The sequence below is a fragment of the Pantoea sp. JZ2 genome, assembly GCF_035191405.1.
Lineage (GTDB): Bacteria > Pseudomonadota > Gammaproteobacteria > Enterobacterales > Enterobacteriaceae > Pantoea > Pantoea stewartii.
In genome coordinates this window covers 1317888-1544636 of sequence record NZ_CP045247.1, presented here as the reverse complement: position 1 = coordinate 1544636, position 226749 = coordinate 1317888, and the positions used below count along the sequence as shown (strand labels likewise).

At 53.8% G+C, this 226749-nt stretch carries 242 protein-coding genes (2 of these 242 running past the window's edge); 81 read left to right on the top strand and 161 right to left on the bottom strand.

Translation table 11 applies throughout. From position 1 onward, the window contains the following. On the top strand, window positions 1-1018 hold the 3' portion of the coding sequence (ptsI, locus tag GC087_RS07680) for a phosphoenolpyruvate-protein phosphotransferase PtsI (protein WP_006117799.1). 710 nt of this gene lie to the left of the window's left edge; 1018 of the gene's 1728 nt are visible here — the last part of the coding sequence; its start codon lies off the left edge, out of view; its stop codon occupies window positions 1016-1018. A 42-nt stretch (window positions 1019-1060) separates the two neighbouring features. Then, entirely contained in the window at window positions 1061-1561 is a 501-nt protein-coding gene (crr, locus tag GC087_RS07675; protein WP_006117800.1) for a PTS glucose transporter subunit IIA, read from the top strand. Between the two features lie 52 nt (window positions 1562-1613). On the opposite strand, the gene GC087_RS07670 is transcribed toward crr, so the two are convergent. The 10 genes from GC087_RS07670 to GC087_RS07625 form a co-directional block, all read right to left on the bottom strand. Beyond that, complete coding sequence (locus GC087_RS07670; protein WP_324030222.1) at window positions 1614-2963, bottom strand: ATP-binding protein; 1350 nt, start codon at window positions 2961-2963, stop codon at window positions 1614-1616. After that, window positions 2960-3640, bottom strand: coding sequence for a response regulator transcription factor (locus GC087_RS07665; RefSeq protein WP_006117802.1), 681 nt, complete (start codon window positions 3638-3640; stop codon window positions 2960-2962). Before GC087_RS07665 ends, GC087_RS07670 begins: the two co-directional genes overlap by 4 nt. Before the next feature lie 165 nt (window positions 3641-3805). After that, the gene (gene cysM / locus GC087_RS07660) at window positions 3806-4687 is read right to left on the bottom strand and encodes a cysteine synthase CysM (RefSeq protein WP_054633373.1); all 882 of its coding nucleotides are present in this window, start codon (window positions 4685-4687) and stop codon (window positions 3806-3808) included. Window positions 4688-4802: 115 nt separating this feature from the next. Next, window positions 4803-5891 carry a sulfate/thiosulfate ABC transporter ATP-binding protein CysA gene (gene cysA / locus GC087_RS07655; protein ID WP_205950625.1) on the bottom strand — a complete coding sequence of 363 codons (1089 nt, stop codon included), beginning with the start codon at window positions 5889-5891 and terminating at the stop codon, window positions 4803-4805. Continuing rightward, on the bottom strand, window positions 5881-6756 hold the full coding sequence (gene cysW, locus GC087_RS07650; protein ID WP_006117805.1) for a sulfate/thiosulfate ABC transporter permease CysW: 876 nt from the start codon (window positions 6754-6756) through the stop codon (window positions 5881-5883). The genes cysA and cysW overlap by 11 nt, the downstream gene beginning before the upstream one ends. Then, window positions 6756-7589 carry a sulfate/thiosulfate ABC transporter permease CysT gene (gene cysT / locus GC087_RS07645; protein WP_006117806.1) on the bottom strand — a complete coding sequence of 278 codons (834 nt, stop codon included), beginning with the start codon at window positions 7587-7589 and terminating at the stop codon, window positions 6756-6758. Before cysT ends, cysW begins: the two co-directional genes overlap by 1 nt. Further along, window positions 7589-8605: a sulfate ABC transporter substrate-binding protein gene (locus GC087_RS07640; protein ID WP_058701235.1), complete on the bottom strand. Its 1017-nt coding sequence runs from the start codon at window positions 8603-8605 to the stop codon at window positions 7589-7591. Before GC087_RS07640 ends, cysT begins: the two co-directional genes overlap by 1 nt. 207 nt (window positions 8606-8812) lie before the next feature. Next, the gene (locus tag GC087_RS07635) at window positions 8813-9433 is read right to left on the bottom strand and encodes an RpoE-regulated lipoprotein (RefSeq protein WP_006117808.1); all 621 of its coding nucleotides are present in this window, start codon (window positions 9431-9433) and stop codon (window positions 8813-8815) included. Window positions 9434-9496: 63 nt separating this feature from the next. Beyond that, complete coding sequence (locus GC087_RS07630; protein ID WP_324030219.1) at window positions 9497-9958, bottom strand: DUF2919 domain-containing protein; 462 nt, start codon at window positions 9956-9958, stop codon at window positions 9497-9499. Beyond that, the gene (locus tag GC087_RS07625) at window positions 9948-10373 is read right to left on the bottom strand and encodes a GNAT family acetyltransferase (RefSeq protein WP_006117810.1); all 426 of its coding nucleotides are present in this window, start codon (window positions 10371-10373) and stop codon (window positions 9948-9950) included. Before GC087_RS07625 ends, GC087_RS07630 begins: the two co-directional genes overlap by 11 nt. 209 nt (window positions 10374-10582) lie before the next feature. Between GC087_RS07625 and amiA the strand changes: the two genes are divergently transcribed. Together amiA and hemF are read left to right on the top strand one after the other, a co-directional pair. Beyond that, window positions 10583-11428, top strand: coding sequence for an N-acetylmuramoyl-L-alanine amidase AmiA (gene amiA / locus GC087_RS07620; RefSeq protein ID WP_324030217.1), 846 nt, complete (start codon window positions 10583-10585; stop codon window positions 11426-11428). A 48-nt stretch (window positions 11429-11476) separates the two neighbouring features. Next, window positions 11477-12391, top strand: a complete 915-nt coding sequence (gene hemF / locus GC087_RS07615) for an oxygen-dependent coproporphyrinogen oxidase (protein ID WP_033740812.1) — start codon at window positions 11477-11479, stop codon at window positions 12389-12391. Window positions 12392-12450: 59 nt separating this feature from the next. Here the strand turns inward: hemF and maeB are convergent, their stop codons facing one another. Further along, complete coding sequence (maeB, locus tag GC087_RS07610; protein WP_033740813.1) at window positions 12451-14730, bottom strand: NADP-dependent oxaloacetate-decarboxylating malate dehydrogenase; 2280 nt, start codon at window positions 14728-14730, stop codon at window positions 12451-12453. 360 nt (window positions 14731-15090) lie between these two features. Between maeB and tal the strand changes: the two genes are divergently transcribed. Then, window positions 15091-16041 (top strand): transaldolase, encoded by a 951-nt coding sequence (gene tal, locus GC087_RS07605; protein ID WP_324030215.1) that lies wholly within the window; start codon window positions 15091-15093, stop codon window positions 16039-16041. A gap of 63 nt (window positions 16042-16104) precedes the next feature. Beyond that, window positions 16105-18105: a transketolase gene (gene tkt, locus GC087_RS07600; RefSeq protein WP_033740817.1), complete on the top strand. Its 2001-nt coding sequence runs from the start codon at window positions 16105-16107 to the stop codon at window positions 18103-18105. 174 nt (window positions 18106-18279) lie between these two features. Here the strand turns inward: tkt and GC087_RS07595 are convergent, their stop codons facing one another. Then, window positions 18280-19641: a 2-hydroxycarboxylate transporter family protein gene (locus GC087_RS07595; RefSeq protein WP_033740821.1), complete on the bottom strand. Its 1362-nt coding sequence runs from the start codon at window positions 19639-19641 to the stop codon at window positions 18280-18282. A gap of 305 nt (window positions 19642-19946) precedes the next feature. Between GC087_RS07595 and GC087_RS07590 the strand changes: the two genes are divergently transcribed. From GC087_RS07590 to ampH, 3 genes are all read left to right on the top strand, one after another. Then, window positions 19947-21584, top strand: a complete 1638-nt coding sequence (locus GC087_RS07590; RefSeq protein WP_324030213.1) for an ATP-binding protein — start codon at window positions 19947-19949, stop codon at window positions 21582-21584. Beyond that, window positions 21574-22260 (top strand): response regulator, encoded by a 687-nt coding sequence (locus GC087_RS07585; protein WP_054633367.1) that lies wholly within the window; start codon window positions 21574-21576, stop codon window positions 22258-22260. Before GC087_RS07590 ends, GC087_RS07585 begins: the two co-directional genes overlap by 11 nt. A 211-nt stretch (window positions 22261-22471) precedes the next feature. Next, on the top strand, window positions 22472-23635 hold the full coding sequence (gene ampH, locus GC087_RS07580) for a D-alanyl-D-alanine-carboxypeptidase/endopeptidase AmpH (protein WP_170317965.1): 1164 nt from the start codon (window positions 22472-22474) through the stop codon (window positions 23633-23635). On the opposite strand, the gene GC087_RS07575 is transcribed toward ampH, so the two are convergent. Then, window positions 23632-24699, bottom strand: coding sequence for a DUF1176 domain-containing protein (locus GC087_RS07575; RefSeq protein WP_205958709.1), 1068 nt, complete (start codon window positions 24697-24699; stop codon window positions 23632-23634). The genes ampH and GC087_RS07575 overlap by 4 nt on opposite strands. 488 nt (window positions 24700-25187) lie before the next feature. On the opposite strand from GC087_RS07575, the gene GC087_RS07570 reads away from it, so the two are divergent. Genes GC087_RS07570 through GC087_RS07535 form a run of 8 tightly spaced genes read left to right on the top strand, consistent with a single transcriptional unit; the run spans window position 25188 to window position 33108 of the window. Next, the gene (locus GC087_RS07570) at window positions 25188-26018 is read left to right on the top strand and encodes a DeoR/GlpR family DNA-binding transcription regulator (RefSeq protein WP_006118387.1); all 831 of its coding nucleotides are present in this window, start codon (window positions 25188-25190) and stop codon (window positions 26016-26018) included. 11 nt (window positions 26019-26029) lie between these two features. Further along, a complete protein-coding gene (locus GC087_RS07565) occupies window positions 26030-27010 on the top strand; it encodes a substrate-binding domain-containing protein (RefSeq protein WP_324030211.1) in 981 nt (326 codons plus the stop codon). Between the two features lie 2 nt (window positions 27011-27012). After that, complete coding sequence (locus GC087_RS07560; protein WP_110268322.1) at window positions 27013-28518, top strand: sugar ABC transporter ATP-binding protein; 1506 nt, start codon at window positions 27013-27015, stop codon at window positions 28516-28518. Beyond that, window positions 28511-29500 carry an ABC transporter permease gene (locus tag GC087_RS07555; protein WP_324030210.1) on the top strand — a complete coding sequence of 330 codons (990 nt, stop codon included), beginning with the start codon at window positions 28511-28513 and terminating at the stop codon, window positions 29498-29500. Before GC087_RS07560 ends, GC087_RS07555 begins: the two co-directional genes overlap by 8 nt. A gap of 14 nt (window positions 29501-29514) precedes the next feature. After that, window positions 29515-30567, top strand: coding sequence for an ABC transporter permease (locus GC087_RS07550; protein WP_033740830.1), 1053 nt, complete (start codon window positions 29515-29517; stop codon window positions 30565-30567). Further along, the gene (gene alsE, locus GC087_RS07545) at window positions 30567-31259 is read left to right on the top strand and encodes a D-allulose 6-phosphate 3-epimerase (RefSeq protein WP_324030208.1); all 693 of its coding nucleotides are present in this window, start codon (window positions 30567-30569) and stop codon (window positions 31257-31259) included. The genes GC087_RS07550 and alsE overlap by 1 nt, the downstream gene beginning before the upstream one ends. After that, window positions 31256-32152 (top strand): allose kinase, encoded by an 897-nt coding sequence (alsK, locus tag GC087_RS07540; RefSeq protein ID WP_324030206.1) that lies wholly within the window; start codon window positions 31256-31258, stop codon window positions 32150-32152. Before alsE ends, alsK begins: the two co-directional genes overlap by 4 nt. Then, the gene (locus GC087_RS07535) at window positions 32149-33108 is read left to right on the top strand and encodes a ribokinase (protein ID WP_324030204.1); all 960 of its coding nucleotides are present in this window, start codon (window positions 32149-32151) and stop codon (window positions 33106-33108) included. Before alsK ends, GC087_RS07535 begins: the two co-directional genes overlap by 4 nt. A gap of 45 nt (window positions 33109-33153) precedes the next feature. Here GC087_RS07535 and nudK read toward each other — a convergent pair whose 3' ends face one another. The 3 genes from nudK to GC087_RS07520 all read right to left on the bottom strand — a co-directional run bounded on the left by nudK (window position 33154) and on the right by GC087_RS07520 (window position 35912). Further along, on the bottom strand, window positions 33154-33732 hold the full coding sequence (gene nudK, locus GC087_RS07530) for a GDP-mannose pyrophosphatase NudK (RefSeq protein WP_033740833.1): 579 nt from the start codon (window positions 33730-33732) through the stop codon (window positions 33154-33156). A gap of 162 nt (window positions 33733-33894) precedes the next feature. Further along, entirely contained in the window at window positions 33895-35367 is a 1473-nt protein-coding gene (gene ansP / locus GC087_RS07525; protein ID WP_033740834.1) for an L-asparagine permease, read from the bottom strand. Between the two features lie 272 nt (window positions 35368-35639). Continuing rightward, entirely contained in the window at window positions 35640-35912 is a 273-nt protein-coding gene (locus tag GC087_RS07520) for a YdgH/BhsA/McbA family protein (RefSeq protein ID WP_006118378.1), read from the bottom strand. A 250-nt stretch (window positions 35913-36162) separates the two neighbouring features. Here GC087_RS07520 and narQ point away from each other — a divergent pair, with 250 nt between their 5' ends. The 3 genes from narQ to acrD all read left to right on the top strand — a co-directional run bounded on the left by narQ (window position 36163) and on the right by acrD (window position 41946). Further along, on the top strand, window positions 36163-37851 hold the full coding sequence (gene narQ / locus GC087_RS07515) for a nitrate/nitrite two-component system sensor histidine kinase NarQ (RefSeq protein WP_324030202.1): 1689 nt from the start codon (window positions 36163-36165) through the stop codon (window positions 37849-37851). 180 nt (window positions 37852-38031) lie between these two features. Next, window positions 38032-38664: a response regulator gene (locus tag GC087_RS07510; RefSeq protein ID WP_033740837.1), complete on the top strand. Its 633-nt coding sequence runs from the start codon at window positions 38032-38034 to the stop codon at window positions 38662-38664. Between the two features lie 165 nt (window positions 38665-38829). Further along, window positions 38830-41946, top strand: a complete 3117-nt coding sequence (acrD, locus tag GC087_RS07505; protein WP_324030200.1) for a multidrug efflux RND transporter permease AcrD — start codon at window positions 38830-38832, stop codon at window positions 41944-41946. Window positions 41947-42072: 126 nt separating this feature from the next. On the opposite strand, the gene GC087_RS25820 is transcribed toward acrD, so the two are convergent. Continuing rightward, a complete protein-coding gene (locus GC087_RS25820) occupies window positions 42073-42120 on the bottom strand; it encodes a hypothetical protein (protein ID WP_227008733.1) in 48 nt (15 codons plus the stop codon). A 401-nt stretch (window positions 42121-42521) separates the two neighbouring features. Here GC087_RS25820 and GC087_RS07500 point away from each other — a divergent pair, with 401 nt between their 5' ends. The 3 genes from GC087_RS07500 to GC087_RS07490 all read left to right on the top strand — a co-directional run bounded on the left by GC087_RS07500 (window position 42522) and on the right by GC087_RS07490 (window position 44230). Further along, window positions 42522-42890: an ArsC family reductase gene (locus tag GC087_RS07500; protein ID WP_324030198.1), complete on the top strand. Its 369-nt coding sequence runs from the start codon at window positions 42522-42524 to the stop codon at window positions 42888-42890. Between the two features lies 1 nt (window position 42891). Beyond that, window positions 42892-44019 (top strand): succinyl-diaminopimelate desuccinylase, encoded by a 1128-nt coding sequence (dapE, locus tag GC087_RS07495; RefSeq protein ID WP_006120418.1) that lies wholly within the window; start codon window positions 42892-42894, stop codon window positions 44017-44019. A 67-nt stretch (window positions 44020-44086) separates the two neighbouring features. Beyond that, window positions 44087-44230 carry a YpfN family protein gene (locus GC087_RS07490; RefSeq protein ID WP_416383435.1) on the top strand — a complete coding sequence of 48 codons (144 nt, stop codon included), beginning with the start codon at window positions 44087-44089 and terminating at the stop codon, window positions 44228-44230. A gap of 37 nt (window positions 44231-44267) precedes the next feature. On the opposite strand, the gene ypfH is transcribed toward GC087_RS07490, so the two are convergent. From ypfH to dapA, 6 genes are all read right to left on the bottom strand, one after another. Continuing rightward, window positions 44268-44948: an esterase gene (ypfH, locus tag GC087_RS07485; RefSeq protein ID WP_006120422.1), complete on the bottom strand. Its 681-nt coding sequence runs from the start codon at window positions 44946-44948 to the stop codon at window positions 44268-44270. Between the two features lie 73 nt (window positions 44949-45021). After that, a complete protein-coding gene (locus GC087_RS07480; RefSeq protein WP_324030194.1) occupies window positions 45022-46989 on the bottom strand; it encodes a tRNA(Met) cytidine acetyltransferase TmcA in 1968 nt (655 codons plus the stop codon). Next, entirely contained in the window at window positions 46986-47855 is an 870-nt protein-coding gene (locus GC087_RS07475; RefSeq protein WP_039339910.1) for a KPN_02809 family neutral zinc metallopeptidase, read from the bottom strand. Before GC087_RS07475 ends, GC087_RS07480 begins: the two co-directional genes overlap by 4 nt. Before the next feature lie 129 nt (window positions 47856-47984). After that, window positions 47985-48698 (bottom strand): phosphoribosylaminoimidazolesuccinocarboxamide synthase, encoded by a 714-nt coding sequence (purC, locus tag GC087_RS07470; protein WP_033740988.1) that lies wholly within the window; start codon window positions 48696-48698, stop codon window positions 47985-47987. Window positions 48699-48841: 143 nt separating this feature from the next. Then, window positions 48842-49873 carry an outer membrane protein assembly factor BamC gene (gene bamC, locus GC087_RS07465; RefSeq protein ID WP_324030192.1) on the bottom strand — a complete coding sequence of 344 codons (1032 nt, stop codon included), beginning with the start codon at window positions 49871-49873 and terminating at the stop codon, window positions 48842-48844. A gap of 14 nt (window positions 49874-49887) precedes the next feature. Beyond that, the gene (dapA, locus tag GC087_RS07460) at window positions 49888-50766 is read right to left on the bottom strand and encodes a 4-hydroxy-tetrahydrodipicolinate synthase (protein WP_110268135.1); all 879 of its coding nucleotides are present in this window, start codon (window positions 50764-50766) and stop codon (window positions 49888-49890) included. 110 nt (window positions 50767-50876) lie between these two features. Here dapA and GC087_RS07455 point away from each other — a divergent pair, with 110 nt between their 5' ends. Together GC087_RS07455 and bcp are read left to right on the top strand one after the other, a co-directional pair. Beyond that, on the top strand, window positions 50877-51491 hold the full coding sequence (locus tag GC087_RS07455; protein WP_375093515.1) for a glycine cleavage system transcriptional repressor: 615 nt from the start codon (window positions 50877-50879) through the stop codon (window positions 51489-51491). Window positions 51492-51635: 144 nt separating this feature from the next. Then, the gene (bcp, locus tag GC087_RS07450) at window positions 51636-52103 is read left to right on the top strand and encodes a thioredoxin-dependent thiol peroxidase (protein ID WP_006120436.1); all 468 of its coding nucleotides are present in this window, start codon (window positions 51636-51638) and stop codon (window positions 52101-52103) included. Window positions 52104-52140: 37 nt separating this feature from the next. Here bcp and GC087_RS07445 read toward each other — a convergent pair whose 3' ends face one another. The 3 genes from GC087_RS07445 to GC087_RS07435 form a co-directional block, all read right to left on the bottom strand. Next, a complete protein-coding gene (locus GC087_RS07445; RefSeq protein ID WP_006120437.1) occupies window positions 52141-53211 on the bottom strand; it encodes an AI-2E family transporter in 1071 nt (356 codons plus the stop codon). A 197-nt stretch (window positions 53212-53408) separates the two neighbouring features. Next, window positions 53409-55364, bottom strand: coding sequence for a glycoside hydrolase family 127 protein (locus tag GC087_RS07440; RefSeq protein WP_324030602.1), 1956 nt, complete (start codon window positions 55362-55364; stop codon window positions 53409-53411). 10 nt (window positions 55365-55374) lie between these two features. Next, the gene (locus GC087_RS07435; RefSeq protein ID WP_324030188.1) at window positions 55375-56775 is read right to left on the bottom strand and encodes an MFS transporter; all 1401 of its coding nucleotides are present in this window, start codon (window positions 56773-56775) and stop codon (window positions 55375-55377) included. Window positions 56776-57023: 248 nt separating this feature from the next. Between GC087_RS07435 and GC087_RS07430 the strand changes: the two genes are divergently transcribed. After that, complete coding sequence (locus GC087_RS07430) at window positions 57024-57845, top strand: helix-turn-helix domain-containing protein (RefSeq protein WP_039339919.1); 822 nt, start codon at window positions 57024-57026, stop codon at window positions 57843-57845. Between the two features lie 67 nt (window positions 57846-57912). Here GC087_RS07430 and GC087_RS07425 read toward each other — a convergent pair whose 3' ends face one another. The 8 genes from GC087_RS07425 to GC087_RS07390 form a co-directional block, all read right to left on the bottom strand. Beyond that, a complete protein-coding gene (locus GC087_RS07425) occupies window positions 57913-59478 on the bottom strand; it encodes a sensor domain-containing diguanylate cyclase (protein WP_033740847.1) in 1566 nt (521 codons plus the stop codon). Between the two features lie 154 nt (window positions 59479-59632). Then, window positions 59633-60463, bottom strand: a complete 831-nt coding sequence (locus GC087_RS07420; RefSeq protein ID WP_039339921.1) for a phosphodiesterase — start codon at window positions 60461-60463, stop codon at window positions 59633-59635. A gap of 11 nt (window positions 60464-60474) precedes the next feature. Beyond that, window positions 60475-61461: an ABC transporter ATP-binding protein gene (locus tag GC087_RS07415; RefSeq protein WP_033740849.1), complete on the bottom strand. Its 987-nt coding sequence runs from the start codon at window positions 61459-61461 to the stop codon at window positions 60475-60477. Next, window positions 61458-62273, bottom strand: a complete 816-nt coding sequence (locus GC087_RS07410) for an ABC transporter permease (RefSeq protein WP_054633348.1) — start codon at window positions 62271-62273, stop codon at window positions 61458-61460. Before GC087_RS07410 ends, GC087_RS07415 begins: the two co-directional genes overlap by 4 nt. Continuing rightward, window positions 62270-63151, bottom strand: a complete 882-nt coding sequence (locus GC087_RS07405) for an ABC transporter permease (protein WP_039339926.1) — start codon at window positions 63149-63151, stop codon at window positions 62270-62272. The genes GC087_RS07410 and GC087_RS07405 overlap by 4 nt, the downstream gene beginning before the upstream one ends. After that, entirely contained in the window at window positions 63151-64173 is a 1023-nt protein-coding gene (locus tag GC087_RS07400; RefSeq protein WP_039339928.1) for an ABC transporter substrate-binding protein, read from the bottom strand. Before GC087_RS07400 ends, GC087_RS07405 begins: the two co-directional genes overlap by 1 nt. Beyond that, window positions 64157-65182 carry a substrate-binding domain-containing protein gene (locus tag GC087_RS07395; protein WP_110268128.1) on the bottom strand — a complete coding sequence of 342 codons (1026 nt, stop codon included), beginning with the start codon at window positions 65180-65182 and terminating at the stop codon, window positions 64157-64159. The genes GC087_RS07400 and GC087_RS07395 overlap by 17 nt, the downstream gene beginning before the upstream one ends. A 124-nt stretch (window positions 65183-65306) precedes the next feature. Then, the gene (locus GC087_RS07390; protein WP_324030600.1) at window positions 65307-65912 is read right to left on the bottom strand and encodes a DsrE family protein; all 606 of its coding nucleotides are present in this window, start codon (window positions 65910-65912) and stop codon (window positions 65307-65309) included. Window positions 65913-66657: 745 nt separating this feature from the next. Here GC087_RS07390 and GC087_RS07385 point away from each other — a divergent pair. Both GC087_RS07385 and arsC read left to right on the top strand, forming a co-directional pair. Beyond that, window positions 66658-68121 (top strand): beta-barrel assembly-enhancing protease, encoded by a 1464-nt coding sequence (locus tag GC087_RS07385; RefSeq protein WP_033740854.1) that lies wholly within the window; start codon window positions 66658-66660, stop codon window positions 68119-68121. A 5-nt stretch (window positions 68122-68126) separates the two neighbouring features. Next, window positions 68127-68474, top strand: a complete 348-nt coding sequence (gene arsC / locus GC087_RS07380; RefSeq protein WP_324030186.1) for an arsenate reductase (glutaredoxin) — start codon at window positions 68127-68129, stop codon at window positions 68472-68474. Here arsC and hda read toward each other — a convergent pair. From hda to upp, 3 genes are all read right to left on the bottom strand, one after another. After that, window positions 68471-69178, bottom strand: coding sequence for a DnaA inactivator Hda (hda, locus tag GC087_RS07375; RefSeq protein ID WP_033740991.1), 708 nt, complete (start codon window positions 69176-69178; stop codon window positions 68471-68473). The genes arsC and hda overlap by 4 nt on opposite strands. Window positions 69179-69272: 94 nt before the next feature. Beyond that, window positions 69273-70562 carry a uracil permease gene (gene uraA, locus GC087_RS07370; RefSeq protein WP_324030184.1) on the bottom strand — a complete coding sequence of 430 codons (1290 nt, stop codon included), beginning with the start codon at window positions 70560-70562 and terminating at the stop codon, window positions 69273-69275. A gap of 156 nt (window positions 70563-70718) precedes the next feature. Continuing rightward, a complete protein-coding gene (gene upp / locus GC087_RS07365) occupies window positions 70719-71345 on the bottom strand; it encodes a uracil phosphoribosyltransferase (protein ID WP_013026702.1) in 627 nt (208 codons plus the stop codon). Between the two features lie 219 nt (window positions 71346-71564). Between upp and purM the strand changes: the two genes are divergently transcribed. Next, on the top strand, window positions 71565-72605 hold the full coding sequence (purM, locus tag GC087_RS07360) for a phosphoribosylformylglycinamidine cyclo-ligase (RefSeq protein ID WP_033740857.1): 1041 nt from the start codon (window positions 71565-71567) through the stop codon (window positions 72603-72605). Further along, entirely contained in the window at window positions 72602-73240 is a 639-nt protein-coding gene (purN, locus tag GC087_RS07355) for a phosphoribosylglycinamide formyltransferase (protein ID WP_006120462.1), read from the top strand. The genes purM and purN overlap by 4 nt, the downstream gene beginning before the upstream one ends. A 28-nt stretch (window positions 73241-73268) precedes the next feature. Here the strand turns inward: purN and pstB are convergent, their stop codons facing one another. The 3 genes from pstB to GC087_RS07340 are packed head-to-tail and all read right to left on the bottom strand — an operon-like array spanning window position 73269 to window position 77776. Then, complete coding sequence (pstB, locus tag GC087_RS07350) at window positions 73269-74036, bottom strand: phosphate ABC transporter ATP-binding protein PstB (RefSeq protein ID WP_039339941.1); 768 nt, start codon at window positions 74034-74036, stop codon at window positions 73269-73271. A 12-nt stretch (window positions 74037-74048) separates the two neighbouring features. Next, window positions 74049-75683 (bottom strand): phosphate ABC transporter permease PstA, encoded by a 1635-nt coding sequence (gene pstA / locus GC087_RS07345; protein ID WP_324030182.1) that lies wholly within the window; start codon window positions 75681-75683, stop codon window positions 74049-74051. Continuing rightward, window positions 75680-77776 (bottom strand): ABC transporter permease subunit, encoded by a 2097-nt coding sequence (locus GC087_RS07340; RefSeq protein ID WP_324030180.1) that lies wholly within the window; start codon window positions 77774-77776, stop codon window positions 75680-75682. The genes pstA and GC087_RS07340 overlap by 4 nt, the downstream gene beginning before the upstream one ends. Before the next feature lie 154 nt (window positions 77777-77930). On the opposite strand from GC087_RS07340, the gene ppk1 reads away from it, so the two are divergent. The 5 genes from ppk1 to mgtE all read left to right on the top strand — a co-directional run bounded on the left by ppk1 (window position 77931) and on the right by mgtE (window position 84002). Then, complete coding sequence (gene ppk1, locus GC087_RS07335; RefSeq protein ID WP_006120467.1) at window positions 77931-79991, top strand: polyphosphate kinase 1; 2061 nt, start codon at window positions 77931-77933, stop codon at window positions 79989-79991. Between the two features lie 5 nt (window positions 79992-79996). Continuing rightward, window positions 79997-81520: an exopolyphosphatase gene (gene ppx / locus GC087_RS07330; RefSeq protein ID WP_033740864.1), complete on the top strand. Its 1524-nt coding sequence runs from the start codon at window positions 79997-79999 to the stop codon at window positions 81518-81520. A gap of 41 nt (window positions 81521-81561) precedes the next feature. Then, window positions 81562-82161 carry a tellurite resistance methyltransferase TehB gene (tehB, locus tag GC087_RS07325; protein WP_006120470.1) on the top strand — a complete coding sequence of 200 codons (600 nt, stop codon included), beginning with the start codon at window positions 81562-81564 and terminating at the stop codon, window positions 82159-82161. Window positions 82162-82258: 97 nt separating this feature from the next. Beyond that, window positions 82259-82444, top strand: a complete 186-nt coding sequence (locus tag GC087_RS07320) for a YfgG family protein (protein WP_006120471.1) — start codon at window positions 82259-82261, stop codon at window positions 82442-82444. 124 nt (window positions 82445-82568) lie between these two features. After that, window positions 82569-84002 (top strand): magnesium transporter, encoded by a 1434-nt coding sequence (gene mgtE / locus GC087_RS07315; RefSeq protein ID WP_033740865.1) that lies wholly within the window; start codon window positions 82569-82571, stop codon window positions 84000-84002. On the opposite strand, the gene GC087_RS07310 is transcribed toward mgtE, so the two are convergent. After that, complete coding sequence (locus tag GC087_RS07310; protein WP_324030178.1) at window positions 83999-84508, bottom strand: helix-turn-helix transcriptional regulator; 510 nt, start codon at window positions 84506-84508, stop codon at window positions 83999-84001. The two genes, mgtE and GC087_RS07310, sit on opposite strands and share 4 nt — an antisense overlap. Before the next feature lies 1 nt (window position 84509). Further along, window positions 84510-84773 carry a hypothetical protein gene (locus GC087_RS07305; protein WP_369974379.1) on the bottom strand — a complete coding sequence of 88 codons (264 nt, stop codon included), beginning with the start codon at window positions 84771-84773 and terminating at the stop codon, window positions 84510-84512. Window positions 84774-84960: 187 nt separating this feature from the next. Between GC087_RS07305 and GC087_RS07300 the strand changes: the two genes are divergently transcribed. Beyond that, window positions 84961-85140 carry a GDFGVC terminal motif YodC-like protein gene (locus tag GC087_RS07300; RefSeq protein ID WP_033740871.1) on the top strand — a complete coding sequence of 60 codons (180 nt, stop codon included), beginning with the start codon at window positions 84961-84963 and terminating at the stop codon, window positions 85138-85140. A gap of 98 nt (window positions 85141-85238) precedes the next feature. Here the strand turns inward: GC087_RS07300 and GC087_RS07295 are convergent, their stop codons facing one another. The 3 genes from GC087_RS07295 to GC087_RS07285 form a co-directional block, all read right to left on the bottom strand. Beyond that, window positions 85239-86012 carry a DUF3750 domain-containing protein gene (locus GC087_RS07295; RefSeq protein WP_324030177.1) on the bottom strand — a complete coding sequence of 258 codons (774 nt, stop codon included), beginning with the start codon at window positions 86010-86012 and terminating at the stop codon, window positions 85239-85241. Between the two features lie 86 nt (window positions 86013-86098). Further along, complete coding sequence (locus tag GC087_RS07290; RefSeq protein WP_324030176.1) at window positions 86099-86413, bottom strand: hypothetical protein; 315 nt, start codon at window positions 86411-86413, stop codon at window positions 86099-86101. 39 nt (window positions 86414-86452) lie between these two features. Next, on the bottom strand, window positions 86453-86719 hold the full coding sequence (locus GC087_RS07285) for a hypothetical protein (RefSeq protein ID WP_324030174.1): 267 nt from the start codon (window positions 86717-86719) through the stop codon (window positions 86453-86455). A gap of 197 nt (window positions 86720-86916) precedes the next feature. On the opposite strand from GC087_RS07285, the gene GC087_RS07280 reads away from it, so the two are divergent. Beyond that, on the top strand, window positions 86917-87936 hold the full coding sequence (locus GC087_RS07280; protein ID WP_324030172.1) for an alpha/beta hydrolase: 1020 nt from the start codon (window positions 86917-86919) through the stop codon (window positions 87934-87936). 373 nt (window positions 87937-88309) lie between these two features. Here the strand turns inward: GC087_RS07280 and GC087_RS07275 are convergent, their stop codons facing one another. From GC087_RS07275 to GC087_RS07260, 4 genes are read right to left on the bottom strand one after another with little or no spacing between them, the layout of a single operon-like run. Beyond that, window positions 88310-88873 (bottom strand): DUF2514 family protein, encoded by a 564-nt coding sequence (locus tag GC087_RS07275; protein ID WP_324030170.1) that lies wholly within the window; start codon window positions 88871-88873, stop codon window positions 88310-88312. Continuing rightward, window positions 88870-89385 carry a lysozyme gene (locus tag GC087_RS07270; RefSeq protein WP_324030168.1) on the bottom strand — a complete coding sequence of 172 codons (516 nt, stop codon included), beginning with the start codon at window positions 89383-89385 and terminating at the stop codon, window positions 88870-88872. The genes GC087_RS07275 and GC087_RS07270 overlap by 4 nt, the downstream gene beginning before the upstream one ends. Next, the gene (locus GC087_RS07265) at window positions 89369-89677 is read right to left on the bottom strand and encodes a phage holin family protein (RefSeq protein ID WP_246871098.1); all 309 of its coding nucleotides are present in this window, start codon (window positions 89675-89677) and stop codon (window positions 89369-89371) included. Before GC087_RS07265 ends, GC087_RS07270 begins: the two co-directional genes overlap by 17 nt. Further along, window positions 89661-90074 (bottom strand): putative holin, encoded by a 414-nt coding sequence (locus GC087_RS07260; protein ID WP_164482412.1) that lies wholly within the window; start codon window positions 90072-90074, stop codon window positions 89661-89663. The genes GC087_RS07265 and GC087_RS07260 overlap by 17 nt, the downstream gene beginning before the upstream one ends. A gap of 163 nt (window positions 90075-90237) precedes the next feature. Here GC087_RS07260 and GC087_RS07255 point away from each other — a divergent pair, with 163 nt between their 5' ends. From GC087_RS07255 to GC087_RS07245, 3 genes are read left to right on the top strand one after another with little or no spacing between them, the layout of a single operon-like run. Further along, window positions 90238-90597 (top strand): GtrA family protein, encoded by a 360-nt coding sequence (locus tag GC087_RS07255; protein WP_324030165.1) that lies wholly within the window; start codon window positions 90238-90240, stop codon window positions 90595-90597. Continuing rightward, window positions 90594-91520 (top strand): glycosyltransferase family 2 protein, encoded by a 927-nt coding sequence (locus GC087_RS07250; RefSeq protein WP_324030164.1) that lies wholly within the window; start codon window positions 90594-90596, stop codon window positions 91518-91520. The genes GC087_RS07255 and GC087_RS07250 overlap by 4 nt, the downstream gene beginning before the upstream one ends. Continuing rightward, complete coding sequence (locus GC087_RS07245; RefSeq protein WP_324030162.1) at window positions 91521-92786, top strand: glucosyl transferase; 1266 nt, start codon at window positions 91521-91523, stop codon at window positions 92784-92786. Here the strand turns inward: GC087_RS07245 and GC087_RS07240 are convergent, their stop codons facing one another. Next, window positions 92787-95105 carry a hypothetical protein gene (locus tag GC087_RS07240; RefSeq protein ID WP_324030161.1) on the bottom strand — a complete coding sequence of 773 codons (2319 nt, stop codon included), beginning with the start codon at window positions 95103-95105 and terminating at the stop codon, window positions 92787-92789. Between the two features lie 173 nt (window positions 95106-95278). On the opposite strand from GC087_RS07240, the gene GC087_RS07235 reads away from it, so the two are divergent. After that, a complete protein-coding gene (locus GC087_RS07235; RefSeq protein ID WP_324030160.1) occupies window positions 95279-95539 on the top strand; it encodes a hypothetical protein in 261 nt (86 codons plus the stop codon). A 320-nt stretch (window positions 95540-95859) separates the two neighbouring features. Continuing rightward, window positions 95860-96609 (top strand): BRO-N domain-containing protein, encoded by a 750-nt coding sequence (locus GC087_RS07230; protein WP_324030158.1) that lies wholly within the window; start codon window positions 95860-95862, stop codon window positions 96607-96609. 21 nt (window positions 96610-96630) lie between these two features. On the opposite strand, the gene GC087_RS07225 is transcribed toward GC087_RS07230, so the two are convergent. The 32 genes from GC087_RS07225 to GC087_RS07070 all read right to left on the bottom strand — a co-directional run bounded on the left by GC087_RS07225 (window position 96631) and on the right by GC087_RS07070 (window position 122322). Then, complete coding sequence (locus GC087_RS07225) at window positions 96631-96969, bottom strand: hypothetical protein (RefSeq protein WP_324030157.1); 339 nt, start codon at window positions 96967-96969, stop codon at window positions 96631-96633. Continuing rightward, window positions 96966-99695, bottom strand: coding sequence for a hypothetical protein (locus GC087_RS07220; RefSeq protein ID WP_324030155.1), 2730 nt, complete (start codon window positions 99693-99695; stop codon window positions 96966-96968). The genes GC087_RS07225 and GC087_RS07220 overlap by 4 nt, the downstream gene beginning before the upstream one ends. Beyond that, a complete protein-coding gene (locus tag GC087_RS07215) occupies window positions 99695-101548 on the bottom strand; it encodes a hypothetical protein (RefSeq protein ID WP_324030154.1) in 1854 nt (617 codons plus the stop codon). The genes GC087_RS07220 and GC087_RS07215 overlap by 1 nt, the downstream gene beginning before the upstream one ends. Next, window positions 101548-104058 carry a hypothetical protein gene (locus GC087_RS07210; RefSeq protein ID WP_324030153.1) on the bottom strand — a complete coding sequence of 837 codons (2511 nt, stop codon included), beginning with the start codon at window positions 104056-104058 and terminating at the stop codon, window positions 101548-101550. The genes GC087_RS07215 and GC087_RS07210 overlap by 1 nt, the downstream gene beginning before the upstream one ends. Before the next feature lie 11 nt (window positions 104059-104069). Next, entirely contained in the window at window positions 104070-104642 is a 573-nt protein-coding gene (locus GC087_RS07205; protein ID WP_324030152.1) for a virion core protein, T7 gp14 family, read from the bottom strand. Continuing rightward, window positions 104642-105106 (bottom strand): hypothetical protein, encoded by a 465-nt coding sequence (locus GC087_RS07200; RefSeq protein WP_324030150.1) that lies wholly within the window; start codon window positions 105104-105106, stop codon window positions 104642-104644. Before GC087_RS07200 ends, GC087_RS07205 begins: the two co-directional genes overlap by 1 nt. Further along, the gene (locus GC087_RS07195) at window positions 105106-107574 is read right to left on the bottom strand and encodes a phage tail protein (protein WP_324030149.1); all 2469 of its coding nucleotides are present in this window, start codon (window positions 107572-107574) and stop codon (window positions 105106-105108) included. The genes GC087_RS07200 and GC087_RS07195 overlap by 1 nt, the downstream gene beginning before the upstream one ends. Then, the gene (locus GC087_RS07190) at window positions 107574-108179 is read right to left on the bottom strand and encodes a phage connector family protein (RefSeq protein WP_282473024.1); all 606 of its coding nucleotides are present in this window, start codon (window positions 108177-108179) and stop codon (window positions 107574-107576) included. Before GC087_RS07190 ends, GC087_RS07195 begins: the two co-directional genes overlap by 1 nt. A 50-nt stretch (window positions 108180-108229) precedes the next feature. Then, window positions 108230-108637, bottom strand: coding sequence for a hypothetical protein (locus GC087_RS07185; RefSeq protein WP_324030147.1), 408 nt, complete (start codon window positions 108635-108637; stop codon window positions 108230-108232). Between the two features lie 11 nt (window positions 108638-108648). Continuing rightward, complete coding sequence (locus tag GC087_RS07180) at window positions 108649-109086, bottom strand: Bbp16 family capsid cement protein (RefSeq protein ID WP_324030145.1); 438 nt, start codon at window positions 109084-109086, stop codon at window positions 108649-108651. Between the two features lie 53 nt (window positions 109087-109139). Beyond that, on the bottom strand, window positions 109140-110126 hold the full coding sequence (locus GC087_RS07175) for a major capsid protein (protein ID WP_164482427.1): 987 nt from the start codon (window positions 110124-110126) through the stop codon (window positions 109140-109142). 11 nt (window positions 110127-110137) lie between these two features. Then, complete coding sequence (locus GC087_RS07170) at window positions 110138-110845, bottom strand: peptidase (protein WP_324030143.1); 708 nt, start codon at window positions 110843-110845, stop codon at window positions 110138-110140. Between the two features lie 8 nt (window positions 110846-110853). After that, window positions 110854-111303, bottom strand: coding sequence for a hypothetical protein (locus GC087_RS07165; protein WP_324030141.1), 450 nt, complete (start codon window positions 111301-111303; stop codon window positions 110854-110856). Then, window positions 111303-111608, bottom strand: coding sequence for a Bbp19 family protein (locus GC087_RS07160; protein ID WP_324030140.1), 306 nt, complete (start codon window positions 111606-111608; stop codon window positions 111303-111305). Before GC087_RS07160 ends, GC087_RS07165 begins: the two co-directional genes overlap by 1 nt. Continuing rightward, window positions 111605-113269, bottom strand: coding sequence for a portal protein (locus GC087_RS07155; RefSeq protein WP_324030139.1), 1665 nt, complete (start codon window positions 113267-113269; stop codon window positions 111605-111607). The genes GC087_RS07160 and GC087_RS07155 overlap by 4 nt, the downstream gene beginning before the upstream one ends. Before the next feature lie 15 nt (window positions 113270-113284). Continuing rightward, the gene (locus tag GC087_RS07150; protein WP_210515146.1) at window positions 113285-113491 is read right to left on the bottom strand and encodes a hypothetical protein; all 207 of its coding nucleotides are present in this window, start codon (window positions 113489-113491) and stop codon (window positions 113285-113287) included. A gap of 287 nt (window positions 113492-113778) precedes the next feature. Beyond that, window positions 113779-113961: a hypothetical protein gene (locus tag GC087_RS07145; RefSeq protein ID WP_324030138.1), complete on the bottom strand. Its 183-nt coding sequence runs from the start codon at window positions 113959-113961 to the stop codon at window positions 113779-113781. A 388-nt stretch (window positions 113962-114349) separates the two neighbouring features. Further along, complete coding sequence (locus tag GC087_RS07140; protein ID WP_324030137.1) at window positions 114350-115822, bottom strand: terminase; 1473 nt, start codon at window positions 115820-115822, stop codon at window positions 114350-114352. Continuing rightward, window positions 115815-116393, bottom strand: a complete 579-nt coding sequence (locus GC087_RS07135) for a terminase small subunit (protein ID WP_324030136.1) — start codon at window positions 116391-116393, stop codon at window positions 115815-115817. Before GC087_RS07135 ends, GC087_RS07140 begins: the two co-directional genes overlap by 8 nt. Before the next feature lie 94 nt (window positions 116394-116487). Next, window positions 116488-116760 carry a hypothetical protein gene (locus GC087_RS07130; protein ID WP_164482435.1) on the bottom strand — a complete coding sequence of 91 codons (273 nt, stop codon included), beginning with the start codon at window positions 116758-116760 and terminating at the stop codon, window positions 116488-116490. A gap of 61 nt (window positions 116761-116821) precedes the next feature. Then, entirely contained in the window at window positions 116822-117160 is a 339-nt protein-coding gene (locus tag GC087_RS07125) for a hypothetical protein (RefSeq protein WP_324030134.1), read from the bottom strand. Next, window positions 117160-117411 carry a hypothetical protein gene (locus GC087_RS07120; RefSeq protein ID WP_324030132.1) on the bottom strand — a complete coding sequence of 84 codons (252 nt, stop codon included), beginning with the start codon at window positions 117409-117411 and terminating at the stop codon, window positions 117160-117162. The genes GC087_RS07125 and GC087_RS07120 overlap by 1 nt, the downstream gene beginning before the upstream one ends. After that, window positions 117401-117895, bottom strand: coding sequence for a DUF551 domain-containing protein (locus GC087_RS07115; RefSeq protein WP_324030131.1), 495 nt, complete (start codon window positions 117893-117895; stop codon window positions 117401-117403). The genes GC087_RS07120 and GC087_RS07115 overlap by 11 nt, the downstream gene beginning before the upstream one ends. Continuing rightward, window positions 117888-118361, bottom strand: coding sequence for a hypothetical protein (locus tag GC087_RS07110; RefSeq protein ID WP_324030130.1), 474 nt, complete (start codon window positions 118359-118361; stop codon window positions 117888-117890). The genes GC087_RS07115 and GC087_RS07110 overlap by 8 nt, the downstream gene beginning before the upstream one ends. Continuing rightward, window positions 118351-118608 carry a hypothetical protein gene (locus GC087_RS07105; RefSeq protein WP_324030128.1) on the bottom strand — a complete coding sequence of 86 codons (258 nt, stop codon included), beginning with the start codon at window positions 118606-118608 and terminating at the stop codon, window positions 118351-118353. The genes GC087_RS07110 and GC087_RS07105 overlap by 11 nt, the downstream gene beginning before the upstream one ends. Before the next feature lies 1 nt (window position 118609). Further along, a complete protein-coding gene (locus GC087_RS07100; protein ID WP_324030127.1) occupies window positions 118610-119158 on the bottom strand; it encodes a YfdS family phage-associated protein in 549 nt (182 codons plus the stop codon). A 166-nt stretch (window positions 119159-119324) separates the two neighbouring features. Further along, the gene (locus GC087_RS07095) at window positions 119325-119672 is read right to left on the bottom strand and encodes a DUF1064 domain-containing protein (RefSeq protein ID WP_324030125.1); all 348 of its coding nucleotides are present in this window, start codon (window positions 119670-119672) and stop codon (window positions 119325-119327) included. Beyond that, the gene (locus GC087_RS07090) at window positions 119669-119929 is read right to left on the bottom strand and encodes a hypothetical protein (RefSeq protein WP_324030123.1); all 261 of its coding nucleotides are present in this window, start codon (window positions 119927-119929) and stop codon (window positions 119669-119671) included. The genes GC087_RS07095 and GC087_RS07090 overlap by 4 nt, the downstream gene beginning before the upstream one ends. A gap of 228 nt (window positions 119930-120157) precedes the next feature. Beyond that, the gene (locus GC087_RS07085) at window positions 120158-120916 is read right to left on the bottom strand and encodes a replication protein P (RefSeq protein ID WP_324030121.1); all 759 of its coding nucleotides are present in this window, start codon (window positions 120914-120916) and stop codon (window positions 120158-120160) included. Further along, complete coding sequence (locus tag GC087_RS07080) at window positions 120913-121707, bottom strand: DnaT-like ssDNA-binding domain-containing protein (protein ID WP_324030120.1); 795 nt, start codon at window positions 121705-121707, stop codon at window positions 120913-120915. The genes GC087_RS07085 and GC087_RS07080 overlap by 4 nt, the downstream gene beginning before the upstream one ends. Continuing rightward, window positions 121707-121922: a hypothetical protein gene (locus tag GC087_RS07075; protein WP_324030118.1), complete on the bottom strand. Its 216-nt coding sequence runs from the start codon at window positions 121920-121922 to the stop codon at window positions 121707-121709. The genes GC087_RS07080 and GC087_RS07075 overlap by 1 nt, the downstream gene beginning before the upstream one ends. 172 nt (window positions 121923-122094) lie before the next feature. Further along, window positions 122095-122322 carry a hypothetical protein gene (locus GC087_RS07070; protein ID WP_164482443.1) on the bottom strand — a complete coding sequence of 76 codons (228 nt, stop codon included), beginning with the start codon at window positions 122320-122322 and terminating at the stop codon, window positions 122095-122097. Between the two features lie 154 nt (window positions 122323-122476). On the opposite strand from GC087_RS07070, the gene GC087_RS07065 reads away from it, so the two are divergent. The 10 genes from GC087_RS07065 (at window position 122477) to GC087_RS07020 (ending at window position 127700) form a co-directional block, all read left to right on the top strand. Next, a complete protein-coding gene (locus GC087_RS07065; protein ID WP_324030116.1) occupies window positions 122477-123052 on the top strand; it encodes a helix-turn-helix domain-containing protein in 576 nt (191 codons plus the stop codon). A gap of 479 nt (window positions 123053-123531) precedes the next feature. Next, entirely contained in the window at window positions 123532-123675 is a 144-nt protein-coding gene (locus GC087_RS07060) for a hypothetical protein (RefSeq protein WP_164482445.1), read from the top strand. A gap of 3 nt (window positions 123676-123678) precedes the next feature. Then, a complete protein-coding gene (gene gamL / locus GC087_RS07055) occupies window positions 123679-123963 on the top strand; it encodes a host nuclease inhibitor GamL (RefSeq protein ID WP_324030114.1) in 285 nt (94 codons plus the stop codon). Then, complete coding sequence (locus GC087_RS07050) at window positions 123960-124802, top strand: PD-(D/E)XK nuclease-like domain-containing protein (RefSeq protein WP_324030112.1); 843 nt, start codon at window positions 123960-123962, stop codon at window positions 124800-124802. The genes gamL and GC087_RS07050 overlap by 4 nt, the downstream gene beginning before the upstream one ends. Next, a complete protein-coding gene (locus GC087_RS07045) occupies window positions 124799-125209 on the top strand; it encodes an HNH endonuclease family protein (RefSeq protein ID WP_324030110.1) in 411 nt (136 codons plus the stop codon). Before GC087_RS07050 ends, GC087_RS07045 begins: the two co-directional genes overlap by 4 nt. After that, window positions 125206-126225: a RecT family recombinase gene (locus GC087_RS07040; protein ID WP_416383431.1), complete on the top strand. Its 1020-nt coding sequence runs from the start codon at window positions 125206-125208 to the stop codon at window positions 126223-126225. Before GC087_RS07045 ends, GC087_RS07040 begins: the two co-directional genes overlap by 4 nt. Before the next feature lie 59 nt (window positions 126226-126284). Then, window positions 126285-126554 (top strand): helix-turn-helix transcriptional regulator, encoded by a 270-nt coding sequence (locus GC087_RS07035; protein ID WP_164482449.1) that lies wholly within the window; start codon window positions 126285-126287, stop codon window positions 126552-126554. A gap of 2 nt (window positions 126555-126556) precedes the next feature. Continuing rightward, window positions 126557-126907, top strand: a complete 351-nt coding sequence (locus GC087_RS07030) for a hypothetical protein (RefSeq protein ID WP_324030106.1) — start codon at window positions 126557-126559, stop codon at window positions 126905-126907. After that, window positions 126904-127530: an MT-A70 family methyltransferase gene (locus GC087_RS07025; RefSeq protein WP_324030104.1), complete on the top strand. Its 627-nt coding sequence runs from the start codon at window positions 126904-126906 to the stop codon at window positions 127528-127530. The genes GC087_RS07030 and GC087_RS07025 overlap by 4 nt, the downstream gene beginning before the upstream one ends. After that, a complete protein-coding gene (locus tag GC087_RS07020; protein WP_324030102.1) occupies window positions 127527-127700 on the top strand; it encodes an MFS transporter permease in 174 nt (57 codons plus the stop codon). The genes GC087_RS07025 and GC087_RS07020 overlap by 4 nt, the downstream gene beginning before the upstream one ends. Here GC087_RS07020 and GC087_RS07015 read toward each other — a convergent pair. The 3 genes from GC087_RS07015 to guaB form a co-directional block, all read right to left on the bottom strand. Beyond that, entirely contained in the window at window positions 127685-128941 is a 1257-nt protein-coding gene (locus tag GC087_RS07015) for a tyrosine-type recombinase/integrase (RefSeq protein WP_324030101.1), read from the bottom strand. The two genes, GC087_RS07020 and GC087_RS07015, sit on opposite strands and share 16 nt — an antisense overlap. 213 nt (window positions 128942-129154) lie before the next feature. Beyond that, complete coding sequence (gene guaA, locus GC087_RS07010) at window positions 129155-130735, bottom strand: glutamine-hydrolyzing GMP synthase (RefSeq protein WP_006120616.1); 1581 nt, start codon at window positions 130733-130735, stop codon at window positions 129155-129157. A gap of 72 nt (window positions 130736-130807) precedes the next feature. Next, complete coding sequence (guaB, locus tag GC087_RS07005) at window positions 130808-132274, bottom strand: IMP dehydrogenase (protein WP_033740877.1); 1467 nt, start codon at window positions 132272-132274, stop codon at window positions 130808-130810. Between the two features lie 168 nt (window positions 132275-132442). Between guaB and xseA the strand changes: the two genes are divergently transcribed. Genes xseA through GC087_RS06990 form a run of 3 tightly spaced genes read left to right on the top strand, consistent with a single transcriptional unit; the run spans window position 132443 to window position 135199 of the window. Beyond that, window positions 132443-133816 carry an exodeoxyribonuclease VII large subunit gene (gene xseA / locus GC087_RS07000; RefSeq protein WP_033740995.1) on the top strand — a complete coding sequence of 458 codons (1374 nt, stop codon included), beginning with the start codon at window positions 132443-132445 and terminating at the stop codon, window positions 133814-133816. Window positions 133817-133856: 40 nt separating this feature from the next. Continuing rightward, window positions 133857-134870: a M4 family metallopeptidase gene (locus GC087_RS06995; RefSeq protein ID WP_033740879.1), complete on the top strand. Its 1014-nt coding sequence runs from the start codon at window positions 133857-133859 to the stop codon at window positions 134868-134870. Further along, complete coding sequence (locus tag GC087_RS06990) at window positions 134867-135199, top strand: protealysin inhibitor emfourin (protein WP_033740881.1); 333 nt, start codon at window positions 134867-134869, stop codon at window positions 135197-135199. Before GC087_RS06995 ends, GC087_RS06990 begins: the two co-directional genes overlap by 4 nt. 137 nt (window positions 135200-135336) lie before the next feature. On the opposite strand, the gene GC087_RS06985 is transcribed toward GC087_RS06990, so the two are convergent. The 12 genes from GC087_RS06985 to GC087_RS06930 all read right to left on the bottom strand — a co-directional run bounded on the left by GC087_RS06985 (window position 135337) and on the right by GC087_RS06930 (window position 155443). Continuing rightward, a complete protein-coding gene (locus GC087_RS06985) occupies window positions 135337-137778 on the bottom strand; it encodes a glucose/quinate/shikimate family membrane-bound PQQ-dependent dehydrogenase (RefSeq protein ID WP_033740882.1) in 2442 nt (813 codons plus the stop codon). Between the two features lie 604 nt (window positions 137779-138382). Then, entirely contained in the window at window positions 138383-139867 is a 1485-nt protein-coding gene (gene der, locus GC087_RS06980) for a ribosome biogenesis GTPase Der (RefSeq protein ID WP_006120621.1), read from the bottom strand. A gap of 174 nt (window positions 139868-140041) precedes the next feature. Then, window positions 140042-141223 (bottom strand): outer membrane protein assembly factor BamB, encoded by a 1182-nt coding sequence (gene bamB, locus GC087_RS06975; protein ID WP_006120622.1) that lies wholly within the window; start codon window positions 141221-141223, stop codon window positions 140042-140044. A 19-nt stretch (window positions 141224-141242) separates the two neighbouring features. Continuing rightward, window positions 141243-141860: a YfgM family protein gene (locus tag GC087_RS06970; RefSeq protein WP_006120623.1), complete on the bottom strand. Its 618-nt coding sequence runs from the start codon at window positions 141858-141860 to the stop codon at window positions 141243-141245. A 38-nt stretch (window positions 141861-141898) separates the two neighbouring features. Then, window positions 141899-143173, bottom strand: coding sequence for a histidine--tRNA ligase (gene hisS / locus GC087_RS06965; RefSeq protein ID WP_006120624.1), 1275 nt, complete (start codon window positions 143171-143173; stop codon window positions 141899-141901). A gap of 105 nt (window positions 143174-143278) precedes the next feature. Next, window positions 143279-144400, bottom strand: a complete 1122-nt coding sequence (gene ispG, locus GC087_RS06960) for a flavodoxin-dependent (E)-4-hydroxy-3-methylbut-2-enyl-diphosphate synthase (RefSeq protein WP_033740886.1) — start codon at window positions 144398-144400, stop codon at window positions 143279-143281. A 39-nt stretch (window positions 144401-144439) separates the two neighbouring features. Next, window positions 144440-145456: a cytoskeleton protein RodZ gene (gene rodZ / locus GC087_RS06955; protein WP_058701207.1), complete on the bottom strand. Its 1017-nt coding sequence runs from the start codon at window positions 145454-145456 to the stop codon at window positions 144440-144442. Beyond that, on the bottom strand, window positions 145446-146177 hold the full coding sequence (gene pilW, locus GC087_RS06950) for a type IV pilus biogenesis/stability protein PilW (RefSeq protein ID WP_033740890.1): 732 nt from the start codon (window positions 146175-146177) through the stop codon (window positions 145446-145448). The genes rodZ and pilW overlap by 11 nt, the downstream gene beginning before the upstream one ends. A gap of 81 nt (window positions 146178-146258) precedes the next feature. Next, the gene (locus tag GC087_RS06945; RefSeq protein ID WP_324030099.1) at window positions 146259-147428 is read right to left on the bottom strand and encodes a dual-specificity RNA methyltransferase RlmN; all 1170 of its coding nucleotides are present in this window, start codon (window positions 147426-147428) and stop codon (window positions 146259-146261) included. A 174-nt stretch (window positions 147429-147602) separates the two neighbouring features. After that, window positions 147603-148034 carry a nucleoside-diphosphate kinase gene (gene ndk, locus GC087_RS06940; protein WP_003848684.1) on the bottom strand — a complete coding sequence of 144 codons (432 nt, stop codon included), beginning with the start codon at window positions 148032-148034 and terminating at the stop codon, window positions 147603-147605. A gap of 176 nt (window positions 148035-148210) precedes the next feature. Beyond that, a complete protein-coding gene (gene pbpC / locus GC087_RS06935) occupies window positions 148211-150535 on the bottom strand; it encodes a peptidoglycan glycosyltransferase PbpC (RefSeq protein WP_033740894.1) in 2325 nt (774 codons plus the stop codon). A gap of 12 nt (window positions 150536-150547) precedes the next feature. Further along, a complete protein-coding gene (locus tag GC087_RS06930; RefSeq protein ID WP_324030097.1) occupies window positions 150548-155443 on the bottom strand; it encodes an alpha-2-macroglobulin family protein in 4896 nt (1631 codons plus the stop codon). Between the two features lie 145 nt (window positions 155444-155588). Between GC087_RS06930 and sseA the strand changes: the two genes are divergently transcribed. After that, the gene (gene sseA, locus GC087_RS06925) at window positions 155589-156431 is read left to right on the top strand and encodes a 3-mercaptopyruvate sulfurtransferase (protein ID WP_058701204.1); all 843 of its coding nucleotides are present in this window, start codon (window positions 155589-155591) and stop codon (window positions 156429-156431) included. 35 nt (window positions 156432-156466) lie between these two features. Here the strand turns inward: sseA and sseB are convergent, their stop codons facing one another. The 5 genes from sseB to trmJ all read right to left on the bottom strand — a co-directional run bounded on the left by sseB (window position 156467) and on the right by trmJ (window position 161323). After that, window positions 156467-157231 carry an enhanced serine sensitivity protein SseB gene (sseB, locus tag GC087_RS06920; RefSeq protein ID WP_172677643.1) on the bottom strand — a complete coding sequence of 255 codons (765 nt, stop codon included), beginning with the start codon at window positions 157229-157231 and terminating at the stop codon, window positions 156467-156469. Between the two features lie 52 nt (window positions 157232-157283). Continuing rightward, the gene (gene pepB, locus GC087_RS06915; RefSeq protein WP_006120635.1) at window positions 157284-158570 is read right to left on the bottom strand and encodes an aminopeptidase PepB; all 1287 of its coding nucleotides are present in this window, start codon (window positions 158568-158570) and stop codon (window positions 157284-157286) included. Window positions 158571-158692: 122 nt separating this feature from the next. Beyond that, window positions 158693-159853 carry an IscS subfamily cysteine desulfurase gene (locus GC087_RS06910; protein WP_324030095.1) on the bottom strand — a complete coding sequence of 387 codons (1161 nt, stop codon included), beginning with the start codon at window positions 159851-159853 and terminating at the stop codon, window positions 158693-158695. A gap of 89 nt (window positions 159854-159942) precedes the next feature. Beyond that, entirely contained in the window at window positions 159943-160440 is a 498-nt protein-coding gene (iscR, locus tag GC087_RS06905; protein ID WP_006120637.1) for a Fe-S cluster assembly transcriptional regulator IscR, read from the bottom strand. A 133-nt stretch (window positions 160441-160573) separates the two neighbouring features. Then, window positions 160574-161323: a tRNA (cytosine(32)/uridine(32)-2'-O)-methyltransferase TrmJ gene (trmJ, locus tag GC087_RS06900; protein ID WP_006120638.1), complete on the bottom strand. Its 750-nt coding sequence runs from the start codon at window positions 161321-161323 to the stop codon at window positions 160574-160576. A 119-nt stretch (window positions 161324-161442) separates the two neighbouring features. Here trmJ and suhB point away from each other — a divergent pair, with 119 nt between their 5' ends. Next, window positions 161443-162246: an inositol-1-monophosphatase gene (suhB, locus tag GC087_RS06895; protein WP_324030094.1), complete on the top strand. Its 804-nt coding sequence runs from the start codon at window positions 161443-161445 to the stop codon at window positions 162244-162246. A 46-nt stretch (window positions 162247-162292) separates the two neighbouring features. Here suhB and GC087_RS06890 read toward each other — a convergent pair whose 3' ends face one another. The 3 genes from GC087_RS06890 to GC087_RS06880 form a co-directional block, all read right to left on the bottom strand. Next, window positions 162293-163306: a YrzE family protein gene (locus GC087_RS06890; RefSeq protein WP_324030092.1), complete on the bottom strand. Its 1014-nt coding sequence runs from the start codon at window positions 163304-163306 to the stop codon at window positions 162293-162295. Window positions 163307-163496: 190 nt separating this feature from the next. Next, complete coding sequence (locus GC087_RS06885) at window positions 163497-164477, bottom strand: nickel/cobalt transporter (RefSeq protein ID WP_039340000.1); 981 nt, start codon at window positions 164475-164477, stop codon at window positions 163497-163499. Continuing rightward, window positions 164468-165094: a DUF1007 family protein gene (locus tag GC087_RS06880; protein ID WP_006120642.1), complete on the bottom strand. Its 627-nt coding sequence runs from the start codon at window positions 165092-165094 to the stop codon at window positions 164468-164470. Before GC087_RS06880 ends, GC087_RS06885 begins: the two co-directional genes overlap by 10 nt. Window positions 165095-165249: 155 nt before the next feature. On the opposite strand from GC087_RS06880, the gene csiE reads away from it, so the two are divergent. Continuing rightward, on the top strand, window positions 165250-166518 hold the full coding sequence (gene csiE, locus GC087_RS06875) for a stationary phase inducible protein CsiE (protein ID WP_058707699.1): 1269 nt from the start codon (window positions 165250-165252) through the stop codon (window positions 166516-166518). Here the strand turns inward: csiE and GC087_RS06870 are convergent. Both GC087_RS06870 and glyA read right to left on the bottom strand, forming a co-directional pair. Beyond that, the gene (locus GC087_RS06870) at window positions 166500-167648 is read right to left on the bottom strand and encodes a 3-phenylpropionate MFS transporter (RefSeq protein WP_324030089.1); all 1149 of its coding nucleotides are present in this window, start codon (window positions 167646-167648) and stop codon (window positions 166500-166502) included. The genes csiE and GC087_RS06870 overlap by 19 nt on opposite strands. A gap of 127 nt (window positions 167649-167775) precedes the next feature. Next, window positions 167776-169029 carry a serine hydroxymethyltransferase gene (glyA, locus tag GC087_RS06865; RefSeq protein WP_033740908.1) on the bottom strand — a complete coding sequence of 418 codons (1254 nt, stop codon included), beginning with the start codon at window positions 169027-169029 and terminating at the stop codon, window positions 167776-167778. A gap of 324 nt (window positions 169030-169353) precedes the next feature. Between glyA and hmpA the strand changes: the two genes are divergently transcribed. Further along, on the top strand, window positions 169354-170538 hold the full coding sequence (gene hmpA, locus GC087_RS06860; protein ID WP_205955569.1) for an NO-inducible flavohemoprotein: 1185 nt from the start codon (window positions 169354-169356) through the stop codon (window positions 170536-170538). A gap of 244 nt (window positions 170539-170782) precedes the next feature. Here the strand turns inward: hmpA and GC087_RS06855 are convergent, their stop codons facing one another. From GC087_RS06855 to purL, 9 genes are all read right to left on the bottom strand, one after another. Then, window positions 170783-171286, bottom strand: a complete 504-nt coding sequence (locus GC087_RS06855) for a hypothetical protein (protein ID WP_324030087.1) — start codon at window positions 171284-171286, stop codon at window positions 170783-170785. Continuing rightward, a complete protein-coding gene (locus GC087_RS06850) occupies window positions 171283-171645 on the bottom strand; it encodes a tlde1 domain-containing protein (protein WP_324030086.1) in 363 nt (120 codons plus the stop codon). Before GC087_RS06850 ends, GC087_RS06855 begins: the two co-directional genes overlap by 4 nt. Before the next feature lie 35 nt (window positions 171646-171680). After that, on the bottom strand, window positions 171681-172160 hold the full coding sequence (locus tag GC087_RS06845; RefSeq protein WP_324030085.1) for an Hcp family type VI secretion system effector: 480 nt from the start codon (window positions 172158-172160) through the stop codon (window positions 171681-171683). A gap of 329 nt (window positions 172161-172489) precedes the next feature. Beyond that, on the bottom strand, window positions 172490-172828 hold the full coding sequence (glnB, locus tag GC087_RS06840; protein ID WP_324030084.1) for a nitrogen regulatory protein P-II: 339 nt from the start codon (window positions 172826-172828) through the stop codon (window positions 172490-172492). A 90-nt stretch (window positions 172829-172918) separates the two neighbouring features. Then, window positions 172919-174253 carry a two-component system response regulator GlrR gene (gene glrR, locus GC087_RS06835; RefSeq protein WP_324030083.1) on the bottom strand — a complete coding sequence of 445 codons (1335 nt, stop codon included), beginning with the start codon at window positions 174251-174253 and terminating at the stop codon, window positions 172919-172921. Continuing rightward, window positions 174253-174924 carry a two-component system QseEF-associated lipoprotein QseG gene (gene qseG, locus GC087_RS06830; protein WP_033740913.1) on the bottom strand — a complete coding sequence of 224 codons (672 nt, stop codon included), beginning with the start codon at window positions 174922-174924 and terminating at the stop codon, window positions 174253-174255. The genes glrR and qseG overlap by 1 nt, the downstream gene beginning before the upstream one ends. Window positions 174925-174927: 3 nt before the next feature. Next, on the bottom strand, window positions 174928-176355 hold the full coding sequence (locus tag GC087_RS06825; protein WP_324030082.1) for a sensor histidine kinase: 1428 nt from the start codon (window positions 176353-176355) through the stop codon (window positions 174928-174930). A 223-nt stretch (window positions 176356-176578) separates the two neighbouring features. Further along, window positions 176579-176869 (bottom strand): hypothetical protein, encoded by a 291-nt coding sequence (locus tag GC087_RS06820; protein WP_324030081.1) that lies wholly within the window; start codon window positions 176867-176869, stop codon window positions 176579-176581. Window positions 176870-176921: 52 nt separating this feature from the next. Continuing rightward, on the bottom strand, window positions 176922-180812 hold the full coding sequence (purL, locus tag GC087_RS06815; protein WP_324030080.1) for a phosphoribosylformylglycinamidine synthase: 3891 nt from the start codon (window positions 180810-180812) through the stop codon (window positions 176922-176924). A 270-nt stretch (window positions 180813-181082) separates the two neighbouring features. Here purL and mltF point away from each other — a divergent pair, with 270 nt between their 5' ends. Then, window positions 181083-182540 (top strand): membrane-bound lytic murein transglycosylase MltF, encoded by a 1458-nt coding sequence (gene mltF / locus GC087_RS06810; protein WP_033740922.1) that lies wholly within the window; start codon window positions 181083-181085, stop codon window positions 182538-182540. Here the strand turns inward: mltF and tadA are convergent. Together tadA and yfhb are read right to left on the bottom strand one after the other, a co-directional pair. After that, a complete protein-coding gene (gene tadA / locus GC087_RS06805) occupies window positions 182537-183031 on the bottom strand; it encodes a tRNA adenosine(34) deaminase TadA (protein ID WP_006120653.1) in 495 nt (164 codons plus the stop codon). The two genes, mltF and tadA, sit on opposite strands and share 4 nt — an antisense overlap. Before the next feature lie 72 nt (window positions 183032-183103). Next, window positions 183104-183742: a phosphatidylglycerophosphatase C gene (gene yfhb / locus GC087_RS06800; protein ID WP_039340020.1), complete on the bottom strand. Its 639-nt coding sequence runs from the start codon at window positions 183740-183742 to the stop codon at window positions 183104-183106. 155 nt (window positions 183743-183897) lie between these two features. Here yfhb and GC087_RS06795 point away from each other — a divergent pair, with 155 nt between their 5' ends. Beyond that, window positions 183898-184737 (top strand): MurR/RpiR family transcriptional regulator, encoded by an 840-nt coding sequence (locus GC087_RS06795; RefSeq protein ID WP_006120655.1) that lies wholly within the window; start codon window positions 183898-183900, stop codon window positions 184735-184737. A gap of 113 nt (window positions 184738-184850) precedes the next feature. Here GC087_RS06795 and GC087_RS06790 read toward each other — a convergent pair whose 3' ends face one another. After that, a complete protein-coding gene (locus GC087_RS06790) occupies window positions 184851-185228 on the bottom strand; it encodes a hypothetical protein (protein ID WP_033740924.1) in 378 nt (125 codons plus the stop codon). Between the two features lie 682 nt (window positions 185229-185910). Here GC087_RS06790 and GC087_RS06785 point away from each other — a divergent pair. Continuing rightward, window positions 185911-186177, top strand: coding sequence for a hypothetical protein (locus GC087_RS06785; RefSeq protein WP_324030079.1), 267 nt, complete (start codon window positions 185911-185913; stop codon window positions 186175-186177). Between the two features lie 89 nt (window positions 186178-186266). On the opposite strand, the gene GC087_RS06780 is transcribed toward GC087_RS06785, so the two are convergent. From GC087_RS06780 to GC087_RS06640, 29 genes are all read right to left on the bottom strand, one after another. Beyond that, the gene (locus GC087_RS06780; protein ID WP_324030078.1) at window positions 186267-187571 is read right to left on the bottom strand and encodes a tail fiber domain-containing protein; all 1305 of its coding nucleotides are present in this window, start codon (window positions 187569-187571) and stop codon (window positions 186267-186269) included. A 59-nt stretch (window positions 187572-187630) separates the two neighbouring features. Continuing rightward, on the bottom strand, window positions 187631-188719 hold the full coding sequence (locus tag GC087_RS06775) for a DUF6453 family protein (protein WP_324030077.1): 1089 nt from the start codon (window positions 188717-188719) through the stop codon (window positions 187631-187633). Beyond that, window positions 188707-191919 carry a TipJ family phage tail tip protein gene (locus tag GC087_RS06770; protein ID WP_324030076.1) on the bottom strand — a complete coding sequence of 1071 codons (3213 nt, stop codon included), beginning with the start codon at window positions 191917-191919 and terminating at the stop codon, window positions 188707-188709. The genes GC087_RS06775 and GC087_RS06770 overlap by 13 nt, the downstream gene beginning before the upstream one ends. A 51-nt stretch (window positions 191920-191970) precedes the next feature. Further along, window positions 191971-192594: a tail assembly protein gene (locus tag GC087_RS06765; protein ID WP_324030075.1), complete on the bottom strand. Its 624-nt coding sequence runs from the start codon at window positions 192592-192594 to the stop codon at window positions 191971-191973. Continuing rightward, complete coding sequence (locus tag GC087_RS06760) at window positions 192587-193306, bottom strand: C40 family peptidase (RefSeq protein WP_324030074.1); 720 nt, start codon at window positions 193304-193306, stop codon at window positions 192587-192589. Before GC087_RS06760 ends, GC087_RS06765 begins: the two co-directional genes overlap by 8 nt. Before the next feature lie 2 nt (window positions 193307-193308). Further along, window positions 193309-194046: a phage minor tail protein L gene (locus GC087_RS06755; RefSeq protein WP_324030073.1), complete on the bottom strand. Its 738-nt coding sequence runs from the start codon at window positions 194044-194046 to the stop codon at window positions 193309-193311. A gap of 51 nt (window positions 194047-194097) precedes the next feature. Then, window positions 194098-194439: a phage tail protein gene (locus GC087_RS06750; RefSeq protein WP_324030072.1), complete on the bottom strand. Its 342-nt coding sequence runs from the start codon at window positions 194437-194439 to the stop codon at window positions 194098-194100. Between the two features lie 2 nt (window positions 194440-194441). Further along, the gene (locus tag GC087_RS06745; protein WP_324030071.1) at window positions 194442-197813 is read right to left on the bottom strand and encodes a phage tail tape measure protein; all 3372 of its coding nucleotides are present in this window, start codon (window positions 197811-197813) and stop codon (window positions 194442-194444) included. Between the two features lie 250 nt (window positions 197814-198063). Then, the gene (locus tag GC087_RS06740; protein ID WP_324030070.1) at window positions 198064-198429 is read right to left on the bottom strand and encodes a phage tail protein; all 366 of its coding nucleotides are present in this window, start codon (window positions 198427-198429) and stop codon (window positions 198064-198066) included. A gap of 53 nt (window positions 198430-198482) precedes the next feature. Then, on the bottom strand, window positions 198483-198935 hold the full coding sequence (locus GC087_RS06735) for a phage tail protein (protein ID WP_324030069.1): 453 nt from the start codon (window positions 198933-198935) through the stop codon (window positions 198483-198485). A 32-nt stretch (window positions 198936-198967) separates the two neighbouring features. Next, entirely contained in the window at window positions 198968-199369 is a 402-nt protein-coding gene (locus tag GC087_RS06730) for an HK97-gp10 family putative phage morphogenesis protein (RefSeq protein ID WP_324030068.1), read from the bottom strand. Then, window positions 199366-199743 (bottom strand): hypothetical protein, encoded by a 378-nt coding sequence (locus GC087_RS06725; protein ID WP_324030067.1) that lies wholly within the window; start codon window positions 199741-199743, stop codon window positions 199366-199368. Before GC087_RS06725 ends, GC087_RS06730 begins: the two co-directional genes overlap by 4 nt. Then, window positions 199733-200077, bottom strand: coding sequence for a phage head closure protein (locus GC087_RS06720; RefSeq protein WP_324030066.1), 345 nt, complete (start codon window positions 200075-200077; stop codon window positions 199733-199735). Before GC087_RS06720 ends, GC087_RS06725 begins: the two co-directional genes overlap by 11 nt. Beyond that, window positions 200077-200409: a head-tail connector protein gene (locus tag GC087_RS06715; RefSeq protein ID WP_324030065.1), complete on the bottom strand. Its 333-nt coding sequence runs from the start codon at window positions 200407-200409 to the stop codon at window positions 200077-200079. The genes GC087_RS06720 and GC087_RS06715 overlap by 1 nt, the downstream gene beginning before the upstream one ends. Window positions 200410-200443: 34 nt before the next feature. Next, window positions 200444-201601: a phage major capsid protein gene (locus GC087_RS06710; RefSeq protein ID WP_324030064.1), complete on the bottom strand. Its 1158-nt coding sequence runs from the start codon at window positions 201599-201601 to the stop codon at window positions 200444-200446. A gap of 1 nt (window position 201602) precedes the next feature. Continuing rightward, a complete protein-coding gene (locus GC087_RS06705; RefSeq protein ID WP_324030063.1) occupies window positions 201603-202280 on the bottom strand; it encodes an HK97 family phage prohead protease in 678 nt (225 codons plus the stop codon). An 18-nt stretch (window positions 202281-202298) separates the two neighbouring features. Beyond that, the gene (locus tag GC087_RS06700; RefSeq protein ID WP_324030062.1) at window positions 202299-203573 is read right to left on the bottom strand and encodes a phage portal protein; all 1275 of its coding nucleotides are present in this window, start codon (window positions 203571-203573) and stop codon (window positions 202299-202301) included. Further along, window positions 203573-205090, bottom strand: a complete 1518-nt coding sequence (locus tag GC087_RS06695; protein WP_324030061.1) for a terminase large subunit — start codon at window positions 205088-205090, stop codon at window positions 203573-203575. The genes GC087_RS06700 and GC087_RS06695 overlap by 1 nt, the downstream gene beginning before the upstream one ends. A gap of 6 nt (window positions 205091-205096) precedes the next feature. After that, entirely contained in the window at window positions 205097-205582 is a 486-nt protein-coding gene (locus GC087_RS06690; RefSeq protein WP_324030060.1) for a phage terminase small subunit, hendrixvirinae-type, read from the bottom strand. A 151-nt stretch (window positions 205583-205733) separates the two neighbouring features. Further along, complete coding sequence (locus tag GC087_RS06685; RefSeq protein WP_324030059.1) at window positions 205734-205937, bottom strand: hypothetical protein; 204 nt, start codon at window positions 205935-205937, stop codon at window positions 205734-205736. Further along, window positions 205937-206278 (bottom strand): HNH endonuclease signature motif containing protein, encoded by a 342-nt coding sequence (locus tag GC087_RS06680; RefSeq protein WP_324030058.1) that lies wholly within the window; start codon window positions 206276-206278, stop codon window positions 205937-205939. The genes GC087_RS06685 and GC087_RS06680 overlap by 1 nt, the downstream gene beginning before the upstream one ends. After that, window positions 206275-206805, bottom strand: a complete 531-nt coding sequence (locus GC087_RS06675) for a hypothetical protein (protein ID WP_324030598.1) — start codon at window positions 206803-206805, stop codon at window positions 206275-206277. The genes GC087_RS06680 and GC087_RS06675 overlap by 4 nt, the downstream gene beginning before the upstream one ends. Window positions 206806-206846: 41 nt before the next feature. Further along, a complete protein-coding gene (locus GC087_RS06670; protein WP_324030057.1) occupies window positions 206847-208304 on the bottom strand; it encodes a glycosyltransferase family 2 protein in 1458 nt (485 codons plus the stop codon). Between the two features lie 22 nt (window positions 208305-208326). Continuing rightward, complete coding sequence (locus GC087_RS06665; protein ID WP_324030056.1) at window positions 208327-208521, bottom strand: hypothetical protein; 195 nt, start codon at window positions 208519-208521, stop codon at window positions 208327-208329. Continuing rightward, window positions 208511-209134 (bottom strand): hypothetical protein, encoded by a 624-nt coding sequence (locus GC087_RS06660; protein ID WP_324030055.1) that lies wholly within the window; start codon window positions 209132-209134, stop codon window positions 208511-208513. Before GC087_RS06660 ends, GC087_RS06665 begins: the two co-directional genes overlap by 11 nt. 97 nt (window positions 209135-209231) lie before the next feature. Next, a complete protein-coding gene (locus GC087_RS06655) occupies window positions 209232-209408 on the bottom strand; it encodes a hypothetical protein (RefSeq protein ID WP_324030053.1) in 177 nt (58 codons plus the stop codon). A 189-nt stretch (window positions 209409-209597) separates the two neighbouring features. Beyond that, a complete protein-coding gene (locus GC087_RS06650; RefSeq protein ID WP_324030051.1) occupies window positions 209598-210050 on the bottom strand; it encodes an Rz lytic protein in 453 nt (150 codons plus the stop codon). Between the two features lie 15 nt (window positions 210051-210065). Continuing rightward, complete coding sequence (locus GC087_RS06645; protein WP_324030049.1) at window positions 210066-210482, bottom strand: structural protein; 417 nt, start codon at window positions 210480-210482, stop codon at window positions 210066-210068. Continuing rightward, the gene (locus GC087_RS06640; RefSeq protein ID WP_324030047.1) at window positions 210466-210816 is read right to left on the bottom strand and encodes a phage holin, lambda family; all 351 of its coding nucleotides are present in this window, start codon (window positions 210814-210816) and stop codon (window positions 210466-210468) included. Before GC087_RS06640 ends, GC087_RS06645 begins: the two co-directional genes overlap by 17 nt. Window positions 210817-211535: 719 nt before the next feature. On the opposite strand from GC087_RS06640, the gene GC087_RS06635 reads away from it, so the two are divergent. Beyond that, a complete protein-coding gene (locus tag GC087_RS06635) occupies window positions 211536-211775 on the top strand; it encodes a hypothetical protein (protein ID WP_324030046.1) in 240 nt (79 codons plus the stop codon). 285 nt (window positions 211776-212060) lie between these two features. On the opposite strand, the gene GC087_RS06630 is transcribed toward GC087_RS06635, so the two are convergent. From GC087_RS06630 to GC087_RS06590, 9 genes are all read right to left on the bottom strand, one after another. Continuing rightward, window positions 212061-212333 carry a hypothetical protein gene (locus GC087_RS06630; protein ID WP_324030044.1) on the bottom strand — a complete coding sequence of 91 codons (273 nt, stop codon included), beginning with the start codon at window positions 212331-212333 and terminating at the stop codon, window positions 212061-212063. Window positions 212334-212581: 248 nt separating this feature from the next. Beyond that, complete coding sequence (locus GC087_RS06625) at window positions 212582-212995, bottom strand: antiterminator Q family protein (protein ID WP_324030043.1); 414 nt, start codon at window positions 212993-212995, stop codon at window positions 212582-212584. Further along, complete coding sequence (locus GC087_RS06620; protein WP_324030041.1) at window positions 212988-213296, bottom strand: hypothetical protein; 309 nt, start codon at window positions 213294-213296, stop codon at window positions 212988-212990. The genes GC087_RS06625 and GC087_RS06620 overlap by 8 nt, the downstream gene beginning before the upstream one ends. Further along, window positions 213296-215170, bottom strand: coding sequence for a toprim domain-containing protein (locus tag GC087_RS06615; RefSeq protein ID WP_324030039.1), 1875 nt, complete (start codon window positions 215168-215170; stop codon window positions 213296-213298). Before GC087_RS06615 ends, GC087_RS06620 begins: the two co-directional genes overlap by 1 nt. Window positions 215171-215279: 109 nt before the next feature. Further along, a complete protein-coding gene (locus GC087_RS06610; RefSeq protein ID WP_324030596.1) occupies window positions 215280-216266 on the bottom strand; it encodes a hypothetical protein in 987 nt (328 codons plus the stop codon). Further along, window positions 216253-216618, bottom strand: coding sequence for an HNH endonuclease (locus tag GC087_RS06605; RefSeq protein ID WP_324030037.1), 366 nt, complete (start codon window positions 216616-216618; stop codon window positions 216253-216255). The genes GC087_RS06610 and GC087_RS06605 overlap by 14 nt, the downstream gene beginning before the upstream one ends. Next, the gene (locus GC087_RS06600) at window positions 216611-216802 is read right to left on the bottom strand and encodes a DUF4222 domain-containing protein (RefSeq protein WP_324030035.1); all 192 of its coding nucleotides are present in this window, start codon (window positions 216800-216802) and stop codon (window positions 216611-216613) included. Before GC087_RS06600 ends, GC087_RS06605 begins: the two co-directional genes overlap by 8 nt. After that, a complete protein-coding gene (locus GC087_RS06595; RefSeq protein WP_324030034.1) occupies window positions 216792-217628 on the bottom strand; it encodes a BRO-N domain-containing protein in 837 nt (278 codons plus the stop codon). The genes GC087_RS06600 and GC087_RS06595 overlap by 11 nt, the downstream gene beginning before the upstream one ends. 73 nt (window positions 217629-217701) lie before the next feature. After that, window positions 217702-217950, bottom strand: a complete 249-nt coding sequence (locus GC087_RS06590; protein ID WP_324030033.1) for a helix-turn-helix domain-containing protein — start codon at window positions 217948-217950, stop codon at window positions 217702-217704. A 106-nt stretch (window positions 217951-218056) separates the two neighbouring features. On the opposite strand from GC087_RS06590, the gene GC087_RS06585 reads away from it, so the two are divergent. The 17 genes from GC087_RS06585 (at window position 218057) to GC087_RS06505 (ending at window position 224058) form a co-directional block, all read left to right on the top strand. Next, complete coding sequence (locus GC087_RS06585) at window positions 218057-218533, top strand: helix-turn-helix domain-containing protein (protein ID WP_324030031.1); 477 nt, start codon at window positions 218057-218059, stop codon at window positions 218531-218533. A gap of 91 nt (window positions 218534-218624) precedes the next feature. Then, window positions 218625-219050 carry a helix-turn-helix domain-containing protein gene (locus GC087_RS06580; protein ID WP_324030029.1) on the top strand — a complete coding sequence of 142 codons (426 nt, stop codon included), beginning with the start codon at window positions 218625-218627 and terminating at the stop codon, window positions 219048-219050. A 5-nt stretch (window positions 219051-219055) separates the two neighbouring features. Beyond that, complete coding sequence (locus tag GC087_RS06575; RefSeq protein ID WP_324030027.1) at window positions 219056-219250, top strand: hypothetical protein; 195 nt, start codon at window positions 219056-219058, stop codon at window positions 219248-219250. A gap of 64 nt (window positions 219251-219314) precedes the next feature. After that, on the top strand, window positions 219315-219512 hold the full coding sequence (locus GC087_RS06570) for a hypothetical protein (protein WP_324030026.1): 198 nt from the start codon (window positions 219315-219317) through the stop codon (window positions 219510-219512). A gap of 42 nt (window positions 219513-219554) precedes the next feature. Further along, entirely contained in the window at window positions 219555-219770 is a 216-nt protein-coding gene (locus GC087_RS06565) for a hypothetical protein (protein WP_324030025.1), read from the top strand. A gap of 103 nt (window positions 219771-219873) precedes the next feature. After that, entirely contained in the window at window positions 219874-220065 is a 192-nt protein-coding gene (locus GC087_RS06560; protein WP_324030023.1) for a hypothetical protein, read from the top strand. Further along, a complete protein-coding gene (locus GC087_RS06555) occupies window positions 220065-220265 on the top strand; it encodes a hypothetical protein (RefSeq protein ID WP_324030021.1) in 201 nt (66 codons plus the stop codon). Before GC087_RS06560 ends, GC087_RS06555 begins: the two co-directional genes overlap by 1 nt. Then, window positions 220262-220606, top strand: coding sequence for a hypothetical protein (locus GC087_RS06550; protein ID WP_324030019.1), 345 nt, complete (start codon window positions 220262-220264; stop codon window positions 220604-220606). Before GC087_RS06555 ends, GC087_RS06550 begins: the two co-directional genes overlap by 4 nt. Window positions 220607-220820: 214 nt before the next feature. Then, window positions 220821-221210, top strand: a complete 390-nt coding sequence (locus tag GC087_RS06545; RefSeq protein ID WP_324030018.1) for a hypothetical protein — start codon at window positions 220821-220823, stop codon at window positions 221208-221210. Between the two features lie 11 nt (window positions 221211-221221). Continuing rightward, complete coding sequence (locus GC087_RS06540) at window positions 221222-221467, top strand: hypothetical protein (protein ID WP_324030016.1); 246 nt, start codon at window positions 221222-221224, stop codon at window positions 221465-221467. A 43-nt stretch (window positions 221468-221510) separates the two neighbouring features. Further along, window positions 221511-222299, top strand: a complete 789-nt coding sequence (locus GC087_RS06535; protein WP_324030594.1) for a phage antirepressor Ant — start codon at window positions 221511-221513, stop codon at window positions 222297-222299. Then, on the top strand, window positions 222299-222556 hold the full coding sequence (locus GC087_RS06530) for a Lar family restriction alleviation protein (RefSeq protein WP_324030014.1): 258 nt from the start codon (window positions 222299-222301) through the stop codon (window positions 222554-222556). The genes GC087_RS06535 and GC087_RS06530 overlap by 1 nt, the downstream gene beginning before the upstream one ends. Continuing rightward, window positions 222549-222989 carry a hypothetical protein gene (locus tag GC087_RS06525; protein ID WP_324030012.1) on the top strand — a complete coding sequence of 147 codons (441 nt, stop codon included), beginning with the start codon at window positions 222549-222551 and terminating at the stop codon, window positions 222987-222989. Before GC087_RS06530 ends, GC087_RS06525 begins: the two co-directional genes overlap by 8 nt. Beyond that, entirely contained in the window at window positions 222979-223203 is a 225-nt protein-coding gene (locus GC087_RS06520) for a hypothetical protein (RefSeq protein WP_324030010.1), read from the top strand. Before GC087_RS06525 ends, GC087_RS06520 begins: the two co-directional genes overlap by 11 nt. Continuing rightward, a complete protein-coding gene (locus GC087_RS06515) occupies window positions 223200-223598 on the top strand; it encodes a hypothetical protein (RefSeq protein WP_324030008.1) in 399 nt (132 codons plus the stop codon). Before GC087_RS06520 ends, GC087_RS06515 begins: the two co-directional genes overlap by 4 nt. Continuing rightward, the gene (locus GC087_RS06510) at window positions 223595-223837 is read left to right on the top strand and encodes a hypothetical protein (protein WP_324030006.1); all 243 of its coding nucleotides are present in this window, start codon (window positions 223595-223597) and stop codon (window positions 223835-223837) included. Before GC087_RS06515 ends, GC087_RS06510 begins: the two co-directional genes overlap by 4 nt. An 11-nt stretch (window positions 223838-223848) precedes the next feature. Further along, complete coding sequence (locus GC087_RS06505; protein ID WP_324030004.1) at window positions 223849-224058, top strand: hypothetical protein; 210 nt, start codon at window positions 223849-223851, stop codon at window positions 224056-224058. On the opposite strand, the gene GC087_RS06500 is transcribed toward GC087_RS06505, so the two are convergent. Beyond that, complete coding sequence (locus GC087_RS06500) at window positions 224048-224404, bottom strand: collagen-like triple helix repeat-containing protein (protein WP_324030002.1); 357 nt, start codon at window positions 224402-224404, stop codon at window positions 224048-224050. The two genes, GC087_RS06505 and GC087_RS06500, sit on opposite strands and share 11 nt — an antisense overlap. Before the next feature lie 11 nt (window positions 224405-224415). Beyond that, window positions 224416-225819 (bottom strand): recombinase, encoded by a 1404-nt coding sequence (locus tag GC087_RS06495; RefSeq protein WP_324030000.1) that lies wholly within the window; start codon window positions 225817-225819, stop codon window positions 224416-224418. Between the two features lie 214 nt (window positions 225820-226033). On the opposite strand from GC087_RS06495, the gene GC087_RS06490 reads away from it, so the two are divergent. Then, window positions 226034-226282: a YfhL family 4Fe-4S dicluster ferredoxin gene (locus tag GC087_RS06490; RefSeq protein WP_324029998.1), complete on the top strand. Its 249-nt coding sequence runs from the start codon at window positions 226034-226036 to the stop codon at window positions 226280-226282. Here the strand turns inward: GC087_RS06490 and acpS are convergent. Together acpS and pdxJ are read right to left on the bottom strand one after the other, a co-directional pair. Further along, window positions 226279-226659 (bottom strand): holo-ACP synthase, encoded by a 381-nt coding sequence (acpS, locus tag GC087_RS06485; RefSeq protein ID WP_006120525.1) that lies wholly within the window; start codon window positions 226657-226659, stop codon window positions 226279-226281. The two genes, GC087_RS06490 and acpS, sit on opposite strands and share 4 nt — an antisense overlap. After that, window positions 226659-226749, bottom strand: partial view of a pyridoxine 5'-phosphate synthase gene (gene pdxJ / locus GC087_RS06480; protein WP_324029996.1) — the final stretch only. Its footprint extends 641 nt past the window's final position; only the last 91 of its 732 coding nucleotides appear in the window; the start codon falls outside the window, past its right edge — the gene reads right to left on this strand; the stop codon is at window positions 226659-226661. Before pdxJ ends, acpS begins: the two co-directional genes overlap by 1 nt.

Here is a 226749-nt window from a genome sequence, read left to right as displayed (position 1 = left end):
AGAGCTGAAAGCGGTTCAGAATCAGTATCTGTCTGAAAAACATGAGCTGGCGAAGCTGAAAGATCTGCCGGCTGTTACGCTGGATGGCCATCAGGTTGAAGTCTGCGCCAACATCGGTACGGTACGCGATATCGCCGGTGCCGAGCGCAACGGCGCAGAAGGTGTTGGCCTGTACCGCACTGAGTTCCTGTTTATGGATCGCGACTCACTGCCGACCGAAGAAGAGCAGTTCCAGGCGTATAAAGCGGTCGCAGAAGCCATGGGATCGCAGGCCGTGATCGTCCGTACCATGGATATTGGCGGTGATAAAGACCTGCCTTACATGAACCTGCCTAAAGAAGAAAACCCGTTCCTGGGCTGGCGCGCCATCCGTATTGCAATGGATCGTAAGGAAATTCTGCATGCACAGCTGCGTGCTATCTTACGTGCCTCTTCTTTCGGTAAGCTGCGCATCATGTTCCCGATGATCATTTCGGTTGAAGAAGTGCGTACGCTGAAAGCGGAACTGGAGCTGCTGAAAGCGCAGTTACGCGAAGAAGGTAAAGCGTTTGACGAGTCAATCGAAGTGGGCATTATGGTGGAAACGCCTGCCTCTGCCGTGATTGCACGTCACCTGGCGAAAGAAGTCGACTTCTTTAGCATTGGGACAAACGATTTGACGCAGTATACTCTTGCAGTAGATCGTGGTAATGATTTGATTTCGCACCTGTATAACCCGATGACGCCTTCGGTACTGAACCTCATCAAGCAAGTCATTGATGCGTCTCATGCTGAAGGTAAATGGACTGGCATGTGTGGTGAGCTGGCAGGTGACGAACGTGCTACACTACTGTTACTGGGAATGGGGCTGGACGAATTCAGCATGAGTGCCATTTCTATCCCTGGCATCAAGAAAATTATTCGTAATACACATTTCGAAGATGCGAAGGCGTTGGCAGAGCAGGCACTGGCTCAACCTACGGCGGAAGACTTGATGAACCTGGTGAACAAGTTCATTAAAGAAAAAACGCTCTGCTGATCCACGAGATGCTGGCCCCAAATTACTGCTTAGGAGAAGATCATGGGTTTGTTTTCTAAACTTTTTGGCGAAAAAACAGATAGCGCTGGGACAATTGATATCGTAGCGCCTCTGTCTGGCGAAATCGTGAATATTGAAGACGTACCAGATGTGGTGTTTGCAGAAAAAATCGTGGGTGACGGTATTGCGATCAAACCAAGCGGCAACAAAATGGTTGCGCCGGTTGATGGGACTATCGGCAAGATTTTCGAAACCAACCATGCCTTTTCAATCGAATCCGATAATGGCATTGAGCTGTTCGTGCATTTCGGCATCGATACCGTCGAACTGAAAGGCGAAGGCTTCAAACGCATCGCCGAAGAAGGTCAGAAGGTTAAAAAAGGCGACGTGGTGATCGAATTCGATCTGCCGCTGCTGGAAGAGAAAGCAAAATCCACACTGACCCCTGTTGTCATTTCCAATATGGATGAAATCAAGGATTTGACAAAACTGTCTGGTCAGGTCGTCGTGGGTGAAACCCCGGTGATTCGCATCAAAAAGTAATACACAAACGGCACCTCAGGGTGCCGTTCTCTTATGCTTCACGTCTCTGCGCTTAATGCGGCTGCCAGCGGGGCAAACGCAGTGTCAGCTCCAGTCCGCCTTCAGGCCGGTTAACCGCCCTGACCTCGCCATGATGCGCCAGTACCACTTTACGCACAATTGCCAGCCCCAGCCCGTAGCCTTTACCTAGTAACGGCGAATTGACCCGGACAAAGGGATCAAAGATGCTGGACAGCTTATTCTCATCGACGCCTGGCCCCTGATCCCGCACCTGAATCGCCAGCCACTGTTGCTCAACCTGCAGGCTGACCTCAATGCGCTGACCCGGCAGCGAAAAGCGTAAAGCATTACGCAGCACGTTCTCAATGCCTCGCCGGCATAACTCAGCATTCCCGCGTACGGTATGATCGGCCTGCTCATCAACGTTAAACACGACCTCGACGCCGGGGAGCTGCGCTTCATAACGGAGATCGGTAACCACCGCCTCTAATAAGCCGGCCAAATCAAAATAGTGTTCGCCCGGCACACTTTCATGCTCGGCACGCGCCAGGGTTAACAGTTCACCGATCATCTTATCCAGCCGCTGTGCCTCTTCGTCGATGCGATCCAGCGAGTCATTCACGTTTTCTGGCCGCTGTCGCGCCAGGCCCGTTGCCAGCTGCAGACGGGCAAGCGGCGAGCGCAGTTCATGAGAGATGTCATGAAGCAGGGCTTCACGGGCACGCACCAACGTGTCCAGGCGTTCAACCATGGCATCGAACGCCTGCGCCACGCTGGAGAGCTCGTCATGACGCTTACGCAGCGTAGGATAGAGCCTGATGCTTAAGTCGCCATTGGCTACTCGCGAAAAACCTTCACGCAGTTGTCGCATAGGGCGCGTCAGGTTCCATGCCAGCAGCAGGCTAAACAGCAACCCCACAGACCCGGCGAAAATGAACATGGGCTCAGGAATATTCAGGAAATTATGTGGCCGCCCCTCCCGGCTCATTGTGCGTATGCCTTTCAGATCGTACAGCAGCTCATAGCTCTTGCCGTCCGGGCTCTGTGCCTGGCGCACAAGATGGTCGGGAAAAAAGGATTTTTCGGGCGTTTCGGGCGCAAGCGGCGGTGCCTCTGCGTTGCGGAGATTATCCAGTGCACGTACATGCAAAAACGCCCGATCTTCCGGGGCCCACTCCGCCATCATCGCATCCAGCGCTGACGGGCCGCCCCGCTCCAGCACCGACACGGCTGATGCCATCAGCGCGTCAGCCAGCCGCTGGGTGACCAAATATTCAGGGGGATGATGTCGCGTACCGGAGAGTGAGAAACCCAGCCAGATCAGCTGACTGATAATCAGGAAAACCAGCCAGAACCCCAGCAGGATCTTCCAGAACATGCGCCCACGGTAAGTTTGATTCATCGAATGCGATAACCAATGCTGCGAACGGTTTCGATGGTGATGCTGTCGGCGGTGAGCGCGCTGAGCTTCTGACGGATATTACTGATATGCACATCCACGCTGCGATCGTACGCTTCACGCGGTCGTCCCAGGCCTTTCTCAGACAGCTCGTCTTTCGTCACCACCCGGTCCGGTGAACGCAGCAGCAAATCCAGCAGATTAAATTCAGAGGCGGTCAGATCAAAGGCTTTCCCCTGCCATTCCGTCACGCGGTTGGCCGCATTGAGTGTTAACTCTCCCCATTGCAGCGTCTCTTTTTTATCCTGCAGAGGCGCATGCTCTTCAATCCGACGCAGTACGGCACGCAAGCGCGCCACCAACTCACGGGGATAACACGGCTTGGGCATATAGTCATCGGCCCCCATTTCCAGGCCGATAACCCGATCAATATTGTCGCCCTTGGCCGTCAGCATAATCACCGGCAGACGGCTTTGCTGGCGCACCTGCCGCAGGACATCGGTGCCGCTCATATCCGGCAGCATAATATCCAGAATCATGGCGCTGTACTCACCGGACAGCGCCCCCTGCACACCGGCAGTGCCGGTTAACACCAGTTGCGTATCAAAGCCTTCCGTGATCAGATACTGGCTCAGCATCGTGCCTAATTCTACGTCGTCATCTACCAGCAGGATTTTCATTGTTATCTCTCTTACGTCACTGGCGCTATTTTGAACCGGGCCAGCGAAACGCGCAGCCAGTTTTACGCGATCCTTACAGATGCCAGTAAGCTTAGCCAAATAAACAAGACTCAGGCAGCCGACGGCGCAGCATAAGCCTTCAGAGGGCGTAATGGCTGCGTGGCGTTACTGATAAACGCCGGTAGAGAGATAGCGATCGCCACGGTCACAAACAATGGCCACCACGACGCTTCCAGGATGGGCGCTGGCAATACGCAGCGCGCCCGCGACCGATCCGCCTGAGCTGACGCCGCAGAAAATACCTTCACGCCGGGCCAACGCCCGCATGGTCTCTTCGGCTTCCTGCTGCCCCATATCAATTACCTCATCCACCAACTCGGGCCGATAAATGCCGGGCAAATACGCCTGAGGCCAGCGGCGAATCCCAGGAATGCTACTGCCTTCTTTAGGCTGCAGGCCAATCACTTTCACGCCCGTCTTATGTTCTTTTAAAAACCGCCCTACGCCGGTAATCGTGCCGGTGGTGCCCATACTGGAGACAAAGTGCGTCATGCGCTGATTCGACTGGGCCCACAGCTCCGGTCCCGTGGTCTGGTAGTGGCCCAGTGGATTGTCCGGGTTATTAAACTGGTCCAGCACCCTTCCCTCACCGCGCGCCGCCATCGCCTGGGCTAAATCACGCGCGCCCTCCATACCCTGCTCCCGACCTATCAGGACTAGCTCGGCCCCATAGGCACGCATCGCATCCTGCCGCTCCTGGCTCATATTATCCGGCATCAGTAAGCGCAACCGGTAGCCTTTCATCGCCGCAATCATCGCCAGCGCGATACCGGTGTTGCCACTGGTGGCCTCAATCAGCTGATCGCCCGGTGTTATCTCGCCTCGCCGTTCCGCCTGATGAATCATTGACCAGGCTGCGCGATCTTTGACGGAACCTGCGGGGTTGTTGCCCTCCAGTTTCAGCCAGATCTCACTGCCATTGTCAGGCGTCAGGCGCTGTAACCTGATAAGCGGTGTATTACCGATTGTGTGTTCCAGAGTGGTCACGGTGCATATCCTGGCGAAACGATACCGTTACGAATCAGGCCAGAGCCTGAGGTATGGCGGTATAAACATTAAAAAAGGGCGGGACATTGTCCCGCCCTGCGTGAAAAAGAAAATATCAGGCGCTGTGCGCAAAGGCAACTGCCCGCAATGGCGTGGCGCCCTGATAGAGCCGGGCCTGTTGCAGCCCGACAAACAGGCGCTCGCCGCGCAGTGGCGCGGTCTGGTCACCGTCGAACACCAGCGAGAAAGGTTCGCTCTGCCAGCCCGCAGGCTGAACGACCAACTGCCAGAAATGGCCACGCGGACTCACCTCAAGGACCTGTACCGGTAAAGGGGTTTCCAGGCTGCTTTTACGCGAAACATCAATTTCCCAGGGACGCAGGAACAGATCAACCGCGCCCTGATGGGCGGAGGTATAGCCTAACGGCCAGTGATGCGCCCCGACATGGAACTGGGAACCATGAACCTCACCGTCAAAGCGGTTAACTTCGCCCAGGAATTCCAGCACGAAGCGCGTCGCCGGATCGCGCCAGACCTCATCCGGCGTGCCCACCTGCTCGATGCTGCCCTGACTCATCACCACGACGCGGTCGGCAACTTCCATTGCCTCTTCCTGATCGTGCGTGACAAACACGCTGGTGAATTTTAATTCTTCATGAAGCTGGCGTAACCAGCGGCGCAGCTCTTTACGCACCTGGGCATCCAGCGCACCGAAAGGCTCATCCAGCAGCAGAATTTGCGGCTCGACGGCCAGTGCTCTTGCCAGCGCCACGCGCTGCTTCTGACCACCCGAGAGCTGAGCCGGAAAGCGGTTTGCCAGATGCGACAGCTGCACCATCTCCAGCAGACGTGTTACACGATTTTTGATTTCGGCACTGGATGGCCGCTCACGACGCGGCAGCACGGTCAGGCCAAAGGCAATGTTGTCAAACACGGTCATATGGCGGAACAGCGCATAGTGTTGAAAAACAAACCCGACTTTACGATCGCGGGCATGCAGGCGACTGACGTCATACTCATGAAAACGAATCTGGCCGCTGTTCTGATGCTCCAGCCCGGCGATAATACGCAGCAGGGTCGTTTTACCGGAACCGGACGGCCCCAGCAACGCCACCATCTGGCCCGACGGGATATCCAGTGAAATATCGTTCAGCACCGCTGTGCGACCAAAGGATTTGTTGATTTGTTTAATCTCAATGCTCATGATTTTCCTCCAGTTGCAGGCGTTTGTGCTGCTGCTCTAAGCGCCACTGCACAATGCTTTTCAAAAACAGGGTCAGGATGGCCATGACGGTCAGCAACGCGGCGGCAGTGAAGGCACCCACCGTGTTGTAATCCTGATGCAGTAATTCGACCTGAAGCGGCAAAGTGTAGGTTTCGCCGCGAATGGAGCCGGATACCACAGATACCGCACCGAACTCGCCAATGGCGCGGGCATTGGTCAGCACCACGCCGTACAGCATTGCCCAGCGAATATTCGGTAACGTCACACGGCGAAACATCTGCCAGCCCGACGCGCCCAACAGCACCGCAGCCTCATCTTCATGACTGCCCTGGCTCAGCATGACCGGCACCAGTTCGCGAACCACGAACGGACAGGTCACGAAGACGGTGACCAGCACCATACCCGGCCAGGTGAACATCACCTGAATATTGTGGGCATCCAGCCAGCCGCCTGCCGGACCGTTAATGCCCCAGAACAGCAGGTACATCAGGCCAGCCACAACCGGCGAGACCGCGAACGGAATATCAAACAGGGTTAACAACAGCTGGCGACCAGGAAACGTAAAGCGGGTGACCAGCCAGGCCAGCAAGGTGCCGAAGACCAGATTAACCGGCACGGTAATCAGCGCCACCAGTACGGTCAGCCAAATCGCGTGCAGCATATCGCTGTCGGTCAGGTTACGCAGAGTCAGGCCAAGCCCGCTGTGCAGCGCTTCCCAGAAGATGGAGACCATCGGCACCACCAGCAGCAGCACCGAGATCAGCACACCCGTGCCGATAAGCAGCCATTTACCCCAGTTTACGGGCTGGCGATCGGCATGATTGAGTTGCGAAATATCGGCCATCAGTGACCTCCCAGACGACGGCCAAAGCGGCTCTGTAAGGTATTAATGGCAAACAGCAGCAGCAACGACGCCGCCAGAATGACCGACGCGATGGCGCTGGCGGCCGGATAATCAAACTCCTGCAGACGGACAAAAATCATCAGTGAGGTCACTTCTGTTTTCCAGGCAATATTGCCCGCGATAAAGATCACCGCGCCAAACTCGCCCAGGCTGCGGGTAAACGACAGCGCAGTGCCCGCCAGCAACGCCGGAGCCACTTCCGGCAGCACAACGCGACGGAAACTTTGCCAGGGCGTTGCGCCCAGAGTCTGCGCCGCCTCTTCGTATTCCGGACCTAACTCTTCCAGCACCGGCTGCACCGTCCGGACAACAAACGGGATACTGGTGAAGGCCATCGCCAGCGCGATACCAATCCAGGTGTAGGAAATCTTAATGTCGAAATGAGCAAACCATTGACCGTACCAGCCGTTTACCGAAAACAGACCGGCCAGGGTTAACCCTGCGACGGCGGTTGGCAATGCAAAGGGCAAATCCATTAAACCATCCAGCAGCGTGCGACCCGGGAAGCGATAACGCGTTAAAACCCAGGCCATCAGCATGCCAAACAGGGCATTGAACAATGAGGCAACGCCGGCCGACAGCAGCGTCACTTTATAGGCTGCAATCAGCTGGGGATTGGTCACCACGTCCCAGTATTGCTGCAATGTCATCTGCGACAACTGCATGATGAGGGCGCTGATGGGCAGCAGCAGAATCAGGCAGGTAAACAGCAGACTGGTGCCCAGGCTCAGGCCGAAACCGGGCAAAACACGTTTTTGGCTGGCTGCAAACATTATCCACGCCCCGCCGCTAACAGTTGATCCAGTTCACCGCCACTTTCGAAATGGGTTTTCATAACGTTATTCCAGCTACCAAATACGTCTTCAACCCGAAACAGCTGTGTGGCTGGAAAGCGATCTTTTTGCTGCTCCATCAGCTGCGGATTGTTCACGCGATAATAAAAGTCCGTAATGATTTTCTGTGCCTCGGGCGAATACAGCCAGGTCAGATAAGCCTTCGCCGCGTCGGCTGTTTTATTGTGTTCAACGTTTTTATCGACCCAGGCGACGGGGAACTCCGCCAGGATATCGGTTTTTGGCACCACGACTTCGTAATCCTCTTTACCGTACTGATTACGAATGGTGTTGACCTCCGATTCGAAGCTGATCAGCACATCCCCTAAACCGCGTTCAGCAAAGGTGGTGGTGGCGCCGCGTCCGCCTGTGTCGAAAACCTCGACGTTTTTCAGAAACTGTGTCATCCAGGCGCGCGTTTTTGCCTGGTCGCCGCCGTCCGCTTTCTCTGCGGCACCCCAGGCGGCAAGATAGGTATAACGCCCGTTACCCGAGGTCTTCGGATTCGGGAAAATCAGCTTCACGTCGTCACGGGTTAGATCGGACCAGTCATGAATCTGCTTAGGGTTACCCTTGCGAACCAGAAACGCCATGGTGGAATAAAACGGTGAACTGTGATTCGGCAGGCGCGTTTGCCAGTCGGCCGGGATCAGTTTGCCTTTGTCATGCAGCACCTGTACATCCGTCACCTGATTATAGGTCACCACATCGGCACGCAGCCCTTGCAGGATGGCCAGCGCCTGTTTAGAAGAACCCGCATGCGACATTTTGATGGTGAGTTTATCGTCCGGATGTTGCGCATCCCACTGGCTGACAAAAGGCGCGTTCAGGGCGACGAACAGTTCACGTGAAACGTCATAAGAGCTGTTTAACAGCTCTGTGGCGTGCGCGGCGCCAGCAAGGCCCAGCGACAGCGCGATTCCGCTCACGATTTTTTTCATCGCTTTGAAGGTCATGGTTCACCCTGAAGAAATTTGATGCAGATCTCATCCGCAGATACAGCAGTTTATTTATAACTCAGCGTAAACCCGTAACGGTTTTATATATCGTTTGTTGATTTCAAAGTCGAAAAAGGCATAAGGCGGCGGGAAAAGAATGCGCAAAAACAGAATTGGGTTGGCAGGGCGCACTGAACGCCCTGCGGGAGGCAAAAATTACGGAGCTTAACGCTGCCAGACGAACTTGCTGAGTTTCCAGCTTTTCAGCGTGTCATCGGCGGGCAGTAATCCTTCCGGACCGTGCCAGGTCCCGCTGTAAACATAGCGTAGATGCGGGCTGCCAGGCACACGGCATTCGACGTCATGATTGTCTAACCCGGCAGCCACAATGCAGTTATTAAAGGCTTTGTCATATCTGGCGCTAAACGCATCGCCAATTTTGCTGCCGTCGGCACTGGCGATGTCGTTGTCCGTCACCTCAATGCGGTCAACCTGTGACTGACCATAGATGACCAGCTTAACCTGACCGTCCTTCATCGCCTGCCAGAAGGACACCACCTGACCGTTCTGGCCACGCATGCCCTGACGCAGATCGTAGTTGCCCTTAAGCCCGTCTTTGATGGCCGATTCGTTCATCGCCGTGGCACTGTTGATCCCACCAACGCCCTGATCGCTGATCGTCAGTGAAGGACCAAACCAGTTCCATGGCAGCGCAGAAGCCCAGTGGTAACTCAATGGATTCCACCAGCGTACCTGCTGGCTGCTGTTGGCGTCAGGGCCGGAGGAACTGGCACACCCACTGACCAGCATGGCCACCGTCAGTATCGTGTAACGAACAGCTTTCATGAAAACTCCTGTTAATAAATAGACCTGGGCAAAACGGATTGGAGTCGCAAAGCGGCAAAAAGTTTATTCGGGATCGTGTGGCGGCAAAAAGCAGGCGCGAAGCCGGATACTGATCAGTAACCACAGCAGTGCCAGCAGATCAAACAGCGTAAACAGCAGCGGCAACGGTGAGCTGAGCAGATCGGTCTGGACGAGTTGTACGCTCTGCCAGAGCAAATTCGCCCCTAACGATACCACCAGCACCAGGCGCCAGCTGCGCCACACTCGGGGTAAACGCGACCGGTAGCCCGTGAGCAACAGCCCCGACAGCGCTGGCAGACCCAACACCAGTCCTGACCAGAACGCCTGGCGATCCGGATAGAAAAGGGCCAGAAGATCGTTTCCCTGCTGGCGTGACGCGCCGGCCATCACCAGGAGCCACCAGGTGCGCGACTGCAATAGCAGAATCAGCCAGAAAAGAAACGGCAGGCGCAGTTGCCCTTTGTCGTCGTACTCCTCAGGCGGCCAGACCGAATTAATATTCACGATCTTCGATTAAACGTTTGCCCAGCAACACCACATCGACCGTTTCATAATCCAGCTTTTCATAGAAGGCAACGACCTGGTCGTTCTCTTCCCGCACCATCAGGTGAATTTTAGGGCAACCGCGCGCAATGAGTTTTTTCTCCAGGCGATTCATCAGGGCATTGGCAAAGCCGCGGCCCTGATAATCCGGATGCACCGCCAGATAGTAAGCCGCGCCACGGTGACCATCGTAACCGCCCATTACGGTACCGACGACTTCGCCCCCGACTTCCGCCACCAGAAACAGGTCGGCGTCATGATGCATTTTGCGTTCGATGTCCAGCTCCGGATCGTTCCATGGCCGTAACAAATCGCAGCGTTCCCAGAGCGTGATCACTTCTTCAAAATCTTCCTGGCGGAAGGTGCGGATTTCCATCTTCTGTACCTGCAGTTCACCTCAATTTGCTGATTATCACGCTTTCTTCGGCGGGTGCAACCCTGGCTGCTGACGGCAACGTTAAAAAAAAAGAAATTGCCTGTTACCAGGCTGAAAAACAAAGTAATAACCTGAAATGGTTGAAAGATCGCACCGGGCATAATGTTACGCTATAACACGGTGCATTATGATTGCTCAGGGACATGCACATGCACTTACTCAAACGTTTAATTCATCGTCGCCAGCTGCTGCTGTCCGGGCTGGCGCTCCCCATATTGTCCCCGCGCGCGGTGCAGGCGAAGGAACAGCAGGCTTCGCTCTCTACCCGACCCTCGTCGCCCAGGCCGCGGGTTAACAACGGCAAGCGCATCGTGATGCTCGATCCGGGCCACGGCGGTATCGATTCGGGTGCGGTCGGCGAAGAGGGTTCCGAAGAAAAACACATTGTTTTAGACATCGCCAGTAATGTGCGCAGTCTGCTGCAGTCACATCCGCGTATCGAGGTCCGCCTGACGCGTGACAGCGACCATTTCATTCCGCTCTACCAGCGGGTGGAGATTGCGCATCAGCACGGTGCGAACCTGTTTATGTCAATCCATGCGGATGGCTATACCAGCCCGGATGCCAGCGGTGCCTCTGTGTTCGCGTTATCCAATCGGGGTGCCAGCAGCAGCATGGCGCGTTACCTGTCGAAACGTGAAAATGACGCGGACAAGGTCGGCGGAGCCAACGTGGAACAGCAGGACCAGTATTTACAGCAGATTCTGTTCGATCTGGTGCAAACGGACACCATCAGAAACAGCCTGACCCTGGGCAAACACGTTCTGGACCAGATTCGCCCGGTGCATCACCTTCACAGTCAGCATACCGAACAGGCCGCCTTTGCCGTGCTGAAGTCGCCGTCCATTCCCTCGGTGCTGGTGGAAACGTCTTTTATTACCAATCCGCGCGAAGAGCAGTTGCTGGGCACGACCGCCTTTCGGCAGAAGATTGCCTCGGCTATCGCCACAGGTATCATTAACTACTTTGATGAGTATGATCGTCGAATGTCATAGTAGATCAGCTATAATCACGGCCAATTTTTACTAAGAGAAGCCTATCCCATGCCTGATATCTCCCGCGTAAAAACGTTCCTGCTGGATTTGCAGGATGAGATTTGTCGCAAGCTGACTGCCGAAGACGGCGGCGCGCAGTTCACTGAAGACCGCTGGGAACGCCCCGGCGGTGGCGGTGGACGAAGCCGTGTGCTGCGTAATGGTGCCGTGTTTGAACAGGCTGGCGTGAATTTCTCCCACGTTCATGGCGACCAGATGCCCGCCTCCGCGACGGCACATCGTCCTGAGCTGGCCGGATGCAGTTTCGAAGCCATGGGCGTTTCGCTGGTTATCCATCCCAACAACCCGTATGTACCGACCAGTCATGCGAATGTGCGCTTTTTCATTGCCGAAAAACCCGGTGCCGAGCCGATCTGGTGGTTTGGCGGCGGCTTTGATATGACGCCGTTTTACGGGTTTGAAGAAGATGCGCTGCACTGGCATCAGACCGCCTTCGATATCTGCCAGCCTTTTGGCGAGGATGTCTATCCCCGGTTTAAAAAGTGGTGCGACGACTATTTCTATCTGAAACACCGCGACGAGCAACGCGGTATTGGTGGGCTGTTTTTTGACGATATCCACGAGCCGGGCTTTGAACAAAGTTTTGCCCTTATTCAGGCCGTCGGCCGGGGCTTTCTGGACGCTTACCAGCCGATTGTGGCGCGCCGCAAGCACATGCCTTATGGCGACCGCGAGCGCCAGTTCCAGCTTTACCGCCGGGGTCGCTATGTAGAGTTCAATCTGGTGTGGGATCGGGGCACGCTGTTTGGCCTGCAAACCGGAGGCAGAACGGAATCCATTTTGATGTCCCTGCCGCCCATGGTGCGCTGGGAATATAACTATCATCCTGAACCTGACTCACCCGAGGCCGCGCTCTACCGTGACTTCCTGCCGGTGAAAAACTGGCTCAACCTGCCTGAGTAATCCACGCTGCCGGCTCAGGAACGTGCCGGGGCGGCAACCCGGGTCGCCGCCCCGGGTGATTACAGCGGCTGCGTCTGCGCTTCCACCACCGCCAGCGCCACCATATTGACGATCCGGCGCACGGACGCGATGCGCGTCAGCACGTGCACCGGCCGGGTCATGCCCATCAGCACCGGCCCGACCGTTACGCCTTCCGAACAGGACACGCGCAGCAGATTGTAGCTGATGCGCGCCGCTTCCACGTTGGGCATGATCAGCAGGTTTGCGCTGCCTTTCAGCGGGCTGTCGGGCATGATTTCCCGCCGGATGCTTTCCACCAGCGCCGCATCGCCGTGCATCTCCCCGTCGATTTCCAGCTCAGGCGCGCGCTGTTGCACCAGCGCCAGCACATCGCGCATTTTCTGCGCACCAGGCGCACTGGAGGTGCCAAAGCTGGAGTGCGACAGCAACGCCACGCGCGGCTCAATCCCAAAGCGACGGACGGTTTCCGCCGCCATTAACGTTATATCCGCCAGCTGTTCCGGTGTAGGATCGGCGTTGACGTAAGTATCCGCAATAAACGTGTTGCCATTCGGCAGTAACAGCGCATTCATGGCCCCGGCCACCTTCACATCACTCCGCAGGCCCAGCACGCGCTCCACAATCTCGTAGTGCTCGTTATAATCGCCGATGGTGCCGCAGATCAGCGCATCGGCCTCACCACGGTAGACCATGATGGCACCGATGAGGGTCGGATTACCAATAACGGCGCGCTGCGCCTGCTCGGGGGTGACACCGCGCCGCTTCATCATCTGGTAATACTCATTCCAGTACGCTTTAAAGCGGGGATCGGATTCGTTATTCACGATTTCAAAATCCTTTCCGGCCTCAATTTTTAGCCCCTGTTTTTCTAACCGCATGGCGATCACGTTGGGGCGACCTATCAGGATGGGTTTCGCCAGCCCCAGCGAGACCAGCTCCTGCGTAGCATGCAGCACCCGCACCTCTTCGCCCTCCGCCATCACCACCCGTTTCGGGGCTTTACGCGCCTGGGAAAAGATCGGCTTCATAAACAGGTTGGTCTTATACACAAACTCCGTAAGTTGCTCCCGGTAGGCATCAAAGTCAGCCACAGGCCGGGTTGCCACGCCGGACGCCATCGCCGCTTTCGCCACGGCAGGGGCTATCTGCACGATTAAACGTGGATCAAAGGGTTTGGGAATCAGATAGTCCGGTCCGAAGCGCAGGTCCTGATCGCTATAGGCCGAAGCCACTACGTCGCTTTGTTCCGCCTGTGCCAGTTCGGCAATGGCGTGTACGGCCGCCAGCTTCATCTCTTCATTGATGGCGGTGGCCCCCACATCCAGCGCGCCACGAAAGATAAACGGGAAGCAGAGCACGTTGTTCACCTGATTAGGAAAATCAGAACGTCCGGTGCAGATAATCGCATCCGGCCGTACGGCTTTCGCCAACGGCGGCAGAATTTCGGGATGGGGATTTGCCAGCGCCAGAATCAGCGGATCTTTCGCCATGCTTTTCACCATATCCTGCGTCAGGACATCCGGTCCGGAACAGCCCAGGAAAATATCTGCGCCCTCGATCACGTCGGCCAGCGTGCGCTTGCCGTGATCCTCCACGGCATAATCGGCTTTGGTGGCCGCCATATTGGGTTCGCGGTCACGGTAAATCAGCCCTTTCGAATCGCACACCTGAATATGGTCTTTCTGCAAGCCCAGCGCGACCAGCAGATTCATACAGGCAATGGCCGATGCGCCCGCGCCTGACACCACCAGCCGTACATCAGCGATAGCCTTGTTGACGATGCGTAGTCCGTTCAGCACCGCCGCCGTACAGATGATGGCCGTGCCATGCTGGTCATCATGAAACACCGGAATTTTCATGCGCTGCCGCAGTTGCTGTTCGATATAAAAACACTCGGGCGCTTTAATATCTTCAAGATTGATTCCGCCAAACGTGGGTTCCAGCGCGGCAATCACCTCGATCAGCTTATCGGGATCCTGTTCGTCGACCTCAATATCAAAAACGTCAATGCCCGCGAATTTCTTAAACAGAACGCCCTTGCCTTCCATCACCGGTTTCCCGGCCAGTGCGCCGATGTTCCCCAGCCCCAGTACCGCCGTACCGTTTGAAATCACCGCCACCAGATTGCCGCGCGCGGTGTACTTGTGCGCCGCCAGCGGATCGGCGGCGATTTCTAAACAGGGCGCCGCCACGCCAGGAGAATAGGCCAGCGCCAAATCCCGCTGGGTGGCAAGAGGTTTGGTGGGGGAAACCTGAATTTTTCCGGGAGTGGGATACTGATGAAAATCAAGCGCACTTTGCTTCAGTTGGTCATCCATTAAACATCCTTCTTCGCCAGGTAAGTGGATGTTCAGTATAGAAAGCACACCATCACAAAGCGGTGAGGCGGTTCAAAGAACCTTCTTTCTTAACGCACAGATTGCCACAGTCTACCCTGCGTCATTTTTCATGGCTGCTATCCTTAATGGCTGGACAGTCGTTATCCGCAGAAATGTCATCTCGGGTGGTTGCGCGCAACCCTCATCGCACAACATTCAGAGAAAACGCATTTTCACTGCACCTGGTCTGTTGCAATGTGGTGAGTCGGCGTTACTACGACGGGTAATGTCTGCACTGATTAGGGCACGAGGCCAGAGGTGTTCCCTTTTGTTACAACGTATTTTTCAAGGAGTGTAGAAATGAACCAGCTTGAAGCCCTTAAACAGTTCACGACCGTGGTGGCTGACAGTGGCGATATTGAGTCCATCCGTAATTATCACCCACAAGATGCGACGACTAACCCTTCGCTTATTCTGAAAGCATCTGCTCTCCAGCCTTACAAACATCTGATTGATGACGCCATCGACTACGCGAAAAAACAGGGTGGCAGCAAAGAAACGCAGATTATTAACGCCAGCGATAAAGTGGCCATTAACCTCGGTATGGAAATTCTGAAAAGCATACCAGGCCGTGTTTCGACCGAAGTGGATGCGCGCCTCTCCTTCGATCGTGGCATGTGCGTCACGAAAGCAGAAAAGCTGGTCCGCATGTATGAAGAGCACGGCATTGATCGCTCTCGCATCCTGATCAAACTGGCCTCCACATGGGAAGGCATTAAAGCCGCAGAAGAGCTGGAAAAGAATGGTATCCAGTGCAACCTGACGCTGCTGTTCTCCTTTGCCCAGGCGCGCGCCTGCGCCGAAGCCGGGGTTTATCTGATTTCGCCGTTTGTCGGCCGTATCTATGACTGGTACAACAGCCGCAAGCCCATGGACCCGTATAACGTCGACGAAGATCCGGGCGTGAAATCGGTGCGCCGTATTTACGATTATTATAAGAAGCATCGCTATGACACCATCATCATGGGTGCCAGCTTCCGTAAGGTCGAACAGGTACTGGCGCTGGCCGGGTGTGATCGGCTGACGCTGTCACCTAACCTGCTGGAGGAGTTGCAGAACAGCGAGGCGCCCGTAGAGCGTAAGCTTGAGCCTTCCACTGAATGTTTCCATCAGCCGTCGCCGCTGTCCGAAGCGGAGTTCCGCTGGGAACATAATCAGGACCTTATGGCGGTCGAAAAACTGGCAGACGGTATTCGCCAGTTCGCCGTTGACCAGCAAAAACTGGAAGATGTGCTGGCGGCGCGCCTGTAGTTTTTCCCCTCTTTTACCGGGCGGGCTCACTCCCGCCCTGATGCTTAACAAGGGAGACCCTTTATGTCCTCACGCAGAGAGTTGGCGAATGCGATTCGCGCATTAAGTATGGATGCGGTACAAAAAGCAAAATCCGGTCATCCTGGTGCGCCAATGGGCATGGCAGATATCGCCGAAGTGCTGTGGCGCGATTTCCTCAAGCATAATCCGACCAACCCCGCCTGGCTGGATCGCGACCGCTTTATCCTGTCTAACGGTCACGGCTCAATGCTGCTTTACAGTTTGCTGCACCTGACCGGGTACGATTTACCGATTGAAGAGCTGAAAAACTTCCGCCAGCTGCACTCCAAAACACCGGGCCACCCGGAAATTGGCTACACGCCGGGCGTGGAAACCACGACCGGCCCGCTGGGTCAGGGTCTGGCAAACGCCGTGGGTCTGGCCATTGCGGAACGGACGCTGGCTGCGCAGTTTAACCGTCCACAACACGATATCGTTGACCACTTCACCTATGTGTTTATGGGCGACGGCTGTCTGATGGAGGGGATTTCCCACGAAGTCTGCTCACTGGCCGGAACGCTTGGTCTGGGCAAACTGATCGGCTTCTATGACCACAACGGCATTTCCATCGACGGAGAGACCGAAGGCTGGTTTACGGATGACACGCACAAACGTTTCGAAGCCTATAACTGGCACGTGGTCGGTGAAATTGATGGTCACGATGCCGAAGCCGTTAAAGCCGCAATTAAAGAAGCGCAAAGCGTCACCGATAAGCCGTCACTGATTATCTGCCGCACGGTTATTGGCTTTGGTTCACCGAATAAAGCCGGTAAAGAAGAGGCACACGGGGCCGCGCTGGGTGAAGAAGAAGTCGCCCTGACGCGCAAGCAACTGGGCTGGAATTATCCGGCGTTTGAGATTCCGCAAGAGATTTACCAGCAGTGGGATGCCAAAGAAGCTGGCGCGGCGCGCGAAAAAGCCTGGAACGATAAGTTTGCCGCGTATCAGCAGGCTTATCCTGAACTGGCCGCAGAATATACGCGGCGTATGAACGGCGAAATGCCCGCAAACTGGGAAGCGGAAACTGCCCGATTCATTGCCGATCTGCAGGCGAATCCGCAAAAAATCGCCAGCCGCAAGGCCTCGCAAAATTCACTGGAAGCCTACGGCAAAATGCTGCCTGAATTCCTGGGCGGCTCTGCCGACCTCGCCCCAAGTAACCTCACCATCTGGTCAGGTTCGAAATCCATCAAAGAGGATCCGGCCGGGAACTATATCCACTACGGTGTGCGTGAATTTGGTATGACGGCCATTGGTAACGGTATTGCCCACCACGGCGGTTTTGTGCCCTATACCGCGACCTTCCTGATGTTCGTCGAGTACGCCCGTAACGCCGCGCGCATGGCGGCCCTGATGAAGGCCCGCCAGATTCTGGTTTATACCCATGACTCAATCGGTCTGGGTGAAGATGGTCCAACCCACCAGCCGGTAGAGCAGATTGCCAGCCTGCGCGTTACGCCGAATATGAGCGTCTGGCGTCCGTGCGACCAGGTGGAAACCGCTGTGGCCTGGCAGGCTGCGATTGAGCGTCATCATGGGCCTACCGCCCTGATCCTGTCGCGTCAGAATCTGGCACAGCCGGAGCGTACGGCGGAACAGGTGGCGAATATCAAACGCGGCGGTTACGTCCTGAAAGACTGTGAGGGCACGCCAGACGTCATTCTGATTGCCACCGGCTCTGAAGTGGAGATTACGCTGGGTGCAGCAACGAAGCTGACGACCGGCGGCCATAAGGTGCGGGTCGTTTCACTGCCTTCAACGGATCTGTTCGACGCGCAGGATGCGGCTTATCGCGAATCTGTGCTGCCTTCCGCTGTGAAAGCACGCGTGGCCGTGGAAGCAGGCATTGCAGATTACTGGTATAAGTATGTCGGGCTGGACGGTGCCATTGTCGGGATGACTACGTTCGGTGAATCTGCGCCAGCAGAAAAGCTGTTCGCGGAGTTTGGCTTCACGATAGAAAACATCGTCAGCCATGCCGAAGCCCTGCTGAAACCGGCATAATCCTCGCACTCACGCGATCCGGCTTCCTCAGCCGGATCGCGGTTTTGCTCTCAGCACGCCAGCCTGACGCTGGCGTGCTGCTTTCTGAAAACCCACCTTCTTCGGTAACCACGTTTTTCGCCGTGCCCCTGCATGCTGTGGTTAATCCTGCCGCCTTGCTGACCTTAACAACCGTTACTTTAAAAAGTGGCTCAGCAGCAGCAAAGAGAGCGAAACGTTGATGGCTCCACCGATACGCGTCGCGATCTGAGCAAACGGCATCAGGCCCATGCGGTTACCGGCGGTAAGAATGGCTACATCGCCCGTCCCGCCCTGCCCACTCTGGCAGCAGGAAACAATGGCGACATCAATGGGATGCATGCCAATCTTTTTCCCGACAAAAAAGCCCGTTGCGACCAGCGCACTGACCGTGCTGATAATGACCAGCAGATTGGTGAGCGTAAACGCAGTGACCAGCACATGCCACGGCGTAATGGCCACACCGACAGCGAACAGGACGGGATAGGTCACTGCGGTGCGGAAAAAGCGATAGACCACCTGAGAACCGGCCAGAATACGGGGCGAAACGCCATTGACCAGTTTCACCAGCACGGCCAGGAACAGCATCCCTACCGGCGCAGGCAGCCCTGTCAGCTTCTGCCCCAGCATCCCTACCATATAGAGCAGCACCGCAAGCAGCGCCCCGGAGGCAATGGCCGTTACGTCAACTTTACCGGAAAAAACGGACTGCAGCGGCTCGGGCTCAACGTTCGTGACATTCGGCATCAGCTGGCCTTCCCCGGTGAGGTGCGGATAACGTTTACCCAGTTGGTTCAGGCAGCCGGAAATAATAATGGCGGTCACGCCACCCAGCATCACCATCGGCAGGATACGGCCCAGCGCTACGCCCTGATCCATATGGAGCAACGCCGCATAGCCGATGGAGAGCGGAATGGCCCCTTCGCCGACGCCACCCGCCATAATGGGCAGAATGATAAAAAAGAAAATCTGGAACGGCTCCAGCCCCAACGCTAATCCGACGCCCATGCCGACAATCATGCCCACGATTTCACCGCACAGCATGGGAAAAAAGATGCGCAGAAAGCCCTGAATCAGCACCGTACGGTTCATGCTCATGATGCTGCCGACGATGATGCAGCAAATATAGAGATAGAGAATATTGGTCGATTTATAGAACTGCGTTGTTGAGGTCACCACGATATCGGGAAGTAACCCGTAATAGACCAGCGCAGAGGGAATAAAGGTTGCGCAGATAGCTGCGGCGCCCAGACGGCCCACCACCGGCAGACGTTTACCAAATTCACCGCAGGCAAAACCAAAAAAGGCCAGCGTGGCGACCATGACGACGATATCGCTGGCCAGTTTCCCGCTCAGGCAGTCCAGTGCAATGAGCACACCGGCCAGCACAAACAGAGGAAGAGGGATAATCCCGACTTTCCAGTTATCCATAATATGCCACCACTGCTCCTTCAGGGTTTTCCTGCGCGGTGAACGGGCCAGCGTATCAGACAGAAAAGAATTATCAGGTGAGCGCATTATTAACCTCTTTGCATCATCGTTTTTTTTCAGAATGCCGTGAAAAAAAGCGGAATTACGTGAAGGAGAAGGTATCTGGCATAAAGTTTTAATGGTGTTATTTCCAGAGCGTGATCCGCATCCTGGTAATCGTCGTGGTGTTTATGGTTTTTATTCCCCGCAGCCGTTGTTTGTCCTTTGCTGACGCTTCCCTGCCCTCTGAAAACGATTTAATCCCATTAATATCAAACAGATAAACGCATGTAGTGTCTGTTGTTAAAAAGATGATACATTTAAGTTATTATTCCAAAATGCGCGTGACAGTCATGAAATTGTCATTTCAAACGAAGCTGTTTCTTTCGCTCGTTGTTTTTTCGTCTGTCCTGTTCGTGTTACTGGGAAGCTATTACTACGTCAGCATCACCCGGCAGCTTTATCAGGCGATGAGCATGCGCGCGAAGGTGCAGGCAGACGAAATCGCGCTGATTCCGGAACTGAGAAAAGCGGTGGCGGATCGGGATATCCCGGCCATTAATATGCTGATGAGGGCTATTGCCCGGAAAAGCGATGCCAGTTTTATGGTGATTGGCGATAACCGTGGCCTGCACCTTTTTCACTCGGTGACGGCGGACCGGGTTGGCAAACCCCTGGTCGGCGGAGACAACGCGGCAGTGCTGGCAGGGAAAAGTATCACCACCATCCGGACAGGCGGACTGGGAATCTCCCTGCGCAGCAAATCGCCTATCCTGAACGATCGCGGGCAGGTGGTCGGTATCGTGTCCGTTGGTTATCTCGCCCGCTATCTGGATGCCATCACGTTCAGCAACATGATCAACCTGCTGATCGTGGCGGCCCTGGTGCTTATCGCCCTGTTTATTTTCTCCTGGTTTTTCACCTGCAATATTAAAAAACAGATTTTCTCGCTGGAACCGCGCGAGATCGGCCTGATGGTCCGTCAGCAAAACGCCATGATGGAATCGATCTATGAAGGCGTGATTGTCATCAATGAACACCTGCAGATCGAAGTGATCAACCAGGCCGCCCGAAAGCTGTTAGGCCTTTCACAGTCCGCCGAGGCGCTGCGAGGGCAGTCTGTCAGCCAGATCATTTCGCCCGTCCCCTTTTTATCGCAGCCCGTGATGCTGGAGAAAGATACCCACGATGAGATTAGCCAGTTTAACGCGCTCACCGTCATCGCCAGCCGGGTACGTATCATGCTGGAGGACGCGCTGATGGGCTGGGTAATCTCCTTCCGCGATTTTAACGACATCGACTCCCTTAGCGCCCAGCTCAGCCAGGTGAAACGTTATGTCGATAATCTGCGCATTATGCGGCATGAGCAGCTTAACCGAATGAACACGCTTTCCGGGCTGTTGCACATGGGGCGTTTTGAAGACGCGATTGACTACATTGAGGCGCAGTCAGAACACGAGCAGGAGTGGCTGGACTTTGTCTCCGCACGCTTCAGCTCGCCACTGCTGTGCGGCTTGTTACTGGGCAAAGCGGCACGCGCCAGAGAAAAAGGCGTTATCCTCCACTTTGATCCCGCATGCCTGATGGACAAGCCCTTTCCCCCACTGTCAGAGGCTGAACTGATCTCGGTCATTGGCAATTTGCTGGACAACGCGATTGAAGCCACGCAACGCGCCCCGATGCCTCATGAACCTGTTGAAGTGCTGATTAAGCTCAGCGCCCGTGAGCTGATCATCGAAGTGGCGGATCACGGCGTGGGCATTGCACCTGCCATCCGCGGACACATGTTTGAACGTGGCGTCACCACGAAAACCCGGGGCGATCACGGCATCGGGCTGTATTTAACAGAAAGCTATATTACCCGCACAGGGGGAACCATTGAGGTCAGCGACAATGTGCCACGTGGCGCCATTTTCTCGCTGTTTATCCCCTGCGCGCAAACCCACCGCTGTCCCGTAACGGAAACGGAGAAGGTCCGCGATGCAACATGAGCCTGTGACTGTCCTGATTGTGGAAGATGAGCCTGAACTGGCTCAGCTTCATGCCGAACTGATTGGTAAACACCCTGAACTCAGGCTGATCGGTATCGCCGGGTCACTCGCAGAAGCCAGACAGCAGCTTGCCATCAGTGCGCCACAGCTGCTATTGCTGGATAATTATCTGCCCGATGGCAAAGGCATCACCCTGATTGGCGATCCGTTGCTGGCCCACGCAAACTGTTCCATTATTTTTATTACGGCGGCCAGTGATATGGATACCTGTAGCCAGGCCATCCGCAACGGTGCCTTCGATTACGTCCTTAAACCTGTGTCCTGGAAACGGCTTAACCGCTCGCTTGCCAACTTTATCGCTTTCGCAGACCAGCAGCGCACATGGAAGATTGTCGATCAGAAAAATGTCGATGTCCTTTATCAGCTACAGGCGAAGAACTACCCGCATGATAACGGCAGCAAAGGTATTGAGGAAACGACCCTCGCGCGGGTCCAGACACTTTTTACGCCAGCCACCACGCGGCTTTTTTCGGTTGATGAGGTGATGGCCGAAACCGGGCTCAGTAAAACAACCGCCCGTCGCTATCTGGAGCACTGCGTGGAAACCGGCTTTCTGACGGTAGAAATGCTGTATGGCAAAGTGGGCCATCCCAGGCGCATGTACAAACGGCCATGAACTGCGGCGCGCCACGCCGCCAGTGCAGCGGCTCGGTCCGGCGGCCTCTGCGGGGCAAAACATATCCCCCGCCCGCTGATGTCCATGGCCGCCATCGCCAGCTGACTGTAATCTGAAATAAAAAAAACTGTGCTTTGCTCTTCCCGTCATCCTTAAACTGATTACTATAGGTTTTCACCCGACTCCTATAGCGAAGCCCTCTCCGTTGAAAATGCGCACTCCTTATTTACTGGCTTTACTGGTTTCTTTGCTTCCCCTTAAAAGCACGGCGCAGGTTGCGCCCGATCCCTTACTGGCCTCCCAGATTGTCGATCGCTATGCAGAGCATATCTTTTATGCCAGTGGTGCCACCGGCATGGCCCTGGTGGCAATAGACGGTAATCAGCGTGTCTTTACCAGCTTTGGTGATACCCGGCCCGGCAACAATATTCGTCCGCAAAAGGATTCGTTAATTCGTATTGCCTCGCTCAGTAAATTAATGACCAGTGAGGTGATGGTAAAAATGGCCGAGCGCGGCGAGATTCGTCTGGACGATCCGCTGAGTAAGTATGCGCCTCCGGGAAAACGGGTCCCTGGTTTCGACGGTCAACCGATTCGGTTGATTAACCTCGCCACTCATACCAGTGGCCTGCCGCGCGAACAGCCCGGCGGTAAACCGCATCGTCCGGTTTTTGTCTGGCCTACGCAAAGTGAGCGCTGGAACTGGCTGAACACCGCCAGCCTGAAAGCGGCACCCGGCACCAATGCGGCCTATTCCAACCTGGGTTACGATCTGTTGGGTGATGCGCTGTCACGTGCGGCGGGTAAACCCTATCCGGCCCTGTTTCAGCAGCTGATCACCCGCCCGCTGGGCATGAAGGACACCACGTTTACCCCGTCACCCGAACAGTGCGCCCGTTTAATGGTGGCGGAAAAAGGAGCCAGTCCGTGTAATAACACGCTGGCGGCTATCGGCAGCGGTGGCGTCTATTCAACGCCGGATGATATGGGACGCTGGATGCAGCAGTTTCTGAACTCCTCCGTGAATCGCCGCACGCCACAGATCGATCGCCTGCAGACATTAATCTACCGTCGCGATCAGCTTCACAAGGTGGATGGAATGGACGTGCCAGGTAAAGCCGACGCTCTCGGCATGGGTTGGGTTTATATGGGACCGTCAAAGGGGCGTCCGGGCATCATTCAGAAAACCGGCGGTGGCGGGGGTTTCATCACCTATATAGCGATGGTGCCGCAGAATAATGTGGGCGTTTTTGTGGTGGTGACCCGATCTCCCCTGACCCGCTTCACGCCAATGAGTGACGGTGTAAATAACCTGCTGGCGGAGTTGGTGGGCAATCAGACCGGTTCCCCCATGATGGTGCAGGCGATTCCTTAACGGCTGCCATCCGCAGAGGCTGACTGGCTTACCCAGAGCGTGGGCCAGTCATCGCTGCTGTGCCAGGCATCGCAGGTTGATTCTTCGGCATATTCCGCTAACACAAAGTGCTCACCGTTAAACTGCCAGCGGGACGCTGTACCGCAGTCGCCCAGTCCCCGCCCTTTACCAAAGGTGTAAAGCTGGCCGGTTGCCGCATCGTAATCCGCATTAATCAGCTCCAGCTGGCGCTCTCCTCCCTCGGGCGGCGTAAAGGGTAAAGTCAGGCTGACACCGCGTGCCACATAGGGCGGCGCGCGCGTCACTTCAAACGCCCGATCGATCACGTTATACGCCCCCATCTCACAGCTCACCAGCAGCAAGGCTTTTTTGTCCGTCAGCGGCGAGACGCTGACTTCGCGTCGCAGTGGATCGAGCGAACAGGTGTCTGAATTAACCCGCCAGGTGCCGTAATCGATCAGGCCACTGGTTTCTTCCCGCGTCAGCGGTGCAGGCGCGGCCATGGGAGGTGGCAGTTGCGGAATCGCCGGAGCAGCAGGCACGCCGTTGCGTTCGCCCCGTCGAACCCAGGCGCTCATGCTATTCACCCGCCCCTGCACGTCGTCCATGTACAACAGGGCCGCTTTCATGCCACGCAATGAAACCTGTGGGCTGGCGCTGAACGTCAGCTGCAGATTTTTTGCATCCATGGTGAGTTCAAGAAATTCGTTAATGGCAATCGGGTTACGGGTCGCAAGATGATGCGGCTCTACGTCCCAGTGCTTGAAATCAGGACGAAGACGACGCTGATCCACCAGCAGATTATCTTTGAGCGCTGGACCCGGCAGCGCACCACTATAGGCACTGCCGTAATCAATACGTAACAGGGGCTGGTCATCCGCCCCGGCATGTCGCGACAGGGTCATCACCAAACCACGGTCACCCTGCGTGCTGCGCGCAACGCAAAAGGCCGCGTTATTGCAGGTTAACTGCCAGTCAGAAAACAGTTTCTGCACCGGTTCAGCCTGGACGGCGGCGACCATGAATAAAGGCAACGCAAACAGCGATTTCATCCTGTACCACATTAAGAAAATCGAGCCCCAACTTCTCTGAGTGGAAGATGATAGCGCAATCGCGCACGTCACGACGTTCGCATTCTGTGAAGTGCCCAGCAAGCGCAGCTAACTGCCTAAAAAACATCCATTTTGCAACAGCCGTAGCGCCCTGTCGTGCGCAATGCGGTCATCATGCGTATTCGTCAGCGTTCTCTCAATCGGATTCGTCGGACTATCCGGACAGGCAAAGCGGTCAAATACACATAAACGGGCAAAAGCGGGCATGATAGAGTCGCTGCAGAATGCAGGATAAAATGTTCACAGCGGATCCTGAGACCGCTAAATAACCCTTATTTAGTGAGACAAATCACTAAACAATATTATTTCTTTCATTTCGTTTCATTAAAACCCAGCACAGATCTCTTTATGCGCGTTGTAAAAACAGGTCCTGCGTACCCACGCTCAGGCCACATTTTTGCCGCGTGCCTTCCAGTACTTTATAGCCATCGGAGGCCATTATGTTGCCGATTGAACGCCAGCAGAGAATTATCGATGAATTAATGTGTAACGGACGGGTTATTGTCGCTGAACTCACCGCGTTATGTCGGGTTTCTCAGGAAACGATTCGCCGCGATTTAGCACAACTGGAAAAGAAAGGTATTTTACAGCGAAGCCATGGTGGTGCGGTTCCGGCTAAACGACACAGTGCAACGCTACAGGTTAATAATCGCGAGATTAATGAATCTGAATCGTCTTTTCGTCAACGCGTAAACGAACATGTTGACGCCAAAATGGCAATCGCGAAACGCGCGCTGGATTTTATTAGTGTGGGCGACTGCTTATTACTCGACAGTAGTACCACGTGTTTTTATCTGGCACGGCAATTACCGGATATTGAATTAACGGTATTAACCAATTCGTTACGCATTGTCCAGACGCTGGCAGCGCGCGGCAGTATTCGCACCATTTGTCTGGGCGGAGAATATTCAGATCGTTATGAAGATTTTCACGGCATTGTTACCGAGCAGCCGTTAAAAGAGTTTCAAATAAATAAGATCTTTTTTTCATGCAGCAGTCTGGGCAATGACGGTTATTTACGCGAAGGAAATGAACGTCATGCACATTTAAAACAACAGCTGATTCTGGCAGCAGAACGAAAACATTTATTACTGGATAGCTCTAAGTTTCTTCGGCCCTCATTCGCGCGTATTTGCCATTACCGTGATGTGGATTTTCTCATTACTGACCAGTTGAAAGATAAAGAGCTGGAACAGGAACTGGCCTGGAACGGCGTCAATATTATTGACTGCTCGCAGCGCCCCCAGTCTGTGCAGCTTATAAATAATTAAATGGAGCCTTTATGAAAAAACAGCTTATCGCCTGTTCGTTGTTCGCATTACTGGCTTTTCAGTCCCATGCGGCGGACAAAATACGCATGGGCATCGTGGTGAAAATCGGTGGTATTCCGTGGTTCAACGCTATGGAAGCCGGAATTAAAAGCGAAGCAGCCAAACGCGGCATTGACGCCTGGATGGTGGGGCCGACCGCAGCCGATCCTGCCCTGCAGGTGCGTGCCATTGAAGATTTGATTGCCCAGAAAGTGGACATTATCGGCGTCGTCCCCAACGACCCCAAAGTGCTTGAGCCCGTCTTGCAGCGCGCCCGTGAAGCCGGCATCAAAGTCATTACCCACGAATCGCCAGGCCAGAAGTTTGCAAACTGGGATTTTGAATTAGTGGATGCCGCAACGCACGGCATCAATCATATGAAAGCGCTGGCGCAATGTATGCATGACGAAGGGAAATACGCCATATACGTGGGGAGCCTGACGGTGCCGCTTCATCAGCAGTGGACCGATGCCGCGCTGGATTATCAAAAGCAGCACTATCCCAACATGCAGTTGGTTACGGACAAATTTGGCGTAGGCGAATCCCTGGACGAGTCCATCCGTACCACCAATGAACTGATGTCTAAGTATCCCGATCTGAAAGGCATTTTAGCCTTCGGTTCGCAGGGCCCTATTGGTGCCGGTCGCGCCGTTATGAACCGCAATAAAACCAATCAGGTCTGTGTCATTGGGGCGTTCAGTCCGGGTCAGGGCGCGCAACTGGTTAACCGCGAGGCGATCAAGGGCGGCTATATCTGGAATCCACATACCGCCGGTGAAGTGTTTATCCGTATTGCCGAGAAGGTGGAGAAGAACGAACCGATTACGGACGGTATGACGATTGACGGCCTGGGCAAGGTGAAAGTGGATCAGACAACGCACACCATTCTGGGCAACAACACGGAAAGTCTGGATAAAGCTAACCTGCCTAACCTGATCAAGCTGGGGCTGTAATGATGCAATCGGTCGCGCCGCAAAGGCTTATCACCCTGGAAAAACTGTCGAAAACCTTTGGGGGGAATCGTGCTCTGAGCGATATCTCGCTGACCTTGCTGGCGGGCGAAGTGCACTGCCTTGCCGGTACCAATGGTTGTGGCAAAAGTACGCTCATTAAAGTGATATCCGGCGTACATGCGCCGGATCGTGGCAGCGAAATTCGTTTAGGTGACGGAGACCGCTTGCCCCGCCTCTCGACTCAGCAGGCCAGAGACTTTGGTATTCAGGTCATCTACCAGGATCTGTCCCTGTTCCCGAACCTGAGCGTGGCCGAAAACATCGCATTTGAACACAATCTGCGCGGGTTATTTGGCTGGCATCAGCGCAAAACCCTGGTTGACAGTGCCCGGCGTATTGTTGAGGAACTGCAGTTTGACCTCAATCTTGACGACAGTGTCGCGCACCTTTCCATCGCTCAGCGACAGCAGGTCGCCATTTGCCGCGCGCTGGTGGCGGATGCGCGGCTGGTGATCATGGATGAGCCCACCGCTTCCCTCACCCGTACCGAAGTCAATCAACTGCTGCGCACGGTACGCTATCTCAAACAGAAAAAGATTTGTGTGGTCTTTGTCAGCCATCGCCTGGACGAGGTGCTGGAAATATCAGATCGCGTAACCGTCATTCGCGATGGCCGCAAGGTTGGCTGCTGGCCGGCGCAGGCTATGACACCGCACCATCTCACCGAGCTGATGACCGGGCAAAAACTTGATTATCAGTTAAAAACCCCTACGCGCAACGGTGATCGGGTCATTCTGGAAGTGGAAAACCTGCACCGTGCAGGTCAGTACCACGATGTTAATTTTCGGCTGTACGAAGGTGAGGTGCTGGGGCTGTGTGGTCTGCTGGGATCGGGACGTACTGAGCTGGCTCTTTCCCTGTTCGGCATGACCCGGCCAGACCGCGGCAGGATCTGGCTGGACAGTAAACCCGTGCGCTTTCGCAGTCATGAAGATGCCATCAAAGCCGGGATTGGCTATGTATCTGAGGATCGCCTGACGCTGGGGCTGATTCAGCAACAATCGGTGGCCGACAATATGGTGCTGCCCATTCTTAACCAGCTGCAAAACCGCTTCCACCTGATTGATGAATACCGCAAGAACAAGCTGATTCTTCAGTGGATTCAGCAACTGGGCGTGCGCGTTGCCGATCCACAGCTAGCCATCTCAACGCTGTCCGGCGGCAATCAGCAAAAGATTGTGCTGGCGAAATGGGTCCTGACGCAGCCGCGCCTGCTCATCCTCGATTCGCCCACCGTCGGCGTGGATGTGGGGGCAAAAGCGAGTATTTATCAACTTATTCACGAACTGGCACGCGAAGGCCTGTCGATCATTTTGATTTCCGATGAAGTCCCCGAGGTCTGGTACAACTGCGACCGCATTTTGCATTTCCGCGAGGGCACCATCCAGGCCGAATATCAACCAGACCGCATAGCGCAACAGCAACTGGCGGAGGTGATCAATGCCTGATTTTTCCCGTTTACGTCCTCATTCCAGTCAGGGCTGGCTGACGTGGGTATTGTTGCTGTTCATTGTGATTTTCTCCTTCGCCAGCGACCAGTTTCTGACCGTGCAAAACCTGCTGGATCTGGCCGAGAGTTACGCGGTTACCGGCATTTTCGCCCTCGGACTGTTTGTCGTGCTGGTGACCGGCGGCATTGATATTTCCTTTGCGGCCGTCGCCTCTGTGGTGCAGTACCTGATCGCCTCGCTGTTTGTGCATTACCAGTTTGCTAACGCGCCGCTGAGTATTGCACTGGCGATAGCCTGCGGCACGCTGTTTGGTGTCATTAACGCCTGGCTGATCATTTGGCTCCGGGTCGTCTCCATCATCATCACCATTAGTATGCAGTCGCTGCTGTTTGGCCTGCTGATGTGGGTGACCGGTGGACGCAGCCTGTATCAGCTTCCGGACTGGTGGATCACGCTGCGTAACGTGCTGCCGTTCGAATGGCAGGGACAAGCCTTTCAGCTCGGCCTGCCGCTGCTCATCCTGTTGCTCATTGCGGCGCTGACAGCAGTGATCCTCAACAAAACACATTTAGGTCGTCAACTCTATGCCGTGGGCGGCGATGCGGAATCCGCACGGCGTATCGGGATTCGCGTTGGCCTGATCTCCCTCTTTGCCTATGGCTGGCTGGGGGCCATGGCCGCGATTGGCGGACTGGTTCAGGTCTACCGCATGGGTGAAGTCGTCCCCAACGCCCTGGTGGGTGGTGAGCTGGATGTGCTGGCGGCAACCGTACTGGGCGGAGCCAGTCTGATGGGCGGCAAGGGCACCGTCAGTGGCACCTTGATGGGGGTTTTCCTGATCGCGGTTCTGAAGAACGGACTCAACCTGATCGGCGTATCCAACTACTTCATGAACATCGTGGTCGGTACCGTCATCATGGCCGCCATTGCTGTCACCCACTTTAAGAAGCGCAAAGAAACTGACGTCAGCTTTGTCTGAGGAGAGAAACAGATATGAAAAGATTCGCTGCGTTAAAACCGGATGGCACCAATGTTGGCCTGCTGCTTCTGATTGCCTTCTCGCTGGCGCTGTTCGGCATTCTGTTACCCGGCCGCTTTTTTACCGACGCCACTTTCCTCAGCATGGCGTTCCAACTGCCGGAACTGGGCTTACTCACCCTGGCGATGTTTATTGCCATCCTGAGTGGCGGACTCAATCTGGCGATTATCACCACAGCCAATCTGACCAGCCTGTTTATCGCCTGGGTCTTACTAAACAGGGTGCCGGACGGGGCCGGAACCGCTCAGCAACTCGTGTGGTTACTGCTGGCAGTACTGGGTGCGATGCTGATTGCTGCACTCATTGGCCTGATTACCGGCGTCATGGTAACGCGTATTGGCGCACATCCCATCCTGGTGACGCTGGCAACCATGATCACGATTAACGGCATCGGTATCTGGCTGACCAAAGGCGCGGCGGTAAGCGGTATGCCTCCCGTTGTAAGGGCTCTGGGTGCCGATACCTTACTGGGCGTGCCGTTGCCCCTGTGGCTCTTTCTGCTGGCGGCCGCCCTGCTGGCCCTGTTTCTGGGCAAAACCCGCGCCGGTAAGTGCATCTATATGGGCGGCAGCAACATCAACGCGACCTGGTTTAGCGGCATCAACACGCACCGTATGGTGATGCTGGTATATATCCTTTCCAGCCTGTTGTGCGTACTGGCGGGGCTGGTGATGATGGCGCGCTTTAACTCCGCCCGCATGGGTTATGGCGATGCCTATCTCTTACTCACCGTGCTGGCCATCATCCTTGGCGGCACCGATCCCAATGGCGGCTTTGGCCGGGTCACCGGCGTCGTGCTGGCGCTGATCGCGCTACAAATTCTTTCCACCGGGTTCAGTCTGATGAACATCAGTCCGCACGTCAGCCTGGCAATGTGGGGCGCGGTATTGATTGTGGTGCTGGCCGTTAAACAAGGCAAAGCCCGACTAAATGAAAGCCGGGCCGTAACGCGCAGCAAACGTTTAAGCGCGGCCCTGAATCCCTTGACTGAGAAAAAGGAAGTATAATGCGTATTCAAATCTCGCCGTCATTAATGTGCATGAATCTGATGGAGATTAAACAGCAGCTGGCGGTCCTGAACACCCGCGCTGATTTCCTGCACGTTGATATCATGGACGGGCATTACGTCAAAAACATCACGCTGTCGCCGTTCTTTATTGAGCAAATTCGTCCGCATACGCCCGTAGCGATAGACGTTCACCTGATGGTGGAACAGCCGACCGATTTTATCGAGGCCGTCGCGAAAGCGGGAGCAGACTATATCTGTCCGCATGCAGAGACCATCAACCGCGATGCCTTCCGGGTGATCAACCTGATCCGCAGTCTGGGGAAAAAGCCGGGCGTGGTTTTAAATCCCGCTACGCCCGTGTCGTTTATTCATCACTATATTCATCTGCTGGAGAAGATCACCGTAATGACGGTCGATCCGGGTTATGCCGGGCAGTCATTTATTCCCGAGATGGTGCAGAAGATCCAGCAGCTTAAGGCCCTGAAACAGGCACAGGGCTATGACTTCCTCATCGAAATTGACGGCTCCTGTAATCAACGAACCTACCGCACGCTACTGGAGGCCGGCGCAGAAGTGCTGATTGTCGGCACCTCAGGCCTGTTCAACGTGCATGACGATCTCAGCACCGCCTGGGACATGATGCGCAGCAGCATTGATGCCGCACAGGGACTGGCACAGGAGTCTGCATGAAACAACGCTGGCTTGGAATGGATATCGGTGGCACCAGCACCCGACTGCAACTGATGGAAGACGGCCAGCACTGGTGCGGATTCCGTAAAATAGCGACCGCCAGTTGGGCACAGCAAACGGATGCGCTTTACGCCCTGGGCGATGTGATTATTGACACGCTGGCGTCACAAGCGATTAGCGGCGTAATGCTCGGGCTCCCGGGTATTCTCAGCCGCGATCGTCAGCAGGTTATCTCGTTACCCTTTATTCAGGCACTGGATGGGCAACCTGTGGCAGCCCAGTTGAGCAAGCGACTGGGCGTGCCGGTCGCCATGGATAAAGACGTCAACCACCTGATGTTATGGGATCTGCTACAGCTTGATGCCCTGCCCGACAACGCGGTGGGATTGTATCCCGGCACCGGTTTAGGCAATAGCCTGTGGCTGGAAGGCCGCTTTTATCATGGTCATCATGGCGGCGCGGGTGAACTGGGGCATATTCCCCTGCCCGGCAATGACCTGCCCTGCCCGTGCGGCAATCGCGGCTGTGCGGAAACGCTGATCTCCGGTCACTGGCTGAGCCAGTGGGCGGCGACGCATCAGCCGGACACCGCCCTGTCACAACTGTTTACGCGACACGGGGATCATCCCGATCTGCAGGCCTTCGTCCAGCGGCTGGCGCACCTGATCGCCAGTGAAATGAACATCCTCGATCCGGAATACCTGATTCTGGGCGGTGGCGTGCTGGCGATGGCCGGTTTTCCGCTGGCGCAGTTACAACACCACATTCAGCGCAGTTTGCGGCCACCCGTCACGCGCCACGGTTTACGGATCGTGTTCAGTCATGCCACCGATTACACGGGCTGCCGTGGTGCCTGCCTGGCTGCCGAACGCCACTTTGGGGAGCGAAAATGAAAGGCAAAGTCTGTGTGTTTGGTTCATTCAATCTGGATATTGTCGCCGGTATGCGCCGCTTTCCCCTGCCGGGCGAATCGCTGATTGCTCAGCACAGCATGATGGGACCGGGCGGTAAAGGTGCGAATCAGGCCACCGCCGCACTGCGCGCGGGCGCCCGGGTGCACTATATTGGCAAAGTGGGCAAGGACGACTCTGGTGTGTTTGCCCGCCGCCATCTGGAAAAAACCGGGTTTGATGCGATTACACTGTTCACCTGTAAGGAGAAACCCACCGGCAATGCGTTGATCTACGTTGCCGGAAACGACGCCGAAAACATGATTTCCGTCTATCCGGGCGCCAACCTTACCGTGACGGCGGCGGAAGTCACGCGCTGCAAACCCACCGTCGCGGCGGCGGACATTCTGCTGGTCCAGCTCGAGAACAACCTGAGCGCGATACAGCGCATGATTGATAATGCGCGGGCCGCCAATACCTTTGTGATTCTTAATCCCGCGCCGTTTCAAAAAATCAGCGATACGTTGCTGGCAAAAGTCGATCTGCTGACCCCGAACAGTACGGAAGCGAGGCTGCTGACCGGCATCAACGTCAACGATATCCGCAGTGCCCGGCAGGCGGCAGAAATTCTGCATCGCAAAGGGGCGCGCCAGATCATTATTACACTGGGGACGGCGGGTGCGTTACTGTCTGACGGCCAGCAGCAACGGCATATTCCCGTGTTTCCTGCCACCCCGCTGGATACGACCGGCGCGGGCGATGCGTTTAACGGCGCGCTGGCGGCCAGGCTCGCGGCAGGCGTTGCGCTGGATCAGGCGGCGCTGTATGCGGCCGCGTTTGCCTCATTATGTGTGGAGCGACCGGGTGCGGCCCATTCGATGCCTTCGTATGCCGAGGCACTGGCGCGTCTGCAGGCGCACCCGGAGTGCGTCGCCGACCGCGTGATGACGTGCGTATAAAGCGGAAAGCCGATGCGATGGTTTGCGCATCGGCTTCGTGCAGGATTACAGCGTTAGCCAGCCTGCGATCAGGGCGTGCTGCAATAACATGATGGTTTTACCATCACGAATGCGTCCGTCTTTCACCCACGCCATGGCCTGAGGAAAAGGCATTTCCAGCACATCAATGGCCTCATCTTCAACACCGCCACCAGCGTTCTCGCGCAGTGATTCGTGATATTCCGCCGCAAAGAAGTGAATCAGTTCAGTGACGCCGCCCGGTGACATGTAGACCGAATACAGTTTTTCGACCTCGCCTACCGCATAGCCGGTCTCTTCAATGGCCTCTTTACGGATGCAATCCTCTGGCGAGTCGTCATCCAGTAAGCCCGCGCAGGCCTCAATTAACATTCCGTCTTCATTACCGTTCACGTAGGTCGCCACGCGAAACTGGCGCGTCAGCACCACACTGTTTTTTTCACGGTTATAGAGCAGAATTGTCGCACCATTGCCGCGATCGTACACCTCGCGTTTGTGACGCACGACGTCGCCATGGCTGTCGGTTAGCTCATAGGTGATGTTACGCAACACAAACCAGTTCTCAGACAGCAGCTTATCTTTGATGATAGTGATTCTGGACGACATAGGCGCTCCGCAAGTGAGAAGGGAGCCAATGATGATAGGTCGTGGGATGCAAGAAAACTATCTGAATTACGTGTCTGCGCACGCAATCATCAAGACCGCCAAAAACACCGAAAAAAAATGCCAGCACGCAGGCTGGCATTGATATCTCAGGCAAGATCACCGTCAGGATGATTTGCCATCGTGCTCGTGATGCTCGTGCTCCGTGGCGGCAATTTCGTTAACGCGCTTACGCACACCAAACCAGCCCAGAACCAGAATCACCGCAATCAGCGGAATAGAGGCAATAGTGTACGTGCCGTTTGGATAGTCAAACGCCATTAAGACCAGCACGCTGAACAGGAACAGCAGCGTCAGCCAGGAAGTGAAAGGCGCGCCCGGCAGCTTAAAGCTGACGTCGTCGGCCTTGCCTTCTTTAATAGCTTTGCGCAGACGCAGCTGGCACAGCACGATAAAGCCCCAGGACGAAATGATCCCCAGTGACGCGACGTTCAGGACAATCTCGAATACCTGTGACGGCACATAGTAGTTGAGTATTACGCCGACAACATAGACGCAAACGGTAACCAGAATCCCGGCATAAGGCACCTGCTGGCTGCTCATTTTTGACATGAATTTCGGTGCTGAGCCGCCCATCGACATGGAGCGCAGAATACGGCCTGTCGAGTACAGACCGGAGTTCAGACTGGACAGCGCGGCGCTGAGGACCACGATATTCATGATGCTGCCGATATACGGCACGCCCAGTTTAGAGAAGAAGGTCACAAACGGACTTTGCCCGGCCTGATAGGCATTCCACGGCAGTAACAGCACCAGCAGCACCACGGAACCGACATAGAACAAACCGATACGCCAGATTACGCTGTTGATCGCTTTCGGCAGCATGGTTTCCGGATCTTTACACTCACCTGCGGCCGTGCCCACCAGTTCGATCGAAGCGAAGGCAAAGACCACCCCCTGCACCAGCACCAGCGCCGGTAACAGGCCGTGCGGGAACAGGCCGCCGTTATCCGTGACCAGGTGGAAACCTGTTGCATTGCCGTCCAGCGGTTTACCGCTGCCCAGGAACACCACGCCGACCACCAGAAATATCACTATCGCCAGCACCTTGACTAACGCGAACCAGAACTCCATTTCGGCAAACCACTTTACGCCGATCATGTTCATGGTACCCACAATCGCCAGCGCGCCCAGGGCAAACACCCATTGTGGGACATCGCCAAACGCGCCCCAGTAGTGCATATACAGTGCCACGGCGGTGATATCGACAATCCCGGTCATGGCCCAGTTAACAAAATACATCCAGCCTGCCACATAGGAGGCTTTTTCACCCATAAACTCGCGTGCATAGGAAACAAAGCTTCCACTGCTGGGACGGTGTAAAACCAGTTCGCCCAGCGCGCGCAGAATGAAGAAGGAGAAAATGCCACAGACCAGATAGATTACCGCCAGAGCGGGACCCGCAGCCTGTAAGCGGGCACCTGCGCCCAGGAACAGACCTGTACCAATTGCGCCACCGATAGCAATCATCTGTACGTGACGATTACCCATGGCTTTCTTATAGCCGGAGTCGTGGGAATTGAGCCAGCGTCGTTTCGCAGCGCGCATGTCTGCTGCGGTTTTCTTCGTAGATTTCATAGCCTTCCTGTTTGTCCTGACCATAAGTCATCGCGCATCCAAACGATTGCGTTTAGCAGTGCGAAATGGGTTTTCTTCCTCTGTGCGTTTGCCTGTGAGTTAACGAAAAGCAGCGCGGGAATTTACGGCGATGAATCCTAACCGTTATGCAACATCGAAGCAAAATATACCGAGGAGATAAGCCGGACGATTTGTAAAAAACTTTTCTGAGATCACAAAAAAACCGGCCGACAGGCGACCGGTAAGGGCTACAGGGAAGGTAACAGAGGGGTTTAGCGGTAAATTTCGGCAGTGCCGGTCCACAGGCTGGAGTCGCCGGGGTTATCAACCCCGATGACACGGAAATGGCGGGCACCTTCTGATTTGGCCTCCTGCGAAAGCTGGCGGGTGACATCATCCAGAGAGCCGTTCACATTTGTCACCGAGACGCTGCCGATACGTTGCAGCCCCTGGGCTTCCTGCCGGTCCACTGCCGTGGCAGCAAGAGTAGAGAATGAAGCAGTGGCCAACAGAGCAGCGCTAAGGTACACAGGTAATCGTTTCATACTTCCTCCTGAACTTGCGTGGGTCACTGAGTAAAACATGGTGTTGAGTATTAGCGAGGCAATGAAAGCCAACATGTGCAAGGTGTAAAGCTATGGCAGTAATGTTCATCCGTAAGTGGACATTCCTGGGAAACGTCAACGGGGGTGAGTTTGCGTACACAGCGCCGCTGTTTTCGAGCATTTTGTAATAAGTCGTCGGGTGTCTCTGGCACCGCTCTTATGATTCCCTGTCAGTAAAGGTGTTATTGTCGTGATTGTTAAACGCTCTGTTAGCAGAAGTATCGCGCTGTCGTTAACGTGGATTGTCTTGCTGGCGTTACTGACGACCGGCCTGGCGCTGCTGACGCTTTCCAGTAGCCTGCGCGATGCGGAAGCCATTAATCTGGCCGGATCGCTGCGAATGCAAAGTTACCGCCTGGCCTGGGATGCCAGAGCAGATCCGCATCTGCTGACGGCGCACCTGGCGCAGTATCAACAAACGCTCGATGCCGCCGTGTTACAGGAACTCGATCGCCCCTGGGTGCCGCGCAAGGTTATTAATCACTATCAGCGTTTACGCGAAGGCTGGCCCGGTCTGGCACAGCATCTGCAGGCGAACGCGTCAGATGCCTGGCGGCAACAAATGCCCAACTACGTTGACGAAATTAACCGCTTCGTACTGGCGCTACAGCGCTACGCCGAACTGAAAATGCGCGTCGTGGCCATCAGCAGCCTGACGGGCGTGATCGCCATTGTTGCGCTCGCTCTGATGACGATCCGCTTTACCCGCCAGCAGGTCGTTAAACCCCTCAATGCACTGGTCAGAGCCAGCCGCTATGTGGAAAGCGGCAATTTTGCCTTTCCGCCCCTGCATGTGCAGCAGCAGAACGAGCTGAAAGTCCTGTCACAGACTTTCAGCAGCATGGCTGCACAATTACAGTGCCATTATCAGCAACTGGAACAACGGGTCCGCGACAAAACCCGGGACTTAACCCAGGCGAATCATACGCTCTCCTTACTCTATGAAAGCTCACAAATCCTGACCAGCCGTTCGCTGCAACCGGCGCTTTTCGATGATGTGCTGAACCGCATCGTCGGCAAAGAGAATATTGCCTTCATTCAGCTTCAGGGCGAGCAGTTTACCTGTGAGGCGGGCCAGCACGATCCCGCGCTGGCCTGGCAGCATTTACCGCTGAAACAGGACGATCAACGTGTTGGCACGCTGCGCTGGCAAACCGGCGGCATGGCCCCTTCCGCCGCGTTAATGGGCAGCCTGGCCGCGATGCTGGGACGGTCGATCTGGATCTGGCAAACCCAGAAGCAGTACCAGCAAATGCTGCTGATTGAGGAGCGCGCCACGATTGCACGTGAACTGCACGACTCGCTGGCGCAGTCACTGACTTACCTACGGATACAGCTGATGCAGCTTCGGCGCAGCCTGTCCGCCTCCGATCAGTCGGCACAGGCGATCATTGCAGATTTTGATCGCGAACTGGCAGAGGCTTACCGCCAGCTACGCGAACTGCTGGCGACCTTTCGTCTGACGATCGAAAAGGCCGATCTGGAGGCTGCTCTGCACGTGATGATTGCGCCGCTTCAGTCTCAGACTGTCGCTGATATCCGGTTGACCTGCCAGCCAGGCCTGCAGCAACTGGATGCCCGGCAACAGGTCCACGTCCTGCAAATTGCCCGGGAAGCCGTCCTGAATGCCATTCGCCATGCGAATGCCCGTTTGATTACCGTCGACTACCAGATCACGGATACAGGTGAGCATTCACTGACAATCACTGATGACGGCACGGGCATGATCAGCACAGAAGAACCTCCGGGGCATTATGGTTTCATCACCATGACCGAGCGCGCAGCATGCTTGTCTGGCCAGTTAGACATTCGTTCGCAGCCGTGTGGAACACAGATTGTGTTGCGCTTTCCACCGCGTCCGGCATCAGAGATTGACTAACCGCACGTAACACGGCTTTACTTTTATTGCATCTCGCATCACAGGGCATGTGGCAGATCAACGGCAGGCCATCGGGTTAATCATTACAATGACAGCACCACAGAGGGTCGCTGCAGCCGCCGCTTGACGAACCGCATTGCCCATGCGACAACCTGCAGCGTCAGGTGACAGGGAGAAAACATGGAACAACCGACTTTAACAATCATGATTGTGGACGACCATCCGCTTATGCGTCGCGGTATTCGGCAGTTACTGGCGCTTGACCCGACGCTTCAGGTCGTCGCGGAAGCCAGCAACGGCACCGAAGCACTGGCTGAGGCCCGTCGCCTGACACCAGACGTCATCCTGCTCGACCTGAATATGAAAGGGTTGTCGGGCCTGGACACGCTGAAAGCGCTTCGTCATGAAGGCATCCACTCGCGGATACTGGTGCTGACGGTGTCGGATGCGCGCAGTGATATCTTCGCCATGGTGGATGCGGGAGCCGATGGGTATTTGCTGAAAGACAGTGAACCGGAAATCCTGCTAAACCAGATCGTACAGGCCACACAGGGCGAAAATGTCTTTAGCGAGGCGGTCCGGCATTCGCTCGCGACGCGTCACAACAGCGACGATCCGTTCCGTTTGCTGACCGAACGCGAACGCGACGTGCTTCAGGAAGTGGCGCGAGGCCTGTCCAACAAAGCCGTTGCTGATACCTTACAAATTTCAGAAGAGACGGTGAAGGTACATCTTCGTAATATCCTGCGCAAACTTGAGGTTCGCTCACGCGTTGCGGCGACCATCCTGTGGCTTGAACGTCGACATCGTTGAGAAAAAGCGCGCCAATTTACACATTCTTTATAATTTCTCCACTTTTCAAACCCTGCCCGCACGTAAAGTAGTCGCCTGGTCGTGCGTGATGTCATGGAATACTTTCGTACGTTACGCGCTGCATCGGTCATATTAATAATAAAAGCAGTGAGGAGTGCCGATTCCATGTCGAATTTCTTTATCGACCGCCCTATTTTTGCCTGGGTTTTGGCAATTTTATTGTGTCTTTGCGGCACGCTCGCCATTATTTCGCTTCCCGTTGAGCAATATCCCGACTTAGCGCCGCCCAACGTGCGTATAACCGCGACCTATCCTGGTGCCTCGGCGCAAACGCTGGAAAATACCGTTACCCAGGTTATCGAACAGAATATGACCGGTATCGATAATCTGATGTATATGTCCTCGAACAGCAGCAATACCGGCCAGGCGCAAATCACCCTCACCTTTACTGCCGGCACCAATCCCGACGAAGCCCGTCAGCAGGTCCAGAATCAGTTACAGGCAGCCCTGCGCCAGTTACCTCAACCGGTGCAGTCACAAGGTGTGACCGTCAATAAAACCGGTGACAGCAATATTTTGATGGTGGCATTTGTCTCCACTGACGGCAGCATGAACAAACAAGATATTGCTGATTATGTCGCCAGTAATATTCAGGATCCCATAAGCCGAATTGATGGTGTCGGTGAAGTGGATGCCTACGGCACACAATATGCCATGCGCATCTGGCTCGATCCCTACAAGCTGACCGCCTATGCCCTGACCACCGATGATGTGGTGAATGCCATCAAATCCCAGAACACTCAGGTGGCCGTCGGCCAGGTGGGCGGTTTGCCGGCAGTCAATAATCAGGCGCTGAACGCCACGGTGAACGCGCAGTCGATGCTGCAAACGCCCGACCAGTTTAAAGCGATTACCCTGAAGAATAATCCCGATGGCTCCGTGGTCACGCTGGGCGATGTCGCAACGGTGGCACTCGGCGCTGAAAAATACGATTCCCTCAGCCGCTACAATGGCCAGGCCGCCTCCGGACTGGGTATCAAACTGGCCTCCGGTGCCAACGAGATGAACACGGATAAGCTGGTGCGGGCACGTCTGGATGAGTTATCACACTATTTTCCGCATGGGCTGGAAGCGAAGATCGCTTATGAAACCACGCCTTTTGTCAAAGCCTCAATCACCGATGTGGTCAAAACCCTGCTGGAAGCCATTCTGCTGGTATTTGGCGTAATGTATCTGTTTATGCAGAACTTCCGGGCCACGTTAATCCCTACCATCGCCGTGCCGGTGGTGCTGCTTGGCACTTTCTGTGTGATCTTTGCCTTCGGCTACAGTATCAACACCCTGACCATGTTCGCCATGGTGCTGGCGATAGGCCTGCTGGTGGACGATGCCATTGTGGTCGTCGAAAACGTCGAACGTATCATGAGCGAGGAAGGGATCTCGCCGCGCGCAGCCACCCGAAAATCAATGGGGCAAATTCAGGGCGCGCTGGTGGGGATTGCGCTGGTGCTGTCCGCCGTCTTTATTCCTATGGCCTTTTTTGGCGGCACCGTCGGCGCCATCTACCGCCAGTTTTCGGTGACGATTGTCTCCGCCATGATCCTGTCCGTGCTGGTCGCAATGATCCTGACGCCAGCCCTGTGTGCCACGCTGCTCAAACCCATCGCCAAAGGTGAACACCACGGCGAGCGCGGCTTCTTCCGCTGGTTTAACTATCATTTCAACCGCAATGCCGATCGCTATGAGCGTGGCGTTGCCCGCATTCTGCACACTGGCGGCCGCTGGCTGCTGCTTTATGTGGGGATAATTGGCGTCATGGCGTTTCTGTTTCTTCACCTGCCTTCGTCGTTTTTGCCACAGGAAGATCGCGGCATGATTTTGACGCAGGTCCAGTTGCCCGCCGGTTCCAGCATGGATCAGACCTCGGCGGTGGTGGCCAAAGTGGAAAAATACTACCTGACGAAAGAGAAAGATAACGTGCTGTCGGTCTTCTCAACGATCGGTTCAGGCCCCGGAGGGAATGGACAAAACGTCGCGCGTCTGTTTATCCGTTTGAAAGACTGGGATGACAGACCGGGCGCCGATCGTACCTCGTTCGCCATCATTAAGCGCGCGGGTAAAGCCTTTAAACACATCAATGAGGCCATGGTCATTGCGAGCAGCCCGCCGGCTATTACCGGGTTGGGTAGCTCATCGGGCTTCGACCTGGAGATACAGGATCATGGCGGCATCGGGCATGACAAGCTCATGGCCATGCGCGACATGCTACTGGACAAAGCCAGCAAAGATACGCTTCTGTCCCGTGTCCGTCATAACGGCCTTGATGACAGCCCACAGTTGCAAATTGATATTGATGAGCGTAAAGCGCAGGCGCTGGGCGTGTCGCTGGATACCATTAACGACACGCTCGCCACCGCCTGGGGCTCAAGCTACGTGAACGACTTTCTGGATCGGGGGCGGGTAAAAAAAGTGTATGTGCAGGCTGATGCGCCCTATCGCATGCTGCCCGATGATATCGACAAATGGTACGTGCGTAACAGCAGTGGCACCATGGTGCCCTTCTCGGCCTTTGCCACCAGCCGCTGGGAAACGGGCTCGCCGCGTCTGGAACGCTATAACGGCTACTCCTCACTGGAGATCGTGGGAGAAGCCGCAGAGGGCGTGAGTAGCGGTACCGCGATGAACGAAATGGAGAAGCTGGTTGAATCCCTGCCGCTCGGTGTGGGCTTCCAGTGGACGGGTGCGTCGTATCAGGAGCGGTTGTCCGGCTCTCAGGCTCCGGCGCTGTACGCCGTTTCGCTGCTGGTCGTGTTCCTCTGTCTGGCGGCCCTGTATGAGAGCTGGTCGATTCCGTTCTCTGTGATGCTGGTTGTGCCGCTCGGTGTGGTCGGCGCCCTGATCGCCACCTGGACGCGCGGGCTGGAAAACGACGTCTATTTCCAGGTCGGCCTGCTGACCGTTGTCGGGCTTTCGGCGAAGAACGCCATCCTGATTGTCGAGTTCGCCAACGAGCTTAACAGCAAGGGCGGCGAGCTGATTGAATCCACGCTTGCGGCTTCACGCCAGCGTCTGCGCCCGATCCTGATGACTTCACTGGCCTTTATCTTCGGCGTCCTGCCAATGGCGATCAGTAGCGGTGCAGGATCAGGCAGTCAGCACTCTGTGGGCACCGGCGTGATGGGGGGAATGATTTCCGCCACGCTGTTAGCCATCCTGTTTGTACCGCTGTTCTTTGTGCTGGTGCGTCGTCGTTTCCCGCTGAAAGAGAAACATCCCGACTAACCTGCCCGCCTTTCTGGCGAACCAGACAGGCAAAAAAAACGGCCTCTGGAAACAGCGGCCGTTTTATTTCTGTGTGTGGTAAGAACTGCAGCAGAGGGGAAAGTGCCCTGCTTTTCTCGTCACGTGTTACTTGTTACGTAACATCGCTTCGATAAATTCTTTCCAGTTCCCCATTTCGGTGTCAATCATAGAACCCTCTCTTATTGTAGTGGCAATATTACGCCTTTTTTTTCGCCTGGTGAATACGTTTACACCTGTTAGTACTATCGGCAAAGACGCAAAAAAGCTGAGTCTTTTCTGATTTGCTGGCTGACGCACATTTCAGCAAACCCTTAGCCTGACAGGTTTCGCGGGGTGCTTAACCAGGACGTAGCCTAAAAATGGCATTTAAGGAAATTCTTAAAGGAGAAGTGATAAACCAGGAAATCATTAGCGCTCAAACTGAAACCTTTTACGTACACCTCAGGGCTGTCTGTTTACGTATTTTATTCGATGCGGAGCGCCGCTGGCGGATGCTGCATAAGATCACACTATGGTAAACTGCTCAGCGCATTTTTACGGGACAGGAGTAGGCGATGAGCGGGCAATGGGTGATGTTTGGCATTAAAAATTGCGACACAATCAAAAAAGCACGGCGTTTTTTAGAGGTGGCCGGCGTGGATTATCGCTTTCATGATTACCGGGCTGACGGCCTGACCGACGAACAGCTCCAGCAGTTTATCGATGCCCTCGGTTATCAGGACCTGCTGAATACGCGCGGTACCACCTGGCGCAAGCTGCCCGAATCCGAGCGTGACAGCATTACGGATGCCGCCAGCGCCAAAGCGTTGATGCTGGCGCAGCCCGCGATCATTAAGCGCCCTGTGCTGCGCACCGCCGATGGCACCTTGCTGCTGGGTTTCAGTGAAACCCTTTACCAGAATCTTCTTCAGGAGAAGTCATAATATGTTTTGTCCGGTCATTGAGCTGACGCAGCAGCTTATTCGTCGTCCCTCTCTCAGCCCCGATGACGCCGGATGCCAGGCGCTGCTGATTGCCCGCCTGCAGGCAATCGGCTTCCACATCGAAACCATGAATATCGACGACACGCTGAACTTCTGGGCTACGCGCGGTGAAGGGGAAACCCTGGCCTTTGCTGGTCATACCGATGTGGTGCCACCGGGTGACGCCAGCCGCTGGATCAATCCGCCATTTGAGCCGACCATTCGCGACGGCATGTTGTTTGGTCGTGGTGCTGCCGACATGAAAGGCTCGCTGGCCGCCATGGTGGTTGCCGCAGAACGTTTTGTCGCAGTCAATCCTCACCATAAAGGGCGACTGGCGTTTCTGATTACCTCTGACGAAGAAGCCAGCGGCACCAACGGCACGGTCAAAGTGGTCGAGCGGCTGATGGCGCGTAACGAACGTCTGGATTATTGCTTGGTCGGCGAACCCTCCAGCAGCGAAATCGTGGGCGACGTCGTGAAAAACGGCCGCCGTGGCTCGATTACGGCTAACCTGACGGTACATGGGGTACAGGGCCATGTGGCCTACCCACAGCTGGCCGATAATCCGGTACACCGCGCGATGCCCGCGCTGAATGAACTGGTGGCAACCGAATGGGATCAGGGCAACGCGTTCTTCCCGGCCACCAGTATGCAGATCGCCAATATTCAGGCAGGCACCGGCAGCAATAACGTGATCCCCGGTGAACTGTTCGTGCAGTTCAATTTCCGCTTCAGTACCGAACTCACCGACAGCCTGATCCAGCAACGTGTGGCAGAACTGCTGGATCGCCATCAGTTGCGCTACACCATTGAATGGAAGCTGTCCGGTCAGCCCTTCCTGACGTCACGCGGTAAACTGGTGGATGCCGTAGTCAACGCCGTTACGCACTATAATGAAATTAAGCCGCAGTTGCAGACGTCTGGTGGCACCTCTGATGGGCGTTTTATTGCCCGCATGGGGTCGCAGGTGGTCGAACTGGGGCCTGTGAATGCCACGATTCACAAAATCAACGAGTGCGTGAAAGCATCCGATTTGCAGATGCTGAGCCGGATGTATCAACGCATCATGGAACAATTGATCGCCTGACAGCGAGGAAAGGAGCAGGCCTGTGGAGTTTATTAAAGATTACTGGTGGATCCTGGTGGTCCTGCTGATGGTCGGTGTGCTGATGAATGTGTTTAAGGATTTGAAACGCATCGATCACAAAAAGTTTATGGATAACAAGCCCGATCTCCCGCCTCATCGTGATTTCAACGACAAATGGGATGACGACGAAGACTGGCCGAAGAAGAAATAACGCGTTTGCGCCCTCGCGGTCGCGAGGGCGTGCCCGGTTACATTGTCATAATCACATCATCATCGCCGGGTTTAGCCCCGCCCAACGCCTCGTCAAAGTAGCGTTTCGGCACCGTGTACTGCAGATGATGCAGGGCAAAATTCATGCTGCGGTGGTCGATGGCGTGGGCCAGATCGTCCACAACATTCAGCGTGACGTCACCGCCGAGTGCGGTTAAACGCTGTTCGGCCTGATGAGCATGTGCCAGTGGCACGCGGTCATCATAATCGCCATGAATCAGATGCACCGTCGTGCGGGTGCTGGCGCTCTCCGGCAGGGTAATAAAACGTCCGCTGAACACCACTGCGCGGCCCGCCAGATCGTTGTGCGCTTTGATGCCCTCCAGCACCATGCTTCCGCCCTGTGAAAACCCGACCAGCGCCGTGGCTTCCGGACTTATGCCGCTCTGCTGCTGCCAGTGACGAACGGACTCAACAAACTGCGGCATACTGGCGTTAACGCACTGCTGCTCGCTTTTATCATGAAGTCCGGCCTCACTAAACCATTGACCGCCAGGCCCTGGCGATCCCACCGACACGACCAGCGCCGCAGGGAAGGTTTTCGCAAACCAGCTGCCAATTTCCCCCATGGCGTCAGGGTTATCACCCACGGCATGGTAAAGCAAAAACAGCTGGGCAACTTTTGGGGGTTGCTGAACAATTACATATCTCAGTGTCATATCGACCTCCTGCTACTACTCTACGCGCCCTGGCGCAGGATCATATTGGGAATATTTGAACGAGTTGGTGGATTTATTGCAATTGCTGACGAAACCCTTCACCATCAATGCTTTGCAACGCCAGAAGTGCTTCTGCGGCTTCCGCGCGCAGTGCGGTGATTAACGCCTTGCGTCCGTTTAGCTGCGCGGTCTGCGCCAGCCGGGACAGATTGGTGTCGGCCCTGACGGCCTGCCTGAGAAGGCGTAACGGAGCCGGGCTGACAATGACCAGACGCTGGAGCACCGCCAGACTTGCTTCAAACGGGCGTTGTGCCCAGGCGAACCCGGCTGCGAGCCGGGCATCAAACGGGGTAAACGCGCAGTCATCGGCTGCGGACAAGGGCAATGCCAGTGGTATATGTGCGCTGAGAAATGACCAGTCCCGCGCCAGCTGCTGCGCCGCTTTCTGCTGCAACTGCCTGCCGGACGACGTCAGTCCCAGCAGCGCCATCGCGGCATAGCAACCACTGCTGGCTTCGCGCTGGCTGCCAATGCGCGCTAACGTAAAGCCACAGGCGCGCCAAAACGCCCATAACGCTTCAGTGTAGCCGAAACTCACCGAGATATAGTCGTATCCGGTCGCCGCCGCGCAGGCCGCCGTGACCAGTTGCCTGCCGGTTCCCTGACGGCGTCCGCGGGGTGCCACGGCAATCCGGCTGATACGTAAAGCCCGCAGCGTGGCGGCGTCGGTGAAACCGGCATGGGCCGCCAGTGACTGTGCCACCAGATTGCCGCGCGGCCGTCTGTGGCCCGCCCATACTGCCTGAGCTAACGCCTCGCTCAGTCCGCCCTCTTCCACCAGCCAGAGCGCGCCCTGCAATGCCGGGACAGTGCCCGCCAGCCACAGGTGCATACCTGGCGCATCCAGCAGGCGGCGTAAATCCAGCGGCGAGGTGCGATAATGAGCGCTGGTAAGCAGCTGATAAGCCGCCCGTAAGGCAGGCATATTCGTGCGTTCCGCCCGACGCGGACCGCCCACTTTCGCAGGGGGCATATCGGGCGTTTCTTCAAACAGTAGCGCCTGATTCAGCCAGTTTTCCAGCGGATCGTTGCGCGCCCAGCGCAGCGGTTCATCCAGCGTAAAATGGCGCACCTGCTCCAGCTCCGCACAAAACTTCAGCATAAAGCCACGTCCGCTGCCTTCATAACCCTGAATGGTCGTTACCAGCAACACGCGACGAAAACGCGCTACCAGCGCATGCAGCAGCGGTGCGGGAATCGCCGCCGCCTCATCGACAATAAGCCAGTCAACGTCTGGCACGGTTTCCAGAGCCAGAATGGCATCGGGCGCCATAAAGCGGTAGTGCTCACCCGCGAAGGCAGACAGGACGCCCGTAGCCACTTTTGCCGGGGCGGTAATAAGGCAACGTGTGTTCTGGCGGGCGAGCATCCCGGCCAGAGCCGATTTCCCTCTGCCGCGTGCAGCGGTCAGGACCGCCACGCCTGCAGAAAGGCCGTTCAGCTGACATAAGATTGTCTGCTGCTGGACGGTTGCCTGGCTGTGCCATTCCGGTAAGGCTGGCCAGTCGGGCACGTTAAGTGGCGACGGCTGCCGCAGTAAGAGTCCCTGCGCATCCTGTTCGATCAGGCGTTGCAGATGGCGGATAAAGTAAGGTGTGGCAATGGGTTCGCTGACGTCGGCCCAACGCAGGCTGTCCGCGTCGGGTTGCTGTGGCCACTGTCGCCACGGCGGCACTAACAGCAGCAGCCAGCTGCCAGCCGTCAGCGTGCCCGCCAGCGCGGCGAATGCCTCGGCATGAAAGCCCGATCGGGCATCGAAAACGGCATGATGAAACTCACGCCCCAGTAAGGTACGGAACGCCGCTGGCACACAATGCGGGCCGGGGCCGAGAGGGACGTCACTCAGACACAGCCAGTCGCCCGCCAGTGCGTCGAACCAGCGCGCAGCCATCGTCAGGCTGTAGTCAGCATCACCACTGATAACGGCTACGCGCCGTATGCCCGCCGACGCCATCGCGCGGCTGGCGGCCGCCAGCGTCATCCTTTACCGGCGAAGGTATCGCACTGGCCAGGATTGCCGGTGTCAAAGCCACGCTTAAACCAGGTATAGCGCTGTTGCGATGTACCATGGGTAAAGCTGTCGGGCACCACGCGCCCCTGACTTTTCTGCTGCAGGCGATCGTCGCCAATAGCTTCGGCGGCATTCAGGGCTTCCTGCAAATCGCCCACCTCAAGGATCTTCTCCTGTTCCATATAGTGGCCCCAGACGCCGGCAAAGCAGTCGGCCTGAAGTTCCATTTTAACGGACAGCTGATTGATCTGGCTTTGACTGGCGCCCTGCTGCATCTGGCGTACACGGGGCTCAATGCCCAGCAGCTTCTGCACATGGTGGCCGACTTCGTGTGCAATTACATAACCCTGCGCAAAATCACCGCCTGCGCCCAGTTTGTGTTTCATTTCGTCATAGAACGAAAGATCGATGTAGACGGTCTGGTCTGCCGGGCAATAAAACGGTCCCATAACCGACTGCCCGGTCCCGCAGCCGGTGCGCGTGGCACCGCGATACATTACCAGTTTGGGTGGCGTGTACTGCTTATGCATTTGTCTGAACAGCTTGTCCCAGGTATCTTCGGTCGTCGCCAGAATGACCGAGGTAAATTTGGCCGCTTCATCCTGATGGGGATCGGCGCTGCGCTGTTGCTGCTGCTGTTGGTTGCCCGGCGTCGCCTCGCCGCCCGTCAGCAACGGCGTCAGGTCATAACCGTAATAACCCGCGACGGCGACCAGAATCAGCATGATAATGCCCGCTTTACCGCGTGGCAGAGGAATGCGTCCTCCTCCCATGCCCGATGACTGATTACGGCGGTCTTCAACATTGTCGCTTTCGCGACGTCCTTGCCAGCGCATGTTTTGCTCCCTGTGGCCTGTTATGCAGATGGCATGATTTTAGTTGTGTGAGGCCGCAATCACCAGCTTTCCACCAAAATGAAAAAGGAGAGCCCGCGCTCTCCTTTTGTCGACAGACGAAGGGCAGACTCAGTCCAGCTTCACGCCCAGGCGACGGGCCACCGCTTCGTAAGCTTCAATCAGGCCACCCAGGCTCTGACGGAAGCGGTCTTTGTCCATTTTATCCAGCGTTTCTTTGTCCCACAGGCGCGCACCGTCCGGGGAGAATTCATCACCCAGCACGACCTCGCCTTTAAACAGGCCAAACTCCAGCTTGAAGTCCACCAGGATCAGCCCGGCATCATCAAACAGTTTGCTCAGTACGTCGTTCGCCTTGTACGTCAGCTCTCGCATCCGTGCCAGGTTTTCTTTACTGACCCAGCCAAAGGTTTCGCAGTAGGATTCGTTGACCATCGGGTCATGCTTCTCGTCATCCTTCAGGAACAGGTCGAACAGCGGGGGATTCAGTACCATGCCCTCTTCAACGCCCAGGCGCTTAACCAGCGAACCCGCTGCGCGGTTACGAACGACGCATTCTACCGGTACCATCTCAAGCTTTTTCACCAGCGCTTCGTTATCCGACAGCAGGGCTTCCATCTGCGTCGGAATGCCCGCTTCCTGCAGCTTCGTCATGATGAAATGGTTGAACTTATTATTGACCATGCCTTTGCGATCAAACTGCTCGATGCGGGCACCATCGCCTGCTGATGTATCGTTGCGGAACTCAAGTATCAGCAGATCCGGGTTATCGGTGCTGTATACGGTTTTCGCTTTACCGCGATACAACTCAGCTCGCTTTTGCATCTTATTAACTCCAAACATGAAAGATCCGGTTCTGAGGCAACATATTCAGGTCGATTGCCGTGACGCAATCGATTACCTCGACGTGCGCTATTATGCCAAAAAACAAAATAAAAAGGCCGGAGAATCTCCGGCCTGGGGTAATTTTATTTGTTCATTGCGGCCTGGAACACCGACACCAGCGCATCATTTTGCGCCTGCGTCAGCACATGGCCTTTAGGATCAATGAATTGCAGACTGGTTCGGTTATCGAGATCGCCAACCTGAACCTTGTAATCGCCGTTTGGCAGTTCAGGATCTTTGGCGCCAAGGCTGTCCCAGGTGCTGCTGCCCGGCGCTTTGTAGGTCACTTTCATGCTGCCGGTTGAACGGGTCGTGTCCGTGACGTCCATTCCGACGCGTTTCATTGCCGCAGGCAGGCGCTGCCAGGCGACGTTGAACGGCGTACGTAATACCAGCATAGGCAGGCCGGTATCATCCGCTGCACTCTGCACATCAATCGCACCGTTCACGCGGCCCGCTGCGGCGTTTTCATTCGCCGTGGCAACCTTGTCCATGCCCGCCGCAATCTCATTCAGCATCTGCGCGGTATAGCGTTGGATCTGCTCTGGCGAAGTGATGTTAGTGCCTTCCTGCTGCAGTTCCAGCAGACGCACGGTCAGCACCTGCTGATAGCTCTGTGATTTCACACTGATCTGGTAACGCCCGCGATATTGCTTGTCTTCATCTGCGCGGTTCCACTGCACCCAGTCGGTGGTCAGCTGCTGTCCGGCGTCATTGCGCGACGCAATCGGGAAGTTTTTCGCCTGCACAACGCCCACAACCTGCGACCAAATTGATCCACGGTTGTTGTCGAAAATCAGTGCGCCGGTGTTATTGCTGAACTGCGCGCGTGAGCCGTTCATCAAGGCCAGCGGCTGCGCCGGTGGACGGATATCCAGCTGCTTGCCAACCGGTGCCTGACTGGTTGACGGTGGGACATCGTATTCGCCGTTCTGAACAGGCAGAATCATGCCCGGCGGCGCTTTTAACTCACGCAGCCCGCTGGCCTGCAGGTAAGATTCATCACCGCTGACCTGGCGCTTATAACGCTGATCGTTCGAACAGGCCGACAACAGCATCAGGGTGGAAAGCCCCACCACCGTTGCAATCGTTGACCGCTTTACTGAGTAATTCATTCACACTCCCTAAATTATCGCAAACCCGCTTTCACCAGCGCCTGCTCCACTTTTGGCTGTGAAACCGCCGTCAGTGGCGTCATTGGCAGACGCAGCGTGTCATTAGCGATTAATCCTAGCTGTTTTGCCGCCCATTTAACCGGGATTGGATTAGGTTCACAGAAAAGCGTCTGATGCAGGTGCATCAGACGCTGATTCAGACGGCGAGCTTCAACGAAATTGCCCTGCTGTGCCAGTTTGCACAGTTCGGCCATTTCGCGTGCTGCTACGTTTGCCGTCACCGAAATGACGCCGTTACCGCCCAGTTGCATAAAGTCCAGTGCGCTGGCGTCGTCGCCACTCACCAGGATGAACGCATCATCAACCAGCTCTTGGATCTGGCTGACACGCGATAAGTTCCCGGTTGCCTCTTTGATTCCGATAATATTTTTGATTTCAGCGAGGCGGGCAACGGTTTCCGGCAACATATCACAACCGGTACGGGAAGGGACGTTATACAGCATCTGCGGCAGGCTGGTGCTCTCGGCAATCGCTTTAAAGTGCTGGTATAAGCCTTCCTGGGTAGGGCGATTATAGTAAGGTGTGACCGTCAGGCAGCCAACAACGCCTGAATTTTCAAATCGTTTGGTCAGCGAGATGCCTTCCGCTGTCGCATTGGCGCCGGTGCCGGCAATCACGGGAATACGCCCATCCGCCAGATCCAGGGTTTGCAGCACCACATCACCATGTTCTTCATGGCTCAGGGTGGCTGATTCGCCGGTGGTGCCGACGGAAACGATCGCCGCAGTACCGCTGGCGACATGGTAATCAATCAGTTTTTTCAAACTCGCACGGCAGACATTACCTTTGTCATCCATCGGCGTAACGAGTGCAACAATACTTCCCGTAAACATTGGCGATCCCCTCGACAAACAAGTGCTTCATGGTACGGTTTACACTTAGGGAAAAGCAAGCAAGCTCCGCTATTCCCGCGCTTGTCAGCAGTTTTTTTTATGTTTACCTTATGGTTATTAGCAAATGCACAGGGAATCCTATTTTGTCGCAATCTCAACCCCATCACTTGGTGATCACCGCTCTGGGTGTTGACCGTCCGGGTATCGTTAATACGATTACTCGCCACGTCAGCAGTTGCGGTTGCAACATCGAAGACAGTCGCCTTGCCATGCTTGGGGATGAATTCACATTCATTATGCTGCTGTCCGGCAGCTGGAACGCGATCACGCTGATTGAGTCCACGCTCCCGCTCAAAGGCGCAGAGCTGGAACTGCTGATCGTGATGAAGCGTACGCACGCTACCGCACGCCCACCGATGCCCGACACGGCCTTTATCCAGGTCGAGGTAGCTGACTCACCGCATATCATTGAGCGCTTTACGGATCTCACCGATAAGCACCAGATGAACATTGCGGAACTGGTTTCACGTATTCAGCCTGCTCAACACGGCAAACCCGCCACACTCTATATTCAGATGACGGCACACAGCCCGACGCGCAGCGACGGCCCGGCATTTGAACTGGCGTTTAATGCGTTATGTCAGGAACTGAATGCAGAGGGTTCGTTACGGCTTTACAGTCTGAGCGATGCGGACACCCACGAACTGGTTGTACCCGGCAGGTAAAGACGAGCGCCTCGCAGACTGTTCTGCTACGTTAAAAGTACGGTCAGGTGAGGAAACCGTCTGAAATTGATAATTTTCCATTTGGCTGTTTCTCGCCTCATGGTGTATTAACCACAGCATGAACCGAAAAAATGGAGAGATGTGATGAATCCACTGAAAGCCGGTGATACCGCACCGAAATTTAGCTTGCCCGATCAGGATGGCGAACAAGTGAATTTAGCCGACTTCCAGGGTCAGCGCGTTCTGGTCTACTTTTACCCTAAAGCCATGACGCCAGGCTGTACTGTTCAGGCATGTGGTCTGCGTGACAACATGGATGAGCTAAAAAAGGCGGGCGTTGAAGTCCTGGGAATCAGTACGGATAAACCGGAAAAGCTGTCACGTTTTGCAGAAAAAGAGCTGCTTAACTTCACGCTGCTGTCGGACGAAGATCACCAGGTATGCCAGCAGTTTGGCGTCTGGGGTGAAAAAACCTTTATGGGTAAAACCTACGACGGCATCCACCGCATCAGTTTCCTGGTCGATGCCAACGGCAAGATTGAAAAAGTGTTCGACGATTTCAAAACGTCCAATCACCACGACATCGTGATGGACTATCTTAAGTCTGCATGAGCCTCTCAGGGCGCGGTGAAAACCGCGCCCTGATTGTTTACCGACTCAGCGTTTCGTCAAGCGTGGCATCCGGCCAGGCGTGCACCACCGCCTTCACCAGCGTGGCGAGCGGAATCGCAAAAAATACGCCCCAGAAGCCCCATAACCCACCAAAGATCACTACGGATAATATAATCACCAGCGGATGCAAATTAACCGCTTCGGAGAACAACACCGGAACTAACACATTGCCGTCCAGCGCCTGGATGACCAGGTAGACGGTCAGCAATGTCCAGAATTCGGTGCCCAGCCCCCACTGAAACAGGGCGACGCCAATGACCGGTATCGTTACCAGCATGGCGCCAATATAGGGAATCAGGACCGATATGCCCACCAGCACCGCCAGCAAAAGAGAATAGTTGAGACCGAGATACAGAAACGCCAGCCAGCTGGCGATGCCGACGACGATCATCTCCAGCACCTTGCCACGAATATAGTTGGTGATTTGCTGATTCATTTCCTGCCATACCTCGGCGGCCAGACCACGGTTTCGCGGCAGAACACGTCGTACGGCGTTCAGCATCTGGTCTTTGTCTTTCAGCAGAAAGAACACCATCAGGGGCACCAGCACCAGATAAATCATCAGCGTCATCAACCCGACCAGCGAGGCCAGTGAGTACTTCACCAGTGAGTCGCCCACGCCGCTCAGACGACCACGCAGGTTTTCGACAATCACATCAATAATGCCGGCATCGACCAGCGCCGGGAAACGTCGGGGCAAACCGGCCGCGTAGAGATAGAGCTTGTTGAGCATGTTAGGCAGATCCCGCGTCAGGTTAATGCCCTGCTGCCACGCCACAGGCGCGACGATCAGCACTAACACCAGCAGGATGCCGGCAAACAGCACCAACACAATGCTGGTGGCCCAGCTGCGCGTGCAGCCAATACGTTGCAGGCGCACGGTTGGCCACTCAAGCAGATAAGCAAGAACCACGGCCACCAGCAACGGTGCCAGCAGGCCACTCAGGAAGAACAGAATGCAAAATCCCGCCAGCAGAATCACCAGCAGGCCAATCGCCTGTGGGTCGCTAAAACGGCGTTTGTACCATTGAATCAATAAAGCCAGCATGCCGTTGGGTCCATGACGTCATAAGGGGCCACGATTGTACCGGATATTTGGGGGCTGAAAAGGCGCGAAAACCGCGCTGACGAAAAATCCTCGCCGCTGGCGGCAGACCGTTGAACACCGCAGACGCTACGAATCAGATCGCGCCTGCGGCAATTCAGACCGGGCACCGGGCCCGGCTGCTGGCAGAGATGACGCCGTTAGGCCTCATTCACCCAGATACGCATCTCCCCTTCTCCGCGATTGGCCCAACAGAACCAGGGAATAAAGGTTAAGGTCTGGGGTTGCGCCAGCGCAGGTGCCTGATCGTAATGCCACAGCAGCTGTTGCTCAGGTTCACGCACCGCTTTTCTGATCCCTTCCGCCTGAATCAGCACCTTGTGCGCAAAGACCCCCTTCCCTGCAAAGGTACGGAATGTCGCCGACGCAGGCAGCCACAGATTATGTAACTGCTCGCCGTTATCCGCCTGTTCCAGGCAATAGATCAAGGGCCCGCGCTGAACGGCCACCTTGCCCGCCACATGGCGCACCAGCGGATTGCCGTAAACCCGGCGCACCGGCATGGGCAGGGTTAACGTTACCGTATCGCCTTCCTGCCAGTGACGGGTCAGATACAGGTAACCTTTGCGCGCCGCCTCGTTCACTTCCGTCCCGTTACAGGTTATCTGCGGCGACGCACACCAGTCGGGCAGGCGCAAGGCCAGCGTATGGTTCACAGGCTGGGTGGAATCGATGGTGATCGTGACGGTTTCTTGCCAGGGAAGATTACCGCTGATCCGCAGGCCCAACGTTTGATTGCCAACCGGGATCTCGACCCGGTTACCAATATAGAGATTGATAAACAGCGCATCCTCGCGCGGCGTATAAATATAATGGCCGAGAGAGGTCAGCAAACGGGCGATATTGGGTGGGCAGCAGGCGCAGCCGAACCAGCGCTGACGAACCGGTTTCACATGATCGTAAATATGATTAAAAGGCAGGCTTTTCGGATGAACTTCCAGCGGATTGACGTAAAAGAAATGTTTTCCGTCCAGCGCCATACCACCCAGCACTGTGTTATACAGGGCGCGCTCCATGACATCGGCGTACTGGCTGTCCGCCTCCATTTCCAGCATGCGACGGGCAAACATCATCAGCCCAATCGAGGCACAGCTTTCGGCATAAACCGTATCGTTCGGTAAGTCGTAATCGCTACTGAACGCTTCACCGCTGCTCTGCGAACCGATGCCACCGGTAATATAGAGCTGTCGCTGCGCCATGTTGTGCCACAGACGCAGACAGTCCTGTCGTTTCGATTCATCCTGGCTCAGCCGTGCGAGGTGCGCGATACCGGTCATCAGATAGACAAAGCGCACGGCGTGCCCCACCGCCTGCTGCTGTTCCGCAAGAGGTTGGTGCGCCTGGCTGTAAGCCTTGTCCTTGATCATCCACGCGGGCCCATAGGTGTGCCAGTACGACGTCTGACCACGCTTCTGGTACTCATCATCATAGAAGTGCGGCTGCGTTCCCCGCTGCGTGATAAAATAGTCGGCCAGCGCCATGTAGCGCGGCTCCTGGGTCACGTCATACAGCCGCATCAGCGCCAGTTCGATCTCCGGGTGACCAGGATAACCGTGCAGCTGCTGCTCGCCGGGGCCAAACACGCTGTCGATGTGATCGGCGAGTTTGCACACCACCGCCAGCAGTCGTCGTTTGCCGGTGGCCTGAAAAAACGCTACGCCCGCCTCAATCATATGTCCGGCGCAGTAGAGCTCATGACACTCGGCCAGATTTGTCCAGCGATCCTGCGGGGCTTTTACCGTAAAGTAGGTGTTGAGATAGCCATCCTCACATTGCGCCGCCGCGACCAGCTCTATGACCTCATCGGCGGTCTTCTCCAGCTCAGCATCCGGCTTCTGGCACAGTGACCAGGCCACGGCTTCCAGCCACTTTGCCACGTCGCTGTCCTGGAACACCATCCCATAGAATTCGCCCGTCTGCTGGCCCGCCGCAATGCGGAAATTGGCTATGGCATGGCTCGGTTCGGCGTCGTCAACACGATCGTTAAGCGCGGCCCATTGATAAGGGATCACCACGTCCCGCACCAGATGCTGATACTGACCAAGAAACGGATCGTGAATCTGGAGCTTATGCAGATCGACTTCATTTACAGACATCATGCTCTCCTTAAGACTGGACATGGCGAATACGCAGGTCATGCGAAATCTGCGTCATCATCGGGTTAGTCAGCTTGCAGGCACGGACGGCAAAGGCCAGCAGCAGGTGAAAGAGGGCCGGTAACAGCGTTTCCATGGCGGTAATCGCATGCAGCGAAGCCGGGGTTTGATTGCCTGTGCCCGGTTTATAGGCCACCGCAACAAACAGCAGGCTGATGATGACGGCACTGGATGCCCATGCCAGCTTGATAAAGAACAGGTTAAAGGCGAAATTCATGCCCGATGACCGGACGCCGTTTTTCCACTCGCCATAGTCATCGGCAAAGGCCATCAGGGCGAAGTGCAGCGGCAGGGTAAACCCAAGAATGACACCATTACTCAGAATGACCACCAGCCAGAGACTCTGCCACGCCGGCCCAACCGGCAGAAACCACATGCACAGCGCCACCGCCGCCAGCACGATATTGGTCCAGAAGTAAAGCCGGACGGTATCAATGCGTCTGGAAAGCGGATTCACGATGAACGAGCCCAAAATGGAGGCTAAGGTCACCATGGTAAAAAACAGGGAGGTATAGGCCGTGCTTCCCTGAAGGACATAGGTAATGAAGTACATGTAGCCGCCGCCGCGGATGTTGAAGACGTTAATCAGCAAAAAAGACATCAGCAGCATCAGTAACAACTGATCGTTTTTGCGTAACCCGGCCAGATGTTCCCGCAGGGTGAACTTGCCTAACGTATCCAGCGGTACGCGCTCACGCACCCAAAAGAAACAGCACAGAAACATCACCACCGCCAGTCCGCACAGGATCCCGACCCCTGCGCGATAGCCGAGCACCGCGTTTCCTTTTCCCAGTTCAGCGACCAGCCACGGCAGCCCTACTGAGACCAGAAAGCCAGCCACACCACACAATACAAAGCGCCAGGACTGACAGGACAACACTTCCGAGTGGCGCGTCGTCATGGTGTTAATCAGCGCGCAATAGGGCACATTGATGGCGGTATAGCTGAGTGAGAGCAGCAGATAGGTCGCAAAGGCCCAGACCATTTTCATGTCCATGCTAAGCGCGGGCGCGGTGAAAGTCAGCGTGCCAATAATTCCGACAGGCAGGGCTATCCACAGTTGCCAGGGACGAAAGCGGCCCCATCGGCTGTGCGTGCGGTCCGCTATCACGCCCATCACCGGATCTGATATCGCATCAAAAATGCGCAGCACCATAAACAGCGTACCGACCAGCGCTGGCGTTAAGCCAAACACATCGGTATAGAAAAAGGTTAGAAAATTCGTTATCAGGCAGGTAATGACGGTGCCACCAGCGTCACCCAGTCCGTAGCCGATTTTTTCACGCAGGGACAGTATCTGCTGTGTGTTCGACTGCGCCAGTGTGTTCTGTTCAAGTGTCGTAGACGTCATAAAGTCTTCCTCATGCAGGACAGAGAGGGTTGCCCGCTTTATAACGGGCTTATCGGTGTTTTGGCGCCTTACCCGATGTATTCTGTCAGGAATCGGCTAACCCACAAGAGAACGAAAAAGTATAAAAAAGGGAGGATTCCGACCTGAGCGTTAAACTGTGAGCTTGATCAGACACGGCGGCTATTTTTAGTTAATAATCAGGGAGAAGAGTCTAAAAAACGCTATCAGCAGCGGGAAAAGGCATCATGATGTTCGACTTATCCATCGCGTTTCCGGTTCGGGTGCAAAACGGCGGTCTGTTTATTTCGCGCGGGACAGGGTCACATCCGGCGCGCAGACTGACCTCCTGGGAAATTATTTTCGTTGAGCGTGGGCAACTCACTATCCGTGAGGACGACGTGCTGTTTCGCGTGACGGCGGGAGAAAGTTTACTGCTCAGGCCCGGGCACTGGCATGTGGGAGAAGGCGTATTTCCGCCTGATCTGAAATTTTACTGGCTGCATTTCGACTGGTTGAAACATCCTGTACCGCAGACAACGTTACACCAGAGCCTGCTGCACCTTCCTCAACATACGCGCGTAGGCGATCCGGCTTATGTCATTGCCCTGTTCCGGCAGTTTCTCAGTGAACAGCAGAATATTCACCGTAGCGTGGCGCTGGAGTGTATTTTACTGCTTATCCTGCAGCAGCTTACCGTCCCGGCCATGCAAGAAAACACCGTTGACAGCCCCGGTGCCGATCTGGCCTGGAAGGCGAATCAGCTGATTCGCACGCAGTATCATTTGCCCCTGTCCACCTCGGGTCTGGCGAAAACGCTGCACTGTAATGCAGATTACCTTGGGCGGGTTTACCGGCGCGTTTTCCGCTTAACGCTGACGGAAGCCATTCACCGCCAGCGTATCGTCATGGCAGAAAAATTGCTGACCGGGGATTCCCTCTCGTTAACCGATGTGGCGCGTCAGTGTGGCTTTAATGATGTCGGATACTTTCGCCAGATTTTTCGCAAGCTAACGGGCTTAACGCCCGCCAGCTGGAAGCGACGCTACTGCCGGGAACATATCAATTCCTGAGCGCAGCCCTGCTGCATCGGGCATCGTTTCTGCCTTCAGACGATGAAAAGGGTGCGCCGCTTTCGCGCTATTTCGCGACGACAGTGCAGTTACGTCCTGCGTTTTTGGCCTGATAGAGCGCATCGTCGGCACGCTTCAGACTGGTTTCCAGCGGCACGCGGCGTGCACTCCATTCGGCCACGCCAATTGAGAGCGTGATATTGCCGACATTTTCCACCGCCTCGCCTGCGATGCTCAGACGTATGCGCTCAGCGATGGCCTCGGCGTCGGCCAGACTGGTATCCGGTAACAGCATCAGGAACTCTTCCCCGCCGTTACGGCTGACAATATCCTGCTTTCTGGCGCTTTGCTGGAGCGTTCTGGCCACCTGCTGGATCACCCGGTCGCCGACGTCATGGCCCCAGTTATCGTTAACGTTTTTGAAATGATCGATATCCAGTGCCAGCACGGCAAAAGGCTGTTGCAGCGTCTGGAAATAATCGAGCACGGCATTCAGGCCACGTCGGTTGAGGAGCTGAGTCAGCGGATCGGTTTGTGCCTCAGAACTCAGACGGCCAATCTTATCCTGCACCAGCCCGATACCGGTCAGCAGGGCACGTTTCACCTGCGCCGCCTCAAAATACCAGGCATGAATGCCGCCGATATCGTTGGTGGCGCTCTGACCATCAATCTTGCTGGCTTTGCGGGCCAGTTGCCAGAGCGGCATAGCGATCATCCGGGCCAGAATCACCGCCACCAGCAAGGTCAGAAGCGCGAAGGGAACCGAGTGTTTAAGGACTTTAAGTATCAGACCCGACAGCGGTTGCAGCGTCGCGTCTACCGGTTTTAGCGCCACGACCATCCAGCCCGTGGTCGGAACGATGGCATAGCCCGCCAGCCGGGTGGGTTTGTCGGTTTCTGTTAACACCAGTGAACCGTTATCTTTTTCCTGCCGTTCACGGTCGCTCAACAGCGGCGGTATGGTTTTGCCAACCAGTTGCCGGTTCTGGTGATAGAGCACCTGATTATTGCTGTCGAGCACAAAGACGCTGGTGCCGTCCCGGTAAAACTGTTCACCCAGCAGGGCATTCAGAATGCTTTTCTTTTTCAGGTAAATGGTGCCGCCGACATAACCGAGATAGTGTCCCTGACTGTTCCAGATGGGCCATGAGACAAAGATAAGCAGGTTATTGGCGGCGGAAACCGTGGGCTTGCTGATCATGGGCTGCCGGGTTTGCAGCGCTTCACGTGACGCATCACTGGTCAGATGCATGCCGGTCAGGGTCAGCGACTCCGGCGAGATGGCCCGCACCGTACCGTTTTCATCCACGACGGCCACCGAGTTAAAACTGTCCGTCTGCTCGCGCAGGCGATTCACTTCCGTTTTTAACAGTTCTTCGTTATCGAAATCCTTTCCCAGTACATTGGCACTAAAGTGCAACTGTGACTGCGCCAGACGAAAAAAAACCTCACTGGTCGAGGCCAGCTTAGCCGCGTAGGCGCGGTTGGCTTCCAGCGTACTGTCGATCAGCACCATGCGCTGCACGCGCCATGTGGCATATAAATTATTGGCCAGGGTGATAACGATGCTGATGATGACCAGCAGCGCAATAAGCGTGCGTAAGTCAGCTCTTGGACGGAAATTCATTAACATGGCGTTGACGCCACAGTGCGAAAATTCATTGTGCTGTGCCTGGCTCTGTTGTTTTTATCATATCGCGGTTCTACAGCCTGTAAGTCTACACGCTGTAGGACATTTTGAGCAGGCTTAAGCACAGTACAGTTCAAAAAATCGCCCTGACGCGCATTTAATCGATTAAACCGTTTTCGTCATAGAAGGGCCAGGGGCCGTCGTAGTCGCCGATTGCGCACTGGTGGGTGGTCATGCCCTGCTCCCGCTGCCAGCGATGCAGCAAAAACCCCGCCGGTTCCAGCACAAAATTGGCCGGGCCATCCGGTTGCAGATCCAGCGCAACCTGGTGAGAAACGCCGGGCGCAATACAGGCCAGCGTGCCGGCAAACCGCGTCTGAACAGCCCGATGTACATGCCCACACAGCACCCGTTCAACCTGGGGATGGCGTGCAATAATCGCCGCCAGTGCTTCGGGCTGACGTAATCGCTGACGGTCCATGTGATCAATACCGCAGACAAACGGCGGATGGTGCAGCATCACCAATGTGGGCATGTCTGGTGACGCAGTGAGTGCGTCATCCAGCCAGCGAAGCTGCCGATCATCAAGTTCACCCCATGGCTGGTGCGGCACGCTGGAATCCAGCGCCAGTAGCTGGACGTCCCTGACGATAAGCCGCCAGTTGAGCGTCGGGCCCTGTTGCAGATAAGTGTGATCGGGAAACGCGGCCCGCAGGGCCTGGCGGTCGTCATGATTACCTGCCATCAGGTAAAAGGGCCGCTCCAGCCTCTCCAGCGCCTGGCGCAGCGTCTGGTACTCTGCGGCGGTGCCGAAATCCACCAGGTCACCGGTAATCACGACCACGTCAGGACGCGGTTGCAGTGCATTCAGCGTGGCGATGGCCCGCAGTAACGCCGTGTGCGTATCGACTTTCTTATAAGACAAACGCCCCTGCGCTTTAATATGTAAGTCACTGATCTGTGCGATCAGCGTAGGATTAGCGGACACTCTTTCACTCCTTAAGCGGTAAATTCCAGCGCGGCCTGCCCGGCCAGTGACCAGCTGATACGCTGCCCGGCATGCCAGTTTTCGCGCGCGTGACGCTCGACCTGGATGGGCTTATCCAGGCCAATATCGATCTGCAGGCGTTGAGAGGCACCGAGAAAGGTGCTGGCGACGATACAGCCGTGTCGGGCATAGCGCCCCGCTTCTGCCAGCAGGACATCCTCTGGACGACAGAATCTCACCGGCTGCCCCTGCTCATCGGTTTCAATGCAGTTAATCGCGCCCACGAAGTCCGCCACAAAGCGCGAAGCCGGACGCTGATAAATGGCCTGCGGCGTCGCAATCTGGACCAGGCGGCCCTGCTCCATGACCGCAATACGGTCGCCCAGTGCCATGGCTTCCTGCTGATCGTGCGTCACATAGACGGCGGTAATCGCCAGCTTTTTCAGCAGATCGCCGATGTCTGCGCGCAGGCGTTCGCGCAGTTTGGCGTCCAGCGCCGCCAGCGGCTCATCAAAGAGCAACACTTTAGGCCGGGCCGCCAGGGCTCTTGCCAGCGCAACGCGCTGCTTCTGACCACCAGAGAGTTTATCGATATGGCGCTGGGCCAGTGCAGTCAGATCGACCAGTTCCAGCATCTCCTGGACTCGTGCCTCGCGTTCGGCACGCGGGATGCCCTGCACTTTCAGGCCGTAGGCCACGTTTTGCGCCACGTTGAGATTGGGAAACAGCGCATAGTTTTGGAACACCATCCCGACGTTACGTTTTTCAATCGGCAAATCGGTCACGTTGCGATCGTCAAACCAGACTTCACCCGGCGCATCGGTACGCTCCAGGCCACTGATAATGCGCAACGTCGTGGTTTTGCCACAGCCCGATGGCCCCAGCAGCACCAGGGTTTCGCCAGCGTGCACGCTGAGATCCAGAGGATGCAGCGCCTGGTGATGCGCAAAACGGCGCGCGCAGCCGCGCAACGTAACGTTAACAGCATCGTTATTCATGCCTTTTCCTCGCTGAGTGGCTGACGTGACTGACGTTCAAGCCAGTGATTACAGGCGTTAAGCATCAGCAGCAGGGGTAAAATCATTAAAATGAAGATCAAGGTGTACGCCGAGCCGACTTCCAGCCGCATGGAGGCATAGCTGTCGGCCAGGCCCACAGGCAGCGTTTTGGTCAGCGGTGTATGTAACATCCAGGTAATATTGAATTCGCCGACCGACAGCGTCGTCACCATAAAAGCCCCGGCAAGAATGCCGTTACGGCAGTTGGGAACCACCACGGTGAAAAAACGCTGCCAGAAGCCTGCCCCCAGGCTGGCGGCTGCCTCTTCCAGTCGGGGCAACTGGATAGCCTGCATCACGGCCAGAACCGGGCGGATCATAAACGGCAGCGTAAACAGCACATGGCCAATCAGGATAAAAACCCAACTGTCGCGCAGGCCGGAAAACTGGCCGTACAGCAGGATAATCCCCAGCGCCGTCGCCAGGCCCGGTAGCGCCACGGGCAGCATCAGGCACTCTTCAATACGTGACGACCAGCGCGACGGCGACTTGAGTAATCCCCAGGCGGCGGGCACGCCGACAACCATCGTGACAAGCAAACAGCTCACCGCGATCATCAGCGACAGCCAAAACGTGTCGCTGTACATGTCCCACACCTGTTCAACCCACTTCAACGTCAGCCCGCTACGCAGGCCGACAAAATAGTTTTGCGTGACGCCCGCCAGCATGGATAACACCACCGGCACAATCATGAACAGGGCGGTCAGCGTCGTGATCGCGATTTGCAGCCAGAACAGTCCACGCCGTTTCATGAGGTCTTCTCCTCCCGGGATTGGGTCAGTACACGTGCCAGCATCAATCCCAGCCAGGCCACCGCGCCCATGACCACCGACAGCGCCGCCGCCGTGGCGAAGTTGGCATAGTTAGTAAACTCGCCGTAAATCGTGAGTGGCAGTACGCTCAGGTCGGTGCCTAGCGTAAAGGCGGTGCCGAATGCGCCCATACTGGTGGCAAAACACAGTGCACCGCTGGAGAGCAGTGCCGGTTTCAGACCCGGCACAATCACGTCACAAATAATGCGCCACTGGCTGGCGCCCAATGAGCGAGCGGCCTCCTCCAGCGAACGATCCAGTTTTTCACTGGCGGCGACCAGCGTGACAATGGCACGGGGCAGTGAAAAGTAGAGATAGCCAACAAACAGCCCAGTAAGCGAGTAGGCCAGCGTCCAGCGTTCATGAACCAGTTGCATACTGATCTGCGCCAGCACGCCCTGCCGTCCCGCCAGCATCACCACTAAAAACCCGACCACCACACCCGGGAACGCAAGGGGGAACGTGAGCAACGCCAGTAAGGTGCCGCGCCCGGCGAAGCGCTGGCGAGCCAGAAAACAGCCCACCACGCTGGCAATCGCGAGCGTGACCAGTGTGACCGCCAGCGACAACAGGACGGTGTTAAAAAGGCTTTGCAGATACTGGGGCTGGGTAATCACTGTCCAGTAACCACTGTGCCGGGTGCTGCGATCCGGCGTCATGCCCATCTGTAATAAACGGGCAAAAGGCAACAGCCAGAAGGCGGCAAAAAACAGTAAGGCCGGCAGCAGCATCCATGGCCAGTTGGCCCCCTGCTCACGTCGGCGAGACCGGTGGCGCGAGGCCACCGGTAAACCGCTGCGGGCATTCGACAAGGCCATTACCGAATCTCACTCAAATAACGGGCAGAGAAGGCTTTCTGTGCATCAGCCATCTGCTGGTAGTCAACAGTATGGGCGCGCGCGTAATCGCTGTCGGGCAGGAAGCGCTTTTTAGCCTCTGCGGACATCGCAGAAGGCCGCACCGGGCGCAGATAGGCGTTAGCCCAAATCGCCTGCCCTTTATCCGACAGCACGTAGTCCATCACTTTCTTGCCATTGGCAGCATGCGGGGCGTTTTTTACCAGACTGATGACGTAAGGCACCGTCACCGTGCCTTCCTGAGGAATGACAAAGACGACGTTGGCATGATCTTTATACTTCGCGCGATAGGCATTGAAGTCGTAATCCAGCAAAATCGGGATTTCGCCAGAGATAAGGCGGGCATAGGCGGTTTGTTTAGGCACAATCGGCTTGTTGGCCTGCAGCTTTTTGAACCACGTCAGCGCGGGGGTAAAATCCTGCATCGTGCCCCCTTTCGCCTGGTTCACCGCCACGGCAGCGACATAACCGACAAACGCACTGGCGGGATCCAGATAACCCACCATGCCTTTGTATTCTGGCTTCAGCAGGTCGTCCCAGGACGTCGGCACCGGCGCGCCGCCCAGGGCATCGACGTTAACCATAAACCCCATGGTGCCAGAGTGCAGCGCGACCCACTTACCCTGTGGGTCTTTCATCCCTGCCGGAACCTGATCCCAGTTGGCGGGTTTGTAGTCGGTCACCACGCCCGCCTGTGCCGCCTGAATCCCAAAACTGACACCGTAATACACCACATCGGCGACGGGGTTATTTTTTTCGGCGACGAGCTGCGCCAGAGCCTGGCCGGAGTTTTTATTATCCTGCGGCACGACAATACCGGTGTCTTTTTTGATCGCCTGGAGCTGTGTCGCCCAGTCCGCCCATTCCGGTGGGCAGTTGTAGCAAATCGCATTCTCCTCGGCCTGCGCCAGCGGGCTGGATAATGCACAGGCGGTAAGCAACGCCGCGCTGGCAAACAGCGCAATTTTATTGTGTGTAGACATGATGTTTTCCTGATGTTGAAGAATGAAAAATTGCTGCGATGCTCTCGCCTGAACGCAGGTGGTGGTCCAGTAAGCGCGAAGCCTCAGCAGACGAATCGAGAAGCATATCGATGGCACAGGCACCCAACCGCTCGCTGGGCTGCACCACGCTGGCCAGTGAAGGCGAAAGCTGTTCACCGATGGCAATACCATCGAAGCCCATAACAGACAGCTGTTGCGGTACGTTAATGCCTGCACGCGCGGCCGCCCCCATCAGGCTGATGGCCAGGAGGTCGTTACTGCAAATTACGGCGGTCAGCGGATCGCTGCCCGTCATCAACGGTAAAAAGGGATCGAACAGGGCGTGAATGTGGCTGGGCATATCAACCAGCGCGCTGGGCGTAAAGCCTGCCTGCTGCATCGCATCGCAATAGCCGAGGTAGCGCTGACGTGCACGGTCAGACTGCAACATCGGCCCTGCCGCCATGACAATATGCCGATGGCCCAGCGCGATCAGGTGCGCAGTGGCTTCTGCCATTGCCCGGCGGTTATCCACACAGACGCTGCGCCAGGCGGTGTTCTGCGGCATGTTATGCGCCAGAACGAAAGGCATGCGGGCTTCAGCCAGGGTGGGTAATACGGCGCTGCTGTCAGCATCTGACACGGTCAGGACCATCCCTGCTACGCGCTGACGCAGCATGTGTTCAACGATCGACGCCTCACGTTCTGGCTGATAATCCGTTGTCGCGACCAGCAGGCCATAACCCGCCAGCCGGGCCTGGTGCTCCATTGCCTGAAGCTGTAACGCAAACACCGGGTTACTGAGTGATGGCAGCAGTACGCCCAGAGTGGTCGAACTCTGCGTACGGAGCTGGCGCGCAATATGGTTGGGGCGAAAACCCAGTGCTTCCGAGGCATCCAGCACCTTTTTCAGCGTGCCAGGTTTAAGCAGATGGGGATCGGAAAAGGCACGTGCGGCGGTGGCGCGCGAAACCCCAGCCCGTTCTGCCACACGAATTAAGTCACTCATTTCACCCTCGTCAGTCGCCAATGAGATCGATCTCATTGGCGCTTACACTAAAGGCGTTTTATGACATGCACATCGCGGAAAGATGACGTTAAGGTGACAGCGGCGCGCACCGCCATCGCGAGACTTACAGCATCAAAAAGGCATAACCCTGGTTTTGCAGCGTGGCAACGGTGGTGCCGCTGGAGATCGTGTGGGTGACGCGCGTATCAATCCAGTCACGCTCGAAATGGTGAAACGCCACTGACTGATCGCAAATGGACACTTTCACGCCCGCCTTTTCCAGTGCGCTAATTAACTGAAGGTTAGGATTATCCACCCCGTACGCTTTATGAAACTGTTCATTATTCAGTGCGGCGGGAACGGCATCACTGTTAATTGACACGACGAAATTCAGTTTATTTAACGGTACACCTGCGGCGTAATAGAGATTCGTGACGCGTGCCACGCGCTCCAGCCCCAGATTAGGCCGACGAATATCGCCTTCACTGCGATTAATTTGAAAAACAATTTTATTACTGAGATCCGCTACCGTGCCGGGTTTATACGCGGGTGTATCCACATAATGTATTTTTCCATAGCCCTGAATGGCCGGAGTGCTCCAGTAATCACTGGGTTCTGTTTTACTGGCAACTTTACCGCTGACCTTGTCGACTAATACTGGCAACTGCATAACATTCCCGCCAATAAATCCCGCTACCGCCGCTACCACAATAAAGGCTGCTGGTCGCATCACTCACTCTCCTGCTGTTTAAATCTGATGTATACCGTGCTACCGCAACGTCGGCGGCTCCTGAAGATGACGGCGGCTTATCTATATCACAGTGGTACAGCGCGGAGAGCAGCTGGAATTCTTAATAGCATTTTGTCGGGACGGACATAAAATAAAAACGGAGCGTGATAAAAAGTATTTTTTATCGACCGTGTTTTTTCTTTCTTATTTAAGATGGTTCATAAAGCGTGTCACGGTTCGTGATTGGATAACGCGATTTCCTGGCGCTTCCTTGCCAGCCATAAATAGCCTGTCGGCAATAAAGGCATTTTCACCATCAATATTTTTAATTTACCTTTCTGATAATCGTTACGGTACAGGGCCTTTTTTTCAGAGAATACCTGGGAAAATGGCCAGTATGTTCAGTTTTTTTGTTGCTTTTCAGCGCGTCCGCCGTGTGGCTACCCGGCCCGCATGTCAGTCCGCGTGTATCTTTGTATGCGGCCCTTGCGTTTATGCCAACGTTGTCGGCCATTTTCATCCGGACAGGCTGTTATTCAGGCGCTTTGCAGATCATTGTACCGTCAAATTTTTTCGTCAGGTTTGAAGCATTATCACAATCCTGCCGCGCGGTGGGCGCGATAACGTCATTTCATTCTTCATGCCCTGTGGTTAAGATACGCAGAACGCCTCGCTATTCGTGGGTAAAACAGAACATATTAGCGGCTTACCTGTCCCATTCAGGGATTCATTACAGGATTCAGGCATGTTGAACCGGTTAAAAAAAACGCTGATTGCTGCGCTACTCCCTGCACTCACGTTATCCTGTCCGCTGACCTCGCAGGCGGATATCAGCGACTCCCTGCCGGATATGGGCACGACCGCAGGCTCTACGCTGTCGATTAATCAGGAGTTGCAGATGGGGGATTTCTATGTGCGGCAACTACGTGCCAGCGCCCCGCTGATTAACGATCCCCTGCTAAATCAGTACATCAATCAGCTCGGTCAACGGCTGGTTTCTCACGCGGACGCGGTTAAAACGCCTTTCCACTTTTTCCTGATTCAAAATGATGAACTTAACGCCTTTGCGTTTTTTGGTGGCAATGTGGTGTTGCACGCCGCGCTATTCCGCTTCACCGATACTGAAAGCCAGCTGGCCTCGGTGATGGCGCACGAGATCTCCCACGTGACGCAGCGCCACCTGGCGCGGGCGATGGAAGATCAAAAGCGCAATGCCCCGCTGACCTGGGTAGGGGCTTTGGGATCGATCCTGCTGGCGATGGCCAGCCCACAGGCGGGCATGGCCGCCTTAACCGGTACACTGGCGGGTACCCAGCAGGGCATCATCAGTTTTACGCAGAATAACGAACAGGAAGCCGACCGCATTGGTATTCAGGTTTTGCAGCGCGCGGGCTTTAACCCGCAGGCCATGCCGGACTTTCTGCAAAAACTGGCCGATCAGAGCCGGTTTTCTTCCAAACCGCCTGAAATCCTGCTGACTCACCCCTTACCAGACAGCCGTCTCGCCGATGCGCGCAACCGGGCAAACCAGATGCGCGCGGTGGTAGTCCAGTCTTCTCAGGACTTTTATCTGGCAAAGGTGCGCACGTTGGGCATGTATCCGACCGGCCGTAATCAACTGACCGATGAGTTACTGAACCAGTATGCCAACGGTAATGCACGCGAGCAGTTGGCTTCCCGGTACGGCAAGGCGGTGCAGTTTTTGCAGGCCAAAAACTATGGCGAAGCCAAAAGGATTGTGACGCCACTTTTGGCTAAGCAGCCTGAAAACGTCTGGCTGCTTGACCTGATGACGGATATTGATATCGGCCTGAATCAGCCACAGCAGGCCATTGCACTGTTGACCGCGACGCAGGCGGCTAAAACCAGCCCGGTCGTTCAGCTCAACCTGGCGAACGCTTATGTTGAAGCGAAGCAACCCGCCAATGCCAGCCGCATTCTGAACCGCTATACATGGACACACAAAGATGACACCAACGGATGGGATTTGCTGGCTCAGGCTTCAGCACAGCAGGGCCATACCGACGAAGAGCTGTTTGCCCGTGCCGAAAGTCTGGCCTTAAATGGTCAGATCGCTCAGGCCATCAGTGCCCTGAGCCAGGCCAGTGCCCAGGTGCCGCTGGGGAGCCTGAAACAGGCGCGTTATGATGCGCGCATCGATCAGTTGCGCCAGTTGCAGCAACGCTTTAAGCAATATCAGAAAGGATAAGCAGTATGGTGACGCTTTATCATAATCCCCGTTGCAGTAAGAGTCGGGAAACTCTGGCACTGCTGGAGCAGCGTGGCATCCAGCCGGTGATTGTGCGCTATCTGGAGACGCCGCCCGACAAAGCGACGTTGCAGATTCTGCTGCAGAAACTGGGCATGGAGAGCGCGCGTCAGTTGATGCGCCGCAACGAACCGACCTATACCGCCCTGGCGCCGGATCAGGCAGCGTTAAGCGAAAGCGCTTTGCTGGACGCGATGGTGGAAAATCCCATTCTGATTGAGCGGCCCATTGTGATCAATGGCGATCGGGCCCGCTTAGGCCGTCCGCCCGAGGCGGTACTGGCGATTCTTTAAAGTCCAAGCGTTTCTTTAACAAACGGGATCGTGAGTTTGCGTTGCGCACTGATAGAGGCGCTGTCCAGACGATCCAGCGTATCAAACAGCGTGCGCATCTCCCGATCCAGCCGCTTCAGTAAAAACCGGCCGACGTCTTCAGGCAGTTCGAACCCACGCAGTCCGGCGCGAAGCTGTAAAGCCTGTAACTTATCTTCATCGGAGAGCGGCTGCAGACGGTAGATTTGCCCCCAGTCGAGCCGTGATGCCAGATCGGGTAAATGCAGGTTCAGCTGACGCGGGGGACGATCGCCGGTAATAAAGAGCCGGGTATTGCCGGTTTCCAGGATGCGGTTATAGAGATTAAAAATCGCCATTTCCCAGGCTTCTTCTCCCGCGATGCATTCGATATTGTCGATGCAAACCAGCGGCAGTTGTTCCATGCCGTCCAGCACCTCTGGAACAAACCAGGTGCGCTTATCCAGCGGTACATAGCCCACGGCTTCACCACGCGCGGACATTTCAGCGCAGGCAGCGTGCAGCAGATGGCTGCGCCCTCCTCCTTCGCGCGACCAGAAGTAGAGATAGCTGCCATGTTGTTGGCTTAGCGCCCCCTTGATCGCAGCGATCAGCGAGGGGTTTTCCCCCGGCCAGAAGCTGGCAAAGGTTTCGTTGTCAGGTAGATAGAGTGGCAATGACAATTGTGCCGGCGTGTTCAGAAGCACCTCAGCAAGCGAACAGGCAAAAATCGGGGGCAGTCTATCATAGTTTTTGCGAAGAGATGAATCGGGCGTCCCTGCCCGCGTCTTCAGGCCTTCATCATGACGATGTGTCGCGTGTCTCTTCTGCATCAAGCACCACTTCTTCCGGGCGCAGCAGGGAAATGACGCGGAAAATCAACGCCAGCGCAACGCCAACCAGCGTCGCCAGCGCCATCCCTTTCAGCTCGGCGGCACCGATGTGCACTTTCGCGCCGCTGACGCCAATGATCAGGATCACGGAGGTCAGAATCAGGTTTTGCGCTTTGTTGTAGTCCACTTTGGATTCGATCAGGACACGAATACCGGAGGCACCGATGACGCCGTACAGCAGCAAGGACACGCCGCCCATGACCGGCACCGGGATCGCTTGTATAGCCGCTGCCAGTTTGCCCACGCAGGAGAGCAAAATCGCGAAAATGGCCGCGCCGCCAATCACCCAGGTGCTGTACACGCGGGTAATGGCCATTACGCCGATGTTTTCACCATAGGTGGTGTTTGGCGTGGATCCAAAGAAACCCGAAATGACGGTCGATAAACCGTTGGCGAACATGGAACGATGCAGGCCGGGATCACGGACCAGATCACGCTTAACAATATTGGCCGTGACCACAAGGTGGCCCACGTGTTCGGCGATCACCACCAGCGCGGCGGGCAGGATCGTTAACATCGCCACCCATTCAAAACGCGGCGTATAAAACGTCGGTAATGCAAACCACGGCGCACTTTCCACGCCGCGCCAGTCCACAATGCCCATAAAAGCGGAAAGCGCGTAGCCCATCAGCACGCCGATCAAAATCGGGATAATGGCCATAAAGCCACGAAATAACACCGAGCCAAAAACGGTGACGGCCAGGGTGACCAGCGAAATCAGCACGGTTGTCCCGTCAGGCGCATGACCTTCAGCAGGGAGCAGGCCCGCCATGTTTGCTGCGACGCCCGCCAGCTCCAGACCAATGACCGCCACGATAGCGCCCATTGCAGCAGGCGGAAACATCACATCCAGCCAGCCGGTACCGGCTTTTTTGACGATCAACGCGACCAGACAGAACAGCACGCCGCAGAGAATAAATCCCCCCAGCGCCACTTCGTAGCCCAGCGGCAGCAGGAGTAAAACAGGTGAAATAAAGGCAAAACTGGATCCCAGATAAGCGGGGATCTTGCCTTTACAGATAAACAGATACAGCAGCGTCCCGACACCGTTAAACAGCAGTACCGTAGCCGGGTTGATATGAAAGAGGATGGGTACCAGCACCGTTGCGCCGAACATGGCGAACAGATGTTGCAGGCTGAGCGGAATCGTTTGCAGTAATGGCGGCCGTTCGCTAACGCCGATAGCGCGACGAGTCATTAAAAGTCCCCTTGAGTTGATAGTCTGTTTTTGGTCAAAAAAAAGCCGACTCTCTGGTCGGCTGATGAAGGTTATTGGCTGTTGCGAAAAAAAGCGGCTCGGCCTGCGCCTGCAGGCTGACAGCAAGGTGCTGCATGAAGCCGCCTGAACAGGTCACTATTTGGTGCCGAAAATCTTATCGCCCGCGTCACCCAGGCCCGGAATGATGTAACCCTTGTCGTTCAGGCCCTGGTCCACGGAGGCGGTGTACAGCTCCACGTCCGGGTGCGCTTTCTCCAGTGCGGCAATGCCTTCTGGCGCAGCGACCAGCACCAGCACTTTAATGCTGCTGCAGCCGGCTTTTTTCAGGAGATCGATAGTGGCGATCATGGAGCCGCCCGTCGCCAGCATCGGATCGACCACCAGCGCCAGGCGCTCTTCAATGTTGGACACCAGCTTCTGGAAATAAGGTACAGGCTCCAGCGTTTCTTCGTCACGGTACACGCCTACCACGCTGATGCGCGCGCTGGGCACGTGCTCCAGTACGCCTTCCATCATGCCCAGGCCGGCACGCAGGATGGGCACAACGGTGATTTTTTTGCCTTTAATTTGATCAACCTGAACCGGGCCATTCCAGCCCTCAATGGTGACCTTTTCGGTTTCCAGATCGGCCGTGGCTTCATAGGTCAGCAGACTGCCCACTTCAGAGGCCAGCTCACGGAAACGCTTCGTACTGATATCATGCTCACGCATCAGTCCCAGTTTATGTTTGACCAGCGGGTGTTTAACTTCCACGATCTTCATTGTTGTTCTCCCGGAGTGAGTTGAGCTAAAAAAAAATCGCGGGATTATACCGCCTTTTTAACATCGCGCCACATGTGCTTGCGCAATCCACCGCATAAAATAAGGATTGATGAAAATTGTCGGGGACGCAATCTGAGACTCGCAAACGTTTGCCTGCGCTGATAGAATTGCCGCGCTTTATATTAAACCACCAACCGCAACTCGCGTGGGGACCTCGCAGTGACCGATAAGACCTCTCTCAGCTACAAAGACGCCGGTGTTGATATTGATGCTGGTAACGCTCTGGTTGACCGTATTAAAGGCGTAGTGAAAAAGACGCGTCGCCCGGAAGTCATGGGTGGACTAGGCGGCTTCGGTGCGCTTTGTGCGCTGCCGCAAAAATACCGTGAGCCTGTGCTGGTCTCCGGCACCGATGGCGTGGGCACCAAGCTGCGTCTGGCGATGGATCTCAAACGTCACGATGCCATTGGTATCGATCTGGTTGCTATGTGTGTTAACGACCTGGTGGTACAGGGCGCGGAGCCTCTCTTCTTCCTGGATTACTACGCGACCGGTAAGCTGGATGTGGACACCGCATCGGCGGTCATCACCGGTATCGCCGAAGGTTGTCTGCAGTCAGGCTGTGCGCTGGTGGGCGGCGAAACCGCTGAAATGCCGGGCATGTATCATGGCGAAGATTACGATGTCGCGGGCTTTTGCGTCGGTGTGGTTGAAAAGTCAGAAATCATTGACGGTAGCAAGGTTCAGGACGGTGATGTGCTGATCGCCCTGGGCTCAAGCGGCCCGCACTCAAATGGCTATTCCCTGGTGCGTAAGATTCTGGAAGTCAGCGGCACCGATCCGTTGGTTGAGCAACTGGAAGGCAAACCGCTGGCCGATCACTTACTGGCGCCGACGCGCATTTACGTCAAAAACATCCTCAGCCTGATTGAGCAGGTGGATGTGCACGCGATTGCTCACCTCACCGGTGGCGGTTTCTGGGAAAACATTCCGCGTGTCCTGCCCGACAATACTCAGGCGGTGATTGACGAGAAAAGCTGGCAGTGGCCTGCCGTGTTCGGCTGGATGCAGCAGGCGGGCAATGTCAGCCGTCATGAGATGTATCGCACCTTCAACTGCGGCGTGGGCATGATCATCGCGCTGAGCCCGGCTGACGCGGATAAGGCCGTTGACCTGATGCGTGCTGCCGGTGAAAACGCCTGGAAAATTGGTGTGATTAACGCCTCAGACTCGGAAGAGCGTGTGGTTATTCATTCATGAAAAAGCTGGTTGTACTGATTTCGGGTAACGGAAGTAACCTTCAGTCCATCCTCGACGCCTGTGCAAACGGGCGTATTCACGGCAGCGTCGCTGCCGTGTTCAGTAACAAAGCCTCCGCCTATGGTTTAGTTCGCGCGCAGGAGGCCGGGATCCCGGCAAAAGCGCTGGATGCACGTGACTTTAACGATCGCGACAGTTTTGATCGGCAGCTGATGCGTGAGATCGATGCGTATGCACCGGATCTGGTGGTGCTGGCGGGTTATATGCGCATTCTGAGTCCGGGCTTCGTGGCGCATTACTCTGACCGTCTGCTGAACATTCACCCGTCGCTGCTGCCGAAATATCCCGGTCTGCATACGCACCGCCAGGCGCTGGAAAACGGCGATAAGGAGCACGGTACATCCGTGCACTTCGTGACCGATGAACTGGATGGTGGCCCGGTCATTTTGCAGGCCAGGGTGCCGGTGTTTGCTGAAGACAGCGAGGCCGAGATTACCGAACGCGTTCAGCATCAGGAACATGCCATCTACCCACTGGTAATTAACTGGTTTACCGAAGGCCGACTGACCATGCGTGAGGGAAAAGCCTGGCTGGATGGTCATCCCTTACCCGCTCAGGGCTACGCCCACGATTAATGCTCAGGGAGCCAGGCTCCCTGCCCTTTCAACCGTAACGCCCGGTGATGTAATCTTCTGTCCGGCGCACCTGTGGTGTGGTGAAAATCCTGTCTGTGGTGTCAAACTCCACCAGCGATCCCTGATGCATAAAGGCTGTGTAATCCGACACGCGTGAAGCCTGCTGCATGTTGTGGGTGACCAGCACCAGCGTGAAATGCTGCCTGAGCGTACTCATCAGTTCTTCGATCACCAGGGTAGAAATCGGGTCCAGCGCGGATGTTGGCTCATCAAGTAACAGGACGTCCGGCTCAATCGCAATAGCGCGGGCGATAACCAGCCTTTGTTGTTGCCCCGTGGAAAGCGTCAGCGCATTCTGTGCCAGCTGATCTTTCACCTCGCCCCACAGCGCCGCCGCCCGGAGTGCCCGTTCACAGGCTTCATTCAGTACGCGCTTATCGCGCACCCCTTGCAGCCGCAGTCCGTACACCACATTTTCGTAAACCGATTTGGGAAACGGATTGGGCCGCTGAAACACCATCCCGACTCGGCGACGCAGCGCAGAGACATCCTGAGCAGGTCGCATAATCGACTGCTGATCCAGCAGAATGTCCCCTTCGATGCGGCAGCGATCAATCACGTCGTTCATACGATTAAAGCAGCGTAGCAGCGTTGATTTGCCACAGCCGGACGGGCCAATCAATGCGGTGATGCGATTTTTGGGCAGTTGCAGCGAGATATCCTGAAGCACCTGGCGCTCACCGTACCAGAGCGACAGATGATCAACGGTTAGCGCAATATCAGTTTCGGGCATCATAGTCATCGTCAGTTATTGAGTCATCAGGCGATAGCGTTCACGCAGGCGGTGACGCAGGCCCATAGCTAACAGGTTCAGCAACAGAATAATGAGCACCAGAAGCAGCGCCGTGGCGAAAACCAGCGGCCGGTCGGCTTCGGTATTAGGGCTCTGAAAGGCGAGATCATAGATCTGAAAGCCCAGATGCATAAATTTTCTGTCGAGGTGCAGGTAGGGAAACACCGCATCTATCGGCAGTTCCGGCACCATTTTAACCACGCCCACCAGCATCAGAGGCGCGGTCTCGCCTGCGGCACGTGCCACGGCCAGAATCAGTCCGGTTAACATGGCCGGAACGGCCATAGGCAATACCACGTTCCAGAGCGTTTCGGCCTGGGTCGCCCCCAGCGCCAGCGAGCCCTGCCGAAGACTGTCGGGAATGCGGGAAAGCCCTTCTTCCGTCGCGACAATCACCACCGGCAAGGTCAGCAGGGCCAGTGTCAGCGACGCCCACAGCAAACCGGGCGTACCAAATGTCGGGGCGGGCAAGGTGCTGCTGTAAAACAGTTGGTCCACCGTGCCGCCCACCAGCCAGACAAAAAAGCCCAGCCCAAATACGCCATAAACAATCGAGGGCACGCCCGCCAGGTTGACCACGGCGATGCGTACCAGACGGGTCAACGCGTTGCGTTCCGCATATTCATGTAGCCACAGCGCCGCGATAACGCCCAGCGGCATCACAACCACAGACATCAGCAGCACCATGAGCACCGTGCCAAATATCGCCGGAAACACGCCAAACTCGCTTTCCCCTTCGGCAGGCGAATCGCTAATAAAGCGCCACACCTGCTGGCAGAAATGCCCCATTTTTTGCATCAGGCTCATCGCGTTAGGTTGCCAGGCTTCCACAATCTGCGACAGAGGAATGCGGTGATCAGTGCCGTTCACATCGCGCAGAATCAGCGCATCACGCTGGCTTTCCGCTTGCAGACTGTTCAGCCTGTCATTGAGCTGAAGAAGGCGGCGTTGCAGCGCCGCCTGGTTGGCCTCATATTCTGACTGCGCCTGCAAATCGAACTGCTTTGCCGCGCGCTGATGCTCAGCCTGATCGTCCAACTGGTCCAGTTGTTCATTCAACCGGGCAATATCGACCCGACGCATCTCGCTGGCCTGCTGCTCGATAAGCTTTACCTGTTCAAGGCGCTGTTGCAGAAGCGCCATAATGTCTTTTGCCGTAAGAACATCATTCTCTTCCCGCAGGCCGACAAACCAGCCATAGGCATTCCCCTGACTGCGGCGCTGCAGCACCATCACGTCGTCCGGCTGGCTGACAATCGGTGCCTGCTGACTCAGCACCGCCCGAAAGTCAGGAGCGGCCCAGTCCCGGTTGCCTGTCTTAATCAGATAGCGATGTACGTCGCCCGGTTTGCCGTCTGACGCGGCGGCAGGCGCCGGATAATGCGATTGCCGCTCAAGCGTTTCGCCCAGTACACGGGTTTTGCTGCCATCAGGCAGTGTGAACTGATAGAGATCGACGCGATGGGGCCAGAACGCGCGCAGCCCCTGCCATCCCAGCAGCGCGATCAACAGGGTAAAGGCCAGTAAACAGACCGTCACGGCACCCGCCGTAAGCCAACGCCAGCGATCGTTTTGTCGTATCGACTTCATGCCTGCTCCTTATACTGGCTAAAACGCAGGCGCAGACGCTGGCGGATAAGCTCGGCAACCGTATTGATCATCAACGTGAAGACCAGCAGCACCAGCGCACTTAAAAACAGAATCCGGTAATGTGCGCTGCCAACGGCCGCCTCAGGCATTTCAATCGCGATATTGGCTGACAGCGTGCGCAGGCCACTGAACAGGCCGCCTTCAGTTTGCGGCGTGTTCCCGGTGGCCATTAAGAGAATCATGGTTTCGCCTACGGCCCGTCCGAAACCAATCATCAGCGCGGCAAAAATGCCGGCCGACGCTCCCGGCAGCACGACCCGCGTCAGCGTTTGCCACGGCGTGGCGCCCAGCGCCAGTGAGCCCTGCCCCAGCGACGCCGGAACGCTGAACAGCGCATCTTCCGCCAGCGTAAAAATCATCGGCACCAGCGCAAACCCCATCGCCAGCGCCGCTATCAGCAGATTACGCTGCGCGTAATGCGGCAGCCAGTCACCGGCATCCGGCACGATAAGCGTGGGTAGCCAGAGCGTTAACGCCGCGACAATAAGCAGCACGGGCAGCAGCAGGATAACCTCATGGCCCGGCTGCCGCCAGCGGGCCGGTAAGCGGCGGGCCAGAATACCGCAGCCAAGCAGACTGCCCGCCAGCGTGACCGGCAGCAACAGAATTCCTGTTAATGCCTGACCGACATGGGGCGCTAACCATAATCCGGCAATCAGCCCAATCACCACACTGGGCAGCGCCCCCATCATCTCTATCGCAGGCTTCACCCAACGACGTAAACCCGGTGCCATAAACCAGGCGGTGTACATCGCAGCAGCCAGGGCAAGCGGCGTGGCAAAAAGCAGCGCCATACTGGCCGCTTTCAGCGTGCCCACCACCATCGGAATTAAACTGAACTTCGCCTGATAGCTGTCTCCGGCATTGGTGGACTGCCAGACCCAGTCGGCTTTGGGATAGTTTTCATACCAGATTTTTTGCCAGAAGTTACGCCAGGTCACATCCGGCCAGGGATTGGTCAGTTTAAGGGTTTCCCAACCTGACGATCGCTCCAGCAACAGGCTGTCACCCTGCGGCGAAAACTGCGCCTGCAGGATGCCGGGTGCTAACTGGTGTTGCAGAATGGGCCCATCCTGTTTGCTGGCAAAGACCTTAAGCAGGCCGGTTTGATCAAAGGTAGCGAAAACCCGGCGCTGCGCCTCACTGACGATCAGACCCTGTCCGGCGCTGTGTGCGAACGTGCGGATGGCGTGCAGGCGCAGGCCGTTATCGCCAGCAATGGAAAACCATTGCGTAATACCGTGACTGTCCTGAATTAGCAGCGTTTGGCCTCCGGCCAGTAACTGCATATGTTGGGGCGCTTCCGGCAGCATCTGCGTTTCCCGCAGCCAGGCCCGCCCGTCATCGATTTGCCAGACCCGTAGCAGGCGGCCTTCGGTGGTGTACAGCAGGTCGCCTTTAGGCGAAAGCACCAGATGCGCAGGCTGCAGACCCGGCAGTTGGATGAGCGCAGCCTGGCGGTTAGTTTCCAGCGTTAACAGACTGACGCCCGCGTCAGTGAGCGCTGCAATCCGCCATTGATCGGGACGAAGTGTGGCGACAGCCATTTCTTTTACGTCGCCCTGGGGCAGACGAAAGCCGCTATCGCCCAACGGAAAATGCCACTCGCCTTCGCCTTTGCTTATCACCGGCTGCAACAGGGTTAAACTGCCCTGTGCGTTGAGCAGCACCATATTGCCATCGGCGCTCGTTACCACCTGTTGCGGCGCGGGCGTCAGCATCAGCGCGGGCTCAGGCGGTTGGCCATTCAGCGGTATAAATCGTGCCTTGCCATCACGACTGATACGCCAGCCAACGCTGCCTTTATTACCAATGGCCAGTGCGGGCGATGCATCCCAGAGCCGCTGATGACTGAGACTGTGCACACCCGGTGCGCTAAACAACGGCAGGACCACCCAGAGCAACCAAAAGAACAGCAGCATCATCAGTAACAGAATAGCGACCCCGCAGCACGTGACGAGGCGCCGCGTATAACGGTCAATAGCACGACGTCGGCGATCGCTAAACTGGACGGGAATATGGTTTACGCTCATGCGGCCCTGATTATGCGGCGAAAATGAGTCGCTATGTTGCCCGTAGCGGCTTGATAAGACAACTTTTGCTGTTGGACAAGCCTGCCATACTCTCGCCATAATGCTGATGGATACTGTAGCGTCGTCAGTCCTGCAACCGTCATACGGAGTGAGAATGGGTCAGGTAAAGCTTTATATTGAAAAAGAAATGAGCTGGTTGTGCTTTAACGAACGTGTTTTGCAGGAAGCGGCAGACAAAAGTAATCCGCTGATTGAACGTATGCGTTTCTTAGGTATTTACTCAAATAACCTCGACGAATTTTACAAGGTCCGGTTTGCCGACCTGAAACGACGCATCCTGATTGGCGAAGAGCAAGGCTCCGCCAGCACACCGCGCCACCTGTTGAAGAAGATTCAGCAGCGCGTCCTGAAATCGGATCAGGAATTTGATGCGCTCTACAACGACCTGTTGCTGGAAATGGCGCGCAATCAAATCTTTCTGATTAACGAACGTCAGCTTTCACCTAATCAGCAAAGCTGGCTGCGTCACTACTTTAAGCATGAACTGCGTCAGCACATCACGCCGATCCTGATTACCCATGAAACCGACCTGACGGAGTTTCTGAAAGACGATTACACCTATCTGGCGGTCGAGATCATTCGCGGCAGCGATATTCAGTACGCGTTGCTGGAAATCCCGTCAGACAAGGTCCCGCGTTTTATTAACCTGCCCGCGGAGCCGCCGCGCCGCCGCAAGCCGATGATCCTGTTAGATAATATCCTGCGCTACTGCCTGGATGATATTTTCAAAGGTTTCTACGATTACGACACGCTGAACGCCTATTCAATGAAAATGACGCGCGATGCGGAGTACGATCTGGTCACCGAAATGGAGTCCAGCCTGCTGGAACTGATGTCCTCCAGCCTGAAACAGCGTCTGACGGCAGAACCTGTGCGTTTTGTCTATCAGCGCGATATGCCGGATTCTATGGTGGCGCTGCTGTGCGACAAGCTGTCGATTTCCAACTACGACTCCGTGCTGGCAGGCGGACGCTATCACAACTTCAAAGACTTTATCGGGTTTCCTAACGTCGGAAAAAACAACCTGATTAACCGTCCGATGCCGCAGATTCGCCACATTGGTTTTGACGGCTTCCGCAACGGTTTTGACGCCATTCGTAATCGCGACGTCCTGCTTTATTATCCGTATCACACGTTCGAGCATGTGCTGGAACTGCTACGCCAGGCATCATTCGACCCCAGCGTGCTGGCGATTAAAATTAATATTTACCGCGTCGCCAAGCATTCCCGCATCATGGATGCGATGATTCACGCCGCCTATAACGGTAAGAAAGTGACGGTGGTCGTCGAACTTCAGGCGCGTTTCGATGAAGAAGCCAACATTTACTGGGCTAAGCGCCTGACAGAAGCCGGTGTTCACGTTATTTTCTCGGCGCCTGGCCTGAAAATTCACGCCAAACTGTTCCTGATTTCCCGTCGTGAAGGCGAAGAAATCGTGCGCTATGCCCACATCGGCACCGGTAACTTTAATGAGAAAACCGCGCGTCTGTACACGGACTACTCGCTGCTGACCGCCGATGCGCGGATCACCAATGAAGTGCGCCGGGTCTTTAACTTTATCGAAAACCCGTACCGCCCGGTGACGTTTGATCACCTGATGGTTTCTCCGCAAAACTCACGTCGGATGCTGTATGATTTGATCGATAACGAGATTGCGAATGCCCAACAAAAGCGCCCCAGTGGCATAACTCTTAAAATTAACAACCTGGTGGACAAAGGGCTGGTAGACAGGCTTTATACGGCCTCCAGCGTTGGCGTAAATGTTAATTTACTGGTTCGTGGGATGTGCTCATTGATTCCGGACTTGCCTGGGATCAGTGAAAATATTCGTGTGATCAGTATCGTTGATCGCTTCCTGGAACATGACCGCGTTTATATCTTTGAAAACGGTGGAGACAAGAAAGTGTTTCTCTCCTCGGCTGACTGGATGACGCGTAACATTGATTACCGTATCGAAGTGGCCGTGGCTATCCTGGATCCACAAATAAAGCAGCGCATTCTGGACATCATTGCCATTCAGCTCAGCGACACGGTTAAAGCGCGCGTCGTGGATAAAGAGCTGAGTAACCAATACGTTCAGCGCGGCAATCGTCGTAAGGTGCGGTCGCAAATGGCGATTTACGAATACATTAAGAAGCTGGAACAACCTGAATAACGCCTATGCCAATATCCCAAAAAAGTACGCCGAAACCTCAAGAGTTTGCGGCCATCGATCTCGGTTCAAACAGTTTCCACATGGTCATTGCCCGTGTGGTGGATGGGGCTTTGCAGGTATTGGGGCGACTGAAGCAGCGCGTGCATCTTGCTGATGGCCTGGATGCCAAAAATTACCTGAGCGAAGACGCCATGGAGCGCGGTCTGAACTGCCTGGCACTGTTTGCCGAACGCCTGCAGGGCTTTAATGCCAGCAACGTGACGATTGTCGGCACACATACGCTGCGTCAGGCGGTTAACGCTGAGACGTTTTTACAGCGCGCGGCAGAGGTCATTCCTTATCCAATAGAGGTGATTTCCGGTCACGAAGAAGCGCGCCTGATCTTTATGGGCGTCGAACATACGCAACCGGAAAAAGGACGCAAGCTGGTGATTGATATCGGTGGCGGCTCGACAGAGCTCGTCATCGGTGAAGATTTTGAGCCTCAGTTGGTCGAAAGCCGCCGCATGGGCTGCGTCAGCTTTGCCCAGCTTTACTTCCCTGGCGGCGAAATCAGCGTTGAAAACTTCCGTCGCGCCCGGCTGGCCGCCACGCAGAAGCTGGAAACCCTGGCGTGGCAATATCGTCTGCACGGCTGGCAATATGCCCTTGGTGCTTCCGGCACCATCAAAGCGGCCTGCGAAGTGCTGCTGGCGATGGGCGAGAAAGAGAAGCTGATTACGCCAGAGCGACTGACAAAGCTTTATGATGAAGTGATCAAGCATAAATCGTTCGCTGCGCTGAGTCTGCCAGGCCTGTCTGAAGAGCGCAAAAGCGTATTTGTTCCGGGGCTGGCGATTCTTTGCGGCGTGTTTGATGCGCTGGCGATTCGTGAACTGACCCTGAGCGATGGCGCGCTGCGTGAAGGCGTACTTTATGAGATGGAAGGCCGTTTCCGCCATCGGGATATTCGCAGCCGCACCGCTCAGAGCCTGGCGAATCACTATGCCATCGACAGCGACCAGGCGCGTCGAGTGCTGGAAACCACCGAGCAGCTCTATCTGCAATGGCGCGACCAGAATCCCAAACTCGCGAATCCTCAGCTGGCGGCGCTATTGAAATGGGCGGCGATGCTGCACGAAGTCGGCTTGACGATCAACCACAGCGGCATGCAACGCCACTCAGCCTATATTTTGCAGAACACCAACCTGCCGGGGTTCAACCAGGATCAGCAGATGCTGCTGGCAGCACTGGTCAGATTCCACCGTAAAGCCGTCAAAGTGGATGAACTGCCTCGCGTCACGCTGTTTAAGAAAAAACAGTTTCTGCCGCTGATATTCCTGCTGCGCCTTGGCACCTTACTGAACAACCAGCGCCAGGCGACTACACGTCCTGACGCGTTAACGCTGACCTGTGATGAGGGCCACTGGACGCTTACCTTCCCGGCGGGCTATTTCAGTCAAAATAACCTGGTCCAGCTCGATCTGGAGCGTGAGCAAAACTACTGGAATGAGGTCACCGGCTGGAAGCTGATTCTGGCAGAAGCCTGATTGTGCGGGCACTTGCTGCCCGCATTACCGAACGGATAATCATGACATTGCGAACCGATAACTATTTTTCAGAAACCTATGGCTTAACCCCTGTGCACTCGGAGGTGGCCGAGGCGCTGCCTAAACTGACACCAGGAAAAGCGCTTGATCTGGGGTGCGGAAGCGGACGTAATACGCTGTTCCTTAACCAACATGGTTTTGACGTGACGGCCTGGGATCACAATCCCGCCAGTCTGGAACGGCTCAATCAGATCATCGCCGCTGAAGGGCTGACCGGCATTCATACGGCGCTGCAGGATTTAAATCAGGTGCGTTTTAACGGGGCCTGGCAGGTGGTCATCTCGACGGTGGTCATGATGTTTTTGCAACCGGCCACCATTCCCCAGCTCATCGCGGATATGCAAGCCTGTACCGTGAAAAATGGCTTTAACCTGATTGTGGCCGCGATGAATACCGAGGATGCGCCCTGTCCGTCTGACTTCCCTTTCGCGTTTAAGTCCGGTGAGTTAAGCCATTACTACCGCAACTGGCACATTGTGAAATACAACGAAAACTGGGGACAGCTTCATCGCAAAGATGAAAACGGCAACCGGATTAACTGCCGTTTTGCGACCCTGCTGGCCCAGAAAGCCAGCTATTGATCCGTTGTATTTTTTTTAAACAGCGGTTGATTTACCCGGGCGACTGTGACTAAATATTGCTGTCGCCCGGTCCGGGTTATTACAGGAATTTCTTTGCGTGAACAGCGCCCTTTCTCCCCGAAGACGTAAAAAAAGCGTCAGTATGACGCGGGTTGTTTTACTCATCAGTTTTATCATTCTGTTTAGCCGTCTCGTTTTTATCCTGCCTGCGGCCTTCGAGCATCATCAGCAAAAGCAAACTGAATCCGCGCCTGCTATCCCGACGCTTTCCAGCAGTCGTTAATCCCTTACAGGCTTTTCGCTGACACATCCGCGCGCATTCCCGCCTGCGGGACGATTTTTTGCCTCCCTTTTTCAGTCAAAACGCTACACTTCGTGCAGGTGCTTTCAGACTAAAGGGATGCAATGTGTCTGCCTCACACACTCAACGTTTAAATGAAATTCGTCATCGTATTCTGACGCTGCTGCTCAATGAGCAGGGTCTCAGCGAGACACTACGGAATAAAGCCGGTCATCTCTCGCCTGAGCAGCAACGTGAAAATGTGATACATCGGGAAATTCTGCAACAAGACATCGACCAGCTCCATGCGGCTGACCTGGCCGACATCCTTGAAGCGTTGCCTGAAGAAGCCCGCCTGGCGCTCTGGAGCCTGGTGCCGCCGGAAAAACGCGGCCATGTGCTGGTTGAAGCGTCAGAAACCGTCTGGGACAGCCTGACCGACGAGATGAGCGACCGCGATATTCTCCAGGCTATCGCGCCGCTGGATATTGACGACCAGGCCTGGCTGGTGCGCTATCTGCCGCGCGGCCTCACCGGGCGCTTACTGACCTCCCTGGAGCCCAAACTACGGGCGCGTATTCTGAGCGTGATGAAGTTTGACCGCGATCGCGTGGGTCGGGTGATGGACTTCAATATCCTCACTGTACGCGAGGACGTCACGCTGGCGACCGTGCAACGGTTTTTGCGCAAAGGCAAAAGCATGCCCGACGGCACGGACAAAATCTTCATTACCAATGAACAGAATCAGCTGCTCGGCGAACTGCTGTTGACGGATATCCTGCTGAATAAACCCAAAACCCTCGTGAGCGAGGTGATGAATCCCCATCCCACCACCTTTCAGCTGGACGATAAAGCCGAAGACGCCGCCAGTGCCTTTGAACGCTATAACCTGATTTCCGCAGCGGTGACGGACGCCCAGGGCAAGCTCATTGGCCGTATCACGATTGAAGATGTGGTCGACCTGGTAAACAAAGAAAATGAAAGCAACATCCGCAAAATGGGCGGGATCAGCCAGGAAGAGGATGTCTTTGCTCCGGTCCGTAAGTCGGTGCGAAATCGCTGGGCCTGGCTGGCCATCAACCTCTGCACAGCCTTTATCGCTTCCCGCGTGATTGGGCTGTTTGAGGGCACTATCTCACAGATTGTCGCGCTTGCGACTTTAATGCCGATTATCGCCGGCATCGGCGGCAATACCGGTAACCAGACCATTACCATGATTGTCCGCGCCCTGGCGCTGCATCAGGTTGAACCGGGCAACTTCTCGTTTCTGTTTAAGCGAGAAATTGGCGTCGCCCTGATTAACGGCCTGTTCTGGGGCGGGATTATGGGTGCCATCACCTGGCTCATGTACAGCAATATGGCACTGGGCGGCGTGATGATGCTGGCGATGGTGCTGAATCTTTTGCTGGCGGCCATCATGGGCGTGATGGTGCCGCTGGTAATGACCAAAATGAAACGCGATCCCGCCGTGGGCTCCAGCGTTCTGATTACGGCCATTACCGATACCGGTGGCTTTTTTATTTTCCTGGGCCTGGCGACGCTTTTCCTGTTGCCGCACTAGGGCTTAGTTTTTTGGTAACCGTAGCGCTGCACGGAACCCAACACGTTAAGCCGACGGGTTACCTGCGCCAGTTCGCAGGTGACCGCGGGTAGCTGGTAGTGATTGCGCTGCCCCAGCCACTCCAGCACGTCGGCTAAATGCCAGATAGCAGTTTTGCCATCATGCACCGGCAGTGGAAACTGTTTGCTGTGCGTCAGCATCAGTTTGCGCATATTTTGACGCGACACGCCAATAAGGTCAGCCACATCGGTTAAGCCGACAAAGTCCGGTGCCGCTTCGATCATGACCGCGCCAGGAATGGCAACCTGAACATCCCGGATCGCACTGTCGATCGCATCGCTGGCCGACATCGCCTGGCGGGTAAACTCCAGCGCCAGCTTGCCAGCGGTTCCCGCGCCCACCAGCGCATCATCGCATCCTGCCTCGGCCAGTTTTTCCAGTAGTATATCAATGGATGCTGGCGTTTCAGGCAGTTCAAACCGCAAGGTGAAACAGTATTCCGTCATGTTAATGCCCTCGCTTGCGTTTTTTTATCTCACTACAGTTATCTACGACGCGCCGCAATGCTTTTGCAGGGTTCGTCGCGCTTTTTGGTGTGTGCCAGATACAGGTCAGACAAAATTCCCCACACCGGCATGTCTCAAGATTTGAGGGGCAATACAGCTTTCCCCATGCATGATGACCGGAGGCAATAACCCGCCATCCGTAAGATTCTGCGTAACGTAATGCTGCCTCAATCTCTTTATTCGGGTGCCGCTTTCTGTCCACCATGGCGCGTAGCATTCCTTATATTTTCACGGTTGTCAACTGACAACCTTGCGGTATTTTTGTGATGTGCGGACAGGATGCGAGCAGTCGGACGGCAGGTAAAACGGGTTGTGTCTAAAATGGAAAAGGCCGCGCAAAAAATGCGAGGCTGCGATGCCAGACATAACCATCAGAAAACAACGGAGGAAATATGTTTAACCCTGATGACCTGGTTCAGTCGAAAACGGGCGGTCCTAAAATGGTCGTGCTGCGTGCAGAAGGCGACACGCTTTGGTGCGCGCGCGTAGATGATGCCAGCAAAAAGGAAATTGAAATTAAAGCAGACAGCGTGAATCTTTATCACGAAGATGGCGATTTCGGCGTCTGCTGACCGTTTCTGCCGGGACGCGCTAACCTGTGGGCCGTTAGCGCGTCAGGGCAGACAAGGGCAGGACGTCAATGCGCCCGACACCTCACCCTGGCCGGCAATCAGGGATGATCATGTTGCAGGTTGTTATGCCCTACACCGCCGATAAAAGGCAGGCGCAGCTGAAACGGCGCAAATCCGACGCCAGCACTCAGCCCTAACAGATTAAACTCCACGCCCTCTTGCACGCCGATCGTTACGCCCGCCACGCCAAGCAGGGACAGTTGAACCCCGCGCCCTGAAGGCGGTAAGCCAACCGGACGCCATAATGGCCGATAGTCTTTCCCCAGAGCGTTAGCAGGCAGATTCAGTTTCAGCGCGGGCACGTTGCGCCCAATGTGCGCCATAAAAGTATTACTGTTCGGTCCGGGCCAGGCATGATAGGTCGTGGGCCAGGGATAGGTTTTGATGGCGGCTTCAATCTGCGGAATCAGGTTCTGCGCTTCAGGGCCACGGTGCTCCACCAGCAAACGCGGTTTTGCACCGTACCAGTAACCATCAGGCAAAGAGGCATTGCGCCTTACCTTATCGCCACTGCCCCAACTGATGACTTCATAACGCGTATAGCGGGTTTCACCTGCGCGTTTAAAAATAATCCACGGATGCACCGCAACGGCACCCTTCCAGCCATAGGTCGGTGCGGCATAAACCTGAATGATGGCCTGACTGGCGTTAACATGCGGATCGGGAGCGAGCCCTGCCGAATCCCGCCGGGCAGTTGCCCAGCCGCCCTGATTCAGGGCATCAGCGCCGCGCGTCGCCTGCGCCAGACTGGCCGCGAGCGACAGCATAATGACGGTAAGAAAGCAGAGACAAAAAATTTTCAGGATCAGCATGAGGGTTCCCGGGGATCAGAGACAGGCTGTTATAGTGCAATAAAGCACCGGCTTTGACTTCACTTCGCCTGCGGCGGCATGACACGTTAGCTGCCCCTGGCACGGTAATGTGAATACAGTTGCCCAAAGAAGGCTGCGGTGCGTAGTATCATAAGCATCGCCCCCAGCGGCAGGCTATACAGACTGAACCAGCCTGAAACGCCCATCCTGTAAAGGAGCTGGCCGGTATCGTATCCCAGAATAAAGCAGGGATACGCGCGGCTCTCATTCAGCGGACAACCGGCCACACTGGCAACCTGCCCTGCCGTAAGCGCGATGATCAGCGGCGAGCATCCCATTAACACATAAATCAGCATTTCTGCGCTGAAACGCATGGCAAGGTGACGCAAAGGTTTTTGCACAGTTTTCCTCCCCCCGGTTACGCCAGTGCGCTAAGGGGACTAACCGCTGGCCTGATCCGCAATGCGCTGCAACCAGTCCCGGTAGCGCGGTTGTACTTCTGGCAAAAGCAGTTTACCGAGCGCGTCAGTCTCCCCCTCGACACCGAACATTTTCCATATCAGCGGCGCAAGCGCGGCTGTTGCACTGCCCTGATTTAACTCGGCTCGATCAAGACGTACCAATAATGGATAGCCTGTTCGCGAACGTAGCGGCTTCAACATGAGTGTGGCGCGCAAAAAAACAGCAGGCGTTAAATTATCACCCACCGTTTTAAGCCACTAATAAACAGAGTTATTTTTTATTCCGCCCCCGCTATTTGGCGCTGTTTTGGCGCGTTCATCCCACCGTGAGACAGTAAAAATTTAGATCGTTCACTATTTAGTTGTTTACAAGATGATAATTCACTGGCATTGTAGCCAAACTAAATAGCACACTACTTAATAGCAAACACAAGGAAACCCCAATGAAAGTGAAACTCACCGCAGGTGCTTTACTGTTAGCCAGCCAGATGACATCAGCATGGGCCAGCCCGGCCGAAAACGCATCGGAGCCCACCGTTGGCGTGGCGGCATTTCTTCACGCGCTTAACAGTAGCGGCGGAAAACCGATTGAAACCTTATCCCCTAAAGAAGCCCGCGCGGTGCTTACAGGGGCGCAGAAAGGTGCCGCGCTGCCGCCTGCACAGATTTCTGAAAAGACCATTACGGCACTGGGTAAACCGCTGACGCTGACAATAGTCAAACCAGCCCATGCCGCTGGCGTACTGCCTGTGTTTATGTTTTTCCACGGCGGTGGCTGGGTGCTGGGTGATTTTCCGACACATGAACGTCTGGTACGCGATCTCGTGAATGAATCCGGTGCTGCGGCCGTGTTTGTAAACTACACGCCTTCGCCGGAAGCGCACTATCCGGTCGCCATTACCCAGGCTTACGAGGCAACAAAATGGGTAGCCGAACACGGCGCTGAAATTGGGGTGGACGGTAAGCGCCTGGCTCTGGTGGGGAACAGCGTAGGCGGAAATATGGTTGCCGCCGTTGCGCTGCAGGCTAAGCAGAATAAAACCCCGGCTATTCGCTACGATGTAATGCTGTGGCCTGTCACCGATGCAAACTTTGACGATGCTTCTTATAAGCAGTTTGCCAATGGCTACTTCCTGACCCGTAACATGATGAAGTGGTTCTGGGACAACTACACCACCTCAGAAAAAGATCGGAACAGCATTCTGGCCTCGCCGCTGCGCGCAACCAAAGAAGAACTGGCGGGTTTACCGCCGACGCTGATTCAGACCGCCGAACTGGATGTCCTGCGCGACGAAGGGGAAGCGTTTGGCCGTAAACTGGACGCGGCCGGCGTGCCGGTAACCGTTACCCGCTACAACGGCATGATCCACGACTTTGGTTTGCTGAATGCCCTGAGTAAAGAGCCAACGGTACGCACAGCGATAAGCCAGGCGTCCGTGGAGCTGAAGGAACATCTTAAGTAAGCATTGCCCGACCGGGGAGGTGCGTCTCCTTCTCTCCGGCAGAAATACTGTTAATAAAATCAGCCGGATAATGCCGGCTGATTTTTTTGCCTTATATGTCGACCTGGTGCCCCGCGTTACCCTTTTTCGCATCAGCAGAGGCTGTGCCTTATGGGTTTCGACAGGGTCTCGCAAGACAGCCGAAGGATGGAGAATAAAAAAGCCCGCAATCATGCGGGCTTCGTGCTTGATATAATCGACTGTCGGGCTATACCGGAAGCGGGATTATTCCCACTCAATCGTTTACTGCCAACATAAGTAATTGATAATTATAATTTACGATGATTTCTTTTTATTCGATACCGTCTGCCATACCGACACCGGAGTAAAGTGACTATTTATTGGGCTGTTTATCGGGTCGGTCGAGACGTGAATTGCGTACCGCATCGTAAGCCCTTTCACAGGTCATGGCAATACGGCCTCGCCTGTCAGCCTCTTCCGCCAGTTCTCCCGCTGTTGCGTCAATTTCTTGGTACAGGTTGGCAAGCAGATCGGCGGAGACTGGCCTAACCTTCCCGCTGCTGGCAGTTCCGGTATCGCCGCCACGTCGCTGCTGTAACTGGGTGATGGCTTCGACGATACCGAGTTGCAGCCTGTCAGCAGAACGCTGAGCAGCAATACGGTCGGCATTAGCTTTGCGGTTTTCTTCATCGGCTTCTCTCTGTAATTTATCAATGGCAGCCTGGCGGGCCAGCTCAGTGCGTCGCTGCTCCTGGGTGAAAACCAGCCGTGATTCAGCATCTGCCTTGTCACGTTTATCCCATTTTTCCTGCCAGGCATGATTCGCATCAGCCTGACCCGACGAATAACCTATGTGATTGACCAGCCATAACCCCCCTGCCACCAGCATTAAGGCCGTCAGGGGTTTCCAGTAGGCTTTGAGGAAGGCGGGTATCATGCGGCCGCCTTGCCGATTGCTATCGCATCGGAAGCAGTTGCCCCGCCGTATAGAGCAGCTTCCGCAGCCCGGCGACGGATCAGACCTTTCATTGGTTTGCCGGCCGCATTGCACCAGTATTTGAACTGGCGTGCAGCACCATCGAAGTCGCGTGCATTAGTGAGGCGCAGGAGGCTGGACGGATTGCCGTTTTTCAAAACCAGCAATCCATCTTTGACGCCCTTCTTACCCGGGCCGACGTTGAAGCAGAAGGAGACCAGCGCATCGAACTGGTTCTGACTGATGGTCGTGGTAAGCGCATTGGAGACGAGGGATTCAAAATATGCCAGGTCAGTGCGCAGTACTGATTCCGCCTGCGCCTGATTCCAGACGGTGCCTGGTCGAACATCATTTCCTGTGTGGCCATAGCCGATTGTCCATGGTGCGCCACCTGTCGCCGGATCTGGATAGGCTTTTGTTTCGAGCCCCTCAAAAGCTTTGACCAAAGCAATGCCGTTATCGGAAGTTTTCACGTTTTTTTCCCCGGTTAGCGATAGTGAAAAGCTGCATGACGTTGCCGCGAGTTTTCAGCAGCGCGCCACACAGCAGAACTTTGATGAGGAGGTCGGCCCAGTCAGTGCTGACGTGGTAGCCGTAGGCGACACGGATGGGAACAGAAGCGCAGATTACGATAATGGCGTAAGCAAGCCAGCCACCAGCTGGCTTATGCGTAGAACGCTCACGGCGGAACGTCATCAGCCTGAGCGCAATCACGCCGCACAGGATTGCGTTTATTGCCTGGAGCACTTCATAACTTGTCATCATCAGAGCCTCTCTTTAAGGCTGCCTGAGGATCACCCGACCGCTTATAGAGATGCATCAAAAGTCTTACAGCCACGACTGACATAATCAGCGCGGCACCTGCATAAGCTGACTTAATCTCTATCGAATCAGGCGAAACGGACGCCCATTTAGAAATGATTGCGATAATGAGAGAAGCAGCTGGGCGGGAAACAATTACGCCTGCGATGAAGCTGACAAGGGCAAGAATGAGCCGCTTCTTGATCGGGTACTCCTGGGCAGCGGTGACGAAAATAACCGAGCCAGAAAACGCGCCAAGCACAACTTCAGGCGGGACACCATTAAAAAAAGCCAGCCACGCCGATCCACTCAACCCAATAGTCACCGAGGTTGTGCCGGTCACGGACAAAGGATCAGTCATGGAAACCACCTGCATAGTGCATAGCACACCTCCACTGTAGTTAATGGCGATACTATACACAATAATGCATATGTGGGTTATTGGTAATTTTAAGGTTAATCTTAGCTTTGTTACCTTATTGGTAAGTGGTATGATTGGGTAAACCTCACGCGATAAACAGCCAATGCTTGAAAAATTCTCTAAATATTTCTCGGTAGGTATCATAAACACGGCGCTGCACTGGGCCGCCTTCTATGTTCTTTACGGCCAATCAGGTAATCAGAGCATTTCGAATTTTATTGCGTTTTGCTTAGCAGTTACTTTTTCTTTTTTTGCAAACGCAAAGGTGACTTTCAAAAGCAAAGTTTCTACTAGCAAATACTTTTTATATATTGGGTTTATGGGTGCTATGGCGGCATCCATAGGGTCAATGAGTGATAAGTTAAACTTAAACCCAATAATAACTCTGATTCTTTTTTCTGTGATAAGTCTTTTTATGGGCTTCTTTTATTCTAAATTCATCGTATTTCGGGATGAAAAATGAAAATATCTTTAATTGTTCCTGTCTACAACGAAGAAGATTCAATTCCCATCTTTTATCAAGAGGTGAGGAAAGAGCTATCTGATTTAGATGTTGAGATCGTTTTCATAAACGATGGCAGTACAGACTCAACTGAATCTATCATCAATGCACTCGCTGCTTCTGACAGTCGCGTAATAAATTTAAACTTCACACGCAACTTTGGAAAGGAACCTGCGCTTTTTGCAGGACTCGAGCATGCTACTGGCGATGCAGTCATACCTATTGATGTTGACCTTCAAGATCCAGTAAGCGTTATTCCTAAGCTTATTGATAAGTGGCAATCGGGCGCTGACGTTGTCCTGGCTAAAAGAAACGACAGAGCATCAGATACTCATATGAAGAGAAAGAGTGCTGAATGGTTCTACAAATTACACAACAAAATTAGTTCTCCCAAAATAGAAGAAAACGTGGGTGATTTCAGACTTATGTCACGGGAAGTTGTCGAGCACATAAAGCTGATGCCAGAACGTAACCTCTTTATGAAAGGTATCCTCTCATGGGTAGGAGGAACGGTTGAGGTTGTAGAATATGCGAGAGCAGAACGCATAGCAGGAAATTCAAAGTTCAATGGCTGGAAACTCTGGAACCTTGCATTAGAAGGAATCACAAGTTTTTCTACATTCCCGCTGCGTATGTGGACCTACTTAGGATTAGGTATTGCTGCACTGTCATTTATTTACGGTGCATGGATGATTGTTGATACCCTGGCTTTCGGCAACCCGGTTCATGGCTACCCATCTCTGTTGGTTTCCATACTATTTTTGGGTGGTGTCCAGCTAATTGGTATCGGCGTATTGGGGGAATATATTGGTAGAATATATGTTGAAACTAAAGACAGACCTAGATATTTATTGAAGAAGAAAATTAACAAAGGTATTAAGTAAATGGAAAGGATTTATAAAAGCAATTACTTTAAGGCATTCGTGCTAGTCTTGTCATTTTTGCTTTTGTGGGCAAGAAGGGAAGATATATTGTTAAATGCTCAGTTCTGGGCTGAGGATGCTGTTTTCTGGTATAAGGATGCATATCAAAACGGGTTCTTAAACTCATTGCTGACCCCACGAAATGGATATTTTCAGACTGTTTCCACCCTTATTGTCGGCGCTACATCATTCTTAAACCCATTATATGCACCATTTGTAGCTAATTTCTTTGGCATACTTTTAAGAGCAATATTGGTATGGTTTCTTTTTACGGAAAGATTCTCATTTCTAAACATAACCACAAAGGCTCTCATATCTGCATACTTTTTCTGTATGCCAGGAATACAAGAGGTACACGCTAACATAACAAACGCGCACTGGTACTTATCGCTTTATGTCGCGATGATCATCATTTCCAGAAAACCTGAAACCACAGGATGGAAAGCGCATGATATATTCTTTGTAATCCTGTCGGGATTAAGCGGACCTTTCATTATTTTTATTTTGGCGTCGACTATTTTCAAATACTATAACGAAAACAAATCTAACATAAGTGTAAAAAGTTTTATTAAGTTTTATACTGAACCAACCTATATTGCAATGATTCTCTGTGCCGTTGTGCAAGTATCAACAATACTTTTAACATTTGAAGGTTCAAGGTCATCAGCACCACTTGGGTTTAGCATGGACGTGATGTCCTCAATATTATCATCAAACGTTTTTCTTTATACCTTCTTCCCGTGGGATCTTGCATCATATGGGTGGGAAAACAAGCTGCTGTCAATTTCCATTAATGTATTCTTTATTTCTGCTGTAGCTTACACATTTATAAAAGGTAACTGGCAGGCAAGAATTTTCGCCACACTTCCACTGTTGATTTTTGCCTTCTCAATGGCAAAGCCTCAATTAACTGACTCTATGCCACAGCTTCCTACATTGGTAAACGGTGAGGGTCAAAGATATTTCGTTAACATTCATATTGCGATATATTCATTATTGACGGTCGCGATATTTAAAAATTTTAAACGCGGTACTTTTAAGACATACATTACTATTGTTTTTTGTACCCTGACAGCGGTTATGTTTTCGTTAAACTTTTTTATTAGTCCATTGCCAAATATGAACTGGCGAGAGGGAGCAAGAATGATAAACGAAGCAAAGCCTGGTGAGAAAGTTTCATTCAGAGTTGTACCTCCGAGGCTCGTCCTTGAGCTTATAAAGAAGTAGCTACCAGTTTGTTGACACAAACATACCGTAAACAAATCTGCGGTAATTATCCATAAAGTCAGATGCGTTGCTCAGGGAGAGGCTGATAACAAGGTCCTCCCCAACGCCATCAAAATTGTTGGTTGTTTTGCTGGAAAACCTGAACGGCTGCCCAGAAGTCACTCCTCCACTGTAAATCAGGTTCTCTAAATATCCGCCATCTGGTGTTGTGAATATATCCAGAGATGCGCTACCTGTAAGGGTGTTACCATAGTTTTCAAATACACCGAAACCTGTGACATACAGCATGGCATTATGAGATGTAATAAGGTGGCTACGAGACTTATTGAAACCTATGCCTGATATGTTGATGTTGGCGGTTGTGGTTCGAATAGGTGTTTCGCTTGATCCGGTAATAAGCCTTACCGGCCATGCCCCTCCCCCCAGCCATGGATCAATGGTATTGCCAGGATCTTTCGCTATTGTCTTTGAAACAATGTCGTTTAATGACCGCTGGTAAACGCTGCCAACACCACCGAAAATGATCGGATTGGTGATGAACTTCTGACCCTTACCTGAGCTGCTCACTATATCAGCTATCATAGATTGAAGGTCGGCGTTATTGGCAACATTGCCATTGAAACTAGCATCCCAGACGAAGCATGCAAAATCACCATTACCTGACTTGCCAAAGACTTTGCCAGCGCCGGTTATCTGGGGGACATCAAAACAGTACGTGCCGTCCCTTGCTTCCACAGGGTTGCTGTTGGGGTCAACATAGGCCTGAAAGCAGGGTATGACCTTTGCATTACCTGTCATTTTCAGTGCGGCACCTAAATCCGTGCGCATTTTACCCAGGTCTCTGTTTATCCTTGATGACAGGTCACCAGACGCATAATACATGCTGTAGCTGTCAACGAGAAAAACATCATAATTATACGACCACGGCTTGGTCCAGGTGTTCAGATAGGCCCACAGGTAATCCACGCAGAAAAGTTTTTTCTTTGTCAGGGCACGAAGCGTGGATATCGCTGATTCCTGATTTGCCAGGCTTATGCCTCTGCTGCCTGGCTCATCAATAACGCTGTAGCCAATTACGTTCCTGAAACCATCTGCAGCAGATACAACCTGCGCTACCGTTCCATTATTGTGAGCGACGCTGTTCTCTGTGTTGACCACGACATTCAGACCGGCAGTTGCTGCGTTTTTAATTAGCTGAGGAATTGTGCCATTAACATCTGCTGGGCCATTATCGAAATAACAGTAATGGAGTATTGTGTTAAACCCCATCGATTTAATTCTGAGCAACTCACAAAGGTCGTAAGCGCTCTGAACGTAAATGCCTCTGAAAAACTCACCTTCACCAGCCTTTGTATACTCAACCTCTACGGTGGCATTGGGAATTGTTGTGCGCGCCAGTTGAATTTTAAGCTTTCCAATAAAAGGCTGTCCGTTAGTGTTGATTATCTTTGTTGTCTTATACGTCTTGCCAGTAATGCCAACCACCACTTTTCCAGTGTTAAATGCAGCCTGTATCGCATCTGACCAGTCGTCAGACACAACGAGGTTCGCATAATCTTCAATGTAGGCAAATGCGTTTCTTTTGGTCAGCGTGGAATTAATTGCGTCAATATCGGTTTGCACATTGCCATTTGTCGAACCGATTGACGATGCCCCTGTAGGCTTGGCCAGTTCTATCATAACATCAGATGCAGATCCGGACGCAGGCAAAACCATGATTGGATTACCTGATTCATCCATTGCGACCAGCTTATTTTTACGCTGATTAATTCCCGGCAGAGCTGGTATTGGGTTATCAGTTCTCAGGGTTTTGCTGAGATTGCCCCCGGCCAGACTATCGACATAGTTTTTGGTAGCTGCATCCTGCGGGTTGACAGGATCTCTCAGGTTACGGATGAAATTGCCAAGGGCATCATAATAAGGGGCGATGAAAGTGGGTTTTCTTAATGACAGGCTGAACTGGCTTCCAAGTCTCTGAATCAGCATTGTCAGGTAATCGAATGCATCTTCGTGCGTCTCAGCGAAAAACCGGCCCTGGTTGCGTAAATCCGTTTCCTGTACAGCAGGCAAATCGCGGTCGAGGGATATTTTCCAACCGTCCTGCAACGGTGATTTCAGTATGACATTCCCACCGCTTACCTGACCGACGCCGGTAATATCATAATCAGTTCCGAGCTGTAGCGTAGATACTAATCCCGCTGTGTCCACGACTGTAACAACCATGTGGCTGCTCTTTAATACCCTAAACCTGTAAGGGAATGTTGTTGTCGTTCCGTTGCCGTCATACTGCTCATGGTTAACTACGGTTGATACGGTCATTTTTTACTCCGGGCGTTGAAATATCGATCAAGTCTACCGCATTCCATGCATATATGGATAATGGGTAATAGGCGTTCAATCATTAATTGATGAAATTTATTGACCAGAACGGAGTCCAAAAACTTGCGCTAAACACTGTGTAAATATACAGTGTTATCAGGAGGGCGAAAATCATGAAAAATAATGCTGAATATTATTACCCTGGAAACGACACTTACACTCAAAATCTCTATAGTGATGAAGGGATTAAAAAGCTTACGCAGAACTCAAGGATAATTGAACTGCTGGAGGAACTGGAACGAAAAGGAAATAATGTAAGCGGCGCAAGGGATGAAGTGAATGCCCTCTTCAACTATGTCACTTCAACGAGAAAGATGAAATCAGAGGTGCTCACCCACCTGGCCTACCTAAAGCAATGTGTAGAAAAAAGCTGAAAACATTACTGCAATTACTAATACCGTTCCATTTTAATTACCAATGTGGTAACTTTACTTTCTGCACACTTCGCGCCATGATGTTTTTGCACTGGCAAAATCCAGTGCCGGGATTGAGACCCCGGACAGATACAGGCGCACGACACGCGCTTAGCGTGTTTTTTTATGCGTGCGGTTCAGCAACACCTCAATGGTGGGCTGGGCGGGGCAACCGAAAGGTTGGCCGGTTTCCTGTATCCCGGTAGTCTCAACCCTGTTCAGCTCACCACCAGCGAGATTGAGACCTCAGGTGGTGACTCTCAAATTACAGGAGACGAACCATGACTAATACTTCCCGCATAACATCTGTTTTCCAGTTCGAGTCATCAGCAAAAATCAGAACCTTCACCATTAACGGAAACCCATGGTTTTTTGCCACTGATGTTTGTGATGCGCTCGGGTTAACCAACAATCGTGACGCTTTATTAAAACTGGATGATGATGAAAAAGACACTGTCGGTTTAACCGACAGTCAGCCAGGAATGGGGCCTCAGAGCATTTCTATCATTTCTGAGTCAGGACTTTATACGTTGATTCTCCGTTGCAGGGATGCCGTACGCAAAGGCACCATCCCCTACCGCTTCCGTAAATGGGTGACCAGCGAAGTGCTGCCGTCGATTCGCCAGACCGGAACGTATGCCCATTGTCAGCCTGATCTGTTACCGGCTGAACCTGAATCAACGATGAAGGCTACCGACGCCCGACGCGGTAAAAAGGAAACGGACAAAAAGACTGCTGCGCGCATTGCTGAAAAGTGCGTACCCGTCATCTTGAAGGAAATGCGAGAAAACCAGTATCACTACTCTAACTGTGACGTTGGTCCTGCCGAGGTGATCCCCGCTCTTATGTCTGATAACCGCCGAGGGCTGCAACTGCATGCTCTACTGGCAGAGCTGGCAAGCAACGACCATGACGTGTCCGGAGCCTGGCGTGAGCTTGAAGCGATCCGCCTGCATCTGGCAGAACACAGAAAGCTGTTGGCAGAACTGGCAACGCATGGGCAATACATTGCGCAGCTAGCGGCAAAATAGAATTAAGCCCGCGAAAGCGGGCTATTTCCTGCGCGATATATATTCAGAATCTATCTTTACCATTTCTTCATGCCAATGATCTCTTTCAAATTTTCTAGTGTTTTCTAATTTCCTAGCATACATAATCGCTGCTGCTCCCGAAGCCACAATTACATAGTTGAGTACCTTTGCCCATAATGGGTAGCCAGAAGTCGCTTCGCCCAACGCCCATACTAGTACGCCAACAAAAGCAAAAATGCCATATAAGAAAAACATCATGACATCATTGCCTCCTTGGCCTTTGATGGAAACATAACGATCATAAGTTTTCTTTCTTAATTCCAAAAGCTCTTCATCACTATATTTTTTGTAGTTCATCATTTTCCCACTGCCTTTTCCCAGTCAGGCGCACGACGTGGTGCAGTGTCGCCCGGATTCCACCAGCTCGTTACGTCAAACTGGCTTTGCGCTCTGTCTCTCACGCGGTCGTTATAACCAGGGTTAGCCATTTCCTGCAACTGCTGAATGATAAGATGGTTTGTTACCGCTTTGGTATACCACAGGTTTGCAAAAGGCGTAATCATCCTGGCAGTTTTAATGGCATCGGCTCCGAACGTCGTATCTTCACCCTGTAATGCTTTTTGTGGGTTAGTGATAAGCAGTTTCATTAATGACTCTGCCAGCCCAAGACTCGGGCCACCCAGCGTTGCCGCTATGCTGGAACCGTATTGCGTATGGTCCTGCAGGAGGAAATCCCCATAGATGCCAAAGCCGCCGCCCTTTAACATCGCTCCCGCCCAGGTACCCGGTTTAGTCATATCAATCGGGTCATTACCGGATAAAAGCGCATTCATCTGGTTTGCAAACATGCCGGTAATCATCGTCCCTCCCATGTATGCCGCAAAGAATTTCAAGGCTGGAACGCGCTCCAAATCCTGAGTGCGAGTCACCATCTGCCGGAAGCCAGCAAAAGGCGTGGTTTTGAACAGCATAAAACTTTTCAGCAGCTCACCACCCTGATCCCGAGTATATGTGTCAATGCCTGTGGCCGTGGTGATGGCCTGTGTCATTTCACCATGGGTTATGCCCAGTAGTTTTTGAGCCGCTTCAGCCCGCGCGTTACGCACCATACGCGTTACGGTCTGCTCAACCTCGGCGTCATATGCCTGGTGCAGGTTTTTGGCACGCGAATCTGTCATAGCCCCCAGGCTGGCCAGTGCCTCATCTGCACCGGCGCGCACGCGCTCAATTTGCGGTGCCAGTATCTCCATAATCCTGGCATCCGGCACAGCATAGATTGCATCAGGGGTCATCCCCATGTGGCCGCCTGTGGTCATTGGCCGTAAATCTGCCGCTGCCATGATAGACCAGTCCTGCGCGCTCCAGCCTTTTTGCGACAGTAAAGCCTTATCACTTCCTTTTAGGTCGTCGATTGTGGCAAACCGGCGTGTCAGCTCACCGATGTTTTTATACATCAGCAGGCCGAATGCCGCCTTGTTTGCCCGGTCCATGGCAATCAGCCCGGACCATTTCAGTGTTTTCTCGGCGAACCAGCCAGTAATGCCGCGCGTCAGGTCAAATCCGCCCATCTTCGATATCACTGCCGAGTGAGCATCAACCATCAGACCTATCTCGGCGTTGGCGCGCTTGGCGTCGCCACTGAACAGGTTGCGTAATGTGGTGGCCGACAGGCGCATCCCGTTCCGGTCAAACCCTAATGCCTGGGCGGCCGCCCGCATCACAGCCTGATCCGATGTGGCCGTAATCACGCTTGAGCCGAGCATCGCTGAGGTCATCAGATTACGGAGTCCACCCACAACAGATGAGAAAACGCTGGTGCTGTTGACGCCATTCAGACCCGCCATTGAGTCAAACATACGCTGGACCAGCTCGCGCTCTTTATTCATTTTCTCTACCGGGCGGGCGGCACCGTCAATGCTCACTGATTTCTGGTAGACGCGATCCGCAATCAGTCGGAAGTTAGTGGCCGCATCGGGGCCAAAAGCTTTAACCACGCCCAGGTCACGGGAGGCTGATTGCAGGTGGCCCATCATCACGCCAACAACAGGTTGCTGCGTGTATTTTTCCATGTAATTGAAATGGCTGTCGGCATCTTTGAACGCCAGCACGCGGCTTTGTGAACCGCGATTTTTAATACCGCCAGTGCCAGCGAACGCGCCGGGCTCAAGCTTCTGCGCGCCGTCAGTGGCCTTACTCTCGAAGATGTACTCCAGCGCCTCTCGATACTCAACATCGTTCATTGGCGAGCCGTCAGGATTAACAAACTGCGTTCTGTCCTGGGTGTTGTAGATATCGTCGACCCACTTGCGCCGCGCCCAGTCGCCTGGCGGCATCCTGCCAGCAACACGCGCCTGTAACCTTTCGGCGGGCGGTAGGGTGTTAAGCCACTCTTCCCGACCTGCAGCACGGATCATATCGGCATCATCGACGTAAGGCAGGTGCCAGTCATCACGCAAACCAATATCAAATCCGTTATCGTTCATTTCCTGCCGGGCTCGGGTAGTGATATCGCCCCAAATCTTCGCAACTTTCTTAGCCGCGGCGTTGCCCGTGTCCTCGCCGTAGATTTCTTTCAGCAACTGCAGCTGATAGGACTTCCCCATGCGGGGATCGAATACGTTAAAAAACTTCTGCACATCGTCACCGGCTGCCGTGATCTCAGCAGTAAGCTGGCGCGTCCAGTCCTGATAAGCACCGGTTGCCAGTTCTTCGGCTGAGACAACATCAATCTCTTTACCACCGAAAACCTTGCGGCCGGCGAAAATAAACTGAGCCAGGTTCTGCGGCGTCTGTTCCGCCAGCGGCACGTTGCGGTTAAGTGTCTCGGTCACATTGTTAATGGCTATGGCGTTCTGTGCCAGGCGCTGGCGCTTTTTGAAAACGTCATGCACAACGCGGCGGGCAACAAGATCTGCGGCCTGCTTGTATGTCTCAGCGTCAGGGATACCCCCTTTACCGTTTTTGGCATTGGTACGGGATACCTGCCGCACCGCTTCCTTAATCCGGTCTTCGATGTTTTTAAGTTCATCTGCTTTGGGCTGGCGGCCCAGCGTCTGGGTGATAGCATCAACACAGGCTTGTTTCATTATGAGTTCCTCAGGAAGCAGGTAGCGGCCACGCTGTATACGTTCGATTCTTTCTGCACAGTAGCCAGTTGATTATCCAGGTCAGCCAGTGCCTGTGCCAGGCTTACCTGCTCCCCTGTATCGGGATGACTTACGGTTATTTCATCATTAAGGCGTGACATGTCACGGGCCATCATCAGGTCGAAGCTGTTGGATGAAAGCGTTTCACCCGAGTCAGGATCGATACTGACCTGCTCCGGGGCCACAGTTTCAGCCTGGCGGCCCGAAGTGAAGGCGCTGTCATCCCTCACCTGTGGTGCCGGATTATCCTGTAGCGCCCGGGTCGTCTCGGGGATACCGTTATCGCGGTAAATTTCTGCCATGGTGGCGCGCTGCGCCTCGCCTGCGCTGATAGCGTCAGGATGGGGAACACCGGCAAGAGAGCGGACCTGCTCTGATACGTTAACAGGCTCCCCAGACATCAGCTGACGCGATGCCTGATCCATAGCTGCTACATGACTGTTCAGGCTTGCATTATCTGCATGCACCACTGGTGAGGATTCAAGATCGTAATAAAGCCCCTCGTTCATCACATGGGCAGCATCTACATCACTGGGTTTAATACCCGCTTCCGGTACCAGGCCGCGCATGCTTTCGGGGATCAGCCCCTGCTCTATGCGTGACAAATCAGAGCGGGCATCGTAGAACCTGCCGCCCGGACTGCTGTCGGCCAGGGTTGCACCGCGCTGATCAATCTGCTCTTTAAGCAGACCTATGCGCATATCAAGCTCATTCACCTGTGCAGTACGCTGTGCGCGGGCCTGCGCCAGTGCTTTTCCGCTGCCTGATAATGGCGTGTCCTTTATCTGCTGCAACTGCGCAGTCGCCTGGTCATGCTGGTATTGCAGGTCATAAACCTGCTGCGAAAGCGCCTTACGGTCACCCCGACTTAGCACCTGATCAGACAGCTGCTGTAGCTCTGCCATGCGTGACTCGTAGGTAATTTCTGGCTGAGCGGGCACCGTGTCGGCAACCGGAGGCGCGTCGTTAGCCGATGTTGTAGGCGATTCGGTATTGATCGTGTCTGGCGATGTTGACTGCGTATCAGCCAGTGCAGTGTCAGCGCGCTGTGCCGTGAGGTGATGTACGCCACCAAACGTTGCGCCCAGCACACCATCCACCAGCATGGCCTGCTTATCCCATACACGATATTGCTTAGCCAGTTCATCATAGCCACTGGATTCCAGCGTCTCACCCAGGGCAAAACGGTTAGCCGCTCCAAAGCTCGTATTTATAGCCACACCGGAAAGTAATCTTGTCGCCAGTCTGGCACCCACCCCGGCGGGTAGCGCCATTCCAAGCGCGTCTGCGCTGGCCTGTTCAAGCGCCAGCGTTCCGGCCGTATCTTCATTGACCCCTTTGGCCAGAAAATCCTGTCTTGTGGATTCCAGGCTGCTGCCGAACGCAACTGCGCCACCCGCTACCGGACCGGCCGCAGCAGTTGCAGCAATGGCTGGAGCGAAGCGGCCCAGACCTTCAAGGATATCAGCCGCGATACCCTGGCTGTTTGGCGCTGGTTTGACGGCCTCACGCGCATCGTTGAGCGATTTCTGAACCTCGGCAAAGTTCTTGTCTACCACCTCATCCAAATCTGGCACGATGCCGCGCAGGCTGCTGTAGGTAGGGGAAAGCTTTGCGGCTTCTACACCGGTCTGTAACAGGCCGATAGATCCCTCTGCAGCACCACGGAAAAGCGCGGAGCCATTGCCCGCATACCACCTGGGATCATAATCGTCAGGCTGTGCTGGCTTTGCCGCTGCCTGATTATCTGCCCACACCTGCCCCTCGGGGGCCAGTGAAAATAAGTCAGACATTACTGGATCCTCACTGTTACAGGCGCGCCGGTACGTGGGTCTGTCGCCCAGCGCCCGCTGCCGGTCACCAGCCGGTACTGACTGTCACCGACGTTAACCGGAATAAAATTGTTCTGCCCGGCCGGATTGAGTCCGGCGGCCTTTAATGCCTCGCCGGCTGCCGCTGTGTATTTATCCTTAAACGTCGATTTATCCATGCCGAAGGGCATCACCACATCACCACCGTTGAAGCCTTTGAGCACCCCGCCGGTTGCCATCTGCACAGCCTTTTCAGCAATGTCACTGTCAACGTTTTTGGTGTTCACGCCGTCATTGTCACCATTGGTATAAGCCAGTCCGGCATAGGCAGATTTATAGATAGACCATGCCATCTGGCGCGCCTGAGGGTTATGCGAGAACGATGAACCGACAGCATCATCAAAGGTCTGTTTCAGCTTGTCATCCGACGGCAACTTGACCGGGCTGATGCCAGCCTCTTTCTGTGACTTTGTTGGGTTTATCAGTTGGTCGCCCTGGAGGATGGTTTTAGCCACGTCATACTTATTCATCGTTGGCTTGTAAGGCACAAACTGACTGTATGGGATGACAGGAGATCGGTTGTCATACTGATTATCTGGCATGCCAAGGATTAGCGCTGAATACGCTGTTGCTGCGCTGTCAGGCGCTATAGCTGAGGCGACTTTGCGCAGGGCGTCAGGTTGCAGATTGCGGCCAAAGCTCTGTAAAAGCGAGATCGACTGATTGACATCCGTGGTGCCCCGAACCTGATTGCTGACGTTTGCCGCCTCTTCCCGTGAAAGGATTGGAGCATTAATGCCAATCTGCTGTAGCTGACCCGATGCCGCTGCGCGGTTTTTCACTTCTGCGGTAATGTCCGCCGGGCTGCTTCCGGTGATCGGTTTGTATGCCCCGATGTCCATGGCGGCCTGATAGGGGTTGGATTCGCGCATGGAAATGACCTGCTTAGCTGCGGCGGCAACGTGGTCATAAGCGCCCGAACGGCTGGCAAATCCTTCACCGTTCCCTAACTCGGCTTTAAGCCCGGCAACATACTGCTGAATGCTGGCTGTCGGCATGGTACGGAAAGAGCCGATATACTGACCGGCAACACGGTCATTCTGCAGATCGTTGAATCGCTGCGTGCCCTCGCGGTAACCCCATGCGGCAATCAGCTGCTCCTGTGATGGTGGATTACTGAACTCTACCCCTTTCATGTAGGCGGCTTTTGCATCGGAAAGCTGATCGGTAAGCTGCGCCTTAAGCTGTGTCTGCGCCTGGCCCTGCATTGATTTTGCCTGGCGGAGATACGCGGCCTGCGCCTCTGGCGAAGCAGCATCAAAAGCAGCGTTGCCGGTGTAACGCTTTGGTGTATCCAGTGCTGTCAAGCCAAGAGCGGCACGGATCCCGGTATCAAGCTGATCGGGACTGTATGGCACGCTGCCGTTTTCATGTTTGACGATGCCAGTTGCCAGACTCTTGAGTACGTTAATATCTGTCAGGTTCAGTTGATCATCAGCCTTTACGCCCAGCTGACTGCACAGCGCTTTCACATAGGCCGCTGTGTTGTTGCCGTCGCTGGCGGGCGCCCATCGGTTTACGATCTCGTTGACAGTATCGTATCCCTGACTGCCATATGACATGAGGTTTTTACCCAGCGCGCGGATACCGTGTTCAGGGGTAACGAATTTTGCAAAGCGGCCGTCACTTCCGGTCTGCCCGTCCCAGGTGTTTTTACCGGCTTCAATGTTGCCAGGGTTATTATTACGCAGCCCCCGCGCATCACCGGTTGAACCAGAAACGCGTACCGCGCCGGCATAATCCCCCGGCTCACCGTTCCGGCTGATGAAGTCCATATAGTTCTGCGTCGACGCGGCGGAGAGCGCACCATCAGCAGACTGCTCTTTCAGTTTATTTTTGGCGCTGGCACGCTCTTCATCACTCCAGCCATGAGCGTCAGCGAACTGGTCTATCGCTGTAAAACCCTGCTTCACGGTCGCAGTAAATGCCTGCGGGTCGTTGTACTGTCCCTGGGCGGTTGTCACTGTGGCCTGCTGCAACGCCTTAAACTGGCCTTCCTCGTACTCTTTAACCTGACCAATCTCATACGTGTTAGCCTGGCGCTTGTACTGCATACCGGCCTGATTAATCTGCTGCATGAACTGCGGCCGCATTGACTCCGGCACCTGCTGCGCAAGTTCTTCAGCTTTCCCACGGATATTAGACAGGACCAGTTCTGACTGACCTACTGCGTTTTTACCCTGCTTCGTGTACAGACCGTTGTCAGTGTTATTGAACTGATCCTCAGCGAAAGACTGGAACTGAAGCAAAGCATTCTGGCTCTGTGCAACATTCGCCTTGTGCTGTTCATCAGCAAGAATACCGGCAATCCGGTTACCGGTTTCTGCCAGCCCGGCCCCGAAATTATCAGGGCTGGTCTGGACGCTTACCTGTGGCGCTGGTAATCCCTGGTCACTGGTCTGCCTGGAGTTATACGTAGGTACCGTTGGCATAGTTTCAGTCCTTAAAAGGTAAAGCTGTTGCTGCCGTAACGACTGCTTTTCAGTCCGCCAAATGCGCTTGAATTAGTGGAACCGCCGACAGACGAAGATGATGAGAACGGGCTTTTACCACCTGCTGACGTATATCCTGAATAAGCACCCAGCGCCCCATTGAGCAACGTCATACCCGCCTGCTGATTTCCAAAAGAACTCAGTGCTGATGCCTGTGAACGGTTACCAGCGGCCTGCGTCTGGAGGCCATACGCCTGTGCTTTTGCGTTGTTCACTGTAGTCAGCGCATCAAGTTCACCCATTTGCGCTGTGTCGCCAAAAATATCCACAGCTGTGCCACCGCCCAGGTCGACGCCACTGGCTGCCATAGTCGCCGCCTGCGTTCCTGAAAGCTGACGCGCCCGGGCACGCATCTGATCTGCCTGCGCGTTACCAGCATTTATTGCGGCGTCGGCGGATTTCTCCTGCAGGTCAGCATTGTAGTTGGCAAGCTCTGACTGATATTTCGACTGCTGGCGCTGGCTGTAAGCAGATGCTGCAGTAGCTGCAAGCATGGCCACACCGATAGCAACGGGTCCGCACATTATTTTCTCTCCAGGGTGAAGCGGTGAAACAGCATGCCGTTTGGTCCGGCCGGTGCTGGTTCATCAAGTTTGAATCCCAGCCAGTGCAGCCACTGTTTAGCCGCAATGTTTCTGGCATCTACATAATTCTCAAGACGGGGGAATGACTCAAGGATGCCAGCGAGTAAAGGGCGGCTGTGGCGGATAAAAGCGCGTGAATGGCTTTCAAGCTTGTCTGAGGCAATCAGCCATGGCGTTCCATAACCGGTTAAAATACTCGCGGGCGTCACACCAAAAACAGCCACCACCTCGCCATCCACCAGCCCGGCCCAGCAAAATGCTGAACGGGCAAGGCCATAGTCCAGTACCTGCGCAGGCGTCATTGACCAGCCTGATTCAAATTCTTCTATGTCGGCCTGTCTCACGTTTGAGACAAGATCAGCGGCATGCTCCGGCGTGGCGGCTACTATCGAAACCTCTGGCATTATCTTCCCCCCACTGACACATACGGGATTACAGCCAGGATTGAAAGTGGTAGCGGATCTTCCTGGCGAACATACACGCGGCCACCTTTTCCCCAGTTAGCATCAATGCTGATATCGATCGTGCCGGTAGCATCCTCTACAGGATTGTCATAAAACTCATATTCCCGCTGCGCATACTCATAAAGATTTTTACCGTCGGTACCGGCAAACACTCCCCGGCTGGAGTTGACCAGCAGGCTAACCTGAGAAATGATCATCTTTTTATCAAGCAGCGTTTCCTGTCCGGTAATATTCACGTCCAGGGTTTCAAACTCAGCTGTCACAGGAAGGCCAATATGGACGACGGCACCCGGCGTACTGATATCGACTGCGCCGCCAGTGACTGTCTTTTGCGGCTCAACATTGCCATCTGACAGGATATTGACTGTTTTACCTTCCAGATGATCAAGCCCTGAAAAATGAGATACAGCCTTGCTCCATTGTGTTAATGGCTGGTTTTGCAGAATCAAAGGGATGTCGTGGTTAGCGGTGACAGAAGCCTGGTTCGACGAAATAATGGCGCCGATTTTTAACCGAAGGACTTTATCAACCAGCTCATCATCCTCTGCCTGCTGGTAGGAAATGTGAATTTCCTCACCGACATTGGCCGATGTGAAATAGGCCACACCCGAGGCACTAAGCGTCAAAGGTGATGACCATTTCCAGGTGCTGTCGGTGGTGCCTACTGTCATGGTGCGTGATTGATCGGTATTCCTGCCATCATAGCTAAGGCCACAATCAACGAAGAAAGCATCAACATCTGAACTGAACTGCCGCGTTGAAAGCCGTTCAATATAGCGACGAGACTGTCCATTAATGGTCCGCTGCACTGTAAAATAAACAGCATCCTCTGTGCCTTCGCTGATACTGCATGTTGACTCAAAATTCCCATCAGTAGGCTGCGGTGCCCAGGCGAATACCTGTTGGTCACGCAGGTAAGTCAGGGTCAGTAACATGCCATCATTACGAATAGCCCAGGCTGCCGAATAAGGCACGACAGAGAATGACCAGTCGGTAAGTTGATAACCCTGAAACAGGTGGTTAGCCAGTACGGTAAGATCGCTTCCCTGATAGCTGTCAACGTCGAATGAATAAGCCAGATCACGAACAACACTGCCCTTTTCCTGGATAAACAGCGCGATATTGCTGACTGTGATGGGCGGTGTTGAACTGGCGCCGTCGGCCCCCTGTGAGCTGAAAGAGAACGAACTGGGTGTAAGCACCTTGTTCTGGTCGCCGTTAATCTTGAACTGGCCGCCAGACATTAGTGCAACCAGGGATCCTACATCAATCAGGTGGCGGATTTCGTTTACCTGGCGTCCTGCATATGTGTAAGTAATGCGATCATCGTCAGCAATGGGTGAGCTTTTGCCAAAGTCCTTATAATCTCCAGACCGGCTCGACCAGATGGTTTGTGGTGCGGCGCGTGATGCGGCGAAGAAAAGGCGCTGCTGATAATAGACCACCGTGCCAGGGTAGCCATTGGCGCTGTTCCATGCGAAGCGGGCCCATTTATAAGAGCCGTTACCACTGCCAACAGCATTAGATGGAATGCGTGAGACTACCTCTGCTGAAGCAGTGGTTCCATTTGCAGAAACAATACGACAAATACCAAAACCAGAATGCAGATATTCCCAGGGAACACCTGTTGATCCCTCTCCTGTTCCTCCCCAGCCATCAAGAGAAACGCCTTCAGTATGGGATGGCCGCAATGAACCAGTTGTGCCAGCGTATGAGGCCCGGTAATAATTGTTGCCTGCCCTGCGAACAATCCCAGCGGTAACTGGTTTTCCGGACTCCCACACTGGGATGTTGTCTATGGATGATTGCTCAAGATAAAAAAGTTTTCCGTTTTGCTCAGTTCCAAAAATAGAACTGCTTGCTGTAAGCGTGATGGTTCCTGTTTCACCACTTGCATATACCACTACGGATTTATTGATATTTACGTCTTCGAAGGGACCGTTTTTGGTTACGACTTCAACCAGCGCCCAGTTATCGTGCGCATAACGCTGTAATTCTCGGGGCGCATAGTTGGGATGGCAGATGGTCATCACATCAGCTGACTGGGTGTATTTCAGGTCAAACAGATCTGCTTCCAAATAGGGTGTCGCAATTTCATAGACAGCACCTGCAGAATTCAGCACCTGGCCGCCGTCTTTGAATACACGCATATAACCGTCACCAAACTCCAGCGCATAGGTCTGTACGGTCGAAAACTGGAAGGGGATCAGTCGGCACTTTTTGTTTGGGTATTTTGCCTCTGCAATAAAGCGCGTGCCCGGCCGATTCTCCACCCCGCCATACTGGCGCACAATGAAGTTACGACACCGGCGGAGGGACACGGAATATTTTGCCAGGTCAATGCGGCCATATACGTTTGGTGCAATCTCACCACCGGCAAATGAGGGCTGGATGATACTGTTGGACATCAGCTTAACCTCGCACTGGTGAATTCGCTCTGTGGCTCTACAGGTTCCTGGCTCTCATTCATTGAGTGGCTGCCCGCGCTGCGGATAATCTGCGAATACATTGTCAGGCAGTTCTGAACGAGATTGGGGGCCGATGCCAGGGGCATACCGATTTCGCTGGCCAGCTTCCATGACAGGGCGCTGCGGAACAGCGGGTCAAACATATTGGGATCTGAAATATCACTGACGTAACGGAGCCAGGCATCAGGCTGATCCGTGTAAATCAGTCGTCCTGTACCTTCGAAATCCGAACCTGTCTGATATTCAATGCGGCAACGTTCCGGCGGGTTACGCATGCCGGGCACCATGATATCGACGATGCGCTGGCAGTCGGTCGGGTAACGGTAGGCATATTGCCAGTCGCTTGGCGCTGCGCCGGTGTCAGCCAGCGCGACACGCTTAATAGCAAAGTTCCAGTCAAAGTCTGCAAGCACCTCAAGGCGGGCAGACTCATAGTGCAGGTCGCAAAGGCCCGCCTCTTTGCTTTTCTCAGTCAGGCTGTTTATGGTGCGGCTGTTGCCCAGGCGACTGAGTGCAATGTTGCAGATTTCGATTACGGATGCCACAGGCTCACTCCTGAAAAAAAGGGGCCAACCGGCCCCTGTCTTATCGCCGGTCACTGACCGAGTTCGCGTCGCTTCTCTGCGATTTTTTCGCGGAGGGTTTCGGCTTTGAAGTTGAAGTGAGGCTTCTCGTTAAAGAGTCCTTCATACTCTTCTCGGAGCTTGTCCAGATCTTCATCACCCTGACCGTTTCCGCCATTGCCGCCTTCAGGGTTTGGCTGGTTACCGTTTCCGCCAGCGGGTGGCGGGTTATCGATTCCGTTTGGCACGATGACTTCAACAGCCTTCCCTTTCTTCTCTGCTTTTTTCTTAGCCGCCTTAGCGGCATCGTTTAATGGCTCCAGCGCGGTGCCCGGCTCACCGTCATAATCAACTTCTGAGCCTTCAGGCCACAGGTTGTTGTGAATGTGGGACAGGCGCAGAACGCGATACTTTGCCTTTTCTTTAGTGACTTCTGACATTTACGCGCCCCTTAACCAGTGATGCGAGAGCGGATCGGATACGGTGCGTTGTTATCCACATCCAGGTTAATACCGGCGGTGAATGCGCCAGCGGTCAGCGGACCGGTGCCCACAACGTAGTTCACGCGCAGATAACGCTGAACACCCTGGGGAACCTTCTGTGACATGACACGCTTGCCAGCAGTCAACGCGGACAGAGCCAGATCACCCGTAGAGGTGAGCGTGGTCCAGGTGCTGTTATCAGGGCTGGTCTGCAACTGAATGTTGACCGTGGCAGCACCGGCGGCGGCCGCTGTGGAATTCACGGTTGCCCAGAATTCCAGAGGGTAGCCAACACCAATATCGCGGCGCGTGCCGTCGATTGGGCCCAGGTCGATAACGTCGGCTGAAGCAGCAGAAGCGGTCACCGCCTGCGCTTCGGAGAACATCAACAGTTTGTCGAGGATCATCTTTATTTCTCCATTAGGCGGGCCAGGTATCAGCCCGCCGGTTTAGTCAGGGGTTAAACTACGCGCGCTTCTGTTTCAAGAATCGCATCAGTTTCACGGATAGGGACGCCACGGAAAGAAGTCCACCATTCGCCTTCAGTCTCCTTGACGCTGAGCGCCAGAGAAGCTTTGTCCAGTGACTGGAGATCCAGCGCCTGGCCGATTGTGCGGTTCATATAGAACACCGGTTTACCCATGCCGCGGTTAGGGATGCGGTGCAGCGCCTTAACCATCAGACTGACGATGTTGGCAGCAGAGCCAGGAACAGACAGATCGCTGACATCGATGTTTGCGATACGAACGACATAACGCCAGTCACGCAGTGACAGACCGTTATCCCATTTGTAATGGGTGCGATAGCCTTCATACGGGTTGTTGTTGGCATCACGCAGCGTTTGCTGGCCTTTATCTTCCATGTGTAAGCCAGCTTTCTGGCCTTTAGGGAAGATGCCGTGAACGGTATTTTCACCCCATACCACCAGCCAGATAGACGTGTTATCGGTGCCGGTACCACCAGCGTCGATAATGTTCTGGCCATTTCCGGCGGTCTTGCTGGAGTAGCGTGATGACAGCCCCATGAACTGTTGCGGGTTAACGCTGGTGTCGCCATAGAAAAGCGTCTGTGCCATCTGTTGATTCATCGCTTCAATAAACGCGCGGTCTTCAGACAGGCGGAATTCAGACGTATTTCCGTTCAGGTCAGCCAGTGATTTATCAACTTCCGCATAGCTTTCCAGCATGCCGATAGAATCAGTGATCTGTACCGTGGTTGACTTGCTGGGCTGTACGCCATAGTTCAGCAAACGCCATGTAGCGTTAGGCAGACCTGAGCGAACAGTGGTGCGATGACCGGTAGGAAGGTTACCTTCCACAATCAGCATGTCCTGCAAAATTGGGTTGGTCTGCGAAAGCAGCTCAGTGATTTTGTCAATCTTACCGTTTGGATCTACGCGCTTACCCCAGTCAGCCAGCGTCAGCGCAGTTAAGCCTTTAACAGCCATAATTTTTTTCCTCAGTTTTTGCCATAAAGTACGTCGGCCGCCGAACGCTGGCCTTTCTCATTTGCCGTGACCAGGCTGTCCTCAGACATGGCCGCGCCAACCTTCACAAACACACGGATCAACTCTGGATGGTTGCCCATGCCGCTTGTCTCTAAAAACTCGCGCAGTTCAGGCGTGGCGAATTTATCCATTGCCTGTTTAGCGCGGGTCAGATTGGCTTCGAACTTTTCGCCGCCGATCTCTTTATCTTCTTTGGTCGCGGTGCCCCAGTCGGCCACCTGCTTTTGCCAGGTGTCGGCCTGCTGCTTCATCAGCTGCGGCATGACTTTGGTGCCATACAGATCGACCAGCTTTTGCGCCTGCTCCTGTGACAGGTTAAGTTCACGGGCGATTGGCTCGAACTGCTCAACAGCCGCTTTGTCCAGCTCGCTGCCTTCGGGAGCTTTGAACTCATAGGCTTCCGGCGCGCCTTCTGGCTTCTTCTGTTCTTCAGGCTTTTTGCCTTCGCCGTCGCCATCCTTACCCGCCTCACCTTCCGCTGGCTGACCATCACCGCCTTCAGCTTTAGCGCCTTCTGTGCCCGATGGCTGTTCAGTTCCGGTCTGTGCTGTCTGCTCTGCTGCTGGCGCGCCTGCATCGGCGCCTGGTGCTGGTGCTTCAGGCGCTGCTGCTTCTGACTGAAACCGGACGTTGAAAATCTTGCGAAATAACGCGTTCATAAAACCCCTTAGACGATCGCTAAATTGGTAACTGAACCAGCGGATACAGTGCTGGTGACTTTTCTGTTTGCAGTGCCGATCGCCAGAATTGCGTTATTGGTGACGGGCACGCTGTTAATGACCTGACCGTTTGCCAGGGTGGCCACTGTTGGGTCGAGCTTTAGAACCACCACGCCGTTGACGATGGAAATCTTGTGCGTACCGCTCACCGCGACGCCGGCACTGTTCTGCACGGTCACGCTGTCACCATCGGTCAGCAACTTCTGATTGGCAGCCAGCACGGAGCTGTCGCCCATTACCATTGCCTGAAAGAAGTCATAGCCACCCTGAGAACTTGATGAGCTGCGAATCTGAACAGCGCCATAAGGCTGATAGCCCTGCTTCAGCATCGGTGGCAGCATTGTTTCCAACTCTGCAATGGATGACGTGCGCACAAACTTAATGTCGGTAAAAGGCATCAGGGTTTTTCCTCGCTCTCTCTGGCTTCTTTAGCCATGGTCAGATAGAGATCAGGGCAATGAGTCATCACCTCTGTGAACAGGCGCAAGCCTTCATTGCGGCGCCCTTCGTTGAAATTGGTCTGGTTGTTGTCACCCGTGAAAGAGACAGAGAACACGCCAGCACCTTCCAGAACCTTCCAGATGACGCGGCGGCCCTGCTGGCTTTCCATGACGTGGATCAGGTCATCACGCTCACGTTCTGCGGCAAGGCGCTGTTGTAACTGCTGATCTGCCAGTTCCTGGCTTTGCTCGAAATCAGTCATTGCTGCACTGCTCCGGCTACGGCGGTCAGGCCGTTCTGGCCTTCAAGATTCGCCTGACTTAAATCCTTGGCACCGCCGATAGCCTCGCGGGCCATCTGCATCTGCTGTGCCATCTGCATCTGTTCAGCGCGCTGCTGACGAATCTGCTGCACCTGCTCTTCTGGAACGATGACGGTTGGTGATACGCCGATAGAGTCGCCATAGCTGTCGATGAGTTTGTCGACGTCGATTTTGTCCAGCGCTTCCGGTTTGGCCTGTGCCATGCTGCCGACGAATCCAACGAAACGCTCCATGCTGCTGACGCCGATAGACTTCTGCGCTTGGGCCATGACCGAGATATATTCAATGCGCAGCGCGGTACCCTGGAGAACTTCCGGGGCAGGTGGCAGCATGCCCTTGCGGGACATGATGGCGAATACCCGGTCAATCAGCGGATCGAGAAACTCATCATTCAGGCGCTCAAGCACCGGGCCGAGCATCAGCAGTTTCTCTTCGCGCAATTCATTGACCGCTTCCACTGGCATGGAGCGGGTGTTAATGGTTTGCAGCATCAGGAACAGGTCAACAAAATAGGCGCTGCGGATAGTTTCGCGCGTGTCCTGAATGTCGTTCAGCAGGTCACCGGTGTTCGGGTTGACCATGTAAAGCGGCTTCAGACCGTCCTGCCCTGTCAGCTGATCGAGGTAGGTCACCGCACCAGGCAGTTGAGATATCCGCTGTTGTTTGAGCGATGAAGGCCCCACCAGCGGCGGGTTTGTCGCTTTATCGATGAGCTGGCTTTTACGCTTCTGTTCAAGCTGCAGCGCTTTGACCTGACCTAATGCGGTCATGCCTGGGCAGTTGCTTCCATACGCATCCTCGCCATTCACTTCCCAGCGAGGTACCAGAATCGGGAATTCATCAAAGCCTGATTCGCGCAGCACCTTGTCATCACCGGCGCATTCGTAATACACAGAGCTGTAACGCTTGTTTTTGGCGTCCAGCTTTCCGGTATCGCGGTTGACGTTGGGATAAACGGCATGCATGACGTCGTGCCATGTTTCTGTTGAGCGCGTATTCCACTGGCCTTTAACGGTTTCACTGACGTTATCCAGGCCGAATTGCTCAACCAGCTGGCGGGTAGTCATGCGGAATTTGCGGAATACAGTGTCAACGCTCAGACGAGAGCTGTTTGATACGTAGTAGCTCCCGATTGGAAACGGGTACGTGCGGATTATGTCCTCGTCATCTTCCAGTACCGCCATAGCCGCCGTGCCGTAAGTGCCAAGCTGCGCATAGACGATCGGCAATGACTGATAGAGATTCGACTTATTGAAAATCTCATTCATGCGGCGCTGAACATCTTCCAGCCAGACTTTTACCGGGCCGTAATCTTTCATTGCCGGATCGGAAACTGACAGCGTGAACCACGGGCGCGCGGGGCTGGTGATGCCGGACATCATGCCGCTGGAGAGAGTGCGCTCAGCCAGGGTACAGGTCGGGTCAACAACCTGCGTGTTGCGGCGGTTATCACGGTTTGCATCGGAAACGAGGAAGCGGCTGGAGCGCGGGCTGATGTAATCAGACAGGTCACGCCAGTGGGGATCGAATGTTGTCCGCTCCTGATTCAACAGGCCGAACTGTTTGTTTAATCTCTGCTTCAGCGTTTCTTGCTCAGCCATGATCGCCCCGGTTTATTACTGACCGAGCAGCGTTTTGCTGCTGGTGTTGGCCTGAGAAGTGACGCCCTGCGAACCGGTCAGGATGGTGGAAGCCCGTCCGGCAGCAGCGCGGCGGCGGCGTTCTTCTTCGTCGCGGGCGTTGACTACAGCCGTATCCTGTTCCTGTGGCGCAGCCTGAATCGCAGGCGCTGATGGTACTGACGGTTTAGAACCCATGCACATGTCGGTAACCCCTTTGGATAGTTACCAAAATTAAACCACATACGCATTATTTTAACCACTATACAGAAAATAATTTGACATCAGTTACCATAATGGTAATAGTTAAGCCGTGGAGAGCGCTGACACGTCGGCCACAAGCGGGGGCAGCACCGTAAAAGTCTGCCAGTTCGTAAATTACGTGACCGCGTATTATCCGAACCATGCTGGCTGGAAGGTCAGCACACAACAGGTAAGAGCATTGAAGTGTCCAGTCAGACGCTGGCAATCAGTAAGGGCGGTGCCGCCTGTCAGTGCTCTTTCCGTTGTGGTGAACGCGCAGGCTGATGCGCTATCAACCGCGAATACCACGCGGAGCCGTAAAGTCGGCCACTCAGGGTAAAGCCGGAGATCAGCACCGGCCACCACAACACATCAGGCGAGAGCATTTGGCGGGCGTTCAGGCGCGCCACAGAGGCACTGAGTGCTCTCACCGATGTGCCTAAGACCGTGATCTGTCATTGCTGTGTTTGATTTAGGCGGCTCAACGTTTTACCCAATTTGTCGTTGATGCCGCCATTTTTTTGATACAGGCATAAGCCTTTGAGAGGGTTTATCTCTGTGTCCGAAGAGTCACAATCCTGAGTCTGTAATCTGGTTGGCCCGCTTCGTGCGGGCATTTTTTTTCAAAAGTAAAGTTTCCTAAAATCCCCCATCAGGCTTATGCGCTCCCAGCTTATATGCTACGTTCAAACTAATGCGGTGAATCCACCTGTGCGGATGGGCTGAATCGAATATATCCACTGGATATTATTGATGGGCGAGCAGGGTTACAGATTTCCCCACTCACCGGGAGGCACCCGGCACCGCAGACCTCATTTTTTAATCGTACGGATTGTATTCTGTTTCGCTACGGCCCTGATCCTGACTGCCAACATACTGAAGCTTTTTCACCACAGGGAATGCGAACGTCAGTGCCAGCGCATCGGCGTCGTTCGGCGATTTACCCAAACGCTCTTTGATACTCGACTTATCCTCCAGCACGATGCGGCTGTCTTTCAGCCTGACCTTGTATTCCGCTGCTGACAATTCCTCTGCCACCTGCTGGCTGTCCAGTTGCCCGCCGTCCTTCAGCCAGGTCTTGACGGCGTTGTACATTTCGCCGCGCTTGTTCGCCATCTGTGGGTCGGTGGATCCTGAGCCAAACTGTATCAGTTGCCAGTTGCGGCCCCAGTTATCGCCAACGGATTTAACGCCCGTTCCGTAGCCGTAATCGATGAATACCGCATCGGCCTGATACTGGTCCTCGAAACTGGATATAATTTTGGCAAACCATACATCATCGGTCGTGCGCTGGTACTCTCCCAGCTTCTTGCAGTGCAGCCCCTGCCGCAGGTAGATCACCGCCGGGTCGCCGCCCTGGTGCGCGGGGTCAACGCCGATAACGGTGGCCGCATGCGCTATCTGGCCCGGCGTAATCACCCTGCCCACGGCCGCATCCGTCAGCCCTGTAGGGATAAACTGGGCCTCTGATGCCGACGGGAACAGGCCGCGCACACGCACTTTCACAAAGTCGCTGTCCTCGCCGTAGTCATCTACCCACTTCTGGATCTGCTCTTTGTTGGTACCTTCCACGGTGCGGCTGTCAATTTGCGCGGTTTTCCAGCGGTGGCGCAGCTTACGGAAACACTCACGGAAACGGCCGGTGTTACGCGTCGGGTTACCGAACGCCACCCAGATAATTTCCGTGTTCTCATCGGTCAGCGCACCCTCGGCAACCTCCCATACCAGATCGGCGATGTTGGATGCCTCGTCGAATATCAGGATGATGCGCTTACGCTCGTTGTGCAGGCCAGCGAATGCCTCTGTGTTGTTCTCAGACCACGGAATGGCATCAGCGCGCCACGACTTGGCGTGCGACGGATCGTTGCTGTAAATCGCTGTGGCGGTGCAGGTGAACCAGTCCTGTGTGATGCTGAGGCGCTGCCATTTGGCAATCTCTGGCCACGTCTTGGTGCGTAACTGGTTTTCGGTGTTGGCGGTCACCACCACCTTGCAATCTTCACAGGTATCCATGCCCCACTTGACCAGCATCGAGATAAACGCAGATTTCCCGATACCGTGCCCGGATGCGCGCCCAATCATCAGCGGTTGGTGCCGTGTCTCGGGATTCTGCAGGTGATCGCCAATCTCTTTAAACGCCTGTTCCTGCCATTTGCGCGGGCCTTTCGAGTAAGCCAGGTCGGTGCCCTCTTCGCCCCAGGGGAATGCGTACATCGCATAGCCGTAAGGGTCGTGCGTGAAAGCGCCAATATCTTCTATCAGTTGGGCCTCAAGCTGGGCGGCACTACTCATCTTCGCCACCTTTAGCACTGGCGGCGCGCTTGCGGGCGGCGGCCAGCTTGTCAGCCAGGCTCACGTTGATGTTAAGCTCCTGCACCTCTTTGAACGCACTGACGCCAACGTGTTTGCCTATCAGCTCAAGGTTTTTCACCTTGTCAGGCCACTTCACTTTCTGCATGATCGATTCAATATCTTCCTGACCGTCAGAGCCAGCCATGCGGATCCGGTTAATATCCATGGCGCTGAGCGACGTGCGCCAGACCTTTGGCCACTGGCTTACCGGTTTCAGGCTACCCTCATCGGTGAGGATGTCGAGCACGTCCATCTGGTCAATCTCCACCAGCCTTTTCAGCACGTAATCGGCGTCAATCTTTGTCCGGCGGCTTCGCGCCTGGCGCAGATGTGCGATGCGCTCCTGTATGCGCGGATCGGCTTCAAGACGACTTGCGGCCTGTGCTGCTGTGGCTGCTGAGTAGCCGGCGGCGATAGCGCAACCTGTCTGGTCGTCGGGGTTTTTAATACGCTCTTCGCAGTACCGAACCATCTGTTCGTTCAGCGGCTTCGTGGATTGTGGCTTAGGCACTGGTAACACCTCGCAATATAATTACCGTTTTGGTAATCATATCACGCAAAAAAAAACCACCAAACCGGTGGTTTAATTCTTTTGCGCCTGGCGATCACTCTGGCTCTTTGCCTGGCACCATGCGGTAACTATTTTTCTCATCCTCAACGTAATGGGCGTGCGCCACGTTGAAAGCCTCGTTTTCGGTATCAAAGTGCTGACTGGCGATTTCTACCCATTTACCGTACCGACACCAGCGCACATCCCATTTGTCATCTTCACGCTGCCAGATGGCATAGGCTCCGATAAAGCTGCCGTCCGGCGCTGGCACCTTGTCGCCCGGTGACAGGAAATAGAAATAAACGCCGCCGCTGATGAATGTCCGCATAAAAAAGCCCCGTCGAATACCTGAATGCAGTATAGACGAGGCGATTTAGTGCCGTGACATGTCACAATGCTAATTTTGTTTCATGCCAGCCAAGGCGAACCCAACAGGCTGACTCTTCTTTCAGTGGGCAATCCTGCACAGGCAGGCAATCACCACACTTACCGCACTTGCGCTTGCTCATCGATTTGATGCGGCTACGGACCCGTGCATCGTCCTGGCGAATAAGCAGAGCGATATACTCTGCCAGGTCGTAGGGCTCACGCCCTGGACGGCGGGCGGCACAGTTCTTCTCCAACATCGCCAGTTCCTGCTCATCGAGAACAATCTCCAGCTTTTTGATACCGGCATCGGCCTGTCTGGCGCGCTGCTCTGCTTTACGTTCGGCGGGGGATTTAGGCATCAGTCGTCATCCTCATCCCACTCATCATCGTCTTCATCATCGTCTTCATCATCCTGGCCGCACACAGCAGCCAACGGGTTTGTCGCGGCAAGCATGACACTGGCCGCACCTCGGCGTTGAAGCCTGCGCAGAGCCTCAGCAAACTCAAACGCCTCTACTCGCTCAGGGCCTAATTCAACTTGACCAGCATAGCTAAAAGCCTTGTTAACGAGATTTTGCAGGCCTTCATAAATTTCCTGTTTACTGCTCATCCTGACCTCCCGGCGCTGCTGGCAGTGGCATCCAGTAGTCAGCAATCACCTCAATTCCGAACCGGTTAAACTTATTTCTTTTAAATCTTACTGCTTCGATAGCCTCACCGAGGCCAGATGTTGGAATCAGGACGCGCTTACCGATAGGCGGCATCCGCTCACTGCACTTTACCCATCCATCGCTTACAGGCTGTGCCGTGGCGTTAAGGCGCTGGACTTCGGCAGGCGGCGTAAAGCCAATAACATGATCACCTTCTTTAACCAGGCGGATGAGCATAGCGAGGTTATCAATAAGTTCGGCCTCGACGTTCTCCCAAGTTTCACGACCTTCCGTGTAATGAATAACGGCTTTGATAACTTCGCCGCTTTCCTCTGCCACCTTATTCAAAACGTAATTGGGCTGAGGAAATTTAGTCATCGCCTTTTCGGCGCGCGCTCTGGCCTGCTCAACCAGGCTGTCAAAATAATCTGGCAACTTAATCATTTTTCACCTCGTAGCCCTGCTGACGCAATGCTTCTCTGCACGCGTCTATAGCGCTATTAAAACCTTCACACTGTCCCTTCCCCCTAGCTTCATCTACTTCTTTTAAATTGAATCCTTCACATGAGACTTTGCCTGGCAACTCCACCGGGCGCAAAAGCTGAGCGGGCGGGGATTCGAACCAAAATCGATATTCCACCAAATCACCAAAAACTGCCTTTGACCTATCAAGCTTCTCCATCGGCAATGTAAGCCAATTCGAGGCTGGGGTATCAGTTTGCTTGAATCTCCATTCGAAAAGTCCAGGTTTAGCTGTCAGCGCTGCGAGTGCCGTTTCCATCAGCTCGACCATGTAGCGCATGTCAGGGTTGGTTTCTGATGCAGCCTTCCAGCGCTTAATTTCAATCTTGCACAGACCAATCAGCGCCTGCACATCACCATCAACTGGATTGGGGGAATTAGTTGTCATGGCTGGCATCCTTTTTGGCTTCATAAGCAAAGCAAGCGGGGCAAACCCAGCCTTCCCCACGAACTTTATTCCATCCTGCTGATTTGCAATCGTCTACTAACTCTTTATGGGAGAAAATCAAACCGCGCTGAGAATCATCAGACATAACACCCGGGCCTTCATTATCATCTGACCAGCAGCGGAACCCATCGTATTCAGACCGACCAGCACCGCGCCTTTCGCATCTAATCTCTAACCAGATAGCCATATCAGCCCGCCTTTTCCGCAGTGTCATGGGTGCCGGAGCGGAGTTCTTCTTCCCACTCTTTCAGAGACTTTTCTGCATACTCGCCCGACAAACCATCCCGGGCAATCTGCGGATCATCTGACAGGTCTTCTTTTGCAGACAAAATCATGCGTACGACATCGAAAACCTCACGTTTAGGCTTATCTACAAACCCATGGTTAAAGGCAGCGGCAAGGCGTCCAGCTGCGTAGTTGATGCCTTCGTAACGACCCTCCATCCGCACCGAGTTCATATAAGCGTCGGTGGCTGGGGTTTCTTTAGCCATCCACACGATGTCATGTGTTTCGCATGACTCCTCGTTGCCGCACACTGAGCACTCAGAGAATCCGGCAGCATGCATAGCGACGCTATCTTTGAGGTAGGTATTCTCCGCCGCCAGCGCATCCAGCTTCTGCTGCAATTCATCAAACTTGCGCACCAGATAAGCTGGTAAATCTTCGTTAATACGCATGTCGCCAGGTAAACATTTACCGGTCAGCAATCCACGCATTTCGCGTTCGGTGATTTTCATTTCCCTTCTCCTGAATCCGCTACAGACACCACGATTAACTCACTACCGCTTTTCGAGTTAACATCACTTAACCTGTTATTTTCCATAAATATTTTTCACCTCAGACCGTTATAAGAAATCACGTTTTTGTCAATTAACACGCTTTTTACTGCTCTGATTAACCTGTTTAAAACTCTTCTACGTCCCAGCCTGCTGCCCTGGGTTTTGGGTAAACAGCTTTGAAAACGAACGGGTACGCGTCTGCGGCGACCTTCATTTTCACCCGGGCGTCATCGCTGAAAATCCGCTTTGAGCCTTTCACGTCGTGCATTTCAAGCTGGCCACTTGCGTACATCACGGCGAAATCCACGGTGATAAAGCAGTTGTCAGCGAGGCGCAGCTTGATCCCCTCGAAGCGGTACCAGACGATTTGCCCGGCGCGCTTTAGCAACTCCAGGTGGTTTGCGTAGGCGCTTTCGGTCTTGTTCATCTGGCCGGTCTTGAGCCGACCGAGTGCATAAAGTCCTTTTTTCATGCTTTTGCCTTCGCCTTAGTCTTCGCTGGGATAGCCTTGGATTTGGAAGGCTTGACCTTGTCGTCATTACGCTTCGCGTAGCTTCTTGCTTCGCGGAGACAATCTTCAAAAATTCCGCGGCTCTTTATTGATGGCTGCGATGAGCGGCGGTAGTAATCGACAGCAGCATTTGCTGCGCCTTGTGCAACTGGGAGAGAGAAGCCCTCACCCACCATCAACTGCCGGATGTTCTTTTCGATAAACTCGATAGGATGCATATCTCTCTCCTGTTACCTATCTGGTTACTATTACCAATTTGGTAATAACTGGCAAGTAAAAAAATGCGCACTTTTGCGCTTTCTTCCTATGCCTCTAAAACGCGCTGTAATGCGTTCTGAGACGTTTTTAAAACTCATAGCCCGTTTGTACGTTGTTACCCTGTTCAATTGAATCTGGTTGCGCTGGCGCAGGATTTATTACCATTTCAGTAATTATTTATCCCATGACTACGTCTTAAGGCCCATTGCCTTACGCCTTTTGTATTCCTCCAGCAGCCATTGCGCCGGGGTGACACTGCCCATGTGCGCCGCGTTCGGCATGTACTGGTATTCGTAATCCTTTGGCGAAGGCTGATGCGCTGCTGCCCTGGGTTTGGATTCAATCATCTGCACCGGATCTGGTATCTCCTCACCTGCTGCCACCTTCTTCGACCACTCGTTCAGCTTGCGGGTGATGAATGTCTCAACCTCTGATTCCGTCATGCAGCGCTGGATCATCGCCTGGCGCGCATCGGTGATCACCCAGTACAGAACCGGCTTTGACCAGTTGAATCGCTCGGGCGACGTGGACAGGCCGCGATCCCGGTTGTAACGGTGAAACTCTGTCATCGCCTCTTCGGTGGTTACGCCCAGGACCGTGGAGCTGTCTTTGCACCAGGAAACAAACTGACCGGGTGATGGCCAGAACGGCGAGGTGCTGGCTCGGGCGTGTCTCATACCAGCAGACAACTGCTCAAGTGTGCGGATACCGCCTTCGGCAAAAGCCGCCGTCCACTGTCGCTTGGCGGCCGTTTCATGCGCTTCACTTTTCAGTGCTGTCTGTTCAGCTGCTGGGAATACAAGCTTGAGCTGGTTAAACAGTTTATCGACCAGCCGTGCTGCCTCCAGATTGATCACATTGTTAGAAGCCGGCTGCTCTTTCCCCGCCATGCGGGCGAGCAACAGACCATCACGATTTTGGATAGCTTCATAGATTTCATTTTTCATATAAATTCCTTCCAGCCTTCAGGGCTGTTCCAGTGAGGTACTGATTCAGGTTCTGTTGCTTTTTTGGCTCTGATTGTCACCAGGTTCCGGGATAACTTCTGCTCCCACTGCGTCTGATGAAATGCTTTTCCTTCGGCCTGCCAGTAAGAAACGAATCCCGCAATCTCTTCAGGCGTTGGCGGATGATCAAGTCGGCATCCCCACACCGCTGACAAACGCGTGAAATCAGATGACGGCTGCCAGCCTTCAAACATTGTGAATTTTCCAACAACCAGCGATCCGGATGACGGAGGAACGTGGTTATCGATTATCGCGTTTACGGATTGTGTCGACGGCTTAGAAATTTCCGTGCGCGCGTTATATGGGGTTTTATCTTTTATATCTTCCTCTTCCTCTTCCTCTGGTAACGCTTTTTGTAACGCTGTCTGCGTTACATTTTTGTCTCCCTTTTTCCGGTGCTCAGCCACCCTTCTGTTCGTAAGTGCTCGTTTTTTCGATGATTCTCCGTTATGCCGTTCAAAGTTGGGCAAAGTCAGCTTTCCATCGACATAAGCCAGCCAGCCCACTGCGATCAGTGAATCAGCGAAACCTGTAATGAAAGCGATACGATCAAGTACTCCCTTTGTAACGCTGCCAGCGTTACCATCTATCGTCTGTTGATCAGCCCATGCCCAGATGCGTACCAGCTTTCCCAACACTGCATCAGGATCAATGCCGAGAATTTCCGCTATCTGGAAAATCTCAGGTTTGTCCGGGGTGATTACCTCAACTTTTATCCAGCTACTTGCCATCAGTACACCTCCGCTGGCGTCCCAATGCTCTGCTGCGCAGTTTTCATCGCTGCGGCTATTTCTTCACGTTTCCGGTTAACGCGCTCAACGTTGCACTGAACGCAGGCACCATTGAGGGTCCAGCGCTCACTTTTATGACCGCGTTTACACGGTCTGCCCGTGTAATATTTGTTGAGGCCAAGGCGGGCGGCCTCCATTTGGGTAATAATTTTCACGCTACCTCCAAAACTCCTGCTCTTGCTCTTGGCTATTTTCATTTTATTTTCAGCTTAATCAACCACTATTTGCATATTTGGTAACGATTAGTTGTTTTATAAGGGAATTTAGGCAGTTGCAGATATGAAAAAACCGCCATTAAGGCGGCTTTTAAGCGTGGCGGGTAACAGGTCAGGCAGCGGAGTAGAAGAAGGATAACAGCCTTTCAGTGGTAATAGCCGGATCGATTTTGGCGCAGGCTTTTTGCAACCCTGTCATGTAGTTACGCGTCGGAACGCGGCGGGCATATACAAGATGAGTCCTGATGTAATGCGTTGTGGTACCAGCCTCTTTAGCCAGTTGCTTCTTTTCTTCAGTCGACAAACCCTGCCAGAACTCTTTGAAGTCAAACGGCTCCATGTGGGCCTCCAGATAACGATTTCAATCACCGAATTGTTACCTATGCGGTAGCGTTTCGCAACACTAATTACCAATCTGGTGCATTTACCAGAAAGGTAACATCGGTTTAAATGCACTCAGTCATCACTAACCTAAATCTGAGTACCAGGAAAAAATGAAACCTATCTCCGGGATCCGTAAAGCGAATCTGATTTATTTGCTCGAAGCCCGATTTGAGGGAAATCAGACCAAAATGGCCCAGGCCCTTAACATGCTGCCAAACCTCATCAGCAGGTGGACGCGTGATAAACCCATGGGCAGCGCTGCAGCACGCAAGATTGAGCGCCTGCTGAAGCTGGAAGATTACTGGCTCGATAATGACCGCGATAACGTCATGCCTGCCAATCCCGATGTAGAGATCCGTGAAGTCCTGGCAAATAATCTTCGCGTCTGGATGGATAAATCAGAGAGTCTCAGAACCCAGGGCAAACTGCACCAGGCCAGCGGCGTTACCCAGTCCACCATCGGGCGCGTTCTCAACCAGGAGATCGACCCGACAATCAGCACGGTGAATTCGATTGCCAAAGGTTTCGGGCGCCGCGGCTACGAGCTGCTTATCCCGGCGCATGACGATCGCATGATTGATTATGACCGTGACGCCTATTCAAAGCTGGATGCCTCCGACAAAGAGAAGATCAGCAGCTTTGTGTCATTCGTTATCAGCCAGTCGAAAAACACCGGCGACAACTGAGTTAACCACTAAACCGTATCAGCCCAGCTATATCCTACCGCATCAATAATTACCTATTTGGTAATTTTTTCTCTCGTTAACGATTGACATCTACTGCCAAGCGATTATTATTAGCCTCAATAGTTACCAATTTGGTAATTGACGCTCTTTAACAATCCGCAACGGGCATTCACAAACCTGAATCTGGCCGCCCACCAGATGGCAACGCTGACCCGTCAAACCGGAATGCTTGCCTGGAAAGTGACAGACATTATTCCTCTTCCGGAGACAGCTATGAAATTAACTGATGAGAAGGGAGAGCCGTTCGTAATAGTCCGCATGGCCTGCGGTTACATCTGGAGGATGACACTACTCCAACAGAGATATACGCAGACCGTTAACCGTGAGCAGTTCCGAAAGATCGCCCACCAGGCTTATGGCCTGAAGGGTAATTTGTCGTGCAATTAACTATTACCAAAACGGTAATTCTGGATTCGATTATGAAATATCGTTACCAAAACGGGATGTTCATTTTCACCGCCTGCGTGCTGGGTATTGAACAGCAGTTCAGCAGCTTTAAAGCCGGTGTTGAATGGGTATTCACACAAAAGATGGCCGCCAGCGTCGCGGCTGACATGGAGTGACCTATGAATACTTATGCAGTTCACGAACGCATCGAGGAAGCGCGCTGGCAACAGCACGATGCGTCAGTAAAAAAAGACGAGTGGATCCGCGACCGCGCAGAAACGCTTAAAGAGCAGTGGCCAGTTGATGTTGCAACCCTGCGCCGCCCCTTTGGTTTCAGTATGCCAGGTATTGATGCTGACTTTGCTCAGGACGCTTTTGCCAACATGGTCGATGAAATCTGCGTTAAGCAGGCCGAAATCGACTGGCGCGATAAGGAGTGGCTTGGCGAGGACTGGACGCCATGACTGCTAACCCTGAAATCTCATTAGCCCCGAATGATCCGGGGCTTTATTTTGACATCAGCAACGAGGCTTACCACTCCGGTGCCGGTGTCAGCAAATCACAGCTGGACGATATCGCTATCAACCCGGCTGTTTACCAGTGGCGAAAACAGGCGCCGCAGGATGAAGAAAAGTTGCAGGCACTCGATATGGGTACCGCGCTCCACTGCATCCTGCTTGAGCCTGACGAATTCGATAAGCGGTTCATCAAAGCGCCCTATTTCAACCGACGCACTAATAAGGGTAAAGAGGATGAAGCGGCATTCCTAAAGGACTGTCGCTACACCGGAAAGACAGTTGTTGAGTACGAGGATCACCGCAAACTAAAGCTGATGCAGGCCAGCACCATGGCCCACCCGGCGGCGCGGTTCTTCCTGGAAGCCGATGGCCACTGCGAAGCGTCCATTTACTGGGATGACGAGCAGACCGGCGAACTTTGCCGGATCCGCCCTGACCGTTTCCTGAAACAACAGCCGGTAATCGTGGACGTGAAGAAAGTGGCAGACATGGACCGCTTTACGCGTCACGTCGAGGAATTCCGGTATCACGTACAGTCTGAAATGTACCGCGATGGCTTCTATCAGCACTTCAACGAATACCCGCAGTTTGTCTTTATCGCCGTCAGTGATTCTATCGACTGTGGCCGCTATCCGGTACGCGTGTTCCAGTTAGATGAGGAGGCGGCAGAGGTCGGACATCAACTTTACAGACGGGATCTGAATACATACCACCAATGCAAAATCAGTAACAACTGGGGTGGTGTCGAATTTATTTCCCGACCAGCGTGGGCCAAAAAGAAATGACTGATAAATGCATCGAATGGACCGGTTATAAAAACAAAGATGGCTACGGGCGGAAAAGAGTTGGTTCAAAACTCTATCTGGTTCACCGGCTGGCCTACTGCGAACATCACAACGTTGATATCAGCCATATTGATGGCCTGCTTATACGTCACAAATGCGACAACCCATCATGCATCAATCCGCTTCATCTAGAACCCGGAAGTCAAAAAGACAATATGCAGGATATGAAGTCCAGAGGAAGAGGTGTTCCAAGAGCAAAACTTAGCCCCGCACAGGTAATTGAAATCCGAAGTAAACATCGTCGGAACTCAAATGAGTTCTGTTCATCTGCGCTCGCAAAGCATTACGGCGTGTCGAAAGTTCAAATTAACCGAATTTTAGCCAGAACAACCTGGCCTGATTTATGAGGAATCCTATGAGCACTAATTTAGTAAGCAACGAAACGACCAGTACCGCAGCCACCATCTTTAACCCACAAAGCCTGATGCAGTTACAGCAGTTCGCGCAGGTCATGTCTGAAGGTGTTGTCGCTATTCCTCAGCACCTTCGCGGTAAGCCGGCGGACTGCCTGGCAGTGACAATGCAGGCCGCACAGTGGGGCATGAACCCTTATGCAGTGGCGCAGAAAACGCACATCGTTAACGGCGCGCTGGGTTATGAGGCGCAATTGGTTAATGCCGTAGTGTCTTCCTCTGCCCTGCTGTCGAGCCGCATCGATTACAGCTGGTCAGGCGACTGGACGAAGTGCAGCGGAAAAAACGATAAGTCGCCAGATTTGACCGTCACAGTTTCGGCTGTGCTTAAAGGTGAGTCCGAGCCGCGTGAGCTGACTATCAGCATGGCGCAGGCTGGTGTTCGTAACTCACCTTTATGGGAGCAGGATCCGAAACAGCAGCTTGCTTATCTCTGCACCAAGCGCTGGGCGCGCCTGCACGCTCCTGACGTTCTGTTAGGTGTTTACACTCCTGATGAGCTCGACGATACCCCACGCGGCGAGCGCGATATCACGCCGCGCACCACCGCCGACCTGAACAACATGATCGGAAGTAGCGGCGATAACGTGCAACCAGCAGATAACCTCGACGATGACGTAGTTGTTGCTGGTCTGCAGGAAGAGATTGAGCAGGCTGACACGCTTGAAAAAGCTGTGGCCATCGGTGAGAAGATCAGCCAGCACAAAGAAGCCCTGAACGAATCAACGTTCCGGTCTCTGCGTTCACGCGCTGGCAAAGTCTACAAACAGCATGACGCACGCGGCAAGATTGAAGCCGCGATCAACAGCCTGGACGCCAGCGCCCCTGATGCGAAAGAAACATTCCTGAAAGTTGAAGCTGATCTTCAGCGCCTTAAAGGCCAGTTGGGCGAAGAGTTGCACGAAGGTTTCTCAATCACCCTGGCTGACATGAAAGCCGAATACGTTTAACCAACACCAGTGAAAACCTATGGGCGCCGCAGAGCGCCCTTTTCTTTGGAGAAAGAATTATGAAAGGTGCAATCCGCAAGGACCAGTTGCTGAAGAAGGTGCCACTGTCCGAGTACACCATCAACCAGATGGAAGCCAAAGGCGAGTTTCCCAAGCGTTTCCCGTTAACCAACCGCACTGTTGCCTGGAACGAGGACGAAGTAGAGGCATGGCTGGATGAGCGCCAGCGTAACGCGGCGTCCGCAGTCCGTGACCCGTCACTGGCCGCGAAGTTTGAAGCCAACCCCAACCACCAGAAACAGCGCAGCATGATGCGCATGGCAGGCTAACCATGACAGCCAAAGAATTGATTTACGCTTTCCTCAAAGAGAGAGGATCAGCGCGCTCCGTCGATATACACGCTCACCTTGAAAAACAGGGTTTACGCCGTGACAGCTCTATGTGCGCACTGAGCAAGTTGTATAAAGCCGGAGTAGTTTTCCGGCATCAACATGGCCGCGATTTTATCTGCTGGCTGCGTGATGCCAGTCAGGATTTTGAAATCAGCGAGATTAACCGCCGCCTGAGCAATGCCAACCGCCGGCTGACGCCATGCAACAGCGTCAACATTATTTTCGATGAGTGCCGCAAAACCAGCCATATCTACCAGATGGATAAGCTGCTGCGTGAGGTGCGGGCATGAAATATCAACTCATCTACGCCGATCCCCCCTGGGAATACGGCAATAAAATCAGCAACGGCGCTGCCGGTAATCACTATTCGACGATGCGCCTGGCTGACATCAAGCGCCTTCCAGTATGGGATCTGGCTGAAGAAAACTCGGTGCTGGCGATGTGGTATACCGGAACGCACAACCAGGAGGCGCGCGAATTGGCAGAAGCTTGGGGATTCCGCGTCAGAACAATGAAGGGTTTCACCTGGGTGAAGCTGAACCAGTTGGCTGAGCAAAGGATTAACCGATACCTGGAAGAGCAGACAATCCATGATTTCAACGATCTGCTGGACATACTGAACGCAGAAACCCGCATGAATGGCGGCAACCATACGCGTGCAAACACAGAGGATGTGCTGATTGCTACACGCGGGAACGGCCTGATTCGTGCCAGCGCCTCAGTAAAGCAGGTAGTTTACTCATGCCTGGGTGAACACAGCGAAAAACCCTGGGAGGTTCGTCACCGCCTTGAGCAGCTATATGGTGACGTGTCACGCATCGAGTTGTTCAGCCGATGCGCGGCCCCGGGCTGGCACCACTGGGGGAACCAGTGCGACAGCAGTGTGCAACTAATCTCCGGGAGGGTTGCATGATCATAATTACGCTATATCTGATTGTTGCCGCCTACCTGCTGGGCCGCTTGGAAAACCCGCCGCACTCCCTTGCATCATTCTGGATCTGCATTTTCTGGCTTCCGGCGGGGCTGGTTTACCTGTCTGCCACCCTGGCAGATAAAACGCTTGGCGATCACCCTGACCGCTGAGACATCCATTGCTCAAATTTTAACGGTGAGAAAGGCACCAGGTCTTCGATACTCCCATCAATCCACCCATCCACCATATCGGCCCATTGCTGCAGCATGAACGTGCGTTGCGGGAGATACTCCGCTTTATTGTAAACCGCGCGCACGCCTTTCTGTTCATGGGCCAGACTCTTCTCTATCCAGTCAGACGGATAACCCGCCTCATGCAAAAGTGTGCTGGCCGTCCGGCGAATATCGTGCACAGTGAAATCCTTTATCTTCTCCCCTCCTTCCCTGATCGCATCAATCGTCACCGCCAGCACCCTGTTAAGCGCCGCGTTCGACAGCGGCTTGGTCATATCGTATCTGCCAGGCATGATGTATTTGCTGCTGCCTGCACACATTTTCAGACCCACCAGCAGATCACTAGCCTGTGATGAAAGCGGGATGACATGCTCTCTTGACCCCTTCATCCGCTCGGCAGGGATCTTCCAGAGCATCCGTTTAAAATCAATTTCATCCCATTCTGCGTGTGTGAACTCGCTTTTCCTGACCATAGTCAGCATGACAAATTTCACGGCCAGTTTAAGCGTAGCCATCGTGGAAACGTCATCGAGCGTGCGGAAGAACAACCCGATTTCAGCAGGCGTAAGCGTGGTTACGCGCGGCTCAAACGTAGCGATCGATGATGCCCGGATACGTTCGGCGGGATTGATGAACTCATGACCTCGGTCAGTCGCATACCGGTAAATGCTGGCGATGATTTCGCGGGCCTGAACGGCTGTTGCCCGGCCACCGCGCGCCACAATCCTGTCGCACAGGTCACGAACCATCGCCGTGTTTATCTCGGTCATCAGTTTATTGCCCAGCGCGGGCAGGATGTCCCTGTCGATAACAGCCTGTTTCATCGCGCGCGTACTGTCCGCCAGGCGGGCATGCTCCATATATCTGACGGTAAAATGGTTAAGCCTGTCGGCACCGGCTATCTGTTTTTTACCGTCACGTTTCGCCGCAGATGGTGATACGCCTGAGGATATGAGCTTTTTAGCGGCATTGAGTTGCTCGCGTGCTTCGGCCAGGCTGATACCGTCAGGTCCGTATTTGCCTATCGTCAGGGTTTCACGTCGTCCGTTGAATCGGTAGTCATAGCGAAATGAGATCGTGCCGCCCGGCAGAACGGATACGTAGAGCCCTTCACGGTCAGCGACTTTGTACGCCTTCTCGCGCGGCTTGAGATTTTTTATCTTTGTGTCTGTAAGCATGGTCGGCTCCGAATACCGTCACCGCTACCAATCTGGTAACGGTAAAAAAGGATCTGGAGCGTACAACGGATCGGCCATACCGTCAAAAACACCGACGGTAAATTGTGGCTTTCAGCAATCGTTAACAATCGATAAAAAGAAAAAGCCACCAGCAATCGCTGATGGCTCAAGGATTTTACAAATCGGTGTCAATCGTCAGCAAAAGGCTGTAAATCATTCCCACTCAATCGTCGCCGGTGGCTTACCGGAAATGTCATAGACCACGCGGGAAATGCCGTTCACTTCGTTAATGATACGATTGGACACGCGGCCCAGGAAATCATACGGCAGGTGCGCCCAGTGGGCAGTCATGAAGTCGATGGTTTCGACCGCACGCAGTGAAACGACCCAGTCGTATTTACGGCCATCGCCCATTACGCCCACGGAACGGACGGGCAGGAACACCGTAAAGGCCTGGCTGACTTTATTGTAGAGATCGGCTTTGTGCAGCTCTTCAATAAAGATGGCATCCGCACGGCGTAGCAGGTCACAGTACTCTTTTTTCACCTCACCCAGCACGCGTACGCCCAGACCCGGGCCCGGGAACGGATGGCGATAGAGCATATCGTACGGCAGGCCCAGTTCCAGACCGATCTTACGCACTTCGTCTTTAAACAGCTCACGTAATGGCTCGACCAGGCCCATCTTCATCTCTTTTGGCAGGCCGCCGACGTTGTGGTGCGATTTGATGACGTGGGCTTTACCGGTGGCAGAGGCAGCGGATTCAATCACATCCGGATAGATGGTGCCCTGTGCCAGCCACTTCACGTCTTCCAGGCGCAGCGCCTGCTCGTCAAAAACTTCGACGAAAACGCGGCCAATGATTTTACGCTTCGCTTCAGGGTCACTTTCTCCGGCCAGCGCATCCAGGAAGCGCGCTTCACCATCGACGTGAACAATGTTCAGACCAAAGTGATCGCCAAACATATCCAGCACCTGCTGCGCTTCGTTCAGACGCAACAGACCGTTATCCACGAAAACGCAGGTCAGATTTTTACCAATCGCACGGTGCAGCAGCATCGCGGTCACAGAGGAATCGACACCACCGGACAAGCCCAGAATGACTTTGTCGTCGCCCACCTGTGCACGCAGGCGCTCAACGGCATCCTCAATGATTTTGGCCGGTGTCCAGAGCGCTTCACACTGGCAGATATCGATAACGAAACGCTCCAGCATGCGCAGGCCCTGGCGCGTATGGGTGACTTCCGGGTGGAACTGCACGCCATAGAAGCGCTTCTCTTCGTTCGCCATAATCGCAAACGGACAGGTTTCCGTGCTGGCAACGGTGACGAAGTCAGCCGGAATCGCGGTCACCTTGTCACCGTGACTCATCCAGACATCCAGCAACGGTTTGCCTGATGCGCTGATAGCATCCTCGATATCGCGAATCAGTGCGCTGGCGGTGTTCACCTCTACCTGCGCATAGCCAAATTCGCGCTCGTTAGAGCCTTCGACCTTACCACCCAGCTGCATAGCCATGGTTTGCATGCCATAACAGACGCCCAGCACGGGCACACCAGCCGTGAAAACATAGTCAGGTGCGCGCGGACTGTCGTGTTCTGTGGTGCTTTCCGGGCCACCCGACAGGATGATACCGCTGGGATTGAACTCGCGAATCTGCGCTTCGGTAACGTCCCAGGCCCAGAGTTCACAGTACACGCCAAGCTCACGGACGCGACGCGCCACCAGTTGCGTGTATTGAGAACCAAAATCGAGAATCAGAATGCGGTGCTTATGGATATTTTCCGTCGTCATTGAGGGTTTTCCAAAACGGTGACTTGATAAAGTAAAGCGCCCGGCTGTCGCCGGGCGGGAAATCTTGCGGGGTTATGAACCCATGCGGTAGTTCGGCGACTCTTTGGTGATGGTCACATCGTGCACGTGGCTCTCATTGATGCCCGCACCGCTGATACGGACGAATTCTGCTTTAGTGCGCAGATCGTCAATGGTCGGGCAACCGGTCAGCCCCATACATGAACGCAGACCGCCCATTTGCTGATGCACGATCTCTTTCAGGCGGCCTTTATAGGCTACACGGCCTTCGATGCCTTCCGGCACCAGCTTGTCAGCGGCGTTGTCGGTCTGGAAATAACGGTCTGATGAACCTTTAGACATCGCACCCAGTGACCCCATCCCACGATAGGATTTAAAGGCACGGCCCTGGTAAAGTTCGATTTCACCCGGCGATTCTTCTGTACCTGCCAGCATAGAACCTACCATGACACAGGAAGCACCTGCCGCGATGGCTTTGGCGATATCACCTGAGAAACGGATACCGCCGTCAGCGATAACAGGGATGCCCGTGCCTTCCAGCGCCGCAACAGCGTCAGAAACGGCGGTGATCTGCGGAACACCGACACCGGTAACGATACGGGTCGTACAGATGGATCCCGGACCGATGCCCACTTTAACGGCGCTTACGCCCGCTTCAACCAGCGCCAGCGCACCCGCGCCAGTCGCCACGTTGCCGCCGACGATTTCGAGATCAGGGTATTTCGCGCGGGTTTCCCGGATGCGCTGCAGTACACCTTCAGAGTGGCCATGAGAAGAGTCGATCAGTAAGACGTCAACACCGGCAGCCACCAGTGCATCCACGCGCTCTTCGTTGCCCGCACCGGCACCGACAGCAGCACCCACACGCAGACGGCCCTGCGCATCTTTACAGGCATTAGGCTTACGTTCGGCTTTCTGGAAATCTTTTACGGTGATCATGCCCAGCAAATGGAAGCTGTCGTCCACGACCAGGGCTTTCTCGACGCGTTTTTCGTGCATTCTTTGCAGAACGACGTCGCGGGCTTCGCCTTCTTTCACCGTCACCAGACGCTCTTTCGGCGTCATCACGGCAGTGACAGGCTGGTTCAGATCGGTCACAAAGCGCACATCGCGACCGGTGATGATGCCCACCAGTTCGTTTTTCGCGTTCACCACAGGGTAACCAGCAAAACCGTTGCGCTCGGTCAGCGCTTTAACTTCGGCCAGTGTGGTGGTGGGCAGTACGGTCTGTGGTTCGGTAACCACGCCGCTTTCATGTTTTTTGACTTTACGGACTTCGTCTGCCTGGCGTTCAATTGACATGTTTTTATGAATGAAGCCCAGACCGCCTTCCTGTGCCAGCGCAATCGCCAGGCCCGCTTCGGTCACGGTATCCATCGCAGCAGAAAGCATGGGAATGTTCAGGCGAATATTTTTGGTCAGTTGCGTGCTGAGGTCGGCCGTATTAGGCAGGACGGTGGAGTGAGCAGGAACGAGCAGGACGTCGTCGAAAGTGAGTGCTTCTTTAGCGATTCTTAACATGGCAATACTCCACCTCGGGTGCGTGAGAATAGATAAAATATTGCCGCGGCATTATACAGGGCGTAATCGATTGCCTCCACTAGTTTTTTAGAAAAAGTCTTGATCCGCGCAACAGGGCCTGTAGTATCGACTAATTAACCTACTGATTTGGAATTTGATCTTCGTCACATGTCGCTGCCACCGAACGCCAATATTTTTACCGTAAGTCGTCTCAATACCACAGTGCGTCAGCTGCTGGAAAATGAGATGGGCCTGGTGTGGCTGAGTGCCGAAATCTCTAATTTTACCCAGCCGGCTTCTGGCCACTGGTACTTCACGCTGAAAGATGATGGTGCACAGGTGCGCTGCGCGATGTTTCGCAACAGCAACCGTCGTGTGACCTTTCGCCCGCAACATGGTCAGCAGATTTTAGTTCGCGCCAATATTACGCTGTATGAGCCGCGCGGCGATTATCAGCTGATTATTGAAAGCATGCATCCCGCCGGTGAAGGCCTGCTCCAGCAGCAGTTCGAACAGTTGAAAGCAAAGCTGGCGCAGGAAGGCCTGTTCGCACCAGAACATAAGAAGCCCTTGCCGCAACCGGCAAAGCAGGTCGGCGTCATAACGTCTGCTACCGGCGCGGCGCTGCACGATGTACTGCGCGTGCTTCACCGTCGCGATCCCTCACTACCGGTCGTGATTTATCCCACCGCCGTACAAGGCGTAGATGCGCCTGCCGCGATCGTACGTGCGATTGAAATCGCTAACCTGAGGGCAGAGTGCGACGTGTTAATCGTGGGACGCGGCGGCGGTTCGCTGGAAGATCTGTGGAGCTTTAATGACGAGCGCGTGGCGCGCGCTATCTTTGCCAGCCACATTCCCGTGGTCAGTGCTGTCGGGCATGAAACTGACGTCACGATTGCTGATTTTGTCGCTGACCTGCGCGCCCCAACGCCATCGGCTGCGGCCGAAATTGTCAGCCGTAATCAGCTTGAGCTGTTGCGTCAACTTCAGTCACAACAGCAGCGGCTGGAAATGGCAATGGATTACTATCTGGCGCGTCAGCAGCGTCTGTTCAGCCGTTTAGACCATCGCCTGCAGCAGCAACATCCGCAGTTGCGCCTCGCGCGCCAGCAGACCCTGCTGTTCCGGCTACAACAGCGCCTGGGCGATGCGATGGAAACACGGCTTCGCCACGCCAGCCGTCAGCAGGATCGCCTGGCACAGCGGCTGGCCCAACAGCAGCCACAAGAACGCCTGTATCAGGCACAAAAAAGTCTGCAGAACTGGCACTATCGTCTGCAGCAGGCCATGGAAAAAATGCTTAACCGCGATAAACAACGTTTTGGTCAGCTTGCCGCGCAACTGGAAGGCGTCAGCCCGCTCGCCACGCTGGCGCGGGGTTTCAGCGTTACGACGGATACCCATGGACAGGTCGTAAAAAAAACTGGCCAGTTGAATAAGGGCGATCGGTTACGCACCCGCCTTGATGATGGCTGGGTTGAAAGCCAGGTCACGCAACTTATTCCTGAAAAACCGAGACGAAAGAAAAGCATTTCTTAACTATACTTCCTGGTACATCCCTCATGCCAAGGAGTCTCAAATGGCTTTCAGCGTTATTCCTCCCTATATTCTTCGCAAGATTATCGATCACGGCACCGGCCACCAGCAGGAGCAGGCACGTCGTACACTGACCCATGTTCAGCACCTGATGGCTGAACACTGGAAAAAGACGGCAGCGCCAAAAACCACGCAGGCCGGGAAGATTGAGCGTGAAATCTATGATGCCAAAAACCAGGAAACGTTACCTGGCACACTGGTGCGTAAAGAAGGCCAGTCTTCAAATGGTGACGTTGCTGCCGACGAAGCCTGGAACTATCTTGGTGTCACACACGACTTTTTCTGGCAAATCTATAAACGAAATTCTCTGGATAATCACGGCCTGAAACTAGCTGGGACGGTTCACTACGGTGAGAAGTACCAAAACGCGTTCTGGAACGGTCAGCAAATGGTGTTTGGCGACGGTGATGGCGAAATCTTTAACCGCTTCACGATTGCGATTGATGTGGTGGCGCATGAGTTGTCGCACGGCGTCACAGAAACCGAAGCCGGTTTGATCTATTTTGAACAGGCCGGTGCGTTGAACGAGTCTATGTCTGATGTGTTTGGTTCGCTGGTGAAACAGTTTAGTCTGAAACAGACAGCCGATAAGGCCGACTGGATCATCGGTGAAGGGCTGCTGGCAAAAGGCATCAATGGTAAAGGTCTGCGGTCAATGTCACATCCCGGCACCGCTTACGATGACCCGATGCTGGGGAAAGATCCTCAGCCAGGCCATATGAAGGACTATATTAAAACACGTGAGGATAACGGCGGTGTGCACCTGAACTCCGGAATCCCTAATCGTGCCTTTTATCTGGCCGCAAAAGCCCTGGGCGGATATGCCTGGGAGCGAGCGGGTCAGGCGTGGTACGACACGCTGTGCGATAAAGATTTACATCAGGATGCGGACTTCAAAGCCTTTGCACAGCTCACCGTGCAGCATGGTAAAAAGCGCTTCGACACCACGGTGGCGAGCGCAATTGAACAAGCGTGGAAAGAGGTAGGCGTGTTATGAGTCAACTCCCCGAACTCACCGATGACGCAACGATTGTGGTAACGCAAGAAGGCGGCTTTGCTTTTATTCCTGGCTTACGGAATGAGCGTCGATTTCCGTTGGGCGAACTTCCGCCTCCCGAAAAAGCGCACGTCTGTCAGGTACTGGAACGGGCGATGCCTTTGGGCGAACCCGAGGAAAAAGCAGCAGAGGTGGGACGCGGGGATCAACGTTACTTTCGCATCCAGATTCAATATGCCACGCGCCAGCAGTCCGGCACGGTCGTCATACTGGTTCCCGAGCAACAGGCGCCGCCAGAACTCAAGTCGCTGTTGCGCGACGGTAAGTAACAAAGCCGCCTTCTGAGAAGGCGGCTTTGGGTTTGCCCTGCGGCACTTCTTATAAACCCGCAGCTTGCCCTGTCGGGAAAACGGGTTTTCCGTTACGCAAAAAAAGGGCCACGATGGCCCTTTTGTTTTATCGTCGCTTATTTGCTGTCTGGCAGCGCATAAGCAATCACATAGTCACCACGATCCGGCGACTGGCGTGCGCCGCCGGCGGAAATCACGATGTACTGTTTACCGGTTTTCGGTGAGACATAACTCATCGGTCCACCCTGACTGCCGACAGGCAAACGGGCTTTCCAGACTTCTTTACCGGTGGCGCTATCGAACGCGCGCAGGTAGTAGTCCTGAGTACCGGCAATAAACACCAGTCCACCCTGCGTCGCCAGCGTACCGCCCAGCGTCGGCATGCCAATAGGCATTTTCGCGCGCATTTTGATGCCAAACGGACCGGTATCTTCTACCGTACCTACCGGCACCTGCCAGACGATTTTCTGGGTTTTCATGTCAATCGCAGACAGGGTACCAAACGGTGGCGCCTGGCAAGGAATACCCAACGGTGACATAAAGCGGTTTTTGTTCACGGCATAAGGCGTGCCTTTCAACGGAACCGCGCCCATACCGGTATTGATGGCTTCCCCCCCGTTGCTGCCGCGTGAAATTTTGCTGGTATCAACCGGGATCATCTGTACCCATAATCCTAAACGCATGTCGTTAACAAACAACAGGTTGTTATTCGGATCGGTGGACATACTGCCCCAGTTCATCCCGCCCAGTGAACCCGGGAAACTCAGCGACTTATCAGTGCCAGGTACTGTAAACAGGCCGTTGTAGCGCATTGACTTAAACGCGATACGGCAGGCCAGCTGATCGAACGGGGTTGCGCCCCACATATCCGACTCTTTCAGCGTCTGATTACCAATCATCGGCATACCGGTCGAATGCGGCTGGGTTTTTGTATATTGCTCGTTCGGGATGTCACCCTGCGGCATCGGCAGCTCTTCAACCTTGGTGAGCGGCTTACCGGTCAGACGATCCAGCACAAAAATCATGCCGGTTTTACCGCCGATGACGACCGCAGGTTTGGTGCTGCCATCCTTCATCGGGAAGTCGATCAGGCTGGGCTGCATCGGCAGGTCAAAGTCCCACAGATCGTTATGAACGGTCTGATAAACCCACTTCTCTTTACCGGTTGTCGCGTCCAGCGCGAGTACCGAGGCTCCATATTTATGGTCCAGCGCGGTACGATTGGCTCCCCACAGGTCAACGGAGGAGCTGCCCATAGGAATGAACACGGTATTCATGGCCGCATCGTACGACATCGGCGCCCAGGAGTTCGGCGTACTGCGCGTATAGTCCTTGCCAGGCATCAGGATGGCATTAGGATCGACATTGCCCGGGTCAAACGCCCAGCGCATTTTACCGGTGATCACATCAAAACCACGCAACACGCCGCCAGGCATGTCGGTTTTCACGTTATCCGCCACGCGGCCGCCCACGACCACCGTGGTTCCGGCAAGCGTTGGGGCTGAAGTCAGCTGATAAAGCGGATCCGGCGCATCACCTAAGCCCGCTTTCAGATCGACGATGCCATGGTTACCGAAGTCTTCACAGAATTCACCGTTGTCGGCGTTGATCGCAATCAGGCGCGCATCGATAGTATTCATCAGAATACGGCGCTGACAGCTGTCTCCTGCCGCCAGCGTTACGGCCGGTACTGGCGTTGAGCCGGGCTGCGTTGGCTGGTTCAGCGGTTTCGTCGCGTCGAAATAGGCCAGACCACGGCAGCGCGGCCAGACTTCAGCCTGTGCGTTGATTTCACGCTTCCAGATCTGCTTTCCACTGTCAGCTTCGACGGCGATGACATTATTGTGCGGCGTGCACAGGTAAAGTGTATTACCGACCTGCAACGGCGTTTCCTGATCTTCCGCACCGTTACCGGTTGGGCTTTCGGGAATGTCGCCCGTACGGTAAGTCCAGGCAACCTGCAGATCCTTCACGTTGTCACGGGTAATCTGATCGAGCGCGACAAAACGGCTGCCGCCAGCGGTATTACCGTAGTTATCCCAGTTTTGCTGTTGCTTCGATTTCTCTACCGGAATCAGCGGCAGTTCAGGACCCGTTGCCGCCACGGTTGGATGCGGCTGGAACATCTGGACTAATGTAGCCACCATACCCACGGCGATGACGGCAGACAGCGCATAAGAGAGTTTTGCCAGCGAAGGTTTATTCTCGCGCTTGCGTAAGGCGGGCCAGGTAAGGAAGGCCAGAATCATTAAACCGGCGGGCACCATCAGGCGAGAAACCAGTGGCCAGAAGACCAGGCCAGCGTCCATCACCGCCCAGACTAAAGTCCCTACAAATACCAGCAGGAAAAGCACAACCGCTGAGGATTTTGCCCGGAAAAACTGAATGGCTGACAGCACGATAACGATGCCCGCAACCAGGAAATACCAACTGCCGCCAAGCGTTGCGAGTTGTCCCCCGCCAACAGCAAAGAACAGGCCGGTTGCCAGTAGCACCAGCCCGAGCAGCACAGACCATATTCTCAATCCTTTACCGGATCGAGAGGATGTTTCAGCCATAACACTTACTCTCCTGATAAACAAAGTCCGCTCTTTCGCCCGCCGCTTTTCGCGCGTATCGCGGTTAACGTTGCAGGTTAATGAGACAGCGTTGTTTTAATTCCAATTAAATCAGACCTGCGTCCATGAAATGAATGATATGTTTCCGGAGGAAGCCAGAGCAGGCGATACTCCGTCATGACGCGGCGAAATTGTACCACCTGGTACGTTATGCAGTGAAGTTTTAAACCTGTTTGTTACTAAGCAATAGCATTTTCGCTACAAATTTTTACGCTGGATAAGGCCACGCCGATCCAGAGAGTAGCCCAGCGGACAACTAAAGTGATGTTTTGAGCTTTTAAGGGGGCGAGGATGTACGTCAGTCGGTATCGGGAAAGTAAACCCGCATGCTGGCAGACGTCATCGGTCACCTCGCCTCAGTCACGTAAGGGTTGATGACAATCGGGACAGACAGGCACCCTGTGACAGCGGATATCCCATCCTGTGCAGTGGACCACCGCTGTCGGGGACGAAATGTCCGCAGTTCTGGCGCAGCGTTTTTCACCATTGTGTAAATAAGCACAATGCCAGGGCAAAAAAAGAGGGCCATCTGGCCCTCGATTAGTTAACGCTTATTTTTCTTCATGTGCGCCATCAGACGCTTACGCTTACGCTGTTGCGTTGGCGTTAACAGGTTACGCTTGCCTTCATACGGGTTTTCACCCTCTTTAAACTGAATGCGGATTGGCGTGCCCATTACGTTCAGAGAACGACGGAAATAGTTCATCAGGTAACGCTTGTAGGAGTCCGGTAAATCTTTCACCTGGTTGCCGTGAATCACCACAATCGGTGGGTTATAGCCACCCGCGTGGGCGTACTTCAGCTTAACGCGGCGACCACGCACCAGCGGTGGCTGATGGTCTTCTGCCGCCATGTTCATGATGCGCGTCAGCAGCGAGGTGTTTACACGCTTCGTTGAGCAGTCGTACGCTTCGGTTACCGATTCAAACAGGTTGCCTACACCGCTGCCATGCAGCGCAGAAATAAAGTGCACGCGCGCAAAGTCGATGAAGCCCAGACGGAAGTCCAGCGTCTCTTTGACTTCATCACGCACTTCCTGCGACAGACCATCCCACTTGTTCACCACGATCACCAGTGAGCGGCCGCTGTTCAGGATAAAGCCGAGCAGTGACAAATCCTGATCGGAAATGCCGGCGCGCGCATCGATCACCAGCATTACCACGTTAGCGTCTTCAATCGCCTGCAGGGTTTTGATGACCGAGAATTTCTCCACCGTATCGGTGATTTTGCCGCGCTTACGCACCCCGGCGGTATCGATCAGCACATATTCACGATCGTCACGTTCCATCGGGATGTAGATACTGTCGCGCGTGGTGCCTGGCATGTCATAAACGACCACGCGATCTTCACCCAGAATGCGGTTAGTCAGCGTAGACTTACCGACGTTTGGACGTCCGACAATCGCCAGCTTGATCGGCAGTGTGGTCGGGTCGAAATCGTCCTCTTCTTCCTCTTCCTCACCGTTCTCTTCTGCGGCTAACGCGGCCCAGTAGGCTTCGTTTTCATCTTCTTCGGTGACTTCTACGGGATCAACCTTTTCCATCCACGGCAGCAGCGCCGTCTCCAGCAGGCTGGTCACACCACGGCCGTGGGACGCGGCGATAGCGTAGATCTCCCCCAGACCCAGTGAATAGAAATCCACAATCGCCTGATCCGGATCGAGCCCGTCCGTTTTATTCGCGACCAGGAATGTCGCTTTTTGACGCGCGCGCAGATGTTTTGCAATTTGCTGATCGGCGGGCATCATGCCTGCACGGGCATCCACCATAAACAGCACCACGTCGGCTTCTTCAATCGCCAGCAGCGACTGTTCCGCCATACGCGTTTCAACACCGTCTTCGGTGCCATCAATACCGCCGGTATCGATAACAATGAATTCGCGCCCTTCCACTTCGGCGCGACCATATTTGCGATCGCGAGTCAGTCCAGGAAAATCCGCTACCAGCGCATCTCGTGTGCGAGTTAAACGGTTAAACAGCGTAGATTTTCCCACATTGGGACGCCCAACCAGCGCGACCACAGGTACCATAACAATGCCTCAATAATGTATTAATTCGCCCGAATGGCGTGATTATAACGGCTTTAGCCGTTCAGTTCAGGCTTACGGCGCAAAGGATACCATGCCTGACTAAAAACGAAACGGCCCCTGATGAAATCAGGAGCCGCTGTGCCGGAAGGATAACCCTGCCTGACAACTTACCCGTTAGCGGGTAATGGCATAAACTTCACCATCTTTCGACTGAATCAGCAGCTTGTCGCTGGCGACAACAGGCTCAGTCTGGAAGCCCGAGCTGTCCAGTTTTTGCTGGGCAACAAAGCGGCCATCCGTGGTGTTCAGCCAGTGCAGGTAGCCTTCGCCGTCACCGACGACGATGTAGCCATTATACAGCACCGGTGAGGTCAGATTACGATGCAGCAGCTCGCTTTGACGCCAGATAGCGACACCGCCATCCGCATTCAGGGCAATCACACGATCGTCCTGATCCACCAGGTAGATACGCCCGGCATCGACAATCAGATCTTTCACGCCGCCAATTTCACGTTTCCACAAAATCTGCCCTGAACGCAGATCCAGTGCGGAAAGGTTGCCATTGTACGCCAGCGCGTAAACCACACCATTTACAATGATCGGCGTGGTATCCACGTCGCTCAGGCGGTCAATTTCCGTCGCCCCGCTCGGCTGTGAAATACGCTGCTGCCAAATCAACTGGCCCTGATTCATGATCACGGCGCTGACGCGTCCGTTGTCGCCGCCCACAATCGCGCCACCAAAGGCAACTGACGGGGCTGATTCACCGCGCAGCGACAGCGCAGGCATGTCTAGGTTCACGGTCCACTTCACCGCCCCGGTCGCCTGATCCAGACCCTGCAACATACCGTTACTGGTATGAATCAGCACCAGGCCATCGCTGACCACAGGACGCGACAGCGCTTCGCCAGCCGCTTTGGCTTGCCATACAATCGAACCATCACTGGTGTTCAGGGCATAAACCTGACCGCGCTCACTGCCGATATACAGGCGATCGCCGCTGACGGTAATACCACCGGACAGCATGGCAGACAGGTTTTTAGAGAAGAAGCCGGTTTTCTCAGAGAGGTCGACTTTCCATTTTTCTTTGCCATCCGCTGCATCGAGCGCTTTTACGATACCAAAGCGGTCAGCCGCATAAACGGTGCCGTCTTGCCAGGTCGGATGCAGGTTGGAATAGAAATCGCCAATCCCGTCGCCCACGCCTGTACTCCATACTGTCTTCGGCGTGAACTGGTTTTCCACTTTCGGCAATGGGGCCATTTTCACTACATCTTCTTCGCCGCTGAACAGCGAGCAACCGCTGAGCAGGGTGACTGAAATCAGCCCCGGCAGCAGGTATTTACGTAATTCCATGCGCTCTCTCTTGACTGGCTTAGCTTAAGTTATTCATCTTCATCTGCATCATTTGCTTCAGCGCCGGAGACGCGTCAGATTCGACGCCTTTACTCCATGCATCGCGCGCGCCCTGCTTATCGCCTTTGCTCAGCAGCGCTTCGCCGCGGATGTCAGCCACAATGGCTGTCCAGCCATCACCCTTCACACCGTCAAGGGTTTTAAGTGCCGCATCAGCCTGATTCTGTTGCAGTTGAATGCGTGCCAGGCGCAGGTTAATTACCGCCTGCAGATTGGCATCTTTGGTGTCTTTTAATCCGTTTTGCAGCAGGCTCTCGGCCTTGTCCAGCTGATTGCTGTCGACATACTGCTTCGCCAGATCCAGCGCCGCCAGGGCACCATAAGTGTTGCTGTTTTCGCGGGCAAACGTGTTAACGGCTTCCAGCGTTTCAGGCTTGCTGACCTGCATGGCGCTGGTGAGTTTCTGGTACTCAGCCGACACGGTTTTAGCAGAGTCCTGCTCATGGCTCGACCAGTAACGCCAGCCACCTAATGCAGCAATACCGATAACCACACCAATGGCTAATGCTTTACCGTTGTTGGCGAAAAAGCGACGCAGCGCATCAACCTGTTCGTTCTCATTGCTATACACTTCCACGCAATCCCTCTCCTTTCAATGGTTGTGCCATAACGCGCTTACTGTAACAGCGTGCGCAGTGCAGCCGCAGCATCCGCCTGCGCCAGCGTTTGCTGTTCGCCATTGCGCAGATCTTTGATCACGACCTGGCCGGCTTTCTGTTCATCTTCACCCAGCACCAGCGCCACGCGAGCGCCCCACTTATCTGCGCGTGCAAATTGCTTCTTGAAGTTCCCGCCGCCGAAGTTAGTCATCAGCTTCATGTCGGGCAGCTGATCACGCAATTTTTCGGCCAGCTGCATTGCCGCTGACTGAACGCCCTGACCTGAGGCGATAACATAGACATCGACATTACGCGCGGGTTCAAATTCTGGGTTCACCGCCTGCACTAACAACACCAGACGCTCCATGCCCATGGCAAAACCGACACCTGGCGTCGCACGTCCGCCCAGTTGTTCGACCAGGCCATCGTAACGTCCGCCGCCGCACACGGTGCCCTGCGAGCCAAGGCTGTCGGTGACCCATTCAATCACCGTGCGGTTGTAATAATCGAGCCCACGTACCAGGCGCTGATTCACCGTGTAAGCGATACCGGCATCATCTAACAGCGCGCGCAGGCCATCGAAGTGGGCACGTGATTCTTCATCGAGGAAGTCACCAAGCTGAGGCGCATCGTTCAGCAGCGTCTGAATATCCGGGTTTTTACTGTCAAGCACGCGCATTGGGTTGCTGTACATGCGGCGTTTGCAGTCCTCGTCCAGCGCCTCTTTATGCTGTTCCAGAAAGGCAACCAGCGCCTCGCGGTAACTGGCGCGCGCGTCAAGTGAACCGATAGAGTTCAGTTCAAGGCGCACATGGTCGGCGATACCTAACGCTTTCCACCAGCGGGCGTTCAGCATAATCAGCTCGGCATCAATATCCGGCCCCTGCAGGCCAAAGACTTCCACACCAATCTGGTGGAACTGGCGATAGCGCCCTTTTTGCGGACGCTCGTAGCGAAACATAGGGCCCATGTACCACAGGCGCTGTTCCTGATTGTAAAGCAAGCCGTGTTCGATACCGGCACGCACGCAGCCTGCCGTCCCTTCCGGACGAAGCGTCAGGCTTTCGCCATTACGATCGTCAAAGGTGTACATCTCTTTTTCAACCACATCGGTGACTTCACCGATTGCACGTTTGAACAGGGGAGTTTGCTCTACAATAGGTAAGCGAATTTCGCTGTAACCATAACTCGCCAGCACGGACTTCAGGACATCTTCAACTCGTTGCCAGATGGCCGTATCCGCAGGCAGAAAATCGTTCATCCCGCGAATCGCTTGAATATTCTTCGCCACGTTAAAATCTCTTAATGCAAAAAAACCTGTCCGGCATCATACCTCATGAGGATGAAACCGCACAGGCTCAGCTAAAAAAGTCGTGCATGCCGTACGCGCAAAGGATTATTTTTCCAGTTGCTGTACGTCGATACGACGGGTTTCATCCAGCATCGCCGCTTTGGCGCGAATGCGTGCTTCCAGTTGATCGATCATATTGTCATTGTCGAGACGATCGCGCTGACGGACACCGTCTTCGTAGAAACCGCTTTTCTTGTTGCTGCCGGTCACGCCCAGCGTAGACACTGTCGCTTCGCCCGGGCCATTCACCACACAGCCAATGATAGAGACATCCATCGGCGTGATAATGTCTTCCAGTCGCTGCTCCAGCGCGTTTACCGTGCCAATCACGTCAAACTCCTGACGAGAACAGGTCGGGCAGGCAATAAAGTTAATGCCGCGTGAACGGATACGCAGCGACTTCAGGATATCAAAGCCCACTTTGACTTCTTCTACCGGGTCAGCGGCCAGCGAGATACGCAGTGTGTCGCCGATGCCTTCTGAAAGCAGTAATCCCAGACCAATAGCGGATTTTACTGCCCCCGCGCGTGCGCCGCCCGCTTCGGTGATCCCCAGGTGCAGCGGCTGCTCAATTTGTTTGGCCAGCAGACGATAGGACTCAACGGCCAGGAACACATCCGAGGCTTTTACGCTGACTTTAAACTGATCGAAGTTGAGGCGATCCAGATGATCGACGTGACGCATGGCCGATTCCAGCAGGGCCTGCGGCGTAGGTTCGCCGTATTTTTCCTGCAGATCTTTTTCCAGCGATCCGGCGTTAACCCCGATGCGGATGGGAATATTTTTATCGCGGGCACAGTCAACAACAGAGCGGATACGCTCGTTGTTACCAATGTTGCCGGGGTTGATGCGCAGGCAATCCACACCGTACTCCGCCACTTTCAGCGCGATACGGTAGTCAAAATGGATATCGGCGACCAGCGGGACATTGACCTGCTGCTTAATCAGTTTAAACGCTTCGGCGGCATCCATCGTGGGCACCGACACGCGAACGATATCCACCCCCACGCGCTCAAGGGCTTTGATCTGACTGACCGTCGCGGCCACATCGGTGGTGCGGGTGTTCGTCATTGACTGAACGGCGATGGGCGCACCATCGCCAATCGGCACCTGGCCGACGTAAATACGTTTGGACTTACGGCGGATAATGGGTGCTTGGTTATGCATATTTCTTCTCCACAATTGCCCGGAACACGCGTTACGCTGTTATTGCGCACCCAACGTCAGGCGAGCAACCTGGTTATTACGGATAAAGCGACTTAAATCAACGGGTTTATTCTGATATTCGACATGAACAGCTGCCGGCGCACCAATTTTCAGACGATACGGGGCCGTTCCTGACAGACTCAGTTTACCGCCACTGCGCTGAATACCGCTAAACAGTTTTTTGCCCGTCGCATCGCTGACTTCCAGCCAGCAATCAGCCGTGAAAGTCATCACCACCGCATTCGGATCGGCGGCAGGTTCGCTGACGGCCGCTGCGCCCACAGGCATGGGCTGCGTAGCGTTCGACGACGTCGGTGCGGTAGTGTTCTCTACGGGTGCCTGACTGGGTGAAACCACGGCATTGTTCTCTGCCGAAGAGGAGGTGGCTGCATTTGCGTTGTCGTTTTCAGCGGGCGTGCTGGCCGCTGTGCCGCTGTTAGCAGGAGCAGAGGTCGCCGCGCTGTTTCCACTGGTTAACGGCACGCTGGTACTGTTATCCGCTGGCGCGGAGGACGAACCACTGTTTTGCCCTAAAGGAATCGACTGGCTGTTGTCACCGCTGCTGCCATTTTGATCGGCCATCGACACCAGTTCATCCTGAGAGGCTTTATGGTTTTGCCACCACCAGGCCCCCGTCAGACCAACGACAACAAAGACCACCAGCCAGGTGAAGATCATTAACCAGCCGTCCCGCTTCTTGCGGCGTTTACCCAATGAGAAGCTTTGCATCGGTTCGATTTTGGCTGCCCGCACTGGCGTCTGTTTTGCCATCATCGGCAGCAGTTCCTCTTCAGGAATATGCACCAGACGCGCATAGGAACGAATATAACCGCGCAGGAAGGTAGAGGCTAAATCCGCAGGTGACTTGTCTTCTTCAATATCACGCACGGTAGAAAGTTTAAGGCACAGGCGTTCAGCGACATTTTGCTGCGTAAGTCCCATTTGCTCACGGGCGATACGCAGGCGGGCACCTGTGGAATGAACTGCAGAATTTTCTTGAGTGGCTTCAGTATTCATTAGCTAAATAACGCTGGTACTGTATCGATTGCGGAAAACGTCGCGCTAACTGGTCGCCATAACGTGAAACGTCTGCGTGATTTCCCTGTTGCGCGGCGAAACGTATGTGTAACGCCAGGCTGCGTGCCGTCTCCGGCAGCGGCTGGTAAAGCTCTAACAATAGCGCCAGGTTAGCCCATTGGTCATGTTCGACCGCTCTTTCAGCTTCAGCCAGCAGCGATTCTCCCTTACTTCTGTCCGCATCACGCGCATAAGACAATGCTGCTCGCGCTGACTGTCTGTCCCCTGCCCGCAGATAACAATATCCCGACAGTTCGTACGCATCGATGCGGGCGTCTCCTTCCTGCGCATCTTTTGCCCGGATAAACTGTTGATGCGCTTCATCATACTGCCCTAAAGTGCAAAGAAACGCACCGTAATTGTTAGCGATGTAACCATTATATGGGGCAATTTGCTGCGCCTGTAAAAAATGAAGATGCGCAGCAGAAGTTTGCCCTTGACGCTGAGCGAGCCTGGCAAAGGCCAGCTGCACCCGATAATCCTTTGGCGCTGCCGCCTGCGCGCGAAGGAAATTACGGCGCGCCGCACTGTAATCGTTTACGGCAAGGTAATGCATACCCAGCTGTAAACGCAATTCTGCGGCCCCGGGTTGCGACGGTGAACTGACACAACCGCTTACAACAAAAACGGCCAGTAGCCGCGCGCCTGCTCCTTTGCGCATAAGGTTTCCTCCCTGTCATCCGTGTGGTGAGCAGCAGCCTGCCACGCCGGTAACCGATCAGAAACCCTGTTCGTCCGCCTTTCAGATCGCCTTCACAGATATGGCTTCACCGGCCATCTTCTTACGCAGGGTACGTTTGGTGCGGTCGATGACTTCACCCGCCAGCTGACCACAGGCGGCATCAATATCGTCCCCGCGGGTTTTACGCACAATGGTGGTAAAGCCATAGTCCATTAGCACCTTAGCGAAGCGGTCAATGCGGCTGTTTGAGCTGCGACCATAAGGTGCGCCCGGGAAGGGGTTCCAGGGGATCAGGTTAATTTTGCACGGTGTTTCTTTGAGCAGTGCCGCCAGCTCATGCGCATCATCGGTGCTGTCGTTCACGTGGTCCAGCAGCACATACTCAATCGTGACACGTCCCTGGTTGGCGTTGGATTTACCAATATAGCGTTTGACTGCCGCCAGGAAGGTTTCGATGTTGTACTTCTTGTTAATCGGCACGATGTCATCGCGCAGTTTATCATTGGGCGCATGCAGCGAGATAGCCAGCGCCACGTCAATCATGTCACCCAGCTTGTCGAGAGCCGGAACCACGCCCGAGGTCGACAGCGTCACACGGCGTTTTGATAAACCGAAACCGAAATCATCCAGCATGATTTCCATTGCCGGGACGACGTTATTCAGGTTGAGCAAAGGTTCGCCCATGCCCATCATCACGACGTTAGTGATAGGACGCTGGCCGGTCAGTTTGGCTGCACCGACAATTTTTGCCGCACGCCAGACCTGGCCGATAATTTCGGAGACGCGCAGATTGCGGTTAAAGCCCTGTTGTGCCGTTGAGCAGAATTTACATTCCAGTGCACAGCCCACCTGGGAGGACACGCACAACGTGGCACGGTCGCCTTCCGGGATATATACCGTTTCCACCAGTTGATCGCCCACGCGAATAGCCCACTTAATGGTGCCGTCCGTTGAACGCATCTCTTCGGCCACTTCCGGCGCGCGAATTTCGGTGAGTTCCATTAAGCGGTTACGCAGCTTTTTATTGATGTCGGTCATCTGCTCGAAATCGTCGCAGCAGTAGTGGTAAATCCACTTCATCACCTGATCGGCACGGAACGGTTTTTCACCCAGGGACACAAAGAATTCGCGCATCTGCTGACGGTTAAGATCCAGCAGGTTAATTTTTTGGCTTTTGGGCGAAACGGAAAGCGGTGAGATGGACGCGGGCGTCACAATCTGTTCGGACATAGTGTTCTCTGGCCTCGTTGTTACACGTTATGGCGCGGTTGGGAAAAGAAAAAATTACGCCTTCACTAAGCTGGCTCAATGAAGGCGCAATATTGTACAACATCTGCTGCCCGATAACAGGTGCGAGTGACCGCGGGTCAGCAGATTTTTGTAAAGCCGTGTACGCGTCAGTAATTAACGGGTACGTGGGCAGATTTCGTTTTCGCCGAAGAAGTACGCGATTTCACGGGCTGCAGACTCTGCAGAGTCAGAACCGTGAGTAGCGTTTTCGGTGAAGCTGTCAGCATAGTCAGCACGCAGTGTACCGGCCAGTGCGTTGGCTGGGTTAGTTGCACCCATCAGGTCACGGTGACGCTGAACGGCATTTTCGCCTTCCAGTACAGAAACCACAACCGGGCCAGAGGTCATGAATTCAACCAGACCGTCGAAGAACGGCTTGCCCTGGTGCTCTGCGTAGAAACCTTCAGCCTGCTCTTTGCTCAGCTGCAGCATTTTTGCGCCAACGATTTTGAAGCCTGCGCTTTCAAAACGGTTGTAGATAGCACCGATCACGTTTTTCGCGACGGCGTTTGGCTTGATGATAGAAAAAGTACGTTCGATTGCCATGATGACCTCTGTCTTGACGTTCTGAAGAAACCGAGGGCGCACGCCCCGGCTAAGAAACGGCGCCGATTATAGGGGTTGAGTGTGACGTTGCCTATCACAGAACCCATAATTTCTTGAAAAATCTTGATCTGTGTCGATGCGGAAGGCTTTCAAATCTGATTTAGCGCAAAAAACCATCATCCCCGTGTGAAGTTAACGGTCGCAAGCTGCCCGGCTTCATCCATCACCACCAGTTGATAGTCACCTGAGCGATCAAGACGCAGCGACAGCGTGCCGCTCTGGTTTTCCGCCGTCACGGGTTCACCGTTCAAAAACCACCAGCGCTGATTACCCTGCCCGCCCTGTGCCGCAACCGGCATGACCAGGGTGGAATTACCCGGCAACGGCTGCACCCGTTGCCCGTCAATGACGCCTGTGACAATCAGCGGCGCACTGCTGCCCTGCGTAAGTGGCGGGCACTGACTGTCGATAGCCGGTAACCGCTGACGCCGTCGCTCCTGCAACGGTAGCCAGGCTTCCAGCGGTAAGGGCCACAGTAAACGATCGTGGCTGACAGCGTGCGGACAGTCAGCCGCCACGCGGCGGCCCTGGTCATTTAGCCAGTAGCGCAACCGTAAACCGCTGAGGCTTTCCTGGCCCGATGCCAGCAAGGTGGGCGGCAACGTGTCATTCAACACCCAGCTCTGGCGGCGCTGGCGGCAGTTTTCATCGCCCACAGGCAGCGGCTGTCCGCCCGGCCAGCAGATGCTGGCCACCGTAACCGATGCGGGACGAGGATCAACGGGCACCTCCTGTCCGGCTAAACGGTTCATTAGTACGCTGTTTACCTGATTCATCACGGGAACGGCAGACGCAAAACCAAACTGCCCTGCGACGGGCGTTGCATCGGGACGGCCAACCCAGACGCCGATCAGATAGCGGGGATTCATGCCCACCGCCCAGGCATCGCGATAGCCATAGCTGGTGCCGGTTTTCCACGCCAGCGGTACAACCGCAGGCAGGTTCCCTTTGCCCGCAGGCTGCGCTTCACCCGCCAGGACACGGCGGATAATCCACGCCGCGCCGGGCGAAAGCAGAGGCCGCTGCTGCAACGGTTGATCGGGCATCCAGCGCAGTTGCGCGGCGTTGCCCTGACGCACGAAAGCGCTGTACGCCGCAACGATCTCGTCCATGCGCGCGCCGGTGCCCCCCAGTATCAATGACAAATTCGGCTCGGCGCCGGGCGGAAAGCGCAGGTTAAGCCCGACATTGCGCAGGCGGGCCGCGACATTTTTGGGACCCAGCGCTTCCAGCACCTGCACCGCAGGCAGATTAAGGGAACGCACCAGCGCTTCGCTGGCGCTGACCGGCCCATGAAAACCGGTATCGAAGTTACCCGGACGGTAGTCGCCAAAACGGCGCGGCACATCCTGCAGCAGCGACTCGGCATGAATCAGCCCGTCATCCAGCGCCATGCCATAAACAAAGGGTTTTAAGATCGATCCCGGTGAGCGTACGCTGGCAATCATATCGACATGCCCGAAGCGGTTGTCGTCAGCAAAGTCAACGGAACCAACATACCCACGTACGGCCATGGTGGTGTGATCGACCACCAGAATGGCCAGCGAGGTGCGCGGCGGCAGCTGATTTTTGATGTTCAGCGTCATACTTTCCAGCTCACGCTGCAGCGACGGGTCCAGCGTTGAGACGATTTTTTCGTGAGTGCTGATCGACAACAGCCGCCGGGCCAGCAAGGGTGCCATCTGCGGCATTTGCCGTGGTGGCAGCCAGACCGGTTCCTGGCGGATCTCGGCCACCTGACGCGCAGACCAGACGTGATATTGCGCCAGACGGTCCAGCACTTTATTACGTGCCGCCTCAGCCCGTTCCGGCCAGCGATCGGGCCGCAGGCGGCTGGGCGACTGCGGCAGCACGGCCAGCAAGGCGGCTTCCCCGCGGGTTAACTGCGACGGGGCTTTGCCCAGCCAGCTCCAGCTGGCTGCGCCAATACCTTCCAGCGTGCCGCCAAAGGGCGCGCGATTAAGATAAAGCGTCAGGATGTCGCGTTTTGACAGGTGCCACTCCAGTTGGAGGGCACGCCATGTCTGAATCAGCTTGCCGCGCAGCGTCCGCGGCTGCGGGTCGATAAGCCGTGCCACCTGCATCGTTAAGGTGCTGCCACCGGAAATCACACTACGATAGCGAAGATTCTGCCAGGCGGCCCGCAGCACAGACAGCGGATTAATACCAGGGTGATACCAGAACCAGCGATCTTCATAGGTCAGCAACGCCTGGATATAGGCGGGCGAAACCTCTTCCGGCGTGACCGGATAGCGCCAGATCCCCTGACTGTCGGCAAATCGCCACAACGGCGTACCGTCCTCCGCAACCACCACTCGCGCAGGCTGGACCGCTTTAAGCGGCAGTGGTGACAGCCGGTCCAGTATCAGCAGCGCAAGCAGCAGCCCCAGAACACAAAGCGGCAGCGCCAGCAGCCACCGCTTTCTGATGTGCCTGATCACGCACGCACCCGATTACTGTACATGCAGCTGCTGCGGTGTGCTGCCAATGGCGCGCCATTCGGGCACGTACATGGATTCCACCTGCGGCGGGGGCAATTGATAGCGCCCCGGTGTAACTGCCCGCGCCAGATAAATCAGCGTGGTGGGACGATACGTATCGACGGCCAGAGCGGCAACAAAGCGGTCATCACGGAACTCAATATGCCTGATGCTGGCCTGTTGCATATCCATCATGCTCTCTTTTAAGGCATCGGCGCTGTCCCCCAGACTGGCACTGCTGTCCGCCAGGTTCTGATTTTCCAGCTCCAGACCGGCGGGCAATAAATCCACCACCAGCGCATCGCTAATGCTGCGTTTGGCTGAGACCGTCAGGCGCACCACCAGCAGTTCTCCGCTGCGCAGATTATTCAAATCGGCAGCCTGCCCATCCAGCGTAAAGTACTCGCGTTTAATCGCCATCATATGGCTGACTGGCGCAGGTGGACTCAGCGGATAGCCGACCACGTTCAGACTGGCGTACAGCGGCGTGCTGCCGACATTACGTACGTCAACGCCCTGAGTCAGTTGCTGATGATCCAGTCCTTTATTTAGCGGCGCATCTCCACTCACAGGCTGATCGCTACCCGGAAGTTGCGCCTGCCAGCGTTGCCCGTTGGCGGTTTGCAGCGTCCGGGCCGCCAGGTAAAGGGCATTATTCTCCTGAGTAGAGAACCAGCGCTTGCCCGTCACCTCTTTAGACAGTGACAGCAGCAGGCTGTTTTGCAGGTCCGGCTGCAGCTGATTTTCAGCCAGCAGCGCAATCATCATGCCCTGATCGCGCACGGTACTGCCGTAGTCGCCAAACCAGCGGTTCTCAGCGCGTGGCAGCGTTGCCCCCTGCATCACCGCCAGTTGCGCACGCTGTTCATCACCCATTAGCTTCAGCGCAATGCCCAACTGCATCAGCGCCAGGCCCGACTGGGCCTTGTCACGCTTTTCATACAGCGCACGTAAGGCACCCAGCGGTGCCCGCTGCTGGCGCGCCAGCACCAGTCCGGCATAAGCCTGCACGCTGAAACGTAACGCTTCGACGTGCTGGCTGCCGCCTCCGGTGATCTGCGCCGGGTCCTGAAGATAACGCAGCAGGCGCGCGTTCGCCCGGCTGACAACCTCATCAGGCAACGCATAGCCCGCCTCACTGGCGCGCAGTAAGAAATCCGTTACGTAAGGCGTTAACCAGAATTCTTCTTCGCTCTGTTTGCCCCATAAACCAAAGCTGCCGTCCGCGCGCTGCATGCCCGCCAACCGGGCAATACCGGTTTCCACCGCTGCCCGGCGAACCTCATCAGAGCTGGTTTTGATACCCATGGCGGTAAGTTGCGCCTGGCTGGTGTACAACGATGGCCACAGCCCGCTCGCCGTTTGCTCCAGACAACCGTAGGGATAGGCATAAAGCGCACTGATATAGCGCGCAATATTCAACGGTGGGCGATTACTCAGCGTCAGTTGTCCACTGAGCGTAGCCGCGTCCAGGCCGGCAAAGGCTGCCGCCGTCACCTGCCACGGCTGCTCGCCGTTGATCACCGCGTCAAAACTGAGCGTCTGGGCCGGATAAGGGGGCCTGACGCCAATCTTCCACTGCTGCTGGCTGGGCCGCACCTGCTCACCCGGCAGATTCAGGCCTGAAATCGTGACCTGAACGTCACCGTCACCAAAACCATTTTGCGCGGTGACCGGCACCTGTAGCGTTTTCCGCTCACCTTTGGCCAGCGTCACGTTTTGCGTGGCCGCGCCGGACAGCGCAATAAGCCCCCGGGCTGCGAGATCCACCTTCAGCGTTTGCGGTAAATCAGTCAGGTTGGTGATATCCAGCGCCAGCGATGCACTGTCGCCGCTGGCCAGGAAGCGCGGCGTGGCCAGTTCACTGACCAGCGGCGCCGCCACAACCAGCTTGCGCTCTGCCGCGCCAAAGCTGTCATCGCTCCAGACCTGCGTCATCAGGCGCAGTTCACCGTTAAATGCCGGGACAGGGAGCGTGATCGAGCCCTTGCCGTTTTTATCCAGCGTAACAGCCTGTAGCTGCTGCGCCACAATGTTGACGTGGGTAACGGGTTTCTTGCCGCCGCGCGTCAGCGTGTCGTCTTCGCCGTCGCCGCCAAAGCGCAGCGCTGCAAGGCGTCCGCCGCCTTCAATCAACTGCCCAAACACATCGTACTGGTCGACGTTATAACGTTTACGGCCGAAAAAGGCCTGCCAGGGATCCGGGGTTTTGTAATCCGTCACGCTCAAAACCCCGCTGTCCACCGCCGACAGCAGCACATGCACCTTATCCGGCAGCGGGCCGCCTTCACGACTGGCCTGCACATTGACCGTCAGGTTCTGCTCAGGGCGAACCTTTTCGGGCGCATCCAGCGTCAGGGTCAGGCGGCGCGCGTCGGTCGCCATCGGCAGATGTAGCAGTCCGACGGCACGTTTTGGCGTAGCGCCACTGGTTTTGTCCCCTTCCCGTACGACGATGGCACTAAAATAGAGATCGTGACGCTGCCAGCTGTTGGCAATCGGCACATCCACCGTCGTCCCGCCCTGCGGAACGGTCAGCGGCTGCCACCACAGCGTGCCGCTGCTGGACTCAACCATCAGATAGCCCTTACCGGCCGTGGGCGATTCCACCTGCAGATGCACGGTTTCTCCGGGCTGATAAGCGGCTTTGTCTAAGCGGAGTTTGACCTGATCCGGGCGCAGAGCGCCCGTACCATTAGTATTATCCTGCCAGTCATAGCCCGCCTGAAAACGCACGCTGCTGACAATTTTTTCACCCGCCTGCACTTCCAGTCGGTAGCTGCCCCACTCGACCGGGAAGCTGACTTTGGTACTGCCCTCAGCGGGCACCGTAATCGATCGCTCATCTTCCTGCAGATCTTTCGCGTCGTAGCGTGACTGCCAGCCTTCACTGTCAGAGAAGCTCCAGTAGTAGTCACGACGTTCGCGAATCAAGCGCACATTCAGCTTTTCTGCCGCCAGCTTTTCGCCCTGACTGTTGGCGTAAACAATGTCAAAATCGGCCAGGCTGTTTTCCGGCACGGTCGGCTCATCGCGATAACTGTCACTGCGGTAATCGTAGATCGACTTGTTGCCGAACAGGGGGCGAATGCCCGGCAGCGCCTCCGCGGGCCAGATCGCCTGAGTGGCACGTCGGGTCACAGGCCGTCCACCCGTTTCCAGCAGGCTGGCCTGTAAAATCAGGTTTAGCGGCGAGTGAAGCTGGTCCCACTGATTCTCGACGGTTAGCTGGGCTTTGCCGTTCGCATCCAGTTTGATATCCACATCACCCAGGCTGCGTTTGACGCCCTCCTCAGTGATATCCCCAAACTGATAGCCAGGCAGCGCTGCCACCGCGTCCCGGGCAGGACGTAGATAGAGCTGCCCCTGCAGCGCATTCCCCGCCGCAGGCGCACCATAGAGATAACGCCCCTCAACGTTAAAGGTGATATCCGCATCGGCAGGCTGAGGTTGCTCATCGTTTTTCAGCGTCAGCGCCATGCGCTCTGGCAGGAAATCTTCGACGCGGAAATGCCACTGACGCGGCAGGTTATCACCGGTGTTCAGCCGCAGCATCCAGCCACCAGTCATGGCGGTCGTGGGCAGGCTGAATCGCTGCTGATACAACCCGTCCTGCGGTTGCCAGACAAAGGTGCGCACCACTTCACCGTCGGGCTGTACCACTTCGGCTTTAACCGGCTGGGCCGGTAACGGTTTGCCATCAGCATCACGCAGCAGCGCATTGACGATCACCGTTTCGCCGGGACGGTAGATATCGCGCGGGCCAAACACGAACAGCTGCTTGTCATAGCCCTCCGGTCCCGCCACGGGAAATTCGGCTAAATCTAATGCCGGGCGAGCCAGATCGATGAGGGAGGTTTGATCGCCCTGTATTGCCAACAGGAACTTGCCCTTGTCTTCGGCTTTCAGACGCACATGCCCGCTGCTGTCGCTGGTGCCGTTTTGCAGGACCTGCCCTTTATCGTTCAGGACTCTGACATTGACGCCTGAGAGCGGATCGCCGTTTTCCAGACTCTGGGCAAACAGCTCAAACTGGCCCGGAAAACGGTGCAGTGACAGGCCGATATCGCTCAGGGTGAAGAGCGTGGCTGGCATACTGTAATGATACGTGCCGGCCTGTTTCATCACGGCCAGATAAACGCCCGGTTGCTGAAGCGGCTTGATGTCTTTTAGCGGCAGCTGCAGTTTTTCCCGCGTATTGCGTGCCGGGTTAAGCTCAAAGCGGCCGCTGTAAACCAGCTCACTGGTTTTAAGCAGCTCCTGAGATTGCCAGGTTGAGAGATTACTCCCGTTATTCCACTGGGACAGGAATTGCGCCAGGCCCGCGTTTTTAATCCTGAAAAAATCGACATCCACCTGATCGACATTCAAGGCCAGCACCGGCAGGCCCTGCGCAATACGCAATGGCAGCAAAGAACCGCGACTGGCGAAGCCCACCATCGGCTCAATGTCGCGCGTGGTGATTTTTTGGCTGTAAGCCGCGGTCAGCGTTTCACCACTGGCGGCGCGCAAGCCCGGATCGACGGTCACAGTAAAGTGCCGTGAGGGTTCAGGATGGCGAAAACGCAGCGCCTTGCGATTCCCGGACAGCTCCCAAGCGCCATCCACCTTGCCGCGCTGATCGTCCGTCAGCCGGACCTTTTTGGCCACGTCCTGCTTATCATCAAGCGGCTGGTTGAACGTTAACACCAGTGCGGCGGCACCATCGAGCTGGAGCTCGGAGAGGTCGATAATGCTCAGCGGCTTACTGACCTGCGCACTGGCGGCAGGCGTTTCAGCGCTGACGGAAAAAGCAGGTAACGTGGCGGCAGACAGCAGCGCGCCGCCGATCAGCATGCTGAACAGCAGCCGGTTAATGCGTTGTTTCATGGTAAATCCTTCACCGTGCCCCAGGGGAATTGTTTTATAATGCTGCACGATTTCACATCAACCTTCGCATTTAATCAACGCTTCTCTTGAGATGGTGGGCACATTGCCCGACACTGGCATCACAGATTGCAGAGAAGAGGTTGTTATGACGACGCCACTGTTTGTGTCCGCCGACTGGTTACAAGAACATTTTAATGACGGCACGCTCCAGGTTCTGGATGCGCGTATGCTGCCGCCGGGCATGGAAGCCACGCGCGATATTCAAAAAGAATATCTGGCGGAGCATTTGCCTGGTGCGCCTTTTTTCAATATTGAAACGCTTTCCGATCACACCAGCCCTTATCCCCACATGTTACCCCGGGCCGAAAGCTTCGCGGTGGCGATGCGCGAACTGGGCATCAACAGTGATAAGCATTTGATTGTTTATGATGAAGGCAATCTGTTTTCTGCGCCCCGCGCGTGGTGGATGCTGCGCGCCTTTGGCGTGGCACAGGCCTCCATTCTGGCTGGCGGTCTGCAGGGCTGGAAAACGGCGGGTTATGCGCTGGCTGAGGGCGAGGTCAGTCTGCCGGAAGGTGAGTTTGATGCACAGTTCGATGAAGGCCTGGTGAAACGCCTGACGGATGTCTTGCTGATTAGCCATGAAGGCGGCGCGCAAATTGTCGATGCGCGCGCGGCGAACCGTTTTAATGCTGAGGTCGATGAACCCCGTCCGGGATTGCACCGTGGGCACATTCCCAACAGCCTTAATCTGCCCTGGAATACCCTGGTCGAGCAGGGCGCACTCAAGCCGGAAGCCGAACTTCGTTCACGCTTTGCGGAAGCCGGTGTGGATATCAGCAAACCCATCGTAGCCAGCTGTGGCTCTGGCGTGACTGCGGTGGTGTTGATTCTGGCGCTGACGGCCCTGGGTGCAAGGGAAGTGACGCTGTATGACGGATCCTGGTCCGAATGGGGCAGCCGGGATGATTTGCCGATTGCGAAGTAACGGTAAACGCGCGGCCGAACAGGCCGCGCAGTGTGTCAGATGATCCGCTGACCACCTTTGAACTCACGCAGGAAACTGCCCCAGCGGCGTTCATAAAAGGGCGTAATGTGCGCGGTAAAGAAGTGACTGATTCCGCGGTCCTCTGCCGTAATCTCACACACATCAATGGGTGCATCATCCAGTAATGTATCGGTGGCTACGCTGCCGGCCGCCTGAATAATTGCCTCAATATCGCTGTCCGCTTCAATACCAATCAACAGATTAGGCACATCATCCGCCTGTTCACGAATGCTGGCAATGAAAGCGCGTTTAACCTGCTTGTATTTGCTGAACAACTGCGTCAGCGAGTCGATCATCTGCGCGGGCGGTTCCGCGATTTCTGACAGCAGCAGTGACTGACCGCCTTCCAGCACCGTTTGCTGCATCAGGGCACTGCCCTCTTCCCCCAGCAGATGACTGATTTCCGCCGCAGAAAACTCTTTGCCCGTGGGCAACTTTGGATTAAGAAACAGCGTTTCGCCACGGGTCATTTCAAACAGCGTACGTACCGGCAGCCGCACATAAGGCTGCTCATCGTTAATCGCCTCGCTCATCGCCTGTTCGGAGGTAAAAAACGGGATCACACTGCTGCCATCTTCTTTTTCCCAGTGCTGCAGGTCGACAGGCGTGCTGGCATCCAACTGCTGCTGGGTGCTTTCCCCCGGCACCCATGCATCCGCCTCCAGCAGTAGCTGAAAAAACTCAGGACGATGGGCAGGCTCCGTGGCGGCCAGCTTCAGCACCTCTTCAAGACGGTTCATCATTCACTTCTACCTTCAAAAAGCGGTGACCAGGTCACCGCGGAGATTGCATTTATTTCAGTAACAGGTTGGCGATAGTGCGCACGCCCAGGCCGGTTGCGCCTGCCGACCATTGATCGACCGCGCTCTTACGGTACGTCGCTGAGCAGTCGATATGTAACCAGCCTTGCTGATAGTGGCTGACGAAATAGGACAGGAACGCCGCCGCGCTGCTGGCACCGGCAGAATGTGCCGGGCTGGCGATGTTATTCAGATCGGCAAAGTTTGACGGCAGATGACTGCGATGGAACTCTGCCAGCGGCAAACGCCAGAACGGTTCGTTTTCACTGACCGCACTGCCCATCACCGACTGCGCCAGCACATCGTCGAAGGTAAACAAGGCGTGATAATCGTTGCCCACCGCCGTTTTCGCGGCACCGGTCAGCGTTGCCGCATCGATCAGCAGCGTCGGATTCTGCTCGCTGGCATCGATCAGACCATCTGCCAGGACCAGACGACCTTCCGCATCGGTGTTCATCACTTCTACCGACTTGCCATTGCGATAACGAATGATGTCACCCAGCTTAAAGGCGTTGCTGCTGACCATGTTATCCGCGCAGCACAGGTAAAGTTTGACGCGCTTTTTCAGTCCGCGCGCGATGGCCATGGCCAGTGCACCGGTCACCGTCGCGGCACCGCCCATATCTGACTTCATGGAGTCCATGGTGGCACTGGTTTTGAGGCTGTAGCCACCGGTATCGAAGGTAATCCCTTTACCGACCAGGCAGGCGTAAACCGGCGCTTCGCTGTCGCCGGTGGGGTTAAAATCCAGTGCCAGGAAAACCGGCGGACGGTTTGAGCCCCGTCCTACCGTGTGCAGGCCCATATAGCCTTGCTCACGTAAATCATCGCCTTTGGTTATGCGATAGCTGACCGCTTCGCCACCTAACTCGCTCAGTAAATCTACGGCACTGTGTGCCAGCGTCTCTGGCCCTAAATCATCTGCAGGCAGGTTAATCGTATCGCGCACCCAGCCTACGATCTTACGGCGGCGATCAAATTCCGCCTGTTCATGTTCACCCAACTGCGGCCAGTCAACGCTGTTTTTGGCTTTCGGGCTGCGATAGCCCTGCCAGAAGGCCCAGCACTGCTCCAGATGCCAGCCTTCGCCCGTCAGGGCAACATGACGAATGCCCTGCCCATCCAGCTTACGCGCGGCACGCTGGATGCTCATCAACGCATCGGCTTCACGCAGGTGCACGGTCATACCGTTTTCATTGCTGCTTAACAGTGCTTTGTCACCCCAGCGCGCATCGGCGGGCTGGTTGCTGAGCGTGATATTCATCGGTTGTGTACTCATTGTAGGGCTCCGTATTCGTTATTCGTTTTATCCAGCCTGTTTTGCGACGGCTTTTCATACAGATGTTACGCCGCACACCGCAGGCGTTGCCGGTGCGCAGTGGTCAGCCTCTTCAGGCCTGATTATGACTTCATGAGTTCACGCAGGCGCGTCACGGACTTCTGCACCAGCGCAATGGCATAATCGATCTCTTCTTCAGTGGTGAACCGCCCCAGTGAGAAGCGAAGTGAACTGTGGGCCAGTTCTTCGTTCAGACCGAGTGCGCGCAGAACATAGGAAGGTTCCAGACTGGCGGAAGTACAGGCCGATCCGGACGACAGCGCAAGATCTTTCAGCGCCATGATCAACGACTCACCTTCAACATCAGCAAAACTGACGTTAAGTATGTTGGCGCAGCTGTGTTGCAAATCACCATTCACCGTTACGCCGCCTGTCTCACGAATGCCGTGCCACAGTTTGTCACGCAACAGCGACAAGCGGGCCATCTCTTCTTCACGCACCGCTTTGGCAATGCGGTAAGCCTCACCCATGCCGACAATCTGGTGCACCGGTAAGGTGCCCGATCGCATATTGCGCTCGTGACCGCCGCCGTGGATCTGCGCATCAATCTGGATACGCGGCTTACGACGGACATAGAGCGCGCCAATGCCTTTAGGACCATAAACTTTATGACCGGAAAACGACATCAGATCAACAGGCAGTTCAGCGAGATCGATAGCCAGTTTCCCGACGCTTTGCGTCGCATCGACGTGGAACAGGATGCCCCGCTCCCGGCACAGGGCGCCCAGCGCAGCGATATCCTGAATCACACCGATTTCGTTATTCACATGCATGATGGAAACCAGCACCGTGTCGTCACGTAGCGCGGCGCGCAGGTCGTCAGGCGCGATCAGGCCATTCGCTGCTGGCGTCAGCCAGGTGATCTCAAAGCCTTCACGTTCAAGTTGCAGGCAGGTATCAATGACCGCTTTATGTTCGGTTACGCTGGTGACGATGTGTTTACCACGCGACTGGTGGAAATGGGCTGCGCCTTTAATGGCGAGATTGTCGGATTCGGTGGCCCCGGAGGTGAAGACGATTTCACGTGGGTCAGCATTGACCAGCTCCGCGACCTGATTGCGCGCAACGTCCACCGCCTCTTCTGCCTGCCAGCCGAAACGGTGCGAACGGGAGGCCGGGTTACCAAACGTGCCATCCGGCGTCAGGAATTGCATCATTTTGCTGGCCACACGCGGATCGGCCGGCGTCGTGGCGGCATAATCCAGGTAAATCGGTAATTTCATTGCGCTACAGCTCCGTATAAAAAATCATACGTATTTATAGCAGATTCAGCCCCTGCCGCGTTAGCAGTAAGGGCCGGAGAAGCAGAGGATTAGGAGGCGCGGAGGTTAACGTTGATTTCCTGTGCGCGGGCGTGCTGGAAACGACGATTGTCGTTAGCATTCTGGCGGTCGGCCACATCCAGGATTTCCTGATTATTCACCAGCTCAGCCAGCGTAATGTTGTTCAGGAATTCGCTAATACGGACGCTCAGGTCACGCCACAACACATGGGTCAGACAGCGCTCGCCACCCTGACAGCCTTCTTTGCCCTGGCATTTGGTGGCGTCCACAGATTCATCAACCGCAGTGATCACTTCACCCACCGCAATCGCGCTGGCTTCTTTGCCCAGCAGATAACCGCCACCCGGACCACGAACGCTGGATACCAGATTGTGCTTACGTAACCGCGAGAACAGCTGCTCCAGATAAGAGAGCGATATACCCTGGCGTTCAGAGATGTCAGCCAGTGGAACAGGGCCCTGGTGAGAATGCAGGGCAACGTCCAGCATAGCGGTAACAGCGTAACGTCCTTTGGATGTCAGTCTCATAGCATACAACCTCAATAGCGTCCGGTTATCGGAGGATTAGCGAAGATGACGGCAAGTCTGACATTCCCGAGTAATTTGGTCAACTATTTAACCAAGTAATTTACTCAACTATTTAACCTGGCGTTTTACTCAACTATTCAGGGCCGTTTTGTTTCGGTCCTTTACGCTTCTCAAACGAGGCGAGCATCCCGCGCAGAATATTGAGTTCGTCGCGCTCAGGACGGGCACGCGTATACAGACGACGCAGCTTGCTCATTACCTGGCCGGGATTGGCTTCACGGATAAATCCGCTTTCCAGCATCATCTGTTCCATGTGCTGGTAGAAACGCTCCAGGTCGTCGACAAGCGGATAAGGTGATTCCTCGTACTGCGGTTTGGGACTGGCGTTGTCCTGCGCCTGCAGCCAGGCCATGCGGACTTCATAGGCAATGATCTGCACCGCCATCGCCAGGTTAAGCGAGCTGTATTCCGGGTTCGCCTGGATGGCCACATGATAATGGCACTTTTGCAATTCATCGTTAGTCAGCCCGACACGCTCACGACCAAACACCAGGGCGACGGGGGCCTGCCGGGCCTCTTCAATACTTTTCAGGCCACATTCACGTGAATCCAGCATCGGCCACGGCAGCGAGCGGGAACGTGCACTGGTGCCGACCACCAGACTGCATCCGGCAATCGCGTCATCCAGTGAGTCGACAATTTTCGCCTCGCCAATCACGTCACTGGCCCCGGCAGCCAGCGAGATAGCCTGTGAATCCGGCTTCACTAACGGATTGACCAAATAGAGGTTAGTTAAGCCCATAGTTTTCATCGCGCGCGCGACGGAGCCCATGTTGCCGGTGTGAGAAGTTTCTACCAGTACGATACGAATATTTTGCAGCATAATTGGGATCGGTCAGAAAATGATGACGCGTACTCTAACATAAAGCAGGACATTTACCGAACACCCTGCTATACTCCGCGCCGTTTTCCCCGTTCTTTAACATCCAGCGAGAGATACCGATGCATCCAATGCTCAACATTGCCGTGCGCGCAGCGCGCAAGGCCGGAAATTTAATTGCCAAGAATTATGAAACCCCGGACGCCGTCGAAGCCAGCCAGAAAGGCAGTAACGACTTCGTAACCAATGTTGACCGCGACGCAGAACGCCTGATTATCGAAGTGATTCGTAAATCCTACCCGAAGCACACCATTATTACTGAAGAGAGTGGTGAACTTGAAGGTGAAGATCAGGACATTCAATGGGTAATCGATCCGCTGGATGGCACGGCCAACTTTATCAAACGCCTGCCCCACTTCTCTGTTTCTATCGCCGTACGCATTAAAGGCCGTACTGAAGTGGCGGTGGTATATGATCCTATGCGTAATGAACTGTTCAGTGCCGTACGTGGCCAGGGCGCGCAGCTTAACGGCTACCGTCTGCGCGGCAGCATCGCTCGCGATCTGGATGGCACCATTCTGGCGACCGGTTTCCCGTTCAAGCTAAAACAGCACGCGCCGGCTTACATGAACATCATGACCAAACTGTTCACACAGTGTGCGGACTTCCGTCGTACCGGCTCTGCCGCACTGGACCTGGCCTATGTTGCCGCAGGTCGTGTGGATGGCTATTTTGAAATCGGTCTGAAACCGTGGGATTTTGCCGCGGGTGAACTGCTGGTGCGTGAAGCGGGCGGACTGGTTACTGACTTCACCGGCAATCATGGTTACCTGCATTCAGGTAACATTGTGGCCGGTAATCCTCGTGTGGTTAAAGCGCTGCTGTCGTCCATGCGCGATGAACTGAGCGAAGCGCTGAAGCGCTAAAGAAAAAGGCGGCACATTCTGTGCCGCCTTTTTTAACGCCTTTCGGTTAGCGACGTTCGTTCGCCAACACCTGACGTGGCTGAGTACGACGTCCCACCATGCCCATCACGCCTGCCAGGACTGCTTCAATAATCAGGATAAATAAGGCGTACCAGCTGGCTTTCGCTGTCGCTTTAGCCGCCTGCTCACCGGCTTCACGGGCTTTCTGCTCTGCCTGCTGTTTCAGCTCCTGATATTTCTGCATAGCCTGCTGATAGCTCTGCTCTGCCTGATTAACGATCTGCTCTGCTTCCTGATCGCTTTTGCCGGTGCGCGCTTTAATAATATTTTTCAACGCCTCACGATCGGCTGCCTGTAATGTATCAGCATGACGATCAATAACGCCTTTAAACCAGTTAGCTAAATCCGTGTCTGCGGTTTGCGGATGATTAGCGGTGTTATTTGCCTGGTTCTCTGCATTCTGCGCTTCATTATTCGCATCCTGCTTCAGTTTTTCAGGTTGTAATTCAGGCTTGCCTGTTTGACGCAGCGTCGTTTCCAGCTCACGCTGCATGTCATTTAAATTAATATTGTTTTCCTGCAGCTTGTCTTTTGCCATTTGGGTAACAGATGGCGCAGCGGCTGAAATACCCTGACCGACAGCCTGGAAGCCCGTGCCCAGAATGTTCATCGCACCGCCTAATACGCTACTGGCAAGACTGACGGCTAAATAAATCGTTATCACCGTGCTGATGCCAAACATCAGTAACCCATGCAGCGCGCCTTCGCGCTGTGCCAGACGTCCGGCAACATAGGCGCCCGCGACGATGGCGAGAAGCATTTCAATCGCCGTCCACACCAGCGCACCGGTGCCCAGATGTTTAAACGGATTGCCTTCCTGCAGGGGATCAATAGTCGTCGCGCCGATAGCTGTTCCCAGCAGAGTTAATAATATGTGAATTATCAGTGCGCAAATAACACCGGCAAAAACGGCACTCCATGAAATACGTTTTAGGGGCAAACCCGCTGTTCCAGTTACCAGCGGATCGGTGTAGCCATTATTAATACGGGTATCAGCCATGAGATATTTTCCTCGCAAAGCACGGAATCGTTCCGTTTTTATTCATCCCATTATTGGGAGGTGATTTAACTATTAACAGCGTAGACAGTGAAAACAAATTTCACCACTAAACAGTCAGCAGAAAAATAAAAAATAGTGAGGAAAATATTGCAGAATGAGCAGCGAAAAACGCTTTTCGCTGCTATAGAAATCAGAAAGGCCGGATGCCGCCCGCCAACCCCGGTTGAGCAGATTGCCATAACGCACAGCCCGCAACGATCAACATGACGCTACCCAGCAAAGCCAACAAAGGCAACAGGCTGCGTGCGCGATCGCTTATGTGGCTGTTTGCACTCAGCCGTTGCGCCAGCGAACGCGAGCGCTGCACCAGCAGACCAATCGCCGAAATGGTCAGGGCCGTTCCCATCGCCATCACCGCCGCCGAGAGGACGCCCCAGAGGTAAACGCCAATCACCTTAGCAAACAGCAGCATCATAATGGCTCCTGAACAGGGCCGCAGCCCCATCGACAGAACCACCAGTAACTGGGTTTTCACGTTAACGGCACCGGCTACCTGCTGTGCACTGGGCAGATGAGCATGACCGCAGCCGCACTGATCATCATGATGATGGTGTGGATGCAGAGCACGAATGTTCATCGCCGGTTTCGGTCGGAACAGTCGCCACAGAGAGTTGACCGCCCGATAACCTGTCCAGATTCCCAGGGCAATCACCAGAAGATAACTGCCCTTCTCCAGCCAGAAACTGCTCAGATGCAACTGGCGTGATGAGGTGTGCAATACCACCAGCATCAGGGTTACCAGAACAATCGCGACTGAACCCTGTAACAGCGATGCCAGCAGCGTCAGCTTCATGCTGGTTTTCAGTTTTGCCGGATGAGTGGCCAGGAAAGTGGTGATAACAACCTTACCGTGCCCAGGTCCTAACGCATGCAGGATGCCGTACACCAGACTAAACGCCAGTAATGACAGGCCAGCCCGGTGCGGATGTTCGGCGACCTGTTGCAGGAGCTGCGTCATCTCGCGGTTGAGGATTTTTTGCCAGAGCACACTTTGCAGCAGAATTTGCGGCCAGTACAGCCAGATCGCGCTAACCGCTGTCACCAGCCCGACCATGAATACTGCCAGTGGCCACAGCCGTTTTTTGGGCCGCGCTATGGTCGTCAGTGACATGTCAGAATCACCGTTTGCGCGAACTGCCTGCCCAGATCCATCTCTTCGGGTGGCGCATCGGCCTTGTCGAGCGATAAGGCATACTGCTTCAACGAGTCATTCGGCTTTGGCGTATGCAAGGTGAAGGCGCAGCGTGACTGCAACGCTGGCGGCACGGTTAAGGCGTCAGGCTTGTCATAGAACATGTCGACGAAATATGTGGGATCGAAGGTGAGAATCTCAAAGCGCTGACCGGTTAATGTAGGTGGCTCGGCCAGCGGCAACACAAACTCCAGCACCGCTTTGTTGCCACTGCGTGACAGATTGTATTCTTTTGGTAGATTCAAGAACTTCACCCGCTGCTTGTTATGCCAGATTTCAGAAAAATAATGTTGTCCCAGCACATTCGCCATTACGCCGGCTGCCAGTTTTTTCCAGACCACGGTGCCCGGTTTCGCATCGCTCGCGTCGTAAAGAAGATCGGCGGAGGTAATCTCATCCATGGTCCAGATCATTTTCAAGCCCGTAAACCGATCGCCGTCAGCAACCAGTTCCGTTTTCATATCAATAAAGCTGTGAGGATGTGCCAGTGCTGACGAACTTATCAGGGTTAGCAGTGCGAAAAACATGCGTTTCATAATGTTATAAAGTAACGTTCCTGATAAAAAGGTTTCATAAGTAACAAAATTTTGTGACCCGCCTTAAACCTCTGAACAAAAAACCGGGTAAACCCTTCACCGGTCAGGGCAGTTGACTATTCTTAGCTAAAAATAGCCAGCGGGAATATTGATTGATGAGTTCTGCTACATCTTCAGCACCACTCTTCACCGTTTCTCAGCGCCGCTGCCACCTGTTGTTATTGCTGTTTCTGCCCACTCCCGTGCTGACGCTCACGCGGTTAAGCCTGCTTAACGGCGTGGATGCTGCCACCGCCAGGCAAGATATTGCCGCCGTGGGTGATGAGATACAGCGCTATCATCAACTGGAACTTCACCAAATGGTGGATGGCAGCTTGCGCATTCATGGTACAGAGCTGGACAGACGAATTTGTCTTATACATAACCTGCGGCGCAGTTTGCGTCTGTCGCAGACGTTTGTCTGTGAGCATTTTGCGACACCGCTTCGCCAGCGCCTTAAGCAAATGAAAATTGAGAAGGCGCTCTACGATGAAACCAATCTACAGGCACTCATCCAGCACTGCAGCCTGTGCCTTGATCGCCCTTTCAGTACACGCGATCAACTCTTTTTACAAATATTTATGAAATACGGCCTGTGCCAGCGCCAGCCTGCCCTCTTTACTGCACAACAGCAGGCCTGGCTGGCGATGAAGGCGGAGCGCCGCGCGGCCACTGATGTCATTCGTCACTGGAAAAAACGGTGCCATCTCGCACCGGATGCGAGTGAAACCGACTTCTGGACATTACTGTTCAGCCTCATCCACGCGCCGCATCCGGACGCCATCCGTCACGCCAGTGAACAGCGGCTCATGCGCGCCACGCATCAGCTGATCGATGACTTCGAGGCTTCGTCAGGCACCCCTTTTCCTGAACGTGCCGAACTCCAGCAGCAACTGTATACGCACCTGGCGCAGGCGCTGGATCGCACCTACTTTACTATTGGCATTGATGACAGTGTGGCACAAGACGTAACCAGGCTTTATCCGCGCCTGCTGCGAACCACTCAGCAGGCGCTGGTGGCGTTTGAGCAGGAATACGCGATTTGTTTTAAACCGGAAGAAGTCAGTCTGATAACCATTATTTTTGGTGCCTGGCTGATGCAGAGCAGCGCCCTTCAGGAAAAACAGGTGCTGCTCCTGACGGGTGACGATCCGGCGCTGGAACAGGACGTTGAGCAGCAGATCCGGGAAATCACCTTATTACCCGTTAATATCACCTATCAGCATGTGGATGACTTTCAGCGCGACGGCGCGCCGCGCGAAGTTGATTTGATCATCTCGCCTTACGTCACCTCCCTGCCGCTGTTTTCGCCCCCGCTGATCCATGCAGAATTGCCGTTGACCGAATATCATCAGCAACGCATTCGTTATTTACTGGAGTCCTGACGCGGGCGCAGAAACAGCGCAGGCAGCGCCACCAGCGCCATCACCCAAAACAGCTGTCCATGAAGATGGGTAAACAGCACGCCACAAATCATCGTCATCACGGCGATACCGCCGCCCATCGCCAGCGCCGAATAGAGCGACTGCAACCGAATCACCTCCGCACCCTGCCGTGAAGCAATGAAACGCATGGCTGCAAGATGGCAGACCGTAAACGTACCGCAGTGGAGAATTTGCGCCACAATCAACACCGGCAGTGCCGTGCTGGCCCCCAGCAGGCTCCAGCGAATTAACGCGCAAACGCCGGACAGCAGCAGTAAATCGCGCGCCTGCCAGCGGTGAAACAGACGGTGACTCAGCGCAAAGATCACAATTTCTGCCACCACGCCAAGCGACCACAGATAACCAATGCACGAGGCGGAATAGCCACTTTCCTGCCACCAGATCGCACTGAAGCCGTAATAGGCCGCATGCGCTCCCTGCAGCAGGGTGACGCACACCATGAAACGCCAGACCGCGTTTTCCCGTATCAGATCGCGCCAGGCCTGCCAGCCACCGCTGACGTTGCTCTTGCGTTCGCTGCCCTGAGGGTGTGTTTGCGGCGTCAGCAACATACCCGCCAGCATACTTATGACGCCCGCTGACAGTAGCATTAAAATCGCCTGGGATGAAAAAGCCGTCACCAGCATACCGGTCAACGACGAACTGATGACGAAGGCCAGAGAACCCCAGAGGCGCACCGGCCCGTAGGCCAGACCAATTTGTTGCGTCCAGGTCGCCGCCAGCGCATCACTTAAAGGCACCAGCGGGGAGAAAAACAGATTAAAGCCGGTCATCACTAACAGCAGCCACAACCACTGTTGTCCAGTCCAGTATCCCACGGCAAAAAGACAGGTCAGCAGCGCCAGCAGCCGCAACGCCGTAATCAGTTGAGAAGGATGTTTAACCTGCGAGGCGATGAACAAACTGCCTACAAAACGCGCCACCATGCCGCAGCCAAGCAGCAGGCCAATTTGTTCGTGGTTCAGTCCCACGCCTTTTAGCCAGACGCCCCAGAAAGGCAGGTAAATACCGTAACAAAAAAAGTAGGTGAAATAGCTTAATCCAAGCCATCTGGCGGAGCCGATTGCCATGTTCCCTCCAGCAATAGTGTGACCGGTCGTGTTAAGAGGTCGATACTTTGTCAGAGCCACGTGAGACGGGCAATAAAAAAGGATGGCCGGGGCCATCCTTTTTCAACCGTTGACTCACCTGACGGGATCAGGCGTAAACCGGTAAGCGCGCACAGATATCCAGCACTTTTTGCTTCGTGCGTTCAATCGTGGCTTCGTCGTTCACATCGTCCAGCACGTCAGCAATCCAGCCGGCCAGTTCACGCACGTCCGCTTCTTTAAAGCCACGACGCGTGACCGCTGGGGTACCGATACGTACACCGGAGGTGACAAACGGGCTTTTCGGATCGTTCGGCACGCTGTTTTTGTTCACGGTGATATTGGCACGGCCCAGTGCCGCATCCGCTTCTTTACCGGTCAGGTTTTTGCTCACCAGATCAATCAGGAACAGGTGGTTGTAAGTGCCGCCTGACACGATGTTATAACCGCGTTCCAGTAAGACCTCGACCATCGCTTTCGCGTTTTTTGCCACCTGCTGCTGGTAGGTTTTGAACTCGGGTTCCATCGCTTCTTTGAACGCCACGGCTTTACCCGCAATGACGTGCATCAGCGGGCCGCCCTGGCCGCCAGGGAAAACCGCAGAGTTAAGCTTTTTGTACAGTTCTTCGTCGCCACCTTTCGCCAGAATGATGCCGCCACGCGGACCGGCCAGCGTTTTGTGGGTTGTAGAAGTCACAACGTGCGCGTGCGGTAAAGGGTTCGGGTAAACGTCAGCCGCAATCAGACCCGCAACGTGCGCCATATCCACAAACAACCAGGCACCAACGCTGTCTGCGATTTCGCGCATTTTGGCCCAGTCGCAAATACCCGAATACGCAGAGAAACCGCCAATGATCATCTTAGGCTGGTGCGTTTTTGCCAGCTCAGCCAGTTCGTTGTAGTCAATTTTACCGGTTTCATCGATACCGTAAGGCACGACATTGTAGAGTTTGCCCGACAGGTTAACAGGCGAACCGTGCGTCAGATGACCACCGTGCGCGAGGTTCATACCCAGAATGGTATCGCCTGGCTGCAGCAGGGCGGTAAACACAGCAAAGTTAGCCTGTGAACCTGAGTGCGGCTGTACGTTGGCATAATCTGCACCAAACAGCGCTTTCGCACGATCGATAGCCAGCTGCTCAACAATATCTACATACTCGCAGCCGCCGTAATAACGTTTGCCAGGATAGCCTTCAGCATATTTGTTGGTGAGCTGTGAACCTTGCGCCTGCATTACACGCGGGCTGGTGTAGTTTTCAGAAGCAATCAGTTCAATGTGCTCTTCCTGACGCACTTTCTCTTGCTCCATCGCCTGCCACAACTCGGCATCATAATCGGCAATGTTCATTTCACGCTTTAACATCCGCATCTCCTGACTGGCTATCTTTAAATCGGCAAATTACGCCCCCAAAGGGCGAAGGCAGACAGTGTAAACCCTTTTACCAGGGGACGGTAGGGCCAATCCCCTCTTTTTACGCAAACGTTTGGCTTCGCATTGGCGATGTGTTTTTGGCTCGCTTTGCAAGCGGTTTTCCGCTGTTTTTCCCCGCACCCTGTAACGGAAATTTTCCATTTCTCCGTCTGAAAATTTGCCGCTCAGTCTTCCTGTAAACCACAACGCTATTTACAGAACAAAACGCCCGGCCATAAGATGCATTTAAAATGCAACTTTAAGTGAGATATTCCCATGCTTGATGCCAAGACGATTCACATTGTGAAATCCACCCTTCCCGCGATTGCCGCATGCGGCCCCGATCTGACGGCCCATTTTTACAGTCAGATGCTCTCTCATCATCCAGAGTTAAAGCATGTCTTTAACAGGGCCAACCAGCGCAATGGCGCACAGCGTGAAGCGCTGTTTAATGCGATTTGCGCCTACGGGGCCAATCTGGACAATCTGACGGCGCTACGGCCAGCCGTCGAAAAAATTGCCCAAAAGCACGCCAGCCTGACTATCCAGCCTGAGCAATATAAAATTGTGGGTGAGTATTTACTCGCCTCTATCGACGCCATGCTGAATCCTGGCGAAGCGGTGCTCGCCGCCTGGAGACGCGCCTACACAGTGCTGGCCGATATCTTTATCCAGCGTGAAGAAGCCCTTTATCAGGCATCGGCACACCAGCAAGGCGGCTGGCGCGGCACGAGAGCCTTCTTCATCAGCGCGATTGAGCAACAAAGTGACGTGATCAAAAGCGTTACCCTCGCTCCTGTTGATGGTAAACCCATTGCGTCCTTCAGGCCGGGGCAGTATGTGGCACTGCATCTGCAGCCAGCGGGCTTTCGCTATCAGCAAATTCGTCAGTACTCACTCACCACCGTCAGCGATGCGCAGACCTACCGAATTGCGGTAAAACAGGAAGCCGGGGGAAGAGTCTCAGGCTGGCTGCATCAACAGGCCAAAGCAGGCGATGAGATTCAGCTGACGCCTCCACACGGGGATTTTTTTCTCCAGGCAAGTCCGACGACGCCGGTCACGTTGATTTCAGCGGGCGTAGGGCAAACGCCGATGCTGGCCATGCTGCATGCGCTGGCTGCCCGACAGCACCCGGCAGCGGTCAACTGGTTACATGCCGCTGAAAACGGCCAGCAGCATGCCTTTGCAGATGAAGTGCGCGCGGCCGGTGCCCTGTTGCCTGATTTTGCCCAACATATCTGGTATCGCGAGCCAAATCAGGGTGATGCAGGTCGTTATGATGCGCAAGGCCTTATGGATCTGGCGAGCGTTTCACCACGTCTGCAAGAGGTGAATACCCACTTCTATCTTTGTGGGCCGCTGGGCTTTATGCAGTTCGTCGTTCAGCAGCTGCTGGCGGTCGGCGTGACGGCGGACAGGATTCACTATGAGGTGTTTGGTCCGCATAAGGTAATGTAATTTGCGGCTATGAACGGCCCTTCTGGCATCTGTTATACGCTGAAAGTAAGGAGCCGTTTCGTGCGTATTACTGTGTTCATGCGTGAAGAGCGACGCGTCGGAGTCGGAGTCGGAGTCGGAGTCGGACATATTTTCATAGCGGAACAGATTACCGCCTATCCAGGCGCTTTCGCACGCATGGCAGCGTTTTACTTACCACTATTGAGCCGGGTAATTGTTAACGCATGGGAAGAAATAGCAGGGTTTAACTTTCTTTTATTGATGGCAATGTATCAGCGAGGGCCTTTCTTAGTTTCAGCAAACAGGATTGTTTCCAGTATCCTTCTGGCAAAGCTTTATGTAATGTCGGGAATGTTTCGTCAAAATAGTCACGCAGTTCATCACGGCCCGGTTCGATAAAAGGCGCTGCACATATGTGATCAATATTTTCCTCATCAACAAATTTTAACACCTCGTTGGGATTCTTAGGTAAAGCATAGGCCATGACAATATTTAAACTTTCCTGAAAAGAGGTCATCCCTAAGAATGGCGATTTGCTTAACACGGGATAAAGTCTTATCCAGCGGGTTTCACCTTGGGCTATAAGCTCCCCTATTTTGTCGTAATCGCTGTCTGATAAGCCCTTACTATCATCATTTTTAGAGGCTGTTAATACTTCAGTGAAAAGCGCATTTTTGCTCGAAGCATTGTGCTCTAATGAACATGAAGCGAGAAGAAAAATAAGCGTAGTAATAATGATCCATTTCATTTCACAATCAACTCTTTATCACCACTATCTGCTATTGTCCTCCTGATATCTAAGGAGGCAACAATACATCCATTTGATGCTGTCCCCCGCCCGTTGTCCCCATGTATAAGAAAACCTGCACGTCCACACATTTTATTACTAAGGTAAGGTGTCAAGCGAAGAACGAATCGACCTGCAGTAGGATGTTTTGTTATAGGATTTCCTATCTTGTACTTACCTCTAGGTAAAGGACCTTTATTTATCTCACATTCTAAATCAGGATCATCTTTATAGCCTTCAGCACCCACATAAAGAGCACTAAACTTATATTCACCGTTTTGTGTAAACGATCTTTTCCTTACATCATAAACCCAGGTCATCTCGATCTCTTCCGCTAACTACTTTTGTGCTGAAGCTAAGTGCGCTCCTTCCATGAGTCTGAGTGTTGAATATTACCATCGCAATACTTCCAGGTAATTCTCTCATATCTCAAAGTTACAGATTCGAGGTGATTCAAATTTTCAATAGATTTTATGTTATGCATAAGAGGGTTAACAGATACAACCTTAACCCCTTCCATTAACATATTGAAGTATTCTTCCTCCTGACCAGCGTGATTAATGCGATACCACTTAATCTCCGCTGATTTAAGTGTCTGACCGGATGAAACGGCTTTATAGAGATAAGGACTAGACGAATCAAACTCTTTTTCGAATTCTAATTCGCTATGAATACGGGTGCCGATAAGTTTGCCGGTGTGGGGATCTGTTGGTATGCTCAATCCGTGCATGAAACTGAGTACTTCAATACTCCCCTCTCTATTCTGGATATCAACTGAACCTTTAATATCCGCACCACCACCATCTTTCAACCAAAGATAAGCAGGAATCGCCATATAAAGTCACCATTCACATAGCCTAAAAAATCCATGCTAAATGAAAAAAGGAATACTTTCTTGATTCAGACCAATATATGAATGAAAAAACAAAAATTAGAAATCCATAAAATAGAATTAATATCTGGTTGTTATTAAAAAAATAAATACACTTGAAAAATGAATAAGTGAGTTATGCAATTTGAAGTTAATGTTGCCCAGATGATAACGTGCTGGAATTGACTGATTATTGCCCCTTCCTGAAATCAGGCAGGGGCACACTGACCAGCGATAAACGTTGTCCCGCATCGCAGGCGCAGTTCAGAAGCAAGCTTCGCTTCTGAAAAGGATTAAATCGCTTCCTCGTCTTCTTCACCGGTACGGATACGCACCACGCGAGCGACATCGAAAACAAAGATCTTGCCGTCGCCAATTTTGCCGGTTTGCGCGGTGCCCATGATGGTTTCGACGCAGGTGTCCACGATATCATCGCCTACCACCATTTCAATTTTTACCTTCGGCAGAAAGTCCACCATATACTCTGCCCCACGGTAGAGTTCCGTGTGCCCTTTCTGACGGCCAAAGCCTTTCACTTCGCTTACGGTCATCCCGGTGATGCCGACTTCAGCAAGCGCTTCGCGCACATCATCAAGTTTGAATGGTTTAATTATTGCATCGATCTTTTTCATGTCAGACCCTTTCCTCGCGCCCTCCGTGGTCAGAGGGATTTTTTAAGTATAAATGTCGCTGGCCATGCTGCAGGCTGGTGCGGCAGAAAATTACTCTTTAAAGTCACTGGCGTCCAGTTCGTGACGTGACAGCAGCTTATAGAATTCAGTACGGTTACGTCCAGCCAGACGCGCCGCGTTGGTCACATTTCCTTTGGTCATCTGCAACAGCTTGCGCAGGTAATTGAGTTCAAACTGATTACGCGCCTCGACAAAGGTTGGTAATGCGCTGTTTTCGCCGCTCAGTGCCTGCTCTACCAGCGCATCGCTGATCACCGGCGAGGAACTGAGCGCCACGCACTGTTCAATCACATTCACTAACTGACGCACGTTACCAGGCCAGCTGGCGGAGATCAGGCGCTTCATCGCATCCACCGAAAAACTGCGCACCTGCGGTTTGTGACGGTCCGCGGCCTGGCGCAGCAGATGATTAGCCAGCAGCGGAATATCCTCGGTACGTTGATGCAGCGCCGGTATTTTCAGGTTAACAACGTTCAGGCGATAAAAGAGATCTTCACGGAATTCGTTTTTCTCCATCGCTTTCGGTAAATCCCGGTGCGTGGCGGAGATAATCCGCACATTGATATCAATATCGTTGTTGCTGCCAAGCGGCCGGACTTTACGCTCCTGTATGACCCGCAGCAGTTTAACCTGCAGCGCGGGCGGCATATCGCCAATTTCGTCCAGAAACAGCGTCCCGCCTTCGGCCGCTTTAAACAGGCCGTCGCGCGCGCTGACCGCACCGGTAAAGGCACCTTTCGCGTGACCAAATAACTCCGACTCCAGCAACTGCTCGGGCAAGGCACCACAGTTGATCGCGATGAACGGCTTGTCGGCGCGCGGACTGGCCGCATGGATAGCCTGCGCCAGCACCTCTTTACCCGTCCCGCTTTGCCCGTTGATCAGCACGCTGACATCCGACTGAGCAACCATGTGCGCCTGTTCAAGTAAGCGCAGCATCTGAGGATTGCGTGTTACGATGGCTTCCCGCCAGCGGTCGTCGCTGATCGGGACGCGCTGCGCGAGCGCTTCATCGATTGCCTTATAAAGCGCATCGCGATCGACCGGTTTGGTTAAAAAGCTAAATACGCCCTGCTGGGTTGCCGCGACGGCCTCTGGAATCGAACCGTGTGCGGTTAAAATGATGACCGGCAAGCCCATATGGCGTTTCTGGATTTCGCCAAAAAGCGCCAGGCCGTCCATCTCATCCATGCGCAAATCGCTTATCACCAGATCGATTTTCTCTTTCTGCAACAGCCGAAGCGCGTCAGGCCCACTGGCTGCGGTGGTCACCTGATAGCCTTCGCTGCTCAGCCGCATCCCTAACAGTTTCAGCAGGCTGGGATCATCATCCACCAGCAGCAGATGTGCCGCATGTTTTATCATTACTGCTCTTCCTCTTGTGGCAACGCCGTTCCATGACTGCCTTCTGGCATCTCTGAGGTTTTGCGCGACGAAAGCTGGCGTTCGATATCGGTTAACCGCTCCAGCTTGCTTTGCGTATCGCTTAACTGCTGCCGTAATTTTATCTGCTGCTGACGCAGCGCATCCGTCTGCGCATCGCTGCTCTGCTGCAGATGGACGTACCGCGAACGTAGCGCACTTAAATCCAGCTGTGCCGCCTGGTTACTGCGCCAGAGCTGGATGAGTGCCCGCAGGTTTTGCGGGAACTGCTCACTGTAGCTGTCCAGCTCGGTGATATAGTCGCGCCGTTCCAGTGGCGTTACGTTGCCATTTGCCATGAGTACGCCCTGTTTAAAGGCTCGCGACCAGCTGTCTACTGGCCAGCGGTGCGCCTCGGCGCGGGCTTCCGCGGGCGAAAGTCGTTCGGCGCAGTCAATACTGCGCATCCAGTAAAGGGGATTGGCAAGCGCGGCAGTGTTTTCAATATGCCAGATATCGCTACAGCGGGTTGTCAGATAATCCACCAGGCGCGTTTCAGGCACCGCGACAGAGTTTGGTGCGGGCTGGGATGCCGAGGTCGCCGGTGAGGAGGCACAGCCGCTGAGCATCAGGGTGCTCAGTGCGCTTATAAGAATCGCGGCAAAAAATTTCATACTTCAGACTTTCCCGGCGGTGGTATTCAGTTCAATGCGAAAACAAACATCCGCGTCATCGCGGCTGACCAGTTGCAGGTTGCCGTGCATACGGCGCAGACAATCCTTTGCGATACTTAACCCCAGCCCACTGCCTTTAACCGGCCCTTTGCGCTGATGGCTACCCTGAAAAAAGGGCTCAAAAATCATTGCCTGCTCATGCTCGGGAATGGGCGTACCGCTGTTAGCGACCTCAATGATGACTGTATCGCCCTGCTGCTGGCTACGAAGCCAGATGTTACCGGATTCATTGCCATAGTTCACGGCGTTAGAGTAGAGGTTATCAATTACACTCATTAATAGCATAGGCTCAGCCAGGCAATCTGTGGCCTTCAGATCGATCTCAATATGCATCTGTTTGTTACGCGCCGAAAGGGCGTGGGCATTCACAACATCATGCACGATATCGTCCAGTTTGACCGCCTCAAGCGTGATTGGCCCATCAGCGAGCCTGCGGTTGTAGTCGAGCAATTGTTCAATCAGGTGCTGCAAATGACGGCTGCTGGTATCGAGTATGGAGACGATTTCTTTCTGCTCCGGATTTAGCACGCCCGCGACTTCATCCGCCAGAAGCGCCGTGCCCTCACGCAAACTGGCCAGCGGGGTTTTCAGTTCGTGTGAAAGGTGGCGTAAAAATTCGTGTCGCTGAGATTCAAGCCAGTGCAGCCGCTCGCTCAGCCAGACAATACGTTGCCCCAGCGAACGCAATTCCCGTGGCCCCCGAAACACCATGCTGCTGCCCAGTTCCCGCCCTTCGCCAAGGCGGTTAATCATCCGTTCGACACTTTTGACCGGACCGATGATCATGCGGGTAAACAGCAGCGTGAGTGTCAGGCTGATAATGAACAGAATCAGCGCCTGCCAGCCAAAGAACTGACCGCGATCGGCGATTTCGCGCTGAAGCTGTAAGCCGCGGGCGAATACCACCTCCCGCGTGTCGTGCACCAGTTGTGCGTTGGTTGCGGAAAAACGGTCAAGCGCCTGCGCAGCACTGCCCATCGGATTACCGTTCTGGCACTGCAGGGTTTCCAACAGCGGCAGCGTGTCCCGTAGCGTCTTAAAAGCCGGTAAATCGGGCAGATTATCAGCATGGGAGCTGAGCATCTGGCTGTAACGAATCCGCTGCGTCTGATACAGCTTCGCCAGCGAGGCATCACCCAGTACGCAATACTGACGATAGCTGCGCTCCAGCTCAATGGCGGTTCGTGCCATGGCTTCGCTGCGCCGGACATCGGTAAAGGTGTTGCGGTTAGTGTCCGCCGCCTGATTGCTGAGTGCGGAGAGGCTTTCCCATGCCTGCCAGGCCAGTACCAGTAAGGGCAGGAGCACCAGCAAAAAGGCCATCAGCACCAGCTGACGCAGAGATTGGGGGAAAAAACGCCATTTTTTCACGCGACGGCTTCCATAAAGATACGCTTACCGGATGCTAGCGGAGTCGGCCCGGAGAAGGAAGAGGCAGAAAAGAAAACGGCAGACCATCTGGCCTGCCGCAGACGCGCCGCCTTAGCCACGCGTGAGAATGGGTGGAGCCTAACTCAACGTTACGTCCGATGCTTGATAACGATGCAATGCATACGATTATCGGTGTGGTGGACGGCAGGCTCCGTTTGGTGCGTCATTCGGGCTTTATGAGCTCTGACCGCAGTGCGGTGGCATTCATAAACAAGTGAATGAGCAGCGCGATAATTATAGCAAAGATCATGCCAATATTAAAAGCCCCTTTCTGTTCAGTCTCTTGCAGGTAAGCGAGCAGTGAAAACGGCCCGTTCAGACCATCTGGTCTGGCAAATGTGTCGCCAAATGCCAACACATTTTCATCGTACCTCTGACGTATAATAAAATCATAGAGATAGATGTCACCAATCAGCGACAACAAAAGGTGACGGCTGTCTCCTTTTGCCAACATCTCGTGCCCATAAAAAAAGGGAGGCACCTGGCCTCCCCATTTTTTACGGCAATTAACCCAGTTGTTTGCGCGCGTTACGGAAAATGCGCATCCATGGGCTGTCTTCCCCCCACTCCGCCGGATGCCAGGAGTTGCTGACCGTACGGAAAACACGCTCAGGATGCGGCATCATAATGGTGACGCGCCCGCTTTCGTTGGTCACGGCAGTGATGCCATTTGGCGAACCGTTCGGGTTGGCCGGATAGGTTTCCGTCACCTTACCGCTATTGTCCACAAAGCGCAGCGCCACCAGCCCTTTGGATTCCAGCGCCGCCAGGTGAGTACCATCGCGCACTTCTACAAAACCTTCTCCGTGTGATACCGCAACAGGCATCCGCGAACCCGCCATGCCATCCAGCAGTAATGACGGGCTGGCGGCCACTTCAACCAGGCTGAAGCGCGCTTCAAAGCGCTCAGACTGATTACGCACGAAGCGCGGCCACAGTTCGCTGCCAGGAATCAGCTCGCGCAGGTTGGACATCATCTGGCAACCGTTGCAAACACCCAGCGCCAGCGTTTGCGGACGATGGAAGAAGGCTTCGAACTGATCGCGCACACGCGGGTTGAACAGGATAGATTTCGCCCAGCCCTCACCGGCTCCCAGTACGTCACCGTAAGAGAAGCCACCACAGGCCACTAACGCCTGGAAACGTTCCAGATCGATGCGTCCTGCCAGCAGATCGCTCATATGAACGTCCACGGCGGTAAAGCCTGCGCGGTCAAAGGCTGCGGCCATTTCCACATGAGAGTTAACACCCTGCTCACGCAACACGGCCACGCGCGGACGGGCACCTGTCGCAATCATCGGCGCGGCAACGTCCTCTTCCGGCCTGAAGGTCAGGCTGACGTTAAGACCCGGGTCGTTGTCGTCCTGTTTTGCCTGATATTCCTGATCAGCACAGGCCGGGTTATCACGCAGACGCTGCATCTGCCAGGTGGTTTCCGCCCACCAGGTACGCAGCGTGGTGCGACTTTCGCTGTACACAGCACTGTCGCCTGAACGAATCACGAAGCGATCGCCCGGCTGTGCGCTGCCCAGCACATGACTGCACTGCGCCAGTCCATGTTGAGCCAGAATCTGCTCGACACCTTCACGATCGGCGGCCTTGATCTGAATGACTGCGCCCAGTTCCTCAGTAAACAGCGCCGCCAGCGCATCACTGCCCAGCGCCGCGATATCAACATCTACACCGCAGTGGCCGGTAAAGGCCATTTCTGCCAGCGTGACCAGCAGGCCCCCATCGGAACGGTCATGGTAGGCCAATAGTTTGTGTTGGCTGACCAGCGCCTGCATCGCATTAAAGAAGCCTGCCAGCTGCTGTGCATCACGTACATCGGCAGGCTTGTCGCCCAGTTGACGATACACCTGCGCCAGCGCGGTTGCGCCCAGAGTATTGGCACCGTTACCCAGATCGATCAGCAGAAGCAGGTTGTCCTGATCCGCCATCAGTTGAGGCGTCACGTTGCGACGAACATCTTCGACACGAGCAAAGGCGGTAATCACCAGCGACAGCGGCGACGTCATTTCGCGTTGTTCAGTGCCTTCCTGCCAGCGGGTTTTCATCGACATGGAGTCTTTACCCACCGGGATAGTAATGCCCAGTGCCGGACACAGCTCCTCACCGACAGCTTTCACGGCGTCATACAGGCCCGCATCTTCGCCCGGATGACCCGCGGCTGACATCCAGTTTGCCGAGAGTTTTACACGCTTCAATGACCCCACGGGCGTGGCGGCCAGGTTTGTCAGCGCTTCACCAACCGCCAGTCGTGCTGAGGCGGCAAAGTCGAGCAGCGCCACCGGCGCGCGTTCGCCCAGAGCGAACGCTTCACCATGATAGCTGTCGAGGCTGGCGGTCGTGACCGCACAGTTGGCTACCGGGATCTGCCAGGGTCCTACCATCTGATCCCGTGCCACCATGCCGGTCACACTGCGATCGCCGATGGTGATCAGAAAGGTTTTTTCCGCCACGGTCGGTAAGTGCAGAACGCGATTCACCGCCTCCGTTAAGACGATGCCATCACGGTGTAACGGTGTGCCCTGCGCCTGCTGTTTGACGACATCGCGCGTCATTTTCGGGGTTTTCCCCAACAGCACATCCAGCGGCATATCAATTGGGCTGTTATCAAAGTGGCTGTCGTTGAGCGTCAGATGCTGCTCTTCTGTGGCTTCACCGATAACCGCAAAAGGCGCGCGCTCACGCTCGCAAACCGCCGCAAATTCAGCCAGCTTTTCGGGTGCCACCGCCATGACGTAACGCTCTTGCGATTCATTACACCAGACTTCCAGCGGGCTCATCCCTGGCTCATCGCTGAGGATATCACGCAGGTTGAAACGTCCACCGCGCCCGCCATCGCTGACCAGCTCAGGCATGGCGTTCGACAGCCCGCCCGCACCGACATCGTGGATAAACAGAATCGGGTTATCGTCGCCTAACTGCCAGCAGCGGTCAATCACTTCCTGGCAACGCCGTTCCATTTCCGGGTTATCACGCTGTACGGAGGCAAAGTCGAGATCAGCGTCAGACTGGCCCGATGCCATAGATGAGGCCGCCCCGCCGCCCAGACCGATATTCATTGCCGGGCCGCCCAGTACGATCAGCTTTGCCCCGACAGTAATCTCGCCTTTCTGGACGTGATCGGCACGGATGTTCCCGATGCCACCCGCCAGCATAATCGGCTTGTGGTAACCGCGCAGTTCGGTGCCGTTGTGGCTGTTGACCTGTTCTTCATAGGTACGGAAATAGCCATTCAATGCAGGACGGCCAAACTCGTTGTTAAACGCCGCGCCGCCCAGAGGGCCTTCAGTCATAATGTCCAGTGCGCTGACGATGCGCGCGGGCTTGCCAAAATCCTCTTCCCACGGCTGCTCAAAGCCCGGAATACGCAGGTTCGACACCGAGAAGCCGACCAGACCGGCTTTCGGCTTCGCGCCCCGTCCGGTCGCCCCTTCGTCACGAATTTCGCCGCCGGAGCCGGTTGCCGCGCCAGGCCACGGCGAAATCGCCGTAGGATGGTTATGCGTTTCGACCTTCATCAGAATATGCGCCGCCTCCTGGTGGTAGCCATATTCCCCGTTTTCGGCATCCGCAAAGAAGCGTCCTACTTCAGAGCCTTCCATCACCGCCGCATTGTCTTTATAAGCCGACAGGACATAATCCGGCGTTTGCTCAAAGGTGTTCTTAATCATTTTAAACAGCGATTTCGGCTGTTTTTCGCCGTCAATAATCCAGTCGGCGTTAAAAATCTTGTGACGACAGTGCTCGGAGTTCGCCTGAGCAAACATATAGAGTTCGATGTCGTTAGGGTTACGGCCCAGCTTCGTAAAGGCTGCCAGCAGGTAGTCAATTTCGTCGTCTGCCAGCGCCAGGCCCAGCGATGTATTGGCATGAACCAGTGCCTGACGGCCTTCACCCAACACATCAACGCTTTTGACCGGCTGAGGTTCGTGGTGGGCAAACAGCTGTTCGGCCTGATGGAGGTCGCTGTACACCGTTTCTATCATGCGGTCATGCAGCAGCGCTGACAGCGTTTGCCACTGGGTTTCCGTCAACTGGGGTGCCTGAACATAAAACGCCAGACCGCGCTCCAGTCGACGGACCTGTGACAGATCGCAGTTATGCGCAATATCTGTCGCTTTTGAAGACCATGGCGAAATGGTGCCTGGACGTGGCGTGACCAGCAGCAAACGCCCTTGTGGCGCATGTTCAGCGAGAGAAGGACCGTACTTGAGCAGGCGCTGCAGACGGGATTTTTCATCCTCACTCAACGGCGCGCTGACATCGGCAAAATGGACGTACTCAGCGTAAATATCACTCACCGGCAGATGAGCGTCCTGAAAGCGGGCCAGCAGTTTGTTTACACGAAATGCCGACAGGGCGGGCGAACCACGCAGAATTTCCATCATAAGATCTCTCGTCTTTGAAACGCCGGGTGCGACGCTTCATTGGGCGCAACAGGGGGAAAACGGGGCGTATTATAGAGAAAGCCACTCCGCGACGAAACCGTTTGCGCAAAATTTATGGCCAACAAGATTTGGCTGATAATTGCGCAAAAATTGCTTTATAAGTTGCTCTGCCTCAGTTTGTTGCGCAAAATGCCCCTCGCTCTGGGAGTTAAAACAAAATCAATACTGCCTTAAAAGACAGAGGCCTTGGAGCCATCGAGAGATAACTATTTGAAACGCCTGAAATTAAATTATCTGTTTATCGGTCTGCTCACCGTGCTGTTAGCACTGGCACTGTGGCCGTCCATTCCCTGGCATGGGAGCGGGCAGGATACGATTTCACAGATTAAATCACGGGGAGTGCTACGGGTCAGTACCGTAAACTCACCGTTGACTTACTACACCGTGAATAAAGCACCGGCCGGGATGGATTACGAGCTGGCGAAGCGTTTCGCCCGTTATCTGGGCGTCAGGCTGGAAATCACGGTGCGCGCGAATATCAGCGACCTGTTTGATGCGCTTGACGACGGCAAAGCCGATTTGCTGGCCGCAGGCCTTATCTATAATAATGAGCGACTGAACCGCTATCAGACGGGCCCCAGCTATTACAGCGTTTCCCAGCAGTTGGTTTATCGTGTGGATAAAACTCGCCCGAAAAACCTGGGCGATTTAAAGGGACGGCTCGTCGTTGCCTCCGGATCGGCTTATCTGTCTACACTCAAGAGCGCCAGAGCGGATCACTATCCCGACCTTGACTGGGCTATCTCGACTGATCAAAGCCCGAAAGCGCTACTTGAGGCCGTCGCCGAGGGCAAGCTGGATTATACGATTGGCGATTCCGTCACCATCGCACTGCTTCAGCGCATCCATCCACAACTGGCGGTCGCCTTTGACGTCACGGATGAAGAGCCGGTGACGTGGTATATGCCCCGCGAAAGCGACGACAGCCTGAACGCAGCCATGCTGGATTTCTTTAATGGCATGGGCGAAGAAGGCGCAATGGCGCGGCTGGAAGAGAAATACCTCGGGCACGTTGGCACCTTTGATTATGTGGATACGCGCACCTTCCTGCGTGCGATTGATACGGTTCTGCCTGATATCAAACCGTTATTTGAGAAATACGCCAGTAATATCGACTGGCGTTTGCTGGCCGCTATCTCCTATCAGGAATCACACTGGAATCCGCAGGCGACATCACCGACCGGCGTGCGCGGCATGATGATGCTGACGCGCAATACTGCCGACAGCGTGGAAGTGGGCGATCGAACCGATCCTGAGCAAAGTATTCGCGGCGGCAGCCAGTATCTGCAAAATATGATGGATAAAGTCCCGCAGTCCATTCCGGAAGACGAACGTATCTGGTTTGCGCTGGCCGCCTACAACATGGGTTATGCTCATATGCTGGATGCCCGTAAGCTCACGGCAAAACAGGGTGGCAACCCGGACAGTTGGGCTGATGTGAAACTGCGCCTGCCGATGCTGAGCCAGAAGCGTTATTACGCGCAAACGACCTACGGCTACGCGCGGGGCCAGGAAGCGTATAACTACGTGGAAAATATTCGTAAATATGAGATTAGCCTGGTGGGCTATTTGCAGGAGCAGGAAAAGCGCCTTGCCCAGCAGGCCGCGCTGGAAGCGGAGATGGGCAAAGGCTATCCTGCCGTTTCGCCACAAGTGGCAATGAATTAGCTTTCGCGCTGCGCCTGTCGCAGCGCTTTTTGTTGCTGACGACGCATGCGGAAAAAGTCGCTCAGCAGCGCCGCGCACGCGTCTTCCAGCACGCCGTGATCTAACCTTACCTGATGGTTCATCCCCGGATGGCCCAGCACGTCAATCAGCGAACCGGCTGCGCCGGTTTTCACATCGTGCGCGCCATAAACCAGACGACCTATCCGGCTATGCACCATCGCGCCGGCACACATGACGCACGGCTCCAGCGTCACATAAAGCGTGGTATCCAGCAGACGGTAATTTTCCAGTACTTTCCCGCCCTGACGAAGCGCCATAATCTCTGCGTGCGCGGTGGGATCATGCTGACCGATAGGCCGGTTCCAGCCTTCGCCAATGACGCGGTCGCCGTGAACCAGGACGGCGCCTACCGGAACCTCGCCCTCATCCCATGCGCGTTGCGCCAGCGTCAGCGCCCGGCGCATCCAGTATTCATCTTGTTCTTGTGTCACACGAACCACTCCCGGCAGCAAAAAGCGGCGCATTATACCGGGCATGCCGGCAAAACCGAAGCACAGTACAGGTTATTCTAACTGCTGCAATTCACCCGCCGGCGTGACGCGCCAGCGATGCTGACAAAAGAACAATAACGGGTTGTCCTGCTTGCTGTCGCTGTAACCACTATAGAGTTGCAGTGGTGTGCCGATGTGCTCTTCTAACTGCACCACTTTTTCATGGCCCAGACAGCGCAATTTCAGCACGCGCCCCCCCAGGCCGCGCTGCATCTGGCTGGCAATCAACTTTACTCTGGGCAGAAACGCCGAATCGTAATAGACCTGCTCCACCAGCGACTGCGGCGAGCCCGTAATCAGCCACACATCCGCATCATCGCTGCTGAGGTACTCGCTGAGACGCTTCTGCACCACCGGAAACGCTTTCACGCGCTGGCGAAACCACTGAGCAAACTCGGCTTCCAGTCGTAACAGGGTGGTTTCAGATCGGCCAAAAGTGATTGACCAGAGCAACAGGCTCATCGGCCAGCGGGCCGCACGCCCTTTGAACAGCAGCCCTGCGCCGACGACGGGCAGCAAAGGCACGACCAGTAGCAGATTCAGGGGCTTACGGCGCAGCAAATAGCGCATGAAAGTGCCAAACATATCCTGTTGGTGCAATGTGCCATCAAGGTCGAAAAACACCACGCGACGTTGTCTCTCGTTGGTCAAACAGCTCTCCTTTTTAACGAATATGCATCAACAGCCTCTATTGTAGCCATCTTCGCGCAGCGAGGCGATGACTGTCATTTTTTATTCCAGTGGCTACAATGCTTTTAGAATCATTTATTCCTTGCGGACGCACCGCTACATCATGAGGACTGAGCATGAGTTCATTGCTGCGCATTCGCCAGCTTTATCCTTCACTGGCGCTGAACGAACGCCGGCTGGCGGATTTTTTACTGTCACAACCGGATCGGGCACGGCATTTAAGTTCACAAAAGCTGGCAGAAGAAGCTGGCGTCAGTCAGTCCAGCGTCGTTAAGTTTGCGCAAAAGCTGGGATACAAAGGTTTTCCGGCACTCAAGCTGGCACTGAGCGAATCGCTGGCCGATAAAGATGCCATCACCGTGCATAATCAGATCCTCAGTGACGATCCCCTTAAGGCTGTGGGTGAAAAATTACTGACAGAAAAGCTGTCGGCCATTCGCGCGACCCTGGATATCAACAGCGAAGAGAAGCTGAATGCCGTCTTGCAGCTGCTTAAGCGCGCACGCCGTATTTTACTGGTCGGAATCGGCGCCTCCGGCCTGGTGGCAAAGGATTTTTCCTGGAAGCTGATGAAGATTGGCATCAATGCCGTCGCGGAGCAGGACATGCACGCGCTGCTGGCCAGCGTACAGGCCATGTCATCCGGCGATGTGCTGCTGGCGATCTCTTACACGGGTGAACGTCGTGAGATTAACCTGGCCGCGCAGGAAGCAGTGCGGGTGGGCGCGGACGTGCTGGCCTTTACCGGCTTCACGCCTAACACACTGCAGCAGTGCGCCACGCACTGCCTGTACACCGTTGCAGAAGAACAGAGTACGCGCAGCGCCGCGATCTCCTCGACTACCGCCCAGTTGGCGTTAACGGACCTGCTCTTTATGGCGCTGGTACAGAACGATCCTGAGCGCGCGTCCAGCCATATTCGCCACAGCGAGGCGCTGGTGAAGAAGCTGATTTAGGAAGAAGGGAAAACGCATCTGATATTGCGATTGTTGTAAAGTACAATGAAGGAAGCCGGCGATATCGCTGGCTTCTAAAACTGAATTGAGTATTAGCTGTGTATTAAGGCCGACTAACTACTGCTTATATCTTGCGTAGAAATAGGCAAATATTGCCCCATACCTGTGCTGGCTGAGTCGACTGCAGCCTGATTTTTTGCAACGAGATAAAAGGTATCAACAGATTTTTTTGTTGCATGCTCAGCGGAGTAGAGAGCGAATTTAACTACTTTCTTGCCACCGTCATACTTACATTCCATGTCCCAGCTCAATGCCGTTCCGGGCGCGGCTTTACATTTACCCTTACCATAGCTGTATTGCAGGAAGTTATTCGTTTTATTTTCTGCTGCTGTAACGAAATCAGGCCGAGATCCACCCGCGGATAAGCTTCCATAAGCGGTTGTTGCAGCCAGAACAGCCACGCCGGCTATCAAAAAAATTCTTTTTTTCACCTGACACAATCCATCGATATTATTGATGAATGCATATTATCGGAAAACTCTTAATCACGCACCTGATCTCTGTCATTTTTATGACAAAATATTTCTATCACCCCTTTTTTCTGCATAATCCTTACAATTATCGCTGTGGTGGTTTTTTCTACACACGGCGCTGTCCCCGCACGTGTCTCGCTGAATTTGCTAAAAGTTATACTTTTATGCTTACTCTCCATGAAGACTATATAGAGTTAAATTATCGAATAATCAGTAAGTAACGAACATTAATGGTGCGTATCACTTTTTTTAGTTATTCGCATCATGTTTGACGTTGAAAGAATATGCTACTGTCAGCCGACTCCGCATAAGCTTTAACATTCCAACTTTATGTTAATGACCAGCCAGGCTTGCAATTTGAAAGTTACAAAAGTCGTCTAAGGGTTCGACATATCTCATCAGGAATATTTACTACCGCAACAGATTATGTCGCCAAAACGACAAAAAGTATTTATCGATTGGGAAACCGCGATGTCTTTACTGATTACAGAACGATGCATTAACTGCGATATGTGTAACACGTCCGATAAATATCATAAATAACAATAAACTGGAATATTGTGTTACGCATGGTGTTGCAGATTTTACCCTGCACTAAAGGGATCACGGCTTTAACCGCAACACAAAAAGGCTCGAAAAAATGACCAAAGAAATTGAATCGAACGTTGGAAGCATGGCGGAGCTTACCGAATTTGACACTATCTATAGTGCAATAGGAAGGCTGGTTATCGTTGACTTGTCCATGAAGGATTCTATGGCAGGCCACATACCTGATCCGAAAGAGTTCCCAGATATGACAATCAGCATGCGAGCTGATATGGCGAGGAAGTTGGCAGAAGAGTTACTTGAATGTGCTGACGCTATTGACGCCGGAAAAAGTCACCCGAGCATCAAATTTAATGACTGATTTAGGGTGTGTGACTAAGCTTTAATCACCCACCCCGTAAACCTGCTAAGACAGGAGCGGCTGAGTCATTGCCCGGTCGCCGGGCTTTTTTACGATCCTGTCTCTTCGTTATCGCCCGACTCCTCATTGGTAGGGACATCGAATACAGGTGGCTTTTCTTTGCGTGGCGGCTCCTGCTCAATACTGATATTTTTGATTTCTTCTGCCCTCTTGCGGATAACTTCCAGAGTTTTCAGTGCCTCGTCGGGTGATTCTGCAAGCTGGTAGAGAATTTCAAAAATAGTTTTTATGGCTTCAGTGTGATAAGCAGCCGCCGCGCCCGCCGTATTCAGATATTTGAAGCCTGGAATGACAGTCCCGTCCATAAACTTCCTGTCGCCATTAGTCGTAACGGCTTCTGCACAGCACTTCTCCACATCCTGAGCAATGAGACCTACCTCAGACAGGCCATCTTTTTTATCGTATGTCGCTCCCCTCCAGGACAGAACAGCAGACAAGGGGTCGCTGACAGTCTTAATTTTCGTCTTGTGACGTTCATCCGATCCGTTAACCCATGAGCCAGGAGCAGAAGCATTGCCTGAGCGCTGAAACTCAAATGAGCCCACGGCGGACATCGCTATAAAATACGACTGAATGGTTGTGTCGCCTGCTCGACGGATGCCGGTCTGCACAAGTTCGTTATACCAGCGGTAAACTGTCCAGCCTACGGGATTGCCGGTATTGCCACCAGAAGAAGAGTTGTTTAGCTCCACGCGGTTGTTTTCACCTGCTGCAACGCCCAGACCGCCAGTAGCGGGGCCGGTGATTGCCCCGGTTGCAGTAATGCTTCCGTTAACTGTACCACCGGACTTGCCATCCACTGTGTTAAGCCTTGCGTCATTACCCTGTGCGGCGGTGTTAGCGCTGCTTCCATACCGTGCGAGATTGTTCCAGGCAGCTACTTTGTCAGCCAGATCATTCAGGTTCTGGCTTTTATCCATCTTGTTTTTGTACTGGTTCGCCATGTATCCCCATGACGGGCCGGTGAAGGTGGTTCTGTCCGGGCGGATTACATCTACTGACTGCGCGTCACTGTAAATTTTTTGCCAGTTCTGGAAATCCAGAATGCGGCCACGCGCCACACTGGCAAAGTCATTGAGGATTTTTTGCGTTATAGCAACCTGCAAAGAGGCCGGTACAGCATTCCAGGCCAATCCGCTGGTTGTTGGCCCGTCGAAGGCAACCGCCAGTGTAAGTTGCGTATCTGATGCGATGCTTGCGGCCACCATAGTGTAAGGTGCGCCACCCACAATGACGTAAACATAATCGCCCGCTTTTAGCTCGGTGGTGAAACTGGTTCCGGTGCCGTTTACTGTGGTTGAGTTGTTGGTTAATGCGATAGTGCCTGCTGACATGATGATCTCCGCGCATAAAAAAACCGGCTCAGTGGCCGGCTTTATTTGATTAATGATTTTCAGAAGTAATAGCTTGCGTCAATGCAGGGCAACTGGCAGGCAATCTGCATTGCCCTCGGATAGGTATACAGCGGCATATCAGATCCCGTGCTTTTTGCTCTTGACGTGGTGACAGAATTCCCTGACATCATCATCCCGGACAAAAGCATTTTTCTGTACTGGTAGTTGCCGCCTGACCGGGTGTAATCTCCACGCTGAGTTCCCAGCACGCACAAGGGAACCATTGGTTGATTTACGCTGCCCGTGGGGTTTATCCATGCCTGCCTGTCGCCAGTTGAATCGCCAGTGTCAAAATAGCTGCCAAAGTCATAATAAGCATCTGACCACATCACAGGTGGATATTTGCTGGAATAGGTAATGCTACCGGAAGAATTTCTGATAACCAGGCCATAACCTGACGCAGGCAGTGCAGGTGAGAAGCCGCTACTGACTATGACAATCTGCACTCCACTGACCAGCCCTCCCTGCTCCGAACCATTCACAGAACTAAACGCGCCGTAGGTGCGGATGGAGTTAGTATCCTTGTCCAGAAATAAAGGCGTTCCGGTGTTACTCCACCTGGCAAAAACGATGTAGTTTCCGCCCAGATTAAGAACGCTGCCCGGTATGTCCCACTGGCCATTTATATCTACAATGCCACGAAACGTCACAAATCCTGACAGAGAAGCGTCACTTATTTCCATAAAGTTAGCGCCGTTTGTTATCCTCAACCCATACTGCGCTGACGGGTTGGCCGCATACTGAATGCTGTATACGTCAACAGAACCGATATCTAATGCACTTGTCTGATTTGCTTTAATGGTGCTGATACCGATATTCAGGCTTCCGTTAAAGCTCATTGAAGATATGTAATTAACGGGCGGCCCACTCTGATCGCCCACGCCAACCCTCACGACATTGCGTGGCAGAATCAGCACCTTACTGTTGGCGGGCTGAGGCTTGAAACCCCCATAAGATGCACTGGCTGCCTTTACAGCAGCCGTACCCAGATAAGATGCATAGCGTGTCGATGCATCAAGAATTAACGGTTTGCCACCGTCATCAGGAACAATGCGTAGTCCATATGTATCAGCCATTATCCAAGCCACCCAAGAGTTATAACCTCGGTACCGCTTTGGTTAAAACAATGCACGCCGTTACCGTCAGTCACTGTTCCACCACGGCCACCACTGCCCGTTATGATTTGCAGGCCTCCGTTTTTATCCAGCCGCCAGCTTGCCTGACCGGAACCCCAGTTATTGGATTGAATGTAATTGCCAATCATTGCGTTGGTTATCCAGCCCTCACCAATAAATGCCTGGCTGATAAGCACCTGACCATCTTTGATAACGAAGGGTGAATAGACGTTTTTACCGCTGCCGTTAATGACAACAAACTGATTGGCGTTGACCGCGAAGCGTGTATCAACAGAACTGCCGTTGATAGTGACCGCGACAGATAAACCAGCATCATACTGAGTGCCGCCGTATTGCACGCCTGCCTTAAGAGTATAGATTGCAGAACCGCCATTTGCATCTGCATAAGCTGTCAGCTTTTGCTCTATAGCGGCCTGCTGCTTCGCAAAGTTTGCAGTAACGGTGGTATTGAGATCGGCAACAGAACTCTGAGCATCGGCTGCGACCTTTTTGGCCTGAATTACACCTGCTTTATTGTCTCCATAGTTTGCCCACTGCTGCTCTACATCGTCATAACTGGCAAGGATGCTTTCAGCCAGCGCGTTAGGATCGGTAATCAGCGGCGTGAGCAGCGCCTTGCCGTCATCAGACTGAAGGTATTCTTCAACCACACTACCAATAAGGTCATCAGCGTTGACGTTAGACATACCCGCTTTAAAGCCTGTCCAGTCTCCCGTGTTCCCGATTTTGTCCACCAGCCGGGCGCGGTACCAGCGACGAACGCCAGCAGGCATAGGGCCGTGTTGATAGCTGACACCCGGATAAGGTACGTAGGTAAGGAACTGCGGATTCTGACCGTCTGCGGTTGTGGCCACCTGAATCTCGGTGTAAGCCGTATCACCAGAGCCGTCAGGAAAACCCCATGTGACATCAATAGCCCATACCACATTGTCTGTGGCCATCAGGTTAACCGGTGTTCCCGGCTTGCCTGCCTTGCCTGTGATTGTCGTGCTGTCAGCAAATCCCCACGGTGAAGAGACTTCAGCGGCATTTACCGCCCTGACACGCACGTCATAAACACCGCTGTAAACGCCCCGGATACTGAAGCTCTGTGCGCTGGTCTGGCTGACGTTTATCCAGTCACCTTTATCTTTACGCCACTGAGCCACATAACTGATTGCGCCTTCCACCCTGTCCCACGTTGCCTGCATTGAGGCAACAGACAGACCCTGCTCAACGTAGCTGACCTCTGCCAGTTTGATACTGGACGGAGCCTTGAGAACATTTATGGGAGTAACGGTGATCGGCGCTGGATCAATGCGCACGCCATCATCAATGTAGCGGTACTTGTTCGGGTCGTGCTGGACGCCCGCGACAGTAAAGGTGCCGTCATCATTGCCCGAAATGGAGGTGACGCGAAAATACTGAATAGCCAGACTGTCACTGTCTATTGCCCAGACAGCACCGGCAACAGGCTGCGTTCTGAACGCGGTAGCAACCGTTACTGTTTTTTTATCGTCACTGACGGCGGATATGGTGCGTGTCTGTGCCGTTCCGTCTGGCAGATTCACCACAAACCTGTCGCCAGCAGCGTAATCAATGGCGCGGTCCAGGCCGAAGTTGCGCCCGTTAACCGAACTCAGCCGTCCGCCGTTTTGCCTGCCACTTCGGAACGGATCAGCAACGCCAATGATTTCAGCCGGAACCGGAATATAACCGTCCAGGCCGACACCAAATGACACAGTGCCGTCTTTGGCGTTCGACAGAATAGCCCAGCGTCCACGGCGGTGCGCCTCACTCTGTGACGTACAGCCAATCGCCGTCAGGCTCATCTCACGCACGTCATAGCGCTGCACCAGCTCTGAATCGTACACACCCTCAACCGTATCGGAATAATGGTTTACCGGGTCTGACCAGCTCACCTGACAGGATGAATAGCGGTTTTTGTAACTGCCCCCGGCGTAGCTGAACATGCCGTCGATGACGTTTGCAGCGTGATAAACAAAGTCCACATCAACATTGCCGCCGGAGTCCACCTGCGGCACGTCTGCGTTGATGAATATCTGGTTGTTGCCCCAGAAAGTGATACCACGGAAAATTGCGGCAATGTCCTTCAGAACGGTGTAGGCGTCCTGCTGGCTCTGGATGAATACGTTGCAGGTAAAGCGCGGCTCAATGCCGCCCGCGCCATTTGAAACCGGCTCATCGCAGTACTGCGCGATGCTGTAAAGCTCCCATTTATCAATCATGAACGCATCAACGCGGTTTCCCATCCCGTAAATCTTATCCAGCACCAGGTCGTAAAAAATCCACGCAGGGTTGTTGGTATAGGCGTATTTGAAATCACCGGACCAGCTACCACTGTAAGTGCGGCTTACCGGGTCATACGTGGTCGGCACACGCACCAGCTTGCCTTTAGGCTTGCAGGTGATTTTCGGAGCCTGGCCGTTAAACTGCTGCGCATTGACCTCAATATAAAGCAGGGCGGTGTTGGGATAGCGCAGTTTGCTGTCGATGACCTCTGCGAATGAAAAAACCCTGAAGGCGTTAATGAGCTTTGAGGAATTCGAATCTGCGGTGATCCGGCGCACGCGCACTGACCAGCCGCTTGTTGCACGCGGAAGAGTGATGCGGTGATCGCGCTGGTATTCGGACGTGGTTTTGCCGCTGAAGCGACCGTCCACAACCTGCACCCATGAACCACCATCGGTTGACAGATCGATAGCATACTGCGTCTCGGTGCCCACCATATCGCCGTTGTCTTTATACTGATACTGCACCGGAAGGCTGAGTTTGATGCGCACGGCATCCAGCGACAGGTTAGTATACTGGCGTGTCCAGGGTACAGACTGCGTGACGGTCACACCAACGGACAGCTCGTTATCCACTTCAGGCATGCCCGGAATATAGGTCTGGTCCTGCGTGCCCTTCCTCCAGTCCCATACAACGCCAGTGAAATTATAGGTGCCGTCATCATTGGCAAGCTGCGTGTCGTTCAGGTAAATCTGCTGCGCCGTTAAGTCTCCCTGAATTTCGCCTTCAGAAATCGCCACCAGCAGTTTTAATTTGGCGACGGAAAGCAGGTCGTCTGGCTGCTCAACGGGCGTATGCGCCTCACCGCCGCCACCGCCCTTGTTACCCTGGTAAATAATTTCGCCGTCAAGAAGCCGCATATTTCACCCATAAAAAAAGCCACCCGGAGGTGGCCTGTCTGATTCTGAATTTTACTGCTGGTCGCTGGTAAAACTGCCCGCGCTGATGATCGCACCGCCAATTTCCCGCTGGCCGTAAAGCACCGGCACCGGATACCCCATTGCAACGGTATTGACCGGCGCACCGAAGGCATAGTTGGGTTTGTTATCCGTGCTTGATGAAGCCCCAACGTTAAATTTAGGCTGTGGGGTCAGCATCTGAACCACACCACCCAGCAACATACTGATACCCAGGCTGGTCAGTGCTGTTGTCGCTAATCCTGCTGCCGTCGCGGTGCCAAGCGCTGCGCCGTATTCAGCCAGAGACGCACCCGCTGTAAAAAATGCGGCCACAATAGCAACAGCACCAATAATAATTTGCAGGGTGCCGCCGCGCTTGGAGCCTTCAATAACCGGTTCCATTTCAAACTCAGCAGAGGCTGAGCACATATCAAACTCCTGTAGCGAGATATTGTCTCTGCCACTGAAGAACGCGAAACGGACACCGTTAAGATGCGCGTTAGATACGTACTTTTTGAATCCCGGCACCTGTGAACACATAGCGCGGATAAGCTCGCGCAGGTCTGCAACATGGAAACGGTGAACCGGCCCAAACTTTTTTGCCATGATCCCTTTTAAACGCATCGTTTTAAGCATCAGCCAGCTCCTTTCGGCGCACGACACGCACGGTGCGGTTACGCCAGTAATCGCCATAGGGAACGCGCGTGGATAAATTGCCCGAGTTATGGTGAAGAATGAGGTTGTTACCCAGATAAATTGCTGCATGGTTGGTGACAGGCGACTGAATGCGCATCATGATCATGTCGCCTTCGCGCATGTCCTGAAGTGGCACTTCGGTAAAGCCCTCAGCCTGCCAGTTATCGTCATAACGGTTTTCTTTGCCATCTACCCACCATTCATAATCCACCGACCAGTTATTCAGCGTGATGCCGTGTTCCTGACGGTAGTAATCCATGATGAGCGTCCAGCAGTCAGCAAAGCCCAGCACCCACTGACGCCCGACCAGCTCACGTTCACCCCGCGGGCTGATGGTGCAGAAATCGCCGTCCGGCCAGGACATAATCCCCCACTCCACGCCGGAGTAATCACACTGCACCCGGTCACGCTCAGAAGGGATAAGCTGAGGCACATCAGGGTGAGAGTGAATAACCATCAGAACTGAACCCTGCTGCTCAGCCTGGCGTTTTTCCTCTGGCGAAATTGCAAAATGCTCGGTCGGGTTTTCTGAAATGTTTTTGCAGGGGATGTATATCTGCGCCCTGCCTGCCTGAACCACCAGCCCGCAGGCTTCTTTTGGGTATTCTGCGGCTACGTGTTCGCGTATTGCCGTCATCAGCTTTTCGCGCATCGCTATTTCCCCTGAAGGTTGGCAGCGGGGAAGCCCCCGAATGGTAGCGGCTCGCTGTCACCAAACCGAGCCTTACAGTCAGCCAGGCGACCACCGCACACGTCCTTTGACGGGTCAGAAGTCGCTGAACCGTCTTTGGCAAAATAACGATTACCGGCATAATCGCAGCCGGTTCCCGTCCGGTACCAGCCGCGCATACACCAGGTACAGACGGGCGTGATCTGACGGGAAGGCAGTTGCAGGCTCTGAATATCAAAGGGAGAGCACAGCTCAAAATCAACCTGATTACGGTTTTCGGCGGTCTTGGCATTGACGTAGAAAACCTGAAGCCGCTCTTCCTGTGGGTTAGCGTTAGGGTTACCCGCCGTCCAGTTTGCCGCATCCAGATACTTCACCATCGTGGTATGTATTTTGACTTTGGCCTTAACCATGTCATCGAACTGAAGGCAAAGTGCGGTGACGTAGTTACCCACGTTTCCAACCGAAAGTTTTGGTGTTGGCTGCGTCCCTGAACTGGTCATTTCAACCCCGGTCAGCTCATAGGGGTGAGGATCGTACTCGTTGCCCTGCCAGATGATGGAAGGCAGGTTTTCAGCCGCAAAGGATTTCCAACCTTCTGATGCAATGTTGTAGGCGTGAAAGCGAAGAACGGTATCAAGCCCAAAACTGGTGCCGTCAATTTCAATCAACTGCACCAGACTGCCAGGCTCAAGTGTCTGTACATCCTGATTAAAACTCATTTTTCACCCATAAAAAAAGGACGCCGGAGCGTCCTGTAATATCGTGACCTGTCACGGCGCAAAAGCCTGCTCAAAGGTAAAAGTGATCTCCACAAAATCACCGTTGATGAACTTAGGGTTTATTGAATCAGACTTTACCCTGAACAGCTTTTTCTCACCCCAGGGATTGGTCCACCAGAAAGAACGAGTGACGTGTGCTTTAAGAAACTCTCTCAGCTCAGCTATGACGGCCTTCCTGCCGTTACAGGTCAGCGACCAGCTTTCAGACTCATCATTGATACCGCGCCCGGACACCTGTTTGTAACCGTCGCCAAACTGCGCGGCATTGGTTGCCACGTTAATCTGCTCACTGGCCTGTATCCTGACTTCCCATGTAAAAGTGTCTGTCGCCATCGTTACTGCCGCCCGTTATAAAGCACCCCGCCAGGGGTCATTTGTGATTTGGCCCAGTCGTTTACTTCTTTGCGGATTATGCCCTGTAGCTGTTTTGCGGCTGATGCAGTTTTTTCAGTGCCTGCATCACCAGTTTCAGACGACCCGCTGATATGAACAACCGTATCGCCAATATTGATTACCGGAGTGCCGCCCCCGGAACGCCCCGCACCAGACGCTACAGGCCGCTCAGTCGGTGCAGTAACCAGACCGCCATCAGCATAGCCACGCATCATGTCGTAAAGGTTTGAAACGCCAATACGCTCCGTTGCCTCTTTGGTGAAAACAAACTCACCTTTATGAACCACACCTGCCGGATCGTTCTTGCCACCAAAGCCGGTAAAGCCGCCACTGTCATATCCCTGATAACTGGTACTCATGCCCATCGCACCGGTACTGCCCGCCGAAGCCGCCACACCGGACCCGACTGCCCCTAAAGCGGAACCGCCGATACTCATAAAGGATGACAGCACTGTTTTGGTGAGCAGCGCCTGTGCGGTCATTTCAACCAGGCTTTTGATTACGCTCTGCGCCAGCGAAGCAAACAGGTTTGATATGCTCTCCTTAAAAGACTGCGTGCCGGTAAGCAACCCGGTCAGAGAGTTAGTAACCCTCTCCGTCGCCGCTTCCGCCAGGCTCACTATCCCTTTATTCAGCGCGCTCTGTCCGGCATACAGATTAAGAGCAGCCTGATACTGCGCATCTGCTGAATCCCGAGAGGATTTCTGCATCAGCGCTTCATAGGTTTCCTTACTGATTTTGCCGTTGGCATAGTAGGCATCGTAAAGGCTCTGCTGCTGAACAAGCTGATTCTGGAGCTGCGCGACCGGGTCAACTTCACCCGCTATGTTCAGCTTCGGCGCTGCCGTGCGGGTGGCCTGTGCCTGGATGAGCTTTTGAGCGGATTCGTTTGCAAGCGTAATACGCGCTGACTGATATTCCTGCTCTGTCATCAGTCGGGCGGCATAAAGCTGCTTAAGGTCCCGGCTTGCCTCTGACTCCTGACGCAATACCGCTTTGGCCGGAGAATACTGCTCAGCGAGTTCCTGACGCTGCCGCTGATAATTCGCAGCGTTGAGCGTCATCACCCGCTGAACTTCAGCCTGACTCACGCCAGAGGCTTTAGCCTCCTTCTGGATTTTTTCCTGCGATACCTTTTCCTGAAGGTTGATTTTTTCCAGGCTGGAAGCGTGCGCCTGCTCTATCTCATTACGCAGTGACTGAAACTGCTTGAGCGCCTGCGCGGCCTTTTTGTCAGCCTTCGCCGGGTCCTCTCCACCCCAAGGGGATTCGACTTTGCCCGCATCAGCCGCTGCGGCTGTCGCCGCCTGAATATCGCTCTGAAGGGCTTTCGCCCGGTCAGCAACACCTGTTTTCACCAGGAAGCGGGCATTAGTCGCGTTAGTGATTTTGTCTCTGGCTGTTGATGCCGCTGAATCAAGGTCTTCAAGCTGACCCTTGAGCTGGCGCTTTTCTTTTTCAAGAGTCTCAGCAGAGGGGAAAAGAAATCCAAGCGATGAACCTTCACGGCTTTTAGCCAGGCTGATCCGCGTGTCACTGTAACGTGAAAGCTCATCTTTCACTTTTTCACGCTGCGTGTTGATGTTGTTCAACTGCTCGGTGTAATCATCTAATTTTACAGACAATTTCACATCTGAGAGCTGCATCAACGCTGCTGTGGTCTCAACTACCGCGCCTTTAAGATCAAGAGCTGACTGCCTTGCCTGCTTGGCCTGCTCATGGAAATAAAGCACAGCAGAACCGGCCAGCATGGCCGCACCTACGGGGCCACCAATAAGCGAGAGTGCACCACGCGCCAGCCCTGAAGCAACCGATGCCGCCCGCGCACTGAGGGAAAGCTGTGAATTAGCAGCGGCCAGCCGTTCGGTGGCTGCTGCTTCGGCAATTCTTGACTCTCTGATTGTACGGCTGAGGGCAACCTGTTCTTTCTGATAACCGACATTGATGCCCGCTGCCGCGTTTGCTGCAGATCGGGTACCAAGATAACGAGCCTCTTCCTGAGCCTGTGAACGCGTGGCCTGTGCCGCCGCGATGGTCTGCTTGGCGATTTCGGCCTGCTGTAACGCGTTTCTCCTGACGGCCAGTTCGTTAGCGGTCCACGATGTGACACTTTCCCTGAGTCCGGCTGTCAGTTTGGTTGAGATAACCGGAATCAGCGTATAGAGCGCGACCGACGCAACCGTATTAAAGTTGTCAGCCAGGGCGTTTACGGATTCCGTAATGCTCTGGACGCCGGAACGCAGAGGGCCATTACCAGACTGACCGACCTTGATAATCAAACCTTCAAAGGCACTCGTCAGCCCCATCAGATCGCCATTCAGGTTATTAACCCTGACAGCGGCCTGCTCATGAGCGGTCTGAGTGCCCGTTAGCGATTTGGTCAGCTCGTCAAGCTTGCTGCGGTTGCTGGTAAGAATAGAGGCGGCGTTAATGTTCTCTACGCCAAACAGCTTAACGGCCTGCGCCGTAGAGAGGTTTTTGCCTGCCAGATTCTCCAGCGCTTTGCTCAGCCCGACAACAGAGGGCTTGAGCGTCTTATCCGTTCCTTTTTCAAGGTTAAGGATGATGTTTCGCAGCGCGGTACCCGCCTCACCGCCTTTGATTTCACGCGAGGCCAGCACCTGAATGGCAGCATTGAGCGTTTCAAATCCGATTCCGGCCTGCGCTGCGGCCACACCACCATTTTTAATCGCTGCGGCGGTATCGTTGATTTCGGATGCACCGAATTTGGCACCCGCAGCCAGCACATTAATATAACGATCTGCCTGCTCCGCACCCGCGCCGAACTGGTTAAGGGACAGTGCCAGCGTGCGGGTTGCATCAGGCAGCGTACTGCCGCCAGCCTGAGCTAACAAGAGTGCGCTGTTGGTGGCCTTTTGCAGCCCGTCAGCCGTTTCAAGCAGTTCCGGCTTAGCCGAAGCCATCAGCTTCAGCGCTTCAACCGCCTGACTGGCACTGTACTCTGTGGTGCGCCCCATCTGCTGCGCGGCCTGATCGAGTGCGCGGAGCTTGTCACCTGTTGCGCCGGTAATAGATGAAAGGTCAGACAGTGCCTGCGAGTACTGCCGCGAGGTCTGAATGATCGCACCCAGCGAAAAACCCACGCCCGCCAGTCCGGCAATGCGCCCAGCAAGGCCGCTTACCGTGGAGGTTACGCGCTTGTAGGCCTCTTCAGTCTTTCTGGCATCATCCTGCGCCTGTCGGTTGAACTGGCGCGACTGTTTGTTGGCATCACCATACGCGCCGATAAGCTGCGTTTTGAAGTTAGCCGCATTGAGGTGAAGCCCTACGGCAAGCGAAGCGACATCAGCCATTACATTAACGCCCTCATGACAGCATCACACTGCTGACTGACGTCAGGTGCAGTTACGTTACCTGCCGGGTGATGCGGGGTTGCGACAGAAGAAGTGTTTTCAGGGCCAGGCTGTTTCAGAATTCCCTGTTGAAGGAAGTACGCCCGCCAGTGGTTCAGCACGTCACAGGGCAGCGCCGCTATGACGGAGGGGTCAGGTTCGCCCCACCTGTCAGCCAGCCAGAAAATAAGCTGGAGCCACGGCGAGCCCGTCAGTTTTTTTCCGCTTCTTCCAGCTTGCCGATAGCGTGCGTTTTAACACGCTCAATCGCTTCCATCAGGGTTGGATTGTCATGCGACTCAATCAGCTCAGCCGCCGTTGGCAGTAGATCTGCGGGAATGGCTGAACCGTCAGCATTGACCAGACTGTCGATGACAAGCTGAACGCTCATTTCTGAGATAGAGCGGACGTTGCCGCTTTCCTGCACCTTATCAAGCGCCTCTTCATAGCTGATAAGCTCACCAGCGGTGCGGCGGCGGATATAAACAGGGATACCGAACATTTCTGTCTTTACGGCGGTGTTCTTTGGCTGCAACAACAGTGACTTGAGCTTTGAAATATCGAAATTATCTGACATCAGATTTTACCTGCTGAGGAATTAAAGCCGCCATGACAGCGGCGATGTTAAAATTAAGAGCCGGAAGCAGCGCCCCACTGGATGTTGTTTTGCTTGCCCTGAACGGTGATCTGAATGACTTCACTGGCAGGCGCGGTGATTTCATTCATCTGCCAGCCAGACAGCGCCAGCACCATATTGGCGGTGCGGCCGTTTGGCAGTTCGACGTAAAACTGCACCGTCTGACGGTTTTGCGCGGCGTTAAGGAAGTCCGCAAAATCGGTGTTAGACGGGTCGTCCACAAAGCCGAGTGACTTTTCAGGACCCTCGGGCAGGTCAGAAATAAACTGTTTGCTCGTGTCAATGAGCGTGGTGCAGTCAACGAATCCGCCCGTCTGGCCCGTTGCGCCGAGCGCTTTACAGTTAATCAGCGGTTTCATTGCGGAAACCGCCGCGCCAGCCGCGCCCCACTTAACCACGGTTCCAGCAGGCAGCATCGCGTATTCTGGCGAAGTTTTATCAGCCATGATTTTTCTCTCTGTTGAAGTGGTAGCGGCTGCTACCCGTTGTTTTGAATGCGGTCCCGTATTTCAACCGCGAGGATTCTGAGGACGCGGGATTTATTGTAATCCAGCGCCGGACGGATAAAGGGGGAAGGAATCTGTTTTACTGTGCCGAACTCCTGAGCCAGCGCCTTGATAAAGTGCTGCTTACTGGGTCCGACGCGAAGCACGACGACTGCATTGCCTTTGGTACGGGTTGTGGAACGGATTTTGATAGAGTCACGCATGTGCGGGCCCTTTGCGGACTCGTCGTAACCTGCGTGCTCCTTCATGTCCTGCTCAACGATTTCAAGTGCAGCGAGGCCAGCGTCACGCAAAACTTTTGTACCGGCTTTTTCACCCAGGGCGATAAGCTGGCGTTCAAGCTCTTCAAGCCCGGTTACCTGCATTGTGATCATGACGCACTCTCCGGGCAGTAAAAAATAAAGTCCCTTGCACGACGATACTTTCCACCATCATCAGGATCGAAGCTTTCAGAAATCCCTCGCTTTTCGACATACTGAACCGGATACCCACCAATGTGACCGTGAACAACATTGCGCCAGGCAGACCAGAGAGCAACCTCCATTTCCTCTGTTCGCCTGTAGGAAGACGAAATGAAACTTATCTGAAATCGAGCCGCTATTGGCCCGGTTCGTACCAGACCTGTTTCAACTGAGGGATCGCTGATTAACTGCATGGTGACAAACTCAGATTCACTCTGAGGACCGATGAGTGGATAGACCTTCACGCCAATCAGATGCTCAATATCACTTTTGAATTCACTGAACACGGCTGAAATCCTCCGTACAAAGTAATTCAATATTACGCCTGTCTCTTGTTGGAAGCGGCGCAGTGACGGTGAAAACCCTACCCTCTCCTTTACCTGTAAGTTCGACAAGACGCGTTGTCGTAGCACGAAAATCGAAAGCGTAACGCATATAAATTTTGGTTGTGACTGAGGACCTTTCCGCATTGCCGCTTATAAAATCACGCCCGGTAACAGAGCGAATATCAGCCGATACCACAGGAGCTATAACTTTCCAGCCAACAGGCTGGCCGTATTCATCCCTGTCATCACTTTTGACTTCTATCCTTACCCTGTGTCGTAAACGTCCAGGCTCCATCAGCTTCCCTCCTCTGGTCTGGTATCGGCAACACCACGCCAGTTACGGTGAGTAAACATCATTCGCTCAGCCGTTTTATTTTCGTAAAGCTGTACTTCTCCCTGCGCCGTGCGGTGTTCAAACATGTCAGCAAAAACAAGGAGGACTGCACCCTTTACAGCAGCGGGGATGTCAGAAGGAAGCTTCCAGGCAGGCTCATCACAATACCGGACGCAGTAATCTAAAGCGGCCTGCCCGTAAAGTGTAATCAGCTCATTACGATCATCGCCTTCAAACTCAATCTGCTGCTTCAACAGATTCAGGCTTATCACCTGTAGTACATCTATCGCCATACGTTAAAAAGGCGGGTTTCCCCGCCTTCCCTCATCAGGAGCCTGAAGCAAAAGAGCCCTTGATGATTGCTGTAGGGCGATAGTGAGCCAGAGCAAGACGCTCTTCACACAGGATGGTCAGCATGTTTTTAACAAAGTTGTCCCGGTCTTCACGGCTGACCTCAACCGTTGCATCCATGCGGTCCCAGACCTGCGAGGCCATATCAAAACCACCGACAGTAAATGTGCCGCTGGCCTGAGAACGCGTAGGCACAACAGGCAGGCCCCACATGTTGTTGCTGGTGAACGCCTGCGGACCGCCAAAGATATAACGACCGTCACGGTCTTTTAGCAGTGCGATGCTGTGCCAGTCGCGGGGGTTTAGGATAATACCGGACGCGCTAAACTCAGACTCGGTGACTTGGTAGATGGCATGAGCAATGATGTCAGCACGCGTATCCCCGGAGGCATTCAGAGAAGCGTCATACGCTGTGGCCACCGCGTTAAGACCTTCAAGGTTGTCGCCTTTGCCGTCTCCGTTCAGCAACTGACCTTCTTCTTTCAGCGCCAAACCGTACATCAGGCGGTTGTTCACATAAGACTGCAACATCGGCGCATCATCCATTACCTGACGGGATGCCTGCACCCAGTGTGCGATGGTTTTTACGTTGGCGGTCTGCTTGCTGAAAGTGATATCAGATTCAGGCTTAAGCGTTTTTTCAGCAACAACATCGGCGTTGTTGGTAAACAGCTCTTCACGCACATATTCCAGGGAATTACTGGAAATACGGCCCTGCGCCAGCAAATCACGGATAGTCAGACGACGCAGACCGGGCATAACGATGCCAGGCACCTGCATTGGCTGAATCAGGCTACCAGCCGAACCGGCATCACTACCCAGCGACTTGTTGAAGGTTTTGGCATCAAAGGTACCCTTGCTGCCGTTCCATGATTTCTGCAACTCTTCGGCGGCACGCTCCGAGAAGGATTTTTTCTCACCCGGATTTTCCGCCCCTGACGCAAGTTTCTGCTCCAGGTCAAAAAGCCGTGCGCCAGACTTCTGCAACTCTTCGTTGACCTTTGACAGATCGTCCTGAAGCTGCTTGGAAATTCGGCCAGTGCTTTCAATTTCTGATTTCTGAGCATCGAAAAGCTGAGACATCTTCTGCTGTGACTCTTCGATAGCCTTCTGAATTTGAGCGAGTTCGGACATGTTATTTACCTAAATTTGATGGAAAAGATTTGATGCTCTGAAGCAGAGCGCTGATTTGTGCTTCGTTTTCGCCGCCCCCGGACTCGCTCCGAATCGCTGACTTAAACCGGGCGATTAACCCGACTGCCTGTGACTTAGTGAGGCCGACTGAATCCCTCAGCCAGTTCTCCACGTCACGAATGGTTTCGATGCCGTCAATGCTTTTCATGGCAGAAACGCCAGCAAGCTCGTTGGCCGGAAAGGTGCAGACGCTGATTTCACGCAGCGCCGCGATGTTTTTGAAAATTCGCCCGCTGGTACCCAGCGAGTAATCGTCTTTGGTGACGGAAAAACCGACTGACATGCCGTCAACCGTGCCATGCTGCATTGCTGCCTTCAGGTCAGCCGCGCCGCTGTGCCCCGGCGTCAACTGTCCGCGTACATACAGCCCCTTATCGTCTTCCGCCAGGCTGTCCCACTTACCCACCGGCAAATCCCACGTTTTATGATTAAAAAACATGGCAACTTTGCGGCTCTGGTTAGTCAGGGCATTTTTGAATGCGCCGGGCAGAATAATGTCGCCGTCTGAATCCGTGTTGTTGAATACGGAGGCGTAGCCCTCAAAAATCCCCTGCTTGCCGTCACCGGAAAACTTGATTTCGGTTTCTTCAAAAGCCAGCGTTTTTACGATCTCAGCCATCACGGCCCCCATAAAAAATTAAGCCCCGTCAGTGCGGGGCTCTTTGTTGGTACCTAAATCGGTGATTGGCACATACTGTGACTGGCGCATTGCCACATCTCCGCCTGGCAGCGGAGGCAGGTTATCAGTTCGCCGCATTTCATTGATGGTGCGTAGCCCGGCCTCGCCCATCGCCTTCATGAAGGCGGCGCGGGAAGCAGAATCACCACGGAGCAGGCCGTCAAGATTATGCTCTGCGTGGTAACGGCCAACATCAGCAGGCGGAATAAGCCAGCGAAGGATGCTGTTTTCCCACCGGGATATGTATGGCTGTAACGTGTACTGAAGAAATCCAAGGTTTTGCTGTTCAATGCCGCTGCCCCAGCTCGTGGATTTTTCCACATCGCCGACCAGATGCGGCGGAACGCCAAAGAACCGCGCCAGCTCACTCACCTGAAACTTACGGGAGGCCATCATTTCAGCATCCTGCGGTGTTACACCAATTGCTGAGGTTGAAAACCCGGCTTCAAGTATCCAGAGGCGTTTTTTAACCGGGCCACCTGCAATCTCTTTGAAATTTTCTTCAACCTGAGAGCGCTGTGTCTCGGTCAAAACTTTTTCGCCCGTGGAGAGAATCTGCGGCGATTTAGCCCCGTTCGCAAAGAAGTCACGCTGCTGATCCTCCATCGCAACGGCCACGCCCGCCGATTTACAGGCGAACGCTATTGGTGACAGCCCCGTTAGCCCGGTAAAGCCAAAGCCTTTAAGGTGGAAAATGTCTTTTTGCGCGAAGTCGGCATAATTACCGTCTCGCTGATAGCGATAGACGAGCCTTTTACCGTCCATCCTTACGTCCATATTGGCCGACTGAAGCGGTAACAGGCTGATAACGTTACCGGCACTGTTTCTTTCGACCAGCGCGTAGGCATTGCCATAGAAGCAGAGCTGCATCGTCATGGCCTCCCGAAACTCCTGGGCGGTCATATACTGATTGGGTGAGTAGCGCAACAGCCGCGCCAGAGGGTTGCTCATGTCAACCTTAGCTCGGTTGTTTTCTTTATCCGTCTCGAACACATCAAGTGGCAGACATGAGGTCAGCGTTGAAATCAGACTCACACAACGCCAGACCGTCGATATCTGTAAAATTCGTTCGTCGTTGACTGCTGAGTCGCCAAGATGCCCGGAGGCAGATACCGGACCCGACTGCGAGCCCTGATTAGGCGTAACTAAGCGCCCGCCGACGAACCATGACTGTAACTTTGCCCACAGGCCGTTATTGGTCCGAAGGTCAATTGTGTATTTCGGTTCTTCCATCACATGCTCAGCGGTCTGAAAATAAAGTCTTCAAAGTCACCACCCTGCACAGTGACCTCCCCATTAGCCGCGCCTATGGACATGGTCATTGCGACCATACCGTCAATGCGGCCTGTTGCTTTGGATTTATCCAGCTTTCTGTTGCCCGCTGCGTCTTTGACGATCACGGCATTAACGGCGCACATCGTCAGCACCGGGTTCATGCCGTGCCGTACCCGCCCGTTAAGCATGAGCGATTCAAGCGTGTCTACTGCTGGCCCCATGTCTTTAAATCCCTGACCAAACTCAATAAGAGGAAGTGTCAGCCCAATGTCGTCGGCTTCTTTCCTGAACTGGTCTATACGCCATCGGTCGAAGGCCATTGAGCTGATATCGAAATCGCTGATGATTTCGGCTATGTCGCTCACCACAAATGAGTAGTCAACAGAAGCACCGGGCGTTGTGCGTAACAGCCCCTGCCTTACCCATACGTCATAAGGGACGCGGTCAGTTTTGGCCCGCTCGGCCAGCGTTTTTTCTGGAGTCCAGAAGAAAGCGAATACATCCCATATACCGTCTTCGGCCTCACCGGCTATCACCAGCGCGGTTAGGTCGTTCCGCGCCGACAGGTCCAGTCCGGCATACCATTTGCGCGGTGTATTTACCGCCTCAGCACCGCACAACTCCCAGATGCTTCGGGAAATAAACGGCGACACGGTAGACACGCGCTGATTCAGGTTGAGATTACGGAAGGTGTTTTCAAAGCTTGGCATGCGCCCTGCTTTTTCAGCCTGGCGGGCCATGTCTTTCTCTGACCTGAAGGTGCCAAGAGCGGGATTAGCAGCCAGCCAGGATTCCCGCCTGCTTATATCCGCCTCTTTTGGAGCCTCGTAAACATGACAGACAATATGCGGGTCTTTCGATTTGACCGCATCGTCTATCCAGATGCTCAGCAGGTCAGCGTCATTCGCCGCCTGCGTGCTGATGACAATAAGCAGCGGGTTTTCATGTGCACCCTGTGCAGTGGTGATCGCGTCAATGAAATCGTCCTGTGACCCGCGAACCTGTCCGGTTTCGTCGAGAATTGCCAGAACAGGCGACAGACCGTGCGTTGTCTTGCCTTCAGCTGATAGCGCTTTATATTCAACATTGCACGGCAAGCCTATGAGCTTTTTACCACTTGGCGTGATGTGAACGATTTCCTGCAGCGCAGGATTAAGGTTCACCATCTTTACCGCGAGGTTAAACACAATGGCTGCCTGATCGCGGCTTGATGCACCGCTTACGATTTGGGTGTTCTGTACTGCCTCCGGCCCGACCAGGTGGGCAAGCAGAATCCCGGCAATGAGCCCGGTCTTGCCGTTTTTACGGGCAATACTCAGGATCGCCATGTCCGTGCCGACAGGGTTATCGTAAATCGCCAAGATGAAATCTTTCTGAAATGGGTCAAGCCGCATGGGCTTACCAATAAGCTTGCCTTCTGGCACTATGCAAAAGCGCTCGATGAACGCTATTACACGCTCACCTCGCGTCTTCATAGGCTGTTATCCGTGTTTCGGGAAGGCGATCAGGTTATCTTCCTGATCTTCATGCTGTGATTTGGTGTTGCGCGCTTCGCGGTCGTTCTGATTGCGCTTTTTCTGATCTCGCGTCTCACCGTTAGTGGCGTGAGAATGAATCTGCAGATCACGACGCTGTGCCAGGATGGTTCGCTGCAATTCAGGAATTTGTTTGCGCAGGTCTTTAATCAGCGCTTCATTGCGATCTTCACCACGCACACGCTCCTCTTTACGCAAATCTCTACGCAAAACGGTGATATAGAGCTGATTATTTGCCAGTTCCGCAGCGGCCAGAAGGTCAGCAGGCGTCCAACTGTCCAGAGCTTTTGATCTGATATTGTCGTGCCAGAATGGTTCGGCTTTTTTCTCCAGACCCGCATGAACCGGGGGCTGGATGGTGTCCACGGTTGCGTTTTGCATGGCCCGAACTGCCGCCGCCGAACTGTCGGAGCGGGTTCTTTTTTCTGCCATATGTCAACACCCTTAAAACTGAAAAAATCGGGTTAGCGTTAAAATCAAACTTTGGCGGCGGTCTTTTAGGGCGTTCATCCTGAAGTTTTGACCTCCCCCCTGCCTTTGATGATATTCATTATCATTTGAGATACTTGCAGACGAAATGATTTCACTTGGTTGCTTTATTTACCTGCTCAAGTTCTTTGCCTGACTTATCGGGTCCGCTCATCATGTGGCCGGATAGCGATAGGGTTGGCAGGGTCTCACCCACTTCGTGTGAGAAATAAATCGCGGTGATATGGTTCATCTCAACACCATCGACTACCACATGAACAAACTTTCCATCACGATATTCAATCTTTAGGTCTTTCATTACTTGCTCCAGTGAGACGCGGGGTCCAGAGGGTAGCCATTAGCATCACAGCCTATCGCTGTCCCGCTCTTTTCCATTCTCTGTTTGGTTGAGTCGTGATGCGCTTTGCACAGTGGTTGCCAGTTATCTTTACTCCAGAACAGGTGCTGTGCTTTCGATATAGCCGACGGATTGCCGGACTTAAGCGCATCTTTAAGCTTGTGGGGTTCGATGTGGTCAACAACTGTGGCCGCTGTGATTCGCCCCTGCTCTTCACACATCACACACAGCGGATACTGCTGAAGGAATCTCAGTCTCGCCTTATCCCATCGGCTTCCGTAAATGCGTGGCTCTTTACTCATGCCAGCCTCCAGGCTCTGCGGCGTTCTGTTCGCGGCTCATTGTCCGGGTGACGCTCCACCGTGGGCAGGTCTGCATGATCCACCAGCGAATAACACGGATAGATAACCCTGCCACCATACGCATCACCGACAGCGTAATCAGCGGCCAGCGTCCTGTCCCATCGTTCAAGTATCTGAGGAACCTTATGCTGTGGCAGGCTGTAACAGACGCCGTGAATCAGTCTGCTCATGACCAGATAATCGGCTCGGGTGCGGTCGGCATCTACCAGCATGCCCGCTATTTCACGCTGGTATTGGGGTGGCCTGCCGGTCCCCAGATAAAATGACAGAAGGTCATCAGGGAACCGGTTAAGCCAGGCAGAAACCTTATCGATGAAACCATTAACAGGCACGGCATCATCTTCCATAATCACAACACGACAGTCCTGCATGCTGGCCCACTCGATAGCGCGGCGGTGATTGGCATTGGCACCACCATCTTTATCATCAAGCAGGAAGTGCGCATTCAGCATTCGCTTCAGGTTCATCACTGCGTCTAATCGTGAGTGATGCGCCACAATGGCAAACTTTACTTGTGCTTCCACAAGGCAAACTCCTTACCAATACCATCTGACTTGAACACAGTGTGGACTCGTGGGCCTGTCACCAGACGGTCACGGTAACGATGAGCGACTATGCCGAAAGCGATCATGTCGCCAACGGACGATGCTGACTGCTCTTTGCCCCAGAACCGCAATGATTCGATGTGGTAATACAGCCGGACAATGCCATGCGCTATTGCCATCACATCAGCGCGGGTACCACCCAGCAGGCCAGCGTTAAGCATCACATCGTTGCGATGCTCATCAATGAATGCCTGACAGATAGCTTCGGGATGATTCTGCTTAGCCCAGGTGTCGGCATAAGTCTTAGGCTCAGAGCCAACGTAAATCTTGCCCTGCTCCATTTCCTGCCACGGCTCCTGAAGCATTTCCACATCAGTACCATCGGTACACCAGACAAACTGGTATTCAGGATGATCGCGTAAGTGCTGCCAGATATGCAGCCAGCGCCGGAAGTAGACATTCATCTTCACATCAGGCACACGATATAACTCGGTATCAGCCGGGACAGTGTCCAGCTCATCAGCCAGGACGATGCGGCCACAACCACCCAGCGATGATGCCCACTTAGCCAGCAGGTCAGGTGAAGGTGTTATCTTCGTGCCGCGCTGAGGGTCAGGCTGGCTGGTCAGTAACGTGGTGATAACCACATTGCGCTTGTCGCGGTACTCAGCATATCCGGTGTAGCCACTGTTACGGCGCTCATTGTGAATTGTCACATTGCGCTTTACCTGTGCTTCACGGTCTGGCTTTGGTACAGAACGCTCAACAGCCTGATGCTCATCAAGCGAGTAGATAAACTTTTCAGAACCGACCACATCAGCGAACGCCCATGACGTGAGCCCGGCATTGTGAATGCGTAACGCTAAATCTGAATGCTCATACATTCCGCGCTGATAGATGGGATCAAACCCACCTATCTTTTCAATCACGCTTCGATGGTAGTAAAGCATCACGCCGCGCTGTCCTGTGTAGGCAACGTGTTTATCGTCGCGGTAAAGCACAGCTATGTCGTTAAGCTTTTGCCCTGTCGCGAAGTCCTGAAACTGATAGGCTAGGTGCGGTTCGGGTGAATCGATGTAAGGCTGCTCCCATCCACCAGCGGTGGGCCATGCATCATCATCCCACAGGAATAGATGCTCACAGCCAGCATCAATCAGCGTCTGCAAGCTGACATTCTTTGATGCCACTATGCCGCGTGACACGTCACGTCGAATTAGCTTTACTCCGGCCGGAACAGTAACAGGAACAGTGGAGCCGTCATCAATGACAATCACCAGCGCACTAGCTGGCAGATACTTGAGGTGGTTATCGAGAGAACGGGATAAAACGTCATGCCGATTGTGTGTTGTTATGGCTATGCCGATATTTGATGCCCGGTCAGCCACTGGTGCATAGGCAACACCATTAATCACGACTTCCATATTCACCCCGATAAGAAGGTTGTCAGATTTTATTTGCTTCCGGCCAGTTCCCGAATGAAATCTTTTCCATACCTTCAAAACGCTTTTTAATATCGGCTAGGTTCACTGGTGAGTGTTGGGCGTCTGCCATATTTTTCATTAGCCGATCATCGCTCTGCCCTTTAATTGCTTCAGGCCCGCGATACGTCACTTGTGAAAAATTGTAGTTACCGTCCATAAAGTAACCCGCCTGGCTTCATTTCCTGAACAAGGCTCTGACGCACGCATTCGCTTATTGCTTCAGCCAGGCGAGTGCTGAGGTTTTCGGTTTCATGCAAAGCATTAAGCTCATCCACCAGCTCACCTTCGTATTCGCTGGCCTCGCCTGTCAGATACTTTGAAACGACTTCTCGGATTTTATCGCTATGGCTTTTGGTAGTGGTAATTCCAACTGACATCGATGCTTGGCAATCAGAGATGGCACCACGAATAACAGATTCTTTGATAAATACTGTGCCGTTGCTGATTTTGAAAGGCTGGCGCTCAACAACGAAATTTACTGATACCTTAAGGCCTGGAAGGTCCGGGCGGTTGTGCACTGCAACCAGATCAGCAGAAGAAGCGTTGATAACCACTTCACGAGTAAACTGGCGTGATGCTTTACCAGAAAACACCTCGCTGTGGATTGCTTTGCCGTTCTGCAGGATATCTACCTGAACCGTAGTTCCGGTAACAACCCCGTCTTTCCATTCCTCAAGGCCAGAAATGGTTATGCCAATCTTCCGCGCCGGAAAAGGGAAACCACCAAATGGCAATACTCTGCTAACGAAACTGTCTTTTTGGGTGTTCATTTAGAATATCCTGCTACAAAGTGAGGTTCTGGCCCGTGGGCGCACATAAACTTTATGCTGCAATATCGGGTGCTCTCAGTGAAAACACCCTGTATTGCTACACCAGCTTTTTAGCCAGCGCTACCACATCGTCAAATACCGCTTCAACGTCATGGCCTGCAACCTTCAGCAGTTCTTTCAGTTTCACCAGTACTGCATCAGTGTGATCGGTTGCCAGTTGCGCTGGCTGGTCCTGCGATACTGCTACGGTGCCATCTTCTAATTGTTCAGACATTTGCGGTTTTCCTTGCTTAAGTTTGGTGAAAAGGCTTTTCAGCCAGGTGATGAGTGCTTTCATTGTTGCTTAGCCTCAAGGGTACGGATTGCGGCGCGGTCCGTGTTGCACTGCTCAATGACGCCATAGAGTTCGACGTTTAGGCCAAGGCTGTTGCCGTACGTCATATTATCGGGCGGCAAGGGAGCTCTAATGGGGCTTGTCAGTTCCGCTGGCAGATTTAGACTTGGCTGGCTGATTGTCCGGTACTCCACCTGCGGCCTCTGCTGCACTCCGCAACCGGTTAGCAGCATCAACAGGAACAGGCGCGGCAGCGTTTTTATCCGCTGCAAGGTATTGCTTGATTTCATCTTGTAATTTCCGGTTCTGCTCTGCTGTTGCGGCGCGTTGTTTTGCGACCTGACCCATGACTTCATTTTGCTGCTTAACGGCATTTACCAGGTCATTGACGCTGGCAGCAAGGCCATCATTCTTTGAGCGGAGGTCGTTGATCTGGTCGTCTTTGCTGTTCGCCAGCTTTTCAAGGCGATCATTAGTAGCTGATAACTGGGAGTTGCGGGCATTCAATCCCCACAAGGCTACACATATCAGTCCAATGACGAAGATGTGTGAATAGTTTTTGATGAACTGTAAAGCAGCCATACGGCCCCCCTGATGTCAGACGAGATCGAGCGCCCGGATAAATACATCACATTCGTATGGCTGCGCGCCGTTCTCGTGCTTGATGATTGCCTGCAAAAGCGGGAACAGCTTACGGCTGTCCGTCAGGTCGATAGGCTTATCAGCATCAGTGCCTGTAGCCTGCGCCACACTGCGGATGTATGCCTGCGTGTCATTCTCGTTCGGCGGTGCCCAGCGCTTTATGATGCCTGTAATAGTTTTAAGGCCGTATTTGCTCTGGTAGTTTCGGAGAATGATGATCATCGCCCGGATGCCAAATTCTGGCGCTTTGAACTGACAGAATGACTTATCTGTGCGCTGGCCTTCAGGCACCAGACCTTTCCAGTCATCACCCCAGCGGATATTGCCAGGATTGTTATTGCGTATGCCACGAGAATTATTGCTGCCCGTCATTAGGTTCCCCTGATTTTCTGTCTATCCACCCGCGCAGTCTGGCGCTGATGTAGTCATTACCGACATACCCGATGTACACCGCGAAGACCTGTGCTGCAGCGTCAGGAATGTTCCAGTTGAAGAGAGCGCCGACGACCTGAAGGGTTGGCGCGGCGAAGAAGGCCAGAGCACTACAGGAAACAGCGTCGAGAACCCGCTTACTCCACGGGCTTTTTGCATAGGCACTGCGTAATAGTGAAAACATGCCTGCTACCCCGGCATATCCCCATTCGGTATTGTGGCTGTATAGCCAGAGTAAAACTGTGGCCCAGAAGCCAGGGTCTTGTGAGGACATACGTTATTCCCGCCACCGGAATGATGGCGGCTTGCTGTTGAGGAAAAGATTACGCATCGCAGGGCGTCAAAACATGAGTGGCGACTGACTGGCGTAAGCAAAAAAAATTAAGGATGCCGCTACGTTGAATACCCGTTTAAACTACATGGATAAAATGTTTACCGGGTTACCCACCCATCCAAAGATAATCCAGTAACTGATGTATCAGCCGCTACCACTTACCTTCGGTAGCGGCTTTTTTTCGCATAAAAAAAGGCCCACCGAAGTGAGCCTTGTAGTGCTGTAAATTGTGGCTATAAGTCTGCGGTGCCGGGTGCCTCCCGGTGAATCAGGAAAAGTCACAACCTGAAACGCTGAATTGGCCAAGGCTCTCACCCCGATTGTGACTTAGCCCCGCCGCTGAGGGGGATTCACCGCATTACCGCTAGGCTAACTCATAAATTATTCTTAATGAATACTGTACTTATATCAGGATTCCCCCTGGCGTCTAAGGCAGGTAGTCTTTCAGCAGGCTTCATTCCCTGCCTTTCACGAAACCTATAATGTATCCCAGCGCATAGCAGGACACCGCAATTGAAATGTATGGGATCAGGCTTTCCATTATTGCTGACATGGAGTCTTCCTCATGGGGATTAAAGAAGCAGCACCCTATATTGGACTGTTGATAGCAGTGCTCGCATTATTCATACCGTCTTTCATTTCAGGCAGAAGAGCAGAGATTGCGCATCGCCACGGCGTCAAAATATGAGTGGTTGCTGATTGGCGAGCGCAAAAACGAAAAAAGGCCGCACGATGGCGACCTCTTGGATTTTGATCGGGCACAAAAAAAGCTCACATATGTGAGCTTAAATGTTTCCGAACTGTTTATTTTATCTGACCAATCCGATATGTTGGTATTGGATTTTCCCAGTGTTCGCTACTTAGCATCTCCAACTTCAGATATCTTCGCAGGATGGTGAAGTTGGGGACTTTTTTTTTCTAAACAGAGACTTGAATCATCACTTAAGAGCCATCAAGAAATCATTCAGCAAAACTAATACTTAGCCCCTACCAAAACAACTAACCTTAAGTGCAATTTTAACTATACCAAAGAACAGTAACCCAGGATAAAGTCATTCATTTTCAAGAGGTTAAAAACGTATTCTTTCGTAAATCCATTAATCATAAATCCCTGACGCATTCCGCGATAGTTTCTTTGCCCGTTGGCAACAGGGGTAATCCAGATAGAACTCTTTTTGCTTAAGCTACTTGTGGTTTAGCTCTTTCGATATGCGTTCTTTTTGCTGAACGAGAAATTTATACCGGCACTCCTGCTCATGCTTAATCACATCAAGCATCGAAAGAGGAAGCTGAATCAGCGTTTCTACAGGAATTTTACCTTCATTATTCCATTGTTTGATGTCTTCCATTGTGTAGCCTGGGCAGCCATTAAACGTTTGAGCATTAACCGTGGGTGCTGAGGCAAACATTGCTGAAACCGCAAAGGCCGCAAAGCTAAAAATTTTTGAGGTTTCCATTAAGTTTCCTTTCATTGACGAGTGATAAGGATACCAAATTTCACCATCTCAATGCATAAGGGCCATGAACTTTGCTCACAATATGAAAGGCGCTACAGGTTTGCAGTCCTGGACAGAACGGATAAACCGGCTGCGCTCAGTGCCTTTGGTATTGTGTGGAAATGAAAAAACCCCGCCGAGGCGAGGTCTTGAATGTTATGTGTCAGTGCGTTGTGTCAACTCATAGCAGAATAATAGCGGTTTTGTAATTACACAACTCTTTTTAGTTTGGGCGGCAAAATATTTTCTTTGCGGCATTCCCTGTCCATTTCCAGCCTGATATCCAGCGTGCAAAGCGAGCCCTGAATAAAACTTTCGGCTGCCTGAATCCTTACCGATACCTGGTTGTGTGAAATGCCCAGCTTTGTAGCCATTGCACGGAGCGGCAGATTCTCAATGTAGTGCCATTCCAGCAACGCACAGAGATATTCATCGTGCTTGCTCAGGCGAATCATAGCCTCGTTAATAAACATTCCGTCATCATCGCAGCACGAAACGCGGCCCTGACGGCTGGCAGGCAGTAGCCGTGACAGCCCGGCAGCCGTTCGGGGATAGCCAATATTACCCTCACCACTCGCCGCCCATGAGCCCCAACGAGATAACACCATCTGAATATCACGCATTACGTGGCCCCTTTTTCTTTTTATCATCCAGGAAGCTAAGATTGCTGCCCAACCTTTCTGCTTCCCTTCTCAGTATTCCGTTCTCACTTTCGAGGGATGCATTTTCGCGCAGCAGGTCAATGTATCTTTCAGGGCTGAAGTAATGAAAAAAGCTCATTTCGGCCAGATGTAGTTCGTCATAAAGTTTTTCGTCTGCACCGCCGAAAACCATAACGTCTGTTACTTCATCTTCCTGCTGCTGAATTTTTGCTTTCACGGAAAGGTAGTATTCAATAGCCTGCTGCAGTTCTTCGCTGTGCATTATGCAATCCTCGTCACGTTGTTCATTTCCCAGTCCGCGTCAATATCACTCTGCGGCTTGGCTGCCAGATAGTTAAATGCCTGTTTGCCGTTCTCCAGAAACTGGTGAGAGCGCGGATCGAAGGTTGTGCCTATGTCGCCAATCCAGCCTTCACCCTCACGCTGCTTGAGCAGGCGAATAATCGACGGCGGCATATCGAGAGCGCGTTTCTCTTTCTCGTCCAGCCCCTGCGGCCCCTGCTTGTCGAGCTTGCGCTGCGCCATTTCGCGGGGAATATTGCGCCAGACAGACATGACGTTATCCGGCATATCGGTAAGGGCTCCGGTGCCTTTGACGTCCATCTTTCCGGTAGGAACTGACTCATCGGTTTTGCGTGCATGCGTCACGAGGATCACATGGCAGTTATGCTCGTTTTTGAAATCGCAGAGGGCATCAATAAACGCCTTCTGCCCCGATGCGTCCTCCTCGTCAAAACCACACTTCGCCAGGTTGTCGATAACAAACAACTCGATACCGTAGCGGCGGCGGGCATAGGCAAAGATCGTAAGCAGGCGGTCAGCTTTGGCTGTGCCGGTCAGCTTGAATACCCAGAGATTTTCACTCAGCCATTCGTTGCACATGGTGATATCTTCACGGGTTGGCGTGGCCGTACAGATTGCCTGGCGGGTCAGTCTGGCCAGCATCTTGCCGGGTTTAAGCTCCAGCGAGGCGATACAGACCCGGGCGCTCTGAGCCATAGCCTCGATGGCGATATGGCCCACCAGCTCGGTTTTACCGTGACCGTTTACGCCATTGACCAGCGTCAGCTCGGATGAGCGAAACTTGAAGTTGTAATTCAGCGACTGCCACGGGCTTTCAAACAGGCCAGCGTCACGCTGTTCAAAGGCATCAATGGTTTCCTGTAGCAGATCGCCGGCTGAACAGAGCTCATCGGGATCGAAGTATTTTGCACGCTCAAGGTATTGCATCACGTCATCGCCGCTCATGCCCTGAATCAAACATTCGTTGATGTCTTTGTGCGGCAACTCCACCAGGCGGCAGCGGTGCTCACCCAGACGGCGGGCAATCTCTTTGGCTGCTTCGCGGCCAACATCGTCGTTGTCCATGCTGAGCCAGATTTCTTCGAAGCGGTCCAGGTTGTGATACTCATGTTCGATCCACTGCTGTTTAGCCCCTTTGCCCCCGCCAAACGGCACTGACAGCGCGGGGAGGCCAATCTGCGCGTAGGACAGACAGTCTATCTCGCCCTCGCACAAGATCACCAGGCGCGTGGTTTTGTCCAGGGCCTGCCAGCCGAACAGGCACGGTTCACAGTTGGACTCTGCCATGATGAGTTTTTTACCGCCTGGCCGCTCGGTGCTGATCCGCTTGACCTGCAACAGTTCGCCTCCACGAATGTACGGGTAGGCGATGGCCGGTACCTCACGGTTTTCATCGTGATACCAGACTACCGCATCGCTGATTTTGAAACGGTCGGCCGTCTCACGGTCAATGCGGCGCGATTCCAGGTACGCATAGCAACTGCTGGCCTTCTTGACGCCCTTTTTGGTTGGGCGGGCGAATGACTGTTTTTTCTCGGTGAAGTGGTAGTCATCGTCCTTCAGGCCAAGAAACTCTTTGGCTTCGCGCATGGCTTCGTGAAGCGCACAGTTGCGCACCAGTACCCACAAATCCAGCAGATCACCACTGTCGCCGCTGGCAAAGTCTGCCCAGGTCTTTTTGCCTGCAAGATTGACCTTGAGGCTCTTACCTTCGTCACCGTTGACGTTGCCAACGCACCACTCATTCGACTCTTTATGACCGTTAGGCAGCAGGTATTTCACCACCCTGTCAACGTTACCCCACAGCTTTTCTGACAGTTCAGCCGCTTTCATTCACACGCTCCGTAAGTCGAACTTTTTAAAACACCACATCACGAAATCCATTCTCAGAAATCCCCGGTTGTATCCGGCCACCAGGGCAGTTTTAAGCCGTTTACGCATGTCAAAACCTCCGGTTGCCGCCGCTGTCTGAACGCATGGCGTCAAGGTTCAGGAATACTTCGGAGCTTTCCGTGTCATGGTAGGCATATGGCCTGGCTGCTATGTCTGGCCCCGAGGTCGGCGGTTGAGATTTGATTTCATCGTTCCACCGTTCACCGTTGAGATACGAGGTTGGAAGCATTCTGTCGATCCCCATCTGCTGGATGGCAAAGCGGGATTTAATATCCTGCGCCAGCATCGTAGCGAACTGCTCAGGCGTTCCTTTCGACTCCCGACGCCAGATCTGGAATTTGGTTTTGAATGCTGTACGTGATTTGACCTTGGCGTCTTTACGGAGCCCTGCACACCAGAAGATATTTTCGAAAGCCTGTGATAACGGGTCTGTCGCGTCATCGTTATCGCAGTGATCTTCACCGTCATTGTGTGCAGGAAAATTTCCAGAAATCGAATCATCGCCAGTCCGATCAGAATCGGACGATATGTTTTTATTCCCTTCCTTTTCCCTTCCCTTCCCTTCCTTTCCGTCACTGAGTTCGATATGAGCACTCACTGAGTCCTCATTGCCATATCCGCAACTGGTGCATGAATCGTATGATTGGTTTTCATCACCATTCACTGATTCATCCATGTTTTCCGGTGTGTGTTTCAGTGAGTTGCCATCAACTTCTCCGGGAGTAGGTATCGTTGTTGCAGACGGGCGGTTAATTTTTTGGTGTTTAGAAAAACCATCAATGTGAATATATTCAACACCATTCACTGAATACTCACTGACTAATCCTGCCACGCTAAGCTCTTTTATCAACGGCTCGCAGTCGATCATGTCGGCAGGGAAAATCTGCATCTTGATACGCTTAGGAGAGCGGACCAGATTTCCTTTATCATCAGCGAAATTGAACATGCCGATGAACATCAGGCGTGCCTCAAACGAGCACTCGACAACCTTCTCATCGGTCCAGAACTCAGGTTTAATAGTTCTAATGCGTGCCATCAATCAGCCCTCCATCAGCAAATTGGATTTCGGTTACAACAGGACTTGACTGGGATTTGGCATCGACCAGGGAGGACTTACGTGCATTACATGAATCACACAAACATTGCATATTGTCTGGATGATGAGCACCTCCGTTACGTCGAGAAACAATGTGATCTGCGACCAATTTAATTCGGTCTTTACTTCCACAATGACGACACTTGTAGCCATCGCGCCAAAGAACAAATTCGCGTAGCGCGCGATGGCAGGGTACGCGCATTTTCAGGCGTCCTTTAATCGTGGGTACTTTCCACTTGTTGCCGTTTTGGTCTAGCCAAAACTCAGCAGACACTTTTCCATAGTCACGCATCAGCTATGACCCTCGTAAACAACTGTTGGAACTGCCAGACCGGGCGCATGCACTCATGCTCATAGCCAGTCCGGGTAAAAATCACCTGCTCCTTCTCGCGGTCATAGCCAGTGACATGCACCAGAACGCCGCGCGGATCACGGTAGATGCGGTCAAGCATCTGGATGGGAGAATCAGGCTGCATGGTCATTACCTGCCAGCTCAGCATCGTGGGTAAATTTTCCATCCCAGCCCTTCTTCATCGGAAGCTCGCCTTTGAGGTAGCGGCGGTAAAGCCAGACCGCGCCCTTGTGTTTCAGCAGCGGCTTGAAAATGTCGCGCATTTCGCCATTTTCCTGCTCAACCCTGCCGGGCCGTTCAGTCAGGTACTGATCGCGGGCGTAAGCCTTAACGCGCCAGCGCGGGTATTTGGCGTCCGGGCGGTCGTCATAAAGCCAGTTATGGTCTTCGAGGAAAGCGTTAACCAAACGGGTATTAACCCCATTAAGCTGTTTACAGAACTGAGTCGGCGTAACGCCCTCGGCCAGTTGAGTCTCAAGCTTGCTGATGTATCGAGCCTGACGGTCAACGTAACCAATCGCAGTGCGCTCGGCCTTTTTGGCCTCAATCCAAGCCTCAGCAGCTGCTATTGGATCGTCGAAGTCAGGCAGAGCATCAGCAGGCTTGACGCTATATGACCCAGTGGCACGAATGGACGGCAGCACATCAGCGGTGACCCAGCGCTTAAAGCGTTTAGCCTGTGGTTTGCGGCTTCCCATAATAGCGGCATACAAACCGGATTCGTTTATAACTGACTGATTTGTATAGTTACATCCGCTAAGGATGGTTTGAGTACTTTTGTCATCGGCATCAATCAATTTTGTCATGGCTTGTGTCTGGCTGTACTCAAGAGCCAGAGCCACATCAGCAGCAACAAACCACGGCTCCTGGCCGATCATTACCGCGCGAACCGATGCGAGCAGTTCGCCAGATTCAGACATGAAGTCGAACGTTTTGATAGCAGTGTTCATGGGCGAGCCTCCGGTGAGCGATCTAATTTGAAGCCGGGTGTTTTGATAGTTGGGCTCATGGCTTTGCCGCGGCTCAGCCTGATTTATCTTGAATATCTGATTGCCTCAAAGGAGCAAAAACGAGTGATTCTTTCGAAATGCTTAAACCAGGTGATACCTGAGATACAGCGGCAGCTATTTTTTCTGCCAAAGAGACTGATGGCCTTCGAAACCCAAGCGCAATTTGATTTAAGTAAGCCACTGAAGTTCCTGATAATTTCGCAACAAGAAGCCATTGGTTTGGACTAACATTCTTACGAACTGATTTAAGATTTTCTTGCATAGACTCTCCATGACTCAGCTTGTATAGTAGCAATATGCTAATACTAAATCCTTTAATCGATATTAGCAATTATATATATATCAAAACGCTAACTTTTGAGGCCGCAATGGAAATCAAAGACATAAGGTTGCAAAACCTTAAGCATCTGATGAATAGAGAAAATATGACTCAAACTGAGTTGGCTTTAAGGTGTGAGTTGTCACCATCTGTCATAAGCCAGGTCATTACTGGACGTAGAAATCTGGGTTCAAACTTATCAAGAAAAATCGAGGAAAATCTTAGACTTGGGCATGGATGGTTGGATGTACAGCACGATATCATCAGCAATATCCATATGACTGCCAGACGCAAACAGTCAGAAAATGAGTTAAAAAAATTGGTGGAAGAAATGCCTATCACCAATCAGGAGAAGAGGTTGCTGGAGTTGTTCCGGCAAATGCCAGCAAGCGAAAAGCAGAATATAATCATAGATTTATCAGAAAAAAAACGTAAATATGATGTTTTGTTAGATGAATTAATAGCCGTTAAAGATCAGTTCATATCAAGTGAGGTTAAAAAAAATAACAAAGAAAACAATGAGTAATGATATCAAATCAAATTATTAGCATTTTGCTATTGAAAAAGCATTAGCATATAGCTACATTCTTTTCATCGAGACATATGAGGTGAAAAGAATGATTGCTTATAAAAACGAGCTAGTTGCTAAAAAGATTGATAATCTCAGTTCTATATTAATGTGCGTCTTATCATCTATGGAGCTCGACATTATCTCTTTTAGGGATGCTAAAAACATCATTTCTGAAGCTGTTGATTTAACAGCTTCGCTGGTTTCCACATTTGATAAAAGAGAACTATTTTCAGATATTAGTGAGACATCTGGAAGAAAAGTTAATTTATTTGAGTCTGTCGGCGACCGTATCTGCAAAATGCGCAAATTGCGCGGACTCAATCACTTCCAGCTTGCAACTAAAGTTGGCGTCACCCGCTCATGCGAAGAAGCATGGGAAGAAAATGTGACCGTACCGGCTAGCGACAAAATCATTCCACTTTCTGAAGCTCTGAACTGTGATCCTCTTTGGCTCTTAACGGGCGAGGGCTAACCATCATGGCTATCGATATTGATGAACTTAATGAAGCTTTAATCTTAACCAAGTCAGCCAGGTGCATCATGGATAAAATGACCGATGATGTAAGCATTGAACTTAACGACGATAATGCTGTTTATTTTGGTGTGCTGCATATTCTTGATGCCATAATTATCAAACAGCAAACTTTGATTGATAAAATAAACACTTTTTAATAGAAAAATTCACTTCACGCTCCACAGCGCGGGATTCCCATACTCAAAATAAGAAGTGCGGCAAATGACAGAAGAAGAACTAAGCAGCATTGATATCTATATCAGCCAGATTGTAGATTCTTTTACTACTCTTGAAGTGGCATATAAAAATTGCAGCGCAATTGACAGCACCGACATGGTTTCTATTATCGGATGTGCTGAACGTTCTGGAATGCGTGCTGTAAATGAATTAGAACAGCTTCTTTATAAAATTAAGAAATAATCCCCCGACTTAAGCATCAAAACTAAAAATGGTGTCCAGATTATGAAAATGACCGATAAAGAATTGAAAGATTTTCAGGAAGCAAGTGAAGCTAATTATGGTGTGGAGGTTTTCCTGACGCTAGTTGAAGAATATCCAAGCCAATTAAATGACGAACAGATAATTGCTATCGCTGGCACGCTGAAAAGGATTATCTCTGGGGTCAATAACTTCATGGCTTCCGAACTCCACAATCACGGCGTGGGGCGCATGGGATGAATATCAAAAACTCTGTTGCATACCGTCACGCTCAGACCTGCCATTTATCTAAGCATGACGTTATTGCAAACCTGTTTCTCCGCGCAGCTTATGGGGTGAAGTGATGAAACTCAAAGAAAGGCAATGTGTAGAGGATGTAAGTATCAAGTGTGACCAACTTATTTCTCTCTTAATGGTATTAGGCACTCATGCCAAAGACATAGAAACAGAAGAGTTAAGCTCAACCATTTTTTTAGCTAGGAATATAGCGCAAGAAATAGATGAATTCGTCGAAACTTTAAGACTGGGCAACTAATGACCAGAGACGCAATTGATATATCAGAGATATTGAATGCAGCTTCTAAAGCTCGTCAGTTAACTGCATTACTTCAGAATATTTTTGAAAAAGGCACCGATACCTGTGACGCAGATGATGAATTGGTAGGGCTAGCTTATGACTTGAGTGGAGTAATTTCTAATCTTCTAAATAAAATCGAGGAAGAAGAAAACCAATGACTGACATCCTTGAACGTAATCGAACTCGACTTGTTAATTGCTATCTTGCAGAACTGGTATCGAAAAGAGGCGCTATGATTGCCGCGCTTAAATTGCCAGACGGTTCCATTGCTACTGTGCAGCTTGATTCCGAAATACTGAATAAAGCGCTTATTAAATTATTTGAACGGGCTGTTTACAAAGTCACTCCAGGAGAGGCTGGCGAACGTGAAATAGCTTCTACCTATAGCGACTGTGTGCGAATTAAGTCGGGAAAGATTACTGAAATTGGTACGGGTTTCATGGGAGCACTTATATCTAACCTGGTTGAAATGGCCGAAGCAGAGAAGCGTGATAAATGAGCCTGACCACCTTTAAAGCGCCTGAATGGGTAATCGTTCAGGCAACGAAGAAATTAACGCAATACAGGAAGCGCCGGATATTCGCGTGTCGCATTCACAGTACCGGCTTCCTGAGTCTGGCTGTTAATCCGCGTTGGCGTCTGCTGTCGCGGAATAGCGGCAAAGACTGGCAGTTAATGACACACGCTGAATATAACAATTGTAAGGATGGGAAATGAAGAAGCTATCAGTAATTAAAGAAGACGCTATCGACGAGTCGTTTCGCATCGTCCAGTCGCCAGTTTTCGTCGTGACCCGTCACGGCTGGTCAAAGCGCTGCCTGAGCCGCAGTGCTGCCATCAACAATCTGGCGCATTACATGGTTCTCAAGGCTTTTACTCGCTCTGGATTTGAAACCTGCGAACCAGATGTGCCAGTTATCCGTGATGGCCTTTCTGTCATTCAGGCTGGAAGTTTAACCCAGCAATACCTTGCCGCTCACAACCGCTGCACCCGCCGTATTCGCCGGATTCTGGCCAAAAAGCGCGAGTTCAAAGCGTGGGTAGCGAAGCACGAAGCCATCAAAACGCAGTATGCCGAACACCTGGCCAATAAACCTTACTGAGGATTTTAAGCATGGCAAAAAAAGCAGGCCCGAGCAGAACCGGCCAAGGCGTTCCGGGCGGTTTAACAATGTGTCAGGCCAATCACTTATATGCCCGCAGTGGCGGTGATGGCACCGAATCTGAGCAGGTAAAAGATTATTTGGGTGCTCGCCGCACTGGAAAGTATGTGGGGAATGGCGAAGTAAAAATGCCCCTAAGCAGAAACCAGCGCCGCCTGGCTAAAAAACTCGGAATTGAACTGAAAGAGGTTAAATAACATGACCAGTAAACCGCAAATCAGCCTTCAGCAACCGTCACAAATGATGACAGTTACGCCCCAGACCATCGATAGTCAGAACCTGCTGCAAATGGTGAATGACGCTCGCAAGGCTTGTGGCGAGAAGCCTATCCGCAACAATGATTTTGTGGCCCGCATCAAAGATGAACTCGATGGGGAGGCCTACGAAATTTTCGTAACCCCCATGGATAAAGCACGGGGCGGCGCAGACCAGGTTGTTATCCGCATGCTCATCAAGCAAGCACTCCGTGTTGCCGCGCGGGAATCCAAAGGCGTGCGCCGGTCTCTGGTCGATAAGCTGGAAGATATGCAGAATCCAGCCCCTGTTGATGCCATGCGGATGCTCAGCGATCCCGCTACCCTGCGCGGACTGCTGATGAACTTCTCAGAAGACAACCAGCGCCTTACTGGTGAAAACCAGCTTCTTACTGCGACTGTTGACAGCCTGGAGAAGCATTTCACCAAAGGGATGACGATCCCTGCATTCTGTAAGCATCTGAACGGCGTAAACATCAACAAAATGATGTGGTGGGCTTTTCAGCGCAAGTGGATTTTCAACGAACGCCGTGATCCTGAGAAAAGTCCCAAATGGCGCGTTGCGTCTTATGCCCGCCATAAATACCTGACCGAAGATGAAACAAAAATCACTCCGCACGGTTCGGGTGAAATGACCAAATTCGTTCCTGTACTTCTGCAAGGTGGATGCCACCGACTGTATCAGCTTTACATGCAGGGCAAGCTGCCGATGAAAAAGACGTGGAACGGTGAGTTTTCCCACGATAAAGCCATCCTTAAAGCAGAGGAGGAATAATGGAACTTCTTCCATGTCCACTGTGTGGCAATGATTTAGTCGAGCTGGTTCCAACCTTGTATGAAGGAGATGCTCTGTTTGTGATCCGCTGTGATTGCTGCGGAGTGAGTCGCCCACCGGATTGTCGTGAAAATGCAGTGGCTTTCTGGAATCAACGCGCACCACGACCAGAAGAAGCTACTAAGCCTTTCGAAATTCTGGAGCATCCGATCATGGGCCGATTTCAGATTATTAATCGCGGAGCGCTTCATGATTAACACCCACAGTAATTTTCTGGTCACCCCGAATTCAATGAGGGAGCGCCACAAGTGGGCGCTTCACCGGATGACTGATGCGTATCTGTTTTACCTGGTGAGCCTGCATCGTCGCCCGGTATACCGTCATCAGTACGGTGACATATCGCTTAATCAGCCTTCTGTTCAGGGGTTTATTGACTCTTACCTTGCCGATAAAGGGTGGAGTGTTGAGCGGAGGTGGTATCGGTATGCCCGCATTCTCGATCTGAAAGGTGAATTAGAGCGTAATAATTCTGACTTCATCGACTGGGGAACCGTACCAAAGCTTAATCCCAGAGGCATCAAGTGGCTGAATGCCTGCTTCTGGCAGTTGGGCGAAATGGTGAATGAGAAAGGCGGATGGTCATACATGGTTAGCTATATCGACGAATGGAAGGCTCAAAATGAAGTTTGATTTCAGAGACAACGGCGCTACAGCCACGCTGACTATCACCAGCAGCCTCTTTGAGTATCGCAGGCACCAACGGGCGGTTGATGCCGCACTGCTTTCATCGGATGTGATAGTAGCCAGCACGTCAGGCATCTTTATTCGCAAGACGGTAATCAGTGGGCCGGTTCAGCGCGGTTTTCGGGCATACAAAGCAGTAATGCGGGAGGTGGCACAGTGAGCGATATTCAACTGCCTAACGGCCGCATCAATATTGAAGGGCTGGATGGTATCGCCGATCACCTCAAGGCGCTGTCCATCACCAACAAAACTATCGACAGTATCAAATCGCGCCTGGAAGAAATCGACGAGTTTGATATTGGCCGCTACCGCCGAACGCATGACGCGCTCCGAGCCTGGCGTAAAACGCAGAGCCGGATTACCGAACGGCTTTCTGTTCTGCGCCAGGAGGAAAAGCAGATGAACCGTATGCGCAGCCAGTTTGAGAGCGAAGAACTGCTCAGGTTGTTGCGGGGCGAGGTGTCGAAGGAAAGTTTGCTGAGTTGTCGGGTTCTGGCGCAGGCCATTGCTGAGCAGCGTTTGCAGGAAGTTTTGAGTAAGGCGGTAAAAAAATGACCGAGCACAATATGGCAGACCTCAACGACGATCTGGTGAAGGCCAGCTTCACTATCGATGACGGGCGCGACTGGTCGAAGTGGCTGGTCTGGGATATGCGAAAAAACTACCGGCGCAGTAGCGGACAGCGTGAACCTGAGCCAGCGCGGCCACAGGTTGCACAGGTCAGGATCGAGCCAAAGAAAAAGGCACGTAAGCGCGGGCATCGCGTGGTTCAGCAGGCAATAGGAGCAGTGTGATGGGGGAACGCATGAAATCGAAGTACGAAGATGAGGATTTGCTGAAACCCGAAGAGGTTTGCGAAATTATCGGCGGGATTACTCCAAAAACGCTGAGAGACTGGAATAATCACCACCGACATAAAAAGGCGTTAGCGCCAATCCGGATCACGTATCGCGTTGTAAGATACCGCTATGCCAACGTGAAAGAGTTTATCCGGCTGTGTGGGGCTACTTACTGAGGTATGTCAGCGCATCCTCATCAGACCATCCGCTGAATCCAGGCCTGCCAGGTGCGCCGGGGAATCCCGGCCTACCAGGTATGCCAGATAATCCAGGTAAGCCCGGAGTGCCGGACATTGCAGGGCGATATGGAAGGTGTCCGGTTGCATTCGAAAGGAAAACAAGCGCTTTATTTTTGCTGTCGTAGACAACTCCACTATCGAACCAACCAATATGCCTTGCCTGCAAAGAATAGACATTAATCCCATTAATCCAAGCTATAACTCGCCCCCTCGGATCACGAATATTTGTACCTTCATAAATAACAACTGGTTTGCCGTGCCTGTTAAACATCCAACTACTCATAAAGCCTCCTTTCAGTGATTGCCTTTCCGCTTAAAAAGCGCTACCTGCGCCATTATGCTGCCCTCATGCGCGGCGAATGCCTGGCGCTTGAGTTTCATTTCTTCCTTCAAAATCTCGTCCGAAAAGTCGTAGTGTTCAGCCATCGGATCGCTCTCTTTGTCAGAGTGGTGCATACACAGCATGCTGATTTCTTTCGTGTCAGAACGCGAGAAACCCTGCGCCCGCATCTGAGCGATAACATTACTCTTGAGAAACTTGCGGCACATCGTGTTAAACGCTCCAGAACGGCCCTTAACGGTGCCGTCATGCCTTATCCCCTTCACTGCATTGTCAGGGCTGTAATCCTTTATCAGCTTATCGAGAGAACGTTTTGAGAAGGCTTCCATAGGATTCCGTGGCTGCAGGAAAACAAACTGCTTATTGCAGTCGCTGACGGCATCGCGCCATTCCCGCTGTTCAATGAGTATCTTCTTTATCTCTGGCGTCACCGGTATAGCAAATTCTTTTTGTGTCTTCATTGCGCCCCGCGTGCCAATCACGCCAGCCGGGTAAGTTATAACGGTAAGGTCATCGTCGATAAAGCGCCATTCCAGGTTAGTGACGTTTATCGGCCTGACACCAGTCAGGATCATGTAGCGAATGGCGTTTTTCTGGTGTATCGATGTAGCCCCGGCCATGTTTATCCACAGCCTGGCGATTGACTCTATATCGGTAAATAGCTTTGTTGGCGTTGGGCGCTGCACCCGCGACGACACATAATCATCCGGTATACTGGCGGCCACGTTCCGGCCATTGCAGTATACCGGCGCACCGTACTTCCATATCCGGCGTAGCTCAGCGAAAAGCTCAAGCGCATGGTTGTTCGTTTTTGTGGCTATCCATTCATCCAGCACTTTAACCAGGCGCTGATAAGTTACCGAGCTGAAAACCTCGCGATCGGAGAATGCCTGCTTTACCACTTTCGAGCGGCAAAGATAGGTTTGATAGCTCCCCTCCCCCAGTTTATGGCGCTTCACCTTTGCGGCTAAATCAGCTTCGTAATATTCGATGACATGAATAACAGAGTCAGCTTTTAAACCACCCTCAGCAAGCTCAGCGGCTTTCTCCCGGGCGATGGGTAATGTGAGCTCGGGCCACTCTCCCAGGCGCTGGCCTTTGACGTTCATTTTTTTGGGGAATTCGGCGTAAATAGTGACCTTGCCAGCCTTGTTAAAATCGAAACGCAAAAAACTGTCTTTTTCATACTTGGATCGGCGTGAAAGCCCCAGCCGAGTAAGGATTGTCTTCGCTGCCGTAACACAGATACGCATGTGTGAGCTTGTGTAAGGCGGCTTGCATTTTTCCCATTGCTGTTCTGCTGCGGCATACGCGGCATCAAACTTTGTGCTGGCGGTTTGTGTTACTGTCTTTGTCATCTCGGAAACCTGTATTTTCGCGCCTCTTACTCCATGCTCACACATGGGGGTAAAAAGCGGGGCGTTTAGGGGTTGTGTTGCGGTTTTGTGTTACGCCACATCGTTCCTCAACAGGTTTAATACTGTATAAATATACACATCAGTTTGCAATGTGCGTTTAACTGACAGATTGTAAGTCACTGATTTAACCAACAATTGAAAGCAAACTACTGATATGGCTTTATTAATTACTGAGCGTTGTATTAACTGCGATATGTGTGAACCCGAATGCCCGAACCAGGCTATTTCGATGGGTGAGATGATTTATGAGATTGAGGTGAGCCGCTGTACCGAATGTGTGGGACATTATGATGTGCCGACCTGCCAGCGGGTTTGCCCTATTGATAACACCATTGTGACGGATCCCCAGCACATCGAATCACGCGATGCGCTGTGGGATAAGTTTGTTGCCCTGCACGGTTAGCTTTCGATAATGACCGTAGCACAGGCATAGTGGCGCTCGTCGGCCAGGGTGACATGGACATGCTGTACACCCAGTCGCTGCGCCACCTCAGCAGCATGATCGAAAAAACGCAGGAGTGGTTTACCCAGCGCATCGTTGTAAACTTCAAACTGATTGAATGCCAGTCCACCGCGAATGCCGGTGCCAAACGCTTTGGCTGCCGCTTCTTTAACGGCGAAACGTTTAGCCAGAAAACGCACCGGCTGACGATGCTGCTGATACTGCTGCCATTCGGCCTCACTCAGCACGCGACGCGCCAGTCGATCGCCAGAGCGAGAAATCACATCGGCAATCCGCTCTATTTCGACGATATCGCTGCCCAGTCCCAGAATAGCCATTAGCGACGCGCTTCTCGCAGCAGCTGTTTCATGGCTTTGACGGCGTCAGGCAGGCCGCTCATCACCGCCCGACCAATGATCGCATGACCG

Excerpts from the sequence above, each read along its gene's own strand:
- crr (WP_006117800.1), top strand. The coding sequence starts at position 1,061 with ATGGGTTTGTTTTCTAAACTTTTTGGCGAAAAAACAGATAGCGCTGGG.
- GC087_RS07670 (WP_324030222.1), bottom strand. The coding sequence starts at position 2,963 with ATGAATCAAACTTACCGTGGGCGCATGTTCTGGAAGATCCTGCTGGGG.
- GC087_RS07665 (WP_006117802.1), bottom strand. The coding sequence starts at position 3,640 with ATGAAAATCCTGCTGGTAGATGACGACGTAGAATTAGGCACGATGCTG.
- cysA (WP_205950625.1), bottom strand. The coding sequence starts at position 5,891 with ATGAGCATTGAGATTAAACAAATCAACAAATCCTTTGGTCGCACAGCG.
- cysW (WP_006117805.1), bottom strand. The coding sequence starts at position 6,756 with ATGGCCGATATTTCGCAACTCAATCATGCCGATCGCCAGCCCGTAAAC.
- cysT (WP_006117806.1), bottom strand. The coding sequence starts at position 7,589 with ATGTTTGCAGCCAGCCAAAAACGTGTTTTGCCCGGTTTCGGCCTGAGC.
- GC087_RS07640 (WP_058701235.1), bottom strand. The coding sequence starts at position 8,605 with ATGACCTTCAAAGCGATGAAAAAAATCGTGAGCGGAATCGCGCTGTCG.
- GC087_RS07635 (WP_006117808.1), bottom strand. The coding sequence starts at position 9,433 with ATGAAAGCTGTTCGTTACACGATACTGACGGTGGCCATGCTGGTCAGT.
- GC087_RS07625 (WP_006117810.1), bottom strand. The coding sequence starts at position 10,373 with ATGGAAATCCGCACCTTCCGCCAGGAAGATTTTGAAGAAGTGATCACG.
- amiA (WP_324030217.1), top strand. The coding sequence starts at position 10,583 with ATGCACTTACTCAAACGTTTAATTCATCGTCGCCAGCTGCTGCTGTCC.
- hemF (WP_033740812.1), top strand. The coding sequence starts at position 11,477 with ATGCCTGATATCTCCCGCGTAAAAACGTTCCTGCTGGATTTGCAGGAT.
- maeB (WP_033740813.1), bottom strand. The coding sequence starts at position 14,730 with ATGGATGACCAACTGAAGCAAAGTGCGCTTGATTTTCATCAGTATCCC.
- tal (WP_324030215.1), top strand. The coding sequence starts at position 15,091 with ATGAACCAGCTTGAAGCCCTTAAACAGTTCACGACCGTGGTGGCTGAC.
- tkt (WP_033740817.1), top strand. The coding sequence starts at position 16,105 with ATGTCCTCACGCAGAGAGTTGGCGAATGCGATTCGCGCATTAAGTATG.
- GC087_RS07595 (WP_033740821.1), bottom strand. The coding sequence starts at position 19,641 with ATGCGCTCACCTGATAATTCTTTTCTGTCTGATACGCTGGCCCGTTCA.
- GC087_RS07590 (WP_324030213.1), top strand. The coding sequence starts at position 19,947 with ATGAAATTGTCATTTCAAACGAAGCTGTTTCTTTCGCTCGTTGTTTTT.
- GC087_RS07585 (WP_054633367.1), top strand. The coding sequence starts at position 21,574 with ATGCAACATGAGCCTGTGACTGTCCTGATTGTGGAAGATGAGCCTGAA.
- ampH (WP_170317965.1), top strand. The coding sequence starts at position 22,472 with ATGCGCACTCCTTATTTACTGGCTTTACTGGTTTCTTTGCTTCCCCTT.
- GC087_RS07575 (WP_205958709.1), bottom strand. The coding sequence starts at position 24,699 with ATGTGGTACAGGATGAAATCGCTGTTTGCGTTGCCTTTATTCATGGTC.
- GC087_RS07570 (WP_006118387.1), top strand. The coding sequence starts at position 25,188 with ATGTTGCCGATTGAACGCCAGCAGAGAATTATCGATGAATTAATGTGT.
- GC087_RS07565 (WP_324030211.1), top strand. The coding sequence starts at position 26,030 with ATGAAAAAACAGCTTATCGCCTGTTCGTTGTTCGCATTACTGGCTTTT.
- GC087_RS07560 (WP_110268322.1), top strand. The coding sequence starts at position 27,013 with ATGCAATCGGTCGCGCCGCAAAGGCTTATCACCCTGGAAAAACTGTCG.
- GC087_RS07555 (WP_324030210.1), top strand. The coding sequence starts at position 28,511 with ATGCCTGATTTTTCCCGTTTACGTCCTCATTCCAGTCAGGGCTGGCTG.
- GC087_RS07550 (WP_033740830.1), top strand. The coding sequence starts at position 29,515 with ATGAAAAGATTCGCTGCGTTAAAACCGGATGGCACCAATGTTGGCCTG.
- alsE (WP_324030208.1), top strand. The coding sequence starts at position 30,567 with ATGCGTATTCAAATCTCGCCGTCATTAATGTGCATGAATCTGATGGAG.
- alsK (WP_324030206.1), top strand. The coding sequence starts at position 31,256 with ATGAAACAACGCTGGCTTGGAATGGATATCGGTGGCACCAGCACCCGA.
- GC087_RS07535 (WP_324030204.1), top strand. The coding sequence starts at position 32,149 with ATGAAAGGCAAAGTCTGTGTGTTTGGTTCATTCAATCTGGATATTGTC.
- nudK (WP_033740833.1), bottom strand. The coding sequence starts at position 33,732 with ATGTCGTCCAGAATCACTATCATCAAAGATAAGCTGCTGTCTGAGAAC.
- ansP (WP_033740834.1), bottom strand. The coding sequence starts at position 35,367 with ATGAAATCTACGAAGAAAACCGCAGCAGACATGCGCGCTGCGAAACGA.
- GC087_RS07520 (WP_006118378.1), bottom strand. The coding sequence starts at position 35,912 with ATGAAACGATTACCTGTGTACCTTAGCGCTGCTCTGTTGGCCACTGCT.
- GC087_RS07510 (WP_033740837.1), top strand. The coding sequence starts at position 38,032 with ATGGAACAACCGACTTTAACAATCATGATTGTGGACGACCATCCGCTT.
- acrD (WP_324030200.1), top strand. The coding sequence starts at position 38,830 with ATGTCGAATTTCTTTATCGACCGCCCTATTTTTGCCTGGGTTTTGGCA.
- GC087_RS07500 (WP_324030198.1), top strand. The coding sequence starts at position 42,522 with ATGAGCGGGCAATGGGTGATGTTTGGCATTAAAAATTGCGACACAATC.
- dapE (WP_006120418.1), top strand. The coding sequence starts at position 42,892 with ATGTTTTGTCCGGTCATTGAGCTGACGCAGCAGCTTATTCGTCGTCCC.
- GC087_RS07490 (WP_416383435.1), top strand. The coding sequence starts at position 44,087 with ATGGTCGGTGTGCTGATGAATGTGTTTAAGGATTTGAAACGCATCGAT.
- ypfH (WP_006120422.1), bottom strand. The coding sequence starts at position 44,948 with ATGACACTGAGATATGTAATTGTTCAGCAACCCCCAAAAGTTGCCCAG.
- GC087_RS07480 (WP_324030194.1), bottom strand. The coding sequence starts at position 46,989 with ATGACGCTGGCGGCCGCCAGCCGCGCGATGGCGTCGGCGGGCATACGG.
- GC087_RS07475 (WP_039339910.1), bottom strand. The coding sequence starts at position 47,855 with ATGCGCTGGCAAGGACGTCGCGAAAGCGACAATGTTGAAGACCGCCGT.
- purC (WP_033740988.1), bottom strand. The coding sequence starts at position 48,698 with ATGCAAAAGCGAGCTGAGTTGTATCGCGGTAAAGCGAAAACCGTATAC.
- bamC (WP_324030192.1), bottom strand. The coding sequence starts at position 49,873 with ATGAATTACTCAGTAAAGCGGTCAACGATTGCAACGGTGGTGGGGCTT.
- dapA (WP_110268135.1), bottom strand. The coding sequence starts at position 50,766 with ATGTTTACGGGAAGTATTGTTGCACTCGTTACGCCGATGGATGACAAA.
- GC087_RS07455 (WP_375093515.1), top strand. The coding sequence starts at position 50,877 with ATGGTTATTAGCAAATGCACAGGGAATCCTATTTTGTCGCAATCTCAA.
- bcp (WP_006120436.1), top strand. The coding sequence starts at position 51,636 with ATGAATCCACTGAAAGCCGGTGATACCGCACCGAAATTTAGCTTGCCC.
- GC087_RS07445 (WP_006120437.1), bottom strand. The coding sequence starts at position 53,211 with ATGCTGGCTTTATTGATTCAATGGTACAAACGCCGTTTTAGCGACCCA.
- GC087_RS07440 (WP_324030602.1), bottom strand. The coding sequence starts at position 55,364 with ATGTCTGTAAATGAAGTCGATCTGCATAAGCTCCAGATTCACGATCCG.
- GC087_RS07435 (WP_324030188.1), bottom strand. The coding sequence starts at position 56,775 with ATGACGTCTACGACACTTGAACAGAACACACTGGCGCAGTCGAACACA.
- GC087_RS07430 (WP_039339919.1), top strand. The coding sequence starts at position 57,024 with ATGTTCGACTTATCCATCGCGTTTCCGGTTCGGGTGCAAAACGGCGGT.
- GC087_RS07425 (WP_033740847.1), bottom strand. The coding sequence starts at position 59,478 with ATGTTAATGAATTTCCGTCCAAGAGCTGACTTACGCACGCTTATTGCG.
- GC087_RS07415 (WP_033740849.1), bottom strand. The coding sequence starts at position 61,461 with ATGAATAACGATGCTGTTAACGTTACGTTGCGCGGCTGCGCGCGCCGT.
- GC087_RS07410 (WP_054633348.1), bottom strand. The coding sequence starts at position 62,273 with ATGAAACGGCGTGGACTGTTCTGGCTGCAAATCGCGATCACGACGCTG.
- GC087_RS07405 (WP_039339926.1), bottom strand. The coding sequence starts at position 63,151 with ATGGCCTTGTCGAATGCCCGCAGCGGTTTACCGGTGGCCTCGCGCCAC.
- GC087_RS07400 (WP_039339928.1), bottom strand. The coding sequence starts at position 64,173 with ATGTCTACACACAATAAAATTGCGCTGTTTGCCAGCGCGGCGTTGCTT.
- GC087_RS07395 (WP_110268128.1), bottom strand. The coding sequence starts at position 65,182 with ATGAGTGACTTAATTCGTGTGGCAGAACGGGCTGGGGTTTCGCGCGCC.
- GC087_RS07390 (WP_324030600.1), bottom strand. The coding sequence starts at position 65,912 with ATGCGACCAGCAGCCTTTATTGTGGTAGCGGCGGTAGCGGGATTTATT.
- GC087_RS07385 (WP_033740854.1), top strand. The coding sequence starts at position 66,658 with ATGTTGAACCGGTTAAAAAAAACGCTGATTGCTGCGCTACTCCCTGCA.
- arsC (WP_324030186.1), top strand. The coding sequence starts at position 68,127 with ATGGTGACGCTTTATCATAATCCCCGTTGCAGTAAGAGTCGGGAAACT.
- uraA (WP_324030184.1), bottom strand. The coding sequence starts at position 70,562 with ATGACTCGTCGCGCTATCGGCGTTAGCGAACGGCCGCCATTACTGCAA.
- upp (WP_013026702.1), bottom strand. The coding sequence starts at position 71,345 with ATGAAGATCGTGGAAGTTAAACACCCGCTGGTCAAACATAAACTGGGA.
- purN (WP_006120462.1), top strand. The coding sequence starts at position 72,602 with ATGAAAAAGCTGGTTGTACTGATTTCGGGTAACGGAAGTAACCTTCAG.
- pstB (WP_039339941.1), bottom strand. The coding sequence starts at position 74,036 with ATGATGCCCGAAACTGATATTGCGCTAACCGTTGATCATCTGTCGCTC.
- pstA (WP_324030182.1), bottom strand. The coding sequence starts at position 75,683 with ATGAAGTCGATACGACAAAACGATCGCTGGCGTTGGCTTACGGCGGGT.
- GC087_RS07340 (WP_324030180.1), bottom strand. The coding sequence starts at position 77,776 with ATGAGCGTAAACCATATTCCCGTCCAGTTTAGCGATCGCCGACGTCGT.
- ppk1 (WP_006120467.1), top strand. The coding sequence starts at position 77,931 with ATGGGTCAGGTAAAGCTTTATATTGAAAAAGAAATGAGCTGGTTGTGC.
- ppx (WP_033740864.1), top strand. The coding sequence starts at position 79,997 with ATGCCAATATCCCAAAAAAGTACGCCGAAACCTCAAGAGTTTGCGGCC.
- tehB (WP_006120470.1), top strand. The coding sequence starts at position 81,562 with ATGACATTGCGAACCGATAACTATTTTTCAGAAACCTATGGCTTAACC.
- GC087_RS07310 (WP_324030178.1), bottom strand. The coding sequence starts at position 84,508 with ATGACGGAATACTGTTTCACCTTGCGGTTTGAACTGCCTGAAACGCCA.
- GC087_RS07305 (WP_369974379.1), bottom strand. The coding sequence starts at position 84,773 with ATGGTGGACAGAAAGCGGCACCCGAATAAAGAGATTGAGGCAGCATTA.
- GC087_RS07300 (WP_033740871.1), top strand. The coding sequence starts at position 84,961 with ATGTTTAACCCTGATGACCTGGTTCAGTCGAAAACGGGCGGTCCTAAA.
- GC087_RS07295 (WP_324030177.1), bottom strand. The coding sequence starts at position 86,012 with ATGCTGATCCTGAAAATTTTTTGTCTCTGCTTTCTTACCGTCATTATG.
- GC087_RS07280 (WP_324030172.1), top strand. The coding sequence starts at position 86,917 with ATGAAAGTGAAACTCACCGCAGGTGCTTTACTGTTAGCCAGCCAGATG.
- GC087_RS07275 (WP_324030170.1), bottom strand. The coding sequence starts at position 88,873 with ATGATACCCGCCTTCCTCAAAGCCTACTGGAAACCCCTGACGGCCTTA.
- GC087_RS07265 (WP_246871098.1), bottom strand. The coding sequence starts at position 89,677 with ATGATGACAAGTTATGAAGTGCTCCAGGCAATAAACGCAATCCTGTGC.
- GC087_RS07260 (WP_164482412.1), bottom strand. The coding sequence starts at position 90,074 with ATGACTGATCCTTTGTCCGTGACCGGCACAACCTCGGTGACTATTGGG.
- GC087_RS07255 (WP_324030165.1), top strand. The coding sequence starts at position 90,238 with ATGCTTGAAAAATTCTCTAAATATTTCTCGGTAGGTATCATAAACACG.
- GC087_RS07250 (WP_324030164.1), top strand. The coding sequence starts at position 90,594 with ATGAAAATATCTTTAATTGTTCCTGTCTACAACGAAGAAGATTCAATT.
- GC087_RS07245 (WP_324030162.1), top strand. The coding sequence starts at position 91,521 with ATGGAAAGGATTTATAAAAGCAATTACTTTAAGGCATTCGTGCTAGTC.
- GC087_RS07240 (WP_324030161.1), bottom strand. The coding sequence starts at position 95,105 with ATGACCGTATCAACCGTAGTTAACCATGAGCAGTATGACGGCAACGGA.
- GC087_RS07235 (WP_324030160.1), top strand. The coding sequence starts at position 95,279 with ATGAAAAATAATGCTGAATATTATTACCCTGGAAACGACACTTACACT.
- GC087_RS07230 (WP_324030158.1), top strand. The coding sequence starts at position 95,860 with ATGACTAATACTTCCCGCATAACATCTGTTTTCCAGTTCGAGTCATCA.
- GC087_RS07225 (WP_324030157.1), bottom strand. The coding sequence starts at position 96,969 with ATGATGAACTACAAAAAATATAGTGATGAAGAGCTTTTGGAATTAAGA.
- GC087_RS07220 (WP_324030155.1), bottom strand. The coding sequence starts at position 99,695 with ATGAAACAAGCCTGTGTTGATGCTATCACCCAGACGCTGGGCCGCCAG.
- GC087_RS07215 (WP_324030154.1), bottom strand. The coding sequence starts at position 101,548 with ATGTCTGACTTATTTTCACTGGCCCCCGAGGGGCAGGTGTGGGCAGAT.
- GC087_RS07210 (WP_324030153.1), bottom strand. The coding sequence starts at position 104,058 with ATGCCAACGGTACCTACGTATAACTCCAGGCAGACCAGTGACCAGGGA.
- GC087_RS07205 (WP_324030152.1), bottom strand. The coding sequence starts at position 104,642 with ATGTGCGGACCCGTTGCTATCGGTGTGGCCATGCTTGCAGCTACTGCA.
- GC087_RS07200 (WP_324030150.1), bottom strand. The coding sequence starts at position 105,106 with ATGCCAGAGGTTTCGATAGTAGCCGCCACGCCGGAGCATGCCGCTGAT.
- GC087_RS07195 (WP_324030149.1), bottom strand. The coding sequence starts at position 107,574 with ATGTCCAACAGTATCATCCAGCCCTCATTTGCCGGTGGTGAGATTGCA.
- GC087_RS07185 (WP_324030147.1), bottom strand. The coding sequence starts at position 108,637 with ATGTCAGAAGTCACTAAAGAAAAGGCAAAGTATCGCGTTCTGCGCCTG.
- GC087_RS07180 (WP_324030145.1), bottom strand. The coding sequence starts at position 109,086 with ATGATCCTCGACAAACTGTTGATGTTCTCCGAAGCGCAGGCGGTGACC.
- GC087_RS07175 (WP_164482427.1), bottom strand. The coding sequence starts at position 110,126 with ATGGCTGTTAAAGGCTTAACTGCGCTGACGCTGGCTGACTGGGGTAAG.
- GC087_RS07170 (WP_324030143.1), bottom strand. The coding sequence starts at position 110,845 with ATGAACGCGTTATTTCGCAAGATTTTCAACGTCCGGTTTCAGTCAGAA.
- GC087_RS07165 (WP_324030141.1), bottom strand. The coding sequence starts at position 111,303 with ATGCCTTTTACCGACATTAAGTTTGTGCGCACGTCATCCATTGCAGAG.
- GC087_RS07160 (WP_324030140.1), bottom strand. The coding sequence starts at position 111,608 with ATGACTGATTTCGAGCAAAGCCAGGAACTGGCAGATCAGCAGTTACAA.
- GC087_RS07155 (WP_324030139.1), bottom strand. The coding sequence starts at position 113,269 with ATGGCTGAGCAAGAAACGCTGAAGCAGAGATTAAACAAACAGTTCGGC.
- GC087_RS07150 (WP_210515146.1), bottom strand. The coding sequence starts at position 113,491 with ATGTGCATGGGTTCTAAACCGTCAGTACCATCAGCGCCTGCGATTCAG.
- GC087_RS07140 (WP_324030137.1), bottom strand. The coding sequence starts at position 115,822 with ATGAGTAGTGCCGCCCAGCTTGAGGCCCAACTGATAGAAGATATTGGC.
- GC087_RS07130 (WP_164482435.1), bottom strand. The coding sequence starts at position 116,760 with ATGCGGACATTCATCAGCGGCGGCGTTTATTTCTATTTCCTGTCACCG.
- GC087_RS07125 (WP_324030134.1), bottom strand. The coding sequence starts at position 117,160 with ATGCCTAAATCCCCCGCCGAACGTAAAGCAGAGCAGCGCGCCAGACAG.
- GC087_RS07120 (WP_324030132.1), bottom strand. The coding sequence starts at position 117,411 with ATGAGCAGTAAACAGGAAATTTATGAAGGCCTGCAAAATCTCGTTAAC.
- GC087_RS07115 (WP_324030131.1), bottom strand. The coding sequence starts at position 117,895 with ATGATTAAGTTGCCAGATTATTTTGACAGCCTGGTTGAGCAGGCCAGA.
- GC087_RS07110 (WP_324030130.1), bottom strand. The coding sequence starts at position 118,361 with ATGACAACTAATTCCCCCAATCCAGTTGATGGTGATGTGCAGGCGCTG.
- GC087_RS07105 (WP_324030128.1), bottom strand. The coding sequence starts at position 118,608 with ATGGCTATCTGGTTAGAGATTAGATGCGAAAGGCGCGGTGCTGGTCGG.
- GC087_RS07100 (WP_324030127.1), bottom strand. The coding sequence starts at position 119,158 with ATGAAAATCACCGAACGCGAAATGCGTGGATTGCTGACCGGTAAATGT.
- GC087_RS07095 (WP_324030125.1), bottom strand. The coding sequence starts at position 119,672 with ATGAAAAAAGGACTTTATGCACTCGGTCGGCTCAAGACCGGCCAGATG.
- GC087_RS07090 (WP_324030123.1), bottom strand. The coding sequence starts at position 119,929 with ATGCATCCTATCGAGTTTATCGAAAAGAACATCCGGCAGTTGATGGTG.
- GC087_RS07085 (WP_324030121.1), bottom strand. The coding sequence starts at position 120,916 with ATGAAAAATGAAATCTATGAAGCTATCCAAAATCGTGATGGTCTGTTG.
- GC087_RS07080 (WP_324030120.1), bottom strand. The coding sequence starts at position 121,707 with ATGGCAAGTAGCTGGATAAAAGTTGAGGTAATCACCCCGGACAAACCT.
- GC087_RS07070 (WP_164482443.1), bottom strand. The coding sequence starts at position 122,322 with ATGGAGCCGTTTGACTTCAAAGAGTTCTGGCAGGGTTTGTCGACTGAA.
- GC087_RS07065 (WP_324030116.1), top strand. The coding sequence starts at position 122,477 with ATGAAACCTATCTCCGGGATCCGTAAAGCGAATCTGATTTATTTGCTC.
- GC087_RS07060 (WP_164482445.1), top strand. The coding sequence starts at position 123,532 with ATGAAATATCGTTACCAAAACGGGATGTTCATTTTCACCGCCTGCGTG.
- gamL (WP_324030114.1), top strand. The coding sequence starts at position 123,679 with ATGAATACTTATGCAGTTCACGAACGCATCGAGGAAGCGCGCTGGCAA.
- GC087_RS07050 (WP_324030112.1), top strand. The coding sequence starts at position 123,960 with ATGACTGCTAACCCTGAAATCTCATTAGCCCCGAATGATCCGGGGCTT.
- GC087_RS07045 (WP_324030110.1), top strand. The coding sequence starts at position 124,799 with ATGACTGATAAATGCATCGAATGGACCGGTTATAAAAACAAAGATGGC.
- GC087_RS07040 (WP_416383431.1), top strand. The coding sequence starts at position 125,206 with ATGAGGAATCCTATGAGCACTAATTTAGTAAGCAACGAAACGACCAGT.
- GC087_RS07035 (WP_164482449.1), top strand. The coding sequence starts at position 126,285 with ATGAAAGGTGCAATCCGCAAGGACCAGTTGCTGAAGAAGGTGCCACTG.
- GC087_RS07030 (WP_324030106.1), top strand. The coding sequence starts at position 126,557 with ATGACAGCCAAAGAATTGATTTACGCTTTCCTCAAAGAGAGAGGATCA.
- GC087_RS07025 (WP_324030104.1), top strand. The coding sequence starts at position 126,904 with ATGAAATATCAACTCATCTACGCCGATCCCCCCTGGGAATACGGCAAT.
- GC087_RS07020 (WP_324030102.1), top strand. The coding sequence starts at position 127,527 with ATGATCATAATTACGCTATATCTGATTGTTGCCGCCTACCTGCTGGGC.
- GC087_RS07015 (WP_324030101.1), bottom strand. The coding sequence starts at position 128,941 with ATGCTTACAGACACAAAGATAAAAAATCTCAAGCCGCGCGAGAAGGCG.
- guaA (WP_006120616.1), bottom strand. The coding sequence starts at position 130,735 with ATGACGACGGAAAATATCCATAAGCACCGCATTCTGATTCTCGATTTT.
- guaB (WP_033740877.1), bottom strand. The coding sequence starts at position 132,274 with ATGTTAAGAATCGCTAAAGAAGCACTCACTTTCGACGACGTCCTGCTC.
- xseA (WP_033740995.1), top strand. The coding sequence starts at position 132,443 with ATGTCGCTGCCACCGAACGCCAATATTTTTACCGTAAGTCGTCTCAAT.
- GC087_RS06995 (WP_033740879.1), top strand. The coding sequence starts at position 133,857 with ATGGCTTTCAGCGTTATTCCTCCCTATATTCTTCGCAAGATTATCGAT.
- GC087_RS06990 (WP_033740881.1), top strand. The coding sequence starts at position 134,867 with ATGAGTCAACTCCCCGAACTCACCGATGACGCAACGATTGTGGTAACG.
- GC087_RS06985 (WP_033740882.1), bottom strand. The coding sequence starts at position 137,778 with ATGGCTGAAACATCCTCTCGATCCGGTAAAGGATTGAGAATATGGTCT.
- der (WP_006120621.1), bottom strand. The coding sequence starts at position 139,867 with ATGGTACCTGTGGTCGCGCTGGTTGGGCGTCCCAATGTGGGAAAATCT.
- bamB (WP_006120622.1), bottom strand. The coding sequence starts at position 141,223 with ATGGAATTACGTAAATACCTGCTGCCGGGGCTGATTTCAGTCACCCTG.
- ispG (WP_033740886.1), bottom strand. The coding sequence starts at position 144,400 with ATGCATAACCAAGCACCCATTATCCGCCGTAAGTCCAAACGTATTTAC.
- rodZ (WP_058701207.1), bottom strand. The coding sequence starts at position 145,456 with ATGAATACTGAAGCCACTCAAGAAAATTCTGCAGTTCATTCCACAGGT.
- pilW (WP_033740890.1), bottom strand. The coding sequence starts at position 146,177 with ATGCGCAAAGGAGCAGGCGCGCGGCTACTGGCCGTTTTTGTTGTAAGC.
- GC087_RS06945 (WP_324030099.1), bottom strand. The coding sequence starts at position 147,428 with ATGTCCGAACAGATTGTGACGCCCGCGTCCATCTCACCGCTTTCCGTT.
- ndk (WP_003848684.1), bottom strand. The coding sequence starts at position 148,034 with ATGGCAATCGAACGTACTTTTTCTATCATCAAGCCAAACGCCGTCGCG.
- GC087_RS06930 (WP_324030097.1), bottom strand. The coding sequence starts at position 155,443 with ATGAAACAACGCATTAACCGGCTGCTGTTCAGCATGCTGATCGGCGGC.
- sseA (WP_058701204.1), top strand. The coding sequence starts at position 155,589 with ATGACGACGCCACTGTTTGTGTCCGCCGACTGGTTACAAGAACATTTT.
- sseB (WP_172677643.1), bottom strand. The coding sequence starts at position 157,231 with ATGAACCGTCTTGAAGAGGTGCTGAAGCTGGCCGCCACGGAGCCTGCC.
- pepB (WP_006120635.1), bottom strand. The coding sequence starts at position 158,570 with ATGAGTACACAACCGATGAATATCACGCTCAGCAACCAGCCCGCCGAT.
- GC087_RS06910 (WP_324030095.1), bottom strand. The coding sequence starts at position 159,853 with ATGAAATTACCGATTTACCTGGATTATGCCGCCACGACGCCGGCCGAT.
- iscR (WP_006120637.1), bottom strand. The coding sequence starts at position 160,440 with ATGAGACTGACATCCAAAGGACGTTACGCTGTTACCGCTATGCTGGAC.
- trmJ (WP_006120638.1), bottom strand. The coding sequence starts at position 161,323 with ATGCTGCAAAATATTCGTATCGTACTGGTAGAAACTTCTCACACCGGC.
- suhB (WP_324030094.1), top strand. The coding sequence starts at position 161,443 with ATGCATCCAATGCTCAACATTGCCGTGCGCGCAGCGCGCAAGGCCGGA.
- GC087_RS06890 (WP_324030092.1), bottom strand. The coding sequence starts at position 163,306 with ATGGCTGATACCCGTATTAATAATGGCTACACCGATCCGCTGGTAACT.
- GC087_RS06885 (WP_039340000.1), bottom strand. The coding sequence starts at position 164,477 with ATGTCACTGACGACCATAGCGCGGCCCAAAAAACGGCTGTGGCCACTG.
- GC087_RS06880 (WP_006120642.1), bottom strand. The coding sequence starts at position 165,094 with ATGAAACGCATGTTTTTCGCACTGCTAACCCTGATAAGTTCGTCAGCA.
- csiE (WP_058707699.1), top strand. The coding sequence starts at position 165,250 with ATGAGTTCTGCTACATCTTCAGCACCACTCTTCACCGTTTCTCAGCGC.
- GC087_RS06870 (WP_324030089.1), bottom strand. The coding sequence starts at position 167,648 with ATGGCAATCGGCTCCGCCAGATGGCTTGGATTAAGCTATTTCACCTAC.
- glyA (WP_033740908.1), bottom strand. The coding sequence starts at position 169,029 with ATGTTAAAGCGTGAAATGAACATTGCCGATTATGATGCCGAGTTGTGG.
- hmpA (WP_205955569.1), top strand. The coding sequence starts at position 169,354 with ATGCTTGATGCCAAGACGATTCACATTGTGAAATCCACCCTTCCCGCG.
- GC087_RS06855 (WP_324030087.1), bottom strand. The coding sequence starts at position 171,286 with ATGAAATGGATCATTATTACTACGCTTATTTTTCTTCTCGCTTCATGT.
- GC087_RS06850 (WP_324030086.1), bottom strand. The coding sequence starts at position 171,645 with ATGACCTGGGTTTATGATGTAAGGAAAAGATCGTTTACACAAAACGGT.
- GC087_RS06845 (WP_324030085.1), bottom strand. The coding sequence starts at position 172,160 with ATGGCGATTCCTGCTTATCTTTGGTTGAAAGATGGTGGTGGTGCGGAT.
- glnB (WP_324030084.1), bottom strand. The coding sequence starts at position 172,828 with ATGAAAAAGATCGATGCAATAATTAAACCATTCAAACTTGATGATGTG.
- glrR (WP_324030083.1), bottom strand. The coding sequence starts at position 174,253 with ATGATAAAACATGCGGCACATCTGCTGCTGGTGGATGATGATCCCAGC.
- qseG (WP_033740913.1), bottom strand. The coding sequence starts at position 174,924 with ATGAAATTTTTTGCCGCGATTCTTATAAGCGCACTGAGCACCCTGATG.
- GC087_RS06820 (WP_324030081.1), bottom strand. The coding sequence starts at position 176,869 with ATGTTGGCAAAAGGAGACAGCCGTCACCTTTTGTTGTCGCTGATTGGT.
- purL (WP_324030080.1), bottom strand. The coding sequence starts at position 180,812 with ATGATGGAAATTCTGCGTGGTTCGCCCGCCCTGTCGGCATTTCGTGTA.
- GC087_RS06795 (WP_006120655.1), top strand. The coding sequence starts at position 183,898 with ATGAGTTCATTGCTGCGCATTCGCCAGCTTTATCCTTCACTGGCGCTG.
- GC087_RS06785 (WP_324030079.1), top strand. The coding sequence starts at position 185,911 with ATGACCAAAGAAATTGAATCGAACGTTGGAAGCATGGCGGAGCTTACC.
- GC087_RS06780 (WP_324030078.1), bottom strand. The coding sequence starts at position 187,571 with ATGTCAGCAGGCACTATCGCATTAACCAACAACTCAACCACAGTAAAC.
- GC087_RS06770 (WP_324030076.1), bottom strand. The coding sequence starts at position 191,919 with ATGCGGCTTCTTGACGGCGAAATTATTTACCAGGGTAACAAGGGCGGT.
- GC087_RS06765 (WP_324030075.1), bottom strand. The coding sequence starts at position 192,594 with ATGCTTAAAACGATGCGTTTAAAAGGGATCATGGCAAAAAAGTTTGGG.
- GC087_RS06760 (WP_324030074.1), bottom strand. The coding sequence starts at position 193,306 with ATGCGCGAAAAGCTGATGACGGCAATACGCGAACACGTAGCCGCAGAA.
- GC087_RS06755 (WP_324030073.1), bottom strand. The coding sequence starts at position 194,046 with ATGAGTTTTAATCAGGATGTACAGACACTTGAGCCTGGCAGTCTGGTG.
- GC087_RS06750 (WP_324030072.1), bottom strand. The coding sequence starts at position 194,439 with ATGGCGACAGACACTTTTACATGGGAAGTCAGGATACAGGCCAGTGAG.
- GC087_RS06745 (WP_324030071.1), bottom strand. The coding sequence starts at position 197,813 with ATGGCTGATGTCGCTTCGCTTGCCGTAGGGCTTCACCTCAATGCGGCT.
- GC087_RS06740 (WP_324030070.1), bottom strand. The coding sequence starts at position 198,429 with ATGTCAGATAATTTCGATATTTCAAAGCTCAAGTCACTGTTGTTGCAG.
- GC087_RS06735 (WP_324030069.1), bottom strand. The coding sequence starts at position 198,935 with ATGGCTGATAAAACTTCGCCAGAATACGCGATGCTGCCTGCTGGAACC.
- GC087_RS06730 (WP_324030068.1), bottom strand. The coding sequence starts at position 199,369 with ATGATCACAATGCAGGTAACCGGGCTTGAAGAGCTTGAACGCCAGCTT.
- GC087_RS06720 (WP_324030066.1), bottom strand. The coding sequence starts at position 200,077 with ATGGAGCCTGGACGTTTACGACACAGGGTAAGGATAGAAGTCAAAAGT.
- GC087_RS06715 (WP_324030065.1), bottom strand. The coding sequence starts at position 200,409 with ATGGCGATAGATGTACTACAGGTGATAAGCCTGAATCTGTTGAAGCAG.
- GC087_RS06710 (WP_324030064.1), bottom strand. The coding sequence starts at position 201,601 with ATGTCCGAACTCGCTCAAATTCAGAAGGCTATCGAAGAGTCACAGCAG.
- GC087_RS06705 (WP_324030063.1), bottom strand. The coding sequence starts at position 202,280 with ATGGCTGAGATCGTAAAAACGCTGGCTTTTGAAGAAACCGAAATCAAG.
- GC087_RS06700 (WP_324030062.1), bottom strand. The coding sequence starts at position 203,573 with ATGGAAGAACCGAAATACACAATTGACCTTCGGACCAATAACGGCCTG.
- GC087_RS06695 (WP_324030061.1), bottom strand. The coding sequence starts at position 205,090 with ATGAAGACGCGAGGTGAGCGTGTAATAGCGTTCATCGAGCGCTTTTGC.
- GC087_RS06690 (WP_324030060.1), bottom strand. The coding sequence starts at position 205,582 with ATGGCAGAAAAAAGAACCCGCTCCGACAGTTCGGCGGCGGCAGTTCGG.
- GC087_RS06685 (WP_324030059.1), bottom strand. The coding sequence starts at position 205,937 with ATGAAAGACCTAAAGATTGAATATCGTGATGGAAAGTTTGTTCATGTG.
- GC087_RS06680 (WP_324030058.1), bottom strand. The coding sequence starts at position 206,278 with ATGAGTAAAGAGCCACGCATTTACGGAAGCCGATGGGATAAGGCGAGA.
- GC087_RS06675 (WP_324030598.1), bottom strand. The coding sequence starts at position 206,805 with ATGAACCTGAAGCGAATGCTGAATGCGCACTTCCTGCTTGATGATAAA.
- GC087_RS06670 (WP_324030057.1), bottom strand. The coding sequence starts at position 208,304 with ATGGAAGTCGTGATTAATGGTGTTGCCTATGCACCAGTGGCTGACCGG.
- GC087_RS06665 (WP_324030056.1), bottom strand. The coding sequence starts at position 208,521 with ATGGACGGTAACTACAATTTTTCACAAGTGACGTATCGCGGGCCTGAA.
- GC087_RS06660 (WP_324030055.1), bottom strand. The coding sequence starts at position 209,134 with ATGAACACCCAAAAAGACAGTTTCGTTAGCAGAGTATTGCCATTTGGT.
- GC087_RS06655 (WP_324030053.1), bottom strand. The coding sequence starts at position 209,408 with ATGTCTGAACAATTAGAAGATGGCACCGTAGCAGTATCGCAGGACCAG.
- GC087_RS06650 (WP_324030051.1), bottom strand. The coding sequence starts at position 210,050 with ATGGCTGCTTTACAGTTCATCAAAAACTATTCACACATCTTCGTCATT.
- GC087_RS06645 (WP_324030049.1), bottom strand. The coding sequence starts at position 210,482 with ATGACGGGCAGCAATAATTCTCGTGGCATACGCAATAACAATCCTGGC.
- GC087_RS06640 (WP_324030047.1), bottom strand. The coding sequence starts at position 210,816 with ATGTCCTCACAAGACCCTGGCTTCTGGGCCACAGTTTTACTCTGGCTA.
- GC087_RS06630 (WP_324030044.1), bottom strand. The coding sequence starts at position 212,333 with ATGGAAACCTCAAAAATTTTTAGCTTTGCGGCCTTTGCGGTTTCAGCA.
- GC087_RS06625 (WP_324030043.1), bottom strand. The coding sequence starts at position 212,995 with ATGCGTGATATTCAGATGGTGTTATCTCGTTGGGGCTCATGGGCGGCG.
- GC087_RS06620 (WP_324030041.1), bottom strand. The coding sequence starts at position 213,296 with ATGCACAGCGAAGAACTGCAGCAGGCTATTGAATACTACCTTTCCGTG.
- GC087_RS06615 (WP_324030039.1), bottom strand. The coding sequence starts at position 215,170 with ATGAAAGCGGCTGAACTGTCAGAAAAGCTGTGGGGTAACGTTGACAGG.
- GC087_RS06610 (WP_324030596.1), bottom strand. The coding sequence starts at position 216,266 with ATGGCACGCATTAGAACTATTAAACCTGAGTTCTGGACCGATGAGAAG.
- GC087_RS06605 (WP_324030037.1), bottom strand. The coding sequence starts at position 216,618 with ATGCGTGACTATGGAAAAGTGTCTGCTGAGTTTTGGCTAGACCAAAAC.
- GC087_RS06600 (WP_324030035.1), bottom strand. The coding sequence starts at position 216,802 with ATGCAGCCTGATTCTCCCATCCAGATGCTTGACCGCATCTACCGTGAT.
- GC087_RS06595 (WP_324030034.1), bottom strand. The coding sequence starts at position 217,628 with ATGAACACTGCTATCAAAACGTTCGACTTCATGTCTGAATCTGGCGAA.
- GC087_RS06590 (WP_324030033.1), bottom strand. The coding sequence starts at position 217,950 with ATGCAAGAAAATCTTAAATCAGTTCGTAAGAATGTTAGTCCAAACCAA.
- GC087_RS06585 (WP_324030031.1), top strand. The coding sequence starts at position 218,057 with ATGGAAATCAAAGACATAAGGTTGCAAAACCTTAAGCATCTGATGAAT.
- GC087_RS06580 (WP_324030029.1), top strand. The coding sequence starts at position 218,625 with ATGATTGCTTATAAAAACGAGCTAGTTGCTAAAAAGATTGATAATCTC.
- GC087_RS06575 (WP_324030027.1), top strand. The coding sequence starts at position 219,056 with ATGGCTATCGATATTGATGAACTTAATGAAGCTTTAATCTTAACCAAG.
- GC087_RS06570 (WP_324030026.1), top strand. The coding sequence starts at position 219,315 with ATGACAGAAGAAGAACTAAGCAGCATTGATATCTATATCAGCCAGATT.
- GC087_RS06565 (WP_324030025.1), top strand. The coding sequence starts at position 219,555 with ATGAAAATGACCGATAAAGAATTGAAAGATTTTCAGGAAGCAAGTGAA.
- GC087_RS06560 (WP_324030023.1), top strand. The coding sequence starts at position 219,874 with ATGAAACTCAAAGAAAGGCAATGTGTAGAGGATGTAAGTATCAAGTGT.
- GC087_RS06555 (WP_324030021.1), top strand. The coding sequence starts at position 220,065 with ATGACCAGAGACGCAATTGATATATCAGAGATATTGAATGCAGCTTCT.
- GC087_RS06550 (WP_324030019.1), top strand. The coding sequence starts at position 220,262 with ATGACTGACATCCTTGAACGTAATCGAACTCGACTTGTTAATTGCTAT.
- GC087_RS06545 (WP_324030018.1), top strand. The coding sequence starts at position 220,821 with ATGAAGAAGCTATCAGTAATTAAAGAAGACGCTATCGACGAGTCGTTT.
- GC087_RS06540 (WP_324030016.1), top strand. The coding sequence starts at position 221,222 with ATGGCAAAAAAAGCAGGCCCGAGCAGAACCGGCCAAGGCGTTCCGGGC.
- GC087_RS06535 (WP_324030594.1), top strand. The coding sequence starts at position 221,511 with ATGATGACAGTTACGCCCCAGACCATCGATAGTCAGAACCTGCTGCAA.
- GC087_RS06530 (WP_324030014.1), top strand. The coding sequence starts at position 222,299 with ATGGAACTTCTTCCATGTCCACTGTGTGGCAATGATTTAGTCGAGCTG.
- GC087_RS06525 (WP_324030012.1), top strand. The coding sequence starts at position 222,549 with ATGATTAACACCCACAGTAATTTTCTGGTCACCCCGAATTCAATGAGG.
- GC087_RS06520 (WP_324030010.1), top strand. The coding sequence starts at position 222,979 with ATGAAGTTTGATTTCAGAGACAACGGCGCTACAGCCACGCTGACTATC.
- GC087_RS06510 (WP_324030006.1), top strand. The coding sequence starts at position 223,595 with ATGACCGAGCACAATATGGCAGACCTCAACGACGATCTGGTGAAGGCC.
- GC087_RS06505 (WP_324030004.1), top strand. The coding sequence starts at position 223,849 with ATGAAATCGAAGTACGAAGATGAGGATTTGCTGAAACCCGAAGAGGTT.
- GC087_RS06500 (WP_324030002.1), bottom strand. The coding sequence starts at position 224,404 with ATGAGTAGTTGGATGTTTAACAGGCACGGCAAACCAGTTGTTATTTAT.
- GC087_RS06495 (WP_324030000.1), bottom strand. The coding sequence starts at position 225,819 with ATGACAAAGACAGTAACACAAACCGCCAGCACAAAGTTTGATGCCGCG.
- GC087_RS06490 (WP_324029998.1), top strand. The coding sequence starts at position 226,034 with ATGGCTTTATTAATTACTGAGCGTTGTATTAACTGCGATATGTGTGAA.
- acpS (WP_006120525.1), bottom strand. The coding sequence starts at position 226,659 with ATGGCTATTCTGGGACTGGGCAGCGATATCGTCGAAATAGAGCGGATT.